A 230,686-nucleotide genomic window follows, 5' to 3' on the forward strand; every position below is an offset into this window, starting at 1 on the left:
TGTCTGGCCACTCGCCGCTTACCGCTAAAGCCCTCGGCAACAATGACAAGCTTAAAGTGAGTTTCAGAGTCTTTGGGCACGCTGTGCATATGACTTTCATTGGTCACTTCAAAGTGAGTCGGCGACAAGGCATCTGTAATTTTGTCGCGAATGGCCTGTTCAATGTGCATGGTGCTCTACTCCTGCTAAATCCTCGCCCATTATACACCGCGAGCACGCCGTGCTGCGGCGACAGCATCGGCAGCCCAAAGAATTAATTCGTCGGCCTCATCAATGAGCTCCTCCGGCGCAAGCCGGTAGCTAAGTTCAACCCATTGATGTCGGCGTTGGTATCGAAACGGCGGCAAATCGCGCTGTTCATAGTTGCCGGTATTGTGTGAATCCACCTTGAAATACAGCTGCTCATCAGCGATCAGCGCGAACATCAGTCCGTCGCAAAAAATGCCGTAGCCGCCAAACATACGCCGCGCGCTAACTGCGCCCAGCGGCTGTAACTGCTCCAACAGGTAGGAAATACCTTCATCCACAGGGCGCCGCCTCAATTAACGCCAGTCGCTCGGCCAGCAAGTCTGCGTTGGCAGCGAGTCCCCAGCGCATATAACCGTGTTCGCCACAGCGATAAACCCGGCACAGTAGTCCCTGCTTCAGGGCCTGCATCGCCCACTTTTCCGCCTGCCCCAGCGGCATTTTTAGCGTGGTAAATAGCGGCGTCACCGCACAGTGCTCGACGTCGCGCCCAAAGCAGCGCAGCAGCTGTTGCGCCTGTTGTTGGGCGGCAAGCGGCAATTGCTGCCTCATCGTTTCCTGCCATTCAAGGTCGGCGAATAACTGCTGGCCAATCAGCTGCGCGGCATGATTAACCGACCAGGGCCCAAGTTGCTCGCGCAAGCGGATAATCGTCTCTGGGTGACTCAGCACGGCGCCCAGACGCAGCCCGGGCAAACCAAAGAATTTTCCTACCGAGCGCAGCAGCACAACGCGCTTATCGGCCAACAAGGCATTGGCCTGATAGGCCGGCACACAATCCACATAGGCTTGATCAATTACCAGGCAACCCTCTGGCGGCAGTAGCGCCAACCACTGCGCGACAACGGTGACCGGGAGTTGCTGGCCATCGGGATTATTGGGGTTGATCAGCACTAAATACTGAATATCTTGCTCGCGAATTTGCGCGGCCACTGCCTCGCTGCTGTAGTCGCTGAAAAACCGGCAGTGATGCCCCCCCAGCTGCCAGCGGTAGGCGTGTTCTTCGTAGGCCACAGCGGGCAACAGCACATTGCCCTGGGGGTATAACTGCGGCAGCAACTGAATTACCGGTTGGCTGCCACCACACAGCAACAACTGCGCAACATCAACGTGGTAATAGGCCGCTGCCGACGCCTGTAATTCGGGGTTTTCATAGGGCAATTCTGTAAAGCAATGGCTCGGCAGGGCCGGAACCGGCCATGGCCAGGGGTTAATCCCGGTGGCCAGATTTAACAAGGGCCTCGGCATGCCTTCGGGGTAGTGAAGCTCATTGGGGTCGCCACCGTGGCGAGGCGGCACGATTCGCTCGCTCATAGTAATGCTCCCACCAATGCAATGAGCAACCACACCGCGCAAACCGTATCCACTAAACGCACACTCCGCCGCACATCCCCCGGCTGGGGCAGGCGACCTGCGCCCAGCGTCGCGCGCTGTTGCTGCTGCCCATGGTAATTGGCGGCGCCTCCGACAGTGATGCCTAAGGCGGCGGCGCCGCTGGCCATTACCGCGCCGGCGTTAATGCTCTTCCAGCGCCACCCCTGAAAAACCAGGCAGCGAATCGCGCTCGCGGAGAAAGACACCAGAGCAAAGCTCAGCGCGGTGAGCTGAGCGGGAATAAAATTCAACACATCATCGCAGCGCGCCGCCACGCGGCCGAACAAATTAAAACGCGCATTGCGGTAGCCCCACATCGCATCCAGGGTATTGCTCAAACGGTGCACAAGCACCCCGCAAGGGCCCGCCACGGCAAACCAAAACAGCGAGGCAAACAACGCATCACTGCTATTTTCCAACGTCGTCTCGATGCTGGCACTGAGCACCTGGGCGTCGTTGAGCTCTGCCGTGTCCCGGCTGACTATGTATGACAAAGCCTGCCTGGCACCGGGAAGATCACGCTGTTCTAACGCCGTTAAAATCGGCTGCACATGCTCGCGCATACTCTGCCAGCCGACGGCCAAATACAAAATGACCACGGACAACAACACCTCCAGCAAAGGGGAGAATTCGCTCAGCACAACACTGATGCCATAGAGCATAAGCACCGGAGGCAGCACCGCGACGGTGTATGCCAGAGCACCTGCCCACAATTTGAGAGAGCCACTTCCCCGGTTGAGCCTGGCCTCCAGATAATGCGCAAATCTGCCAAAGCCAACCAGTGGGTGGCAGCGACGCGGCTCGCCCAATACACGATCGGCAAGCAATGCAAGCAGAGCGAGTACTGCGGTGGGTATAGTGAGTTCTGTCATGGTATTGGCGAGCTGCGCGGGCACAGCCATGATCTCAGGTGAGTCGATGCAAGGGGCGGGACTGTAATCAAGGGGCAATCGGCGGTCAAGGTTGGCGCGGTTATTCGCCCTGCAAGCGGTAGAATTCGACGGCGTTTTCCCACAACACACAGCGCGCATCGCTATCGCCCAGTGCATTGCCGATGATCTCAATATCTATTGGATTAAATGGCCTAGGCGAGCGCGTTGAAGGTAAGTCAGTGCCGAACATCAAGGCCTTTGGGTTAATGCTATGGAGGCGTTTGACGACCTGACTGACAGCGAAGTCGACCCGTCCAAAGCCCGTTGCCTTAACCTTGACGCCCCTCTCAACCAAACGATACAGCAGCGGCAACCCGGCCTTACTCAAGCCCAGGTGATCAATGCTTACCGCCGGCAGCGCACACAGCGGCGTTTCCAATTCTTCCAGTGCTGCGCTGTCGCAGTAGATTTCCGTGTGCCAACCCAATAGCTCGTGCACCCGATTTGCAAACGAAAACAGGTGCTGCACCGACTCCGAGCCCCCGCGCCGCAAATTAAAACGAACGGCGCGAACCCGCTGGCGGTCGAGTGCCACCAAAGTATCATCGGGCGTGTCATGGGGCAGCTGGGTAACGCCCACAAAGTGCGGGCCCAGGCTGGCGAGCGCGGCTTGCAGGTAGGACTGATCAAAGCTCTGAAATGACCCAGACACCACTGCCCCTCCGGCAATGCCGAGGTCAGCGGTCTGGTGGATGTAGTCGTCGACAGTAAACGCAGACGGTAGAAAGCCCTGGTTGCTGGTCAATGGGTAAGCGGGATCGATGATGTGCAAATGTGCATCGAAAATAAGATGGTCCATCGCCACTCCGCTCCAACGTTGGGTCGCTGCTCAGGGCCGTGAAGACGCCCGGCGAGCTTGATCAAAAATCATACAGCGCATCCAACATGGCAGATGAATAGCCACTTTGCAAACCTCAGTGCGCATCAGCCAGCTGTGACTTAGCCGCTATCCACTGAGACATATACTGATGACTGCGCAGGCTGTGGTGGCGAAGCATGGCACCGATGAAATTCCCCTGGCGATGAACAGCCAGCTCGCCAGATAGCCGATCAATACGCGACCGAAGCGCTTGGCTTGGCTCAGCGGACGTAAACGGTGCCAGGCAGCGCACAGCGCGCTCTTGGGCACTGCGCCAGTTCGATTCATCGCGGTATAGCGACACCGCTGCCTCAATCAACGCCTGCGGCGAATCCGCAACCACCCCGCCCCAGTTGGCCGGCGTATCCACCATCCCCTCCGCGCCAATGCTTGTGGTTACCGAGGGAGTTGCCTGCTCCATCGCCTCCAGCAGCTTGCCCTTTTGCCCGGCACCGAAGCGCAGAGGCGCGATACAAACGCGGGCCTGTCGCATCACGGCGGCGGCATCTTTGGCCCACCCTTTGAGCAAAAAACCGTGCTTTTCACTGTGCAGTTGCTGCGCTTTTGGAGGCGGGTACGCCCCGTACACATGACACTGCGCCGACGGCAGTTGCCGGCGTATCTCGGGCCATAATTCGCTGCGTAAATAACGCAGGCTGTCCCAGTTTGGCTCGTGTCGAAAATTGCCAATACAGATAAAATGGCGTCGCTGCGCGTAAGGCAGCGGCGACGCCGTTCCACCTTCACTGCTAAAAGGCAGGTGATGCAGCAGCTCGGCACTAACGCCGTAGTGGGACTGCAGCAGCGATATCTCGGCAGTAGAAATCATCAGGCTAAGGTCGCATCGCCATATGGATGCCAGCTCGCGCAGCGCCAGCTCACTACTCAGTAACTCGCTATCGGGCCGCATGGTGTTCTGCCCGCGCTTGAGCGCCTGATGGCGGGCGTCGCGCAGGCAGTGAAGATCCTGAGTGTCGAGTATGCACATCGCCTGCGGGCACTCTTTGGCCACCCGCCAGGAAAATTGCTCCTCGGTGAGAAAGCGGTCAAACACAACCAGGTCTGGCTGCATTTTTCTGAGCAATTGATTGAAGCTATCGCAATTTAGCCGAATCTCGACCTCATCCACCGCGATGTCGCTAAGTGGGTAGCGGTGTTCAGACAGCGCCGCCGCACAGGCGAACGTCACCCGGCCGCCAGCGGCTTGCAGACAGCGAATCAGTGACAGTGTGCGCCGCCCCGCCGCAGACGAATTTGGCTCGGGCCAAACGTGGCCGATATATAAAATGTTCTCAGGGGCGCTCAATATCGCCTTCCTTCAGATGGCTAGTCAAAATCGCTGTACGGAATGGGAGGCTCAGGCGGCGTGTAAATGGGCTGCCAGCGATCATCGAACTGGTACTTCACATACAGCGATGCATGATTGGGCTCGTAGAAATCAGCTCGATAAATATCTGCTGCCAACCCTATATACCAGTGGCGACTCACGCGCCGCTCTATCGCCGCTTCCAAAAAATACCCGGGGCCACCGCCAGCGCCGCCGCCAGTGGCGAGTTCATACAAGGGGTCCTCATCGCTCTGCGAGAACGACACGGCTCCGCCGAGCAAGTAAGACCAGTGTTCACCAACGCGACCGAAGTAGCGCACCGGAATGGACAGCGATACGTACTGCTGCGGGCTGTAATAGGCACCGTGTTGCAAGCTGTATTCACTCAGGTTCTTATCGTAGCTCAACCACATGGCATTGAGGCCGATACGCAGGTTGCGGTTCTCCTCGGCGATAATACGGCGGTAGACGCCCCCCAACAGCCCAAGCCGCTGGTTGTCGGCGACATCGTCGCCATGCAATTGATGAACCTGCGCGCTCGACCAGTAGCCGTAGCGGCCGCCCTGGTCATAGTTCAAACCCAATTTAATGCCGCTGCGCAGCACCCCGCCCCACTCCTTACCGGCCCCGGTGGCGCCGTTTGGAACCGTCATACCCGCGTAGGACAGCGCCGTGCCGGTTTCGGGTCGTCGAGACGCCGTGGCAGACCAGCCGAATTTACCCAGTTTGCCGCGAATCGACGCGCCCCCCACCCAGTCTTGTTTGGTAAAACCCAGTGGCGTGGTGCCGATATCCACTTGCCAGTTGCGCGCCTGCCACCCGACACCAACGGCGGTGCCGCTTGCCGATTCCTCAAAGGGTATGCGCGTGATGCCTGGCGGGGTATTGCCATCGGGGTCGAGATAGTCAACCTTCCCGGAATCGATGGACACACGATCGACACGCAGTAGCGCGTGTCCATCGTAGCGGGGAAAGGGCCAGCGCAACTCAATCGGAATTTGCTGCAAGCCAGTTCCGGAGCGACGCTCGGTGAGGTCTATGCCCGCTTTAATGTATCCCGACTGCCGTTCGCGCAGCTCGTCAATGGCGGCCACCACACTGCTACCCAGCCAGTATTCGCGGTCGGCATTGTCATACAGTTGTCGGCGTGCGTCTTCAGACAGCGCCGTATCAACGGGCTGCCCCTGCGCACGCTGCAAGGCGGCGTAGGCATAACGCTGCGCCGCCGACCAATCTTTTGCCGCAATGGCCTGCTGCATCGCCGTGCGCAACTGCTGATCGCTAACATCGCCGCGCTTGGGCAACAGTGCCAGCCACTGCTCGCTTAATGCTTGTTTTCCATACTGGCTTTGCAGCGTCGCCGCCTCTAACACCTGCTCACCCGTCAACCGTGCTCGCATTGAAAACAGCGCTTGCTGATGCTGCGCAAAGGCGCGTTGATCGCCAGATTTCCCGCTCAAGCTCAACAGGGCCAGCAATGCCTGGGGGCGGTGTTCACCGCGAATATCAGCGGCATCGCGATAGTAGCGGCGGGCTAGAATAGCCTTGTCACGCTCGGCAAAGTACTGCCCTTTTGCCATCGCATAGCGCGCTGATAAGGCTTCCAACTCGGCATCACTCAAGCCGTTTGCATTCGCCTCGGTACGCAGTGGCCGATACCACCGTTCAAAGGCGTTGAGGTCGCCCATTTCCAACCAGAGCAAAGCCACACGTTGCTGCCTCTCGATACTCTGGGAGCTCATAGGCAACAGCGGCTTAATCAGTGCGCGAGCGCGCTCTTCCTCGCCCTCTTGCCACCACATTTCCGCCAGACTGAGCTGAGTATCGGCATCATCGCGATAGCGCTCCTCCAGCGCCTGCAGGCTTTGCAATCGACCCTGACGGTCATCGACGGGCAAGCCCGCCACCGCTTGCGCAAACTCCAGACGCAATAAATTGCTGCGCATGGCATTGCTGCGGCGCGCCCTGGGAATCGAGCGCAGCTGTTCTATGGCCAGGCCAGGTCGCCCTCTGGCTGACAGGTATAAGGCGTAGGCGAAAACGCCTTCAGCATCGCCGCTAACCCCGGGCGTTTTGGCCATATATTGGTCAGCACGCTCGCTATCGCCAAGTTCGATCATGGCCTCCGCGGCATCAAGCCGCTGCCACGGTGAAAGCGGCGGATAGCGCAATAGTTCCTCAAGTGCCGACGACACCGCCGCGCGATCTCCCGACTCACGGGCCCGCGCCAATTGCTCAACACTTTGCTCGCGCAGCCACGCTCGCCGCAACGGTGCGACACGAGCACGCTGCGCCGCGCTGTAACGCCGGTAAACCTGCTCAGCTTGTCGCGGGCCACGCCACTGGCGGTGGAGCTGAATTCGCCCCCACAATGCATCCTGGTTATCGGCTTCACGCGACAGTGCCTGGCGGTAGAAGGCGTCTGCACCGGAAAAATCGCCCTCTCTGCGCGCCAGCTCAGCCAAGCCAATCAATGGCTCGACTTCACTACCCTGAATTGCCAATGCGTCGTAAAAGGCTTTGCGCGCACTGGCAAATTGCCCGGCTTCCAGAAGCGCTTCGCCGCGGCGAAGTGCGCGCCAATATGCCGCGGTATCTATCAGGGAACGCCAGCGCGATTGTTGGTCGGGATCGCGGTTGACGCGTTCCGCATCGCGAAAGTATTTCAGTGCCTGTTGGTGCTCGCCGCGCCGCAAATACACAAGCCCCAAGCCACCCAGTACTTCGGGGTCGTTGGGGCGGCCGTTCAGGGCGTAGCGCAATTTGCGCTCTGCCCCGACGAGCTTGCCCGCCTCCAGTAACGCTAAGCCCTGGCTGCGCGCGCGGTAGTGAGGGTCGCGCATTAAACGGCGCTCCTCCTGCCGCATCTCCAATGCCAGCGCTTTGGCCTGTACCGCTGCTATATTGTCGGGAAATCGCTCGGCCAACAGGGTATGTGTGCGTATACGGCTCGGCCCGATGGGCTGCTCAGCAAGGGCCGCAAGCCAACGTTGCACCGCTTGTTGAGCGAGTGAGGGGTCATCGAGCAAATCGCGTAATATACGCTGACCAGCCTGGCTACCCGGATTCTGCGAGAGCAATTGATCTGCCAGCGCTAAGCGCAATGGCGCCACGTTGGGGTACTTGTCGTTCAGCGCGCGAAGCCGGCGTATGACGACAGGTCTTTTTCCGTCGACTCGCGCCAGTATCTGCAGATACTCCAATTCACTGGATAGCAACACAAAGCCGCGAGGGTAAAGCTGTATGAGTTGCTGAGCCGCTTCCTTTACCCGACCGGTTTTCGCCAGCAGAGTCACCTGCTGCATCGCTGATTTTTTGTAGCTGTGCAGAGCAAGGTAATCGGTAAGCTGCAAAAATGTCTGCGTTTCACCAAAACGCGCTTTCAACTCCGAAAGCATGCGCTCTGCGTCCTCAACATTGCCGTCGCGAACCGCAAGCCACACTCGGTACACATAAGCGCTTTGTGCATCTGGGTTGATCACATCCAAGCGCTGCAACTTGGCTCTGACCAAGTCATCCCGGCCCAGTAACTGCGACTCAATCAGCTGTATTTCGATGCTTCTTTGTAAGGACTCATCCACCGTCAGCGAATCAGTGCGCCCACCGGTGACGATGATGTCGGCCGTCGTCGCGCCCTCATCTGCCTCACGCAAATTCAGTGGATCGCGCTGCCACAACAATACGCCCACCGCGCACACCAATATAAGCCAGAGCAGGCCTGCGCGGTTCATGAACACCCCGCTTGCCAATTTGGCTGCACCGCGCCACTAGCCGAAAACCGCAGCCGACCCGTCATCCATGCGTCAGCAAATAAATCCAATACCCGATTGTAATAATCACGCTGGCCAAGGCTGTCGCTATTGGTTCTGCCATTGCGGACACGTTGCTGCTGCGCTTCCAGTAGCGTCGTTTTGCCGCTGTTCGACAGCATCGGTAATAGTGCGGCAGAGAAGCCCCATGGGCCGTTGCCGCGCGCCGTTGCACTGCCAACATTGACCACCTCGGGAACATTTTCGCGCTCTTGGGTAAGCGCCAGCATCACGTCAAAGTGATCGCGCAATGCCGCTGCCGCCCTCGCCTCTGGGTGCAACATGCCCACCCAGAGATACACGCGTATCGCGTCATAACTACCCCGTTGCCCGCTTTTGGGGTCTTGTCGCCACGCGCCCTGGCGCCAGGCCACCCAATCGGGGCTCAAGCCATTTGCCGCCGTGTCGCGCAGCAAGTCGGGCAAAGCAGCGGCCAACTCCGGCCAAACGGAGTTGGGCTGCAGCTCAGCAAAGCGGCTAAAGATCTGCGGCATCCAATAACTCGGATTGAGCCGCAATGTATTGTCGCTGGCAAAACCCTCAGGCGCCGGCATCAGCACCCTGCCAACGGTGTCGATGACGCGCGTTTCCTGCTCGGCGATATGCTTGGCTAGAAAATACCCCTGCGAGCGATAGTGGTGATCCTCCCAGAGGCGGCCCGCTTCAGCAAGGGAGTAGGCGATCCAGGTGTCGGAGTCTGCCGCTGAGTTGGCATCCAGCACTGCCCCGCCACTTTCCTGTGAGCGCCCCCACAACCAGGCGGGCAAATGAGTGCTTAAATCGCCCTTGGCAAGGTGTCTCTCTGTCCAGGCGTGGAGGTTTGCAAAGCGCTCTCGGTCGTTTGCCAACAGGGCAAAAAACATCGCGTAGGACTGGCCCTCAGAGGTCGTAATCTGGCGCGGGTCACTGCCATCAATAACCCGGCCATTCTCTATATACTGCTCTGCGAAACGCTGCCATGCGGACCAGCTACACTCCGCCCACAGCACGCTCGGGAACATGGCCAGCAATAGTGCCAAACACCGACGAATCACTCGTCCCCCTGTTGCAGGCGGCGACGCGCCACACCACTGAGTAAGCGCCAAAGCACCACGGCCAACATCAATACCACGATGATGCTGATAATACCGAGCAGCATTGGATAGCGAGAGAAGTGGTACCAGATAAGGTCCCAAACGCGCAGTTTACCGACATAGTATTTATCGCCGACATTGAAGCTCGCTTGCCCTCCTTCTCGAAATACCACTACTGAGCCATACATCTCGGCAATTTTTCCGCTATCTGCCAGCGCCTCTCGCACCATGGCCATATCACTCGGTTGTGCAGCAAGCACGGCAACAACACTTCTGTCGTCGTTATAGGGAGAGCGCATCCCTAGCAGCGCCGCAAAGGGCCCACTGGCGCGCACTTCCACTTCCGTTGTTGCCGATGCCAGTGTTGGCGCCGCCCCGGCCCAGGTATCGCTTTCAGACACGATGTTCTTGCGCGGTTTCTGCAACATGCGCTCGCTGCGATCAAACAATAACGGTAAATCCTCACCGCCTTGTGCAAGCTGACCGTTGGCGGCAATCAATAGCACATCGCGATCCTTTAATGCGGCTTCCTGCCAATCGTCATACAAGGCCATTGCCAACGCCGGGTAACCGGAACTGGCTCCCGCAAAGCCCATTAGCTGCAGGTAGGTTTGGATAATCTCTTTGTTCTTGCTGTCGGGCAGCAGCACAGCCGTTTCTGACAGGTCGGCCATACGCGTAAAGGGATAGGCGGCGTTAGCGAACGCACGCAGATTGGGCATCTCGATGTAGTGCGCGAAGCCGGTAAAATCAACGGTTGAATCGGCATCTACAACAGCGTAGCGCTGGGCAGGCGCCAAGCTTTTACACTCGCCACTATTGATACCGGCAAAATCAAACTTAAACTCCAGCTGATTGCGGCTGCCGACCTTGAAGGCTGGAATACGCAGGCGCTGATTGGCCGACAAGAAGCCATCATTCAGCAAGGGCACACGAAAACGCTTAGCCTCACCGGAGAACCCTTTGCGAGTTAAGTTAAACGCCTCAATAAACTGTTCATTAATGCTCAGGCTCATTTGCGAGCCACTGCCATCTTCAACCGGAGGCGAATATCGGTAATCCAACTCTACGGGAATACCGCGGCTGCGCCAGGTGAACAGATCGGGCGGAAGCTGGAAGCCCACCCTCACCGGTGGCGGTGTGCGACCTTCGACTTGCAGTTGGTTGAGGTTATCAACCAGCTCGCCAAAGCGAACGGGGCGATCGGTGGGCAGCCAATTCGGCGCATCGTAGGGCTTTCTTGGCTCGCTTTGCACCGCCCGTTGAATCTCTGCGACAGGCCCGGATAACAACTCACTGCCCAGCACCAAGCCCCGTGCCGCCTGAACCAAGTCAGCATCATCGCGCCCCTGTATCAACAACAGCTTGGCTGCGGGGTTCTCAGGGTGGCTGATCATTTGCAGGGTCGGCGCACTGACTGGAGGGAAATCCTGCAGCGCGCTCGGGCGCTGTGTATTGGTCATAAATACCAAGGCGTGCTGCCTAGGCAGGCGCTCCGTTTCCACCGGGAAGCTCGCCCCGCGCCAGCTTGCAAGTGCCCCAAACCAGGATGTCACAATACCCGCTGCGTGCAGCCTTTCCAGACTGCCCTCACCACTGAGCACTACCGGTAGTTGCAGGGCGCGGTAATCTCGCCGATCGAAAAATGGCGCCGGCAATTGCTGCAGGTTGTTGGCAACGGGCAGCACGCGGCTGACCGTTCGCAGGCGGGTGTCACCGGTTAACTCTGCCCAAATGCTTGGGCTATCGGGGCTGTAACACTCTTCTGGTGGTTGCCCGACCAGTTGCACACGCACTTGGTTGAAGTCAGCTAAGTAGCGCGTGTTCAGAGGAATACTCACCTTTTGCTGCAAGCGTTTTTCAGGATCAACAGCCACCGCCGACATAAATTCGCCGTTCAGATACACTTTCAGGTGCGATAAATGAGGCACCAATGACGGTGAAAATGAAAAGCCCAAATCCAGCGTGGCTTCTTCAACGAGCTCGTCCAACCGTGAGCCAAAGCTGAGTCCCGCCGAACTTTCACTACCGCGCAGTAATACGCTCTGCGGAAAGCCCAGCTCAGTCAACGAGTAATCATAGCGTCTCAGCTCTTCAGCCTGACGCCACTCGGAGGGCGCTGGCATCAGTTGCTCAGCCCACGTCGGCATACACACTGCCCATAGCAGCAACAGCCATCGACAGGTGTTACTTGCTCTCAGTGTCTTGTCACGCTGACTCATGCTTCTTCCACCCTAATTAAAATTGGCTGAGGGCGAAGACTCTTCGCCATCCCCACCAGCGCATTAATTGTAGTCAGTAACTGGGGAAGCGGCCGCGGCCCCGCCCTCAGTAAACGTCGATAGCCCTGTATGCTGATGCTCATTACCGCTGCCATACTGGTCAGGGGTTTATCGACGCTCATATTTTGTTTCCAGCTCACCCAGTTATCAGCGCGCGCAAATGTGCACTGCACATAATTCACCATGCTGCTTGGAGACTGATCACACAGACGCAAGCCGACAACCTCTCGCCCTTTAAATACTGTCGTCATGGCGAAACTGTATTCCCTGCCCGCGCGATCCATAATGACATTCACTTGCTGCCCCACTTGCTCTGCAGCATCTGGAGATAGCTCAACCCGCGCCCCGCTTAAGGAAAAGTCTACCAATTGCGCGTGCAACAAATGCCCACTTGGCAACTCCAGCGCTACAGGAAATCTCACCTGCACGCGATGGTCGCTGCGCAGCTGTTTCGCTTCGGCGGCAACGGCCACAGCGCCGCCCAGGATCAATAAGTTGTAAACCACCCAGAACAGGTTGAGTAAGACCGCACTGATCTCATTACTCGGCCCCGCATACAAACGCCACAAGCCAACCAAAAAACCAAAGGCGTTGAGTAGCACCAGCAAGATATACGGCCGAGACATAACCCAGTCGAAATATTTTTCGTGGATCAGCCCGCCTTTAGCGGTGACATTAAAGGTGCCCTTGTGTGGCGCAAACAGCGCCACCGTGGTCGGCCTGGCAATGTACCAAGACAACACCGTTTCGTAGACTTCCCCCCAAAAAGAGTGCCGATATCGCCCCTGAATTTTGGCGTTTACCACCGAGGAATACAGCATATGAGGCAACACATACAGGAAAATCATAATGGCGGGCGCGTAGATAATATAAGTATGCAGCAGCAAAAACGCGAGCGGCGCCAACAGGAATACTAAGCGGGGAATGCCGGATAGAAAGTGCAACATCGCATTGAAGTAACACAGGCGCTGTCGCAGCTTTAAGCCGGGACCCCGCAGGGGGTTATCCAGTCTAAGAATCTGCGCCATGCCCCGCGCCCAGCGAATACGTTGACCGATGTGGGCAGAGAGCGTTTCCGTCGCCAACCCGGCCGCCAGCGGCGCGCGTATGTAAGCGGAGTTGTAGCCGAGCCGGTGCAGCCGCAGCGAGGTGTGGGCGTCTTCGGTGACAGTCTCAACCGCAACACCACCAATTTCCTCCAGCGGGCCACGGCGAATAATCGCGCAGGAACCACAGAAAAACGTGCCGTTCCACAGGTCGTTGCCATTTTGTATCAGGCCGTAAAACAAGCCGCCCTCATTGGGCACTTTTCTGAAGTTGCTGAGGTTTCTCTCAAAGGGATCCGGTGAGAAAAAATGGTGGGGAGTCTGTACCAGCGCCAGCTTAGGATCACCTAAAAACCAACCCATCGACAGCTGCAAAAAGGCGCGGGTGGGAATATGGTCGCAGTCAAATATCGCAACGTACTCGCCGCGCGACTGTTTTAAAGCGTTGTTGATGTTCCCCGCCTTCGCATGGCGATTATCATCGCGGGTAATGTAGTGCACGCCCACGTCGCGGGCGAAATCGCGGAAGTCATCCCGCCGGCCGTCATCTAAGAGGTAAATTTCCAGCTTGTCTTTGGGCCAATCCAAACCCTGGCAAGCGTAAATTGTTGCCCTCACAACCTCCAGGTCTTCGTTATAACTCGGCACAAAGATATCTACCGATGGCCAGTCGGCGGTATCTTTAGGCAATGATTTTGCCGGTCGGTTGAGCGGCCAGATATTCTGAAAATAGCCGAGTAATAACACCAGCCAGGCATAGAGTTCAGCGAGCAACAGTACGATGCCAAGTGCCAGACCGAGAGGGTCATCAAAGTTCAGTGTTGAGCTGCAGCGCCACCAGATATAGCGGCAGGAGATCAACAGCGACAGTACGATCATCAGCATCTGCGGGAAACGACCAGGCAAACGGTTGAACACCAGTAGAATGCCAAACAGCGCCGTTGCGAAAACAAACTGGGCCAGCGGATCAAGGGGGACGGTAATACACAGCACTGCCAGCACGGCTGCAAGCGCAATCGTTAGTGGTTGGCGATGGCGCCTGGCAACATTGGCATCTCGCGTTTGCCAGAATGACGGCTGAAGCCAAGCCTTGTTTGCCAGCCCCTGCAAACGGCCCTTGGCCCCGCCGACCACATACCGCAATCGCCGTGGGAATCCCCTTGTACGACTTTTTTGTGGCGGCGTGCGCATAAAGAAGAGCCAGAAAATCTGCACAACTATGCGCAGCGGGTCGAGCAGCTGGGGACGAATTAAGGAAATATGAGGAAAAAACACTTCTGGCAGTCGCCAACTTTCGCAACCCGCAATTCGGTTGCGTAAAAACAGCGCCGAAAAGAGCAACCAACTGACTAACACACACTTTCCGGGCAGCGACACGACCTTAACACCGGCGTAGTACCGGTATCGCGCCCGCAAAATAGATGAAAAGTCCTCCTTCATTCTACTCGACTCTGAAACTCGCTCTGACACCAGAGCGCAAGACTCTGAAAGTCCTGAGCCGCTTGGCTATCCGGCGCGCGGGCAATAACCGATGCTAATTCGGCCTGGGCCTCGGCGATGATCAGGTCTTCATGCACCACACCCGGCACCATTTGCTCTTCAAAATCATCGGCGATCAGGTTGGCAATGGCACTGGCCAGGGCTTGAGCTGGCTGCAAACGGTTGATGAGTATTCGATAATTCGACGCAGGCCAATGCCCCGCATCTTGCTTTAACAAAGCGTAACTCGCGGCATCCGGTGCTGCGACGTATAGGGTCAGATCTACACCGGGCAGCGAGTAATGCGGCAGGGAGCGCGACGTCGGACCATCAATCAATACGCAGTCCAGCGGCAGTGAGGCCAGATCCGCTACAACGGCGTGCAATGGCGATTGACCTGCCACCAGTGTTGGAAAAAAGCGCGATAGCTCATCGGCATCGAGCTCGCCGAAGGGCAATACCCAGCGCCCATCGTCATGCTGCAGTGTTGCATCTTTCCAGGAAGCACCCTCTAGGCTTGCCTTCGCCCATCCCACCTTTTCTTCGGGGTTTACCGCCAGGGCCAAACGCAGCATATTGTCGACGTTGGCATCGATGCACAAACACCGCAGTCCTTGCTGCTGAAGGGCAGCCGATAGATTCGCCACGACTGCTGTCGTGCCAACACCGCCGTGCATACCACTTACCGTAATCGTCAACATAGTACTGTGCGTTCCACAACGTAGGCCGCTACGTAAGTCGCAAGGCTAGTCACAACGTGAACCACTGGGTGAGTTTCAAGCACGCGTCAGCACTCGCTATTGTCATCGCGGCGATTAATTGCCTGCAATAGCGGCCAGCGAGTCATCAGCCGCGAGCGTTCACTCACTCTGAAGTTCTCTTTATAGGAAAAGGCCGCGCCCGCACCGAGCGCGCGCATCACCGATCGTATATCACGGCTCAATGGCTCAGCACTGAGCTTGCCAATGCGCTGAGATTCTCGAGCGTGCTCCTGCAGCTCCATTGTTTTTTCCTTGGGCGGAATATCCATACACTAAGTCCCAAATCTAGCCGAAGCTCGCGTCGGCAACCATTGGCAATCACACCTATATTTATAGGGTTTTTGTCAGGCACAGCCGCGATTCCTAGCCATTCTGACGCCCCCTGCGCTATAGTGCAATCACCGCGTATTACGTCCCGAAATATACGAGACAGCACAGCGAATGAGTATTCAGGCGATACAACACAGTTTTGAAGAGACCCTGTCACAGGACGGCTTGTTCTGCTTGCTGGGTCATTCCTACGCCGATTTCATCGCTACACTTTCACTGCTTTCATCAAGTCACCAGAGTTTTGTCTTTCAAGAAACGCAGAAAAACGTCTTCAATGGCCTGGATGAGCAAGACCAGCAGGCGCTGGCAAATCTTTGCCAATCTCGTTCAGCGGGCTGCTTTTTCAACCACAGCTCGAAGACACTCAATTTAAAGCAACTGCTGCGCGACACCGAAAGGCTCTCGCTACCGCGTAAAAGCGGGCTTTGTGTCGTCCTAAATGAAGACAGCTTCGACCGCTCTTCACCCGCTAAACTTCAGCAGGCGCTGGGCGCGTGGCGTCGCTTTTGTCGGCGCGGCCAATACCGCATCATGTTTCTTGTTTGCGGCCCCTGTGAAACACTGCGGCCACTGTTAAAACGCCACAGCAAAACCTTATCCGGGATCGCAACACAAACCCGCATGTCCAAGCTGCGCTACTCGCTGCTCATTGATCACTGGCTCAGCCCGCAGGGCATGCTGGCACACCAGGAGTTTTTGCTAGAGCTCGACAGCCATCATGCGATCGAGCATCTTGAGCAGTTACTGAAGCCACAGGCGAACGCCACGATCGAGAGCAGTGACGTCGACACCATCTACACCGTGCAGCGCCTTAAAGAAGAGCTTTACCAAAGTGCGAATGTCATTGCCGAGCAAAGCGACAACAGCGCTCTGCTTGAAAGTCTCGACGGCGTCGTCGCAGCAACCGTCATCTTCGACTGCCAACAGGCCGACGATATCGAAACCCTGGCGCTAATGATTTACCAGCTTCGCGCAAGTGCCGGCGAGCAGCTAAAGATTCTTGTACGCGAGTCACTGCGCTGCCTGCGTGCGGCAGATGAGGCCTACTTGCTCAGAGCGGGCTGCAGTCTAATCATCCCCCATGGCGTCCACGCAAGCGCTGTACACAGCTTAGTGGCAGCAATTCAAGGCCACGTATTTACGCGCAACCTGCCCAGCAGCTTGAATAAATTGATAGAAACGCGCCCCTATTCCAGCGACTACGGCTACACCGAGCCGGCTGCCTTCGCTCGCTACGCAAGGCGGGCCTTCGACAACAGCCTATTCAGTGAACTTCAGCATTTGATTGTTGAACTCATGCCGTTGCCGGGCATCAGCATAGAGCAGATTTTTGGCCTGTGCCGCCTGCGGCGAGAAGGAGACTTACTTACCGTGGTCGACGGTAAAGTGTACTTTTTTCTCTACGCCTGCTCTTTACGAGACGTAGATACGGCGCTGCGCAACAGTTTAGATTTACCGGTGAATGATTTATTCGCTAGCCGCCTGCTGCACTGTGATGCCGACGATATTGATGAACTGCTAGACAAACTCTTGCTAGCCTCCCCTTCCATCAATGCACAGCGAGCCCGCAAACTAATGGACCATCGTTCACAGCACCGCCCGCTTGCCCCGGCAGAAAAGCAGCGTGGCGCGGCCGCCTTTGCAAAACGCCGCCGACTGGACACCACAATATAAAGTGAGAGCGAGTAAGCAGCCATGAATATCCATGACTTTATGCTCACTGTGAGCTGCAGCCTGGTCGTTGGACTACTGCTGGGTTATTTTTTTCGCGAGGCGCTGCTGGGTTTTAGTCAATTCATGCATCGCCATCTTGAACCCCGCCATCTTCGCCGCTATCGACCGACGACACCAACGGCGAACGCCCCCTCAAACAAGGATGACGCCCAACAATGAATGGCAAGGTCCGCAAGCTTCAATCGCAGGAGTTAGTGCTACCCGAGCTGGCGATCTGGAACGCCTATTTTTTAATTAAGTTGGTGCTGTATTTTCAGGGAAAAATGCAGTTTCACGTCGTGGAAAATATCGCATTTGCGATCTTTCTTTTGTTACCGGTTTCTCTTCCTGTATTGCGCGTGGCTCGTCAGATCAGCGCCGTGATCTTCGCGCTATGGCTAATCCACCTGGATTCTAATCTGCCCCCACTGGAACGGTTATTTGCTCAACTCGAACAACTCTCCCACTTTGAGTCGGATTATCTCGTCGAACTCGCCTGGCGTTTTGTACCTGATATCAACCCCCTAATCGCGGTTGTAGGCATTGCCGTTTACATCATAGCCAACCGCTACTTTCGTTTAACATCATTCGTGCTATTAGCACTTTTCGCAGCAAGCATTCACAGCCTGAGCCCACAGCCGACCGCTCCCATCGCCACCCTTCCAGCAGACGGACACGGCGAACATGAAGCGCAGGCGAGTGGCTCGCCGCAGGGCGACGAGGCACTAAACAACTACCTGAGCAGCTTCTTCAGCCGAGAAGCTCGACGCCAGGTTCGCTTCCCGCCTCTCGCGCAAGAACGCCAGGCCTTCGACGTTATTTTCCTCAGCGTTTGCTCCCTCTCCTGGGACGATCTTGATGTCGTTGAGCAGCGACAGCACCCGTTATTGCAGCGCTTTGACTTTGTCTTTGAACAATTTAACTCGGCCACCAGTTACAGCGGCCCGGCTGTTCTCAGGCTAAGCAGAGCGAGTTGTGGGCAGCTACCCCACTCTGGACTCTATGAAGAAACCAGTGACCAGTGCCTGCTAATGACCCAGTTTACGCAACAGGGTTACGACCACGCCCTGTTGATGAATCACGATGGCCACTTCGACAATTTTCTCGAGAGCACACGCCAACTTGGCCACGTCGACGCTGAACTGTTTCCCCTTGCGGGCATCCCCCAAGCACAGAAGGCCTTTGACGGATCGCCGATATACAGCGACCTAGCGGTGTTGGAGAACTGGTGGCAACAGCGGCTACAATCGCCGTCTCCCTCGACAGTCGCGCTGTACAACACCACCAGCCTGCACGATGGCAACCGCCTACTGGACAGTCGGGAAAACCTGCGCGGCGCACAAAGTTATAAGCGCCGAATGGATCGCTTATTTGGCGATATCTCACGCTTCTTAGACCGCCTTCAGCAAAGCGGCAAAAATGTTGTTGTCGTGCTAGTTCCCGAGCACGGCGCGGGGCTGCGCGGCGACGCCATGCAAATTCCGGGAATGCGTGAAATTCCCACACCGGCGATTACAAAAGTGCCGGTTGCCATCAAGCTCATTGGCCCAAACCTGGAGCGTCAGGGCCCCGCCGCGCGCATTACTCAGCCCAGCAGCTATCAAGCCATTGGCCAACTGCTGGCTGACTTTATGGCTGCCGATATTTTTGCCAATAAGCAATTTAGCAGCAGTGACTGGCTGAGCACCCTTCCCCGCACCGAGCCCGTCTCTCAGAATGATGGCAGCACAATGCTCAGTATCGACGGCGAGAGCTACCTGTCACTCGATGGCAGCAGCTGGACGCGCTACTAGCGCCTGTTAAGACTACCAGGGCCTGTGAAGAGGCCCTCTCAGGCTAGTGGAAGAGGCGTGTATTGTGCTCGCTGATTTGTTCGTTGAGCGTCCAGTAGTCATATATAACGCCCAGCAGAAACACGCCGCCCGTTAGTAAATACACAATCCCAGTCAGCCATTTACCGAGGTAAAAACGGTGCAAACCGAAAATACCCAGAAAGGTTAGCAATATCCATGCGACGGAATAGCTGGCAGTGCCTGATTGATAGCGTCGATCGGCGGAGCGCTCCATGGCGGGAATCAACACTAAGTCGATAATCCAGCCGATAAAAAACAAGCCCAGGGTAAAAAAATACAGTGTTCCGCTTATCGGCCGTCCCAAATAGAAACGGTGAGCCCCCATGAAGCCGAATAGCCACAATACGTAGGCAATAACGATATTATGAGTATCACTGCCGGGCGCAGACAACTTAGTAGACACTTCCCCTCCCACTGCTCGCAGTTTTCGTTACGCCACCTTACACGGGGCGCAAATGGAATAGAATGGATAACGGCATCGCACCCTTGCCCGCGTTTGGCTCCTCAACATTCGCGATGCTATAGCCCGCCCGTTGAAATACTAAAGACCAGTCGCCGAGCGTGTGAAAGTACCACGGCGGCGCATCCTTAAATTGCTGATGAAGGTGGTCAGGCAAGCCTTCCCAGCTGCCCGTTAACCACCTTGAGTAGTAACTCTCGCCGCGTGTAATAAAACAGGGGTGCAAGGTTTGCACCAATAAATGGCCACTAGCCGACAAGGCCCGCTTGAGCGACCTCAAGGGCTGCTCGACTGATTCACCCAGCAGAGAAAAGTTACACACCGCCAAATCGAATGTTTGCGGCCATGCCACCTCATCTAGCGCCTCATAGGCAATGCACTGGCAATTCTTACTGCCCCGCGCTATTGCCTCCGCCACCAATTCGGCGACAGCATCAAAACCGGCAACGTCAACACCGTGCCCAGCAAGCTCACGCATTAGCCAGCCCTCTCCGCAACCCACATCCAGAACGCGTTGCGGGTGATGGCTCAGCACAGCGTTAACAATTGCCCCATTTGTTACCGCCACCCGGCTGGCGATTGCCTGTTGATCAAGCGCAGCAACCCAAGGCCCCGCATTCCTTTGCCAGCTCTCTACTATCTGCTTCTCGCTGTCAGCCACCGTATTTCTCCCTCCGCTCCATTGCGCTACGCACCGCTATTCGTCCGTTAAAAAGTCGCTGACAGCCCACGCCAGGCAAAGTACCATTTCCGGGTTATCTCGCAGCAGACAACTCACTATGCCCAGCATTCGCTTCAATGATCAAACCCTGGACTACCTGCCAACGGAGACTGTGTTGCAGTGTTTACTGCGTCACCGCCAGCAGATTCCTCACGGTTGCCAAGCAGGTGCTTGCCAAAGCTGCCGAGTCAAAGTAAACGGCACACTGGCGGCGCAGCAAATGCACCTCGCGCAACAGGGGCTGCGCCCCGATGAGCAAGCCGACGGTATCGCGCTTAGTTGCCAGTTACAGCCCTCAGAAGGCTTAGAAATTCGCGGTGTTTCCCCAAAAAGTGACCAACACACTGCCAGTATTGTCGCGCGAAGTGCTCTGAACGAACAGGTTTGGGAACTCACCCTGGGCACGCGACTGCGCTGGCAGGCCGGTCAGTACTTTAGTGTGTCAGTAAACGGCGTCGATTACCGCTGCTATTCCGCGAGCAACCTCGCCGACGATGGCAACCTGAGGCTGCAACTTCGCCGCTACGAGGGCGGGCAAGTCAGCGACGCGCTGTGCCGCGCCGAGTTAGGTAGTGGGGTCACGCTGCAAGGCCCACTCGGAGATTTCACACTGCGCAGCGACGCGCGAACCAAGCGCATATTATTACTGGGTAACGGCACCGGCCTGGCGCCGCTCCTTGCCCTGGCCCAACACGCCTTGCAAGAACTCCCCGCCACACCCATTACGTTGATCCACGCCTATCGCTCGACACAGCAAGCCTACCACTGCACGACGCTAGATGCGCTGGCCAAGCAGGCGGATATCACCGTGGCAAGCGCCAGCTGGGCAGACAGCGCCGCCTCGGAGCTGGACAATATGCTTGATAAGTTGGGAGCGCTATCCGACACCGCCTGCTACCTGAGCGGCAGCACTGACTTCGTCCGGCACTATCAACGGCGCCTCTTTATGCGCGGCGCATCGCGCTCCCACATCTTTTGCGAGTCCTTTCTGGATTTTACTCAGCGGGCATAAAAAAGGCCGGCATATGCCGGCCTTTACACTCACAAAAAACGCGTGTCTTACAGGAACAGCTCACCACTTTCGGCACGCTGCTCCAGCAATGCCGGAACGGCAAACACATCGCCGTAACGTGCTTGTAGTTCTTTCGCGCGCGCCACGAATGCCTTCAAACCATAGGCATTAATCGCCTGGAAGACACCACCCGTTTGCGCGGGAAAACCAATCCCCATAATGGAACCGATGTTACCGTCGCCGACGTTGGTTACCACGCCTTCTTCCATCGCGCGTACGGCTTCCAGGCATTGGCTGAAGACAAGGCGATCCTTAATGTCTTCGTAGGGCATATCGGTGTATCCATTTGGCGCATACGCCTCTTTGAGGCCAGGCCACATGTGCTTTTTGCCACCTTCGGGATACTCGTAGTAGCCGCCACCGTGAACTTTACCGCGACGCCCGAACTCATTCACCATGCGGTCGAGAATGCGGGACGCTGCATTGTCTTCCCACACTTTGCCCTGCGCTTCTGCATCGGCTTTGGCTTGCTGGCCGTTTTTGTACGCGGTTTCCTGGCTGATTTCATCGATCGCCGCCAGCGGTCCAACAGGTGAACCATTGTCGCGCGCCGCCGACTCGATAAGCACCGGATTAACGCCCTCTTCCAGCATTTCAGCCCCTTGAGATACCGTTTTACCGATAACCCGAGTGGTGAAGAAGCCTGGTGCATCGTTTACAACGATGGGGGTTTTACCCAGCTGCTGGGCCAAGTCGAAGGCCTTCGCCAAGGTCTCGTCACTGGTCTTTTCGCCGCGGATAATTTCAACCAGCGGCATCTTTTCAGCGGGCGAGAAAAAGTGCATGCCAATGAAGTTTTCAGCGCGACTGCTCGCCTGCGCCAACTCGGTGATTGGCAAGGCTGAGGTATTCGAGGCAAACACTGCACTGGCATCCAGCGCCGCTTCCGTTTCCTGCGTTACCGCTGCCTTGATCTTGCGGTCTTCAAATACCGCCTCAATCACCAGCTCACAGCCTTTCAAGTCAGCGTAGTCAGCGCTGGGCAGAATGCGCGCCATGTACTCCGCTTTCTTCTCTTCGGTCACCTTGCCCTTGCTGATGCCTTTATCAAAGTAGGCTTCGGCGTAGGCCTTACCGCGCTCAGCATTTTCCATGCTGATATCTTTGAGTACGACCTCAATACCTTTCTGAGCGGCCATTGTCGCAATACCCGCGCCCATTTGACCGGCACCGATGATGCCGAGCTTCTGGCAGCTGAATTTCTCAGGGCCCTGCGGACGGCTGGCGCCGCGGTTCAACGCTTCCATTTGCACGAAGAAGGCGGTCATCATATTGCGGGCCGTTTGATCCAGCAGCAAGCTGAGGAAATAGCGACCTTCAACCTTCTGCGCGGTATCGAAATCGACACGGGCAGAATCAACCACACAGGCAAAGATGGCGTTTTGTGCCGGCATCAGGTTCTTGGTCTGGACCATAACATTGGCGGGACCAAAGAAGGTCAGCCCCTGGTTGGCTTCCTCTTCAGGGCCGCCGCCAGGCATGTTGTAGCCTTCGCTATCCCAGGGTTGCTTAACGCCGCCCTCAGTGTTGGCATTTTGCTTGATCCACGCCTTGGCTTGAGCGTGCATATCCGCTTCGTCGTCGGCCAGGGCATTAACCAGGCCCTTCTCCAACGCTTTATCCGCCTTCAGGCGTCGGCCCTGGCTAATCAAACCAATGGCTTCCTGCATACCCAGCAGGTAGGTCATACGCACAACACCGCCAGCACCGGGCATCAAACCGATCATCGCCTCTGGCAAGCCCATTTGAATGCCTTTGACGGCCACGCGATAGTGACACGCCAAGGCGATTTCAAAACCGCCACCCAGAGCGGGGCCATTCATACCCACCGCCACGGGCACACCCAGGGTTTCCAGGATACGCAGTGGCGCTTTGGTCGCCATAATGCCGTCGTACATTTCTTTTTTCTTATCGGCAGGTGGATTCAGATCCATCTCCAACATCTCTTTGATGTCGCCACCAGCAAAGAATTGATTGGGTTTGCCACTGCGCAGATAAATACCGGTAACGCCGCCAGCCTCGACCATGCCCTGCAATTCTGCCACGGCTGCGCGCATGGCCTCGTCGTATTCCAGGCCCATGGTATTTACAGTTTTACCCGGCTGATCAAAGATCAATTCAACGATGCCGTCTGCGTCTTTCTCTAAACGAATATATCCCATTGTTCTGTATCTCTCTTTGCCGCTCGGCAGCCAGTGCCGAGCCAAAAATTCACTGTTCCCGCGAATTACACGCGCTCGATGATGGTCGCGATGCCAATACCACCGCCGGCACACAGCGTAACCAGGCCGCGCTTCAGGTCACGACGCTCGAGTTCATCCAACAGGGTGCCGAGAATCATCGCACCCGTCGCACCAATGGGGTGACCCATGGCGATGGCGCCGCCGTTGACGTTAATTTTCTCATCGGGAATACCAAGACGGTTTTGGTAACGCAGCACCACCGACGCGAAGGCCTCGTTGAGTTCAAACAGGTCGATATCATCAACGCTCAGGCCGGCTTTTTTCAGTGCTTTCTGTGTCGCGGGAACGGGGCCGTCCAGCATGATGGTGGGCTCACTGCCAACCAGCGCACAGCTAACGATACGTGCGCGCGGGGTTAGGCCCTGCTCTTTGCCAGCGGCTTCGCTGCCGATCAGTACCAGACCGGCGCCGTCGACAATACCCGAGGAGTTACCCGCGGTGTGCACGCATTCGATATTTTCCAACTCCGGGTATTTCAGTTTGGCGACGCCGCCGTGACCGAAATCGTTAAACATTTGGAAGGCCGGCTTCAGTTTAGCCAGGCCCTCGGCAGTGGTTTCAGCACGAATCAACTCATCTTGCTCTAACACCACAACGCCGTTCATATCGCGGACGGGAACGATGGACTTGAAGTAGCCATTGTCACGCGCCTGCGCTGCGCGGTGCTGTGAGCGCGCTGCGTACGCATCCACCTCTTCACGACTGATCCCATCCATGGTGGCAATCATGTCGGCGCCCAAACCCTGGGAGATAAAATAGGACTTCATCGCCACCCACGGATCGCCGGTTGCACCGCCGCTGGCACCAATACCGAGGCGCGACATGGACTCAACACCACCGGCAGCCACTAGCTCTTCAAAACCGGAAGCGACTTTAGCCGCCGCCATATTCACGGCATCCAGACCACCTGCACAGAAGCGGTGAAGCTGCGCACCGGTAGTAATGTCGTCCCAGCTCGAGTAGACCAGTGCCGCTTTGGCAATGTTCTGTCCCTGCTCCTTGACTGGCTCGCCACAGGCGAGGATCAAATCTTCGACCTTGCTGGTATCCAAATTGAGGCGCTCTTTCATCTCCTCAAGAAGATTCGTCACCAGGTCAATAGGTTTTACTTCATAGAGCGAACCGCCCTGTTTGCCCTTGCCGCGCGGGGTGCGAATCGCATCGTAAATAAAAGCGTCTGCCATGCTGTGTCCTGCCAAAGTAGATTGGGGTTACGTCAAATAGGCAAAGCATGGCGTCTGAGCTGGGATGCGGGCAATAACATATCCGGTCAATGGACTGACATCTATGATATTTCGTTTTATTTAACAGCCACTTAGCCGAAGAAGGCAGGTGTTAGCTTTCGCTATCGCGCTCTCGCTGACGAAACTCGCCCGGCGTGATACCCGTCCACTTTTTGAAACAGCGGTGAAACGCCGAGGGGTCGGTAAATCCCATCAGCGCGGCGATGCCATTGATGGAGAGCTCTGAGCCACTCAAGTAGGCCATCGCCGCATCGCGCCGACACTCGTCTTTAAGTTGCTGGAAGGTCGTTCCCTCTTTTTTTAGGCGCCGCCGCAGTGTTGGCGCCGACATATTGAGGGCCTCGGTGATCCGTTCAAAACTGGGGAAACCTTGCGAGAAATCCTGGCCGATCATGGCGCGTACCCTGGCGACCAGGCTGCCATCGTCACGACCACTGCTCAGCACCATGAGCGGATAAGGCGCCGTGCGCAAAAACTCTTTTAAGCTGCGCTCGTTCTGCACTAGCGGAAAATTGAGATAGCGCGTGTCGAAGACAAATTCATCACGCAGCTGGCCATAGTACACAGGGCATTCGAACAGCTGCTGATAGCGCACCACACGCGCCCGCTCCCGGGGCGCCTGACCAGCGAAGCGCACTTCTTTTAGCTCGATATTTGTGCCCACCAGCCAGCAAAAGAAACGGTGCCACAAACTCAGACCATAGAGATCGGAGGCCTCCACAAAATCGCCGGCAAAGCCTTTCTTGACACTGCCATAACCCACGATGGCACTGTCTCGGCGTGTATCTAACTGAATCTGGGTATCGGCTTCGTAGAAGGTGCGAAAGAACTCGCAGGCGCGTTTGATCGCTTTGCCTAGGTTGTCGCAACCCAACAGGCAATAACACATCATACGAAAAGCGCCCGGGGTCACCTTGTGACCGAGCATCAAGCCAAAGGCTTCATCCTGTATCAGGCTCATTACCTGTTGATACAGGCGCGTGTACTGCATCGCGGTGATATGAGGCTGATAGCCGTCGCTGCGGCTGTCTATCGGATTGAAGGGAATCTGCGCATATTGCAGAATTTTGCCCGCATCGTAGCCGCGCTCCACCGCTAGATTGAGCAGAGAGCGAGCAAAACGACTGGGAACAGCTTCAAGATCCATAAACTTCGCTATTAGTGTCGGACAAATGCACAGCTTGTTGGCCCCTGCCACCGCCACACGACGGAGCAAGACCCAACCAAGTCACAAATTTACCGCCAGAATGTTAACACCCCTCTACACTGTCTGCTAAGTTGTGAAGATAAGGTAATAAACGCAGATTCGCTTGCACAAATGGATAACAGAGTGTCTTAACAGTGATGGAAGAGCAACGTTTCGATCTTTTCTTAACCGGCCACCTGGCTGTTGGCAGCGACCGCGATCGCGCTGTCCAACAGCTGGCCGCGCTGTTTAAGCGCCCGCCCGACCAAATAGACAAACTCTTGCGCGGGCGCAGCAGCCGTATTCGCAAGGCGCTCAATGCGGCGGAGGTACAGCGCTTGCAGGCCGGCTTCGACAAAATCGGAATTCTTACTGAAGCGCGGCCCTGCCCCAAAGGCACCCCACAACAGCGCGCCATCGCTGAGAATATTGGCGACAGCCAGGATACCTTGTCACTGTGCCCGACCGGCAGTCCGGTACTGCGCGAAAACGAACGTCGGCAGGTGGATGCTGTCAGTATAGACACAAGCGCCCTCTCTTTGGCGCAAGTGGGCAGTCGCCTTCAAGAGCCCAGAGAGACCGCAGTAAAGGCGCCAAATACCGACCACCTACACATTCTCGACCACGACTAAAACGCTTGGCAGTTCAAGGCTTAAAAAGGGCAGGCCGCCTACCCCTTTTTACTTACACTGCTCTGGCGAGGCAGGCGCATCACCACTTTGAGGCCCGGCCGATTATCCTCCAGGCTAATTGTGCCGTCATGCAACTTCACCACCGCATGTACCAAACTCAAGCCCAAACCATTACCGGGGTGGCAGCCGCGGCTGCTTTCTACGCGAAAGAAACGCTGAAAGACTTTTTCACGATCAGCATCCGGCACACCGATGCCCGTATCTGCGACATACACGCGGTAGCAATCGGGCTCAACCGATAAGCCCACCTGCACCTCACCACCCTCCGGTGTGTACTTAATGGCGTTATCCACCAGGTTCGCCACCGCTTGAAAGAGTAGGTTTCGGTCCCCGGTGACTTTGCCCACCCTCGCCAGCGCGGTGTTGAACTGCTGGTCTTTCTCCATGGCCAGCGGTTCATAAAGCTCGATAACGTCAGACACAAGGGTGCACAGGTCGACATCGGCGAAACCGGAGCGGCGATTACCTGACTCCACCTGAGCAATGCGCAGCAACGCACTGAAGGTGCCGAGCAAGCCGTCCGCTTCCTCTATTAATGCCTCCACCTGCTCGCGATTGGCGGGGTCGCTGCAGTCGTCGTGTAAATCGCTGAGCTTATTTCTAAGACGTGTTAGGGGCGTTCTCAAATCGTGGGCAATATTATCGGAAACTTGCCGGACCCCGGTCATCAACACCTCAATGCGGTCGAGCATCTGGTTGACGTTTTCCGACAGGCGCCGGAAGTCTCCAGTGCTGCCACTGACATCAATGCGCTCGGAGAAATCGCCGCTCATGATGCGGTGCAGGGTGGTATTGATGTGCTCGATCCGCCGCAAACTCAGCCCAGCGGTGATCGCACCGCCAATCGTCCCGAGGATAATGGTCGCGACCATGGAACGCGTTAATGCCCCAGCGACCAGCTTTGTACTGTTAAGCACGTCGGCATAATGACGTGCCACTAACAGGCGCTCGCCACTTGGCAGCTCGGTGGACAGCGCAACGAATTCGTTGCCGACCGGGTCCGCCATATTGGTTAAGGACTCAAAGTCGAAACCGATCCAGCCATTGCGGTATTCCTTGGCGTCGGGCCACTCATTGAGGTTGCCGGCGATTTTGCGTTTCTCGGCGTCGCCGACAAAATAAAAAAACCGAATCAGTCGCGTCGGCCCGCTGTGCACCTCGACGAATTCATCAACGGCTTCGCTACCACCCTCTTCATAGGCCTGGCTAAGCGCCTCCAGTTCAAGCTTGACCGAGCGATGTACGTCGCTAAAGAAATCGTAGGCGATAAAGGCGTAAATCAACGCCAGTACCATAAATACCGCAACGCTCAGCCACGCGACGTAGCTGACCAAAAACCGGAAGGTAAAGCTGGTAAATATCTTACTCAGAATCATCCAACATATACCCGGCGCCGCGAACAGTGTTGAGCAATTGACGATCAAAGCCCTTGTCTATTTTCTGCCGCAACCGGCTGATATGCACGTCGATAACATTGGTTTGGGGGTCAAAGTGATAGTCCCACACATTCTCCAACAGCATGGTGCGGGTCACGACCTGACCGGCGTGGCGCATCAGGTATTCCAATAGTTTGTACTCGCGAGGCTGCAAGTTGAAGGTTTCGCCGCCACGGGTCACTTTGTGTGCCAACAGGTCCATTTCCAGATCGGCAACCTTGAGGCGTGTCACCGCAGAACTGGACTCGTGGCGACGCAGTATCACTTCAATGCGCGCTAGCAGTTCGGCGAAGGCGAAGGGTTTAACCAGATAATCGTCGCCGCCCGCTTTAAGCCCCTTCACCCGGTCATCTACCTCACCCAAGGCGCTCAGGATGAGCGCCGGTGTGGCGTCGTTGGCCGCTCGCAGGGTTTGAATAATGGTTAAGCCATCCACATTGGGCAACATACGATCGACAATCAGGGCGTCGTATTCCTCTGTGGTTGCCTTGACCAACCCGGACTTGCCATCGGCCACGTGCTCAACCTGATAACCACTCTCCCGCAGCCCTTTTACAATATATTCAGCGACACTCAGGTCATCTTCGATCAGTAGTATGCGCATCGCGTACGGCTTCCCTTGTTCATTATTGTGACTCACTACACAGTTTTTCTTGGCATTCGCTATTGCATCAGCGGTTGCCCACTAAGGGCCTATGGCTAAACCCCTACGGTACATCTACGGATTATTTCCCGGCGCCCCGCTGGATATTCTAAGTCCATGCTCAACAACGATAATTCCAGCATAGCCGAGGATACAAGCACATGATCACGATCACTCAGACCGCAATCATTCCCGCTTCCCTGCAGCGCGTGATCCTGGCCCTCGCCGCCACTCTGCTTTGCACCCTGGCTCACGCCGGTAAAAGCAACAGCTACGATGGCGAGCTCACTTTACCCGCCGACCACCGCCCTGGCTATCAACCAACCCTGCGTTTTTGCATCGAAAAAGATGAAATGACAGGGAGCTTTATCGCCCATAGCGCCACCGAAGCCCGCTTTAATCGCATCTGGATGAACCAGCACCGCGCTAAAACAGGCAATGCGGCGAAAAAAGAGCTTATCAAACTCGGCGCCAAAGCACTTTACCGCGCTATTCATAAACGTGCATCCATGAACTTTCTTCCCGATGAAAATGGCCGGGTTCGCGTCGCGAAATCCAGCAAGAACTTCGCCGTCGACTACAACCTCCATCTCCGCAGCAGCTCACTGGCCTTCGGTGTCGCCGTAAACTTCTAGACCCAAGGGCAATAAACATCGGCCGCCATAGCTCTGCTACAATGGCGGCCGTTTTTATTTGGGTAGAAAAAAATGACTCAACAGGCTTTTCCCGTGGCCGGCGTTTGGCCTCGCCTCGCCGCCGCTGTTTATGACGGCTTCCTGATGTTTGCCGTGTTATTTGTCGCCTCGCTACTACCGGCACTTCTGCTTAATGCCGAGCAGCTGGGCAACTCACCGGCAACCGATAGCGTGGTGCACGAACTCAATGCCCCATTGCAAGGCTGGGCCTACAGCGCCTATCTGTTAGTACTTATTGTTGCCTTTTACGGCTGGTTCTGGAGAAAAAGCGGGCAAACCCTGGGCATGCAGGCCTGGCGCCTAAAACTGGAGTCAACTTCTGGCGAGCAGGTCACATGGCAGCAAGTGATGATTCGGCTACCTGTGGCAGCGCTGGCTTTTTTCCTTTTTGGGGCCGGATACTGGTGGGCGTGGCTGGATAAGCAGGGAAGAAGTTGGCAGGACATGGCTTCATCTAGCCGCGTGGTACAACTTCCCAAGCATAAGAAATAGAGGCGCTAATTACGTGCGCTTCATCATCAGCAAGCCACCGACCGCAAAGCAGATGATGATCGGACACACACTGGCATAGATGGGGTCGAAGCCATACACCAGGCTCGATGGCCCCAGAATATCCTGCAGGGTGCGGAACACGATACCGACCATCACTCCCACGAAGATACGAAAACCCATTGTCACATCGCGCAACGGGCCAAAGATAAACGAGATCGCCACGAACACCATACCCAGTATGGTTACCGGCTGCAGCAGCTTATTCCAAAACGCCAGCTCGTAGTCGCCCGCATTCAGCCCCTGCTTATTCAGGTAACTGGCATAACGCCACAGCCCGCTGATGGAGAGGTCTTCAGGATCCAACACAAGAACATTGAGCAGCTCCGGTGACAGATCAGACTCCCAGTCTCGCTGCGGGAAAAACTGCTGCTCAGCACGCTGTTCACTGAAATCAACTTGCCGGACATCCTCAAGCATCCAGCTGCCACCGAGGTAATTGGCCCGTTCAGCGTAGGTACTTTGCACCAGCCGTTGCTGATCATCAAAGCGATAGATGCTCACTCCGTACAACACGCCGTTGGGCTGCACCGCATTGAAATGCATAAAGGCGTCGCTTTCGCGGTGCCACATTCCGTGCCGCGAGTGACTACTGGTCGACTTCTGCAGCGCAATCGCGCGCTGACTTTCCGCGATTTGCTGGGCTGCTGGCGCAACGTATTCGGCGACGAACAAGCCAATCAAGGTGATAAATAGCGTCGGCCGCACCACCGCCATCACCAACTTGGCGGTTGACACGCCCGCCGCTCGCATTACCACCAGCTCGCTGCTGCTCGCCAAGCTACCCAGCCCCGCCAAACAGCCCACCAGCGCCGCAAAAGGCAGGTACTTATAGAGACTGCCCGGAGCCACCAAGCCGACATACTGGAGTACAGAGACAAAGGTATAGTCGCCCCGTATCTCTTTCAGCTCGTCGATCAGACTGGAGAGTATGTCGATACCGACGATGACCAACAAAACCAGCAAGATAGCCGCGGCAACTGTGCGCCCGATGTAGCGATTTAATTTATGCATGACACTCAACCACGGCTTCGCCTCCAGGTCAGCCACCAGTGCCGCAACACGCTATCCCAGTAAAGCAGGATAAGCCCCAGCGTGAGAAAGATGAGGTGAATGACCCACATTCCCGGCAGCACTGGCCAATTGCCCTTGGCAATGGCATCGCGCACGGCATTGAGCGCCACCAGATAAAACATGTAGAGCATAAACGCCGGAAACATTTTGCCGTAGCGCCCGCGACGATGATCCGTTTTACTCAGCGATACCGCGATCAATGCCGCGATGGGCACCAACACGCTCAGAGAGATCCGCCACTGAACCGCTGCGATATCCTCAAGGGCATCACTGCGCCATAACTCTCGCGTTGATTTTCCATCGATCTCTTGGCGATAGGTTTTTACTTCCGGGTCGCGCATTAGCTGGCTAAGGCGTTCAAAGCGGGTAAATTGATAATCGGACTGCCCAGGCTCGCCAACATACCGCACCCCTTTGTCCAACACCAAATGGCGCTCGCCAGTGGCTGCATCCACTTCAAATCGACCGCTCTCGGCGGTGACCAGTGACACCAAGGGGCGCTCGCCCCCACCGCTTTGCTGAGGCTCGGCCTGAGCCATAAACACAGAGCGCATCGTCTGGGAATCGCGATCAGTTTTTTCGATATAGGTGACCCTGCCACTGCCCTTATCAATTCGAAAGCGCCCTTCAACGGCCGCCTTCACACCGATTTCTGCGCGACTCTCCGCCAGCTTCGCTGCATAGGCCTGTATACCTGCGGGGCTAACCACCATGCTGATATAGGCCACGATGGCAGCAATGATAAAGGCGGGAATTTGGGTGTAGAGCAGCAATCGACGACGGCTCATGCCGCAGGCACTCATTACCGTCATTTCGCTATCGACATAGAGGCGACCGTAGGTCAGCAAAATACTGATGAACAGCCCCAGCGGCAGCACCACCTCCAAAAAACCGGGAAGGCGGTACAACATAATAAGAAACAGGACATCGGGCGAGAAATCGCCCGACGCCACCTGTGCAAGGTACTTTACAAACCGCCCGCTCATAATGATTGCCAGCAGCGTTAAAGTAACCGCAAATACAGATTTAAAAATTTCACTCGCGAGGTAACGAAAAAGAATCACAGCTACCAAGTCCCTCTGCTGGCAAATGGTTTCACGCGCAGATAATACCCTTTACACTAGCGCCATAACACGCTGCCCGTCCCGGTTTTGGACGCAGCAAGCACCGATATAAAAATCTGGCCCGCATTATCGCTTATCGCGGCGCCCTCTGCGAATGTTTGTCTGAGAGAGAATCAATGCAAATCAGCCTAAAGCCCTGCAAAGACCCGAAAACCATCGCCACTGACTGCCTTGTCGTCTTCAGCAATGGCCAGTTAAGCGGCGCCCTCACCGCTATTAACGAGGCGAGCGATGGCGCAATCGACGCGCTGCTGAAACGCGGCGATTTTAAAGGCAAGGTCGCAGAAACACTTTATATCCCCTATTTACCCGGTATTCGCGCCAAACGGCTGCTGCTGGTCGGCACTGGTGACAGCGAGACCGTCAGCGACGCCGACGCCGACAAACTCCTGCAAAGCGGTATTGCTGTATTGAACAAGCAGCAGAGCAAAGACTGCTGTCTTCTGTTTGGCGATCTGCGCGTCGACGGGCGCAAAGCCAGTTGGCTGCTGCAGCGCAGTGCCCAGCTGCTGGAAGTGTCCCGCTACCGTTACAGCGAAACCTTGAGCAAGGCAAAACCGGGCAGCGCATTGCGGCGCGCCGTGTTGCAAGGCAGCAACAGCGACAGCAACCGTAAGCTCGTCGAATATGGTCAACAAACGGCAGAAGGCATTAACGTCACTCGTCGCCTCGGTGATTTGCCCGGCAATATATGCACGCCGGATTTTCTCGCGAAAGAATCGCGCAAACTCGCTCGACAGTTCGAGAAAGTAAAAGTCAGCGTGCTCGATGAGAAAAAAATGCAGCAGCTCGGTATGGGCGCCCTGCTCTCGGTTAGCGCCGGCAGCGACCAGCCCGCGCGCTTGATTGCCATTGAATATCAAGGCGCGGCGAAGAGTCAGCGCCCGCACGTACTGGTGGGTAAAGGGGTCACTTTTGACACGGGCGGCATCAGCCTTAAGCCCGGCGCCAAGATGGATGAAATGAAATACGATATGTGCGGCGCCGCCAGTGTGGTGGGCACACTTCGCGCCGTTGCCGGAGCAGAGTTAAAGGTCAACGTGGTCGGCATTATCGCGGCGGCCGAAAATATGCCCAGCGGCCGAGCAACCAAGCCCGGTGATATCGTCACCAGTATGTCGGGGCAAACCATCGAAATACTCAATACCGACGCCGAAGGCCGATTGGTGCTCTGTGACGCTCTCACCTACGCAAGCAAGTATAAACCCGCGTCAGTCATCGATATCGCAACGCTGACAGGCGCCTGTGTTGTTGCCCTGGGTAAACACGCTATCGGCCTATACAGTAATCAAGACGACTTTGCTGCAGAGCTGCAAAACTGTGGTAACGAGGCACGCGACCGCGCCTGGCCTATGCCCTTGTGGGATGACTACCAGCCGCAACTGGACAGTAACTTTGCCGACATGGCAAATATCGGCGGCCCCGAGGCCGGCAGCGTTACCGCCGCGTGCTTCCTGTCGCGCTTTTGTAAAGACTATCGCTGGGCACATTTGGATATCGCGGGCGCCGCTTGGCTGTCCGGTGCCAACAAAGGCGCTACTGGTCGCCCGGTAGGTCTGCTCTTCAACTACCTGCAAAGCAAGGCAAAGGACTAGGTGACACGCGTCGATTTTTACATTATCGGCAGTACCTCGGCCGATGCGGCAATGGATTTCAGCTGCCGGCTGGCCGAGAAAGCGTGGCGCGGTGGTCATCAAATATTGATGCACTGCGCCGATGCCCAGCAAGCCGCCGAACTCGACGACCGTCTTTGGCAGTTTAAGCCAGAGAGTTTTCTCCCCCATGAGCTGGGTGCAGCGGGTGGCGCTGACATAGCGATCTGCCACGCAGGCGACCACACCGCCATGGGCGATCATTGCGACCTGCTGATCAATCTCGCCCATGATGTGCCCGAGCCATTCAGCCGCTTTACACGGCTGGCAGAAATTGTCGATCAACGCGAGCAGTCGCTGGCGGCATCGCGGCAGCGCTACAGCTTTTACAAGCGTCGCGGCTACCCGCTGCACAATCACAACGTCGGCCAATAAGGGGGACTGCAATGAGCCAAACCAACGACGAACAACTTCCCCTGTTAGACGAACTGCAATCATTAAAAACCGTTCTCAGTGACACCGGCGACGACATCCCGGTGCTGAACGACATTATCCACACGCCCGATACCGAGCCCGCCGAGCCTTCAGATAGCGCAGAACAAACAGCCAGTAACAGCAGTGACTGGCTGGCCGGCGGTGACGACGACCACAGCAGGGAGATTTTTTTACAAGAATTGATCGACGATATGCTGCCCGACATAGAAGCGGAACTTCGCAGGCGTCTGCTTAAGCTCGACGGCGACGTACTCGAGCGCTGGTATCAACAAAGCCGTCAGCGCTAAGGCAGCGCGCCAGAGCACCGGCGCTCGCCCCCGGCGTAAAACCTCTCCAAACAATCCTCTCGCGCTTTGGCCCAGAGGACCAAAACTCAGTATACTTATCGCCTTTTTGCGTTAGCGCCTTCCCGCGCTCTGCGCCCAACAGTTATCGCCGAACGGAAACCCATGGATAAAACATTTCAGCCTGCGGACATTGAAAGCAAGTGGTACCAGACCTGGGAGGAAAAAGGGTATTTCTCCCCCGCCGGAGATGGCCCTGCCTACAGCATCATGATCCCACCTCCCAATGTCACCGGCAGCCTTCACATGGGGCATGCGTTTCAGGATTCGATCATGGATGCGCTCACCCGCTATCAGCGCATGAAAGGCGCCAAGGCGCTGTGGCAAGTGGGAACCGATCACGCAGGTATTGCCACCCAGATGGTCGTCGAGCGCAAACTCGCTGCGGAAAGTGGCCAGACCCGTCACGACCTGGGCCGCGACGCCTTCCTGGACAAGGTATGGGAATGGAAAGAGGAGTCTGGCGGCACAATTACTCGCCAGCTGCGTCGCCTCGGCGCCTCTGTCGACTGGCAAAACGAACGGTTTACCATGGATGAGGGCTTCTACAAGGCCGTTCAAGAGGTCTTCGTTCGCCTCTACGACGACAAATTAATCTACCGCGGTAAGCGCCTGGTCAACTGGGATCCCAAGCTCCACACCGCCATTTCCGACTTGGAAGTTGAAAACAAAGACGAGAATGGTCATCTCTGGCACTTCCGCTACCCACTGGCTGACGGCGAAACAACCGCCGATGGCAGCCGCCACCTTGTCGTTGCCACCACCCGCCCGGAAACCATGCTCGGCGACACCGCCGTCGCGGTAAACCCCGCAGACGAGCGCTACCAGTCGCTGGTCGGTAAATTTATTGAGCTACCGCTGGTCGGCCGCCGCATACCCATCGTTGCCGACGACTATGTCGACCGCGAGTTCGGCACTGGCTGTGTAAAAATCACCCCCGCGCACGATTTCAACGACTACGCACTTGGCCAGCGTCACAAGCTGCCAATGATCAATATTATGGATCAGGACGCTGCCATCCTCGGCCGCGCAGACGTCTACAACAGCGATAGTAGCGCGAACGATGAATTAGATGCCGGCCTGCCTGAGGCCTATGCAGGGCTGGACCGATACGCCGCGCGAAAGGCCATTGTCGCCGACTTAGACGCAGCAGGCCTACTGGAAAAAGTCGACGATCACGCGCTGAAAGTCCCCCGAGGCGACCGCTCAGGCCTGGTGATCGAGCCCCTGCTCACCGACCAGTGGTTTGTGGCGACGGCAAAATTAGCCGAGCCCGCCATTGCCGCCGTAGAAGACGGCCGCATCCAATTTGTACCCAAGCAGTATGAAAATATGTATTTCAGTTGGATGCGGGACATCCAAGACTGGTGCATTTCTCGCCAGCTGTGGTGGGGCCATCGCGTGCCCGCATGGTATGACAGCGAGGGCAATATCTATGTGGCCCGCAATGAAGAAGAAGCCCGCAGCAAGTATGGCTTGCCCCCCGAGCTGGCGCTGCAGCAGGATGAAGACGTACTCGACACCTGGTTTAGCTCCGCGCTGTGGACCTTTGGCACCCTCGGTTGGCCGGAGGCGACCGAGCGCCTGAAAACCTTCCACCCCACCGATGTGTTGGTAACCGGCTTCGACATTATCTTCTTCTGGGTCGCTCGCATGATCATGATGACCATGCACTTTATGAAAGACGAAGACGGCAGCCCCCAAGTCCCGTTCAAGACGGTTTACGTCACTGGTTTGATACGCGACGAACAAGGGCAAAAAATGTCCAAGTCCAAGGGCAATGTCCTCGACCCCTTGGACATGATCGACGGCATTGACCTCGACAGCCTGTTGCAAAAACGCACCGGCAATATGATGCAGCCTCAACTTGCCGAGAAAATCGGCAAAGCAACGCGTAAAGCCTTTCCTGAGGGTATTGGCGCCCACGGCACCGATGCACTGCGTTTTACCCTCTACTCGCTGGCCTCGACCGGCCGCGACATCAACTGGGACATGAAACGCTTAGAGGGCTACCGGAATTTCTGTAACAAGATCTGGAACGCTGCCCGCTATGTGTTGATGAATACTGAGGGCGAAGATTGCGGCACGGGCAATGAGCCCGTCGAACTCAGCCTCGCCGACCGCTGGATCTGCGCGCGCCTGGAACAAGCGCAGCGGCGAGTGGCTGATGCGATGGCCGCCTACCGCTTGGATCACGCCTCTCAAGAGGTCTATGAATTTATCTGGAACGAGTACTGCGATTGGTACCTGGAACTCTCCAAGCCAGTCCTTTGGGACGACAACGCCAGCGCCGAAGCGAAACGCGGCACGCGGCGTACGCTCATCCAGGTTCTTGAAGCAACCCTTCGCCTTGCTCACCCCTTTATGCCCTTCATCACCGAGGAAATTTGGCAGCGTGTGGCCCCAATTGCCGGCATTAATGCAGGCGATAGCAGCATTATGCTGCAGCCCTATCCCTGCTCAAATGACCAAGGCATTGACGAGCAGGCCCTTAGCGATGCCGAATGGTTAAAAGCTGTTATCACCGCAATACGCAACATTCGCGGCGAGATGAACGTGCCCCCCTCGAAAGCGCTCAATGTGCTGCTGCGCAACACCAGCGACGAAGATAGCCAACGCCTGGCAGCCAATAGGCAGTTCCTGCTAAAACTGGCAAAACTGGACGATATTCGCGCCCTGAGCGACGGCGAGCAAGCGCCAATGGCCGCTACACAGCTGGTTGGCGATATGGAGGTTCTCGTCCCGATGGCAGGCCTCATTGACAAAGCCGCGGAGCTGGCTCGCCTCGACAAGGAAATTGCCAAACTGGACAAGGACATCCAGCGCTTGAGCGGAAAGCTGGGGAACCTCGGTTTTATCGACAAGGCACCGGCAGCGGTCGTTGAGAAGGAAAAAGAAAAGCTGCAAGGCCAGCAGCATGCCCGCCTGCGACTCGTTGAGCAACGCGGCGAAATAGAGGCGCTGTAACGCCTCATTGCCATGCTTTGATCCAAATGAATGGGTCAAAGCATGGACAACAGCGCTGGAGTCGTTATAGTAAACAGCAATCTCGGCAGCGCTATTCACCCAACTGTGATGTTTTCTCGTTTCGCTGACAACCGGCAAGCCCGGCTCCCCGCCCCGAAGCAGACCGCTCTGCCCGCTTCCTATCTCTTTTTCCCGGACTGGTGGCAATTTTCTCGCCGCCCGACCGAAAGCACCTTTATGCGACCCGACTGCGACAAAGAGGATAAGCAATGAGCGACCGCGTAACTGGCACCGTGAAATGGTTTAATAACGCCAAAGGGTTTGGCTTTATTACCCGAAACGAAGGCGAGGACGTATTTGTCCACTTTCGCTCCATTCAGGGGGACGGCTATCGCACCCTTGACGAGGGCCAGAATGTCGAGTTCAAACTTGTAGAAGGCCCCAAAGGACTGCAAGCCGAGGACGTGCTCAAGGTCTGAGCCTGGCCGCCGTGTCGGGGCCCTGCTCCGACGGTATAGCGGCATCAATGGCGCGGTAAAGTTGCGATGGTAACAGTGGGTTAGTTAATACGACGCGCTCACTCGCCGCCGGCAGCGACTCTTCGCGCTCAGGCCGCTCTCGCAAATAGATGACGGCGTCCAACGCTTCCAAGCAGGCCTCACGTCGCTCACTAATTACCAACTGCGGCGAGGCGTCTGGTATCTTGGCCAAGTGTTTTTGCAGGCCATGCACATCGGTAACGAAGTGAACACGCCAACCTCGCCGGCTCAGCGCCGCCGACAGCGATAAGCGCAACCGCTCATCACTAACCAGCGCGATAATCGACAGGCCAGCGGCGTCGACATCCGCATGATTCAATTCCAGCTGTTGCGCGGGCAACAGCACCGAGAAGCAGCTACCGGCATCGTCCACACTACTCACCAGGATATGCCCGCGCATGAGAGACACGAGTTTTTCGGCGACAGCCAGCCCCAAGCCCACCCCGCCAAAACGACGGTTTCGAGAATTTTCTGCCTGCACAAAGGGCCGAAATAACTCGCGACTGCCCTGCTCGGGAATCCCCACACCGTTGTCGTGAACCTCAAAGACAAGTTCGGCCCAGTCGTAGTATTGCCGCTCCACGTCGCTGGCGGGACGCACTTGCAGCTCAATAATGCCTCTCGGCGTACTGTAAACAGAAAACTTAACCGCATTCTCAAGCAACACTAACAGTAATTGCCGCAAGCGAATGGGGTCGGTAAACAATTGCTCTGGCAACCGCGGATCGATGCGCAACAGAAACTGCTGCTGATTCCTGGCCACCATGGGCGCTACCGCCAAGGCAACTCCCTCCAGGTAATCCCACAGCTGGACATTCTCTTCCTCTAATGTCACGTCACCGGTTTCAAGCAGTGAGTAGTCGATAATGTTGTCGAGGGTTGCCAATAGACTCTGAGAGGAACGGCGAATGGTATCGAGCATTAACCGCTGCTCGCGGTTCAGGGCCGACTTTGACAACAGGTCAGTCATACCCACCACAGCATTCATCGGGGTGCGGAACTCATGCCCCATTACCGACAGAAAGGCCGACTTGGCATTACTGGCCTGCTCTGCCCGCTGATTCGCTTCTTCGAGTTGCATGCTTTGCAACCGCAAGCGATCTTCAAGCCCATGCTTGTCAGCAAGCAGCTGTCGCTCTGCCTGCTTCGCCGCGCTGATATCCGATTGAACACCCACCATACGAACAACACGTCCCTCAGAATCGCGCTGCACAGCCGCCTGAAAACTCACTTCAAGCACGGAACCGTCCCGACGACGTATCTTGTGCTCCCCAGAGAACAGTTTGTCATCACTCTTCAAAAACGCGATAAATTCCGGATTCAGCCGTTGCTGATCCGCTTCCGGAATACTGTTCATCAGCACGCGTAAACCGTCGCGCTCGTCACAGCGAGACAGCCCGACCATTTTCAGCCACGCAGGGCTTAAGTACACCTCCTTTGCGAGCAAGTCCCAATCCCATATGGCATCGTGTGAGGCCATAACCGCCAGGTCAAAACGCTGCTGGCTATGCTGATATTGTTCGTGCATCAGGTACTGATCACTCATGTCGCGAATCAATAACAACAGGCGACGGCTGCCATCTGCATCGGTGTACCAACCGGGGTATAGCTCAACCGCCACTTCACTGCCGGAATGACTCATCAACATCAACTCGATGCCTTTAAAGCTGGCATCCTGGTCTGACGAGGACTCCATCAAAAACTCATATTTGTGTTCGAATCGCGGTGCAAACAAGCTGCGCAGAGAGCGCTTTATCAATGCGGCATTCCGATAGCCCAGTAATTTGGATGCGGTTTCGCTGGCGGCAATCAACATCCCTTGCTCGTCGCATATCAATACCGCACCAGGAATTGACGCCATCAAGGTCTGGCGGCGCAATACCTCCGTTTCAACATTGGCCTTCAAGGCCGATACCGTGCGTTGACGCCGCGACAGCAACACGGCCAGCACTACCGCCGCTGATACGATGACCACCAATGCGAATAGCAACAACAAGCGGTTGCGTTGCGCGCTCTGCCAGCGTTTTTCATCCCGCGCGATCTGTGCAACTAACTGATCATGCAGCTTGCTGAGCGCATCGATAACAATGCGCTGATCCAATTCAGCATTGAGTGGAACGGCGGCGGCATTCCCCACCTTGTAAGCCGAGTAGGCGGACACAATAGATTGCAGCGATAGCAGGGCTTGCTGTTCTCCCCCGAGCGATTGTAGTGCTGCCAACGGAGGCAGCGCCCGGCTCATTTGCTGCTGAAGCGCCTGAAAAGCGGCGAGATCGGAGTTTTCCAGCAGGTCGAAGAAACGCGGAACGACCGCACCATGGTCAAGTAAATAGTCGACTTCTGCCAAGGTCTCAGCAAACGGGACGGGTCGCTCGATAAATCCAGTAATTTCAGCCCTTGCGCTTCCTACCGCCAGGCTTGTTGCCAACAGCGCCGACCACACCAAGCGAAAGGCACAACGGCGCACAACATACCGACGCGCAGTGGTGCTTGCACGCATATCATCCCTCCCTCATTTGCTGAAGGCTCATCGTTGCCAACACCCATGGATATAGCGCATCATCTCCCAGCGCGTGGTGCATAAAAATGCGTAGTTCCACTAACGTAGGCCTGCGATTTACCGCGATGAAACACCCCGCATATGGAGCGTTGCCATGACAGATTCATTTAAGTTAGCGCTGATTACCGGCTGCTCGAGCGGCTTGGGAAAAGCACTTGCCGAACAGGGCCTTGCCCGCGGCTACCACGTGGTTGCCACCGCCCGCAGGCCCGAATCGATTACGCTGGAGCACCCTCGCCTTCACAAGCGCGCATTAGACCTCAATGACCCCGAGCACATTCGAACGCTTTGCACTCAGCTGCACGAGGAGTTCGGCCAGATTGATCTATTGATTAATAACGCGGGCTTTGGCCTGATGGGGCCGATGCTGGAAATCAGCCCACAAAAACTCGCCGAGCAATTCCAAACCAATAGCATCGCGCCGCTTGAGCTTGTTCAGTCTGCACGCCAGTCATTAAAGCGCGGGAGCACGGTTGTAAACATCGGCAGCGTGTCAGCAAGTTTGGTGACGCCCTTTGCCGGCAGCTACTGCGCCAGCAAAGCTGCATTGCACGCGTTGAGCGATGCCATGCGCATGGAATTAGCCCCCTTTGGCATTCGAGTGATGGTGGTTAGAGCAGGCGCCATCCGGTCGAAATTCGCTGAACGCGCCGAATCTGAATTGACGCCACAGCAAACACAGGGGCCCTACCAGCCACTGCAACAAGCCATAGCCGAGCGAGCAAGCCTGTCCCAGCAAAACGCGAGTGATGCCGACGACGTTGCCAAGCGTATCTTCGACGCCAGCGAACAATCACGCTGCCCCGCCTATGTGGGCGTTGCTAACGGGCATCGGCGGCTGTATTCACTCAGTAAGTTGCCCAGCCGCGTTACCGATTGGTTGCTGTCACGCCGCTTCAAGCTCAGTACGTTGCACGGCGACGAACTGTAATTGGGGTGCTATACTCCGCCGGCTGTGGCCGATATTGCCGGCCCTTAATTCATTGTTTTGTTTATTTATTTTTGGTTCTGTATTGTTATGTTGTTAATTCTAAGAATTATTATTTCTGCGGCGCTCAGCGCACTGACGGTATTTTCTCTCTCCAAATTGGGGCTCGCTAGCCTGGCAGCACTGCCCGCAGCTCTTGTATTTGCAGCGCTACTATTTGCCATGCTGCTTTCTCCACGACTACCCAGCATCATTGACGCCCTAGGCAGCAAGCGCGAGCGCGGTACCGTAAAATGGTTTAACGTAAGCAAGGGCTATGGTTTTATTACTCGTGAGGGGGGTGACGATGTATTCGTTCACTTTCGCTCTATCCGTGGCAAAGGCCGAGGCCGCCGCAGCCTGATGGAAGGACAACTCGTGGAGTTTGTGCTCAGCGAAGGCGAAAAGGGTCCGCAGGCCGAGGAAGTTTCGGTCGTCGACTAGCGCCCGTTACCACTGGGTTAATAATGCGGCGGCTTCTCCATATCCGCCGCGAAGCCGGGCTGAGCCAAGCCCTGCTCTTCCATCGTTTCACGCATTACACGACTGGCTTGCGCTAATTGGCGCAGCTGCTGTCGCAAAATACGCAGTTCGCCGTCCTGCTCACTTACCCTGTCGTTAAGCGCATTGAGTAAGTCTTCCTGATAGGCCAACTGAGTTTGCAGCTCCACTAGCTGCTCTGTTTCGCGACTGGACATCGGTGCAGGCTCCTGAAAAAATCGTGGGCTACTATACCGCCCTCGCTGGTTATTATACTTTTTTGCATCAGAATTTTTCGAGTGAACCCTCTTTATGTCACGCATCGTCTACTCCACAGACCAAGGCCGGATGTGTCCACAATGTGGAGAAGCCCAACAACAGTGCCGCTGCAAAGATATCAACGCCGACGCTGAACGCAGCGCCCGCAGCGGCGATGGCATTGTGCGTATTCGTCGAGAAACCAAAGGCCGCAAAGGCAAGGGCGTGAGTATTGTCAGCGGCATACCGCTAGACGACGCCGCCCTGAAAAAACTCGGCAAGGAGTTAAAACAAAAGCTCAGTATTGGCGGCGCGGTAAAGGACGGACAACTAGAATTCCAAGGGGATCAGCGCCAAGCCCTGAAGCGCCTATTGGAAGAACGCGGCTACACCGTCAAACTTGCCGGTGGTTAAGCAGTTCAAACTGTTATGAAGATTTGCCAGCTAAGCCTGCCGTCAGTACAGGCGCTCTGGTAGCCTGAAAGAAAAAGATCGAGGCGTCTCACATGACAGCACTTAGCGAAACAATTGAAGTCGGCATCGTCACTCACAACATCGACACCATGTGTCACTTCTATGGCAACACCCTTGGCTTGGCCTTCGAGGGCAAGCTCGACTTCCCCGGCGGAACAATGCACCGCTACCGACTGGGCACGGCAGTCATCAAGCTGGTGAACTACGGTGACCAAACGCCCGAGCAATGTATTCCTGGCGGTGGCCACGCTGCCTGCGGCTATCGCTATATCAGCTTTGGCGTCGCCGACCTGAACAGCGTTATCGCCCAGCTCAAAGCGGCCAATGTCGGGATTGCCGTCGATGTTACCCGCTTTGCTGAAAACATTGGCTTCGCCTTTGTATGCGACCCTGACGGCAACTGGATTGAGCTGTTCGGCGGATGTTAAACGTCGGCAGACATGCCGTACTTGCGCATTTTTTCGATCAACGTGGTTCGCCGCAAGCCGAGCAGCTGCGCCGCCCGGCTTACAACATGATCTGCCGCCCGAAGGGCCTGTTGAATCCGTCGCTGCTCAAAGTCAGCCACCTCTTCCTTGAGTGATACACCCTCAACCGGAAGCTCATCAACGGCGGTTGCCGCCCCGCTCGTGCGCACTTCAACGCGCGCTGGTGGCTGCCACACCACCTCAGCACCGCGGTAGGCGTCAGGCAAGTCCTGGCGCCCCACCACTTTGTCGGGGTACATAATCAGCAGCCGCTCCAGCAAATTTGCCAACTCTCGAACGTTGCCCGCCCAAGAGTGAGCCTGCAGAGAAGCGACTGCAGACGGCGCTAGCGCCAGGGTGCCCAAACCGTCGTCGGCAAGCTGGCGGATGATGTCGCGCACCAGGGCGGGAATATCCTCTTTACGTTCGGACAAGGCAGGAACCTGCAGCGGGAAAACGTTCAAGCGGTAGTAAAGGTCTTCGCGAAATTCCCCCGCGTCGATCATTGCCGGCAAATCCCGGTGCGTCGCGGCGATGATTCGCACATCGGCGCTGCGGCTCTCGCTGGAACCAACACGCTCAAAACTGCGCTCCTGAATAGCGCGCAAAATCTTCACCTGCATGTCCAGCGGCATGTCGCCAATCTCATCCAGAAACAAAGTGCCGCCGTCAGCCAGCTCAAAGCGACCGGCGCGGCTAGAAATCGCACCAGTGAACGCGCCGCGCTCATGCCCAAACAATTCTGATTCTAATAACTCTCGGGGAATGGCGCCGCAATTGATCGGCACAAAGGGGCCAGAGCTTCTGGAAGAAAGTCGGTGTATTGCCTGTGCAACTAATTCCTTACCCGCGCCGGAGGGACCGTTAATCAGCACCGTTACCGATTTGTCGGCAACTTGGGCTAGCAGGTGCGTCAACTCCTGCATTGCCGGGCTGCTGGCGACTAAGCCGTGATCAATGTCCGACGGGGCATCGCCGAGTATCGACCCCAGGCGCCCCAAGCCCTCTAGTAGCGAATCAAATACCGGAGCGTCAATACAGGCCACGCAGTTCGGCCACCGCCCTTGCTGAGCCAGCACACCCGCCAGCAGACAGGGACGCTCGTCGAGCGCTTCGGGCGCAAGGCGCGCGCCGTCGGCTAATAACACTGCATTCGCCAGTGCCAATTCCTCAACGCAGGTCACCCGTTGCTGGTTTGGGTCTACTGCCTCTAACAACAGGCGATAGTGGGCGATGATATTGGGATCTGCGTCGATGAGTAACTGGATGCGCGTTGGCATGGGTGCCACATTATCTCTGTTTGCCGTTGTCGTTTTTTTGACTATAGCCAAGCCCGGGCAGCATAACCACACCAGCATGTCGGTATTTTGACACAAGCATCTCCGCTCTTGCCCGGGCACCACGCTTGCTGCAAAATCGCGCCCTACTGCCTTTCCCTACACTCAGCCAGGATCTCAGCATGTCGACCAGCGAAACGCCCGTGTACTACCTAACTTGGGACGAACTGCACCGCGACACCCGTAACCTTGCGCGTAAACTCACCGCCACGCCGTGGAAAGGCATTATCAGTATCGCCCGCGGTGGCTTGGTGCCGGGCGCCATTCTCGCGCGCGAACTCAACCTTCGCGTAGTCGACACCCTGTGTATCGCCAGTTACGACCACGACAAGCAGGGCGAGATTAGTATTCTCAAATCAGTGGAAGGTGACGGTGACGGTTATCTGCTGGTTGACGACCTCGTCGATACCGGAGGCACTGCAAAAATTGCCCGCGAGCTGCTGCCCAAGGCCACATTCGTCACCATCTACGCCAAACCTCAGGCGATGGCGCTGGCCGAGTACTACACCCGCGAATTCGCTCAAGATACCTGGATACATTTCCCTTGGGATATCGAGCACAGCTACAGCGAGCCGCTCATTAAATAACGAACCGCCGACGAAGCCTTTGCGCCACGCAGATAGAGTCAGTAGAATCTCCCGCTGCGCTTTTCGCCCCGGTGGCACAGCTGGATAGCGCGGCCCCCTCCTAAGGGGCAGGTCAGAGGTTCGAATCCTCTCCGGGGCGCCACCTCTTCCATGCTCCACTCTTCAGCTATCGCGCACTGGCGTGCTATGCAAGGATCGCCGGCGAGACACTCGGCTGACCGGCATGTAACCAGTCTCGCAACTGCTCCGCTTCACATCGATAGGTGCGCCGTTCCGACTGATCTAAGCGCAGCCACCGCAGGGCATTTATCAGCCAGCGGTCAGCAGAACCATTCAAAATACCCGCCCCGGGGGTACAGCAGATATGGTGCCAGTGCAGCTGATCGTCGCGCCACAGCAAAACCTCACCATTGGGCGACAGCGTATAAGCCAGCTTGGCCTTAGGTGGCAGCGCCGGGCCTTGGTCCACGGAGCGGGCAACGATTACCGCAGCGTCATCTGCCGGGCGAAGCAAAGACAGTAATTGCCGGTAATAGCGCAGGCTTGGCAGCCCCAGGTCAAAGCGCCCCCAGCACAGTTGATGATCGACAACCTGCCCCACGGGCGGACTGGCCAACACCTGGCGTTTACCCCCCTTAAATTGCGGGTACCAAGGTTGGCAGTGCAGGCTAGCCGCGTGAAAAAACACATTGCTCAGCCAATGCAGTCGCTCGCGATCCTGACCACTCACAGCGATATGACTGTGATAGACATAGGTCCCGGCATCTGCACACCACTGCCGGCGACAGGACCAGGTGTCCGGCTGGCACTGCCTCGCATTTATTGCCCTCGCCATACTCAAGAGTCGCTCAGCAGAGGCCTCGGCTTCTGCCACGGCCTGCTCAACCGTTATTTCATTGGCTTGTTTGGCAGCCTCGATTAATCCCATTGATACGAAATTTCCAGGCCGTAGTGACGCGGCGGCAACTGCGCCTTCGTGGTTGTGCCAAGATTGTCACCCAGTGCCACCCCGCCGCCAAAAAACAGCGAGTCCTTCAGGTTGTTCACGTACATCGCCACACGCAGCTTCTCGTCGGGCAGCCAGGTCAGGCGTGCGTTATACAACTCCTGCCCGCCCAGGGTCGCGCCATCGTAGAGATTGGCCTTGGCATCCAAGCCGACAAAAATTTCCGAGCGGTAAGAGTAATGCAGCCGCGGAATGAACGCGCCAAAGCGCGTTTGCCAATGATATTGCACGGCGAGCGAGCGGGTGTTTTTTGGCACCACCGCAAAGGGCTCGGCACTGCGATCAAAGCTGGAGCCGTCGGCTAAAAATACCGTGTAATCCCGATAATAGGCATCGGTATAGCCGGCGTTGGCATTGACCTGTAGCCCCTCGTAGAGCCAGGTTGCCTCCAATTCGGCGCCCTGCACTACGGCAGAACCCGCGTTATCCAAAAACAGGATGACATCGGTCGGCCCACCGGGCCCCGTCTCAGCCTGCTGAACTTGGATTTGGTCGTAGCTCATATGGTAGATCGCACCATTGAGACGCAAACTCGAATCGAGGGCATCGAGCTTAAACCCGACCTCACTGTTCTCCACCACCTCTGGCTCGAACTCATTGAGGCGTCGCCCCCGCAGACCAATACCGCCCGATTTATAGCCCTCGCTGACGGTCACATAGGTCATCAAACTATTGAGGCCGATCGCCGCGATGTCCGCCTCCTCCCAGATATAGCTCACCGTCAACGCTGGCGAAACCTGGTCAAAGGACAGCTCGGATGACGTCGACACCGGCGCGAGAAACGGAATGGGTTGTGCAAAGTCGATATTGTCAAAGTACGCTCTGGGCACTGGGTTATAGATGCCGCCCTGAGCATGAATAAGCCCCTCACGCAGCCCAAAGGCATTGAAATCGGCGTTGTATAAAGCAATCTCCCGCTGTTTATCATCTTCGGTGTAACGCACACCCAGCGTTAGTTGCAGATGGGACGTAAGATCGTAACTACCCTGTACAAACAGCGCACGTGTTTCATTTTCGATATAGCTTAAATTGACCGACGCTGACAGCAGCGGCAGCACAAGGTTATTGGCAGCCGCCGACAGTAAATCGACCCCAGGCAGCGCAACGCCTGCGGCACTACTCAGCAGAAATTCCGGGGGAATACCCAGAACCCCGTTGGCGCCAATAATTTGTGGGTAGGGAAATCCATCGATGCGCTCTGCAGAGTAGAAGGCGCCAAACGTCAGGTCGAGCTTGTCCTCGAAAAACCGCCCGTTGAATTTCAGCTCCTGACTGAGTTGGTAACGCGTTTCTTGATCCGGGTCGACGCCGGAGGCCGTCAAGGCTTTTAATGCCAAACGCTCACCATTGTGCACGAGGCTAAAGTCACTGCCGTCAACGTCCTCCTGCTTACCCAAGCCATATTGACGGCTGTAGGCGGTGATCGACTCAAGGTCAAGCGGCCCCATATGCCAATTCAGCTTTATCGCGTGAAGCTGTGACTGCTGGCGATAAAAACTGGCTTCGGTGTTGATCGCCACCTTGCGCTGCTCAGCCAAGCCCTCCTGCTGCTGACATCGCTGGGCGTAATTATCAGGCTGCTGGGGAACAAAGAATGTGGCCACCGCCGCTTGCGCATTGATTACTTCGCAATTGTTCGCCTGCCCTTTCTCATCCTGCGAGCTCCAGAATGAGAAGACATCGAGTTGCAGGTTCTCGGTAAGGTCCCACAATAGCCGCGCAGACACCGCTTGCCGATCCTCATCGCCAAAGCGTGTGCCATCGACAATATTCTTAACGTAGCCATCCAGGCGCCGCACGGTGCCACTGAGCCTCAGGCCCATTTGATTTTCGATCAATGGCAAATTAACGCTGGCCTTAATATCTTGGCGGCCGTGAGAGCCGGCAGTGACCGTGGCGCTGCCGCTCGGGCGACTAAAATCTGGCGCAACCGTGGTCACCAGCATCGCGCCACCGGTATTGTTTTTACCAAACAGCGTGCCCTGTGGCCCGCGCAATACCTGGATGTTTTCAACATCAACCGCATCTAGGAGTTGAGAGTCCTGACGGGCGATGAAAATACCATTCAAATACTGGCCTACTCCTGGGTCGAGCTCAGGTGTTGAGGCGCGCTGACCGATACCCCGCACAAAAATCGCTTGGCTTTTGGTCGCCGTCGGCGCTATCTGCAAATTCGGCACGATGTTCTTAACATCCGCCAGCGATGTGATGCCCGCATCCTCCAGCGCCGATGCCCCGATCGCCGAAACAGAAATCGGCGTGTCCTGCAGACTCTCCTCCCGGCGCCTGGCCGTGACGACCACCTCCTCTAACTGCGCGTAAGCGGGTGCACTGAAAATCGGTAATACCGTGACGATACTGCCAAAACAAAGCGGCAGCAGGCCGCTACCCAACATAACCCTATTCACTGCGATACAACCTCTATTATTGTTATGTAATCCCCGCGCATTGATACCAGCGAGTGAGCCATAGAGCTTACGCGAGGGAAAACAGGATGTTGACGCTATGTCACAAATACTGCGTTGCAGTGCAATTACATAAACTGCTTGCATGACAAGGGGCAGGCGTGGCGGGACGTAAAAAAGAGCCCCGGAAGCAGGGTAAGCAACCGGGGCCAATACGGAGAGAGGTCGCGACGGGATAAGAACGTCAGAGAGAGGGGGGAGACACCATCCCGCCGCGACACAACTAAACGATAATAATTATCATTGATGTTTGCAAGCGTTTTTCTTGCTCTTTACTCGATTTCTATTAATACCTCACCCGGAGTGACGCGATCTCCCTTGCTAACGTGGATATCGCGAACTGTGCCATCAATCGGCGCCTGCACTTCCGCTTCCATTTTCATCGCCTCAGTGACTAGCACTGGCTGGCCCGCCTTAACCACATCGCCCTGCGCCACTAATACATCGACGATATTGCCCGGCATATTCGTTGTAACATGCCCCGGCTGAGTTGCCTGCCGGCGTCCACTCCCCCCGTCGCGCTGGTATTCGTTCAATGCCTCGAAAACCACTTCCTCTGGCATCCCGTCCAGCGTCATGTACAAGTGCCGTTTGCCTTTACCCTTAATGCCGACGCCGGTAATCGCCACTTGATAACTTTCACCGTGAACATCGATCACAAATTCGGTGGGCACCGCATTTTCCGCGGCGGGGCGATCGGCCTCGGGTTCCGGCTCTAAAACCTCAGGCTGTAATGTGCCATCGCGACGCTGCTGGAGGTAGCTGCGGCCCAGATCGGGGAACATGGCGTAACTCAGTACATCCTCTTCACTGTCGGCCAGCTCGCCAATTTCTACGCGCAATTTCTCCATTTCAGGTGGCAGTAAATCTGCAGGGCGAACATCGATCACCGCTTCACTGCCAATCGCCTTGGCTCGCAATTCTTCATTCACCGTTCCCAGCGCTGCGCCGTAGTGACCCTGCAAATAGCGCTTCACCTCATTGGTAATGGTGGTATAGGGCGCCTCTGCCAGAATATTCATCACCGCCTGGGTACCGACAATCTGCGAGGTGGGCGTTACCAGTGGCGGGAAGCCCAGGTCCTTGCGCACCCGGGGAATCTCCGCGAAGACTTCATCGATACGGTGCAAGGCACCCTGCTCTTTTAGCTGGTTCGCCAGGTTAGACATCATGCCGCCCGGCACTTGGTTTATCTGAACGCTGACATCCTCGCGAGTAAACTCACTCTCAAACTGCCGGTATTTCTTGCGCACGGCCCACAGTTTTTTGGCAACGCTTTGTAAAACTTCCAGATCCAGGCCCGAGTCGTAGGGCGTGTCTTTTAGGCCTGCAACCATGGTTTCGGTCGCCGGGTGACTGGTGCCGTTGGCAAAGGCGGAGATAGCGGTATCGATAATATCCACGCCCGCCTCTACCGCCTTCAACTGACACAGCCCAGCCAAACCCGATGTCATATGCGAATGCAGGGCCAGCGGCAGGTCAAACTCGGCCTTTAACGCCGCGACCAACTCACCGGTGGTACTCGGCGTCAGCAGGCCCGCCATATCTTTGATAGCCAGGGAATCTACGCCCATGTCCACCATCTTACGCGCCTGCTCGACGAACGTTTCCGTGTTGTGCACGGGGCTGGTGGTGTAGCAAATGGTACCCTGAGCATGTTTGCCGGCGGCCTTCACGGCGGCGATCGCCGTCTGCAAATTACGCACATCGTTCATCGCATCGAATATCCGGAAGATATCCATGCCATTGTCTGCCGCCTTGGCAATAAAGGCCTCGACGACATCGTCAGCATAGTGGCGATAACCCAGCAGGTTCTGACCACGCAGCAACATTTGCAGCTGGCTATTGGGCAGCGCCTCACGCAACTTGCGCAGTCGCTCCCAGGGGTCCTCTTTCAAAAAACGCACGCAGGCATCAAAGGTTGCGCCGCCCCATACCTCCAGAGACCAATAGTCCAGGGCGTCCAGTTCGGCGCACACCGGCAACATGTCCTCGGTGCGCAGCCGCGTGGCAATAAGCGATTGATGGCCGTCTCGCAGGGCGACATCGGTAATTTTAATCGGCGTAGTCATAGTGCCTTCCTTTCCTGTGTGCACATCGTGGCCGCTAAGCGGCTGCAATCATTATTGGGTTTACAGTCCTGCGTGAGCAGCAATCGCCGCCGCCACCGCCAGGGCAAGCTCTTCGGGCCGACTTTTATCGGAGTACTCGATCAGCTCGGGGTGACTATCAACAAAGCTGGTGTCGAAATGCGCGGCGCGGAAGTCCGCGTGCTTAAGTATTTGCTGGTAGTAAGGCGCGGTGGTTCGCACGCCCTGAACACGCATATCATTTAACGCCCGCGCGCCGCGGTTGAGCGTTTCTTCCCAGGTCAGTCCCCAAACCACCAGTTTCAGGCACATCGAGTCAAAATACGGCGGTATGCTGTAGCCGGTATATATCGCGGTGTCGGTGCGCACACCCGGGCCACCGGGAGCGTAGTAGCGGCTGATTTTGCCGAAGCTAGGCAAAAAACCGTTCTTGGGGTCTTCGGCGTTCACGCGGAACTGCAGCGCGTAGCCGCGATAGCTAATATCCTCTTGCCGATACCCAAGCGGCAGGCCGGAGGCTATGCGGATTTGCTCGCGCACAATATCAACCCCGGTAATTTGCTCGGTGATGGTGTGCTCCACCTGAACGCGGGTATTCATCTCCATAAAATAAATTTGATTATCGGCAAGCAAAAACTCTACGGTGCCGGCATTTTCATAGCCCACCGCCTCTGCCGCGCGCACCGCCAAGTCGCCGATATAGGCGCGCTGCTCCGGCGTGAGCTGCGGCGATGGCGCAATTTCAATCAACTTTTGATTGCGGCGCTGTATCGAACAATCACGCTCATACAGGTGGATAACATTGCCCTGTGAGTCGGCCAAAATCTGCGCCTCAATATGGCGCGGGTTGACAATACACTTCTCCAAAAATACATCAGCGCGACCGAAAGCCTTGGTGGCCTCTGAGACCACGCGACTAAACTGACGTCGCAGGTCTGCTTCGCTGTCGCAGCGGCGAATACCGCGACCGCCACCACCCGAGGTGGCTTTCAACATCACCGGATAACCGATGCCTGCAGCGACCGTCACCGCTTCTTCGACATCGGCAAGGTTGTCTTCAGTGCCCGGTGTCACCGGCACACCCGCCGCCACCATCGCCCGGCGAGCCTCGGTTTTATCGCCCATGCGACGGATAACCTCTGCACTGGGGCCAATAAAGGTAATGCCGCGCTGAGCACAGATTTCCGCCAATTCGGCATTCTCGGAAAGAAAACCGTAGCCGGGGTGCAAACCGTCGCAGCCCGTTTCCACCGCCAGCGCCACCAGCTTGCGAGGATTCAGATACCCCTCCAGGGGGTCTGCGCCCACGTTGTAAGCCTCGTCAGCGCGCTTAACATGCAGGGAAAAGCGATCGGGTTCGGTGTAGATGGCCGCTGAGCGAATACCCATCTCGGCACAGGCGCGAACAATGCGAACCGCAATCTCACCACGGTTGGCAATTAGGATTTTTTTCAGCATAGCGACTGGTTTCCTAAACCGGTATCAAATATGCGATCCACCCTAGCGGAAAATATTCCCCATAAGAAATTAATATTTATTTGCCTATATATAAGCAATAACTTATAAAACGAGTACATTTTGCAGGAGACGGGGATGCAAACCAGCTACTTACAACGGCTTACTCTGCGCCAAGTTGATGTTTTTCTGGCAGTTTGCCAGCACATGAGCTACTCGCGCGCCGCCGAAGAGCTGTCGCTCACGCAACCCGCCGTCAGCGCGCAAATACGCAGCCTGGAGGAATTAATCCGCCAGCCGCTGTTCGACTACGTTGGCCGCCGACTCTATCTGACACCGGCAGGCAAGCTGTTACAGCGGGCGGCCCGCGACCTGCAGCAGCGGCTGGTAAATTTAGAGATAGAACTTACCGAGCTACACGGCAAGTTGCAGGGCAGCCTGAATATTATTATTGAGTCGAGCGCCGAGGCCCTGATTCCCGCTTACATCAACCGATTCTGCCAGCAGCATCCAGATGCGGAGGTGAGCCTGCATGTCGACAACCACCAGCACCTGATAAAACGCCTGCACGACAATATGCATGACCTCGCGATAATGACTCGCGTCCCCAGCGACCAGGGCTTGCAGTACACCCCCTTCGCCGAACATCAACTGCTGGCAGTAGCTGCCATACACCACCCCCTGGCCGGTGCAGGGGCGCTTAGCCTGCATGAATTTCTGGAAAACCGCCTGCTACTGCGCGAACCCGGCTCGGGCAGCAGGCAAGTACTCGAGGACTACTGCCAGCAGCAAAGCTGCGTGATTCGCCGCACCCGCGTGCTGGGCAGCAACCAGGCAATACGCCATGCTCTTGTCGACTCCGAGGATTGCGCCGTGCTGCCAGCCAGCGTGGCCGAACAAGGAATTAGCGACGGTAGCCTGGTTGCATTACAGGTGGAGGGTTTTCCCATTAAGCGCTCCTGGTGCAGCGCCTATCAACGCGGCAAGCGCCTCAGCCCGCTGGCGAGCGCCTTTCTTGATGCGCTACACGGGCCCGCCTAACGCTCTCCCAAGTACACATTCACGCGGGAAAATTCCTCGGACTCCGCCAGATCGGGAATTGTGGTCGCGCGCTGAAATTGCAGGTGGCGATAGCCGGGAAAGGAAAAGTCCTTCACCCGGGAGTCCGCCACCAACACCGTGTTGGCACGCTTCAGAAACTCGCCTAACAGCGGTAAATTGGCGCGATCGTAGAGCACGTCGGCAACCAAAATCACATCGTACGATTCACTGTTAGCAAAGAAATCTGCGCTGTACGCGAGGTTCACGGCATTGGTCTCGGCATTGAGTTTACTGATGGCCAATGCATCGCTATCCAGGTCACAGGCGACCACCGATGACGCCCCGGCCTTGGCCGCCGCGATCGCGGCCACCGCAGAACCACAACCGAAGTCCAGCACCCGCTTGCCGCGCACCAACTCGGGGTGGTCAATAATATAACGCGCCATAACCTGGCCACTCGCCCAGCAAAAACACCAATAGGCCGGGTAGTTCATAATGCGCTGAATTTGCTCGCTGTCGAGCAGGTGCTGGGGGTAGGCTTCATCGAGCAACCACAACTCCAGCTCGGGCGCTAAAGGCAGTCGCTGGCGGGATAACTGCCCATGCGGGAGGTACTCGCGCAGACGCGCTTGCAGTGACGGTATTTTCATCATTTGTCCTGTTTTTAAGGCCGGCGCGATAAGGGCAACGGTAAGCATTCAAGCGCCAGTCTGCTCTCGGCGGCGATAGTATACGGACTACCGGCCGCTACGTCGGCGTCCAATCCAGCGAAATTGATGCCGTTTGAGCACTCGCCTCACGCACACTGATCACGCATAATTTAGCCAGCCACTGTCGAGAGCCTACCGTGTCACAAGCCACTGAATTTATCGTGCCCGCCTGCAATGAGTCCCACCGTATTCTCTATGAAGACGACGACCTGCTGGCCGTGAGTAAACCGGCTGGCTTATTGTCAGTTCCCGGCCGTCACCCGGCCAATCGCGATAGCCTGATAAGCCGTATTCAGCAGCAATACGCCGATGCATTAATTGTGCACAGACTCGATATGGCCACCTCTGGCCTGATGTTGATTGCGCGGAATAAAGATAGCCACCGCCGCCTGAGCCAGCAATTCGAGCGACGCCAGATCACCAAGCAATATCACGCCGTCGTCAGCGGCTGCGTTGCCCCTGCCCAAGGCATAATCGATCTGCCGCTGGCCTGCGACTGGCCGCGTCGCCCTCGCCAACATATTAACTTTGAGCACGGCAAGTCTGCACAAACCCTCTACGAATGCCTGCGCCGCAGCGACAGCCATAGCACCCTGCTGCTCAGCCCCATTACCGGTCGCTCCCACCAATTGCGTGTGCATTGCGCCAGTATTGGCCACCCCATCCTCGGCTGCGAGTTCTACGCCCATGAACAAGCCAGGCAGGCATCGGCCCGGCTGTTACTCCACGCCAGCGCACTCAATTTGCACCACCCCAGCACGGGTAAAGCGATACAATTTACCTGCCCGCCACCCTTTGCCATTTAACGGAAAAACATCTTTCACTGTTGCTGGAGACGTATAGTTACCGGTGGGGTTTTTCCTGCACTAAACTATAGCCAGTGCACGAGGATAGGCTGGTGGTTGAAACGCAAACAAACCGAGATGGCAGCCAAATTGTGCTGCGCCCGAACCGTTCCGCCAGCTGGCAGAGTAACCGGCGCATCTTAGCGGCCGTCGCGGGACTCAATCTGGTATTTGCCACAGGGTTTCTGGCTATTGGCGCATGGATGATCTTGCCCTTTATGGGGCTGGAATTATTTTTGCTCTGGGTATTACTGCGGCGCGTCTTTGGCAAACTGCAGATTCAACAAGTGATTCACATAAACGAACAGCAGCTGCGTATTGAAAGCGGTTATTTTTGCGCAGAGCAACAATGGCAGTGGCCACAGCAACACAGTGGCATATTGGTGCTGGAGCACCACCACCCCTGGGCACCCCTGGAAATCAGCTTGTGCTGCCGCGCAAAAACCGTTCGCGTCGGGGCATTTTTAAATCGCGAAGACAGCGTTGAATTGCTGGCGGCATTAAAACGCCTGGGACTGCGCGTTCAGCAACACAGCCGCCCCGACACGCTGGCAATGTAGGCTGCTTAGTACACCGTTATTGCGACGCCGCCAAGCGCTACAGACTCGGCATGATAGTAGCCGGGCTCCAGCGCATTCATGCCGCCCAGCGCGCCAGTCAGCAACCACTGCTGAGGCGTGATGCGCCACCCCATGGCAACACGTTGGTTGACCAGCGCTAACAAGGCCTGCCACTGACCGCCACTCACGCCGCCGCCATAGGACTGAGCGATCATTGACGCATCGCGAAACAGTCGCAACGGCAGGGCATCCAGGTCGAGGCCCTGCGGAGACACGCCATTGCCAATAACAAAATATTTACCGGCGACATTGGCGCGAACAATCTCTCTGGCGGTGGGGCTGGCCGGCAACAACGCCAAGTCGGGCAACTCGAGTGCAATGGCCACGCGGCGAACGATCGACTGCAACTCTGCCACGCTGGCAATGGGCGCTTCCACCGTTTGGTTTAACTGAAAGGCCAACTCCAGCTCAACCATGCCGCGGGAAAAATCCGCCAGCGCGACACGTTCACCCGAGGCCCGCTGGCCCGCCGCGCTCAAACTGCCATAAACCGTTCTATCGCTGCCAAAACGCTGCTGCGACGCGGCGTTACTCAACCCCGCCTTAAAACCAGCGGGCGCCCCGGTATGCTCGGCAATAAAGCGGATATTTTGCTCGACATAGGCCTGTTGCCACGCCGCCTCTGCTGCCCACGTGGGCAGCGCCCACAGCCATACGGCAACGAATACGAAAACTCTATTCACTCACATCCCTCTCTGCTAATTGGGCAGGCAATTCTGCCAGGCTTTTCACGCACACGCTCGGTGCGATATCCCAGGGGTCGTACACTGCATTGGCGTCGCGCTTTACCCATGCCGCTTGCATACCTGCACTGCGCGCGCCGATCACATCAAATGGGTTAGACGACACCAACCAACTGTGCCCGACAAGGCCACCCGTTGACCGCAGAAAATGCGCATACACTGCCGGGCTAGGCTTAAACACGCGCACCTCCTCCGCACTCACCACCCCCTCAAACCAATCGCTAATTTCTGCCTTCGCCAGGATAGCCTGAACATCTGCTTTAGCCCCATTGGAGAAGGCGAAAAGTCGATGGCCCTCGCCGGCCAGCTGCGCCAGCGCGTCGAGCACATCGGCAAAAATTGGCAGCTCGGCGTAGGCGGCAATCAACGCGCTGCGCTGCTCACGGGAAAGGGGCTGCGCCATGGCCTCACAACAATAATCCAGGGCCTGGCGCGTACACACAGAAAAATCGGCATAGTGCTGCATCAGTCCGCGCCGAAAGCTGTACTCCAATTGTTTCTCCCGCCAGCGCGCAGCGAATACTCCTGCGAGATCACCCATAAGCTCACGGAGCGGGGTCTCTATCGCCGCCGTATTGACCAGCGTGCCGTAGACATCAAAGCCCAGTATTTTTGACATAGTGACCCGCTCCTTTATTCAACGCCATCAGGCGTGCACCAAATCGGCGAAGCGCTCTCGATCGCTGCAGCGCAAGCTAAACCAAACCGTTCGCCGCCCCCACCTCTCTGATTGAGCAGTCTGGCAGCAATTGAGGTAAAATGCGCGCCGTCTATATAGCGAGGTAGCCATGGCCACACCCGACAACACACCGCAGAAAAACGCTGACAAAACCCAAAAAGTGGGATTTGTTAGTTTGGGCTGCCCGAAAGCGCTTGTCGATTCCGAGCGCATACTCACCCAGCTGCGCCTGGATGGCTACGAGGTCGTTCCCAGCTACGACGATGCCGATGTTGTGGTAGTGAATACCTGCGGCTTTATCGACAGCGCAAAGCAGGAGTCGCTGGACGCGATTGGCGAGGCGATCAATGAAAACGGCAAGGTCATTGTTACTGGCTGCATGGGCAAAGGCAGCGACGCCGAAGCCATTAAAAATGCCTACCCAGAAGTCCTCGACGTAAGCGGTCCGGCCGCCGTTGACGCCGTTGTGGGCGCGGTTCATCAGTATGTTCCCCAGGACGACAGCTACCAGCCTCACCGCGACTTGGTACCACCGCAGGGTGTGAAACTCACGCCCCGGCACTATGCGTATTTAAAAATTTCCGAAGGCTGCAACCACCGCTGCAGCTTTTGCATTATTCCGGCGATGCGCGGCGACCTCGTCAGCCGCCCGTTGGCTGAGGTAGTCGATGAGGCCAAACAGCTGGTCGCCGCTGGCAGCCGCGAACTATTGGTCATCTCGCAAGACACCAGCGCCTACGGCGTGGACACCAAATACAAGCTGGACTTTGTCGATGGCCGCGCTCTGGAAACCCGCATGCAAGACCTCGCCGTTGCACTGGGCGAGCTCGGCGTTTGGGTACGCATGCACTATGTCTACCCCTACCCCCACGTAGACAAAATGATACCCCTCATGGCTGAGGGCAAGATCCTTCCCTACCTGGATATTCCGTTTCAGCATGCCAGCCCGCGTGTGCTCAAGTTGATGAAGCGCCCCGGCAATCAGGAAAAAACGCTTGAGCGCATTAAAGCCTGGCGAGAAATCTGCCCCGACCTGGTAATACGCTCAACGTTTATTGTCGGCTTTCCGGGCGAAACCGAAGAAGACTTCCAGTTGCTGCTCGACTGGCTGGAAGAAGCTCAACTGGACCGCGTCGGCTGCTTCCAGTATTCACCCGTCGATGGGGCCAGCGCCAACGACCTACCAGACCCCGTGCCCGAAGACGTTAAGCAACAACGCTGGGAGCGTTTCATGGAAGTACAGCAACGCATTTCCGCAGAAAAGCTGCAGCAGCGCATCGGCCAGCAATTGGAAGTGTTGATCGATGTCGTCGACGAAGAAGGCGCGATTGGACGCTGCTATGCGGATGCCCCCGAGATTGATGGCAAAGTCTACCTCGATGGCGTTACCGACCTTCGCCCAGGCGATGCGCTATTGGTGAATGTCGTAGGCGCTGACGACTACGACCTGTGGGCCGAGCCCGCCCAGTGAATTTGCTGCTGCTGCAGCCATCGGATTTCACTGGCGCCGATACCGTGCAAATCAGCGATACGCGCGCCCAGCACATCCGCAAGGTACTTCGCGCTGAACTTGGCCAGCAGCTGCGCTGCGGCGTGCTTAACGGCCAGATTGGCAGTGCGGAAATCATCGGACTTGGCGGCACCATAGAACTGCGCGTTAACCTGAACACGCCCGCTCCGGCAAAGCTCCCTTTGACCTTATTGCTGGCCCTGCCTCGCCCAAAAGCGGCGCGGCGGATCATTCGCTCAGCAACCGAACTGGGCGTGGAAAAAATTGTTTTGTTGAACAGTTACCGGGTGGACAAAAGCTACTGGCAAAGCCCGTTAGTCGACGACGCTCACCTCCACGCGGCCATGCTGGAGGGCTTGGAGCAGTGTGGCGATACGCAATTGCCTAGCATTGAACGCGCCACCCGCTTTAAGCCCTTCGTGGAAGATGTATTGCCAGCATTGCTGCAACATCGGCAAGGCCTATTGGCCCACCCCTACCACAGCCAGGGTGTGCCGGCGGCAAGTAACCAGCCGCGCCTACTCGCCATCGGCCCGGAAGGCGGGTTTATTCCCTATGAGGTGGAAAAACTGCTGGCCGCCGGAATGCAGGGCTTTAGCCTGGGGCCGCGTATTTTGAAAGTTGAGACCGCCGTACCCAGCATTATTGGTCGCCTGTTTCTGTAGCGGCGACAACTAATCCTTCAACAGCAATACCCCAGACGCAGCGATCAGTCCAACTCCCGCCGCCGCTTCACCCCGCTTGGCGATCACCGGCAATCCTTGCACCAGTCGCTGCGCAAGCAACACATATAACAATTTCACGCCACCAACGGCCGCCACCGTGATTGCCGCAATTGCCAGGACATCTCCCGGCAACACACTTTGCATGTCGACAAATAGCGGCAATAGACTGGCGTAGAAAACCACCGCTTTCAGATCTGCAAGTGTCACCACCAAGCCCGCGATAGCACTAGTGCAAAGCGAGCCGGGCGCCGCCGGTAAGGCCTGAGAGCGACCGGCGCGGGATGATAGCAACAAGCGTAAGCCCACACTCAGTAGAAGCAGCGCTGCGGCAATCTTAACCACGATAAACACCGCGCCCATAGCCTGAGCCAGCGCGGCAACACCGCCAATCGCTAGGCCGACAAACAGCAGGTCGCCAATAACAATACCCAGCGCTGCGGCAAGACCGTGGCGCCGACCACCGCGCAAACTGCAGGCGACTACCAGCAACACACTACTACTTGGTAGCGCTGCCAGCGCCATCATTGCCAGCGCCAAGCCCAGCATCGCTGCAACGCTCATGGCTGCACCTGCGCACAACGGCGCTCCGCGTCGTTAATAAAGTCGATGGCCAAAGACTCAAAGCGCGCTTTGCACTCAATCATCGCCCAGTGACCGCAGTTGGGGAAAACATGCAACTCGGCATTGGGGATCATCCGCATAGGCAACAAGCTGATATCCAGCGGACTCACGCGGTCATCCCGTCCCCAGGTAATTAGCGTCGGCGCCTGAATGCTGGGCAAATGCGCGACCACCTGCGCGGCGTTTTCTCCCCGCCGGTAATCGGCAATTGCAGCGATCGCCGACCGAGAATACAGCGCCCGAGTGGTCGCCAGGGTGACGGGCTCAGTTGCCGCCGCGTATCGCGCCTCGAGCAGTTCGTCAGTAATAATCGCCTGATCGTAAACCATGGATACCAACCAACGTCGTAAATTTTCGCGGCTAGGTTGCTCGGTAAAGGCGGTTAGCAAGTTCAGCCCCTCCCCAGGAAAAGCGCTGAACAGATTCAAGCCAATTCCGCCGATAGTCATAAAGCTGGCGACCCGCTCGGGATACTGCGCCGCAATATACGAACCGACGATGCCACCCAAGGAGTTACCAATAATATGTACGCGGGAAACATCCAGGGTATCGAGCAGCTCAACACAGGCGGCCACGCAGCTTTGTACCGGGTCTCCGTCTCGCGCATCGCTGCCGCCGTAGCCGGGCAAGTCAGGCATGATGCAGCGAAAATGCTCGGCAAATACGGGCAAATTGTCGCGATAATTCGCCCAGGCATTCACCCCTGGGCCAGAGCCGTGGATCAGCATCACACAGGGACCGTTGCCCGCGTCGTAATACTGAATACCACCGCCGGGCAACGCGGCGTATTGCGGGCTTTGATCGATTTTAGACATGACTTCTTCCTTGAAAAGTTAAACGCCAGCAGCCTCGCACTGCTGCTTTAAGGCCGCCAAGTATTGCTGGTATACCTCACTGTGGGCGCGACTGCCCTGAAGAACAAAGCCGAGTCGAGCGAACCAGCTCAGGGCCTCCACCCGGCAGTGATAACTGGCCAATGTTTCCTGCCCGTGCTGCTCGAAACACCATACCCCGGTACCACGCAAGTCTCCATCGATATACCGCTCCTCAATGCGCTCGCCGTCCACGATACGCTCTATACGGCGTGTAAAGCGGCTCAGCACAAATGGCGGACGACCATAGCAGTGCTGCACAAGCGCGCCCTCCTTGATATCGCCACCGCCCTCCACACTGCATGAATAGGGCGGGAACCAGTTGGCGATTGCCGGATAATTCGCCACGGTCGCGAATACCCGTTGAGCGGGTGCGCGAATGTGTATGCTGTCGACAACATCAATATTTAAGCGATCCTTCAAACTGCGCATGCTTTTCTCTCCTTTCCCTGGTATTGCTTTGCTTAACATTGCTTTGCTCGGCGCTGCTTCCATGAGCGGTGAATAGCGGCCCCAATTGGGGCCGCTATATTAGTCATAACGCAACTGGTACTCGCGGTAGCGCAGACGCTCTTCATTGATCTCCGCCAGCGGCTGATAAAACTGTGCGTACCAGGTTCTCAGTTTGTGGATCGGGCCATCACCATCGCAGAGAATGGGGTTGTCGATGCGCGTCTTGTTGTGCCATATCGCCACATCCTCAGCAAAGGCCTCAAAAGCCTTCTCCGCATACATTTTGCACAGCTCAGCATTTTGCGCCTCGTTCAAAAGGGGCAGGCGCTTCACCATCACCGCGTAGCGAATATCAAAGCATTCGCGCGCCACCGGCAAGTGGCTGAGCAGCAGGTAGCTTTCAACGGTGTGGCCGTCGTAACTGCCGCGCATATACGTTGTTTGGTAGGCCGGGCCATAGTATTTGGCGTAGCTATACAGCTCGCTCTCCGCCGACAGGCGTTCGCTGTGGCCGCGCATTTCCTGCACAAAGGTGTGGCCATCCATAACGTTGCGAAAGCTGCGCACATTTGCACCATGCACGGGACCAAAGTGCGCCGCATCGGCCATATTGTCGATCAGCTCGCGGCAATTGGCGTGTATGCGGTACTCCCGCATCTGCCAGCGGCTCCACTGGCGCGTATCGCACTCGCCCATAATTGGCGGCTCCTGCATAGCCAGCGGCGGATTGCCATCGGGGTCGTACCAGCAGAGCAACAAGCGGTTGCGGGCCAGGGTCGGCAGACGCTGGCCATTGAGACTCGCGTCAATCTGTGAGCCGCGACAACGCACGACGACCTTGCCGCCAAAACCGTCGATGTTTTGCGGGCTGTCCGCAGGCGGGCGAAAATCGTCGAGTAATCCAAGGCAAAACCACCCCCTCGGGTAGCGGTCGGGTATGTCCTCCGCCTGAATTTGGTAGGGAGGAAAAGGCGGGCGTTGTTGTGACATGACGTGACTCCATTCAATGATTATTGTGGTGCTCGTGGGCACACGTCGAATCTAGTCAGCTTTGTAAAGCCCGCCCCTCGTCCCAGTAGGTGAGAATCCTGGCAACTCATCTATGCGGATTACGCCATTCAGATGATTCGCCCGGCTGTGGCAACCCTGCCCTCACTCAACTTCACGAATTGACATCACTGTGTCAGCCGCGCATACTTCTGACTGCTGCTCGCAGTTCAGGCGGCGACTCGCACAAGCACAGCCAGTGGCTGCCCCTGCTACAACGTGACATCGCCCGCCTCGCCAGCACCCGAACAACACTAACAATACGGACATTTGCCATGACGTTACGCACGCTGCTTTTCCCGTCGAGGAAGTCGCTCGGCTTACTCTTGCTCACCCTCATGCTCGCCGCCTGTGGTGGCTCGAGCAGCAACTCTTCTAGCAATAACTCAGGAGGCAGCACTGACAGCGACCGCGACGGCATTGCCGACACCCGAGATCAGTGCCCCGCCACGCCCAGTAGCGAAATCGCCAACAGCAACGGCTGTTCTGCCTCGCAGTTGGATGACGACGGCGACGGCGTGAGCAACCAATCTGACAGTTGCCCGGCAACCCCAAGCAACACCGATGTCGATGCTCAGGGCTGCGCGATTACGGTTGAAGATGCTGACGGCGACGGGGTTGCAGATGCCAACGACAGCTGCCCAGCCACGCCAGCGGGAGAAAGCGTCGATACCAATGGCTGTTCCGCCTCACAGCTGGATGACGACAATGACGGCGTTAACAACAGCAGCGACAACTGCCCAAATACAGCGGCAGGCGTCACGGTGGATGCCAATGGCTGCAGTAATAGTCAAAACGGCGACAACGATGGCGACGGCGTTGGCAATGCCCAGGATCTCTGCCCACTGACACCGGCAGGTGCCAGCGTTGACCAAAATGGCTGCTCCGACGCGCAGCGCGACGACGATGGCGACGGTGTAAGCAATGGTCAAGACGACTGCCCGGCCACCCCGACAACGGAAACCGCCAATGTTCAGGGCTGCTCACCCTCACAACTGGACGACGATAACGATGGCGTCAATAACGCCGACGACACCTGCCCCAATACCACTGCCGGCGCAACCGTCGACAGCGAGGGCTGCAGTAATGTGCAAAAAGATGACAACGACGGCGACGGAGTGCTCAATGGCAATGACCAGTGCCCCAATACCCCGCCAGGCACCGCTGTTGAAGCCGATGGCTGCCCACCAGCGACCATTACCGACGGCATCTCCTACGATGTAAACCTTGCATCGAATGTCGATGGCGAAAATATTGCGTTCACCCTGCACGAGCCCACATCGCTGTCTTCAGAGGAAAGCTATCCGCTGATTTTGCACAGCCATGGCTACTCTGGCAGCCGTCAGTCAAGCCGCCCCACCGGTGGCTTGCTGAAAGCCTTACTCGACGAAGGCTTTTACGTGCTGAGTCTGGATGAACGTGGCCACGGTGACTCCGGTGGCACCATCCGCATTTTGGACCCCGACCTGGAAGGCAAAGACTGGCTACAAGTGCTGGACTGGGCCGAAGAGAATCTGAGTCAGCTTGCCTATGCGGATAATGGCCCGACTCCCGCTACCGAGAAAGACAATCCGCTGATCGGCGCCATCGGAGGCTCCTACGGTGGCGGTTATCAATTAATGATCTACGCGATTGACCCAGAACACCGCCTGGACGCGATCGCCCCGGACATTACCTGGAACGATCTGCGCTATTCCCTGTACCCAAACGATGTGTTTAAAACGTTTTGGGCAATCTTACTGTCGGCTGGCGGCAACCTGGCTGGCAATCAAGACCAGGAAGTCAACGAAGGCCTTGCCATCGGCTTGGCAGCAAACACCCTGGCCGACGATAAGCTAGCGCTACTATACCGCCACAGCCCGGCCTCACACTGCGCCGGTGAGAACGACACAACAGCCGACGGCAGCTTGCGGTCGATTGACGCGTTCATTACCCAGTCCCACATGGATACCCTGTTTAACTTTAATGATGCCTACCGAAACTACCGCTGTTTGAGTGATCAGGGCGGCGATGTGCGCTTGTTCACCAAAGCCGCCGGCCACGGCATCGACAGTGGCGACGGTCAAAGTGTCTGCGGACGCTTAAATACTACCGACACAACCGTGAGCTGGTTTCAAGAAAAGCTACAGTTTGTGCAAGGCGCGGCCGATGAGATTCCCGAGGTCTGCTTCAATTTAGGCAGTGAAGGCAATGATGGCATCGTACTCAACGATGTGCCCTACGGCGGAGACAACTTTGCCTTTAGCAGCCCGCTGCCGATCATTGCCCACGAAGCCAACCTGCTACCCACTGAGATTGAGCTCTACACCGCCCAGGCGGACAATGAGGTAATCGCCGGCGTACCGACAATCAGCTTGAGCATGAGCATTGCCAATCAGCAAGCAGATGCCCCACTGCTTGAGCCCATTGTGTTTGTCGGACTGGCCATTAGAGAATCCGGCGACAGCAACCCGCTTCAGGCGCCCACGCCGTTGATGAACCAGGTAACACCTTTCAGAGGCTTCGGCGATCACAATGTCGACTTGGTCGGGGTGATGAGCCGCATGCAAAGCGGCGACAAGCTGGTGCTGATGGTCTATGGCTCCTACCCCAGCCAGTACGCCACCTCAGCGTCTCCCCTACCCATTCCTGTGCAAATTAGCGGCTCGGTAGCGGTTCCACTGCTGGCACCGCAACAAACGGCGCCCTAAGCCGCTTGCCCACCAGCACCGCTGGTGGGCGCTTTCTTCCATATCAGCTGTTGTTACCCGCCTCTCAAGACCATGTTAAGCCGCCTTGCTTGATGCCACTAACGAGCGACATCAGCCAATAAAAAAGGCCGGCAGAGCCGACCTTCATGCGGGAAAAACAAAATGGTGTTCACCTAACCGAAGGCGATTAGCCTCCCCAGTTGTAGATCAAATCCAGACCGTAGCTGCGCGGCTCACCAAACATTACTGAGCGGCCCGCCTGCGGTAAATTGTGAACGTTGTTAACGCTGTATTCCTCGTCGAGCACATTTTTGCTCCACACTGCTACATCCAACACGCCGTCAAATACCGGCAACTGATACCAACCCAGGCGCGCATTCAGTACGGCAAAGTCGTCCTGACGGTCAGCCTGGAAGGTCGCGAATTCCTTTCGTCCACCGCCATTGCGTTCATCAGTAAATGAGTAGGTGGCATTGAAGGCAATATTGCCCCTGTCCAAGCTACTCCACAGCGTCCAATCAAGCATCGCCGTGTAGGCGTGTCGCGGCGCCGAATCAAACACGAAGCCATCGTCGATATCGCCAGATAGCGGATTGCGGCTGGGCGCAATTTCCGCATCTAAGTAGGCATAGTTGAGCACGAGCATAAGGTGCTCTGTCGCCAGCCAGGTCGTGTCCATCTCAAAACCTTTGAGTGTGGACTCGCCGGCATTGGCTACGGTGGTGTCGCTGGTGGTATTGGGCACACTAAAGTTCAACTGCTGATCGACAAAATCCTGCTGAAAAATATCGGCATTCACCTGTAAGCGATTGCTAAGTAAACGCGACTTCATCCCCAGCTCGTAGGCGGTCACCTTCTCTTCATCAAAGCCGTCGATATAACGCTGAGCGCCCTCTTCGGTAACCTGCTCGCGGGTATTGAAGCCACCGCTTTTGTAGGCTTCATTGACCTTAAAGTAGAGGTTGATATCGTCGCTCAGCTCATACTCGGCGATGAAGCTAAAGGAGTCGTCTTTAAAGTCTTTATCGCCGCGCACATCATAAAAGACATCAGACAACTGGGTGGCAATGTCGTTGTTGTCGCGGTCGGTGTTATCCAAATCGCCCGGCACAACCACAAAACTGATCTGGCGGCGCAGCGCGGCAGACTTTCGGTTGTCTTCGGAATGGCGCGCACCAAAGGTCAGGCTGAGGCGGTCGTCCAGCACCGGTGGCTGCCAGGTAAACTGTGCAAACATTGCCATTGCGGTGTTTTCGATATCAAAACGCGCCTCGGTGAGCACCTCAATACGGTTGCCGGTGTTGTTGCCATCGACAGTGCTGCCCAAGGGTGCAGACAGCAGGTGCCCTATTTTGCCCGCGCCCTGGGTAGCCGTTTCTTCAAAGTAATAGAGCCCGGTGATGTAAGACAGACGCCCCGCAAACGCACTGCCGGATAACTGCAATTCGTGAGAGAACTGATCCTGATCGATCAATGGATGAACTGCCCCGTACTGCTCACTGCGGCCAACACAGGGACTACACACTGCCGAATCACCGGGTATTGCCGCGACGGGAAAACTGAACACCGGGCTATTATCTAAGCGATAGCCATCGCTGCGCGCGCCAGTTGCCAATATGGTTGGCGTGTTGTCGTAGAGCTCGCGCTGGGCATAGATGTATTTCGCCGCCAGTGTTTCGCTAATCTGCCAGTCGACCGACAGTTGATGGCCGGAAATTTCGCTGTCGGCCTCTTCCATAGGGATAGCCGAGTGTATTCGGTCAGGGCGGTTGCCCGAGGAATTAAAGTTGTAAAACTGCCGCGCCCCCGAGTTAATTAAATTGGTGAAGGCGATGCCCTGATTGACCTCTGGATTGGGAATGGGGTCGGAAGGCCGGATATGGGAGTAGACCATATTGGTGTTTGTCACCTCAGCCAGGTCATAGGCGTAATCGATATGGACGCTATCTGAAACATCCCAGGCGAAATCAATGCGGTAACCCATCGTATCGGAATCACCAAAGTCACCACCTGCGCCGGTGTTTTCAATATAGCCGTCTACCTGCTTGGTGAAGTAGGCAAACTTGGCCGCAGCGCCCTGCCAGAGCGGCGTATTCAGCATGGTTTTACTACTGAAGAGATTGCGGTCGCCAAGGGTAAATGCCTGCTTGAACTGCGCCGCATCGACATTGGGGCGGCGAGTAATCAGATTAACGGCGCCGCCGGTGGAATTGCGGCCATAGAGCGTACCCTGCGGTCCGCGCAAAACCTCAATTCGCGTTAGATCTGCAAGGTCAGTAGCTAGAGCCGCAGAACGGGCGATATAAGCGCCATCGACATACACGCCTACTGGCGGATCCTGGGTGATCTGGGCATCGATCAGGCCAATACCGCGAATATAGATACGCAGAGTGGTGGTATTGATCGGAAACGGCTGGATGGTCATTGCCGGCACGTTGTTGGCAAGATCGCCCACGCCGCCAATGCCTTCGCGCTCCAGTGCCTCTTCACCAAAGGCATCCAGCGCGATTGGCGTGTCCTGCAAACTCTCCGCTTTTTTCTGCGCGGTCACCACCACTTCTTCCAAGGCTGGCTGCGCACCCGCTGAACCTGCCACCCCGAGCGAGGCAATAAGCAGGCCACTGGCCCACCGCCGACAACTGCACTTCATCATCGCATCACTTCCTACGTTTTCATTATTGTTATGCCGTTAAGTCAAGTGTCTTAATCATAGCGCAGACTCTCGCACTACGACACATCATAATGAATCAGATTAGTAGGCATTTGCGGCCACGCGATACAAAAACGCCGCGGGCTTTTCAGCACGCGGCGCCGGCGGCCAATATAGGCGTTACGACTGGGGGCGGTCCCACTTGGGCGGCAGCACCAACTGTTTGATCCCGTCTTTTACCGTATCGGCAGCGAATACGTCCCGCCACATATCGTTAAACTCGTGGAAGTTGAGCGTGATGATATTGTGAGAGTGGATCTGGTCGACAATGCCATATTCAACCGGGTTATCGTCCTGCTCTTCGGTGTACGTGCCGAACATACGGTCAAAAATAATCAGCACACCGCCGTAGTTGCGATCGATATATTCGGGGTTGCGGCCGTGATGAACGCGGTGGGCGCTGGGCGTGTTAAACCAAAACTCAAGCCAGGGGTGAAGTTTGCCAATCGCCTCGGTATGAATGAAATACTGGTAAAACAAGTTCACCGCGTACAGGGTAAACACAACGCCAGGGTGCACACCTAACAGCACCATCGGCATGAAGAACAACCACCAGCCAGTCACTGAGTACAGCAGGCTTTGGCGCATTGCCGTCGTCATATTCATGGTTTCGCTGGAGTGATGGACAACATGCGCACTCCAAAACCAGCGAATGCGATGGCTGGCGCGGTGGAACCAGTAGTAACAAAACTCCATCAGCACGAACAAGGGCACAACCGTCCACGCATTCACCGGAATATCAAATACGCGGAACTGATAGATCCAATTAATCACCGCCCCGGTGATGGCGATGTGCAGCAGCAACTCAAAAACCTGGTAGCTTCCACCCAAACCGAGATTGGTGAGAATCTCCCGCCATTCAAACTGCGACCACATTCGGTGGCCAGACCCTTTGGCCTTGCGCACATAGAGCTCGACGATAAATGCCACAATAAAGATTGGCGTTGCCGCCATCAACACGACTTGCTTCCAATCTACATGGGCGCCGAAAATTGCCTGAACCTGGCTGATCACATCATTCAACATAGGGGCTCCGTTTTTTGTCGCTATTATTCCCGCTGCCGAGGCATTATGATTGACGCCACACGACATGTATTTGACCATTTCGGACATGTTAAGGTGCCGCAATGCCCCAAACTCGACTTCAAAACGCCGTGGTGCCCCACACCTATGTTCAATTGCTCTATGAGCATTTGGCCGAACACCGGATTGATGCGCAGCAGCTACTCGGTGAACCCGCGCCGCAGGGCATGGGCCGCTTTCCGGTATTGCGCTGGCGCGACTACCTGCAACGCGCGTCAGCCGCTCTCGATGACCCGCTGCTAGGCCTGCACCTGGGACAACGTATTACCCCCCGCCACCTGGGAATCCTCGGTTATGTACTGCTGGCCTGTGGCAGTGTTGCCGGCGCGCTGCAACGCCTGGAGCGCTACCACCAATTGATCTACGACGTGAATCCCATGCAACGCGTGGACTGCGGTGACTACATTGACTTGTGTTGGAGTGCCGAGAATGGCAGGCCCGGTGCTCTGGTCGACGAAACCGCCATTGCGGCCCTGCTGCAGTTTTGCCGGGACATCACCAATCAGCCAGACGCTGCGCCGCTAAAGGTCGAGTTTATTAACCCCGCCCCCGCAAATGTGCAGCCATACCAGCAGTGGTTTGCCTGCCCGGTGAGTTTCGGCCACAGCCAAACGCGGGTGAGTATCTCGCTGGACCTGCTCAGTACCCCGCTGCGCACCGCCGACCCTGCTCTGATCGAGGTGCTGGAGGGCCAGGCGCGGAAACTCTTAAACAGTCTTGAAGCACCGCAGGGCCAGGAGCTGGCAAATATCGTCAGACAGCGTTTAGTCAGCCAACTGCGTCAGGGGCCACCCAGCGCCGAACGCATCGCCGATACCCTGCATGTCTCGGTGCGCCACCTCCACCGAAAACTTGCCGCAGAAGGCTGCAACTTTCGACAGCTTCTTCAACAGACCCGCCAGCAACTGGCCGAAGATTATCTGGCCGACCCACGGCTGCAGCTCGGTGAAGTGGCGGCGCTACTGGGATTTTCAGAGCAGAGTGCCTTTAGTCGCGCCTTTAAAAACTGGACGCAGCTCACGCCGGCGCAATACCGCCACCAGCAGCTTGATCGTTAGGGCTTGCTCAGCAGGAAGCGCGGCAGCGACAGACCAAAAAACACGCCTGTTAGGCGCAGTACAAGTATGGTGGCCATGGCCAAAAACAGCGCAACGCTGCCCGCAACGCCTAACCCCTGCAAAACAAGGAACAGCGCGCCACCGGCGATCGCCGCGGTTGCGTAGATTTCCCGCTGAAATATCAGCGGGATTTCATTGCATAACACGTCGCGAAGAATACCGCCGGCAACCCCTGTCATCAGGCCCATCAACAAGGCGATATCAGCGCTGTGACCCAGTGACTGCGCTTTTTGCAAGCCTGCCAAGGTGAAGAAGGCCAGCCCGATCGCATCGCACACCTCCAGCGTGCGCAGCGGTATCCTCACAAATCTCGCCAGCACAAAAACCACCATCGCCGCGCTAATGCCCACATAGAGATAGGCGGGGTTAGCCACCCATATCACAGGGTGCGCACCAAGGATCACATCGCGCAGCGTGCCGCCGCCCAGGCAGGCGATCAGGGCCACAACCAGTACGCCGAATATATCCAGCTGCTTGTGGCCGGCGGTCAGCGCACCCGACATCGCAAACACCGCGATACCAAAAAAATCGAGAAACACGATTACTGAAGACATTTATCCTCCACCGCAAGATTGCCCTGCACCGCTACCCGGTGTCCTTACACCACACCCTGCTCGATCATCGCATCAGCGACGCGGCGAAAGCCCGCAATATTTGCCCCCACAACCAAGTTCTCCGGCTCGCCAAATTCCTTCGCTGCCGCACTACAGCGGGCATAAATATCCGCCATCACTCGCTGCAGTCGATCGTCCACTTGTTCAAAAGTCCAACGGCGCATACTGGCATTCTGGCTCATCTCAAACTGACTGACGCTCACACCACCGGCATTGGCAGCTTTACCCGGGCCGTAGAGGATTTCCTCACGCATCAATAACTCCGCCGCCGCGGGCTCGCAAGGCATATTGGCCCCCTCGCAGACGCACAGGCAACCGTTAGCCAATAGCGCCTGGGCATCGGCCGCCGTCAATTCGTTCTGCGTTGCACAGGGAAAGGCGACCTCGCCCTCCATTCGCCATACCGCGTGACCGTCTTCGGGGTAATCATCAATCGGCGTGAATTCGGCTTTGGGAAACTCGTGCAGGTAGGCCTCAAGGGACTCCCGCCGCTCCAATTTGATCTGTTTCAAAATTTCCACATCGATGCCGTGAGCGTCGTACAAAGTGCCCGTGGAATCGGAGCAGCTCACTGGACGGGCGCCAATCTGGCGGAGTTTTTCAATGGTGTGAATCGCCACGTTGCCCGCACCGGAAACTAAACAGGTTTTCCCTTCCAGGCTCTCGTCGTGGGCCTTCATCATCGTTTGCGCAAAATACACACAGCCATAACCGGTGGCCTCGCGCCGTCCCAACGAGCCTCCCCACAGGGTCCCCTTGCCAGTAAGCACACCCTCGTAGCGACCTGTCAGCCGCTTGTACTGACCAAACATATAGCCAATTTCACGCGCACCAACGCCAATATCCCCCGCGGGAACGTCGGTGTGAGGGCCGATATGGCGGTATAACTCCGTCATAAACGACTGGCAAAATCGCATGATCTCGCGATCCGAGCGGCCCTTGGGGTTAAAATTCGCGCCCCCTTTGCCCCCGCCAATTTCCAGGCCCGTCAGGGCATTTTTAAATATCTGCTCAAAGCCGAGGAATTTGATAATCCCTGCATTGACCGACGGGTGAAAGCGCAAGCCGCCTTTGTAGGGCCCCAGCGCCGAGTTGAATTCAATGCGATACCCCTTGTTTACCTGCACGCAGCCAGCGTCGTCGACCCAGGGCACCCGGAACATAATTTGTCTTTCTGGCTCGACCATCCGCTCGATAATGCTGTGTTCAGTGTAGCGACGCTCCTTCTCCAACAACGGCTCCAGCGACTCCAACACCTCCTCGACGGCCTGGTAGAACTCCGACTGTGCTGGACTACTGCTCATCAGTCCGTTGATGGTGTTTTCAATTACTGTCATAGCATCCTCGCCGCTTTTCATTACAACGCCCCATAACAGGGCAAAACGTCTGCAAGCTTACACCTTCGCCCCCGCCGTCGCGACCTGAAAAACGCGATGCTTTAGTGGCGGCGCGGCAAGGTAAGCCGCTTTCATCCACGCAACCTTGTGCTAGGGTTGTAGTCAAAGCCATTAGGCCTGCACTGGCGTTATCACACGATTGAGGGGCGGTTATGAAAAGTAGGGAATCATGGCTCTCTGAGCTGACTTGTTCAGGAAAACACTTCCGCTATTACGACCTGAAAAAACTCGATTCACCCGGCGTTGAGCGATTGCCCAAGTCGCTTAAAATTTTGCTGGAAAATCAGTTGCGTCACTTCGACGGCGCGCAGGTCGATGAACACATCATCGACACCCTGTGCCAATGGGCGGATAAGGCCAGCGGCGGTGCCGATGTCAACTTCTCGCCGGCACGTGTACTGATGCAGGACTTCACTGGGGTGCCTGCCATTGTCGATCTGGCGGCCATGCGCGATGCCGTCGCCCAGCGCGGTGGCGACGTGTCAGTAATCAACCCGCAAATCCCCGTGGACTTAGTTATCGACCACTCGGTGACCGTCGACCAATTCGGCTCCGCCCAGGCCTTTCAGGAAAACGTTAGCAAGGAAATGCAGCGCAACGTCGAGCGCTACCGGTTTTTAAAGTGGGGGCAGTCCGCCTTTGAAAACTTCAATGTTGTGCCACCGGGCACAGGTATTTGCCATCAGGTTAATCTCGAATACTTAGCGCAGGTGGTATTTCAAGGGCAGGATGACGACGGCCCTCTCGCCTACCCCGACACCGTCTTGGGCACCGACAGCCACACCCCGATGGTCAATGGCCTGGGGGTATTGGGCTGGGGAGTTGGCGGCATAGAAGCCGAAGCGGCGCTGCTGGGCCAGCCCTATTCCATGCTGGTTCCAGATGTTGTCGGTTTTGAAATGCGCGGCGCCCTTCGCGAGGGAGTTACCGCCACCGACCTGGTGCTGACCGTGGTTGAGCTACTGCGCAAACAGGGCGTTGTTGGCAAGTTTGTGGAATTTTTCGGCGACGGCCTCGGCGAGCTGAGCGTTGCCGACCGGGCGACCATCGCCAATATGGCACCCGAGTACGGCGCCACTTGTGGTTACTTTCCCGTCGACGACGCCACTCTGGCCTACATGAAGCTCTCCGGCCGCAGCGCCGACACTATTGCGCTGACAGAGGCCTATTGCAAAGCGCAGGGGCTGTGGCGCTCCGCTGGCGACAAGCCGGTATTTACCACCACATTGAGCCTCGACCTGAGCGCTGTTGAACCCAGCCTGGCTGGCCCCAGTCGGCCACAGGACCGCGTCGCACTGCCTCAATTAGGCCAAGCAATGCGCGACTATATTGAATTGCAGGGGCGCGACCTCGATCAGCAGACACCCATCCCGGACATGAACCAACCCCTGCAGCACGGCGATGTTGTGTTGGCGGCGATTACCAGCTGCACCAACACGTCCAACCCTGACGTGATGATCGCCGCCGGGCTGCTGGCACGCAAAGCCCGCGAGCGTGGTCTTCGTGTTAAACCCTGGGTGAAAACCTCCCTGGCCCCCGGCTCCAAAGTTGTCAGCCAGTATCTGGCCGATAGCGGCCTGCAGGACGATTTGGATTCACTGGGCTTTGATATCGTTGGCTACGGCTGCACCACCTGTATCGGCAATTCCGGTCCGCTGCCGGAGCCTGTTGCCAAAGCCATCGACGACGGCGATATGCTGGTGTCGGCGGTGCTCTCCGGCAACCGAAACTTTGAGGGCCGCATTCACCCGCAAATTAAAGCGAGCTGGCTGGCTTCACCGCCGCTGGTCGTCGCCTTCGCGCTGGCCGGTACCAGTTTGATCGACCTGCAAAACGACCCCATCGCGCACGACAGCAAGGAACAACCGGTGTTTCTGCGAGACCTGTGGCCGACCACCGCAGAAATCCATGAGGTGCGCAAAATCGTCAGCGGTGGCATGTATCGAGAGGCCTACGACGACGTTTTTAAAGGCACCGAGGAATGGCGCCAGCTCGACGCCCCCACCGGGCAGACGTACCACTGGCAAGATGACTCCAGTTATATTCGCCTGCCCGGCTTCTTTAGCGATATCGCCGCCCCCAAGCAACAGCTCGATGCCTTGCGCAACGGCAGAATACTTGGCGTATTTGGCGACAGCATCACCACCGACCATATTTCGCCAGCGGGTAAAATCGCCGACGACAGTCCCGCCGGCCACTATCTACAAAGCCTGGGTATCGAGCCTGCTGACTTTAACTCCTATGGCTCGCGGCGGGGCAACCACGAAGTGATGCTACGGGGCACCTTCGCCAATACCCGGCTGAACAATCGCATGGTCGAGAAAGAAGGCGGCTTTACACTGGCCCCCAATGGTGAGGATGTCACCACCATTTTCGCAGCGGCAGAAAAGTACCGCGCGACCAACACGCCACTGGTTATTATCGCCGGCAAACAATACGGCACGGGCTCTAGCCGGGACTGGGCTGCCAAAGGCACATTGCTGCTGGGCGTTCGCGCCGTGATTGCGGAGAGCTTTGAGCGCATTCACCGCTCCAATCTGATTGGTATGGGTGTTTTACCACTTGAACTGGACGGTGAAGTTTCCTTGACCATGCTTGATCTCAATGGCTTGGAAGAGGTTGACTTGATTCCCTGCGACGCTGAATTAACGCCCAAGCAAGCCGTGCGAGTTGTTCTGTCGCGGGCCGACGGCAGTCGTCATGAGGTGCTTGCCCACAGCCGGATCGACACCCTGCAGGAGGCCGAATACTTCCGCTGCGGCGGCATTTTGCAGTACGTTTTGAGACAGCTACAAAAATAATGCGATTCGCGAACAACAGGTGATTGACCCTTGCTTTGCCAGTGGCATACTCAGCATATCCACAAGGAGCACCTTGAATGAAAGTACATTTAGAACTGGAGATCGAACCCGAAGAGCTGCGGCGCTTAGTCGGCCTGCCCGATATGCAGCCTATTTGGGACTCTGTGCAAAAACGCATCACCGAAGGCGATACGGAGATGGTGCAGCAAATCGCCAAAACGGCTTTCACCGAGGGCATGAAAACCCTGGATATGACCACTCGCCTGTTGAAAACAGTGAGCGGCCTGGCAACCAAGCGTGACTCGGAGAGCAAAACCCAAACCAAGGCCAAGCCATCCGCCCGTAAAACGCCTGCGAAGCGCCGTGCGTCCAGCGCGAAAACCAGTGAATAGTTTCCACCTTCCCGTACGCTAGCGAGATCATAGAATGGCAAAATCGGCTTCACGAGGCGGCGAAAAGCTCACCGCATCGGGCAAACGGCTGCATGTAAGAACCGCCCAACGCGGCGATATTCCAGGCATCGTCAATTTGTCCCGTCGGGTGTATCAGGGCACCGGCATCGACCCCTACTCACCAGCGGAACTGCGCGGTCAGCTCAGCCACTTCCCGGAGGGGAAGTTTGTGGTCACCCTCGACGAAGACATCGTCGGCTACTGCGCCACGTTTCGCGTCAGCGGCAAAGTGTGCCTGCAGCCCCACACATGGGAGTCGATAACGGCCAATGGCTACGGCACCCGGCACGACCCCAATGGCGAATGGCTGTATGGCATGGAGGTGTGTGTCGATAAAAGTGTGCGCGGTTATCGCATTGGCCAACGGCTCTACAATGCCCGCAAAAAACTCTGCGAGTCCCTGTCGCTGAAGGGCATTGTTTTTGTCGGTCGCCTGCCAGGGCTGGCCAAGCGTTTGCGCCGTTTCGGCAGTGCCGAAGCCTACCTTGACGCTGTGATGCAAAAACAGGTGCGCGACCCGGTACTGTCATTCCAGATTGGCAACGGTTTTGAGGTTTTGGGCGTGGTTGAAAACTACCTCAGTGCCGACCGCGACTCGCTGGGCTTCGGCGCCCACCTGGTATGGCACAACCCGAAGATCGCCAGAGACACTTATATCACCCAAACCAGCGAATTTGGTGGCAGGCAAGCGGATACTGTGCGCGTCGGCACAGTGCAATACATGCAGCGCAAAGTGCAGTCCTTCGCGGAATTCATGTCCTTCGTGGAATACTTCGTCGATGTCGTCGCCGACTACAAAGCGGATTTTGTGGTCTTCCCTGAGCTGATTACCCTCCAGCTCCTCTCCATTGAAGACCAAGAGCTCAGCCCAGCGGAATCCATTGAAGCCCTGACCAAATACACGCCGCGCTACTGCGAAGCCATGCAAGACCTCGCCGTGCGCTACAACATCAATATTATCGGCGGCTCCCACCCTACCCGCGTCGCCAATGGACGGGTGGAAAATATCTCCTATGTCTTTCATCGCGATGGCCGCATCGACGAGCAACCGAAAATCCACCCGACCCCCAACGAGGCGTATTGGTGGAATATTGAGGGCGGCAGCAGCCTGAATACTATCGACACCGACTGCGGCCCCATTGGCGTATTGATCTGTTACGACTCGGAATTCCCCGAATTATCACGCCATCTCGTGAACCAGGGCGCTCAGATCCTGTTCGTGCCGTTTTGCACAGACGAACGCCAGAGCTATATGCGCGTACGCTACTGTTGTCAGGCACGGGCGGTGGAAAACCAAATCTATGTCGTGATGTCGGGCAATGTCGGCAACCTTCCCAACGTGGCGAATATGGATATTCAGTATGCACAGAGCTGCATACTGACACCCTGCGATTTCTCCTTTGCCCGCGACGGTATTGCCGCTGACACCACGCCCAATGTCGAAACCGTTGCCATTGCAGACCTGCGACCAGAAAGCCTGCACGTCGCCCGCAATAGTGGCACCGTGCAGAATCTTCGCGACCGACGTCACGACCTCTACCAGGTAAAGTGGCGCGGCCAGTAGGCGTTTTAAATAAAGGAGAGGCGACGCTATGGCTACCATGCTAGCCCTTGTTGCGGCGATATTTATCTCGCTGTTTTTGCTTGTGCCACTAATTGAAAAATACGCGCCGCGGGCAAGCCCTGAGCAGCAACAGCGGATCAGCCGCTGGATACTGCCCCTGGTTGCCGTCGGTATCGTGGTGGCACTGATACAGCATCTGTTAAACGGATAACACCTCCGCTGGCTGCGGTCTGGATGACTGCAGCCGCTGCCAAAATTGCTCGTGGAAGTAAAACGCCACCGTGTTCACTGCTGGCTCAACCAAGGCTAACAGCCCACCGATCAATACACTGCCGGTCAGTATATAAGCCACGGCAAAGGCCACGCTGAAATGCATCACGGCAAAGCTCAGAGTTTTTTTCATGGTATTTGCCCTCAATCCTCATTGCTGGCTTTCACCTTAACCGCGCACAAAAAATAGATAAATTCGATTATATCTATAAAATTGATAGTCAAAAATTATTCTTCTGATCACAACTGCGGCACCACACCGTAAACACGCTTTTATCCAATACGGAATCACGCTCTAATGAGCCCTATTTTCAGCAATCTCAGTTGTGCTCTTCGGTGGACAGGACTCCTTATGGCATTTTTTTCAATAACCGGCTGCGCCATGCATCTTATCAATGCCCTGACGCCCGGCTCCGGTGCCACGCATATACCAGCGCTGTCCTATGGCGAGCACCCCCGACACAAGTTTGACCTGTATCGCCCCGAGCAGGGCAATAATCTTCCTGTGGTGGTTTTTATTCACGGCGGTTACTGGTCATCTGGCGAGCGCAGCGAGTATCGCTTTGTGGGCGAGACCCTGGCTCAGCGAGGCTATCTTGCCGTCATCATCAGTTACCGCTTATTCCCCGAAGTGCGTTTTCCCGCGTTTATTGAAGATGCCGCGAGCGCCGTGGCAGCCGTGCGCAAAATTGCCGCGCAGTACGGCGGCAACCCGCAGCAACTCTATGTCGGTGGTCACTCTGCCGGTGCACACAGTGCCCTGATGCTCGCCTTGGATGAACGTTACCTTCGTGCAGAAGGTGGCAGCCCAGCGTGGCTGAGTGGTGTCTTCGGGCTATCTGGCCCCTACGACTTCCTGCCACCGAAGGCAAAGAAGGTGGCGGCGATCTTCGGCCCACCAGAGCGTTACCCAGAGGGCAACACGGTGAACTTTGTCAGCGCCAATCACCCGCCAGCGCTGCTCATACACGGTCGCGACGACACAACGGTTAGTGTGCGCAATAGTCAGCGACTGGTTGAATTACTGCAGTCAGCGGGAAGTTCTGCGGAGTTGTTTGTAAGCGACGGTGGCCATGTTGCGCCGCTGCTCGCATTTAGTGGCCTGAAGCGGCGGCGCAGCGATATGCTAGACGCTCTCGACAACTGGATATCGGCGCCGCGTCAAATAGACACCAACGAGGACATCCTGGCTGAAGCGCAATAAACGCCTCGTGCTTCTTATCCCAGCGCGGTCAGGGGGTGCTGCTGCCATGGCGGCACAAAAAGCGCTTCAATTTCCTCGTCCGGCACCTCGGCCACGCTGCGGTAGCACCAGTGCGGGTCCTGGTCGCGATCTTTGAAGCGCGCGCGCACCCCTTCGGCAAACTCCGGGTCGCGAAGCCGGTTCGCTGCCAGGGTCATTTCCAGACGCAACACATCGGCCAGCCCCAAACCGCGACTGCGCTCAAACTGGCGAACGATTAATTTATGGGCACTCGCGGCGCCTCGACGAAGGCCCGCCAGCGATTCCGACAACCAGGCGTCGCGCGGTGCGGCGCCCGCTAAAGCGGCCTCAAGGCCTGCCGGGCAGGATTCACGGCAATGCTGGTCTATCCATTGCCGGTGCGTTTTCAGCGGCGCGTGCTGCAAGCAAATACCCTGCTCCACTTCCCAGTCAGTAAGTGCATCGGTCAGCATCTCGTGATTCGCCGAGGAGTCGTCGCACCAGGGCAAGTGCAATAAACTGCGCAACAGGGTCGATTTTTCCGCCGATGCCCAGCAGTAGTCGGCGAGCCCGGCATACAGGGCATCCGCCGCACCCAGCTGCACGCCGGTCAGCGCCATATACAAACCGGTTTCGCCGGGCATCTTCCCCAAATACCAGCCCGCGCCCGCGTTCGGCAGTAAACCAATACTCGCCTCGGGCACCGATAAGCGGCTGTGCTCAGTGACAATGCGGTGGCTGGCACCCGCCATCAGGCCCAGGCCGGCCCCCATTACTCTGCCGTCACCCCAGCAAATTACTGGTTTTGGGAAAGTGTGAATCAAAAACGCGGAAATATAGCCACAGCACAGAAAGGCCTCCGCTTCGACGGCGGCGCCCCCCGGATTGGCCAGTGCCGACGCCAACATACGCTGAGCATCAGCACCGCCGCAAAAACCGCCGTCGCCAGCGCCATCGAGCAGTACTGCCACCGCCTCGGGGTCGTCGCGCAGGCCAAGAAGTGCCCGGTGCAAACGCTCGGCCATCTCCGGGGTAATGGCATTGCGCCGCGACGGCGCATTCAGCGTAAGCTGGGCCAAATAGCCACCCGCGGGTAGCGGATGGCGCTCCATGCAAATTGAAAAATCAACATTCATGCTGACAACTCCACCTGCGAGAACGCGAACCCCCAGTATCCCTCCTGACCGCATATCTCTCAAGCATAGCGGGCGCCGCTGAGCCAACTGCCTCGCGCTTTTTTGACAACAGCTCGTGTCTACATTGACCCAATTGTCATTTTTTATTGGTTGGCACGGCCAATTTGTCGCCGCAACGCTTTCGTTATGCTCCGCCACCTAGCTGAATTCCTCACTGGGAATTCCTCCGACAGCGAATAGACAACCACGAGGCAGCCATGACTACTTACAAGGCCCCGGTACGCGATATCGATTTTGTGATCAACGATGTGCTCGACTACCAAGCACACTATGCCCAGATCCCCGGCGGCGAAGAAGCCACCCCCGACATGATCGATGCCATCATTGGCGAAGCGGCAAAATTCTCTGAAGAAGTCCTTGCGCCTCTCAACCAAAGCGGCGACGAGCACGGCTGTGTATGGAAAGACGGCGAAGTCACCACTCCTCCCGGTTTCAAAGAAGCCTACGATATGTGGGTAGAGGGCGGCTGGCAGGGCTTGTCTCACCCTGCAGAATACGGCGGCCAGGGCCTGCCGATGTCAATGGGTTTGATCAAATCAGAGCTGGTCGGCACCGCCAACTGGAGCTGGGGCATGTACCCAGGCCTGAGCCTCGGCGCGATGAACACGCTTTACGTACACGGCACTGAAGAGCAGAAAGGCCTTTACCTGCGCAAGCTCTGCGAAGCCACCTGGACCGGCACCATGTGCTTGACCGAACCCCACTGCGGTTCTGACCTCGGTCAAATGAAGAGCAAGGCCGAGCCACAAGAAGACGGCAGTTACAAACTGACCGGCACCAAGATCTTTATTTCTGCTGGCGAACACGACCTGGCCGAAAATATTGTTCACATCGTACTCGCCCGCACACCCGGCGCACCGGAAGGCACAAAGGGTATTTCCCTTTTCATCGTGCCCAAGTTCCTGTCTGACAACGACGGCAACATCACTGAGCGCAACGGCGTTGCCTGTGGCAGCATCGAAAAGAAAATGGGTATCCACGGCAACGCGACCTGCGTTATCAATTTCGACGATGCCACCGGTTATATGTTGGGCAAAGAGAACGAAGGCTTGGCGGCCATGTTCACCTTCATGAATACCGCCCGTATCGGCACGGCCATCCAAGGCCTGGCTGCGTCAGAGTTGGCTTACCAGAACGCCTGGCCCTACGCGATGGAGCGCCACTCTATGCGCGCCCTGTCAGGCACTAAAAACCCCGACAAAGCCGGCGATGCAATCATCCACCACGGCGATGTGCGCCGCATGCTGTTAACAGCTCGCGCCTTTGCTGAAGGTGGCCGCGCAATGATTTACGACGCCGCCAAATACTCTGACGTAATGGTTCACGCCAACACTCAGGAAGAGCGCGACGCAGCGGAAAACGAGCTGGGCTTCTTAACTCCTATCCTGAAGGCCTTCCTGACAGAAACCGGTTTGGAATCTGCCAGCAATGCCATGCAGGTTTACGGTGGCCACGGCTTCATCACTGAGCACGGCATGGAGCAGATTTACCGCGACGCACGTATTGCCACCATGTACGAAGGCACAACCGGTATTCAGGCGATGGACCTGATCGGCCGAAAAGTGGTTCTGGATGGCTTTAAACTGTACGCAGGCTTCAGCAAAAAGCTTTACAAATTCGGCTTCAAAAACCTGATCAGCGGCAAGCGCCGTGGCCACAGTGCCAAGCTGATCGGCTACACCCTGGGCCTGAACTGGAAAACCATCAAAATGGTCGCGCGCGCCAGCCGTAACCGCGATGCCGTATCAGCCGCGTCCTATGACTTCCTGATGTACTCAGGCTACCTGTCTATGGCCTACTACTGGGCGATGATGGCGGAAGTTGCCGCGAACAAGCTGGAAGCCGGTGAAGGCGACAGCGAGTTCTACAAAGCCAAGCTGGAAACGGCTGAGTTTTACTTCTCTCGCCTGTTACCTCGCGCGAAAGCTCACGCAGCGTCAATGGACAGCAGCACCGAAAGCGTTATGGGCATGGACCCGGCTCGCTTCGAACTTCGCTAGGTCTTCTGGCATAAAAAAAGCGCTGCAAATATGCAGCGCTTTTTTTGTCTGGCGAAAACTACCGCAACAGGGCGGCGACAAGGCAGGCTCTCAATAACTGACTTGCGACACCTGGATGCGCCAGTCACCTGCTTCGTCACAAGGGTTAGCCACCTCTTCAACCTCCCCCGGTTCAACATCAAAGGCCTGTACACTCAGCGGCCGTACCGCATCTTCTCGCGTGTAACTGAAAACCCCTGACACTCTACTCTCACAGTGGTTTTGTACGAGGAAGCGCGTGGACACCTTGTCGCGCATGTAATAGGCGCAACTGGAGGCTTTCGAAGCGGAATTATGGGTTTCAACTGTCCAGTTCAAGCACTGCTCAGGTTCCGCGCCATAACACCACGCCGACACGCTCAAACACCCAATCAATACTTTCGTTGCCATTACTGCCTTCATACGTCACCTATTGCTTTTCGCTGGGCCGTCGCAAACAAGAACTTATGTCGCGGCGTGCAATTCAGTAGCCTTCACACTAGCGAAAACATGCGGCGACAGCAGCAGGCATTTTCCCCTACCCTACTATCGCTAACGACTATATTTAGCCTCATTATCAATAACTTGCGGAGCTCGATGACCAACAAGCCAATTGTTCAAAATGTGAGCAGAGCCACAAATTCAATCGTCAACTGCCAGCAATAGTCGCCGTAAAAGGCGCTGTTTTAGCCCGCTTACCTGCTTCAGCGCGAGCAACTCTAACAGTTCATCTGAGGCACTATCTATCGGCGTTGACTGCAACAATGTGCGACATCGCTGCAAGGCACTCATATTCTTTACCTTGAGAAGCCGTTTAGCCGCTCGCAGCTCAACATCACTAAAATCGCAGCCCAGTGGGTACGGCGGACACAGACCCTGCTCTGCCGCACGGGCAATGATTGTCTGAATGCGCTGCGGCGTATTACTGCGCTGCGACTCAGGCAATACAAAATCAGCGGGAAGCTTACCCGCTTGCTGCGCATAGCGGATCAACTCAGGCTGGAATCGACTATCGGCAATGGCAATAAGCGCCTCGGCTACCTCGCGATCTGACTTACCCCGCAAATCGGCAACACCGTACTCGGTAACAATAAGGTCCCGCAGGTGACGCGGAATAGTGCAGGCACCGTAGTGCGGCACAATATTCGACTCCGGGCCGGAAGCGCCCCGACGATGCGAGCGGATCATCAGCACAGAGCGCCCCGTTTGAAGTTGGTGGGCCATCGCGACGAAATTGTATTGCCCGCCGACACCGGAAATAACCTGGCCACTCTCCAAAGTATCGGAGGCGACGGCACCGTTTAAGCTCACATTCAACCCTGTGTTGATAAACCGTGCGTCCCGCCGCTGCGCACGGAATAGCCGTGGGTTCAGATCGAGTTGATTGATCTTATCGACACCGCACATCGCAAGCTGTCGACGGCGCTCCTCTGGTAGCGCGCAATCGAGCGTAAAAGTCTTCGCTGCCCAGAAAGAAGCCCCCGTGCAATACTTTGCCATTGCGCAACGCCCTTCCCAGACAGTGTTCGGCGATAAACCGCTGACTCGACGGGTTCGCCATATTCGCCGCGCAGGATTCACCACTTGCCGCGATCAGGCGGCCCTCGCGATAGCGGCAGTCATCCCGGAAAAAACCGTGGTACTGCAATACCTCAAAGTCCTTACCGCGCAGCTCTCGCACACCGACGTCTGCCATAGCGGTCAAACAGTCCGCCTGTAAATTGTCGGGCTGGCAACGCCCCTCGTTAATCAGCTGCTGCAACGCCCAGAAATCGTATACTTCGCGGCGCAAAATGTCGCTGTCGAATAGCGAAAGAAAACCCTCCACAAACATCTCAGTGGCGCCGTAAAGGCCGTGTTCAAACGGTAAACGCCCACCTACTTCATCGCTGAGCGAGGCGCTAACACCCAACTGCTTTAGCAGTTGCTGATAGCTGTCATTGCGCTGATCCCTGAGTATTAGCGACTGCACAATGGCGTCCCCCATACTGCCAATGCCCAGTTGAAGTGTTCCACCATCTTTAACCAAACTGCTGGCGACCAGCCCAATTGCGTAGTCGGCAGCGGGAACCGGCTGCAAACGCGGCACCGCAAACAAGCCGTGCTGCTGGCTGTCATTGTTCAACAGATAGTCAAAGTGCTGTTCACTAACTTCGGCATCGCCAACCATAAAGGGCAGCTCGTCGTGTACCACGCCAATAGCGACAAATGGCTCAGCCTTTGCGCGCAATCGCTCTAGCAAGGCATTGGAGGTATCCGGGTTGCAACTCATACTCAGCCGACCATCGGCATGCCGGGCGAGCAACTGCATGACCACATTGCAACCGCGCTCACTGATATCACGAGCCGCATGGGTATAGTTGCTACTTACATAGTTTTGTTGCGCTATCGGATTACCAAGGCGGGCACCAGCCTTAAAATAAAACTCGTGCACCTGCACATTCGGCGGTAGCTCGCCGCGACGTTCAGCAGTGGTATACAAGGGCTCGCGATAACGGCGAAACAGGCGTTCAAATACCGGCGTTAATAAGCGCCCGCGTACCGGGTCATTCTCTTGCGGACGCTCCAGGGTAAGCGCCGTCATCACCGTAAGGGAAAGCTCAGGGTGCTTGCAGGCTTGTTGGTAAAACGCATCGACCAGGGCAACAGGCTTGCCCAAGCCCAGCGGTAGCGCCAACGTTAATGTATTACCCAAGCGCTGGCGCACCTGCTCAACGCACTCTGCTTCGGAGTGCAACCACTGCGCCTTACGGGCAGTGGCCTGCTCATGTTGTCCGTCCACTACGGCCTCCTGCTTGTCGTGTGCCTTCCTTTTTAGCACCCCGAGGCAGCAGCGGCCAGCGCTACGTCAATGTAGTTTTAGGCGCGGGCGCCACAGTTTATTAAAACGCCCGGCGAGCAGCAGCATCGCCGTGCGGATCCAGCCATAAAGGGCAACTTGATGCATGCGGTACAAACTGATGTACATCATTCGCGCCAACCAGCCCTCTACGAATACCGAGCCGCCACGCAAACTTCCCATCAAGCTCCCTACCGCGGTGTAATTGGAGAGCGATACCAGGGAACCATGGTCGCGGTAAGTAAAGGGTTTTAGCGCCTCGCCGGCAATTTGTCGCTGCAGGTTCCTGGACAGGTGTTTAGCCATTTGCTGGGCAGACTGCGCGCGGGGCGGCACAAATTTGTTTTCCGACATCTCACAGGCGCAACAGTCCCCAATGGCGAAAATACTGGGATCTTCGGTCTGCAAGGTGGACGAAACCATCAGCTGGTTGATGCGATTGTGCGCCAAACCGAGCTCCGCCAAAAACGATGGCGCCTTGATGCCGGCCGCCCAAACCCGGATGTCCGCATCAATGCGCTGATCGTCAGCGGTAACAAAGCCTTCGGCATCAGCGCTTTTCACCTTGGTATTCAGGTGAACATTCACCCCCATTTTCTCCAGCTCAGATTTCACCGTCGCCGCCAGTGCCGGCTTAAGCACCGGCAACAAGCTGGGACCCGCCTCAATAACATCCACCCTCAGGCGACTGCGATCCAGTTGCTCATGTCCGTAAAGTTTCAACAAGGCAACGGCGTGATGAATCTCCGCCGCTAACTCAACGCCGGTTGCGCCGCCGCCAACAATGGCGATAGAAAGTGGCTCGGCGCGATGGTTGGCGCGCAAACACAGATCGAGAAAACGGTCGTGAAAGCGGTCCGCCTGCGCGCGGCTGTCCAGGAACAAGCAATGATCGCGTACACCGGGCGTGTTGAAATCGTTCCCGCGACTGCCCACTGCCAACACAAGATAATCGTAGTCCAGTCGCCGCTCAGGCAAGACTTCCTCGCCCGCTGCATTGCAATGAGGCGCCAACACCAACTGCTTGTTCTCACTGTCCACGCTCTGCATCTTGCCCAAGGCAAAATGGTAGTGGTTGCGTCGGGCATGGGCTCGATAATCCACCGCGTCTAAGTCTGCATCAATTGCGCCCGTGGCCACCTCGTGGAAGCGAGGTTTCCAGATATGGCTGGCAGAATTATCCACCAGCGTGATTTCTGCACGACCCCGGCGCCCCAGTTTTTTACCCAGGCTACTTGCCAGCGGCAGGCCTCCGGCGCCACCTCCCACAATGACGATTTTGTCGGTCATAGATTTTCTCCAAATAATAAAAGTAAATAAATTCTGTAAACCGCTGTCGCACGCTGCCGGATACGGTTTCTGCTATGCTCATGCTCAGAGATGAAGGAAAAACGCAATGAGCGAACAAAAGCCGCCTAGCCAGCGACGGTATTTCCGGGTGCCCTACCCAGATAATGAACAGCCCCCCTTTCACGCGCACTCCGGTCAGCGATACTCGGTCATTGATGTCTCAGAAAAGGGGCTAAAAATCGCGGCGGTCAATGAGCCCGACTTAGCCATCTCCACCCGGCTCAGCGGCGTCATTATCTTTCATGACGGAAAAACGCTGGAAGCTGAAGGTGTGGCTATTCGGCAAGACAGTGACGGTTTGGCAATTGCCCTCGACAAAAGCCTGGATGTTGGGCAGCTGTTTCGCGAACAAACCTATATTCGCAAGCACTACCCGGTATTTATGCTGCAGAAGGTTAGCAAACAACACCAAGTGCCGCGGGCCGAAGCGCCCGACGACAAAGACGCGTAAGCGACAGTAAAAAGCGCTGGCGTCGTCACGGCCCGTTGAGGATCACTTTCATCGCCATTTGAATCTCTCGCAAGAAACTCAAAAGCGAAACAATAAGAAACAACATTGCCAGCACAAACAGCGCAACGACAAACATACCGCTATTCCATTCGCCCACAGCACTGATAAACAGCGTCGCAATCACCGTACACACCAGCAAGGCACTCACCGTGCCGTAGCCAATAGCGCGATTGACCACCCGAGCGCGCTTGGTGAGCACAACCAACTCAGCGTGTATTGTCTCAGATTTCTCCGGCCCGACCATCTCAAGCCTGGCGTGCAAATTACGCGACCGGTCAATAATCCTGGCTAAGCGATTGGTAAGCACATTTAATATTGCGCCGATGCCCGCCAGCAAAAATACCGGCGCAACCGCCTGCTGAATGGCATGGGTAATCGGGACAACGGAAATATCTACCGCCATTGCTATCTCAAGCCCTTACACAAAAAGCACAACATACCTTACCCGCGCAGATACACCGCGCCATCAACACACTCGATATCAAAGGTATGTAAATCTTGCGGGGCTTTACCCAATGCAATCAGCTTATGACTCCATTTCGGCAGCTCTGCCCCAAAGAAAGAGTGCGTCCAATCCAGGTTCTCACCACTGAGCAAATCAAAGCGGCTACCGTGAAAAGGACAGGTAACGGCGCCATCACAAATCTCCCCTTTCGCCAGCGGCAAGCCCAGGTGCGGGCAGCGGTTTTCGACAGCGGCGATTTGCCCGTTCACACGGGTTAGCAATACCTTTTTGCCATCGACTTCCCGCTTGAGAAATTCCCCGTCCTTCACCTCTTCAAGCGAAGCAATAAACTGACCGCCCATATCATCACCCCTTCGTCATTTTACGCTAAATAGGTAGCGCCGTTTTACTGATTGGCGACTTCATTACAAAGCTCGAGTGTACGCCGCTTACGCCTTCTATTCGAGTAATCTGTTCCAGCAACAGGGCCTGAAACCCGTCCATATCTTCGACGATCACTTTTAGCAGGTAGTCGGCATCCTGGCCGGTAATCAGGTGGCACTCCAATACTGCGTCGCAATTGGCCACTTTCTTCTCGAAATTCTCAAAGCGCTCAGGCGTGTGCTTGTCCATGCTGATATGGATGAAGGCCATCAACTTAAGTTGCAGTTGGCGGGCATTGAGCAGGGCCCGGTAACCTTCAATTAAGCCACTTTCCTCCAGGCGCCGCACCCGCCGCAAGCAGGGCGACGGCGACAAGCCAATATGATCAGCCAACTCCTGGTTACTCAGGCGCGCATCATTCTGCAAGGCACTCAAAATTGCTCTGTCATAGCGATCTATATTCATAAAAACCACCAAATAACGATCAATAGCAATATTATTCCAAAATAAAATCAATATTGGCAATAAAAAAGAATTTTCACCCCAAATTAACCAGCACTTCGCAATCGCCTGCCCTACCGTTTTCCCTACACTGTTCCACGTAGCCCAACTACAGGAAGTTACCCCTTCCACCCTCACCGAACGAGCCGCAACACCCCGCGACTCCGACGCGTTAAAAGGCCCACAAGGCTGAAAAAAAACAGCCCGCTACCCGCGGGCTAGAAAACAACTACGAGGCCAAGCCTCACGACAGGAACTGACATGACTTTTGACCACAGCAAATACCGCCCCACCCCCACCATCGCCTTAGATGATCGACAGTGGCCAAGCCGCGTTATCGATCGCGCCCCCGATTGGTGTTCAGTTGATCTGCGCGATGGCAACCAAGCCCTGGTTGAACCGATGACCGTGCAACAAAAACTGCGTATGTGGGACTTGCTGGTCAAGCTCGGTTTTAAGGAAATTGAAGTTGGCTTTCCCTCTGCATCCCAGCCCGATTTCGACTTTGTACGCGCCTTGATAGAGGGGCAACGTATACCTGACGACGTCACTATCCAAATTTTGGTGCAGGCGCGCGAGAGCTTGATTGCTCGCAGCTTCGAAGCATTGGAGGGTGCCAAGCGCGCCATTGTCCATGTTTACAACTCCACCAGCCCCGTGCAGCGCGAACGGGTATTTGGTCTCGACAAAGCGGGTATTACAGCCATCGCCGTTCAAGGGGCGAAATGGGTTCGGGAATACGCTGAGCGCTACCCGCAAACCCAGTGGACCTTTCAATACTCACCCGAAAGCTTTAGCAGTACCGAAGTCGACTACGCCGTTGAGGTCTGCGATGCGGTTATCGCTCAGTGGCGTGACAGTGGTAAACCTCTCATCGTCAATTTGCCCGCTACCGTAGAATGCGCCACTCCCAATGTATTCGCCGACCAGGTCGAGTACTTCTGCCGCCACAGTCGGTACCGCGCAGACTATCGGGTGTCGATTCATACTCACAATGATCGCGGCTGCGGGGTTGCGGCTGCCGAACTGGCATTGATGGCAGGCGCCGACCGCATTGAGGGCACCTTGCTTGGCAATGGCGAGCGCACCGGCAATATGGATGTCGTCACTATGGCGATGAATCTGTATAGCCAGGGCATTGACCCCAAGCTGAACCTCTCCGATATGGACGAAATCATCTCGGTGGTTGAGCACTGCACAGCGATTCCCTTGCACCCCCGCCACCCTTACGCCGGTGAGCTGGTGTTCACGGCGTTCTCGGGCAGCCATCAAGATGCGATAAAAAAATGCCTCGCCCAGCAGGACAAAGATGCGCAGTGGGACGTTGCCTACTTGCCTATTGATCCGGCTGACCTGGGTCGCAACTACGAGGCTGTGATCCGGATTAACAGTCAGTCTGGCAAGGGCGGTGTCGCCTGGGTGCTTGAGAACGACTACGGCCTGCATATGCCGCGCTGGCTGCAAATTGACGCCAGCCGAAAAGTACAGGCCGAAGCCGAGGCCCAATCGGGAGAGCTCAGTGCAGCCGAGATCTGGTCGGTCTTCGCCGCCAGTTACCTTCAGCCTCAGGGGCAGCAGTCACTGCAGAATTTCTCCATTAGTCAGGACAATGCCAGTCATCACGGTCACGAACGGCTCAAGCTGGTCACCCATATCAACGGCCAAGCGGTTTCCCTGGAAGGTGAAGGCGATGGCGCGATCAGTGCTCTGACCGATGCCTGGCAACAGCGCTATGGCGACGCGGTGGAAGTGATCGACTACAGCGAGCACGCCCTGAAATCAGGCACTGCGTCAGAAGCGATAGCCTACGTGTTGCTGAGCATTAACAAGCAGCGCTATATCGGCGTGGCGGTGAACAACGATGTCGTCAGCGCATCACTACAGGCCGTAATCAATGCCGCAGCGCAGAGTCAACATACTACGCAGAGAAAAGCTAGCTGAGACCCAGGCAGCCCCCTACTTCCACCAGATAAATAAAAGGGAGGAACGCTGTCGTGCCCGCATGTCCCAACCGGGACATGCAACAACATCAATACGATATGACAGCAAATTATTTAAGGCGCCATCAAACCGGCCACCAAAAATTTCTGTAATTCATCAAACAACATGGCCATATCGTCCGCCACCTCATCACCACCAAAGGGGCTGGGGAAGTGCACGCAAGACAGTGTATTGAGCATCGCTTCCACAGCGAAGCCATAGCGGAGTCGGCACTGCAGCAATGACAGATCCGGGCGCTGTTGCGCGAGCATGGCAGTCAGCGCATTGGCTGGCGACAGGAATTCATCCAGCAAGGGAGGCTCTTCCGACTGCTCGGCGTACACCCGGGCAATCACCCTGGCATACTGCCGCCCCGCGATGGCGTCTTCCGACAACACCTCGCGCAGCGGCGCAAGCAAGGTCCGAACAATATCGTCGATGGTGACCTTGGGCGCAGTGGCCAATTGTCGTAGCTGTCCTTCTCGCTCGGCCTTGGGTCGCATGCGGCTGCGAAGCACCGCATCGATCAACGCCCCCTTGTTTTTAAAGTGATAGTGAACGGCCGCAGCGCTCAGACCCGCCGCCTCATTGACCTCCCGCAGCGACACCGACAGACCGCGCTCGGCAAACAGCTCGGTGGCAACAGCAATAATGTGATTTCGTGATGACGGCTTAGCCATGGGGCGCTCTTTTGACTCGACATTAATACTTATCAAATGATAAGTTAAAATTATCGACGTCACAAACAACAATAATGAGGTCCTGAAAGATGGCAGCGAACGCCCGCATACGCCCGATTGAATCCGTTACTCACTTTGATATCACCACCGACGTGTTAATTTGCGGCTACGGGGGCGCTGGCGCTGCCGCGGCCCTTGAGGCTGCCGCGGCCGGCGCGAAGGTCTGTATTATTGAGCGCGCCAGCGCTGGTGGCGGTGCCACCGCGTTATCCAGCTGCGAAATGTATCTCGGAGGCAGTGGCGGCACCGCGCTGCAGAAAGACCTGGGCATACACGACAGTACTGAAAACCTACTAGCCTACCTACACGAAGCGCTGGGCCCCTACGGCGACAGCGAAAAAATTCGCTGTTACGCCGAGGGCGCGGCCGCTCACTTCGACTGGGTAGAGTCACTGGGTGTTAGCTATAAGCGTGCGGTAATGCATGAGCGCACCGTGGTGCCACTCAGCGACGAATCGCTGCTGTTTACCGGCAATGAAAAATCTTACCCCTTCAATACCATCGCTGAGCCAGTGCCGCGTGGCCACGTCCCCTCAAAGGAAGGTGACGAAGGCGGCAAAATTTTTATGGATGCAATTATGCAACGCGTTGATGAAGCGGGAGTGGACGTTGTTAACGACTGCCGGGCACTGGCACTGCTGGCGGACAATACGGGGCGAATCTGTGGTGTTATCGCAAAACACGATAACCGCGAAATCGCGATTCGCGCCACGCGCGGGGTGGTGTTGACCACCGGCGGCTTTGTTATGAACGAGGCGATGACCCGCCAATATCTGCCAGAGATTCATCAATACGCGGTGCCCTACGGCAATAGCTATGATATGGGCGACGGTATCCAGCTGGGGCTCGCGGCGGGTGGCCAAGCCATCAATATGGATCAGGCCTTCATGTCGTTCCCACTCTACCCACCCGCCAAGCTTACCTACGGCCTGCTGCTCAACCAGCGTGGCCAGCGTTACATCAATGAAGATGCCTACCTTGCCCGGTTGGCGCATTACTCCTGCCAGCAGCCTGAGCAAAAATTCTATTTACTTGTGCAGGAAGAGGACTACGAGGCCTCACATTACCTGGAGCGTGCACCGCTGATCGCCAGCGGTAACAGCATCGCTGAGGTGGCATCAGAAGCCCCCTTCCCCCCCGGCGCGCTGGAAGATACCGTCGACTATTTTAATCGACATGCCAGTGAAGGGCGCGACCCGCTCTTCCACAAAACCTCCGAATGGCTAAAGCCGCTCAGTAAACCGCCTTACGCCCTGCTGGAGTATTCCGCCAGTGAAATGCGCGCAATCATTATGCCGGGCACCAATGGCCCGCTAATCTTTACGCTCGGCGGCTTAAAAACACGTTGTAATGGCGAAGTACTCGATGTCGACAACCAGGCGATCCCCGGCCTCTTCGCCGCAGGCCGTGCAACCGCGGGCCTGCCGCGCACCGCAAAGGGATACGCCAGCGGCATGTCGGTGGGTGATGCGACATTCTTCGGTCGACTGGCGGGCAGGCAGGCGGCATTAAGCCAGTAATTGGTGGCGAACCCCCTCAATCAACAGGGGTAAGGATATGTCGATGGGCTCCTGAGCAACCGCATTTGCCAAGCCTGTAAAGATCTCCGGCGACAGTGCCTCAGGCATCGCCGCCGCAGCCTCGCCCTGTTGCCAATGACCGGCATGCAAAGAGGCCCGCATACACACAGCGCCGACGACGAGCTGAATAGTCGCCATATAGACCCTCACCGAGGCATCTGTCGCCAATCCACTTTCCGCCAGCTTGGCGGCAAAGCGTTCTGTCACCCGGAGCGCGTTGCCGCCAAGGCGCAACTTTCCCAGCCAGGGCACCCAGGACATTTCGCTACACAGCGCCTGGTACATGCCCCGCGCGCTCACAGTCAGCCATTCATCCCAGGGCAATTGGTCATCGGGCAGCACCTCCGCGCGAGCGATAAATTCTTCAAAGGCTGCCCCCAGCAACTCATCTTTATTCGCAAAATGCTTGTACATCGCCATTGCGGAAACCCCCAGCTGACTGGCAACGCGGCGCATCGATAATTTATCAACGCCAACATCGGCAATCAAGTCTAGCGCAGCATCCACAAAACGCTGGCGATTCAAACTGCCACTCATATCACCTCGACTTATCTTATTTGTAGCCAACACAACTAAGCCGCTCCAGCGTGTTCACGACGCTCGACTCCTCCGCTTCCGCCACCGCCAGCGAGCCCGCGCTTAGCGGTAAAGCGGATCGGCAAGCACTGCAATGTACGTGCAAACATCGACGCCACATAGGGGGAAGGCCCCGCCAGGGAAAGGTTTTCGGTGCGCAGCAGAAACTCACGCAATACGATACGAATTTCCGTGCGCGCCAGCTCGCGACCAATGCAGGCGTGTATACCGTGACCAAATGTCAGGTGTTTTTTGCCGTTGCTGCGGTCAAGACGAATGTCATCGGGCGCCGTGAATACGCGCTCGTCGCGATTCCCCGCCGCCCACATTAGAAACACCCGGCTGTCGGCGGGCAAGTGTACACCGTGCAATTGCGTCGCGCTCTTGGTCCAACGAAAATGCCCCTGAAAGGCCGCTTCAAGGCGAAAGACCTCTTCGATAAAGACCGGCAGTAAGCCATCCAAATCCTCGCGCAGCTGCGTCTGGATTTCGGGGTTTTCAATTAACAGTTTCAGCGCATTCCCCATACTGGTCGCGGAGGAGTCCGACCCGGCGATCAGCAGCTGCATTACTGCGGAAACCGCGGTGTGCTCAGCCATCACCGCATCTTCGCCCGTGGCCGCCTGCACAAACACCGCGCTAAGATCATCGCGTGGCCGCCGCTTGGCCAGTATAAATTGCTGCCAGCAATAGCGATAAAACACCACCAGCTCTGCCTGACTGCGGGCTAGCGCCGCCCCATGAGCGATACCGCTTTGTGTGGCAATACCGTGCACACACCAGTCTTTTATTTTTTCATAGTCTGCTTCGGGAAAGCCCAGCATGCGAATGATCAGTCGCATGGGCAAGCGCCAGGCGAAGTCGCGCATAAACTCAAGTTCCCCTCTGTCGATGACCTCATCCATCATTTCCCGACAAAGCGCCGTCACCTCGTCTTCCATGGCCTTGACCACCCGCGCATTTAAACCGCGATGTCCGACCTTGCGCTCGGCGGTATGGGCCGGCGGATCAGACAGCGCCAACACGTCGCTGGGTATCACTCCCATCATTTCAAGGGGGCGCAACTTCGCCGCCTCGCGCTCGACACTGTGTCCAGGCTTTAGCCCTGCAATCACGCCCTGATGGGTAGACGAAAAAACGTCAGTGTTCCGGCTCACCTCAACAATATCCTGATACCGGGATAGGCAGTAAATGCCATTGGGCAACTGGTAAACCGGGTAGTCGTCGCGCAGCATTTTGTAAAAGGCATAGGGGTTCTGAAAACAGGCGTCTTCCAGCGGCCGAAAATCTTCCGGGCGCGTGGGCTGCCCCACGGCGATATTTCCCGTGGCGGTCTCGGCGCCCGGGCTGTCAACTCGCTTTGTGCGACGGGTATAGCGTCGCGCCGATAACCGCATTCCCCGCTCAATGAGGTGAGAAAGTAAACAACGGCGACTGTGGTAAAACGGACGATTCATAGCAGAGCCTCAGCAAGCTTCATTGCAGGTACTGGTAAAACTACCCGAGCAAGCTTACACTGTAAACCAGAAAATAATAACGGCGAGACACAAGCAATGAACGACAAGAATCAGCAAATAATCGACCAGTTTATGCAGGCGTGGAACCAGCGAAATCTCGAACAGATCATGGGTTTCTTTCACGAGGACGCCGAATACTGCAACATTCCTATGGGACCGCCACACATTGGCAAAGCCGCCATACGCGAATTTATCGAGGGTTTTCTCAACAGCCTGGAAGACATTGAATTCATTGTGCACCACCAGCTTTGCGATGACGCTAATGGTGTTGTCATGAATGAACGCACAGACCGAATAAACCTGGCAGGCAAGACCATTGACCTGCCTGTTATGGGGGTATTTCTATTGCGCGACGGGTTAATTCAGCAGTGGCGGGACTACTTTGATATGGCGCCCTTCAGCAGCTGAGTGCTTACAGGGCGGCACGGCTAAGCTCTGCCGCGAGGCTAACGCCGCGATCCAGGCACCAGAATACCGATATCGCGCCCATGCTGTATATCAGCGCATAGCGCAATGGCGGCTCCCAACGCGAAACCGAGCGCAGGGCTGCCAGCACCGCGGCCAGTGCTGCAACAAAAACTAGCTGCCCGAGCTCAATGCCAATATTAAAGGCCAACACCGCCTTGAGCAGGTGTCCACTGGGCAGACCCAGTTCCGCCAATACGCCGGCAAAGCCCAGCCCGTGCACCAAACCGAACAGCAGCGCCATCGGCCAGGGGTGGCGGCGCAAAATACCGCCAGCGCGGCCAGATGCCGGGCGCGTTAATTCCAGGGCCAACAGTAAAATCGTTGCCGCGATAGCCAACTCCACCAAGGCCGGCCAATGCGGCAACACGTCGATGCTCACCAGCACCAAGGTGATACTGTGCCCGACCGTAAACGCGGTAATGGTCAACAACAGCAGGCGCCATGTGCTAACCAGTAACAGCAGCCCCGCTACAAATAATAAATGATCCAAACCAATTAAGATGTGGCTGAAGCCCAGGCCCAAATACTGTGTAAAGACGCTGCCCTGCGATGCTTTTTCGGCAAATTCAAAGCGCGGGGCGTCCGCCGTTAGGAGTGTTTCGAATAGCTCACCGCGTTCATTCTGAACACGCAATAAGGCCGTTGTACGACTCTGCTGCAAGCCCGTGATGGCGATGCTCTGCCCAGACAAGGGGCTTGAACAATGCAGTTTCCAGCGCCACTCCAGGGCCGTTCCCTGAGGCGAAATATTCGGCGCTGAAGGTGAACACGCAGCGGGAAACTGCGGATGCGGCGGTCGCTGTGCGTCAGCTGGCGTGCGAAACAGCACCTGATATTCAGCATTGCCTACTGCGCGAAATTCCAGCAACGACGGCGCTAATTTATGTGCCCAGCTCGCCCCAGCAAACAGCATTAGTCCCGCCAGGAATGATAGGCGCCAAAATACATTCATGGGCTGCGCACTCGGTAACGTTGGCGTAATTGCTCTATGAAGCCCTGGAGGTTGTCTGCGCGCTGCTGTTGTAACAGCTCCTCGCGCAGCGGCGACCTAACGCTGTCAAATGCGCGCTCAGTAGCAGGATGAAAGCCCGTTATCTTAACCAGATGTAAACCATACGCCGAGGCAACGGGGCCCTGCCAATTGGAAGACTGCAACGACGCTGCTGAGTGCTGTTGCATCCACTGGGAAAAAGATTCACCAAAACTGCGCTCCAGGTGGTATGCCGAGACTTGAGACATCTCAGAGCCAAGCAGAAAGCTGTCTCCCTGTGAGAGAGCCGCGGCGTCACTGAGTGCCCCACTACGCAGCCGTTGGAGTAGGTCTTGGGCCCGCTGTTGCATACCTCGTTTGTCTGCACTGATAAAAACATGCTGGAAGCTATAACTCGGTTCACCGCTCCAGCGCGCTCTATCGGCCTCGTAAGCAGCCCTCAGCTGGGCTTCCGTTGGCGCTGTTAACGCTCCGGAAGCGCTGCCGAGTGCTTCCATGCGCTGTATTAAACGGCGCTGAATCACTTCGTCACCGCGATGGAGCTCCAAGGACAACGCCGTATTCATCTGCTGCTCAGCGCTGCCGTCCATCCCCAGGAAAGCCGCGTTGCGCAATAGCCGTTGTTTGACAACAGGGTCGCTCAAATGCAGCTCTCGGCGCAGTGCTTCGCTAAACAATATGCGTTGGTCAATTTCATGTTGACGCAGCGCCGCGTGCTGCGCCGAGGAAAGCGGTCGCCCCTGCAGTGTTTCGACTTGCACAGCAGCATCGATCAAAAACGCCGCATCGGGCGCCGTAATTTGATAAGCGGCGTATTGCAGCCGCCAATGCTCTGCCGCATACAACAGGCAACCCAGCACAAGAAAATGTATCAGCGGACGCCGATACCAAGGCTTGATCATTCGCCATCCAACCAGGTATTTCGCGGCGGCCGCAATTGACTACCAATATTTAGCGGCAGCGGCTGCGCCAGATTTTCGCGGACTTGCTTACGCAAAAAGCGCTGCAGCGATTCGGGCATGTCTGCTGAGCGCCGCGCTTGTAAGTCGATATGAATGTCCACTTGCTCAGATGTGGCGCTGCGGCATTGCCGGCTGCAGTTATACAGCTCGTGGAAGAAATGCAGACGCTTATTATCGACCGCCAGCAGCCAACACCGCACCTCCAGCTGGTCGCCCAACCCGGCCTCACGCTCATAGCGCATATGGCTTTCCAGCACTGCTTTGCCACACCGGGCCCGGTCGACATACTCCTCATTAAAGCCTAGCCATTCACTGTGCGCGGCGTGCGCCTCGTAGATCACCAAACCAAAGTGCGTCGCATTCATATGGCCGTTTACATCGATCCACTCAGGCTTTACCGCTCCGCGATAACCAATATAGGGCTGATTCATTTTCACTCCCTGGGCTCAATCAAATATTGGCAACCCTCACCTCACAGAGAGTTATGCCTTGCGAAACTGGGAAAAATCCGGTGCGCGCTTTTCCATAATCGCTACGACAGCTTCAATATTTTCGGGCTTACCCGCCAGTTTCGCCATGCCTGCTTGTTCAGCATCAATAGCGGCATGAATCGCTGCACGGTGCACTCGGCGCATCAGATCTTTCGTCTCACGCAACGAGCTGACCGGCCACTTCGCAATTTCTCTTGCCTTCTCCATAGCCCGCTCCAGTAGCTCGTCATCGCTGTAAGCCGCCGTGGCAATACCCAGCTCTACTGCGCGCTCAGCCCCCAGCCACTCAGAGGTATACATCAGTTCTGCGGCTTTACGGGCACCGATGACGGCCTGAAGCTGGTAGCTGCTGCCCCACTCAGGCACCAAGCCCAACGCGGTAAAAGGAAAACGCAAACGCAGGGATTCGCCCACATAGACAACATCGGTATGCAGCAGTAAGGTCGCGCCACCACCTATCGCCACGCCCTTGGCCGCGCTCACAATAGGCTTGTTAAAGTCGACCAGACGTCGCGCGCAGCGCTCGAAAGGGTGCTCCCCACCCGCCTCTGAAAAATCGTTTAGATCTACGCCGCTGGAAAAATCACTGCCCGCTCCGGTCACCACCACACAGGCGACCGCCGGATTTTCATCGGCGGCTTCCAGCGCTTCGCCAAAGGCTAGCCACTGCTCATTGCTAAAAGCATTTTTTTTCTCGGGTCGGTTCAACGTCAGCAGCAGCACACCGTGCTCGTCTAGTTTCTGAAGTACTGTATCGCTCATAGTTATCTCGCTCTATTCAGGAAAAGAACCGCAGGCAATTGTCTGAGGTGTCGCGCTGGGTTCGGCAATTATTCACTGCGGCATCGGTGTCTTCTTCGCCGAAGGAGATACCAAATAGCAGTTTATTTTCCGCACCTATTCCCAGTACCTCTCGCACTAGGTCGGCATTAAAGCTCAGTGCCGTCTGCGGACAACTGGCCAAGCCCTCTGCTGTCAGAGCCAGCATCAGGCTTTGGGCATACATGCCGCAATCGGCTGCTTCGCGTAAACCGAAGGGCTCGGGCAGGAAAATAAATGCCACGTGCGGCGCACCAAAAAACCGAAAGTTTTGCATGAATTGTTCATTGCGCCCGGCTTTATCCTCGCGGGCAATCCCCATCGCGCTATATAGGTCAGTCGCTGCCTGGTATTGGCGCTCCTTGTACACCCCTTGGTATTGGCCATCGTAGGGAAAGTCCATGGTCCACTGCCCTGCGGTAAATGCTTCCGGAATCGCTGATCTGAGTACTTCCAATCGCTCACCACTGACCACCGCGCACAACCACGGTTGCGTGTTACAGTTCGACGGCGCTTGCTGCGCAGCGCGAAAAATCTTCTGTAAGCGCGCCTCGGCTATCGGCTCGGGGCGAAATGCGCGAACTGACCGCCTGCGCTCTAGCACGTCGTAAAAAGCGTGTGCGTGATTCATTCTCTCTCCCTATCAGTCTGTACTAACCGCATTCCCCGCAATTAGCGACTCGATCTTTTCTGTATCGAAACCCAGTTCCTGCAGTAGCTCCCGGCTTTGAGCGCCACTCACCGCTGGGCCACTTTGTATTTCACCGGGAGTGCGAGACAACCTCGGCGCGACGCCAGTTTGAACCACGCCATCGCGTTCAACAAGGTTCCCTCGCTGGGCGTTATGTGGGTGGTCGATTGCCTCATCTAACGGCACAATCGGTGCTACGCAGGCATCAGTGCCGTCGAAAATCGCGCACCACTGTGCCTGGGTCTTTTCCTTAACTCGCGCAGCGATCTGCTCACGCTGACGCGGCCAATCGGCTTTGTTCAACTGCACGCTGTAGTCTGTGCCACCAAAATCAATATCCAGTTTTTCCAGCAACAACGCATAAAACTGTGGCTCGATTGCGCCGAAGGAGATATAGCGCCCGTCTTTGCACTCATAGTTGCGGTAAAACGGCGCGCCGCCATCAAGCATGTTGTGCTCTCGCTCGGCATCCCAGAAGTCGATCGCTTTGAGGCCGTGCAGGGTGCTCATTAACGATGCCGCGCCGTCGCAAATTGCCGCATCGATAACCTGTCCTTTGCCTGACTGGCTTCGCTCATGCAACGCCGCCAGCATTCCCATCACCAGAAATAGCGAGCCGCCACCCAGATCGCCCGCCACGTTCAGGGGCACCGGTGGTGGGCGGTCAGCATCGCCCATGCTTGCCAACATGCCACTTAAGGCGATGTAATTAATATCGTGACCGGCTGTCATTGCCAGCGGCCCGTTTTGCCCCCACCCCGTCATGCGACCGTATATCAACCTTTCATTTGACTGACAGCAAACCTCGGGGCCCAGGCCTAGCTTTTCCATCACACCGGGTCGGAAACCTTCGACAAGCATGTCGGCACTATCGATCAGCTGTCGGGCAAGCGCGAGTCCGTCTTCTGATTTCAGGTTTAAGGCTATCGAGCGCCGACCACGGGTGCTGACATCACCCGGCTGGCCCAGTGCGCCGCTGCGATCAATTCGGATCACCTCAGCGCCCAGGTCGGATAACAACATACAGGCGTAAGGCCCGGGGCCAATGCCGGCCATCTCGATAACTCTCACGCCGTTTAGTGGCCCAGACATAGCCTCATCCTTCTTAGTGGGGGAATTATTGGTATTGAGAAGGGGGTCGCGGGTAGCGGCGGAAGCATCGTCCGCCGCTGCGACGGTCTATTCGCCGATGAATTCGGCGGGACGTTTTTCTTTGAAGGCGCGCATGCCCTCTTTGGCATCCTTGGAGGCAAACACCGGGCCTGCCAGCTCATCGGACTTCAGCATCGCCTCGTCTTCTGCCAGGTGCTCCGTGTGCTCACGCAATGAACGCGTCACCGCTTTCACCGCCAGCGGACCATTTGCACAGATTTTTTCGGCTATTTTCTTCGCTTCGTTCAAGGTTTCACCCTTGGGCACAATGCGGTTAATCAAGCCAAATTCCAGCGCCTGCTGTGCACTAACGTGCTCACCAAGCAGCAGAATTTCAGCGGCAATGCAGTAGGGAATTTGTTTGCGCAGACGCACAGTTGAGCCGGACATCGGATATAGGCCACGCGCCACTTCCGTCACACCGAAGATGGCATCCTCAGCCGCAACGCGAATATCAGTACCCTGAAGAATTTCCGTTCCACCCGCCAGCGCATAACCTTCCACAGCAAGGATCAATGGCTTGCAGGGGCGGTTGTCACGCAGCAGTGCCTGCCAATGGATATTGGGCACTGTGGCCATCAATTCCATAAACTCTTCCGTGCTGCGCTGTTGGCCATCCGCTCCGGCCTTAAGATCCATTCCCGCACAAAAGGTATCGCCGTTGGCGGTAAGAATAGCGCAGCGAAGATCGTCGTCTTCATCCAGCAAGCGCCACGCTTTATAGAGCCCCAACAGCATTTCAGGGCTGAACGCATTTTTTGCTTCCGGGCGGTTCAGGGTAACAATCAGTACGTGGCCGTCTTTTTCAACGATGCAGTTTTCGGTACTGATAGGCAGTTCGGTAGGCATGATTGGCTCCATTAGCAATTCATTGTTATGAGAATAAGTGAAAAGCAGCGGCCATGAATGCGGGCAGAGTGTGCCGGAGTAGCATCGCTACCCCGGCCCAGGGATCAGGAAACCTGCCCCTCACCACTCAGCGCAAAGGCTTTTGCTGTTTTATAGTCGGGCTTGCCGCTGGGGGCGCGAGGAATTTCTGCAATGATATGCACCTCGCGTGGCACCTTGTAACCCGCCACATGTTTGCGGCAATGCTCTTGAACATTCTTAAGGTCGAGGTCGACACCCTCGCGCGCCTGAATAACCGCACTCACGCGGCTACCCCAACGCTCGTCGGGAACGCCAATGACCAGTGCATCGAAGACACCGTCGTGGGCCTTAAGCGCGTCTTCAACCTCTTCGGGGAAAATTTTCTCACCACCGCTGTTAATACAGTTTGAGCCGCGACCGAAGACAGTAATTGACCCATCTTCTTCCAGCTTGGCGGCATCCCCCGTCAACAACCAGGTTTTACCGTCCACCTCAACGAAGGTCTTGGCGGTTTTTTCAGGGTCATTGTAGTAGCCCATTGGGATGTAACCCGCGCGAGCAAAGATACCGGTTTCGCCGAGTTCAGCGTGACGACGCGGCTGGTCTGGCTCGTCGATAATCACGTCCATGTAGTCGGTACGACTAACGTTGCCAAGTCCCGATGCCGTTTTCTTGCTGCCGTTATCCATGCCCATTTGGCCGCCTTCCGACGAACCAAACGCGTTGGTAACAAAGACATTAGGGAAATGCTTCTTGAAGGCCTCTTGCTTGGCTTCAGAGAAGATCGCACCGCCTGAACCAACGTTAAATACTGCCGACAAATCCCAGCGACCGGGGTTCGCATCGAGTGCATCCAACAGGGGAATGGCCATGGCATCGCCAACGATCTGCACAGCATTCACTTTTTCGTCCGCAACGATCTGCCATACCTCGGCACCGTCGAAGGAGCGATTGTGATTAAGCACCAGCTTGTTGCCCGCAAGCAGCTGGATACAGGCATACCACCACGATGCGCCATGCATCAACGGCGCCAGTGCGATACCGGTCAGCGGGTGCTCGCCAACGCGCTCGGTAATATCTTCGGGCTTCTCACAGGGGCCGAGTGGCGAAAAGTGACCGCCGCCGCCCATCGCCGCAAAAAATACATTTTTATGCGGCCACATAACGCCCTTAGGCATGCCCGTAGTACCACCGGTGTAGAGAACAAAGTAGTCGTCATCGGCACGCTCAGCGAAATCGCGCTTGGCGCTCTGCCCTTCACAGGCCTGCGCGTAGTCGATAGAACCAATGCTGGCGATGTCTGCATCGCTACCGTCATCCACCGACACAAATACTTTCAGTTTCTTCGCCGCCGAACGAACTTCGGCAATATGCGGGGCGAACTCGCGGTGATGCACACAGGCAACCATGTCTGCATTATCAAAGATGTAAAGCAGCTCATCTTTCACATAGCGGTAGTTAACATTGATAGGCACCGCGCGAATTTTGAAGCAAGCCAGCATCGCTTCCAGATATTCGTTGCAGTTGTACATGTACAAACCAACGTGGTCGCCGGCCTTCACACCCTGACTGCTCAGGTAGTGGGCCATACGGTTGGCGCCAGCATCAAGCTCGGCGTAGGTCGCACGGCTACTGCCACATACCAGCGCTTCACGGCTGGGTACTTTATCGGCAACGGCTTCAAACAAATCCGCAAGGTTAAAATGCATGCTCATAGTGGGTCCCTGTTAGATCAACGCCGCCTCGACGGCGGCGCCAATTTGTTTAATTGTTATCTCTGCGATGACTCGCAGTAATGTATCGCAACCGTATTGCCGGGCAGGCCAGAACGGCGTATAGCCCAACACAGTAACAAGGCCATTCTCACCCAGCCATCCTCCCAAGGGACGAGTTAAGGGGGATGGCTGATGACCATTTGTTAATGCTTTTCGCTGCTCACTACCCACATTGAGTAGAACTGGGCACCACCGCCATAGGCGTGACCCAATGCCGTCTTGGCACCGTCCACTTGATGGTCTCCCGCTTCACCGCGCACCTGCTGCGCAGCTTCGGCAAAGCGAATCATGCCCGAGGCACCAATCGGGTTCGACGACAGTACGCCACCAGAGCAGTTCCAGGGAATATCGCCACCTTCCAGCAAGGAGGTTGCGCCGCTCATGGTGAGCTCCCAACCCTTACCGTCTTCGGCAAAACCGAGGTTTTCCAGCCACATGGGCTCATACCAAGAAAATGGCACGTAGACTTCGGCGCAATCGAGGTCCTTGCGAGGATTGTCGATACCCGCTTGCTTGTACACATCCTTCGCACAATCGCGGCCCGCTTGCGGATTAACCTGCTCACGACCGGCGTACATAGTCGGCTCAGAGCGCATTGCCGCACCGCGAATCCACGCCGGTTTGCCCGGTGATTGCTCGGCAAGATCTTCGTTGGCAATCACCATCGCGCAGGCACCATCAGACGACGGACAGGCCTCAAGGAAGCGCAGTGGCTCCCACAGCATTGGGCTGTCTTCGACCTCTTTCATAGTAATTTCTGGCAGCTGTAGATGCGCCAGCGGGTTTTTGGCACCGTGCAGGCGGTCTTTAACGGCAACTTTAATACCCGCGTCATAAGGGGCATTAGAGCGGCGCATGTACTCGCGAATAATCGGCGCAAAATAACCGCCAGCACCCGCATTCAAGTGTGGAGAAAATGGCTGAGGGTTGGACAATGCCCACATGGCGTTGGACTCGGATTGCTTCTCAAACGACACCGTGAGAATGCGTTTGAACACGCCGCTCTGCACGTAGGATGCCGCCACGATAGCCGTGGAGCCCCCAACGGAGCCGGCGGTGTGCACGCGCAGCATTGGCTTGCCGTTACAACCCAGTGCATCGGTGAGGTACAGCTCGGGCATGATAACGCCCTCGAACATGTCCGGCGCCTTGCCGAGGATGACGGCATCGATGTCATCCCAGGTTAGCTGGGCATCATTGAGCGCATTCTGCGCCGCTTCGCGAACCAAGCCCGCGATCGATACGTCGCCGCGCTTTGTTTTGTATTTGGTCTGACCGACGCCGACCACAGCAGCTAATTGAGCCATTATTGGGCCTCCAGTACAGTTACCAGGTTTTGTTGCAGACACGGCCCCGACGTTGCGTGTGCCACGCCGCGCTTGCCTTCACCGTTGATTAATCGCATGGCCACTTCACCGATGCGCGACAGGCCAGAGGCCATCATCACATTGCCTGCCAACACGCCGCCCGACGGGTTTACCTTGGTGTCATCGGATAAATTCAGCGCCCGGCGCAGGATGATTTCCTGGTGGCTGAACGGCGCATACAACTCGGCAATATCCACCGGCCCTTGCGCGACGCCAGCCGCCTCAGCCGCTTGTTTGGTAGAGATTGATTGCGTTAGATCGCGCGAGCCGATGTGGTGGGTCTCGATGCGGTGATCAATCCCCTTAATCACGGCATAGGGCTTACCCCATTCTTTAGCCTTCTCGACGGTGCATATAATCATTGCACAAGCGCCATCAGAGATTGGGCAGCAATCGTGGCGACGCAGTGGCGATTCATACTCAGGCTCGGCGAGCAGCTCATCAACACTGACATCACCCTTCAACTGAGCGTGGGGGTTGTTGGCGGCGTTTTTGCGTGAGCGCGCAACGACCTCAGCCATCTCGGCTTCAGTAATCAAACCCTGCTCCAGCATCACCCGCGCCTGCATGGCAGCAAAGGCAATGGTGTCCACCCAGAGTGGCGCCAAGTAGTAGGGGTCGAGCTGTTGAGAGAGTACGATCGGCAATTCGCCTGGCGACGACTTACCAAAGCCGTAAATCAGTGCCGACTCGGCCTGGCCCATTTGAATTTTTAGCCAAGACTCATAGAGCGCCCAGGCGGCGTCCATCTCAACGTGTGACTCTTTAATGGGTGGCACGGCACCCAGCGCGTCAACACCCGCCACAAATGCGAAGGCTGCGCCCTGCTGGTAGTCGCAACTACCAGAGCAGGTGAAGTCAACATCCTGAGCACTGTTAATACCCGTCTGCTTGTAGACTTCCTGCAAGACCGGCATGATCAGCTCAACTTCGTTGCGAGCGCCAGCATCGCGCACACAATCAGACTGGGCAAAGGCTACAATAGCTACATCGCGCATCTTAACGGCCCCCTTTTTTCAATTTGCCAATTTCTTCCACCGGAACATCGGGCTCGTCGATGGGCTTGAAGTACTGGATATTTTCCATGGCATAGCCCCACTCTTCTTCGGGCTTCCACACGGCTTCAACCCGCATACCAATACGCACATCTTCGTTCTTACACTCACTAAGCAGGTGCAGGAAACTGATATTGGCGCCGTCTAGCACCAGGTTTGCAATCACGTAGGGCGGCTTGATCGGGTTGTTGGGAATGGGGATATACACGATAGTGAACGACTCGACGGTAGCCTTATTGGTCAATTCAACTTCGTCGGTTGTCGCCACACCACAGGCAGCGCAGCTACCGCGTGGGGGAATATAAACGTTTTCACAGGAGGGGCAGCGCTGTCCTACCAACTTACCTTTCTTGAGTTCAGCCAGGTAACGTGCGGTCGCGCCACCTGCTGTGAAGTTGTAGGTCAGGTAACTGGGCGAGTCGATACCCGTGATAGGCTCTTCCGCCTCATTAGCTTGGTAGTCTTCACTCAGCGCGGTCGCCTCGGGAACAAAACCATTGATATCAGAGATTAAGCCCTGGGTTTTCTCTGCCCAGCGCGCTTTTACACGCATACCCGTAGACATCTGCGCCGCATCATCTGCATCCACCCAATGAAGCATGGGCGTATCAGCGCCATCGAGCTTAATCAGCGCCCAGGCAAAGGGTTTGTCGCTGGGGTGCGCCTTACGCGGCTCACTGACCCAGCTCCACGTTTGCACAACGCCGCAATCGGCAACATCCACAAAATCGCTCAGCGCTTGCGCACTCACTGGATCAAATTCGACCGGCGGCATAAGCACCTTGCCGTCGCTGCCTTTGATACCGACCATTTTCCGGTCGCGCAACGCTGTGAGAAACTGGCCCACAATAGGGCCGGTTGAACGGGTATAGGTATACCCCAATGTAAAGGCCTGACTTAAAATTTCAGCCGATGAAGACATCTCGTCTCTCCTTGGTAATGTACCCTGCCCTGCAGCTACTTAGGCCATATGGCCGATAGTGCAATAGCAGGCCCAGATTTGGCTTGCCGGAGGAGTATCTCTGTGAGGCTTAAACCAGACAATGTCGCTGCTGATCACTCTGCTGACAAAAACGATCAGCGCGCTAAAATGCCACAGACAACAAACCCAGAGGTCGTACGCCACTCAACATGAAGTCACCCTACGAGCACCGCAATCCCGTCATCCGCTATAGCCTGATCGCCATAGGCTGGCTGTCATTTGTCTTGGGGATGATCGGCTTATTGCTGCCCGTGGTGCCGACATCGCCTTTTTTGATTCTCAGCGCCGCTTGCTTTCTTCGCAGCTCGCCCAAGTTCTATCGCTGGTTAACTGAGCATCCCTGGTTCGGTGTGTACATTCGCTATTACATTGAGGGGCAAGGCATTCCCAAAAAGATAAAGGCGCTGATCATCACCGTGCTGTGGATAATGATGTTAAGTAGCGCCTTTTTGATCGTGCGAATCCCCTGGGTAAGCGCCGTGCTGTGCAGCATCGCCGCGCTAGTCAGTATCTACATACTGCGCCAACCCACCCCGGATGCTGAGCAGAGCGAGTCTGAATAAGTATGTCCGACATCCTGCAAATAATGCTCTACGCTGGACTGGCCGGCGTCGCCATTCCCATAGGCGGCCTGCTGGCACGCATTGAACACCTCGGCCCGGATTGGCTGGAGAACGAATTTCGCCACTTCGTTATCGCCTTTGGTGGCGGCATCTTGCTGGGCGCCGTTAGCTTGGTTTTAGTGCCGGAAGGCCTGAAAGGTATGGACATGCCAGCTCTGGCCATCATCACCATTGTGCTGGGTGGCCTGTGTTTTTTCGCCATTGAGAGAGCAATGGGCTTGCGGCGACGCGAGTCACCACAATTAATGGGGATGATGCTCGACTACATCCCCGAAGCGATCGCCCTGGGCGGGCTGATGGCGACGGGGTCACCGACGGCTGCACTGATGGCGCTGCTGATAGGATTACAAAACCTGCCCGAGGGCTTCAACGCCTACCGTGAGCTCAATCAAATCAGCGCCAACGCGCGCCGTAGCTTGAGAATAATGTATGCCTTTGTGCCGCTGGGACCTATCGCCGGCCTACTCGGTTATCTGTTCCTGGGCGATGCACCAGGCATCTTAGGTGGGATTATGCTGTTCGCTTCAGGCGGGATTTTGTACCTGATATTTCAGGATATTGCACCGCAGTCGCGGCTCGACAAACACTGGGCACCGCCTCTCGGGGCAGTTATGGGGTTTTGCCTGGCGCTGGCAGGCACCATGCTTAGCCATTAACACTGGGCGCCCTTCAGGATGACAGGGCGTGTTCCATATTGGTGGCGATGCGCTTGGCGATCATTTTGGCGCGCTCAGTTTTGGGGCCGGCAAAATGACTATCCGCAGTTTGCTCGAAGTAGCTCAGCCAACGTTCAAAATCGGCAGACGTCAGGGTTTGCTTGGCGTGAAGTGCACGGTGAATATTCATGGTGTGGCGCTGGTAATTATCACCGCCCAGCAACAGTTTCTCCCAGTACGCCTGAATTCGCGGAAAATGCTCACGAATATCGATGTTGGCAACATCGATAAAAATGGGTGCCAGGCGCTCATCGGCCAGCAAGCGCTCGTAAAACGCCTCGACAAACTCACGAATACGCTCGGGCGTATCCATATCGGCATTGGCAGGCGTGGTAGGTAAAGACATATTCACAACGCTTTCCACTGGCGATTGCGCGTTAACGCCCGCGTTTTTTCTTGTTTTCTTTCTTCTTAACAAAGCTGACCAAACGACGCTTGCGGTCTATTTGGCGCTTGCTAAGCTGATTCTTCTTGCCCTCGTAGGGGTTGTCGGAGGTTTTGTACTCAATGCGGATGGGCGTGCCCACCATATTCAGCTCGCGGCGGAAAACTTTCTCCAGATAGCGCGTATAGCTATTGGGCACCTTGCTGGTTTGATTGCCGTGAATCACCACGATCGGCGGGTTGTGACCACCGGGGTGGGCATAGCGCAGTTTGATTCTGCGACCATTGATCATCGGCGGCGCATGGTCGTAGACCGCCCCTTCCAGGATCATCGTTAAACGGCGGGTTTGCAGATCTTGGGTCGCAGAGCGGTAGGCCTTTTCTATCGACTCATACAAATGCCCTACCCCCGTACCATGCAGGGCAGAAATGAAATGCACTTCAGCAAAATCGATGAATTGCAGGCGGCGGTCCAACTCCGTCTTGATACGGTTTTTCTGGTCGGTGGTCAGGCCATCCCATTTGTTGATCGCGACCACCACCGCGCGTCCGGCATCGACAACTTGCCCCAACAAGTGAAGGTCCTGATCGACGATATTTTCGCGACCGTCCATCACCAAAATCACCACATTGGCGTCATCGATGGCCTTGAGGGTCTTAACAATTGAAAACTTTTCCACCGCTTCGTTAATGTGGCGGCGTTTGCGCACGCCCGCGGTGTCGATCAGGGTATAGGGTTCCCCATCGCGCTCATAATTGATGTACACACTGTCGCGGGTGGTACCCGGCTGATCGTAGACGACAACGCGATCTTCGCCGAGCATGCGGTTAACCAGGGTGGACTTACCCACATTTGGCCGGCCAACTACCGCTATTTTTTTACCGGTGGCTTCTTCTCTTTCGGCGGCTTCATCAGCCTCGGGAAACAGGGCGAGAACATCGTCGATCAGCTTGCGCACACCCTTGCCGTGCGTCGCAGTCAGAGGATAAATCGTCGAGGCGCCGGTTTGGTAAAACTCCGCCATGGCCACATTGGGGTCGGCGCCATCCACTTTATTGGCAACGAAAAACACCGGTTTCGAGCAGCCACGCAGGTGGTTAACCAGCCCCTGGTCAGCAGGCATCAAGCCGGCACGCGAATCTAGCATCAGCAGCACGGCATCCGCTTCATCAATGGCCTGCAATGACTGCTGCGCCATCGCTTCATCAATGCCCTCTTCATCGCCGTTGATACCGCCGGTATCAATAACGATGAAATGGCGATCGCCGAGAATGGCATCGCCGTATTTGCGGTCGCGGGTCAGCCCGGGAAAGTTCGCCACCAAGGCATCGCGGCTCTTGGTTAAGCGATTAAACAATGTAGATTTGCCCACATTGGGGCGGCCGACTAAGGCGATTACCGGAACCATACTTCTCTTACCTGAATATACACCGCGTCAGCCAATCGACTATCGATCGGTAACTTTATACGCTACCAATTTACCGCTGTTGCCGTAGACATATAGCAGCTTTCCATCCACCGCCATGGGCGCTCGCAGGCCGTCGCTGTCTACCCGTGTACGGCCGATAAGCTGGCCATCTAATTGGCCCAGCAGATGCAGGTAGCCGTCAAAATCGCCAACCGCAACAACACCGCTTAATGCCGCCGGCTCTGTTAAGCGCCGACGTGCCAATACGGTTTGCGTCCAAACAATGCTCTGGCCACCTTCGGCAATCGCACTAACACCGCCTTCGGCGTCGACCACGTAGATGTTACCGAGTGCTTCGGCCGCGCCCACGTAGCTGGAATTGTCTTTCGCCCACAGCGGCCGCCCGCTGGCAATATCAATGGCGATCACTTTGCCCTGATATCCGTTAACGACCACTATTTGCTCGTTTTCAATCAACAGCAAGCGGCCGTCGACGTCGACCAGACGATCAATTTCGGTACTGCCCTGCGCGACCGCTACGCGCTGTTCCCAACGCACGGTGCCAGTATCGGCGTCCAGAGCAACAATACGGCCATTGGCCAAGCCCACCAGGGCAACACCGCGAACAATCACTGGGCTGCTGGTGCCGCGCATGGTAAGGCGAGGAACCTGCGAGGTATAAGTCCACAGGCGCTCTCCCGATTCGGCATTCAGGCCATGTACCAAGCCGCTGTAGGTTTGCACCACAACGACGCTGCCATTGCCTGCCGGTGCGCCAAGTACCTCACCACTGACCGCCGTGCGCCACAGTTCGTCGCCACTGAGGCGATCCAACGCGACCACTTCACCGTCGGCAGTTCCCACATATAACTGCGTCGAGGCAACACCCACGCCACCGGAGATGTTCAGCTCGTGGTATTCCTTCCAGAGTTTTTTGCCGGTCTTTTTATTCAAGGCCGCGACACCACCATCTGCCGAGGCAATGAAAATTTCATCGCCATCGATAGCCGGTGCAATACGGTAGTAAGACTCTCCTTGCCCATCTCCCAGAGAGTAAGACCAAGCCTTTTTGAGTCGTTTTTGCTCGTCAAAGCTTGTCAGCGGCGCGGGGTCGCTGCTTTTCGGGGTCGAGGAGCAGGCCGCCAGCACACTGCCTAGCAGAATAAATACGAGTGGGCGCAACAGTGACATAGCCATTCCTAGTTTTGAGCCGTGGTATTTTTGTCAGCGCCTTGTTCGGCGGCCAGGCTGTTAATTTTCATTTTTAACAGCGGATTATTCAGCGGGTTTTCCTGTTGACGATTAATCGCGTCAGCTTGGCGGTACGCCTCAAGCGCTGCAGCCTTGTCGCCCTGCGCACGCATCACGTCGCCCTGCAATTCCAGAGCCTGTACAGCAGCACTGCCGTCTTTCAGCCCCTCAGCAATCGCCAGCGCGGCATCGAGTTCGCCCTTGGCAAATTGCACGCGAGCCAAGCGCAACTGCGTTTGCGCCTTTATCGCCGCATCTGGCCCCTGCGCCAACACCCAATTCAGCTCAGCTTCTGCAGCGTCGTAATCGCCGTCATTGACAGCATATTTCGCCTGGATAAGCGCCGCGTATTGGGCATAGCTATGGCCTGAAAACCCGTCTTTTAGCGTATTCGCCAAGTGCTCAGCGGTTTCGCGCTTGCTGCCGTTACTTTGCACGGCGGCGTCGGCCTGCAGCAGATTCTCATAGAGCACCGAGGCCTCAGCAGCGCGGTCAGCCTGATAGTTATTCCAGCCACGCCAGCCGAATACCAAGCTCAGCGCAATGGCCACGCCCAGCACGGTAGACTTGCCGTTTTCGCGCCACCAATGCTTGATAGCTTCTACTTGTTCTTCTTCTGTACGGTAGGTTTCCACGTTCTTCCTCAAGCCTTCAGCTGTCTTACAACAGCGTTGTTTTAATATGTTCAGCCAGATCGCTGATAGCCAATTGTTGCTGGTTCGGTTCACCGCGCAAGACCTTGACCGTTACCTGCTCGTTGGCCAGCTCGTCTTCACCGAGAACAACGGCCACGGCGGCGCCACTTTTATCCGCTTTCTTAAACTGGCTTTTAAAGCTGCCACCGCCACAGTTAAGCACGACCTTCACCGCAGGCAGCGCGTCTCGCAGAGACTCCGCCAGGCTCAGAGCGCGAATTTCGCAGGCTTCGCCATTGGCGATGATATAGACATCAGCAAGGGGTTTTGATTCCGGCAGCGCCTCTAGGGTTTCCAGCAGCAGACACAGCCGCTCCAAGCCCATTGCAAAGCCCACCGCCGGGGTCGCTTTGCCGCCCAATTGTTGCACCAGGCCATCGTAGCGCCCGCCAGCGCAGACCGTTCCCTGAGCCCCCAGCGCCGTCGTCGTCCATTCAAACACTGTGAGGCCATAGTAATCCAGCCCCCTTACCAGTTTCGGGTTCAGGGTGTAACTCAGGCCAGCCGCGTCCAAGCGCGCACACAGACCGTCGAAGTGTGCCTTGGAGGCATCGTCTAAATAGTCAGACAATAACGGCGCATCACTCAGCAAAGCCTGAGTTTCGGGCACTTTACTGTCGAGAATCCGCATCGGGTTGGTGTCCAAACGACGCTGGCTGTCAGCGTCTAACTGGTCTTTATACTGGCTGAGATAATCCACCAAGGCCTGGCGATAGCGGCCGCGGGACTCGCTGTTGCCAATGCTGTTTAACTCCAGCGTCAGGGCATCGCTGATTCCCAACTGCTGCCATAGACGCGCGCTGAGCAAAATCAGTTCGGCGTCAATGTCCGGGCCATTTAAGCCAAAGGTTTCGACACCAATTTGATGAAATTGACGCAAGCGCCCCTTCTGCGGGCGCTCGTGACGAAACATCGGCCCGGCATACCACAGCCGCTGAACTTGATTGTGCAGCAAACCATTTTGGTCGCAGGCGCGCACACAGCTTGCGGTGCCTTCCGGGCGCAAAGTCAGACTATCGCCGTTACGGTCTTCGAAGGTATACATCTCCTTCTCGACGATATCAGTAACCTCGCCAATAGAGCGCTTAAACAGCTCGGTTTGCTCCAAAATGGGGAAGCGAATTTCCCGGTAGCCGTAGCGCGCCAACAGCGTCGCCACTGTGGACTCCAGGTACTGCCATAACGGCGAGTCCTCGGGGAGGATGTCATTCATCCCGCGGATCGATTGAATTCTAGCCAAGTGTTTACCTATTACCACTGCACCCGATGCTTAGCTGCGGGCGATCAGGTCCTTGTCTTGTTGTTCTTTGAGAGCCACTTTTTCGCGGATCAGTTTTTCAAGGTGATCCACCAACTCGGGGTTTTGCACTTTGTGATCTTTCTGGCCGTTAACGTACACCAGGTTATTGGGCGTACCGCCAGTCAGGCCAATTTCCGCTTCTTTCGCTTCACCAGGGCCGTTAACAATACAGCCGATCACGGCGACATCGAGAGGTGTGGTGACATCTTCCAAGCGCGATTCAAGTTCGTTCATGGTGCCAATAACATCAAAGTTTTGGCGGGAACAACTCGGACACGCGATGAAATTGATGCCCTTGGTGCGCAGCTTCAGGCTCTTGAGGATTTCGTAACCAACTTTTACTTCCTCTACCGGATCGGCAGCCAGCGACACTCGAATTGTATCTCCGATGCCATCCATTAATAGCATACCCAAGCCCACGGCAGACTTGACGGTACCGCCGCGCAAGCCACCGGCCTCGGTAATACCCAGGTGCAGAGGCTGTTCAATTTGACTGGCTATTTGCCGATAGGCCGCCACCGCCATAAAGACATCGGAGGCCTTCACACTCAGCTTGTAGTCTTGAAAGTCGAGACGATCGAGAATGTCGATGTGGCGCATCGCCGACTCCACCAATGCCTCGGGAGTGGGCTCGCCATACTTGCGCTGCAGCTCTTTTTCCAATGACCCGGCATTCACGCCAATACGAATGGGTATATTGCGTGCTTTTGCGGCGTCGATAACAGCGCGCACGCGATCTTCCCTGCCGATATTGCCCGGGTTGATGCGCAGACAATCCACGCCGTATTCCGCGACCTTCAAGGCAATTTTGTGATCGAAGTGAATATCGGCCACCAGCGGCACATTGACTTGCTCGCGGATTTTCTTAAAGGCTTCTGCGGCGTCCATGCTCGGCACCGAAACCCGCACGATATCTGCACAGGCATCTTCCAGACGTCGAATTTGGGCCACCGTCGCGTCGACATCACAGGTGTCGGTATTCGTCATACTCTGCACCGAAATCGGTGCGTCGCCGCCCACAGCGACATCGCCGATAAATATCTGGCGAGACTTGCGGCGTTTAATGGGTGATTCCATCTTCATAATTCACCAATCTGCACACGCACGGCGTTGCTTTCTGCCAAGCCATTGAGGTCAACAGCCTGCTGGTTGTAGGTAATTTCCAGTGCCGGCCAATACGCTATGGCGATTTGCACTGGCCCTTGGAGGTCGAGTTCCTGCTTTTGCCCAGCGTCGATATTGCCGCTGAACTGCATAGCGTTGTTGGCATCGCGCACTTCCACCCAGACCGTTTCGTCGGCGAGCAGCGTCATGCTGACATCATGCAATAGTTCGGGTGGGACTCGCGGGGCCGTGCCGCTGTCCGGAAGTTGTAGCAGCGACTCACCCAGCGATGGCCTTGCGCGCAACTCTACCAGTGGCGCATAGCGCTCCTCAATCAAGCTGAGCTGTATTTCCGGCTGTTTCTGGCCGTTGAAGAGCAGCACGCTCAGCCCCCAAATCAGCAGCGTTCCCAGCAGGGCAAACAGTAACTTTGCCTGACCCGGCGCGCGCGTTTGTCCCTGGGGGCGCTTTTTGGCGGCCTGCTCTTCATCGCGGCGACAAATACGCTCGCAGTCATTGAGCAGCGGTGCTTCGTCCAGCCCAAAATAACGCGCGTAGCTGCGTATATATCCCCGGGCAAACATCGGCGAGTTAAAACGGGAGTAGTCGTTACTCTCCAGCGCCTCGACGTGGGTTTTCAACAGGTTCAGCGCCTCGGCCACCTCTTCAACGCTTTTGCCGGCGCTCAGCCGTGCATCGAGCAACACGGACCCGGGCGGCGCGGTATAGTTGTCGTTTGAACCTTGGCCCATAGCCCTTACTGCCCCACCGAGTTTAGCGAGGCTTTATACAGCAGATATTCTTCTGATTTAGGGTAAAGATTTTTTAACGCCAGTACATTGCTGGCATAGGCATCGCGGTCGTCAAAGATCTGAGCCAGGCGAATCCCCAGCCACAGCGATGCCGCTGAGGGGCGAACGGCCTGCTCGCGAAACGCATCGTAAAAGCGCTGGGATTCCGGATATTTTTTCTGACGATAGGTCACTTCAGCCATCGACAGCAGAACTTGCGCATTGCTGCTTTGCATCAGGAGTGCACGCTTAAAGGCGGCTTCAGCCTTGGGCAATTCATCCAGCTTCAGGTAGCAGCGCCCAAGGTTGATAAAGGCTTCCAAACGGCGTTCGTAAAGTAGTTCAGCGGTAACAATTTCAAGGTTCTCAGCGGCCTCGCGATACTGCTCTTGCTGGTACAAAAACGCCGCAAAATTGTTGCGAATACGCATCGACTTAGGCGCTTCGGCCACCGCGCGCCGGTAATACTTCTCAGCCATCTCCAACTCTCCGGTATTCTGGTATACCAGAGCGAGGGCTTCCATGGTTTCGGCGTTATGGGGGTTGCTCTCTTCTACGTACTGAAGGTGGCGCTTTGCCTGCTCCCAATTACCTTGGGCGATATAACTTTTCGCGAGCTGGAGTGAGGTCTCGTATGCTTTTTGCTCGTCGGCTTTCTCGGCGAAGCCGCCCTTGTGAGTCGTTACACACGCAGACAGTAACGCTGCCAACGCACAGCTCACGATTAATGGGTACTTTTTCGGTCCTGCTGGCACCTGTGCCCCCTTTACATCACCCGAATGATTTGTGTTTCTTCCGCTTTTCGACGATGACGCTCTGCGCGACGAGTGCGGTCTTGCACCTGGCCGGCTAGCTGGCCGCAGGCGGCGTCAATATCGTCGCCACGCGTCGTTCTCACCGTCGTCACGTAACCGGCGTCGGTCATCACCTGCCAAAATCGCGATACCGCCGACTTCGACGGCCGCTGATAGTCTGACAGAGAAAAAGGGTTAAAGGGGATAAGATTGACCTTACAGGGTAAATCACGCAAGACCTGAGCAAGCTCTCTTGCCTGATCCATGCTGTCGTTAACCCCTGCAATAAGGGTGTACTCTACGGTGACCACACGATGTTTGTCGGGCTGCTTATCGAGGTAACGACGACATGCCGCCAACAATTCTGCAATAGGATAGCGGCGGTTGATGGGCACCAACTCATTGCGGAGCGCGTCATTAGGGGCGTGAAGTGACACCGCCAGTGACACCTCTGATACGTCGCCCAGCTTATCCAGCATCGGCACCACACCCGATGTGCTGAGCGTAACCCGGCGCTTGGACAAACCGTAACCGAAGTCGTCCATCATCAGGTTGGTGGCATCCACCACATTCTCAAAATTCAGCAGCGGCTCACCCATGCCCATCATCACTACATTGGTGACGACGCGATTCTTACCGGGGCCAAAGGCATCGTAGGATTTGATTGCTAGCCACACCTGGCCGAGGATCTCTGAGGCGGTGAGATCCCGCTGGAAACCCTGTTTACCCGTTGAACAAAAACTGCAATCGAGACTGCAGCCGACCTGAGATGACACGCACAACGTGCCGCGTTGGCCGTCGGGAATAAACACCGTTTCAACTAAATTATTGCCGCCGACTTCAATCGCCCACTTTCGCGTGCCGTCTTTGGAGTCGAGCTGGCGCACCACTTTTGGCGGACGAATCTCGGCAAGCTCACCCAGCTTGGCACGCAGCGCCTTACCGAGATTGCTCATTTGCTCGAAATCGTCAACACCGGAGTGGTGAATCCACTTCAGGATTTGCTGGGCACGGAAGGGCTTCTCGCCAATGGAGACCAACCAAGTCTCCATTTTTGAGCGCGTCATTCCAAGCAGGTTTACCCGCTCAGTGTGTTGAGTGACTGCCTCTTGCACTTCCATGCCCCACCCCTCTTATGCGCGCTCGCAGAGCTCGCTAGTGGCGAAGAAGTAAGCAATTTCACGCGCAGCAGACTGCTCAGAGTCAGAACCGTGTACTGCATTGGCATCGATAGACTCGGCGAAATCCGCGCGAATGGTGCCTGCTTCCGCTTCCTTCGGGTTAGTCGCACCCATCAGCTCGCGGTTTTTCAAAATTGCGCCTTCACCTTCAAGCACCTGCACAGTGACAGGACCAGAGGTCATGAAGTCAACCAGAGCGGGAAAGAATGGACGCCCTTTGTGCTCAGCGTAGAAGCCTTCGGCTTGCTCGCGGCTCAAGCGCAGCATTTTTGCCGCGATGATTTGCAGGCCCGCTTTTTCGAAGCGGCTGTAAATCTCACCGACAACGTTTTTGGCAACTGCATCGGGTTTTACAATGGAAAGGGTGCGTTCAACGCCCATTTGAGTATCTCCAGCTTAAAGTTCAAAAATTGGGGCAAGCCCCCGAAAAATCGACGGAATTATACGCGTATTCGCCCCAAATAGGTACGCACTCGCTGCGCTGGGCTCAGGCACAATTACCGAGGGCTAGTCGCGCTCGTCCAGCCACGCCGCTTGAATCGCCTCCAGCACTTTCTCGCCACTGCGCTTAGGATCATCATCGAACTCATCCAGCTCCACAACCAGGCGGTGCAGATCCACAAAGTTAATGTATGTTGGGTCGATATCAGGGTGTTTTTCGGCGAGTTCAATGCCGATATCCAGTACATCCGTCCATTTTATACCCATGGTTTACTCCCCTTGCGACACAGAAAGTCTAGTGGCGTTCAGACACCATATTGATGGTGTAACGCGGTATTTCGACCACGAGGTCTTTATCCGTTACTACTGCCTGGCAACTGAGCCGGGATTCCGGCTCCAGCCCCCAGGCCTTATCCAGCATATCTTCTTCAAGCTCGTCAGCTTCATCGAGTGACTCAAACCCTTCGCGAACGACAACGTGACAGGTCGTGCAGGCACAGGACTTCTCGCAGGCGTGTTCAATCTCAATACCATTGGCTAGCATGGCGTCGCAGATGGTCTCGCCGCTGGCAACTTCCAGCACCTCACCTTCTGGACAAAGCGTCTCGTTTGGCAATACAACTATGCGCGGCATGATGCGCTCCTTACAGTTCGTCTACTCGCCGTCCGGCGAGGGCTTTTTTGATACTCGCGTCCATGCGGCGCTCGGCGAAGGTTTCACTCGCAGCGCCTACAATTTCTATTTGGCGGGCGATACTCGCCGCAGTGCCACTGGCTTTTTCATTGTGGAGCTGCTCCATCTTGGCCAGCAGCTCGCGCTGCTCTTCTTCACTGAGCAAAGCCTCGCCGTCGGCGAGCAATGCCGCAGATAACGACTGCAACAGCGCCTCTGCTTCAACCTGTTGCTCGCGGAGCGCACGCGCTTCTTTGTCTTCGCCAGCGGCGTCGAACGACGCCGTCAGCATATCGGCGATATCGGTGTCGCTTAGCCCGTAAGAGGGCTTAACTTGAATCTGACTCTCCACGCCGGTGGTTTCTTCTCGGGCCGATACTTGCAACAAACCATCGGCATCAACCTGGAAAGTCACCAGTATCCGTGCAGCCCCGGCTACCATCGGAGGAATACCGCCAAGCTCGAAGCGCGCCAGTGACCGGCAGTCGTCGACCAGCTCTCTCTCGCCCTGCACCACGTGAATGGCCATAGCCGTTTGACCATCCTTGAAGGTGGTAAATTCCTGGGCCATCGCCACCGGGATAGTGGTGTTGCGATGAATCACCTTTTCGGTCAAGCCACCCATGGTTTCAATTCCCAAAGACAGGGGAATGACATCGAGAAGCAGGGTTTCGTCTCCGCTGCGATTACCCACCAACTGGTCCGCCTGCGAGGCCGCTCCCAGCGCCACCACTTTGTCCGGATCAAGGTCGACCAACGGCTCACGGCCAAACCACTGGGCGACACGTTCGCGCACACGCGGTACCCGCGTCGAGCCGCCAACCATCACCACGTTAAGAATATCGTCACTGCTTAGCTTGGCATCACGCAAGGCTCGCTTGCAGGCACGAATCGCGCGGTCAATTAAGGGGTCCACCAGCGCATTGAATTGCTCTCGCGCTAATGACAGCGTCTGCTCAGCAACACGCAGCTCTGCCGTCTCTGCGCTGGTCAAGCATTCTTTGGCGGCGCGGCAGGCATCGAGTAATTGGCGGCGCTGGCGCGCATCGAGGTTCGACTCGCCGGTCTGCTCCATTGCCCAGGCAGCAATAACTTGGTCAAAGTCGTCACCGCCCAAAGCAGAATCGCCCCCCGTGGAAAGCACTTCAAAGACGCCTTTACTCATCTGCAACACAGAAATATCGAAGGTGCCACCACCCAGATCGAAAACGGCAATGGCGCCCTCTTCTTTTTCATCCAGGCCGTAGGCAACAGCGGCCGCAGTGGGTTCGTTAAGCAGGCGCAGCACATTCAGCCCGGCCAACCTGGCCGCATCTTTAGTTGCTTGGCGCTGACCGTCATCAAAATACGCAGGCACCGTGATCACAGCGCCCTGAAGCTCACCACCTAAACTCTGCTGAGCACGCTCAGCCAGCGCGCGAAGGATTTCTGCAGACACTTGCACAGGCGAGCGCACTCCCGCGCGCGTGTTCAAGCTCACCATTCCCTCAGTATCGATCAACTCATACGTCGACAACTGCTCGGTGGCACTGACATCGGCGTAGCTACGCCCCATTAAACGCTTCACTGACGCCAGGGTATTGCTGGGATCTTCTGCCGCAAACGACTGCGCCTCGTCCCCCACAACCACACTGCCACTGTCCGCATAGTGAACCACGGAGGGCAGCAGTGCACGCCCCTGCTCGTCAGCCAACACTTGCAGGCTGCCGTTTCGGAAGGTGGCAACAAGGGAATTCGTCGTCCCCAAATCGATACCCACCGCAAGTTTGCGTTGGTGGGGCTCGGGGCTCTGCCCCGGCTCAGAGATTTGCATTAACGCCATATTGTCTTTCCATTTGCTGCGGTGAGCGAAGCTAAAAATCCAGCAACTCGCTTTCTTTTTGTTCCGCTTCGTAGCGCAGCTTTTCTAAGAATTGCAGCTTGGCATAACTCGACTTTGCTGCATCGTAGTCGCCAAGCTCATAGAAGCCTTGAAATTCTTGCCGTTGAGACGTCAAGGCATTATCCACATCGGCATAAAAACGATCGAGCGCCTGCTCAGGGTCTTCCGCGTCATGCAAGTCCGACAACTCCTCTCGAAGCTGCATTTGCTGCATTAGAAACTCAGGATCCTGAAAGGTGGTGGCACTGGTGTCGACGGCATGCCCGGCGAGTTTGAGCATATAGGCCGCCCGCCGGGTTGCCGAGCGAAGTGTTTCGTAAGCTTCGTTGATTTGCGCCGACTTCTGCACAGCCAACAAGCGCTGGCGCTCGTCACCACCGGCAAAACGATCTGGGTGAACACTGCGCTGCAACTGCCGATAGCTTGCCGTCAACGCGGCCTGGTCAATGTCGTACGACTTTTCCAACCCAAGCAAAGTAAAGAAATCCAGTTGAGAGCCCTCACTCACGATTCACCCCATGGCGAAAAAACGCCGCCCCAAATACGCAAAAGGCGCGATCGGCATAAACCGAAACGCGCCAGCAGATGCCGACAAGCCTGTTAAACGGTAAAACTTTCCCCGCAACCGCACTCTGCAGACACATTCGGATTATTAAACTTCAGGCCCTCATTGAGCCCTTCTTTAACGAAGTCTAACTCCGTACCGTCGAGGTAGACTAAGCTCTTGGGGTCAATAAACACCGACGCCCCAAAGGCCTCGAATACTTTGTCTTCCGCCTGCACTTCATCGACGAACTCAAGCACGTAAGCCATACCGGAACAGCCTGACGTGCGCACACCTAAGCGAATTCCCAGGCCGCGCCCTCTGCCAGCAAGCTGGCGCTTTATATGCTCAGCGGCAGACTCTGTCAGCGATATTTTCATTGCTTCAGCCACCATGCGACTTAAGCACCCTTCTTCTTGCGGTAGTCCGAAATGGCAGCTTTGATTGCATCTTCCGCCAACACAGAGCAGTGGATCTTCACCGGCGGCAGCGCCAACTCTTGTGCGATCTCGGTGTTTTTAATGTGCTCGGCTTCATCGAGCGTTTTGCCCTTCACCCACTCGGTAAGCAGTGAACTAGAGGCAATGGCCGAACCACAGCCGTAGGTCTTAAACTTGGCGTCTTCGATAACGCCTTCGTCGTTGACCTTGATCTGCAGACGCATAACATCACCACAGGCAGGCGCACCCACCATGCCGGTGCCAATTTCATCACTGGCATCATCAAACTTACCGACGTTACGCGGGTTCTCGTAATGGTCGAGTACTTTTTCACTGTAAGCCATTTGTCGTCCTCCTCCGGAGCTACCTTAGTGGGCAGCCCATTCAATGCTGTCTAAATCAACGCCGTCTTTGTACATATCCCAAAGAGGAGACAGCTCTCGCAATTTGTCTACCGCTTTGCGCACCTGCTCAACGGCATAGTCCACTTCCTCGTCGGTGGTGAAACGGCCAAACGAGAACCGCAGTGAGCTGTGCGCCAGCTCATCATTCAAACCCAACGCGCGGAGCACATATGAGGGCTCCAAGCTGGCCGAGGTACACGCCGAGCCTGAAGACACCGCCAAGTCTTTCAGCGACATAATCAGTGACTCCCCTTCAACAAAAGCCAAGCTAATGTTGAGGTTGCCCGGCAAGCGCTGCTCCATAGAGCCGTTCACATGAACCTGCTCAATATCTTTGAGGCCATTCCAAAAGCGCTCGCGCAGTGCCAGCGAGTGCGCGGCATCTTTTTCCATTTCCTGGCGGCAAATTTCGCACGCCTCACCCATACCCACTATTTGGTGGGTCGGCAGGGTGCCAGACCGCATACCGCGCTCATGGCCACCACCGTGCATCTGCGCTTCCAGACGAACACGCGGCTTGCGGCGCACATAGAGCACACCAATGCCCTTGGGGCCATATAGTTTGTGAGCCGAAATGGACAGCAAATCGACCTTCATTTCCGCCAAATCGATAGGCAGTTTACCCGCGGTTTGCGCGGCATCGACGTGAAAGACAATTTTGCGCTCGCGGCATAATTCGCCGATCGCCGCGATGTCGTTAATTGTGCCGATTTCGTTATTGGCGTGCATGATGCTGACAAGCACAGTGTCGTCGCGCAGCGCCTGCTCCACTGCCTCTGGCGTAATAATGCCATCGGCATTCGGGTCCAAATAGGTCACATCAAAACCTTCGCGCTCCAACTGGCGACAGGGGTCAAGAACCGCCTTGTGCTCAATCTTCGAGGTAATAATGTGCTTGCCCTTCTTGCTGTAGAAGTGTGCCGCACCTTTAACCGCCAGGTTATTGGACTCAGTCGCACCCGACGTCCAAACAATTTCTCGCGGATCAGCGTTGAGTAGATCAGCCACTTGGCGACGCGCATTTTCTACCGCTTCTTCCGCCTTCCAACCAAACAGGTGAGATCGCGACGCGGGATTGCCGAACACGCCTTCAGTGGTCAGGCACGCCATCATCTTTTCAGCAACACGCGGGTCTACCGGCGTGGTTGCGGAATAATCCAGATAAATTGGCAACTGCATATTTCTCTCCTCGTATCGGGGCGCCGTATCGCCCCTCGCGCCACAGCGCGTTTGAATGCTTAATCGATGGCGGTAAGCACGATAGTTTGCTCGGATTCGCCGCGCAGCCGTTGCCGCGCCGATACCGCCTGTACATCTCTACGCTGTACCAAGCTCGCTAGACTGATATCACTGAGAAAATGATGAATCTGCTCGCTTAAATCAGACCACAGGTGATGCGTTAAACAGGTGTGACCGTCCTGACAATCGCTCTGCCCAGAGCAACCCGTGGCATCGACCCGCTCGTCCACGGCGTCGATAATTTCGGCCACAAAAATCTCTTCACCCGGCCGACTTAAGCGATAACCACCACCAGGGCCGCGTATACTCCGCACCAACTCCCGGCGCCGCAGCTTTGCAAACAGCTGCTCAAGGTACGACAAAGAAATATCCTGACGACTGGAAATATCAGCCAGACTGATAGGGCCTCGGTCGCCATACAGCGCCAAGTCGAGCATCGCAGTAACTGCGTATCGTCCTTTCGTCGTTAATCGCATAAACGTACCTAATCTCCGTAGGGAGATTATGCAATAACCTAGTATTTCTATCAACTATTTACCCGATTAATTTAGTCGGGTATGTCGCAGGAACGCGACGGAGCGGCCGCGCATTATAGCCTCTGAGGGCCGCGTACTCCAACTTCTAGCCTTCCTGCCCGCCATCCTCTCCACGCTCTTTGGCTTTGCGCACCCAATATTGGGTGGACGTGAGTATGCCGCGCAGAATATTGACCTCCATCTCATCGAGACGGGTGCGCTGATACAAGCGCCGGAGGCGAAGCATCAGCTTTTTGGGTGCCTCAGCGCGCAGGAAGTTGATGTCGTAGAGTGTTTCCTCAAGGTGCACCAGATAACGCTCCAGCGCCTCAGCCTCGGCTACCGGCTGGTCCCACTCAGCCATCGCATTGGCATCCAACTCACCCGCCACCTGCAACATGCGCAACTCGTAAGCCATAACCTGCACGGCCATACCCAGGTTAAGTGAGCTGTATTCGGGGTTAGAGGGGATGTGTACATGCAAGTTGCAGCGCTGGAGCTCTTCATTTGTCAGCCCCCTGTCCTCGCGACCAAACATTAGCGCAACGCGATGGCCAGCACCGGCTTCGCGATACACCTCTTCCATGCAATGGCGCGGATTAAGCAAGGGCCAGGGCACCGTTCGCTCCCTGGCACTTGTGCCAACGACCAAATGGCAATCGGCAATCGCTTCATCGAGGGTTTCACAAACCACAGCATTGTCGAGAATATCGCCGGCACTCGCCGCACGCCACGTTGCCTCATCGTGGGGAAATTTGCGCGGCGCAACCAGATACAGCTGCGACAAGCACATATTTTTCATGGCGCGAGCAACCGCACCGATATTACCCGGGTGAGAAGTATTGACCAGCACAATGCGGACGTTATCGAGAGAATGAGTATCTGTCATGGTTGGCGCCTTGATTACAAGCCGCGCATTCTACCAGAGGCCAGCGCAGGGAGTCAGTGCCCGGCGACATCCTGCCAACATACTTGCCAACCGTCGCCCTTCGGCGCGGAAAAGCCCTCGCACACCGCCAGATCAGCAATTGCCGCCAATACCCCATCGCAATAGATAAGAGGCAAACGGGCGCGCTGCAGGGGCGGCAAATCCCACTGCTGGAGCAGTTTTTTGAGCGAGCGGTGTTGTCCCTCACCGGCAAGCTGACAACGCTCACCACCGCGGCGAAACTCAACAGTCACCTTACCGCTTGGCAAAAACTCCCCACCAGGACGCGCTGACAACACCCCGCACGGCATACGAAGGGGCTCCGTCAGCGACCACTGCACAGCCTGAGCATGGGGCTGTTCGGCGATATCTCTGGGCTCAACATACAAGCGCTGCCGGTGACGATAAAACCGCAACGGGCCATGCACGACTTGCGGCTGAGCATCCGCCCGGGACTTAAGAAACTGCTCGGCAAACATATGAAGCTGCGCCTGCTCCAGGCGCAGCTGACAGCGACTGCGCAAGAAATGATTGAGCAGTGGCAGCTGTTTGTGGGCGGGAATGTGTAAGAGTCGCGACAGATCCAGTGTGACACCGTCCATCAGCGCCCCAAGATCCGCCTCCAGATACTCATCGAGCAGGGCTGCACTGTCCGCGCTGTGTTCCGCCACGCGAGCAAAGCTACGCCGGTACGCTGGCCAGCGCGCCGCCAGTAAAGGCATGACGTGATGACGCAGGTAGTTGCGGTCATAGCTCACCTGGGCATTGCTGGGGTCTTCATCCCAATCCAGCCCCTCCCGCTGCGCGAATACTGACAAACGCTCTCGGGGAACTGCCAATAATGGGCGAAACAAGCGCCCTGCACCCAGCGACCGCAGCGGCGGTATTCCCGCCACGCCCTGCAATCCCGCCCCCCTCAACATGCGCTGCAACACGGTTTCAGCCTGGTCATCGAGATGATGGGCGAGCAACAACACGTCGCCGCGCTGCAATGTCGACTCAAAAGCGCGGTACCGAGCCCGTCTGGCTGCGGCTTCCGGGCCCTCACCGTCTTCGCTGACCACCACCCGGTGGACGAGCAAAGGAATATCGCGGGCATCACAGAGAGCACGGCAATGCTGCTCCCATTGATCAGCGGCATCTTGCAAACCGTGATTAACATGGACAACGTGAACGAGGGGGAAGTCGCGACACTGCTCGCGCAGTCGCAGCAGAATATCCAGCAGCACCCGGGAATCCAGGCCACCGCTGTATGCCAGCCAATAACGCTCAGGCCGCTCCAGCAAAGCAAGAGCGGCCTGAACCTCGCTGACGAGGTCGAGATGATCCGTCATGAAACGACGGCCTCTCTCACTACACAGTGCCGTATGACATCAAACGCTGGTAGCGAATATCCAGCAACTCGGGCTCTGGCAGTGCCTGCAGAGACTCCAAATGCTTTAGGATATGCTCTTTTACCCGCTCGGCGCTGGCATCAATATCGCGATGCGCGCCGCCCTGGGGCTCAGGAATGGTAGCATCAACGATACCGAGCTCTTCCAACACCGTAGACGTCAAACCCATTGCTTCAGCGGCATCGGGCGCAAACTCGGTGCTCTTCCAAATAATATTGGCGCAGCCCTCAGGGGAGATCACGAAATAGGTAGAGTATTGCAGCATGGCAATATGATCGCCGACGCCGATACCCAGTGCACCACCCGAGCTGCCTTCGCCAATCACGATACAAATGATGGGCGTTTTCAAACGCGACATTACCGCCAGATTCTGAGCAATGGCCTCGGAGATACCGCGCTCCTCACTGTCGATACCGGGATACGCCCCCGGGGTGTCAATGAGCGTAACGATGGGCAGCTTAAAGCGCTCCGCCATCTCCATTAGTCGAAGCGCCTTGCGATACCCCTCTGGCTTTGGCATGCCAAAATTACGCTTAACTTTTTCGGTAACGCCGCGACCCTTTTCTTGACCGATCACCATCACGGGCTTGCCATCGATTTTGCCAATTCCCCCGACAATGGCGGAATCATCACCAAAATGGCGATCGCCGTGCAGCTCGTCGAAATCGGTAAAGATGCGCCGGATGTAGTCGAGAGTGTAAGGGCGCATAGGGTGACGCGCGATCTTTACGACATCCCAAGGACGCAGTGAAGAAAAAATCTTTTCTGTCAGCTTGCTGCTCTTATCCTTCAGCTTGGCGATCTCTTCGCCAATATTGATATCGTTGTCGTTACCCACCAACTGAAGCTCTTCAATTTTGGCTTCCAGTTCGGCAATCGGTTGTTCAAAATCGAGATAATTCGGGTTCATCGCTCTGTTTTATTCGCTCTGTTGACGTCCGCCCATATTTTATCATTTTTCAATATGGGACCATTCATGGCGGTGATTATACGTTAATCGTATTTGATCACCACGTTATTTGCTCCACAGTCTTCGCGCAAGCGGATTAACATATCCTCCTGAGGCAGAATTCGCCATTCCGCCCCCAACCGCAACAGCCCTTCCCCTTCAGGCCGGCTATAGCGGATCACCACTGGACAACTGCCACCGCGCACCGCACTCAAGGCCGATTTTACCCGCTGCAATTGTTCACTGCTGCTGTGCTCGGCAGTCAGGGCAATTTCCAATACCTTGGCGTGGTGCTCTCGCGCCTCCGCCAGGCTGCGCAGTGACTTCACGCGCATTTTCTTGCCGCCGCTGTATTCGTCGAAACTGCACACGCCCTCGACAACCAGCACCGCATCTTTGACCAGTTTTTCGCGGCACTCCTCGTAGACATCAGAGAACAAGGCAACCTCAATGCGAGCACTGCGGTCATCGAGTAGCAAAAACGCCATGGTATCGCCGCGCTTGTTTTTCATGGTGCGCATATTGACCGCCAAACCGGCAACCGTCTGCGGGTGCTTTTCCGGATTCAGGTCGACGATGCGGCGCGGCACGAAGCGCCTGAGCTCTGCCTCGTAATCGTCAATCGGGTGCCCGGTAACATACAGCCCCAGGGTATCTTTCTCGCCCTGTAATCGCTCTTTGGTCGTCCAGCGTCTGGCATCGCGAAACGCGGCGTAGACATCGCGATTCTCAACCGACAGGGTGTCGCCGAACAGGTCGACCATACCGCTCTCGACGTTGCGCGCCGCTTGCTCAGCAACCTGCACAGCCTCCGGCATAGCAGCCATCAGTACGGCCCGGTCCTCGCCCAGGTCGTCGAAGGCGCCGCTGCGAATAAGCGCCTCAATCGCCCGTTTGTTGACTTTTCGGGGATCAGTGCGCTCGCAGAAATCGAACAGGTTTTTAAAGGGACCACCGCTGTTGCGCGCGGCAATAATGCTCTCCACCGGGCCTTCGCCCAGGCCCTTGATCGCGCCGAGGCCGTAGACAATCTGGCCGCGATCATTGACGGTGAACATATACTCACCCTCATTGACCGAGGGCAGCTTATAGTCCAGTTTCATCTCGCGGCATTCTTCGATGAAGATAACGATTTTGTCGGTGTTATCCAGTTCCGAACTCATCACCGCCGCCATGAAGGGCGCTGGGTAATGCGTTTTCAGCCACGCGGTTTGATAGGAAACCAAGGCATAGGCAGCGGAGTGCGACTTGTTAAAGCCGTAGCCAGCAAACTTCTCCATGAGGTCGAAAATATTCGACGCCAAGTCTTTATCAAAACCCTTCTCGACGGCACCGGCAAGGAACAAGCCGCGCTGCTTTTCCATCTCTTCGGGCTTTTTCTTACCCATTGCCCGCCGCAGCAAGTCAGCGCCACCCAGGGTATAGCCACCCATCTCCTGTGCGATCTGCATAACCTGTTCTTGATACAGGATGATGCCGTAGGTGGGCTGCAAGATTGGCTGCAGACACTCGTGCTGGTACTGCGGGTGGGGGAAAGCCAACTCGGCGCGGCCGTGCTTACGGTTGATAAAGTCATCAACCATGCCCGACTGCAGCGGCCCAGGACGGAACAATGCCACCAGTGCGATGATGTCTTCGAAACAGTCTGGTAGCAGCTTCTTAATCAGCTCCTTCATGCCTCGGGATTCCAACTGGAACACCGCCGTGGTTTCCGCTGACTTCAACAAGTCGAAGGTCTTTTTATCCTCCAGCGGAATCGCCATGATATCCAGCGGCTGCTCGCCAATCTTGTCGCGCTGGGCATTGATGATCTTCAAGGCCCAGTCGATGATGGTCAGGGTACGCAGCCCCAGGAAGTCGAACTTGACCAGCCCGGCATCTTCAACATCGTTCTTGTCAAATTGCGTTACCAGCCCGCCGCCGCTCTCATCGCAGTACAGTGGCGCAAACTCGGTGAGTTTACTCGGTGCAATCACCACGCCGCCCGCGTGTTTACCGACACCGCGTACCACCCCTTCCAGCTGAACCGCCATATCCCAGATTTCCTGGGCTTGCTCGTCGCTGTCTAAAAACTCCTTCAGGGCCGGCTCTTGCTCCAACGCTTTTGCCAGCGTCATTCCCACTTCAAAGGGAATCAATTTAGAAAGCTTGTCAGCCAGGCCGTAGGACTTGCCCTGAACCCGCGCCACGTCGCGAACAACCGCCTTCGCCGCCATGGTGCCAAAGGTAATGATCTGACTAACCGCGTCGCGGCCATAATTGTCGGCGACATAACTGATAACCCGGTCGCGACCTTCCATGCAGAAGTCAACGTCAAAGTCAGGCATGGAAACCCGCTCGGGGTTGAGGAAGCGCTCGAACAGCAGATCGTACTCAATGGGGTCGAGGTCAGTGATTTTTAGCGCGTAGGCAACCAGCGAGCCCGCCCCCGAACCCCGCCCAGGGCCAACGGGGATATCATAATCCTTGGCCCACTGAATGAAGTCCATAACGATCAGGAAGTAACCCGGGAAGCCCATCTGGAGGATGATATCGAGCTCAAAATCCAGCCTGTCGCGGTACTCCTTTTCCGTTTCCGCAAAGCCGTCAGCACTGCGATCAAACAAGAAATCCAGGCGTTCATCGAGGCCCTTGTGACAAAGCTCGCGGAAGAACTGCTCCTGGGTCATTCCCTCCGGAATGGGGTACTCCGGAAGGTAGTAGGTGCCGAGCTTAACGGTCAGGTTGCAGCGCCTGGCGATCTCAACACTATTCTCCAGTGCTTCGGGAATGTCGGAAAACAGCTCAAGCATTTCCTCCGCACTGCGCAGATACTGCTGATCGCTGTAATTGCGGGGACGGCGCGGGTCATCCAGCACTCGGCTATCGCGAATACACACCCGCGCCTCATGAGCTTCGAACTCATCACTGCGAATAAAGCGCACATCATTGGTGGCAACTACCGCGCACCCCGCCTGGGCCGCAAGCTGAACAGCGGCATGGATATAGTCGTCTTCATTGGCACGCCCGGTGCGCTGCAGTTCGAGGTAATAGCGATCACCAAATACCGACAACCAGCGATCGAGCCGCTGGCGCGCCAACTCCAACTTATTGTTTACCAATAGCTGGCCCACATCCCCGTCGCGACCCGCCGACAGCACAATCAAGCCATCATTGGCTTCCTCTATCCAACTGCGATAGACGTAGGGCTTACCCTGCCACTGCCCTTCCAGATAGGCCCGGGAAATTAACTCGGTTAAGTTCCGGTAGCCCGTTTCATTCTGCACCAACAGACACAGCGTGCTAATTTGCTCGGGATCGTTGTCGTCACGCACCCAAAGGTCGCTACCGTAAATGGGCTTGATTCCGTTGCCTTGCGCGGCTTTTTGAAATTTGATGAGCGCGTAGAAATTACAGATATCGGTCAACGCAACCGCCGGCATCCCCATTGTCGCGGTGTGCTTACACAGGTCCTTAACCCGCACCAGGCCATCCACCAAGGAGTACTCGGAATGAACGCGCAAGTGGACAAATTTCTCGTTTAACATCGTAGCGTCCCGGAGCCTGTAACACTGTTGGCTTTGCGCTGATTCACCGGCAATAACCCCAGCGCAATCAGCTGCCTTATTTAGGATTCTTCTAAAAGCGCCCTGACCGGCGCATAGCTACGCCGATGTATTGGGCTAACGCCAAGGCGTTTCAGCGCCTCAAGATGCGCCTTCGTCGGGTAGCCCTTGTGACCGGCAAGACCATAACCCGGATATTGGACATCCATCGCCTGCATTTCTCGGTCGCGAACAACCTTGGCAAGAATCGAGGCAGCGGCAATTGCCGCTACCCGGCTATCACCTTTGACCACTGCCTCGGCGCGGTAGCGCCACTGCGGCAGCCGATTGCCATCGACCAGCACCAATTCGGGCTCTAGTTCGGCGCCCTGGTAGCGCAAACCTTCCACTGCACGCTTCATTGCCAGCAGACTGGCGTGCAGAATATTTAAGCGATCAATTTCTTCCACGCTTGCTCTTGCAACGCAATAGCTGAGGGCGCGCTCGCGGATGATATCAAACAGGGCTTCGCGTTTTTTCTCGCTTAATTTTTTAGAGTCGTTCAGACCGTCAATCGGCTGCAGCGGGTCAAGTACCACCGCGGCCGCAACCACATCGCCGCACAGCGGCCCCCTACCCACCTCGTCGACACCCGCCGTGAGTCGCGGGTAATCCGGTGCATCGGCAAACAGGTCATCAGTCTGCACGATTAGCAGACTCCTGTTGAGACACACCGGCAATGGCGAGAATTTCGCTGGCCGCACGCTCACTGGCATTGCGCGCCAGGTCCTGATGAATGCGCCGAAACTCAGCCAGCAGGGTCTCCCGGTGATTTTCATTGCTTAGCTGTTCAAGAATCAGCGGTCCTATCACCTCCGCCGCCACTTCGTCTTGCAACAACTCCGGCACCAGCGCCCGTTGTGCGAGTAAATTAGGCAGCGAGAAAAATGGCGTTTTGACCAGACGTGACAGCAGTGCATAACTCATTTTACTAAAGCGATAACACACCACCATGGGGCGCTGCAGCAACAGTGCTTCCAAGCTGGTTGTCCCCGACGCCATCAATACCGCGTCGGCGGCCGCCATTACGGTCCGAGACTCACCCAACACCACGCGCACCGGCAAGTCGGCAGTTTGCTGGGCAATGGCATCCAATATCTGGCGTTTTCTGTCAGCGTTGGCAGCAGGCACGATAAATTCAATATTGGGAAGCGATCGACGCAGCCACTGCGCGGTTTCCAAAAAGATGGGAATCAATTGAGACACTTCGCCAGCGCGACTCCCCGGCAACAGCGCTACCACCGGGTTATCCCCTTCTATCGACAGGGATTGCCGCGAGGCTTCACGCTGATCGTCAAACGGAATTTGATCGGCCAAGGGGTGACCCACGCAGCTCACCGGCACACCGTGCTCTTGGTAAAACCTTTGCTCAAACGGAAACAGCGTCAGCATGTGATCCACGGCTTTCGCGATAGTTTTGATTCGACCCTGGCGCCACGCCCACACAGAGGGACTAACATAATGCACAGTGCGAATACCGCGCTCGCGCATACTGCGCTCGACATTCAGCGTAAAGTCCGGCGAATCAATACCCACCACTACATCTGGCTGCCATGCAATAAGGTGGCGCTTTAGGTGGCGGCGAATACGCAACAGCTCCGGCAAGCGCTTCAAGGGCTCGGTAAAGCCCATGACCGACAGGCGATCCATATCGCAAATAGAATGAAAGCCCTGAGCGATCATCAAGGGGCCGCCGATACCCTCAAACTCTGCCTGAGGAAAGCGCTGGCGAATGGCGCGTATCAAGTCGGCGCCGAGAATATCGCCGGAGGCCTCGCCGGCGATCAAACCGATTTTGAGAGGAGTCATATCGCAATCAATGCCGGCGCACCGGCCCTTGGTTGATAGCGCTTATCGAACAATACCGCGCTGTGACTGTTTCAGGGAGGCTGCCATCAATTCCACTTCTGGGTGCTCCGCGATCAGCGGTTGCAGCGCTTTCAGCGCCTCGTCGACGGTCAGGCCCTGGCGGTAGATGATCTTGTAAGCGCGACGAATAGCGCTGATCGCGTCGCTGCTGAAACCACGGCGTTTCAGGCCTTCCACATTAATGGTCTTGGCCTCAGCCGGGCTGCCGCTGACGGTAACATAGGCAGGAACGTCTTTGCTGATATGACAACCGAACCCGGAAAAACTATGGGCACCTATCGAGCAGAATTGATGGACCAGCGAATAACCGCTGAGAATCGCCCAATCGCCGACAACAACATGCCCTGCCAACGCAGCGTTGTTGACCATAATGCAATGATCGCCAATCACCGAGTCGTGCCCCACGTGCGCATAGGCCATCAACAAGTTGTTGCTGCCGATCACAGTCTTACCCAGGTCCTGCACCGTGCCGCGGTGAATGGTAACGCCTTCGCGGATCACGTTATTGTCACCGATGATCAGCTCTGTCGGTTCGCCTTTGTACTTCAGGTCTGGCGTGTCCTCGCCCACCGTGGAAAATTGGTAGATCGTATTGTTCTTGCCGATACGGCTCGGCCCTTTGAGCACAACGTGCGAGCGCACGTCGCAGCCTTCGCCCAGCTCAACATCTGGCCCAACAATCGTCCACGGGCCGATTTTTACATTCGCGCCAATGACCGCCGTGGGGTCAATGATCGCGCGCGGGTCGATTTCCGCGCTGGCATCAATATGGCCTGGCATCACTTCTTCCGATCAATACATAAAATGGTTGCCGAGCAGGCCAGCGTATCCTCAACATAAGCCTGACACTCAAATTTCCACAGCCCTTTACGATCGGAAACGTACTGAGCTTTCAGGATCAGCTGGTCACCGGGGACAACCTGTCGCTTGAAACGCGCGTTATCGACGCCAGCAAACATGTAGATCGAGCCATCCGAGGGCTTTTTGTCGAGCGTCTTAAACCCCAGAATACCCGCTGCCTGCGCCATTGCCTCAATGATCAACACGCCTGGCATAATCGGCAGGCCTGGGAAATGGCCATTGAAGTGGTTTTCATTTCCGGTGACGTTTTTAATCGCAACAATCGACTCACCAAGCGTCAACTCAACGACTTTATCCACCAATAAAAAGGGGTAGCGGTGAGGGAGGTATTCCTGAACCTCGTTGATATCCATAACCATGCTCAATCTCTTTCCTCGTGCAGCGTTCGCAGTTCTTTTTCCATCGCCTGAACACGGCGATACAAATCATCAAGCTTGGACAGTCTGGCAGTGTTCTTTCGCCACTGCGCAGACGGCATTAGAGGACTGCCACCACTGGAATAGGAGCCGGCCTCACTAATCGATTTTGTGACCAGGCTTCGGGCGGTAAGGTGAACGCCATCGGCAATACGGATATGCCCAACCACACCAATATTGCCCGCCAAGGTACAGTTCTTACCAATAACGGCGCTGCCCGCAACCTGGCAACAGGCTGCCATTGCCGTGCCCGCGCCGACTTCGACGTTGTGAGCGATCATGGTGAAGTCATCCATGATGACGCCGTCGCCAATGACCGTGTCGTTGAGTGCACCCCGATCAATACAGGAATTCGCACCAACTTCCACTCGGTCGCCAATGCGCACGCCACCGAGCTGATGTATTTTCACCCAGCCCTGCTCAGAAGGCGCAAAGCCAAACCCGTCGCCGCCAATGACCACGCCGGAGTGGACAACACAGGACTCACCGATACTGACACCGTGGTAGACAGTGACATTGGCGTGAAGGTAACTGTATTTACCCACGCTACTGCCCCGCCCCACTATCGTCCCGGCGCTAATCACCACATTTTCGCCGATGGTCGCGCCCTCTTCGATAACGCAGTTGGCACCAATACTGGCACTGGCGTGAACGTTTTCCGACATAACAACGGCAGAGGGATGGATACCGGCGCGGGGCTTCTCGAGGGGGTCGAATAATGCGCTGGCTTCCGCGTAGGCAAGATAGGGGTTCGCCGATACAATCACCGCCATTTCTGGCCGCATGTCATTTGCATGGCTGACCATATCGGGGTGAATAATCGCCGCCGCCGCTGCCGTCTCAGCTAACTGACTGCGGTACTTGGCATTGGCCAGAAAACTCAGCTGCGAGGAACTCGCAGTGTCCAGCGCCGCCATGCCGGTCAATACCAAGTTGCCGTCTCCTTCGTACGGCAACTTCAGTAAGCCCGCTAAATCAGCAAGGCGCAAAGACTTTTGCTCAGCCATTATTTTGCCTGATTGAGCTTGTCGGCAACTTTAGCAGTAATGTTATATCCCGCATCGGCGTGCATTACCGCCTTAGCTGGCAGCAGTAAACCGATGTTTTCTTCTTTAATAATTTCGGGCAGCAGCTTCTGAAGTTTGGGTCCAACTTCTTTCATGATGGTCTGCACTTCCTGCTGCTGTGCGGCTTCGATCTTACGAGCCAAGTGCTCGCCGTCAGAGCGCTTTGAATCAATCTGATTCTTGGCCAGTTGGCGCTGCTCCGCACTCATGATCTCAATATCTTTTTGCAGTTTTTGCACGAGCTTTTCGTAGTCCTTGCGCACCGTCTCAAGCTCTGACAAGTTGTTTTTGAACTCTTTCTGATTGCGCAGGGCGTTCAAACGCTGCTTAGCAACATCAGTATTGAGAACCGCCGCTTCCAAATCAAAAACCGCGATGCGTCCCTGAGCCAGGGCAACGGAACCCCACAGCATTGCTACCATTAAAACGGCAAATTTAACTACCTTCATGTAACACTCCTAAACATTATTCTATGTAGGTTAAAAAGTCCGACCGAGAGAGAATTGGAATATTTCGGTCTCGTCAATTTTTTCGTCATTCAGCGCCCGGCCCAAGCTAAAGGTCAGCGGGCCGAAACCTGTGATCCAGGTAACACCAAAGCCAGCAGAGTATCGCAGCTCGTCGACACTGGGAGACGAACAGTTGATCTGAGTAGAGCTACAGCTAGTGCTGAATACATTACCCGCATCGAGGAACAAACCACTGCGAACGGAGCGCTGATCCTTCACGAATGGCAGTGGGAACAGCAATTCAATACTGCCTTCCATCAGCACATTGCCGCCAAAGGGATCGGCTTCATCTCCCAGAGAGGATGCGGTATCTACCACCAACTGCCCGGTTGCCGGATCGAGCACGTAGGCGGCTTGAGCCGACAGCGCCGTCGCGTTCCCGTTACTGTCTATGGCTGTTGCCGCCTGCGAAATACGATAGACGTCAGCTGGCGAGCTGCGCGGCCCAAGTGTATTACTGCGGTATCCCCGAACCGAGCTGAAGCCCCCTGCATAAAAATGCTCATAGAAAGGCAATTTATCCAGGTTACCGTAGCCATCACCATATCCGAGCTCAGTCTTAAAGCGCAGCGTAAAACTATTGCTGATCGGCACGTACAACTGGCCGTTATAAGTGAGTCGGTAGTACTCCAGGTCTGAGCCTGGAATTGACGCTTGCAGCGACACAGACTGAGAGGCACCGCGCGTTGCCAACAGGCCCCGGTTCAATGTCGACTGGCGCCACGAAATGCCCGCGGTAAAGTTGCCAAACTCATCGCCGTATTCATCCAAGAAACCCGGCTCGTCACTTTCTGTTAAAGCGCCTGCAGGCAGGTTGGCAATATCCTCGAGCACTTCAGCAACCGTGTAACGACCAGTACTGGGGTCGCGCGTGCTCACAAAGTAGTTATCCACGGCATCGAAAATACGAGGGCTGGTTTTAATCTCCTTCACCGCGCGGACGCCGGCTTCGATGGAAGTTAAGTTATAACCCAGCTCAAACCCTAAGCGCTCGGTTTCAGATATCGGGTAGCCAAAGTTAACGCTGGTGCCGTAAGTGTCGGTGGTATAACGGGCAACGTTGACCTCTTCGAAGTCGGTGGCGCGGTAGAACACCGAGAAACCGCGACTAACACCATCTTCGGTAAAGTATGGGTCGAGATAATTAAAGCTGGCACTGGTCAGGAAGTCACTGCGTGACACGCCAAAGCCCACTTGTTTACCGGTACCCAGGAAGTTGTTCTGCTGGATATTCGCACTCAGCAACAGACCACTGTCTTGCGAGAAACCAACACTGGCACCCAAGCTACCGGAGCTCTGTTCTTCTACAGAGTAAGTCAGGTCAATCAGGTCATCGCTACCCGGCACTTCAAGGGTTTCGACTTTCGCCCCCTTAAAGTAGCCCAGGCGCTCCAGGCGAATACGCGACAATTCAATTTTGTCTGCCGATGCAGGGGCTGCTTCCATCTGACGCATTTCCCGGCGCAGTACTTCGTCGGCGGTGCGCTCATTGCCCTCGAAGCTGATCCGTCGAACGTAGGTGCGCTTACCCGGATCGATAAAGAATTTCAGGGCGACAGTGCCGGCGTCTTCATCAACCTCAGGAATACCGCGCACCTTTGCGAAGTTATAGCCTTCATTACCTAGGCGTTTGACAAGAAACTCTTCAGTGCTGGTAACCAAGGCCTGCGAGAACACCTGGCCTTCCCGTACTAAAATAAAGCGCTTGAGGTCGTCCTCGGGAATGACCAAATCACCCGATAGCTCAGCGCCGCTGACGGTGTACTTATCACCCTCGGTTACATTGACGGTGATGTACACCGATTTACGGTCAGGGCTGATCGAGACTTGGATTGAGTCGGTGTTGAAGCGCAGATACCCGCGGTCAAGATAGTAGGAGTTGAGCGTTTCCAGGTCGCCTTTCAACTTTTCCCGCGCGTACTTGTCGCTGCTGCTGAAGAAGGAGAAGAAGCCACTGGGCTTTAACTCGAATTCGTCGAGCAGGGTTTCATCATCGTAAACACTGTTGCCGACAATATTGATGTGCTTGATCGACGCGGTACTGCCTTCATCGATATTGATCGAGATCGACACCCGGTTGCGCGGCTCAGCCACCACATCGGTTTCAATACCGGCATCGTAACGACCCTGTGATACGTACTGACGGGTCAATTCCATTCGCATATTTTCAAGCGTTGCCCGCTTGAACACCTGGCCCTCGGCCAGACCAGCCCCTTTCAAACCGTCTAACAGGGCATCGGTTGCCAGAGCTTTGTTACCTTCGATATTAATTTTACTGATGGCGGGTCGCTCTGTTACCCGGACAACCAGAACGTCTTTGTCTACGCCGATCTGGATGTCATCGAAATTACCGGTAGCAAACAGCGCGCGGGACGACTGGGCAACGGCTTGCTGAGTGATCAGGTCACCAACATTGAGCGGCAACGCCGAAAACACCGTTTCGGCCGCAATACGTTGCAAACCCTCAACGCGGATATCGTTGATGCGCGTTTGCGCAGACACCAGCGGACTCGCCAAACAAAAAAACAATGCGTACAGGAAAAAGCGTTTCATCAAAAACCAGCAACCACGGCTAGGGCTCGGCACCAAAACGAGGGCGCAAGAGCACTGGGTAAAATATATCGCTAAACCCTAAAATCAGAGGCGCAATACGTCGTTATATAAAGCAAAAAACATGACACACACCACCAACGCCAAACCCAATTGGTTAGCCCATGCCTGCACTTGTTCCGTTACCGGGCGACCGATAATGCCCTCAATCGCGGCATAGACAATATGTCCGCCATCAAGGATCGGAATTGGCAGCAAGTTCAATACTGCCAAACTGATACTCAGCAAGCCCAGAAAACTCAGCCACGAAAAAAAGCCGTACTGAGCGGAAGAGCCGGCCACTTTAGCAATCGTTATCGGGCCACTCAAGTTTTTCGGCGACAACAAGCCGGTGATCATTTTTTTTATCGATTCCAGCGTAAACACGCTCATGCGCCACGTCTTTTCGCTGGCAGCAACCAGGGCGGCCACGGGGCCGTAATCCACCTCACGGAGCATGCTCTCGGGCCACTGCGGTGGTTTAACCCCTACCCCAGCAAAACCGACAGCCATGCCGTTGTCTTCAAGCTTTCTCTGCGGCGTCATCACAAGATCTAGCAAGCGGTTATCGCGTTTAACCCGCAGAGACAGCGCCTTATCGGGGCTGGCGCGAACAACTTGCACCCAATCCTGCCAGGTCGACACCGCCTTTCCGTCGGACTCAACGATGATGTCGCCCTCCTGCAAACCCGCTCGCTGTGCGGCTCCGCCCGCGACCAGCTCACCAATTTCAGGCACTAATTCAGGCACAAACAGTGTCACGCCCAACTCGTCCAGAGGGCGCGGCTCTTCCAGGCCTTGCATCCACTTGTCGATCTGAACCCGGTTTTCGTAGCGCAGACTCGAGCCCGCAGTTCTCACGCTGATACTGAGTTCGCCGCTCTCGCCAATGCGCTCCAGCAACTGCATTTGCAGCGTTTCCCACGTAGGGGTCTCCACGCCATCGACAGCGACAATTTCCTGACCTTCAATGAGACCTGCCTGCTCAGCCAGCGAACCGGGGGCAACGTGGTCAATGACCGGCGCAACGCCGCTAACGCCATTGAGAAAAACCAGCCAGTATACAAATATGGCCAGTACAAAATTCGCTAAGGGGCCGGCAGCGGCAATCGCAATGCGCTTCATCGGCGTTGCCCGGTTAAAGGCCATGTGGCGCTGGTCTTCGGGAACCTCGCCCTCGCGCTCGTCCAACATTTTTACATAGCCACCCAGCGGAATTCCCGCTACGGCGTACTCCGTGCCCAACTTGTCGCGCCAACTGAGCAGCGGCTTGCCAAAGCCCACAGAAAAACGCAGCACTTTGACACCGCAGCGACGTGCCACCCAGAAATGACCAAACTCGTGAATTGACACCAGGATACCCAGCGTCAGTACCGTGATGAATATCGTTTGCAGAAGTCCCAGCACGGCCAGCTACCTCAAAATCCAAATTCGCGAACGAGAGACCGCGCGCGCTCACGCGCCTGAAGGTCCGCAGCTTGGACATCGCCCAGCGTCAGCGGTTCAACATTTTCAACGTCAGCCATCACGCGCTCCAGCAGTGTCGGTATCGCGGTGAACGGCAATTGCTCGGCCAAAAACGCCTCGACAGCAATTTCATTCGCTGCATTCAAACTGGCGCTGGCACTGCCGCCAAGCTCTGCGGCCTCTCTTGCCAGACGCAAACAGGGGAAACGCTGCTCATCCGGGGCCTCAAAATCCAGCCGCGCCTGCACAATCAAATCCAGAGAGGCAACGCCGGATTCCATGCGCTTAGGCCAAGCAAGGGCATGGGCGATCGGCGTGCGCATATCGGGCTGGCCCATTTGCGCCAGCACGGAGCCATCGACATATTCCACCATCGAGTGAATAACGCTTTGCGGATGAACCACCACGTCGATGCGCTCCGGGGGGCAGTGGAACAACCAGCACGCCTCGATAAGCTCGAGCCCTTTGTTCATCATAGTGGCAGAGTCGACGGAGATCTTTCGCCCCATGGACCAATTCGGATGGGCGCAGGCCTCATCGGGCGTCACCGACGCCAAACTCTCTACCGAGCGCTGCCGGAAGGGCCCGCCGGAGCCGGTCAGCAAAATACGTCGCACCCCCTGCGCATCGAGGCCTTGGCGATGCACGCCGGGCATACATTGAAAGATGGCATTGTGCTCACTGTCGATGGGCAACAGCGTCGAACCGCTGCGCTCAACCGCATCCATGAACAGCTGGCCCGCCATAACCAATGACTCTTTATTGGCCAGCAGCACTTTAGCCCCCGCCTCAACAGCCGACAATGTAGGCAGCAGACCGGCCGCCCCCACTATCGCCGCCATCACCGTATCAGCCTCAGCGGCAACTTTGCAGAGCCCCGCCTCGCCTGCAAGCACCTCAGATTCACTGCCGGCCTGGCGCAACTGCGTCTCCAGCTGTTCAGCGCTAGACTCATCGCGCAGCACCACATAGCGAGGCTGGTGAGCCAACGCCTGCTGCAGGATTGCTTCTACGCTGCTATTTGCGGTGATGGCATAAAGCTCGAAGGTGTCGTGATGACGCGACAGCACATCCAAGGTGCTGACGCCGATAGAGCCGGTAGACCCCAATACCGTCACGCGCTCCATTACTGCCAGCCCACCGACATCAATCCCAGGGCAAATACCGGCGATGCCGCCGTTAAACTGTCAACGCGATCCATTACGCCGCCGTGCCCCGGCAACAACTGACTACTATCTTTAATACCGCGGTGCCGCTTAACCATGCTTTCTAACAGGTCGCCCAGCACCGAAGCCAATGAAGTGATTGCGGCCAACACCAGCATGGCTGGCAAGCTCACGGGCATGCCGCCGGGCCAGAAGTACCAGAGCGCAGCCATGAACGACACGCTACACGCCAAACCGCCCCAGAACCCGGCCCAGGATTTACCCGGGCTGACCGCCGGCGCCAATTTCGCTTTGCCAAAGCGGCGACCAAAGAAATAGGCCCCAATGTCGGCGATGGCAACCAAGGCCACCAGCATTAGCAACAGCCAGGCCCCATTGGGAAGGTTACGCAGGTAGCTCAACGCCAGCCACGTTGGCAGCAGTACCGCCACCCCCATAACGATGCGAACCGGCCGAGAACCCCACAAGCCAGCACTCACCGGATAACCTTTCACCCAGAGCAACGCGACCGCCCACCATACACAAGCCGCGACAAACAGCTCCTGTAACGCTGCCGTCGACCAGGAGGCAACATCGCCCATTAGCGCGTACACACTGGCGATAAGAGCACCGATGGCCAGGACATAGGCCAGTCTTGCCACCTGGGGCCGCAGGTCGCTGAGGTCAGCCCACTCCCACGCGGCCACCAGCACAATGCCAGCGAACAGTAACGACAGTTGGCCCGCCGACAGAAAGGCCATGGCAGCAAGTAGCGCAGCCACAATCACGACGGCGGTAATAATCCGCTGCTTAAGCATAAGGGGGTAATCTCCGGTGTCTATTCGCCGTTGTCATTATCATTATCGCGGCCCCCGAAGCGGCGCTCACGGCTGGCATAGGCATCTAGCGCCCTATGCAATTCCGTTTCATCAAAATCTGGCCACAGGCAATCGCAAAAATAAAACTCGCTGTAGGCAAGCTGCCAAAGCATAAAATTACTAATGCGCTGCTCACCGGCGGTGCGTATGCACAAATCCGGCTTGGGCAGGTCAGCCAGGGCCGTGTGTTGATCAAACAAAGTAATATCGATGTCGTCAACGCGCAACTGCCCGTCTTCAACTTTCTGAGCAAGCTCGCGTGCGGCGCTGACAATATCCCACTGGCCGCCGTAATCCACAGCGATCACCAGAGTCGTTTCAGTGTTAAAGCGCGTGAGCTGCTCGCTGTAATCCATCTGCTTGCGCAAGCCAGCGGAGAAGCGGCCCCGCTCACCGATGAAGCGCATTCGCACACCATCTTCGTGGAGCTTTTTGGTCTCGCTATCCAGATAACTGGCAAACAGCCGCATCAAAGCCTGGACTTCCATGCTCGGACGCTGCCAATTTTCGCTGGAGAACGCGAACAGCGTAATCACCTTCACGCCGCGCTCGCGACTGCATTTAAGCAGCCCGCGAATCACTTCCACACCGGCGCGATGTCCGCCTGCCGCTTTGAGCCCGCGCTTTTTCGCCCAGCGATTATTGCCATCCATAATGATGGCAACATGCCGAGGCGCCGCGGAAGGTTCTGAGCCTCGATGGGCCATATCAACTGCCATGAAAACTGCTTCTTAGTCGATCAAATTTCCATTAGATCGCTTTCTTTCACCGCGAGCGCTTTATCAACCTCTGCGACGTATTTATCAGTGATTTTTTGCACGTCATCCTGAGCGCGACGTTCTTCGTCTTCACTGATCTCTTTCTCTTTCAGCAGCTCTTTAATATCCGCCAACACGTCGCGGCGCGCATTGCGCACAGAAACCCGCGCGCGCTCGGCCTCTTGGCGAGCCTGCTTGATGTAGCCCTTACGGGTCTCCTCCGTCAGAGCGGGCATTGGAATACGAATAACCGCACCGGCGGTGCTGGGGTTCAAGCCGAGGTCCGACTTCATGATGGCCTTCTCAACATCGGGCACCACGTTTTTTTCCCAGGGCGTAACCGTGAGCGTTCGGGCATCTTCAACACCGATATTTGCCAGCTGCGAAAGCGGCGTTTCGGCACCGTAGTAAGAGACGCGAATATTATCCAACAGACTTGGGTGCGCGCGCCCAGTACGAATTTTATTAAAATTGCCACCTAGCGCCTCAATGGCCTTTGCCATGCGCTCTTCGGCATCTTGCTTGAGTTCGTCTATCACTTTTTCTCTCCTCAATTGGCACCGCGGCACTAGCCCGCTGATACCAAAGTTCCCTCGTTGCCACCGACCACAATATTTAACAGCGCACCCTGCTGCTCCATGGCGAAGACGCGCAGCGGCATCTCGTGGTCGCGACACAGACAAATCGCCGTGAGATCCATGACCTCTAACTTCTTGTCCAATACCTCATCGTAACTCAAATGGTCGTATTTCTTAGCATCCGGATCAATCATTGGGTCCGCGCTGTACACGCCATCCACTTTAGTGGCTTTAAGCACCAGATCCGCATCGACCTCAATACCCCGCAGGCACGCTGCAGAATCGGTCGTGAAAAAGGGGTTACCTGTACCCGCGGCAAAAATCACCACCTCGCCGCGACTCAGCGCGCGGATGGCCTTGCGGCGATCATAGTGGTCAACCACGCCGCTCATCGGGATCGCCGACATCACTGACGACTTGATATTACTGCGCTCGAGCGCGTCGCGCATGGCCAGTGCATTCATTAAGGTGGCCAGCATACCCATGTGGTCGCCGGTTACACGATCCAGGCCTGCCGTTTGTAGTGCTGCACCACGGAATAGATTGCCGCCACCGACAACCAGGCCAACTTGTACACCAATACCGACGAGCTGCCCCACTTCCAGTGCCATGCGATCGAGCACCTTGGGGTCAATGCCAAAACCGAGCTGCCCCATCAGGGCCTCACCACTCAGCTTAAGAAGAATGCGCTTATATTTTTTGTCCCGACTTTGAGTGGACATATTTCACCCCTGCAAATCAACTTACCGCACACACTTTAATCATCGCATAGAAAAACGGGGCCTTGAGGCCCCGCTTCCGCGACTCAGCCCTTGAGCTGTGCAGCCACTTCGGCTGCGAAGTCGACTTCTTCTTTTTCGATGCCCTCACCCACTTCGAAACGAATGTAGGTTTGAATATCGGCACCGGCATTCTTCAGCAACTTGCCCACTGTCTGCTCAGGGTCTTTAACAAAAGCCTGATCAACCAGAGCATTCTCCGACAGGAACTTGCGGATACGACCTTCAATCATCTTCTCGATGATCTCAGCTGGCTTGCCACTCTCCTGCGCTTGCGCAGTGAAGATTTCACGCTCTTTGGCAACTTCTTCTTCGGGCATATCGCTTTGCTTGGCAACACGGGGGTTTACTGCAGCCACGTGCATGGCAACGTCGCGCGCCAATTCAGCATCACCACCTTTCAGGGCCACCAACACGGCAATGCGGTTGTTAGAGTGAACATAGCTGTCCACAACACCTGCTTCAGCGCTGAGCACCTGGATGCGGCGAACCGAGATGTTTTCACCAATTTTTTGTACCAGCGCTTCACGAGCAACTTCCAGCTCACCCGCCATCAGCGCAGCCACGTCGTCCTGCTTTTCAGCAAAGGCTTTGTTAGCAACCAAGTCAACAAAGCTCAAGAAGCCTTCATCGCGAGCCACAAAGTCGGTCTCACTGTTCACTTCCACAACCACGGCATAGCTACCGTCTTCGGCTACTTTGGTTGCAACAACACCGTCAGCAGCGGTACGACCGGCCTTCTTAGCCGCCTTCATACCACTTGACTTACGCAGCTCTTCAATCGCCAGTTCGATGTCACCATTGGCTTCATTAAGTGCTTTTTTGCACTCCATCATGCCAAGACCAGTGCGCTCGCGAAGCTCTTTAACCATTGCTGCTGAAACAGCCATCTTAAAATCCTCTTGTTTGGGCTTGATTTCGGCCCACCCTGCGGGCCTGCTCAATAAATATCCAAAAAAAGGGGGCCTTGCCCCCTTTTACGCGATTACACAGGCCAATTACTCGGCCGCTGCGTCGCCTTCTTCCTGCGCTACTTCAACAAATTCGTCGGCAGCAACTGCGGCGTTAGCGCCAGCATTGATGATCACATCAGCTACAGCAGTAACGTAAAGCTTGATCGCACGGATCGCATCATCGTTACCGGGGATTACGTAATCAACGCCATCGGGGTTGCTGTTCGTATCCACGATGCCAAATACCGGAATACCCAGCTTGTTAGCTTCTTGGATAGCGATGCGCTCGTGGTCAACGTCGATAACAAACAGCGCATCAGGCAGGCCTGACATTTCTTTGATACCACCGATGGAGCGCTCAAGCTTCTCCATGTCGCGGTGACGCATCAGGGCTTCTTTCTTGGTCAGCTTGTCAAAAGTACCGTCCTGAGCCTGAGTTTCCAGCTCACGCAGACGACGAACAGACTGACGGATAGTTTTGTAGTTTGTCAGCATACCGCCCAACCAGCGGTGGCTCACATAGGGCATACCGGCACGGCTAGCTTGCTCGGCAATAATTTTACCGGCAGCGCGCTTCGTTCCAACAAACAGCACCTTGTTTTTGTTCGCGCCCAGCTTAGCCAGCGCGTCCAAGGCATTGTTCATCGCAGGAACAGTGTGCTCGAGGTTGATGATATGAATTTTGTTGCGGGCACCGAAGATGAAGGGTGCCATTTTGGGGTTCCAGTAACGCGTCTGGTGACCGAAGTGAACGCCGGCTTGCAGCATTTCACGCATGCTTACATGAGACATGATTTTTCCTTGATTTTCATCGGGTTAGGAACTTGCACCCGCCCCGCAACCCAACCACAGCCATGCTGCAGCACCCGGGATTACGTGTCGACGAATGCGCGTCGTTTATGCCCTTTCAGCAGAGGGCCTGCTTTCGGGGCGCGTATTTATACCACAAGCCCCCAGCGACATAAAGCAGAAATCACGCTATCCCAGGCAATGACGCGGCTGAGCAATCGCGTCTGCTGCGGCGATAGTCTACAATGCGCTGTTTTCAGTTTAACGACTATCCGGGCAGATCACCCCACTATGAATGTAACTATCAAAACCCCTGAGGAAATCGCCGCCATGCGCGTGGCAGGACGCTTGGCCGCCGAAGTGCTGGACATGATCGCCGAGCACGTTCGCCCCGGCGTTACCACCGCTGAACTCGATAAGATCTGCCACGACTATATCGTCGATGTACAACAAGCCATTCCGGCGCCCCTTAATTACAACGGCTTCCCGAAATCCATCTGTACCTCGGTAAACGAGGTCATTTGCCACGGCATCCCCTCGGACAAAAAGGTGTTGAAGGACGGAGACTTGCTCAATATCGATGTCACCGTCATAAAAGATGGCTGGCACGGCGACACCAACCGCATGTACTACGTTGGCAATGTGCCCGAGCATGCAAAACGCTTGTGCGTCGTGACCCAGGAATGCCTGTATAAAGCCATTGCCTTGGTTAAACCGGGCGCGCGCCTGAGCGATATTGGCACTGTGATCGCCAAACACGCACGGAGTAACCACTACAGCGTGGTGGAAGAATATTGCGGCCACGGCATCGGCAGAGGTTTCCACGAAGACCCTCAGGTTCTCCACTATGGCGAGGGCTACAACCGCGGCAATGATCTGGTATTAAAAGAAGGCATGACCTTCACCATCGAGCCCATGATCAATGCCGGTAAGAAACACACCAAGCTCAACCTGAAAGACGGCTGGACCGTTACCACCAAAGATCGCCGACTCTCGGCGCAGTGGGAACACACCATGGCGGTCACCGCCGATGGCGTGGAAGTTCTCACCGCCCGCCCCGACGAGCCCTTCTATAAAGGTTAATTTCTATGAGCAGCACGCTTCTGAATGCAGAGGCCCTGCAGGATGCCACGGCCCAGTCCGATAATTTAATCGCGACCTATAAACAGTACCTCGGCGAGCTCCAGGATGAGCTCCGGGAACGCTTTGACGCCGACGAGGCTGTATATACGCTGGTAAAACTGCGCTCAGAAAAAATCGATATTCTGCTGCGCAACCTATGGTCGCAGTATCAGTGGGGGGACGACATCTCCCTAATTGCCGTTGGAGGCTATGGGCGCGGCGAACTGCACCCCTGCTCGGATATCGATCTGCTGATCCTCAGCCGCGACGATCAACACAACTACCGCGAAAATATCGAAGGTTTTATCACCCGTCTTTGGGATATCAACCTGGAGATCGGTCACAGCGTGCGCAGCATCGACGAATGCCGCCAAGCCGCCATTGACGACATCACCGTGGTTACCAACCTGATGGAGTCGCGCCCGCTTGAGGGTAATGCCGCCCTGCACGAGCTGTTGATGAACGAAGTCGGTCCTGACCAAATTTGGCCCAGCGCCGAGTTTTTCCGGGCAAAGTGGGACGAGCAAATCAGTCGCCACCGCAAATACGCCAATACCGAATACAACCTCGAGCCCAATATTAAAAGCTCCCCCGGTGGCCTGCGCGACATTCAAATGATCGGCTGGGTGATCAAACGCCACTTTGGCGCCCAATCCATCGACGAGTTGCGTGAAAAACTCTTTTTAAGCCAGGAAGAGCTCGACACGCTAAAAGACGGCCAGAATTACCTCTGGCGCCTGCGCTTCGCCCTTCATTTAATCACTGGCCGTGAAGAAGACCGCCTGCTGTTTGATCACCAGCGAACCCTGGCCGCTCGTTTCGGTTACGAAGACGACGACAGCAAACTCGCCGTAGAACGCTTCATGCAACAGTACTACCGCTGGGCGCAGCACCTGGGTGAGCTCAATGACGTACTGATGCAGCACTTCGACGAAACCATTCTCCGCGCCTGCGAGGCGGAGACCGTACTTGAGCTCAACCCGCGCTTTCGCATCCGCAACGGCCATATCGAAGTTAGCAACGAAAAGGTGTTTGAAAAAACGCCCTCCGCGCTGATGGAAATTTTTGTGCTAATGGCCCATCACGACGCTATCGACGGCGTGCGTGCCAGCACCATTCGGCTGATTCGCAAATCGCGTCACTTAATCGACGACGAGTTTCGCGCCGACCCGCGCAATAAGCGGTTTTTCATGGAGTTATTGCGCGCCCCACAGCGCGTCGCACTCAACCTCCGTCGAATGAAACGCTTTGGCGTGCTCGGAAAATTTATCCCGGCATTTGGCAAAATCACCGGTCAAATGCAGCACGACCTTTTCCATATTTACTCGGTCGACGCCCACACCCTGGAACTCATCAAGAACCTCAGCCGCTTCCGCTACCCGGACATGGTGAAGGTCTACCCAATGGCCTGCCGCATCATGCAGCGTCTGCCCAAGCCCGAATTACTGTTCCTCGCCGGACTCTTCCACGACATTGCCAAAGGGCGCGGCGGCGACCACTCCACCCTTGGCGCAGTGGATGCACGCGAATTTTGCCAATACCTCGGGCTAAACCGGCGCGACACCAACCTCGTTGCCTGGCTGGTGGAAAAACACCTAGAGATGTCCTCGGTGTCACAGCGCAAAGATATCCAGGACCCCGATGTGATCCGCGATTTCGCCCTGGAAATGGGTGACCAGCAGCACCTGGACTATCTGTTCTGTTTAACCATTGCCGATATCAATGCGACCAACCCCACGTTGTGGACCTCCTGGCGCGCCTCGCTGATGCGCCAGCTCTATGCAGAAACGCGCCGCGCCCTGAGACGCGGCCTGGAAAACCCCATCGATAAGCAGGAGTGGATTGCAGAGACCCAGCTAGGTGCTATCGAAAAGCTCGAAGACTACGGCTTCACCGAAGAAGAAATTCGCGAGCTGTGGAAAAGCACCGGTGAAGACTATTTTATTCGCGAGCAAGTCGACGATATTGTTTGGCACTGCCGCGCTATCGCTCAGCGCACCTCGCCCGAGGACTCACTGGTATTGGTGAAGGAAGGCGGACTGCTGGATCACGAAGGCGCAACGCAGATTTTTGTGCACACACCTTCGCGTAAAGGCACATTCGCGGTACTCGCTGGCGCCATGGAACAACTTGACCTCAGCATACAAGATGCGCGGATCTACAATACCGGGACCAACTACACGCTGGATACCTTTTACGTACTCGGTGTGGACGGCGAACCCATTGGCGACAACCCCGAACGCATTCGTGAGATCACCGAGTTTTTAACTCAGCAACTTGAGAAACCCGACGACTCCCCTGACCTCAGCAGTCGCCGCATGCCCCGACAAATGCGCCTATTCTCCACCCCCACGCGCACCAGTATGGCCACCGACCTCAATAAAGGTCACACCATGCTTGAAGTCATTACCCCAGACCGCCCAGGTCTATTGGCCAGGCTGGCGCTGATCTTCAATGACTACGGCGTGCACCTGCAAAATGCCAAAATCGCCACCCTCGGCGAGCGCGTTGAAGATGTGTTCTTTGTCACCGACGAACACAACCGCCCGATCAATGACCCCCAACTGTGTGAACAAATTCAACACGCGATTTGTTCCGAGCTGGATGAAAAAGCGAGTAAATCAGCCTAATGAATCCGCGCCTACAAACGCTACAGGCCTACCCCTTTGAAAAACTGCGTGCCTTGTTAGGCACCAGCAGCAGCGACTTGCCGCCTATTCCGCTATCCATCGGCGAACCCCGTCACCCTGCGCCGCGCTTTGTTGCCGATACCCTGGCAAGTGAGCTCGGCCGACTCAGCAACTACCCCACAACCAAGGGAGTAGCCGAGCTGCGCCAAAGTATTGCGCACTGGGCCGAGCGCCGCTTTGGCCTAAAGACTTTAGATCCTGAAACGCAGGTACTACCGGTCAATGGCACCCGCGAGGCCCTGTTCGCCTTTGCCCAAGCCGTCGTCAACCCCAGTGATGACGCTCTGGTATGCAGCCCCAACCCCTTTTACCAAATCTATGAAGGCGCTGCGCTATTAGCCGGAGCACAACCCCACTTTCTCGCCTGTAACGCCGGCAATGGTTTTATTCCTGACTATGACGCCGTGCCCGAGGAAGTTTGGCAACGCTGCCAGTTGTTGTACCTATGCACTCCGGGCAACCCTAGCGGCGCCGTCACCAGCGTCGCCACGCTACAAAAGCTGATTCGTCTGGCAGATAAGTACGACTTCATCCTGGCCAGCGATGAATGCTACTCCGAACTATATTTTGACGAGCAACACGCGCCCGCAGGCCTGTTGCAGGCCTGTGCGGAAATGGGGCGCGATAACTACGAGCGCTGCGTCGTGTTCCACAGCTTGTCGAAACGCTCCAACCTGCCCGGCCTGCGCTCAGGCTTTGTCGCGGGGGATGCCAAAGTGCTGGCCGACTTCCTGCTGTATCGCACCTATCACGGCTGCGCCATGCCCATTCAACACCAACTTGCCAGCATCGCTGCCTGGAACGACGAGGCCCATGTAAAAGAAAATCGCGATCTCTATCGCGAGAAATTCGCTCGGGTTTTAGAGGAACTGGGCGGCTGCTTAGACGTACAGCAGCCCGAAGCCTCGTTCTACCTGTGGGCAAAAACGCCCATCGCCGACACGGAATTTGCCAAACAGCTGTTTGATCAACAGCATGTCACTGTATTGCCCGGCTCTTACCTTTCTCGAGAGGTGAATGGCAGTAACCCCGGCAGTGGTTATGTGCGCATGGCGCTGGTCGCCGAGCTTGAAAACTGTGTCGAGGCCGCCCAGCGTATTCGCCGCTATGTGGAGACGCTGAACGCATGAACGCAGGCGAACCAGGGCGTAACTTACTGAAGGCTGAGCGCGTCGACTTTATCCTGCGCCGCCTCGACGAACTCTACCCCACCCAGCCAATCCCGCTGGATCACAAAGACCCTTACACCCTGCTGGTGGCGGTACTGCTATCGGCCCAATGTACCGATGAGCGCGTCAACCAAGTGACCCCGGCACTGTTTGCGCTCGCCGACAATCCAGCGGATATGGCCCAGCAAAGTGTCGACGATATTCGCGAGATCATCCGCCCCTGTGGCCTGTCTCCGCAGAAGTCGAAAGCCATCAAGCGGCTCTCGGAAATTTTGCTTGCCGACTACAATGGCCAGGTGCCAGAAGACATGGAAGCACTGGAGACCCTGCCCGGAGTCGGCCACAAAACGGCGAGCGTTGTCATGTCGCAGGCCTTCGGCGTGCCCGCTTTTCCGGTCGATACCCATATTCATCGCCTGGCGCAGCGCTGGGGGCTGACTAACGGCAAAAGCGTTGCCCAAACTGAGAAAGACCTGAAAAGGCTATTCCCCAAAGACCGCTGGAATGCCCTGCACCTGCAAATCATCTACTACGGCCGCGAATTTTGCAGCGCGCGTGGCTGCGACGGCACCGTCTGTGAGATATGCACCACCTGCTATCCCCAGCGAAAGCACCCCAAGAAAACCCGCAAGGCCTAAATACATCGATGGCGCGGCGGTCGAGCGCGGCCGCGCCGTGAACCCAGCGCGGCTTTTTGCTATGATGCCGAGCCTTTTCAGAACACAGCATTGGCCATGACAACGACTTTATACGGAATAAAAAACTGCGACACGGTGCGCAAGGCGCGCCGCTGGCTGGATGATCACAATGTCGACTATCAGTTCCACGACGTCCGCGAACAGGCCCTTGCCGCCGAGCAACTGCACAACTGGCTGCAAGAGCTGGGCGACAGCCTGATCAATAAACGCAGCACCACGTGGAAACAGCTAAGTGATGAACAGCGCCGCACAATTGATGACGACGCCTCGGCAGTGCAGCTGCTACTGCAGCATCCAACATTAATGAAACGCCCGCTGCTCGACACCGGCAGCGCGCGTCAGCTTGGCTTTAAAGCCGAGCACTACGAGCAATTATTTACCCACCACACGCTTTAAGCCTGTAAGAGAGAACCTTAATGAGTAACGCACTATTTAGCCTGGGCCTGGGTCTAGGCAGCCAAAACAGCAAAGGCGAATGGCTGGATATTTTCTACCCCCAGCCACTGCTACAACCCGCCGAAGCCCTGTGCGCGGCGATCGCCCCCATTGTTGAGTACAAAGGCGGCAATGCGGCAATTACCGTAAACAGCGAGCAAATGAGCCGCGTCGCTGAAGCACTGAAGGCCGCAGGCGACAGCGCCCAGGCCGATATTGCTGCACAGCTGGCAACCGCCAAGCAGGCGCTGGTTGTTACCTTGCTGGCTGAGGACGCTGCTCCCAGCTCGGTACCCGAGGGTTACTTGAAGCTGCACCTGCTCTCTCATCGCCTGGCCAAGCCGCATTCTCTGGACTTGAGCGGCCTGTTTGGCGTTCTGCCCAATGTTGCCTGGACCAACCAAGGCGCTATCGACCTTCTTGAGTTGCCCCAGCGCCAATTGGAAGCCCGCTTGAACGGTGAATTGCTTGAGGTCATGTCCGTCGACAAATTCCCCAAAATGACGAACTACGTTATGCCCTCCGGTGTTCGTATTGCCCACACCGCGCGCGTGCGCCTGGGCGCCTATCTCGGCGAAGGCACCACCATCATGCACGAAGGCTTTGTAAACTTTAATGCCGGTACGGAAGGCCCCGGTATGATTGAAGGGCGCATCTCAGCCGGTGTCATGATTGGTTCCGGTTCCGACTTGGGCGGTGGCTGTTCAACCATGGGCACCTTGTCCGGTGGCAACAATATTATTATTTCCATCGGCAAAGAGTGCCTGATTGGCGCCAATGCTGGTGTGGGTATTCCACTGGGCGACCGCTGCACAGTAGAAGCCGGCCTGTACATCACCGCTGGATCAGTCGTCACCATGATCGATGAAAAAGGTGAGCACGCAGGTACTGCCAAGGCCCGCGACCTGGCTGGCCAGTCGGATCTGTTGTTCCGCCGCAATTCCAAAAATGGTGCCATTGAGGTGCTGACAAACAAGTCAGCGATCGCCCTCAATGACATGCTGCACGCCCACAACTAAACCTGGGTAAACAGCAGTTTGAGAACGCCGCCCCTTCGGGCGGCGTTTTTGTATTGGTGAACTCTGCGTCGACAAACTACTCTATTATTCAGTGGCCGGGCATCGCCGGGCCTAAAAATAACGGGGGCCAACATGGAGTTACAGATCACCGGTTTTTTCGGCTTATTAATTTTTATCGCCGACATCTGGGCCATTCTAAACATCGTTCAAAGTCGCAACAGCTCTGCAAATAAGCTGCTGTGGATCGTGCTTATTCTACTGCTACCCCTTCTCGGGCTAATCATCTGGTGGCTATTCGGCCCGCGAGAGCCGGCAAAGTAACACCGCGCCATGCCCATAATCGCTGATATAAATTGGCCGCTAATCGGCCACCACTTAACGCAGCTGGCTATCGCCTACCTACTCGCTATTCCAATCGGCTGGAACCGCGAAGTTGAGTCGCGCGGCGTCGGCTTGAGAACCTTCCCACTGGTGGCCATTGCTTGCTGCGCCTACCTGCTTATTGGACGAGACATCTTAAGTGGCTCGGAATCTCACGCGCGTTTAATGTATGGTTTGATGAGTGGCATCGGTTTTATCGGTGGCGGCGCCATTCTTAAGCAAGGTGGTTCTGTTAGTGGCACCGCGACGGCCGCAGCGATCTGGGCAACCGGCGCCATTGGCACGGCGGTGGCTTGGCAGCGCTACGAAATCGCGATCGTGGTAAGCCTGATGACCTTTTTAACCCTTCGCGCTCTGCGCCCCCTCAAACACTGGGCAAATACAGACTCAGAAAATGCATAACACACAATCTTCGAAACACAGCGACTGGGCCCTGCGCCTGCTGGCGGTCTTAGCGGTACTTTATACGCTTAGGCTTGCGCGCGACGTCATGTTGCCAATTACGCTGGCGCTTATCTTCGCCCTGCTGTTAGCACCTGCTGTGAGTCGCTTGCAGTGCTGGCGGCTGCCCCGCAGTGCAGCCGCGCTACTGATTTTATCGGCCTGCATCGGCAGTATTGGCGCTGGCTTCTATGCCTTGGCATCGCCAGCCAGCGAGTGGTTGCAGCGCGCCCCCGAAGCGGCAGAGGTGATCCGCGACCACCTGCGCGAGGTCAACAGTGAGCGCAGCAATGTCGATGCCGCCACCGCGAGCATCGACAGTTTGGCAGAGGAATTCTCCGGCCCCGCGAACCCCAAGATAAACAAGGTGGTAATCGCCGACACCGGCTGGCGTGGCGAGATTTGGGAGATCGCGCGCAACTTCGGCGTTTACGGTACGCTCAGTATCATCCTGCTATTTTTCTTGCTCAGCTCAGGCGATGCCCTAATGCAGCGGTTTATTAATAGCCTGCCCAACAAGCAAGATAAGGCCGCAGCCACCCAACTGACTCGCCACGCCCAGGAGCAAATGTCGCGCTACCTGCTGACCATCACTCTGGTCAACGTTGGTGTTGGAGTAATCACCACCGCTTGTCTGTGGTTATTGGATTTCCCCGACCCCGCGCTGTGGGGCGCCGTTGCCGCGCTGCTGCGCTACATCCCCTATCTCGGGGTGAGCATTACGGTCATGCTGCTGACCATCGTCAGTGCCGTCAGCTTTCAAACACCGGCTCTGGTACTTGTCGCGCCGCTAGGCTATGCCCTGTTCACCGCGCTGGTGGGGCAGTTTGTCGACCCCTTTATTCACGGCATGCGCTTCAGCCTGAACCCGATTATTGTTTTCCTGTGGATCTTTTTTTGGGGCTGGCTGTGGGGTGCCCCTGGTGTCCTGCTGGCCGTCCCCCTGCTTACCCTGTTCCAAGTGGTCTGCAAGCACGTAGATTCACTGAAGCCTATCGCCAACATTATCGGAGACGCGAATGACATCAAAACCCAATGACTACCGCGCCAGTCTGTGGCCATTGCCATCCGCCCGCACTGCCGAAAGCGGCAGCGAGCGCAGGCTGGGTGTGGAAATTGAGTTTACCGGAATGGAAATGGATGCCATTGCCGAGACAATCGTCGACTGCTTTGGCGGCCGTATTGAACGTCAGTCCGACTACGAATACCAAGTGACTGACACGCCCTTTGGCACCTTCGGGGTCGAGCTCGACTCCGCGTATATTAAAAAGCTCGGGCGAGACAGAGAACAGGCCGGTGCCGGCAATGACTTTGAGGAACTGACCGAGTCGATAGTTGGGCTCGTTGCCAAACAGCTGGTGCCCTTTGAGATCGTGGCCCCGCCCATTGCGCTGAGTGAGCTTTGGCAGTTGGAAGATCTGTTTCTTCGCTTGCGCCTCGCCGGTGCCAAAGGCACAGAAGCGTCGGCAAAAAACGCCTTTGGCTTGCACTTAAACCCTGAAATGCCCGATTGCGAGCCCGCGACGGTACTCAACTATTTTCGCGCCTTTATCTGTTTATACGACTGGCTCAAGCAGCGCAGCAGAGTCGATTTAAGCCGGCGCTTGACCAGCTATATCGACCCATTTAAGCGCGACTATATGCGCAAGGTGCTGGCAGCAGATTACCAACCCAGCGCGGATGAACTCATCGAGGATTACATCCATTTCAACCCAACACGCAATCGCGCACTGGATATGCTGCCACTGTTTGCCCATATGAACGAAACATTGCTGCGCCAGCATATCGACGACCCGCGGGTGAAGGCGCGCCCCACCCTGCATTACCGTTTGCCGAATAGCCTGATCGACGACCCAAACTGGGGCCTGATCCACCCCTGGCGCGACTGGCTGCAAGTCGATGCGCTAGCCTGTGACAAGGCGCGTTTACAAGCGATGTGTCAGGCCTACCGAGCGCACCTGGAAAGCACGACCAGCAGTCTATTCAGCGACTGGACACAGCATGTCGATAGCAGATTGATCCCCGAACTCTTGTAAATTCATAAAGGACGACGGTTATCAGCAAAATGCGTTCGAGTGACTCACACCCTGTTATCGCCGTTACCGGCGAGGACAGACGCTTCCCCGTGTCGTGGTGGTTTATTCGCTGGGCACTTCGCCGAGCGGGTGCCGAGGCCATTCACCTCACCCCTGAGCACGGCGACGTGCCGCGCCATATCGACGGCATTATCATCAGTGGCGGCGACGATATCGACCAGGGCCTGTATCTGCCAGATGCCCCCGAAGTCGCCCCTATGAATCCCCGCCGAGACCGCTTTGAGATCGGCGCGCTTGAGCGACTATTGCCAAGCGGTCTGCCAATCCTGGGGATCTGTCGGGGCGCGCAATTGCTCAACGTTGTACTGGGCGGCAGCTTGCATGTCGACCTAACGCCCTTGCGAAAACGCACCAGCAACCGGCGCATGCTGCTGCCCCATAAAACGCTCCACGTCGATACCGACACGCAGCTTTTCAACGTGCTGGGCGAAGAGCAATGCAGAATTAATAGCCTGCACCACCAGGCGGTTGATCGACTGGGCGAAGGCATGCGCGTCAGCGGTCGCGACCTTGATAACATCACCCAAGCCATTGAAGACCCGCAACAACCATTTCGACTGGGGGTACAATGGCACCCCGAATATCTGCCCCAGCACGCGCGCCAGCGCCGTTTATTTGCGCAACTTTGCCAGGCGGCCGCGCTATGATCAGCGCCTATTTACTCCTGTTTGCCGCCGCCTTTGGGGCAGCCACATTGCTGCCGTTTTACTCGGAAGTGCTGTTGATCGCCCAGCTCGAAGCCGGGCTACTGCCCTTTTGGCTATGGCTTGCAGCCAGTAGCGGCAATACCCTCGGCGCAGGCGTCAACTGGTGGATGGGAGCCAAGCTCAGCCACTATGCCGACCGCCGCTGGTTTCCCGCGCGCAAAAAAGACTTGGAACGTGCGCAGGGCTGGTTTGCCCGCTACGGCAAATGGACCTTGCTGATGTCCTGGCTGCCAATCGGCGGTGACGCACTCACCGTGGTCGGCGGCATTATGCGCGTGCCCGCACTGAGCTTTTTTACCTTGGTCGCCATTGGCAAAAGCCTGCGCTACGCATTGCTCATACTCGGGTACAATGCCGCGGTATAAACAACAGAGGTGACCGCAATGGCGTTAACAGCCAGTATTTTCAAAGCCGATATCGAGATTAGTGACCTGCGACGCCACCATTACCAGCCCTACCAACTCACGCTGGCACGCCACCCCTCTGAAACAGACGAGCGCATGATGCTGCGACTCCTTAGCTTTGCGCTATTTGCCGACCCCGCGCTGCAGTTTACTCGCGGCCTCAGCAATGACGATGAGCCAGATCTGTGGCGCCACAGTCTGAGCGGAGAAACCGAGTTGTGGATTGAGCTTGGGCAGCCCAGTGAAAAGCGCTTGCGCCGGGCGCGCTCCAAAGCCCGGCACGTTATCGTGGTTTGCTACGGCGGCCGCAGCACAGCCCAATGGTGGCAGGAAAACCAAGGCAAACTGAGCCAGCAAAGCTGGCTGAGTGTCGTCGAAATTCCGGAAGACGAATCGCGAGCCTTGAGCGCGCTCACGCAGCGTTCAATGCAACTACAATTCACGCTGGATGAAGACAGTGTGTGGGTGTCGAGCAGCAGTGACAGTATTGCCATCCACCCGCAATGGCTGCATGGTGAACAGCGTGCTCAGTAACGAGCCCCTGAAAACGAAGGTGTCACCATGATTCAACTCCAGGGTTTGGACCATGTGGTGCTGCGTACAACGCGCCTCGCCGCGATGATCGACTTTTACCAGCGCCTTGGTTGTCACATCGAGCGCGAGGAAGCACAGCTGGGCCTCTATCAACTGCGCGCCGGTGCCAGTCTTATCGATATCGTCCCTGTGGAGGCCCCGCTAGGCCAGGAAGGCGGCCCAGCACCGGGGCAAGATGGCCACAATATGGACCATTTCTGCCTGACCTTGGAAAACTTCGACGGCGACGCTGTGCTGGCCTACCTGGACGGCCAGGGCATTGTCCATCAAGGCATTCAGCGGCGCTATGGCGCGCAGGGGTACGGTCCATCCATCTATATTCAAGACCCCGAGGGCAACCGCGTGGAACTGAAGGGCCCGCCTGAAACCGCAGCACAAACGTGACACCCACATTTCCTCCAGATCAAAAATTCATGACAAATTCATCTAATATCGCGTTTTGAAATAAATTCGTCATACCCCTGTAACAATGCATGGGCATACTGCCCACCATTGAAAGACCACCGCAGCACAGTGTCGCTGCTTGCAAACTCGTCAAGGGGATCGAATATGTCACTCAATAGTTTTCGCGCAGTTTTGGCCGCCGCAGCACTTTTCGTAGCGGGCGCTGCCAGCGCCGACGAGCCTCAGCTTCTTCTTGAAGAAGTTACCGTTATTGGCGCGGTTCACAGCAGCGATGCCGTCACCGTTGCAGACATTGATATGGCCGGCGATGACAGCCTCGTCGACATGCCAGTCGCTTACGAATAAGCCCTCTCTACTCGGTATCGGCCACGCGGCTTTTTAGCTGCACGGCCGATACAATGCGTAGTCCATCCAGCAGCGCGTTCATCGCCAAAAAGTCAGCCTGATCACCATGACTGACGGCCAGGGCAATGTGTCCGGCACTAAATGGCCCCAGCGCACTGTCAAAGTTTTCCCAGCGTTCACCCGTCCAGGCTTCTACCCACATGTGGGGCACAAACACAAAACGCCTGCCTAAAAAGCGTTCGTTGTTGTAAGCCACGCCCATAACAACCCGACTGGGAATACCGGCGGCCCGCGCCAGGGCCGCCAACATCAGCGCATGTTCTGTGCAATCGCCCTGAGCACTCTCCATTGCCTGCAGCGCTGTCGCGTAGCCGCTGTAGGTGGCTACGTCGTCCATATAGCCACTGACAAAACGCGTTAGGCGCTGCATTTTTACCGCTGGCGCTATGGGCGCCTGACCTATCAACTCGTCCACCACGGCGGCGAATGCCGAGGCCTTCGCGGGTAACCAATAGCTCGCGCCAAGGTAATCATCCACGGGCGCCGCCTCAGACGAGGCTAGCTCACAGTGCTTACATACAGTAACCAACCAATCATTACCCTCTTTTTGCACGGATTGCTGGCCGGTGCCCGGCGGCTGCCAATGCGAGGGCGCACCGCGAAGCTGGTAGCGAACTTTGCCATTCAACGCCTGGTCGCTTATGCGATAGGGAGAGCGCAATAACCGTTGGTATACATGACTCATCGCCTCCAATGGCTCAGCGCGGCAGGCTTCATCACAGGGCAACAACCACATCGACTGACCGGCAGATTCGCTGTACTGCGCCAACACCGTAAAATCGCCATCGGCGTAGTAAATCGCACTGCGCTGCCACGCTCCCTGGCGCTGAACATCTTTACTTATTTTCCAGCGCAGCACCGTCAACCAAGGCGTCAATGCTGTAGACAGGGCCTGCGTCAACGGCGCATTCAGCGGTGTAAACCGGTAGCGCACCGCTTCCACCGCCTGTTGCGCAAAACTCCATTCCTGGGTAAGCAACTCACCGCTCTTGGCATGCTGCGCGAACAAGCGTTGCCGCTGATGAGGAAACTGCGCCACGGCTTGACCAGCAACAGGCGCGAAGGCCTGCCCCTGAGATAGCCATAGGCGCTGGCCACGGTATTCAATGGCCAACCTGTGACTCGCCGCCCGCGACTGCTGCACCTTAGTTGCCTGAAGCGGCCTGCCATCGCGCGCCTCTACGTAGCGAAGTCGCGTTTCTGTTTGCCCAGCGGCCTCCCCCGGCTGCTGAATTTGAACACGGAGCGTTTGCTCGGTCGAGCAGCGCGTGTCGTCGCAAAAACTCACTAACTTCCTCAGCCCCACGGGCACGCCATCGACGCTTAATTTCTGCCAGCGGGTAGTCGCCTGCGACGCCGCAGGAATAAATGAGTCTTCGCCGGCTGCCTGCGGCGGCACCGCAGCACAAGACGCCACCAGCGCGAGCAATACCAAAACCAATAATCGACTACGCACACGCCCTTCCATCGTATTTTTGAAGCCCTTACCCTGCGCCAGCCTACCAGAGTTCGCATAAAACTCGATGACACAACAACCGAATTTTCACTACAGCGTATACAATGCTATTCATCAGCCCGGGGATCCTCAACATGCGCCGCTTATTCCTTATTACATCGACCCTCGCCCTTCTTTTCGGCTGCGCAGCACCGCAGCAGTCGCCTGAGCAGGTCGATACCCCCAGTGCACTCTCAAGCTGCCCGTCAGCGCCGCGCTGCGTATCGAGTCTGAGTGAAGAGCTGGATGCTTTCACTTCACCATTTAAAGTCACCTCTGCCGAGCAGTGGCAAACCCTGCAATCACTGCTGCGCTCACTGCCGAGAACCCAGGTCATCGCACAATCCCCGCACTACCTCCACGTGGAGGTCCGCAGTAAAATAATGCGCTACCGTGACGATGTTGAGCTGCTGTATACAGCGGATAAAAATCGCGTCGATGTGCGCAGTGCATCTAAAATTGGCTACTATGACTTCGGCGTAAATCGCGAGCGCATCGAAGCACTGCGTTTGCGCTTTCTGGACGCTACAGCGACGCCCTGACCGCACTCTACGTTTAATAAGGCGCTATGCGAAAAACCGACAAAAAACGCGAAAAACAACTGGTCTACCGCCTTAACGACGTTTGCGAAACCGCGCTGGCCAAACCCCTGCCGGGCTTTTGCTGGCTGACACACACCGTTGACTATCAGCGTTTTCCCAACAGCTTACAGGTCTATTGCGTCGTCGAGGAATCGATGGTGCAGGGTGGCGTATGGATCGGGGAGGAATGGTTAAGAGACGCCATTATTCGCGCGCTGGCTGAAGAAGGCTGGCAAATCCGCAAAACACAAATTCACTGCCTGAGCGAGCCCGCGCTTAACAGACGCCAACTCAGCGAGAAATCACGATAATGACTAGCCCTGCCCCCATGGAGATAGAACGTAAATACCTGGTCAGCAATAACGACTGGCGTTTACAGGCCGAGGCGCTGGGCGTCAAAGGCTGCCATATGGTGCAGGGCTATCTTAGCCGAGACCCGCACCGCAATGTTCGGGTACGCATTGCCGGTGATGCCGCCTGGCTGACCATCAAGGGCATCAGCCAAGGCGCGAGCCGCATCGAGTTTGAATACGCCATCCCCCTCGACGACGCCCGCGCAATGCTCGTCCTGTGTGAGGGGCCGCTGGTTGAAAAAACCCGTTATACCCTGCCTATCGCCAATGACACTCGGTACTGGGAGATTGACGAATTTGCCGGTGACAACCACGGCCTTATCATCGCCGAAATTGAGCTCGATCACGACAAGCAGCCAGTCCCCTCCGCCAGCTGGCTGGGTAAAGAGGTAACCGGCCAGGTCCATTACTACAACAGTAGCTTGTCGCAACAGCCGTTTAGCAAATGGCCGCAGGCACTGCGCTCACAGCATTTCGGTGAAGGCTGAACTGCTGACTCTTACACTGCGATGCGGTTTGAAGTTGGGGCCATCCAGTTGTTCTATATGCCCACCTTTTTTTAGGAAATCCTCTACTTGGCGAGAAAGCTCAGCGCGAATTTGGCGCTGATGGTGTTCGGATTGTGAGGCCTGAGCTTTGTAGTAACGGTTCATCGCAATTCCTCTTATGGACATTGGGCAACGCTCAAGCGCCGCCGACAGCCAGAAGACTACGCCGCCCCCGTGACAAAATCGGGATGATTTTATGACAACTGTGCAACACCACTGCGTTTATTCAAGGGTTAAAAAACGCATCACCGCGCCCTGTTTGGAGCATTGTGTCATTACGGCAAGGTGCATAAGCAGCAAAAACTCAGAGAGCTTTTCTGCTAAAGATCGTTGGATAGATTCTGCCGACCATTTAAAAATGGCGCAAAGCTGGAAGCTATTGACAGAGTTTATGTCTCTATAGTCGGCGCAGTCTTGCTACGCTCGACACCTGAGAGACTTGCATTTAAGTGATTTATTATGTTTTTTCACTGTGCATGAGGACTAGTTGAGCAAAGTCGGTAGGCTTAACAATGTTCAGGCCGTATTTTTCTTTGATGATTGCTGCATGCTTGTATATTCCTGCATCAGAAGTTACGAAGCAGCCACCATATTTTTGGGCTTCAAAAACATGAAAGCAATCTGCTTTCCTTTTTTCTAATGCACCGTTATCGGTAATAATATTTTCAATATCTCGTAACGTTTCTTTTTCTAAACTAGTTAGGCCTAACCTGACAGTTTGGCGAGATCTAGGCTCAATCTCTCGTATCCAGCCCGGCGTTTTTGGATTTCTTATTTCAGTTACTACGGAATGCATCAGCACGACCTTTTTCTTGTTTTTCTCGAGAAGGTCTCTAGCCCATTGAGAAGCCTTCTGATCCTCTAGGCATCCACCATCAAAAGCACAAGAGTCAAAGAAAATGAAATCATCATATGGGTTAAAATCCATGAGAATCGTCCGAAAAATATCGATTGTATTATGACAACTGAGGCCTAATACCACTTTGGCCCCTATCTTAAGGGAGGGCCCCTGAAGGGCATTGAAACCAAATCTCTTCGATGGGGGCTGGTTGTATTTATGGAGGTGATTACTGCTGGTGACAAGGCTTCCTACCTCTATCTGTTCTGAGATTCCTTTCGTTTGAGCATAATCCTATTTTCAAAATGTTCAACGACGTAGCGTGCTGCTTATCAAAATGATGAGCTTACGTCCGACAAACAATCGACAAAATGAAGTGAACGAAGGGCTGCACCTACAACGTGCGTATGGCGGGTAATGCTGTGCGGCGACACCCGCTTACAAACAGCGCAAGTATCAACGCGTTATTAGACCCGCTTCGGCTAGATCACCAAGCATAAAAAAAGCGCACACACTGTTGGCTAGTGTGTGCGCTCAGTAGGCGCGTCGGCTGCCGGTAAACGGCTGTTGGCGCCCCTATTCCAGCACCTGAAATTTAGACGGCAGGCATCTCGTCAGCCATTTCACGGAGTTTGTTCTTGGCGACCTTCTCTAAGGTCGCACGCGGAAACTCGTCGACAAAGTAGACGGCGCGCGGCACTTTAAAGTCTGCCATGTTGGCTTTGCAGTGATCGATGATGGCCTGGGCGAACGCGTCGTCGTCCTCCGGCGCGCCCCAACCCTTAATAACGAAGGCAACCGGTACCATGTCCAACATATCGTGAGACTTAGCAACCACCGCCACTTCGCCGACGCCGCCGCCCGGAACCTGCATAACAACCTCTTCCACTTGGCGGGCTGAGACGTTTTCGCCACCGACTTTCAGGGCATCTTTATCGCGGTCGGTAAAGTAGAAGTGGCCTTCATCTCCGACGTGAACCATATCACCGGTTTTGAACCAGCCGTTTTCAGTGAACGACTTGTCCATGGCTTCCTGGTTTTTGTAATACTCTAGGAAGATGTTTACGCCGCGTACCCCGTGTACCCACAGCTCACCAATTTCGCCTTTTTTGCAGGGCTCGCCGGTTTCGGGGTTAACCACCGCCAAGTGATAGCCCGGCGTCGGTTTACCGATACTGCCCTGCGGCCACTCTTGCACGAAGTCTGAGCGCGTTGCGTGGGTAACGGTTTCTGTCATGCCCCAGCTAGCAAAAGGCTTGGCCTTCAGCCAACCTTCAATTTCCTTCCAGATAATGCCCATCGGCATCACTTTCAGGCTGTGCTCTTCAGGCACGGCCTGGGCACCAATTGCCTTAAAGACGAAGGGAATCATTGAGCAGTGAGTCACTTGGTGTTTGTCGATAATTTCCCAGAACCGGCTGGCAGAAAACTTGGGTAATAACACTGCGGTGCCGCCCACACCCAATGAGCCCCAGAATGCCCAGCTCTGACAGTTCACGTGAAAGAACGGCAGGAATCCCAGGTAGACGCTGTCGCGGTCCATATTCATGCTTTGTGAGCCCATGGTGCCAGACCACAGGGCATTAGCGTGAGTGTGCACTACCGCCTTCGGAAGTGATGTCGTGCCAGAGGTAAACATAATCCCCGCTGGCAGCATGGGCTCGGCTGGACGCTCGGGCACGGTGCTGGCATCGCCATACAGGGTTTCGAATAGCTGTTCGTCGTGCTGCTGGTCCGCCTCTGCGGCTTCGCCGGAGTTGTCTTCAGTGACAATCAGCCACTGGATATTTTTGGCGTTATTCTTAATTTCCTGCACGAACTTGGGCTGGGTGATTACCCCCACTGCCTCGGTGTGCGCGGCAAAGTACTCAATTTCGCCGCCCACACAGCGGGTATTGGTGGTGACACCCACCGCACCCAATTTGGCACAGGCATACCATGCCAATACCATCTCTGGGCAGTTCTCGGCGTGAATCATAACCTTGTCGTGCTTGCGCACGCCCTTGGCGTAGAGACCCGCAGCGATTTTGCCGGTTTCTTCGTCAAAGGCCTTGTAGCTCCAGCTGCGCTCTTCGCCCGAACGCGGCTCCCAAATCATAAAGGGGTGATCAGGCCGCACTTCGGCCCAGTGCCGCAGGCGCTGCGGAATATCCTGGTCGGCAAAATCAAACTGCGCGGCGGCGGCCGCCACCTTCAGGTCAACACTCATAGCCACTCCTTTATCATCGTTAGGCATTCGATTGGCGTATAACTGAGCCCGATGTTACCGAGCTGCCAAGACCTTCTCTATGACAAAAACACTCACTCCACTGACATTTTGAGCAGCCGCAGCCAGCGAACTGCCGCCGCCGATTTTCCCAGCGTTCTCTGTTAAAATGCCGCTTTTGATTTTAGAGCCCGAATTATGAGCCTCAGCCCTACCCTGGACCTTGCCATCGACCTTATCCAGCGCCCCTCGGTTACCCCTGAGGACGAGGGCTGCCAAGCGCTAATGATGGCGCGTCTTGCCGCCATTGGCTTTCATTGCGAGCCGCTGCGATTTGGCGAGGTTGACAACTTTTGGGCGGTGCGCGGCGACGAGGGCCCGCTGCTGTGCTTTGCCGGCCATACCGATGTAGTGCCAACCGGCCCCGAGAGCGACTGGCAAACGCCCCCGTTTGAGCCAGAGATCAGCGACGGTATGCTGCGCGGCCGTGGCGCCGCCGACATGAAAGGCAGCTTGGCGGCTATGGTGACTGCCTGCGAACGCTTTGTGAGCGAACACCCCGACCACCGGGGTCGCATTGCTTTTTTGATTACCAGCGACGAAGAGGGCCCGGCAAAAAACGGCACTGTAAAAGTGGTTGAGTGGTTGGAGTCTCAGGGCGAAAAAATTGACTGGTGTGTTGTCGGCGAGCCCTCCTCGACCGACGCGGTGGGCGACGTGATCAAAAACGGCCGTCGCGGCTCCCTTGGCGCCGTGCTGAAAGTCAGGGGTATTCAGGGCCATGTGGCCTACCCCCATCTGGCGAAAAACCCCATCCACCTTGCGGCGCCGGCACTTGCCGAACTGGCTGCTGAGCAGTGGGATGAGGGCAACGACTTCTTCCCCGCTACGTCTTTTCAAATTTCAAATATCAACGGCGGCACCGGCGCGACCAATGTGATTCCCGGTGAGCTTGAGGTGGTTTTCAACTTTCGTTTTTCTACCGAGTTAACGGCAGACATACTCCAGCAGCGCACTGAGGCCATCCTGGATAAACACGGCTTAGACTACGCACTGGAGTGGAACCTGAGCGGTCAGCCTTTCTTAACGTCGGAAGGTCCACTCGTGGAAGCGGCGCAAAACGCAATACGCCGCGTCACCGGGCGCGACACGGTATTGTCGACCGCCGGAGGCACCTCAGACGGGCGTTTTATTGCCCCGACCGGTGCGCAAGTTGTGGAACTCGGCCCCGTTAACGCGACGATTCACAAAGTGGATGAATGCGTGAATGCCGAAGACCTTAACCAGCTCAGCGCCATGTACCAGGCAATGATGGATGACCTGCTGGCGCGTTAATTATTGCCAAAGGCCTTTATTGGGTACACATCAAAGCGCACGGCCTTGCCGGTCACGGCAAATTGCGGCCTGCCCTTGGCCTCCAAGGCGCTGAGCGCCGGGCCATCGATAATCGGCGCTTTTGGCGGGCGCTTTACCACCACCCGGTGGCGGGCAACCGCCAGCGCCGCGGCGAGTAAAGCGTCGTCATCGTCGTCTTTGCCAACCAAATGATGAAACAGGCGCATTTCTTTTTTCACCAGCGCAGACTTGCCCGAGTCGGGAAACATCGGATCCACATACACCACATCCGGGGCCTGTTCAGCATCGCCAAGATAGTGGCCCAATCGCTCGATGGCACTGCCTTCGTGCAGTGTCATATGCTGTACAAAGCCCGCCACGTCAGCGTCTTGTGCCGCCCGCGTGAGCCCGTCGGTAAGCAGCGCGGCTACCACAGGGTGGCGCTCGCACATCTCGACCGACGCGCCGTAGGTTGCCAGTAGGAAGCTGTCGCGCCCCAGCCCTGCCGTCGCGTCGATCACCCGCAAGCCTTCGCGGCGGCCGCCAATCGCTTTTAATAACAGTTCTTTGCCGCGGTGACGCTTTCGCCACTGCTGAGAAAAATCGACATACACCGGGTGTTCACGAGCACTGGGCGCCAGGCCCAAACTCAAACAGCCCTGGTAGTCATAGAGGTATTGCTGATCGGCAGCCGCCGAGAATTGTGTGGTGCATTCTAATGACAAGGCACGCGCCAAGGCATCGAGTTGCGGGTTGCCCTGGCTAACCACCTGCGGGGGACGCACGACGGTAGACGCTCCTGTCGCCATTTTTTTGCTCGTCATTGTTATGGAGTCTGCCGCTCTGGTCCGCGATTATCTGAGCAGCGATTGTACCGTGGCTCTCGGCCCTGCGCCTAGCGCGTCACCTCCGGCATTAGCGAATAGTCCAGCCACCGTCGATGACCATTTCCTGGCCGGTCATATTTCGCGCCGCATCACTGAGCAAGAAATTCATCGCGCCGCATAGTTCATCCATGTCGATGAAGCTCTTTTTGGGCATTGGCTCGAGCATAATTTTATTGATCACCTCATCCTCGGAAATACCGTGCGCCAGGGCCTGACTGCTGATTTGCTTTTGCACCAGCGCTGTCTTTACGTAGGACGGGCACAGAGTGTTAATGGTGATATCACAATCTGCGGTTTCCAGCGCGACGGTTTTGGAAAAGCCCAACAAACCGTGCTTAGCCGCCACGTACGCGCTCTTATGGGGCGACGCCACCAGCGAGTGGATGGAGCCCACATTGACGATACGGCCAAAGTTTCGCGCTCGCATACTCGGTAATACGGCGCGACTCAGCAGGGCTGGGCCGACCAATAAAATCTCTGTTAACAATTTCCAGCGGTCGACGGGAAAGTCCTCCAAGGAGGCAACGTGTTGAATGCCCGCATTATTAATGAGTACATCGACGCCGCCCCATTCGTTCTCCAAACGCGATACCGCACCGCTGATGTGCTCTTGGTTGGTAACATCCAGCGGCAGGGCCAATACCTCAGCCGCCGCCCCGTTCAGTGACTGCGCAGCGCTAGTAACCGCTTGTTCGTCAGCGTCAGTTAGGCAAACTCGAAAGCCTTGTTTCGATAAATCAGCCGCAAGGGCCAGCCCAATGCCGCTGGCCGCGCCGGTAACTAACGCTGTTTTGTGTCGCATGTTTGCCTCATCGTATTTGAGTTATTGGGGAGTTCGCTCTTCACCACATACCGCGCGAAAGCCCGCGGCCATAAAGGGAATCATTCGGTCGTAGGCGGCATCAAAATCCGACGACAGACACTTGCCACCCGACAAGCGGTCTATACGACCGGTCTGCGCTAAGGTTAGCGCCAGGGCACCCGATACATAGTGATAACACCAGTGCAGGTCTTCATCCCGCGCCGTTGGGAAAATCTGCCGCAGCGCGGCAATGAAATCGCCCACGTGTTTGTCAAAGGTGTTTTCCATCATTTCCCGGCTCCACACCGGCGATGTCATTACATAGGCGAGCAGCGCCATGTAGTTTTTCCAGCCTGGATCACCGCTCTCCTGAGCCAGCTTTAGCGGCAACAAAAATGCCTCAATTACCTGCTCTAAGCGCTGCGGTTCTCCATCGGTAAACTGCTCCTGCAATACCTGGCGGCGGGTGCTTCCGAGGTGTTCTGCACGGCGATTAAACACCGCGTAGAAAACATCTAACTTCTTGCCGAAGTGGTAATTGGCCAATGCAACATCCACCTTTGCACCAGTGGAAATTTGCCGCATGGTGACGCCATCATAGCCGTGGCGGGCAAAGAGCTCCTCTGCCACGTCCAGTATTCGCTCGCTCTTCACCGCATTTGTTTTTCTTGTCATTGTGCCACCCAGTTTTTCTAACACTGCAAATTGCCCGCTGCAGTGTTCGCGTTTGCTTGTGATGTAGACAGTGTTTTGCCACCGCTTGTATATTCAACGCTTGTTGAATATAGTGGCTCACCAATAAATAAAATACAAGGCGGATGGTACATGATATCGACAGAGGTCTTTAAATATGTGCTGACTGGTGGCTATGTTGCACTGGTCTACTGGCTCTCCTGGATAGGCATGCGCCGCACGCAGGACATTAGCGGCTTCGCCATCGGCAACAAAGATATGAGCCCCTATATCATCGGCATTACGCTTGCAGCCTCGATCGCCTCCACGGCGACCTTTGTTATCAATCCCGGCTTTGTTTATGTGCACGGCGTTTCTGCCTATATGCACTACGCCGTCGCGGGGTCGGCCGGTATTCTTAGCGCATTCTTGGTCTTGTCACGCGGCTTCTTGCGCCTTGGCGAAGAGAAGCAGGCACTGACGCTTCCAGACTGGATATACCACCGCTACCAACACCGCGGCTTCAGTCTGTTTTTCGCCTTTATTAATTTATTATCGGTGAGCTTCGTGGTGCTCATTCTGGTCGGTTGCAGTCTGTTAATGACGGGCATCTTCCCTATCGAGCAAAAGCCAGCGTTGGTCATTGTGTTGCTGTTTGTATTCTCTTATGTGCTGATGGGCGGCACCTATGCCCACGCCTACACCAACACCTTGCAAGGCATAATGATGATCGTGGTCACCCTGCTGCTATTCGCCCAGGGCGCGGACTATTTCAACGGCGATTTCTTATCCTCGCTGCGCGATATTGGCGAAGGCTACGCCGCGGTAATGAACACCGACAGCAATCTTTACTACGATTTTTTCTCGGTTTTCGGCGCGGGTTTTATCATCACCTTTGCACTGATGTTGCAGCCACATATTCTCACTAAAGTGCTGTATTTACGCAGTGAAGCGGACATCGGCAAATTCATTGGCACCACGGTTGTGGTCGGCACGCTGTTCACGCTTATTCTCATGGTCGGCCTTTACGCGCGACTCGACGGCTTGGAGATCAGCGCGCAAGACACCGTCGTTCGCGAATACCTGTTGCATCAATTTAGTGGCAGTGTGGTCGGCGAGCTGACATTGACGTTTATTTTTATCACCCTGCTCGCTGCGGGGATGAGCACCCTCGACGGCATTCTTGTCTCGCTCTCTGCAATGGTGGTCAATGATATTGTTTCCCCGCTGAGCAAAAACCGCAGCAAGGGCCTGGCCTGGTCCCGCTGGACCCTGATTATGGTGGGAATCATTGGCTTAACCCTCGCCTGGAATCCACCTCCCTTAATCGGTTTATTCGCCCAGAAAGGTGTTTATGGTTTAGCGGCGGCGTCACTCGTGCCGATGCTATTTGGCGTGTTGTTTCGCGGCAGTTTACCGCTACCGTTGATCGCCAGCGCATCGATCAGCGCGCTGCTTATCCACTTTTATCTCAACCTCTTTGGCGGCATTGCCAACCCCGCCGTGTCGGCGAGCTATGCCATTTTAACGTCCATCGCCTACGTGCTACTCGGCCTGGCTTACTTACGTATTCGCAACGCGAAAAACTAACTGGCCTCGCGCAGCGCGCCATACATAAGGAGAAAATTCATTTGACTTTTCAACAATCGTTGAATAACGTCGAAACTGAATTCAACAAACGTTGAACAACAACGACCTATACAAATCAGTCGGAGCCAAGAAAGCGACTACCCTAAAATATTCAAGCCACAGGTGTTTCTATGATAAGTATAAAAAGTGACAAAAAGCCCCTCGCCGCCCTCATCGCCTTGTGCAGTGTCGCCGGCATTCATCAATCGGCACTGGCCCAGCAGGCCGTCGCCCTGGAAGAAGTACTGGTTACCGCGCAAAAGCGTGAACAGAACCTCCAAGAGGTACCGGTATCGATCACCTCGCTCAATGCACTGGAGCTGGAAAATAAAGGGATTACGTCCGTTACCGAACTGGAGAAAAATGTCCCCAACACGCAAATGCGCGCCAGCCGCGCCACCAACTCTACACTCACTGCGTATATTCGCGGCGTGGGCCAACAGGATCCGCTGTGGGGGTTTGAACCCGGTGTCGGCGTGTATGTCGACGATGTTTACTACGCTCGCCCACAGGCAGCCGTGCTAGATGTCTTCGACGTTGAACGCATAGAAGTGCTGCGCGGCCCGCAAGGGACCCTGTATGGCAAAAACACCGTAGGCGGCGCGATCAAGTACATCACTCGCAGAATGACGGGCGATGCCGAAGCGAAGATCACCACTGCCGTTGGCGCCTACAACCAACGCGACATGATGCTGTCTGCACAGCTGCCAATTCTCGACGAACAGCTCTATGTCGGTGCGGCCATTGCTAAACTCACTCGCGACGGTTTTGGCGACGTTGATACCGGCTATGACATCAACACCGGCACCTATAGCAGCAGCCAGGAAAACTACAACAAGGATGTGCTTGTCGCACGCCTGAGCGCGGAATACACGCCAAGTGACCGGCTGTTTATTCGCGTCGCCGGCGATCGCACCGATGACAACAGCAACCAGCGCTGCGGTTCACAGTCCAGCCCCACCGCCCTGACGCACCCCGCCAACGGCCAGCCGTTTGAACGCTCAAGCAACCCCTACGACGGCGCCTGCGGCACCACTCACAAATCCAATGTGGAGAACAGCGGCTTCTCCTTAACCGCCGAGTACGACTTGTCTGACAACGTGGTGGTGAAGTACATCTACGCCAACCGCGAAGGTGAAACCCAGCAGTTCATCGACTTTGACGGAACCCCGCTGGACGCCTTTGACGTACCCGCCAAGTACAGCGATGAGCAGGAGTCCCACGAGCTGCAATTTAACTACGGCAGCGGCCGTCTGGCCTTCGTCGGTGGCCTCTATTATTTCACCGGCAACTCAGCCGGTGCCTTCGACGTGGTACTCAATGGACTCGGCGGCACCCCATACATGGATGGCGACCACTACGATCTGGCGATCGGCGGTGATGTGGATACCACCAGCACCTCGGTCTACGCCAATGTGAACTATGACCTCAGCGACAGCCTGACCCTAACGGCCGGTATGCGCTGGACCAATGACGAAAAGAACTCAAACATTCAGCGCCTGGCGTATAACACCACTAACTCCTTCCCCTATAGCACGCAGCAGGGCTCCGGCTTCACCCACGGTGACCCGGCCAACGACACCTTGCTGGCAACCTTTACCGACATCAGCGATAAAGACGCCGACAAAGACTGGAATGAGATTAGCCCCAGTATCAAGCTCGACTGGCAGATGAACGATGCCGTGATGTTCTATGTGAGCTATGCCGAAGGCTTTAAGTCCGGCGGCTTTGATATGCGCGGCGACGCCAGCAAAAACCCGGATATCGCCAAAGGCTACGATCCGGAAACCGTTGAGACCTGGGAACTCGGTGTTAAATCACAGCTGTGGAACGACCGCATTCGCCTTAACGCCACCGTTTTCGATATGGCCTATGACGACATGCAACTCACGGTGCAGACGGCCCAACCCGCACCGGTATTCTTCTCTTCTGACGTTGTGAACGCCGGTACCGCCGAGATACGCGGTGCAGAACTGGAGTCACTGCTGCAAATTACCGATGGCCTGAGCAGCTCTCTCGCACTGGGATACATGAATGCCGAGCTCACCGAGGTGCAGTCGGGCGGGCAGGATGTTTCCGACAGCTGGGAAATGCTCAATGCACCCAACTGGACGGGCCAGTTTGCGCTGAATTATGAGAAGGACCTTGGCAACGCCGGTCGTATCGCCTTGAACAGCGCCCTGTCTTACCGCGATGCATCGCGCAACTTCAACAACGTTGAGTGCAGCTGCGACCAGGACGAGTCCTATACCCTGCTCGACGCCAGTGCCAACTGGTACTCCGCCGACGAGCATTGGACGGTGAGTGTGTTTGTGAAAAACATCGAAGACAAGGAATACAAAACTGGTGGCTACAACCTCGCCTCAGGCGAGCTGGCATTCTACGGCGCGCCGCGCACCTGGACTGCCAGCGTCAGCTACGCCTTCTAATACGCGCCCCGTTGCCCGGAGCCAGACACCTTGGCTGCCTCCGGGCCTTTTTACTCTATGAGCTAGCAATTATGTCTAAAAACTATAAAGACTATTGGTATACCAGTAGCGACGGACTGAAACTGTATGCAAGGGAATATGGCGATGAAAACGCAGACAGTATCATTTGTATTCCGGGACTAACGCGAAGCTCAGCAGACTTTGCCCTGCTGTGCGAGGAGCTCTCGTCACACTACCACCTGCTCGCCGTTGACCTGCGCGGTCGCGGCCGCTCTGACTACGACAGCAACCCAGACAACTACCAACCCGCCACCTATGCCGCCGATGTACTGGCGCTGATGGACGCCAAGCAATTGGACAGGGTGAAGCTGATCGGCACGTCGCTGGGCGGGCTAACCTCGATGATATTGTGCGCAACATCGGGTGCGCGCATCCGTGGCGCGGTGATTAACGACATCGGCCCCGAAGCCAACCCCGAAGGCATTGCCCGTATTAAGGCCTATGTCTGTGCAAGTCCACCACCGGTTACCACCTGGCAGGAGGCTGTGCAGCGTACCCGCGATACGCAACAGCGTGAGTACCCGCTATTTAATGACGAGGACTGGCAAACCTTTACCCGCAACCTTTACGTGGAAAACAGCGACGGCCAGCCGGTATTGAACTACGACCCCAATATTGCTGTCCCCCTGCAAGCGGACAGCGACGGCATCCCCCCTGACCTGTGGCCCCTGTTTGAGGCCGCCGCCGCTACGCCAATGTTACTGTTGCGCGGCGAGTTGTCAGACTTGCTCAGCCGCGACTGTGTGGCGCGCATGCAAGCCATTAAACCCGATCTTCACGTCTTGGAGGTCGCCAATACCGGGCACGCACCCCTGCTAACCGAAACCGAATCGCTCACGGCCATTCGCGCGTTTTTGGCAGAGCAATAGGCTTAGCCACCCGGCAACCTATACTATCGGTTCGCCGGCCAGGGCATTGCCTGCGGCAACGCGGACAGCGCCGCGGCCTCGGCGGCGCAATCATTGGCACTCACCGCACCAGCGGATCGCAGGGCGACAAGCTCTTTACGCGCGGCTGCCAGAGCCTGCGTAAATTCAGGGTTATTGTGAAGCGCGGCGACCGCTGCTGCACCGGCCGCCCGCCCCTCTAGAACATCGCTTTGCCAATGCACATTGCACACCACCCGGCTCTGGCCAAAGGCGCGCCCCCTGGCCAAAATCGCGTCCTGTCGCTCGGGCGCTAGCTCGGCGAGAATCAGCGCCCAGGCCCAGCCCAGCGCCGCGTGCCCCGAGGGAAAAGAACCATCCTTCCTCAGGTAATTCTCTTGTTCAGGGGTGCAGCTGGCCTGGCCATTCACCATAAAGGGGCGCGGGCGCTGATAGTGATTCTTCGCTGCGTAGGTCGCAAAGCCCGCATCGGTCAGGCTGCGGCGAAGCAAGCGGTAAAGCTGAGGGGTTTGTTCGGTGTTGATGGGTAAATCCAGGGCGCAGGAAAAGACGTCTGCGGCGGCGGGAAAGCGCAACTCTGCGTCGCGGCGCGCCTGTTGCCAGCGCGGTGATTCGCGCAGCGTCAACACCTGTTCATTGATCGCCCGATCCAGGGCTTCTGCCGCGCTGCCCTGGGTGGGCGGCGGCGACACCAAGGCCAGACTATTCGGCACCGCCTGCGGCGATAAATAGCCCTGCAAAATCCCGGGCCGAAGCTCTGCTACGGGCGCCAGCGAAGGCGCTGTGGTGGCCGGTGAGCAGGCGGCAAAAAAAGGCAGTACAAACACCAGCGCGGCAGCGCGGCGGAGGCAGCTAAATCGCTTCATGGGCAGTTCCTGTTGTTATTATTGGCAGTGGGGCAGACCCCACCACCAACGCTACGCCATCATGCCCAATCGCGCCATTGCCATTTTGTCATTAAGCCGCTGAGCGCTCCAACATGTCAGTGATTCGCCGCAAGGCTGGCAACAGCATTTTTTGCAATAATTCGGCGTCATCGCGTGGCTGCAGCGCCTGCGCGAAGCAGTCCAGCCATTGCTGACTGTGCCTGGGTGCCAGCCCCAGGCCCCGGTGCGCCGCGGTAATGCACATACTGCCGTTACGCTCGGCATACACGGGGGGCCCGCCCATCCAGCTGATCAGGTACAGACTCAGCTGCTCGCTTACCGGACCGAGATCCGGCGTGTGCATGGCGCGAATTTCTTCATAGGCTGGCTCACTGTCCATCAAGCGATAGAACTCGGCAACAACATCGCGAATACCTCGTTCACCCATAATCTCGTATGGCGTTTGCATGGCAGCCTCACTCAAAGGAAGAAGTCCGTGTTCGGCTGTCCCAGCATGGTAGCGCCCAAATTGCGGCCAAACTTGAAGGGGTTATTCGCAACGTGTTGGCGACCAGCATTAATATCCAACCACGCGCGATTGAGCGGGTGACCGCAGAAAATTCCCTGCGCGCCACAGGCGATGAAAAGCTCATTCACAGCATCAGCGCACTTGCGGGAGATACTGGCAGCGTGGAAACGGCGCTGAATGCGTTGCTCAATGGCGGGCGTGTCACCGGCCTCGGCGGTATTCACAAAATACGCCAGATCATCTTTGAGCATTACCCGGCACTCAGTAATTGCCGACACGGCATTGGCCAGTGCCATTTGCACATTGGGGTCTTTGGCTGCGCGTGCACCATCGTTCAAACCCACGCGATTGCGATTCACCTCAACGTAGCTGTCCACCACGCCCTGCAAGGCACCAATGGACGAGCAGGCAACCGCGCGAGTGAAAATCTGGCCGAAGGGCAAACGGAAAATAGCATTGGTGTTTTCCTTACAACCCGGATTGTCGCCGCTAAAACCGTCCGCACTGCGGTGGGTGCGGTACTCAGGTACAAACACCGGTTCTTTGATCACGATGTCGTTCGAGCCCGTTCCCTGAAGGCCGCTCACATCCCAGTTATCGACGATGTCATAGTCGCCCAACGGCACCAAAAAAGTCCGGTAATCAGGGGCTTCGCCGTCGGCCGCGGGTGGCACCATGCCCCCCAAAAACGCCCACTTACAGTGTTTGGAACCCGAGGAAAAACCCCAGTGTCCAGAGAGCATATACCCTCCTTCGACACGTTTTACCTTACCCACTGGCATATATGAGGACGAGATCAACGTGGAATCGTCGTCGCCCCACACATCTTGCTGTGCGCGGTCGTCAAACATACCCAGCTGCCAATTGTGGATAGCGACTACGCCCAGTACCCACGCGGTCGACATACAGCCCTCGGCAAGGGTTTGCTGCACATCAAAAAATTGCTGGGGAGGAAGCTCATAGCCGCCGTAGCGGGCGGGCTGCATAATCTTGAAAAATCCGCTGCGCTGCATCTCGGCAATGGTGGCATCCGGCAGGCGACCCAGTGACGCTGCCTCGTCTTGACGCTCAAGCAGGGCGGGAACCATGGCGCGGGCGTCGAGCAACAGCTGTTTACTACGGTTAAAATCACTCATTATTTTCTACCTCAATTCTTGCTAGTTGTCGGCGTGCTGCCAGTGATGGCCCCACTGTGAGGGGCGCGTACTAAAGGTGGGGCGGTAGTGCTGCCAATCCAGCTGCAATCCGCCGCAGCCAAACTCAATCGCAAAACCGCCTGGGCTATTTACATACACCGATACCATCTGGTCGTTGCAGTGTTTGCCCAGCGACGCGGCCACACCAACGTTGTGGCTGCGGCAACGGTCCATAAACAGTCCCAGTTGATCGAGGTCTGGCACCTCAAACATCAGGTGCACACAGCCACTCGCCGCCGGATTCGGGTCTTGGTAAATGGCCAGGCTGTGGTGCCGGGGGTTATCGACATGAAGAAAGTGCAGGCCCTGCTCGCCCAGCTGCATGGAATCGGTATACTCAAAACCCAGCAGCCTGTGATAAAAATCGATACAGGCGTCGAACTCTCGGGTTGGCAACACATAGTGCCCCAGCCCCATGTCGCCGTTGAAGCCGGTTTCAAACGCGGGCACGCCGACCTCGCTTTGCAAGGCTAAACAGTCCAGCGCGCAGCTTTTCACCAGTTCAACTCGCTGACCGCTGGGGTCGTTAAGGGCCAGTCCGTCACGTATTTTGCGCTGCGCACATGCCGCCTCGCTTAGGCGGCTGACGTGCACGCCCTGCTCGGCCAAACGTGTACTCAGTACCTCCAAGTCCTCATCGGCGGCAAGCTCCCAACCCGCTGTATGAAAGCGCTCACGCTCGCCGTGCACGACAGCCACTCGCCAGCAGTAAGCGTCCATTTTATAGAGGTCCCAGTCCGCCGAGCGACCCGCCGCCTGCAGGCCAACAACCTGCGTGAGAAAGTGCGCCCACTGGGCGGTGTCACGGGTCTCGATCAGCACATAACCGAGAGCATTAATGCGTGTCAGTGACATTACTCTGACCCCACCTGAGCGTGGGGATACTTGATTCGCGTTTCGTGCTCTTTCAGCGCGGTGATGTTATCCGGGATGTCCGCAACGTCCATGTAGAACTGGCTGTACCACTTGCGCAGCATATTAATCGGGCCGTCGCCGTCGCACATTAGTGGGTTATCAATGCGAACTTTGTTGTTCCAAATTTCAACGTCCTGCACGAAGGAGTCGACCGACATCTGCGTGTAGGCCTGCACTAAGGCGGTATTTTCCTCTTCACTCAGGCTGGGGTCTTTCTTAACCATGACGCCTAAGCGAATGATGAACTCCTCCATGTTTACCGGCACGTGGCTCACCAGCAGGTGGGTCGTGACTTCGCGCCCATCCATCGAACCGACCATGGTGGTGGTCATATACGCGGGCCCTTCGTAGGTCGCAACGGAGGTAAAGCCCTGGCCCTCGTCGGCCAGAATATCGTGACCACCCGACATCACCTGCGTGTAGGTGTGCCCGTCTTGAATGTTTTTGAAGGTCTGCACTTGGGAGTAGTGAACAGGGCCAAAGTGCGCCATATCGGCCATGTTATCGACCAGCTCACGGCAGTTGGAATGAATGGTAAATTCGGCAATATTCCAATCTGACCACTCGCCAGAAAAATAATCACTGTTGCGGCGTGGACGCTGCTCGGGAATGGGTGGGTGCCCCTCCGGGTCGTGCCAGACAAAGGCGAGGCCGTTTTCTTCCATAACCGGCATCGAGGGAATCACTGCTTTCGGGGGAATACGGTCGGCATAGGGGATATCGTCACACACCCCATCGCCACCCCAGCTCCACTCATGGAAGGGGCAGCGCAGCGAGTTTCCGCACACTTTGCCACGGCTCAAGTCCGCCCCCATATGCGGGCAATACGAGCCGACGACATATAGCTCGCCGCTCTCCTCTCCCCGAAACGCAACCCATTTACTGCCAAAATAATTTAATGCCGTAGGCTCGCTGCCAAAACTGCTGGCTTTACCCAGACAATGCCAGCCCCTCGCGTAGCGCTCTGGCAGGGGCTTGGTTTCGATGATGTAGGGTTCGCGCAGGGGCTTGTTCATGGCGGCTGTCCTCTGTGTTCGCTGTTGTCACCACTTGTGACAACTCATGGCACACAGAGTAAGGGGCGCCCCGCTACTGGAATTTGATATAGATCAACTGCGCTCAGCTGCCCATCCGAATGGACGACCTCCAAAAAGACGAGTCGAACACCGCCTATTCCGGGGCGATCAGGCTGATAGCACCGCGGATGTCTCCCACCGCATAGCCCGTCGCACGGTCTTGGGGATAGCGTTCAGACAAGGCTTTTACTACCGGTGGCGCCAAATTGCTGCCGTGGCAATTCAGGCATAAACCTTCCACGCCTTGCGCCTTCATAAAGCGATAGCGACCATCCTGCCATTGGCCATCGTTTAGCGCCGCGACCGCCTCTCCCTCAGCCTTACGCCGCTCAAAGTCTTCGAGCACGCCGCGCTCATAGGCGTCGGGCACCGCATTGGGGTTGCGCGCTTTGAGGCTGACTCGCTTAACTGTCCAACCCGTGTCCTGGCTAATTTGCGCGGCAATGGCCGGTGCAATATCCGCACATACGTTGATGGCATGGGCAAAGCCTCCCGACTTCACTGCTGCCTGCAACTGCGGCTTCAAGGTGGCACCAAAGCGCTTCACGATAGGCAGGGCCTGCGCTTGCATTTCAGCAGCACTGGGCTGGGACGGTTGCTGGGGCTCGGCGATGGCCGATACGGCAAGAGAGCCAGCAAGTATGGCGATGAGGGATGTTTTAACAGACATAAACGCGCTCCGAGGTGACATGCCCCACCATTATCGCCGTTTAGGCGAGCAAGTGGGCGGGACATATCGTCGCAGTGGCGCCGGAGCTACCAGTTAAAGCGCAGCGATCCGTATACCTGGCGTCCAGGGTTTTGCTGAGCATAGTAGGTTCCCGGGAACAGCACCGAGTCTATCACCTGATTCTGAGTGCGCTCATCGCTCGCATTCTTCACACCCACGGTGGCACTCCACCACTCATCTGCGCTGGCAAGCGACAGGCGCAAATTAAGCTTGGTGTTAGCAGGTACACGGGTGTTGTCGTCGAGGTCGACATCGGTGTATTGCTCACCTTGATGGATGATATCCGCCGCGATATTCACACTGAAGGCATCGCCCAGCGTAAAGTGCAGGCTGGGGCTCAGTGTCGCGCTCACTTCGGGGGCAAAGGCGATGCGCTCGCCACTGAGGTCCTGGCGCTGATCAATGCCATCCGTGACCGGCGCGGGCGCGCCTTGATACTCGTCGTAGCGCGCATCAAGCAAACCCAACGACCCCGACATTGACAGCGGCTCCCAAGGCGTCAGCCACTGCCAATCCACCTCCAGGCCCTGCGAGGTTGCCGTAGCGGCATTACTAACGTCGAAGAACACGCCATTAAATGCCAGGACCTGTAGGTCCTCAAACTCGGTGCGGTACAAGGTGGCATTCACGCTGAGACTGCGGTCGAAGAAACGCCCCTTGATTCCCAGCTCCGCCGTGGTTGCATTTTCGTCGTCGAACTCAATGTCTTCGCCGGTGAACGAAATAGCATTGAAACCGCCGCTTTTAAAACCGCGACTCACGGTTGCAAAGACATTGGTTTCTTCGCTCAGGTAGTACATAACAGAGAGTTTGGGCGACACGTCGCGTTCGTTACGCTCGAGCCCACGCTTGTTGTAGTCCTGGGTATCCAGTAACAGCGGCGTGACACAGGCCAACGCGGGCAGCATGGTGGTACTGCTACAGGCCGACTCTCCCAAACTATCAATGCGCTTGTCTTCGCGATTAAAGCGCAGCCCCGGTGTCACCACCCAGTTATCGCCAAGGCTCAAACTGAATTGACCAAACAGCGCCAGCGACTCGGTGTTTTGCAAGTAGTGAAAACGGAAATGGTCGTCGGTGGTTGTTTGCGCCAGTAGTCGTAGCGCGGGCAGCAAGATCGCATCACTGCCTGCCATTTGTTGGGCGTCGTCGGTTCCCAGCCAGCTGCCGATGTCATCCCCTAATTGGAGCTTGGCATTAAGTTCGTAGTCCGACTCGAAGTAGAACAATCCAGCGACAAACTGCAGGTCATTCCCCAAGCCAAACAAGCTTTCGGCGTTACCCGTAAAGCGCCATTCCAAGGTGTCCTGACGGTAGTCCTCACGGTTAAACAAGGTGAGCAGATCTGCCGGTGAAACATCCATATCCTGGTCTTGCTCAACAAAAAAATCGCTGCGCCCCAATACGGCAACCATATTCAAGTCGCGCAGTGCGCCAACTTCGCCAAAGCTGTATGACAACTTGGCGCTGTAGGTTGTTGACCCTTTCTCCAGCTCGCCGTCTCGGTTCATGCTAGTGGTGAAGTCTTCCGGGTCATCTTCAATATTGGCATCAAAGTCGGCCAGATAGTCGCGCGTATCCGCATCCAGTGCTTTTAGCTGCTTGGGCCAATAGGCCATTTCGGTTTGTGACTCCAGCGCAATGAGCTCGATCTCCATGGCGTCGCTGGGAACAAATAGCAGTTTTAAGCGCTGAGCATCCTGCTCAGAAGCCTCTTGGTCGCGCCCGCTAAACTGATTATGCAATTGGCCGTCGCGCTGGGTATCCATCGCGGCAAAACGAAGGCCGAACCAATCGTTGACCATGCCCCCTGCTCCCACCTCTACTCGCTGTTCGCCAAACTCGCCTGCGCGCAGCTCGGCGTTGGCGCTGAACGCCTCGGTGACGGGACGGCTGAATACGTTGAAAACACCTGACACGGTATTCTTACCAAACAGCGTGCCCTGTGGGCCGCGTAACACTTCAACGCGACCGACATCAAACATACCTTCGGTAAAATAACCGGCCCGCCCCATAAACAGCTCGTCTTGCACAAGCCCCACGGAGCTTTCAAAACTCGGATTAAAGGTATTGGTACCGAAACCGCGAATAAAAATCTGCGGAGAACCTGGGTCGTTATCGTCCATGCGAACATTGGGAACAAAAACTGACAGCTCCTGCAAATCGCCGATTGCGGCATCCTGCATAAACTCGCCGTCGACAGCGGTCACCGAAATAGGCACGTCCTGCAGACTCTGCTCGGTTTTTTGCGCGGTGATAATCACTTCTTCCAAGACCCGCGACTGAGCCTGCACGACGCCAGCCGAGGCAATACCAACCATGCACAGCAGAGGGCGAATAAATGCGGATTTCATCAATAATTTCCTTATTAGCAGCAGCTAGCTAAGCCGTTTAGCACGCCGTATTAGTCGCGCATGCGCGTCCCAAAAACAGAGGCCAGATGACCATTCAAAAAGCGCCCATCGGGATCGAGTTCTTCACGCAGCGCCGTAAAGTCCTGCCACTGGGGATATAGCTTGGAAAGCTGCGCCGCATTCAGACTATGCAGTTTCCCCCAGTGCGGGCGGCCCTCATACTTCCAGAATATGGGCTCAACCGCGGCAAAGAAATTGTGGTAGTCCAGCTCGTAAGACTGGTGCACAGAGATCGCACAGCCGTCGCGACCGCTGAACATTGACAGCGGTATATCATCGGCCTTGATATAGCGGTACTCCAGCGGCAAAAAGCTGTTCAAGTTCTTCTTGCGCACCAGCGCCATGATCTCTCGTAAGCAATCCGGGCCAGCCTCGGCGGGCACGGTATACTCCATTTCGTTAAACCGCTGATCGCGCACATTGGCAAACACCTTGTATGACTGGTCGATCACGTCGGGAAAATCCATCTGCTTAGCCAGCGTATTCACCAGCGATGCCCGAGCATTCGGAAAGCCCCCTGCGTATTTATGCACATTGCGCAACAAGCTCACTTTGTCGCCATCACCACCGCCCTCTTTGGGCAGCGTGTTCGGATCGTTAGTTTCGTTCAGTGTCACGCACAGCGAAACATCCGAATGCAGTATGGGAATAAATTCAAAGCGATCATTCTCTTTGCGCAAGCGGTCTACATCTTCGAGCAGTTCGTTGGTGTCCTGCACCCAGGTTTGCTCATGTACGCGGAACGGTTGCCGGTTTTTCATGCGAATGCGGGTAATTACCCCCAAGGCGCCCAACGAAACGCGAGCGGCGGAGAAAATCTCAGGATTATTTTCCGCATCGCAATCAAGTACGTCACCACTGGCGGTAATTAAGCGCAGACCGCTGACATACGCCGAATAGGAACCGTAGTCGATGCCGGTTCCATGGGTAGACGTTGCAATGGCTCCCGCCAGCGTTTGGTAGTCAATATCCGCCATATTGACCAGCGCCTGCCCCGCCTCATGCAGGGGCTGCCCCATCTGCGACATGGGTGTTCCCGCCCAAAATTCCGCCTCCAGGGTGTCAGGGTTATGGCCGATCATGCCCGTCAGTTGCGCCAGTGACACCAGCGTGCCATCGGTCGGAACCAACGCAGAGAAGGAGTGTGAGGCCCCAACCGGCCGCACCACACCGCGGCTGTTTTCCAGCAAGTCGGCAATGGCCGCTTCGCTGGTGGGCGCGACCCGTTGCGCGGGAATACAGCGCTGGCCACCTGACCAGTTCGACCACGGAATCAGTCTTCGACGCCGCGCGGCCGCCGATACGGGGCTCCAACTTGTCACCGCACCCAGGGCGGCGGCCGTTGAGAGTTGCTTAAGAACGGTTCTGCGAGTAACAGCCACAACTATTCTCCCTGTACACCAGCCATCAGTTCGATCAGTGCGACGAAGTCATCCTCTGAGCACTGGGGGCACATGCCCATCGGCGGCATGGAATTAAAGCCATCTATGCTGTGATCCAACAGGGTGTCCATCCCCTTGGCCAATCGCGGCGCCCAGGCCTGGACATCACCACTGATCGGCGCGCCGGTACCGGCAACACCGTGGCAATTCATGCAGGAGCTTTCGTAGGTACGGCGCAACACCGGGTCGTTAATTTGTAGCGCTGCAATCGGTGCGGCTGCCTCGGCGGCACTTTCACCCGTTTCTGAACTGCAGGCAACCAGGCCGGAAAAACCGGCAAGCAGCAGCAATGCGATACGTTTTTTCATTGTTTTTTCCTCTTAGTCCGCCGGGGTGCTCGCCAGCGCGTCAAACGTTTTGCGACATTACCGGCCACTGGTCGATGATTTTGCCACCGCGCAGTACCAGTAGATCGCCAAATTCAAGTAGCACACTCTCGCTAATCATCGGCCTTAAGAACACGTGGTCATCCACCCGCAAATTGGTTGCCGGGGAGCCATTGACGATTTCCTGGTTGGCGCTGTGGCCAAAGTTAGCGTTAAATTGCAGCCCCTGCGGCGCTTCGTAGTCTGCGCGCCAATAGCCGCCGTAAACGAAATACGTCTGGCGCTGATTGACATCCCACCACGAGAAAATAGCCGACTTATCGTCCAGTGCAGGCAGGCGAATTGGCCCTTCTGCCTTGAGCACCGGCGTGGCAATATACGCCGCGGGGCGATGCCCTTCCAGGGTGGCAAGATCATAGTGGCTGGGCTTGAGCAGCGCCGTTCCCACGCTCACTTCGGTACTCAATGATTCCCGCTCGTGCAGGCGATAACTCGGACTGCCGCCAGTGTTTAAGGTAAGACTGCCCTGCCACATCGCCGGGTAGCGTTGCCGGGCGAGGTCAACATAGTGCTGATAGCTTGCCATGGCTTTATCGAGCAGCTCCTCGGGGCTCCCCAAAATACCCGGCACCCCCGCGCCAACATGGGCGTCGTAACCCATAAAGCCGCTAAAGGTCAGTTGCTCGGGGTAAGCGTGGATCAGGTCGAGAATAGCGATCAGCGCCTCATCACTATCAACACCACCGCGGTGAAGGCCAACGTCGATCTCAACGTTTACCAACATGGAGGTGCCCAAACGGTTTGCCAGCTCCAGATATTGTTGCAAACGCTGTGGGGTATCTATTAACCACTGCAGCTGGCGAGAGGGGTCAAAACTACCGCGATGGCGCGCGTAAAATTCCTCGGCCGACTTAACCGGCAATGGCTTACCCAGCAGTAGATCAGCGTCGGGAATATTTCGTGCATCGTGATTTAAAAAGGGTTGGTGGAAACTCATGAATCGCTTACTCCCGGACTTAGCTGACACATAGTCAAGGAGCTTCATGCTGGGCAGCGACTTTTCTACAATGCGATAGTGCTTGCCGGTTTTGGCCAGACTGTCGGTGACCAAGGCCAAATTATAGTCAACGCGATCCAGGTCTATCACCATCACCGGGCGCATAGGACCATTGCGCTGTAACTCGTCGTTAAGGCGGCGAAAATAGGCGTTATAAGGCTCGCCGTTGTCACCGGGGCGCAACCACAAGCCGCCCAGCCCTGCCGCCATTGTGGCGCCAGCGGCCGCTAATACCCGGCGGCGCTTCATAGCCTGCCTTCCTGAAATTGCCCGAACGTCCACACTGCGTTCATTATTATCATTGCCTCTCCGTTGCTGGCTGCACAAGGGGTAGTTAGTGCATAGCATAGCTCGCTCTGACAAGGGCATCTTGACCTTAATGCCTGGAAATTGACCCAACTGTCCACTGTTGGCAGATGATCAGCGCGCCGGACTGTAGTACCTTAAGGCAACGATTCACAGTTCACACACGCCAAACCATGCACAAGGCCAGCCCAGACAACGATGCAATGCAGTACACCGTTGCGGTGCACTTCCTGCGATTGCTCACCGATTACTGCGACGCCAACGGCCTGCCTGCCTCACAGCTACTGGAAAGCCACGGTCTGCCTGTTGAACTGCTGGAACAACCCGAAAAACGCATCCCCTACCTCAGTTATGCAAGCATGCTCGACAGTGCCGCAGCGCAGTTGCGCGACCCGCACCTGGGCTTGCATATGGGCCAGTTCGTGCGACCAGGACATGTGGGGGTGGGCGCGCTGGCGCAGTTCGCCTGCGCCAATGTAGAACAGCAAGTACAGCGCTTAGTGCGTTACTCGGGTTTAGACTACGACGCTTTCCGGGACGAGGTGGTGCACGAAAACGGCGATGTTGTGCTGCGCTGGCATTGTCTGTTGCCGCCGGAAATCGCCCTTAGCCACCACCATGCCGAGCTCAACTTCGCCGTTGTCAAAACCCTTGCTCCTCAGTTTACCGGCAGCGATATTCGCGCCACGTGGATCCGGTTTCGGCATCCAGCACCGGAAGACAGCGAAGAATTGCAACGCTTCTTCGGCTGCCCGGTATATTTCGATGCCGACGTCGACAGCCTCGCCTTCCCGGAGGCGGCACTGGACTTGCCGATACAAATGGCCAATGTTCAGGCGCTGGCCATGCTCGACGACATTTGTGAACAACAACTGAAGCAGCTAAGCCGGGCGCAGCCGCCGCAATGGCTGAAAGATTGCAAACGCAGCATTGCCGAGCAACTGCATAACGGCACCCCGGACCTAAGCCACGTCGCACAGAAACTGGAGGTCAGCCCACGCAAGCTGCGGCGCCTGCTGGCTGAGCAAGAGTTGAGCTTTCGGCAATTGATCGACGAACTGCGTCAAACCCTGGCCGAGCAGTATATGGCTGACCCGGAACTGAGCCTGGCGGATGTCGCAGCACTGCTGGGGTTCTCAGAACAAAGCGCATTCCAGCGCGCCTATCGCCGCTGGACCGGCGAGTCACCGGGGAAAAGTCGCCGCTCGGCGCGCAGTGAATAAGCCCGGGCGTGTGCTAGGGCCTGTTCACACTAATCCAATTGTCACTGCTGGAGGTCATTTTTGCCTCCAGCTAGGCGCCAGACGCGCCGTTTAGTCACTCTAAACAAGTGGCTGGCAACAACGCTGGGGGCAAAAATGGCCCCAGCCCTATGGGTTGCGGCTAAAAAAGCACCACTCGTCGTTGCTCATCGCTTATTTGGAATAACCAAACTACGCTCTTCGCGCCTAGATTGGTGCTTTTTTAGCCACAACAGTAATAATCGGATTAGTGTGAACAGGCCCTAGGCAATTCAGTCGCTGACCTTGTCATCGAGAAACCTTTCCATCACCACACAGGCCGTCAGGTCACCACTTACATTCACTGCCGTGCGACTCATATCTAAAATGCGATCCACGCCCAGAATAAGTGCCAGCCCCTCGGCCGGTACCCCCATTCCCTGAACGATTGTCGCCAATATCACAATACCGACGCCCGGCGTACTCGGCGAACCGATAGACGCACCCACAGTGGTCACCGACAACAACAGCAACTGGGCAATGCTCAGTTCAATGCCATATACCTGAGTAAGGAAAACCGCTGCTATGACTTGGTAAAGCGCTGTGCCGTCCATGTTCACCGTAGCGCCTAGGGGCACCACAAACTGTGACACCGCCGGTTTTACCCCCAGGGATTCTTCCGCTGTTTTCATCGACAGGGGCATTACCGCTGCCGAACTGGATGTGGAAAACGCCAACAGCTGAACATTGGAAATTGACCGCAGGAACGCCAGGGGTGAGCGGCGCGCTAGCACGGTGACAATCAGCAGATAGAAGCCCAGCAATATCACCAAGCCCAACAGCACCGTTGCCACGTAGGTCGCCACGCCAATAATGGCATCGAAACCCACCTGCACACTGATTTGCGCCAGCAAGCCGAATACCGCAATCGGCGCCAACGCCATCGCCCAACTGACGATTTTCATCGACACATCCTGCACCGACACACATAAGTCCAGCAGGGGTTTTGCACGCCGCTCGCTGATCGACACCATCGCCACCGCGATAAAAATAGCCAGTACAACAATCTGGAACATTGATCGCGACAACAGCGCACTGGTCGGGTTAGCGGGGATAATTTCAATCAGTCGGTCTGGCAACGAGGCCACGGCAACGGCGGATTCAGGCGCTGTTGCCGTGGCCAGCTCTGCGCCGACATCGATGTACTGACCAGGCTGTAACCACAGCGCCACAAGACAGCCAATGAAAACCGCCACGCTGGTCGTAAGAATAAAATACGGCGCAATGCGCAGGCCTATCTGCTTCAGAAATTTGGGGTCGCCACTACTGGTAATCCCCAAAATAATGGAGGACAGCACCAGTGGCACCACCACCATTTGAATCATGGCGAGGAAAAGCCGCCCCGGCAGGGCCAGCCATGCAGCGAGTAAGCTGGCCGTATCGCTGGCTACCAGCGCGCCACCGCTGGGTGACAGACACAAGCCGAGCGCCACGCCGAGCACCATTGCCAGCAGAATCTGCGCCCACAGTCGCCCCCGCAGCAAGTAGTCGAGCCGCGAAGCCAGGCGGCGCGGGCTGCTGGGTGTTAGTGCCGCAGGAAACAGACTCATGACAACGCTCCGTCGTTACCAGAGGGCGCGCTGACTGGCGGCTTAAGCAAGTAATATGACGCAGGCACAAATACCAAACTGAGCACCGACGACAACGACAGCCCGCCAATAATCACTGCCGCCAGCGGCGTCCACAGCGGCCCGCCAAAAAAGAACAATGGCAACAAACCCACAACGGTGGTGACCGAGGTTAACAAAATCGGCCGAAAACGCTGCTGCGCCGCCTCGATAATCGCCGTTTTCAGGTCGCTGTTCGCCCGCTCAATATCAATCTGATCGATCAGCACGATCGCATTATTAATGATGATACCGGCCAAACTTATTAAGCCTAGTGTGCCCATAAAAGACAGCGGCTGCCCGCTGGCCATAAGGCCCAGAGGGGCACCAATAATCACCAGTGGCACTGTGGTGAATACAATTGCCGCGCGGCGGAAGGAGTTAAACTGAAATACCACCAACAGCACCATTAAGGCAAAGGCCGCGGGCAAACCGGCAGCCAACTTTCCATAGATTTCATGGCTATCGGCAATTTCCCCGGCGATTGACAGGCTGTAGCCCTCGGGCAGGACGATGCTGTCCAAGTCATTTTGCACACGCTCCAGCAGCGCTTCGGCGGTGAAGGCCTCGCTCTTCGCTGTGATCGTAATCATGCGCTGTTGATCTTTTCGGCGCAGCTGTGAAAACTCGAGTTCGGGCCGGATAACCGCGAGCTGCCCCAACGGCACCACAGCTCCGCTGTCAGAGAGTACAGAGATATCGCGCAGATCGTCGATGCTATCGCGGTCTTTCTCGCTGGCACGCAGGACGATGGGCAGTGAACGGTCGTGGTCGTGAAACACAGAGATCGCACTGCCATCAAAGTAGGCGCTGAGTACCCGGCTCAACGACGCCGAGCTAACGCCTAAGCGCCGCGCTTTATTTTGGTCGACATCGATCATCACCTTGACGATTTTTTCGCCCCAGTCATTGCGGTTGTCCACCATTGCGCGCACCGGGTAAAACACCGCTTCAACATCGCGCGCCAATTCCAATAGCCGGTCGGCGTCTGGGCCGGTCAACTCAAGCTGCAAAACCCCCGATTCCTTGGCCCCCATCGCCAGGCGTTTTACCGTAAAACGCGCCTCCGGAAAGTACTGATGAGCATGGCGGCGAACACGCTCCTGCACCGTCAGCGAACTCTGCATATCAGCGGTATTCAGCAAAAAGAAGGCGCTGGTTGGCGAGCGCTCGGCAGGGTTGAGCGTAAGAAAAAAACGCGGGCCGCCGTCGGCGATGTAAGCGGTATAGTTGCGCAACTCGGGGTTGGCCTCGTCGTCAGCGAGCCAGTCGCCAAACGCTTTGGACAGCCGCAGTGTCTCGTTGATATTGCTACCCATTGGCAGCTCCATATATACCAGCACCTCACCGCGATCAGAGGGCGGAAACAACTGGCTGGGCAAACGAGAGAACAGTACGGCTCCAGCAACGACAAGAAGTGCAGTAGACGCCAATACCCAGGGCGCACGCGGCAGGCAGAATGCTAAAAGGCGCCGATAGTAATTCGCCCCCGCCGCGGGTTTATCCACGCGCGAGGTTTTAGGCTGCACGAAGCGCGCCGCAATCAACGGTAGAAAATACATCGCGCTCAGCCACGAGCCAAGCAAACTCAGGGCAACCACGCTGGCCAGTGAATAGGCGTACTCGCCCTCCGGCCCCTCCAGCAAAAAGAACGGCAGAAACGCCGCCGCGGTTGTACCCGAGGCGATCGCCAGTGGAATGGCAAACTGCTTGGCTGCGGCGCGCGCCGCCAGCGTCCGCGCCTGCCCTTGCTCGACCCGGCGCAACACATCCTCGACGACGACCACGCCATTGTCGACAAGTAAGCCCAGCGAGATAATCACCGCCGCTATCGACACCTGCTCTAGCGCAATCCCCAGTACGCGCATCCCCATCAACGCAAACAACACCGCAAAGGGGACAATCGCGGCAATAACCACCCCGGTTCTTAGCCCGAGAAAGACCATCACCACCAGCAAGACCACCACAAAGGTCTCGGCGACATTGAGCAAGGCACCGCGCACGGAACGGCGCACCTCATCGGGCTGAAAGCTGACAAAGTCAAAGGCGTAGCCTATCGGCTGCTGTTGCTCAAAGGCGGCAACCTCGTCGCGAATACGCTTACCCACCTCGAGGATATCTTCGCCGCTTTGCATTTCGACAGAGATAGCGATCGCCGGCTCGCCATTGGCGTATACCGGTCGCGTCAATGGGTCGGCAAAGCCTCGCCTCACGTGAACAATGTCGGCCAAACGCACGAAGTTGTCACCAATGCGCGTTTTGCTCAGTAACGCGGCAATATCCTGCTCACTGCGAAAATCGCCGCTGGTTTCCAGCAAAAGGCGTTTACCGCCGGCATTGAGCTGCCCTGAGGGCAGGATAATGTTTTGCTCTCGCAACTCATCTATAACCACAGCCAACTGCATGCCGACGGCAGCGAGGCGGTTGGCATCGAACTCCAGCCATATCTTTTCTGCCTGCTGCCCGTAAAAGTTCACTTTAGAAATGCCGGCAATGGTGTACAAACGGCGCTGCAAATCCTCTGCCGTATCGAGCATTTCAGCGTAGTCAAAGCCCTCGGCAGTCATCGCGATCGTCGCAATGCTGACATCGCCGTAATCGGTGTTCACGAACGGGCCCAGGGTATCCGGCGGCAGCTCGCGGGTGACTTCGCTCATTTTATCGCGCAGCGCCTGCCAAATATCTTCGAGGTCATCGTAGCGGTCGTAGAGCGTCACGCGAAAACTCACCTGGCCAGTAACCAGCAGCGTCTCTATTTCTTCCACCTCGGGGATAAGACGGATTTTGCGTTCGACTGGCTCAGCAATAAGCGTTTCCATTCTTGCTGGCGGCATACCGGGAAACAAAGCGGTGACCATGGCGGTGCGAATGGTAATTTCAGGTTCTTCCCGTTTGGCCAGATCGGTGTAGGTCAAACCACCGCTTAATAACAGTGCGAGCATCACAAATACGGTTAGGCGATTTCGCTCAAGCCCAAGGCGAATCAGCGACATCATAACTGCGGCTCCAGCAGTTTCACTTTCATACCATCGCGCAGATACGACACGCCCGCCGCGGCCACTCGATCACCCGCCGACAAACCTTTGCTGACTATCACTTCGTTACCGCGTACCTCGGATACCGTTACCGGGCGAGCGACAACGGACTGGCTGGCGGCGTCGTAAACATACACCAGCGCTTCGAAGTGCTTGGCGGTCAGTCGACTGGCATTGTCAAATACCAAACAATTCAATGGCAGCAGGAAACCGCGGTAATCGGCGGGCAAGGCGATATCGGCAATCACCTCAGCCGACATACCTACTCGGAGTGTTTGCGGGACAGCGTCCAGCACAGCAACGACCGGAAAGGCCGAGACACTCGCTGCACGGCTGCCCACTTCACTAATTTGCCCCTCGAACTGTACGTCGCCAAGCTCTGCCATTTGCACGGCAACCGCCTGCCCCACCGACATACCGTTAATCACTGACGATGGCACACTGAAGGCCACCTCAAAGGCATTTTCGGAGTACAAGGTCAGCAGTGTCTGTCCAGCCGCTACCGTTGCAAACGCCTTGGCACGTACGTTGGCAACAATGCCGTCAAACGGGGCGCGCAGTGCCGACTTGCGCAAGTTTTCCTCAGCCAAGGCCAGGCCCTGTTCGGCGCGCTCAAGCTGCGCCGCGGCGGTCGCCAGCGCGGCCTCTGCATCGTCGTAACGCGCACGCGGTATCACGCGTTGTTGCCACATGGCCTCGTGGCGAGTGAAATTACTGCGGGCATTCTGATAGCCTGCCTGCGCCTGGGCGAGCGCGGCTTTTGCATCCTGACGGTGCAATGCAATACGCGCTGTATCAAGCTGCAATAGCAACTCTCCACGCGCGACTCGCTGCCCTTCCTGAAGCTCGACCTGCCCCAGCTGACCGCCGATATCAAACGACAACTGCGTTTCATCGTGGGCCGCAAGAACACTGGGAAAGCGCCGCTGAACCATCTTCGCTGAATCCATAACCTGATATACCTTCAATCCCCGCGGCGGCATTTCGCGATTATCGGCAGGTTTCGCACAGCCAATCAGCAGCGCACTTATCACAACAGCAAAGAATAATTTAGGCATGAGTTAATATCTTAATCAGCGCGCTACAGAAGCGCAGGAGAGAATAAACAGCACGGCAAAAAGGCCGCTACAGCACCGTGCCAACGGCGCTGCCAACCGCAGCGGTTAGCAGCATGGCCAGCGCCCCCCAGAAGGTAACGCGCAAGGCCGCAGCACGAATTGGTGCGCCGCCCACATAGGCCGCACTGCCACCGAGCAGGGCCAGGAATAATAAAATTGCCACAGGCATCACGGTGAGCAACAGGGGCGGAGACAGCGCAATCGCCAAACCCAGCGGCAACGCGCCCCCCAAGGCAAAACTGGCTGCAGACGATACCGCCGCGAGCAGTGGTTTCGCCCGATGGTAAGGTGACAAGCCGAGCTCGTCGCGACTGTGCGCAGCCAGGGCATCGTGATCCATCATCTGCGAGGCAACCTGCTCAGCCAGTGCATCATCAAGGCCGCGCTGGATATATATCTGCGCCAACTCTTCATGCTCCTGCACTGGATTTTCCGCCAACTCGCGCCGCTCAATCTCGATGTCGGCGCGTTCTATATCGGCCTGAGAACTCACCGACACATACTCGCCAGCGGCCATCGACATCGCGCCGGAAACCACGCCAGCCAAGCCGGTAAGCAACAGGGTATGACTGCTCGCTCCAGCGGCGGCGACACCCAACAGTAAACTGGCGGTGGAGACTATGCCGTCGTTTGCACCGAGCACCGCCGCGCGCAGCCATGCGATACGGCCCATTCGATGCTGCTCGTAGTGGTGTCGATGCTCCATATCTACCCTTAGCAAAGCGTGCACAAGACTATCGTTAACCAGTCAGAGCGGCGTTGACCTAACGCAAAAGCTCTGTCTCAAATTCTACCGCATTACTCAGCTCGCTTGTTCATAACCACAGCGGCCACAGCGCAATATTTTTCGCGTGGGGAACAGGGGGAAATCAATGCCCAGGAACACGAGAAAGGCCCAGCGACGACCTCGCCGCTCAGATTGCATTTCAGCACAACACACTGGGCACAGCGGCACATCACTGCCCTGTGACGTTTCCAGATCTGCACTTCGATCTTCGCTTAGTAACTCTCGCGCACGTTCTTCGCAGGCGGACGGCACCTGCAAGCGCACGCCCCCCAAGGCATCGGAGTAGAGCCACTGCATATTGATGGTCTGTTCATCGGCGACAAAAGCGGGAATGCCCTCAGCTTCCAGCCGAGCGCGATTTATCTGCGCTTCCCAGGGAAAGGAATAGCGGGCAACTGTGACCAACACAGGCAACACTCCTCAATTTACTGGTTGCATCGCTTCAGAGTGAAACTCAACCGCCGGTATAGGGGAACGACGTTGTCGCTAACAGTCTAGCGCGCCTGTGCTGAATGCCAAAATCGGGGGCTTGGCCTGCCCGAGGCAGGCCAGAAAGGTGGGGGGGTAATTAATCGTCGAAATTCATGCCCAAACGGCGGCCTACCAGCTCGTATGACTCTACGACATTACCAAGGTCTTGACGGAAGCGGTCCTTGTCGAGCTTTTCGCGGGTGTCTTTGTCCCAGATACGGCAGCCATCGGGTGAAAACTCATCACCCAGGTAAATCTCACCGTCGCTAAACACGCCGAACTCAAGCTTGTAATCGACCAGTAGCATACCGGCATCCAGGAACAATGCCTTGAGAATATCGTTTACCTGATAGGTCAACTCACGCATCCGCGCCATCTGCTCGTCGGTCGCCCAGCCAAAACTGCGGATATGTGACTCATTGATCATCGGGTCGTGCAGGGCGTCGTCTTTCAAAAACGTTTCAAAGGTCGGTGGCGTCAGTTCCAAGCCTTCCTTAACGCCCAGACGTTTAACGATTGAACCCGCAGCGATATTGCGCACCACGCACTCAATGGGGAACATATCAAGGCGCTTTACTAACGCCTCACTGTCATTGAGAAGACCTTCAAAATGCGTCGGCACGCCCGCCTGCTGCAGCTTTTCCATGATGAACGCATTGAACTTGTTATTGACCATGCCCTTGCGGTCAAGCTGCTCAACCTTCACGCCATCGAACGCCGAGGTGTCATTTCTGAAGGTGAGAATGAAGCGATCCGGATCGTCGGTTTTATATACCGACTTTGCTTTACCCGAATACAATTCCTCGCGTTTTTCCATGGTTTGCCTCTTTCGCTATTATGCGATTTCTAACCAGTCGAAACCGGCTTGTTGATCTGCAGACAGCAATGCTTCGCTGTTCACTAAAATAGGTTCCACCGCTGACCTCGCCAGGTCAGGAGTGTTGTTCTGTTCACTCAGGTGCGCCATCACTACGTGCTGCAAGCGCGCAACATCAACTCGGCTTAACAGCTGCGCCGCCTGTACGTTGTTGAGATGCCCCCAATCGCCGCCCACTCGCCGCTTTAGTGATGGCGGATACGGCCCCTGCTGTAGCATCGGCATGTCGTGGTTGCACTCTAACAACAGGGCATCGCACAGCGCGTACTGCTCCTGCACGACGGGCGTAATACTACCCAAGTCCGTGAGTAAGCCGAAGGTCTTTTTTTGGTAACGAAACACAAATTGACAGGGTTCACGGGCGTCGTGCGGCACCGCGACCGGGGAAACATCAATGCCAGCAATGTCCGCTGGCTTGCCCAGGGACAATTGCTGCCAGCGTTTATAAGCTCTCATTTGCTTGTATTCTGCGGTGCCAAAACTGCTGTACACCGGCAGGTCGTACTTTCGCGCCAGGGGCAGCACGCCCTTGATATGATCACTGTGCTCGTGAGTGACCAATATAGCGCTCAACTCGCTGGGCGAACGCCCGAGACGGGCCATGCGCTTTTCAGTCTCTGCAATGGTGAAGCCGCAATCCACCAGCAAGCAGGCCCCGTCAGACTCGATCAGTGTGGCGTTGCCCTTACTGCCACTACCGAGCGAGGCAAAGCGCATTAGTGCAGGTATCCCATAATCCGATTGAGCAGGATCTCCCGTTCTTCACTGCGCAAACGACGTCCCTTTTGATAATTCAAAATGATGACAGACTGTCCTTCAGCGACTGGCTTCAACTCCACCACGTAACGACTGCGCTTGGCACGATTGGCACCGAAGAAGCCGCTCAGCCAACCGTCGTCTTTGTCTTCGGGGTCGATATAACTGAGCCAGTATTTGTTGACCGCCGGCGCTTCGTCTTCAATTTCAAAACCCGCTTTGTTCAGCGCCAGTCCCAACGCTGCCCACGCCCGATCATAGGGCAGGAAAAGCCGCAGGTAGCGATTGTTACCCTCGCCTTCAATAAAGATCTTTCCTTTGCTCTTGCTGCCGCGTTTGGCAAGGATAGAAACAGATCCCTGATTTTCACTATCCGCCAAAAACTGCGCGAGTACCCGCGCCAATTGCCGCTCGCGCTGAGGGTCGGTGGACTGTGCAGGCCAGGGCTGGCTGGCAATCCCCTGTTGCACCAATAAATGAATTTCGCTGGTCCCTACTTGAACGCCGTGCTCCAAACGCAGGCGAAAACGCTCCTGGGGCGCACCCTGTTCAATGTCGCGCCACTGCGTTTCGAGTATGCCCTGCTCGTTATCGATTGTGGCCAATTGCACGCCCGCGCGATCCAGGAAAACGCGCACTCGCGGCCACACCTGGCCGGGCTCACCGTCTAACAGAATCCAGTGGTCATCATCCAGGCGCTGAATTTTGACCTCAGCTGTACCAACGTTCTTGGTGAGCTGTTCGGGGCGCGGCGCTTCGAACTCGCCCGGCAGGGGTTGGTGGTCGCGGATACCGGGAACCACATAGAGGTCGTCGAGCGCTTCATCGCTCACCCCGGTGGGCAGAACCAGCGCTTCACTGAGTTGAGCGCGACGATAGTCGTGGGAGCGGTCGCGGAAGGCACTGCAGGCGCTGACCGCAACAAGACTCAAAATAACAACGGCATAACGGACGGAGCTAAAACGCATTCGTTTCTTCACTTATTAGTTAGCGCCCTTGTGGGGCGGATTACAGTAGCCCGGCGTGTTCCAAGGCCTCGCGGACCTGAGGCTGAGCCCCCTCGCTTAACGGGGTCAACGGCAGGCGAATGCCCTCTTCCATTTTGCCCATGGCATACAAGGCCCATTTAACGGGAATAGGGTTGGATTCAACAAACAGTCGCTCGTGCAATGCCAGCAGTGGCGCATTCGCGGCCTCAGCCGCTGCGCGATCCCCGGCCATCGCGGCGTCACACACCGCCTTCATGGCCGCTGGCGCAACATTCGCGGTAACTGAAATATTGCCTTTACCCCCTTGCAGCATCAGCTCCATAGCGGTGGCATCATCTCCGGACAACACGTCTATTTTGTCGCCCACAGCGTCAATCAGTTCCCGGCCGCGTGCAATATCGCCGGTCGCATCTTTAATGGCAATAATATTCGGGTGGTCTGCCAGTCGAACAGTGGTCGCATTTTGCATATCGCAGGCGGTGCGGCCCGGCACGTTGTATAAAATCTGCGGGATATCAACAGCATCGGCGATCGCCATATAGTGACGATACAGCCCTTCCTGAGTGGGCTTATTGTAGTAAGGCGTTACCAACAGGCAGGCATCGGCCCCGACTTCACGCGCCACTTCCGTAAGCTCAATCGCCTCGCTGGTGGAGTTCGCGCCCGTGCCAGCAACCACTTTGACACGTCCGGCAACTTGATCGACACAGGCTTTGATGAACATTTTGTGCTCATCCATACCCAGGGTCGCTGACTCACCGCTGGTCCCCACAGCCACAATGCCATCGGTACCCTGATCAATGTGCCATTCAATCAAGCGAGACAGCGCCTGCCAGTCGATGCTGCCATCGCTGTGCATTGGGGTAACTAGGGCGACAATGCTGCCGGTAATCATGCCTGAATCTCCAGAATTTTCTGCAAGCCGCCAATGGTACTGGCCAGAGAGGCCCAGCTCAAGGGAGATTTCGCGGCCTCGGCACATTCTCTACCCGCGACAGAAACATTGCCGCAATCGGTCGGTCCAAAGCCGTATAATGCCGACAAGCCATCACTGATTAACAAAGTCAGGAGAACCGACAATGAAAATGCTCATGCCCATTCTGCTGGCGCTTGTCACCACCGTTGCCAGCGCCGCGCAGTGGCGCACCGACCCACTGACACCACTGGACCAGCGCTATATGGAAGAGCGCCGCCAAGAGCTCAACAGCTTGGTGCAAATTTCCATGGGACGTAGCTTTGGCCACGGCCGCGACAGCGACCTCCGTCTGATTCAAGACATTCTCGACCGCAAGCTGGTGAAACCCGATGAAACTGCACAACTGCAGGCAATGGGTATTATTATGGGTGAGCACCTGCGCCGGGAAAATGGCCTGAGGTGGGTAATCTACAGCGATGCCAAAGGTCGCAGCCGCGCGTTAGAGGTGCCCGCGAAAGATGAGTTTTTGTTTCCTGTCACGCAAATTTCCAGTCGCGTACGGGTGGGTGCCGAGGTTGATGTTCAAGCGATCTACCAGCGCTTAGAACAGGAAATTAAGCGCATTAAGAAGAAAATTATCGTCCGCTAAGGGCTGAGCCGGTGCCCGACCACCGGCCTCCTCCACACGGGTAACCAAGCGCTATCTTGGCCCTTTGCCGGCAGTACACTTAGCTCAACGGAACAACATAAATAATAAGGATCAGCCCATGAGCGATACAGTATTACTCGAGCGCCATGACAGCGGCGTTGCCGTTGTCACACTCAACCGCCCCGATGCGATGAATGCGCTCAGCGCCGAGCTGCGCAGCGCCCTATGTAAGCAGATGCAGTGCATCCGAGACGACGATACAGTGCGCGCGGTGGTGCTCACTGGCGCGGGCAACAAGGCCTTCACTGCTGGTCTAGACCTGAAAGAACTCGGCGCCGGAGACGACCTCAGTGCGGCAAACGACCAAGACCCGATGTCCAACCCGGTAACCGCCATTGCCGAATGCGGCAAGCCCGTTATCGGCGCGATTAATGGCGTTGCCATTACTGGCGGTTTCGAGCTCGCCCTGGCCTGCGATATTTTGCTCGCCTCCGAGCAGGCACGCTTTGCCGACACCCACGCGCTGGTGGGCATCATGCCGGGCTGGGGGCTGTCGCAGAAATTACCGAGGATTATCGGCCTGTCCCGCGCAAAAGAGATGTCGCTGAGCGGTCGCTTTATCAGTGCTGACACCGCCGCCGAATGGGGCCTTGTGAACCGAGTGTATCCCGAGGACACGCTGCTTAGCGAAGCGATCGCCCTGGCCGAAGATATTGCCTTTGTAGAGCCCGGCATGCTTAGCCGCTATCGCAACTTGATCGACGACGGTGCGAAGCAAACACTGGCATCGGCATTAACGCTGGAGCATCGCGTATCCAGTGAGTGGAATCGACAGGTAAGTAGCGAGCATGTCGAAGCCCGGCGCTTGCAGGTTATGGCCCGCGGCCGCGCCCAACAGCGCTAGCGTGCTTTCCCGCTGCCCCAGCAGATCACTGACCTCAAACGTTTAAGTAAAGCAGCAGCACCGGAATACTGATAAAACTTATCAGCGTTGAGCTAACCACCATGCCCGCCACCGTGGCTGGCTCACGCTGATATTGCACCGCCAGCAGGTAGTTAAACACCGCCGCAGGCATGGCCGACTGTAACAACACAACCTCGCGTACCAGCCCATCCAGCTCCAGCGACCACACTGTAAGAAAACCCGCACTTAAGCCCAGCGCCAAGCGAGCAACGCCGAGAATCACCGCGCGCCCGGCCACAGCAACCCGCAATGAGCCTAAGGAAACACCCAGTGTTATCAGCATTAAGGGAATCGACATGCCACCGAGAATGCTCAGAGTATTGCTCGCCGTCGCTGGCAGCGTCCAATCACAAAATACCAGTAACGCCGCCAGGGCACCGGCGTAAATGATTGGGGAGCGCAGCACCGCGCGCACTGCATTTGAGCCATTTAGCACCGCAACGCCAAGTGAAAAATGGCAAACCATCGTGGCTAAAAATACCCCCAGGGCCAACGCCAGGCCCTGCTGACCAAAGGCGAACAGGCATATCGGCAAGCCCATATTCCCGAAATTACCAAAGGTCAGCGGCACCAGGAAGTTGCGTATGGAAAGCCCCGCAAGGGCGCAAAATGCCGAACCGAGCAGCGCCGTCCAGACCAGCATTAAAAGACTTGCGGCCAGCACTTCAGACAGCACAGCCGGCGCAATCTCCACGCTGCCGAGCGTTGACACAATCAACGCGGGCGCACCGACCCACATCACCATGCGACGCACAAATTCCTGGTCGAAGGGCTGTTTGCAGCGCACCCAAACAACGCCCAAGGCGGCGCATAGCAGCACCGGCAACATTATCGGCAGTAAGGGAGATACAACAGAAAGCATGGCGGCCCTAGCAGCAGGTATGGCGGTTCAGTAAAAGTGCTCGGGCCGCATTATGCGCGCTGCCAAGGGTAAATGGCAAAAAGCTAGAAGCCGTCGGGGCGCAGCATGGCGTCGTGTCCGCCATCGACAAAAATAATAGCGCCAGTCATGTAGTCGGCACCCGGCCCAAGTAAAAAACTCACCACATCGGCAATTTGCTTAGGCTGACCAATACAGCCCAGGGGCACACTGTCACCGAAATCTCGCATTGCCTGACCAAGCTCGGCATCGGCCAGTACCTTTTCGCTCAGAGGCGTTTGCACGATACCCGGCGCAACCGCATTGATGCGAATACCGCGTCGCGCCAACTCGCCACTGCGGCGACGCAGCCAACAGCAGATGGCGTGCTTGGAACCGGCATAGGCGGAATGGGTATCGCGACTATCGGCCAGTTCGCAAGCCGCTTCCTCCTCGCCGTCGAGCAGCAATTCCACGTAATCGTTCAGAGGCACCATCGGCGCGGAGTTCGAGGCAATCATCAACACGCGGCCGCCACGTGGTTCCAGCAAGTCCAGCACGCCTTCGGTCACGGCGACCGCCGCAAAATAATTGATGCGCGCAATCAGCGACGGCGGCTTCACCGATGGCCCGACACCCGCGCAAGGGATAAAACCATCTATGCCTTCCGGGCAAAGCTGGCGAATACCGTCGATCGCTCTCTGACGGCCATTGTAGTCGCTCAGGTCCGCACAGATATCGGCATCGCGTAAATCCACCGACACAACGCGATGCCCCGCGTCGCAGAGCTGCTCGCGAATCGCTGCCCCGATGCCAGTGGCACCGCCTGTCATTGCATAGACTGCCATGATGTTATTCCTGTTATTTATTATTAGCCGCTGGCAATTAATTGACGCTTACTGCGTTCATACTTGCTCGCCGGCGTATTGACCGCAACCGCCAAACGCTCGGCATGCCGGGCCCGTTCCATCTGCGTCGTATCGGCCTGGCCGTAGAGGGTGTTACGTTGACGAGCAACGCGCCCCATCGCCGCGATGCGCTGCTCCATTTCCTGAGGCGATGTCTCTTCGCCATGGCTAGCACCAGCGGCCCGGGTGATGGTTTCATTCATCAGCGTCCCGCCGAGGTCGTTAACCCCGGCATTCAAACAGGCCATAACCCCTTCCGCGCCCATTTTCACCCAGGACGCCTGAATATTGTCGATCAAGCCATTAAAGACCAAGCGTGCGACCGCATGCATCAGCAGCGATTCGCGGAACGTTGGCCCGCGACGAGCACGCCCTTTCAAATAGATTGGCGATTCTGCGGCGACAAAAGGCAGCGGCACGAATTCAGTAAAACCGCCTGTTTTCAGCTGTAACGCGCGTATTGCCAGCAGGTGATTGGCCCAGTGCTCGTAGCCGTCAACGTGGCCGAACATAATTGTGGCGGTTGTTGGCAAACCAACTCCATGGGCAACTTCCATGACCTGAAGCCACTGTTCGGTATTAATTTTATCGGGGCACAACACCGCCCTGACCCGGTCATCCAACACTTCGGCAGCGGTTCCAGGCAGACTGTGCAACCCCGCCGCCTTTAATTGCCGCAGGTAATCCTCCAGCGGCATACCGAGCGTCTGAGCACCCTGCCAGACTTCCAGTGGCGAGAAGGCGTGGATGTGCATTGCCGGCGCCGCCTCGCGCAGCGTCGCCAATATATCCAGATAGGTCTGCCCGGTATATTCAGGATGAATGCCACCCTGCATACACACTTCGGTGGCACCGCGCTGCCAGGCCTCTTTAGCGCGCCGGGCGATTTCGTCGGCACTCAGGTCATAGGGTCGGCCACGCAAATTCTCACTGAGCTTGCCCTTAGAGAAAGCGCAAAACTGGCACTTGAAATAACAGACATTGGTGTAATTGATGTTGCGATTGACAACATAACTAACGGTATCGCCACAGCGCCGCTCGCGCAGGCGGTCCGCTGCTTGGCAAACGGCGGCAAAGTCTTCACCGCGCGCTTGAAACAAGCTGACAATATCCTGTTGAGTTAACCGCTGCTCAGCCTCTGCTCGCTGTAAAATATCGGCAACAGCGGCACTTGCAACAGGCCGGCGCTTAGCAAGCAATGCAAGCTCCGCCGCGGGCGCATCAGCGGCCTGCCCGGTCAGCCATTCGTCCACCCTCGGCAGGCCCTGGCCATCCACACGACTAAGTAGGCGCGGCACCAATGCGGGGTCCAGCCAATGCTGCGCCCGTCGGACATAAGAGGGGTAGATTGTCAGGCGCTCGTGCAGGTATTTACCACTTAGCGCCGTTTCCTTGGCCAAGCGCTCCACGTGTGGCCACGGCGCTTCGGGGTTCACAAAGTCGGGCGTCACTGGCGACACGCCGCCCCAATCATTGATCCCGGCAGCAACGATCTGCGGCAGCACACCGGGGCTGAGGTTTGGTGGCGCTTGAATGCTCATTTCCGCCCCAAATATCAACCGAGCGACGGCGATCGTCCATAGCAAGTCATTGAGATCGGGCTCGGGTGCCGACGCCATTTTAGTGCCTTCCTTGGCGCGAAAATTCTGCACGATCACTTCTTGCAAATGGCCAAACTCGCTGTGAACGTCTCGCAGGGCAAGCAGAGAATCAATGCGCTCAGCGCGGGTCTCGCCAATACCGATTAAGATGCCCGAGGTAAACGGCACCCTCGCTTGGCCAGCGCGGCGCAGGGTTTGCAATCGCGCCTCAGGGGTTTTATCGGGCGAACCGTAGTGAGGCATGCCCTTTTCACACAGGCGCTCCGATGCCGACTCCAACATAATGCCCATAGACGCAGATACCGGACGCAGCAGAGCGATCTCATCTTCGCTCATGCAGCCCGCATTGATATGCGGTAGAACCGATGTTTCCGCCAAGACCCGCCCCGCAACATGGGCGAGATATTCCAGAGTGCTTGCAAATCCCATCTGCGCGAGCGCTTCACGCGCGGCCTTATAACGCAGCTCAGGGCGCTCACCCAGGGTAAACAAGGCTTCTTTGCAGCCCAGTCTTTCGGCCTCACGCACCTGCTCAATCACGTGCTCGACCGGCATGTACGCCTGCTCGATACGCTTGGGGGTTTTGGCGAAGGTGCAGTAGTGGCAAACATCGCGACACAGCTGGGTAAGGGGAATAAAGACTTTGCGGGAATAACTCACGCCGCTCCCGAAGCCCCGGTCTCGCAAGGTCGCTGCCGCTGTCGCCAGCGTGGCGGTATCTTCGCAGCGACTGAGTTGTCGAGCCTGCTCATCGCTGAGCGAGCCGTGCAAGGCCGTCTCTAGAAGGGCGTCAATCGACATAGAATTCATCATCAGCTTCTCACTACTCGCGGCGACTCAACCGCCGCGCACTCACGAGGATTCATCTGCAATAAGCGGCGCGCAATACCACTTTCACTCAGGTAGCGCATCGTTTGCGGGGCGCGACTGGAGGTGCCTGCACTCACCAGCGCTAGCAGGTCCTCACGGGTGTCGATATCGTTGGCCAGGCCCGGCGCGCGGAACACTTGAAGCGACAGATTGCGCGCCGCCGCCTCTGCGGTGTGGGCAGTTAAACTGCCCTCCCCATAGCGCAAGCGGATTCGGCTTGCTAAGGGCATCAACACAACATTACTGCCACCGCCGTGGCGATCCGTGGCGATAACCACTTGTTCGCTTGCCCCGCCTTGCACCGCAATAAGGTCACGCAGCTCAGCCGCGCTCAATAAAGGCAAATCACCGTGCACAATCATGACGCGCTGCGGAGGCTTATCCAAGCAGGAGATTCGATCCAGGGTCGCCTCCAACACCGCATTCAAACCGCTGCCCAGCTGCGATTCCGGCCAGCAAAGTGCGTGAAAGTGCTCGGCAAGCAAATGCGCCGCTGGGTCGTCAGACACAATCAACAGCTGATCCACTTCATCGACCGCCGATAGCTGGGCCAATACATCTTCCACCATGTGCTGAAACAAGGCCCGCCGCTCCGATATGCTCAAACACCCGGACAAGCGCTGTTTCGCTTTAACAAAATCCTTCAGTGGGAGTATTAACCACATCGCCTACACCAATTCCTCAATCAACGACAGCGTCTCCTCGGCCAAACGCCGTTTGCTATCAAGAGTGGTCATCATACTTGGCACAGCTCGGCAGGCGACCCCCGTCTGGGCGATGTCATCGCACTGCTGAGCATCGGCACTGTCGATGATAAAGCCGTCCAGCAGGTCGCAGTAGTACTCAGCCACCGCCGCCGCCCTGCGGGGTATATCGAGCTCGTGCATCATTTTTGCAGCAGGGCCCTTCACCGCCGCGCCAGACACAATGGGCGAAATAGCGACCACCGGCACGTTCACTTGCATAAGCGCCTCGCGACACCCCGGCAAGGATAGAATCGGGTCGACGCTCAGAAATGGGTTAGATGGACAAATAATGATGCCGCGCAAGGCAGGGTCGGCAAGCGCGGAGATAATCGCCGGGTTGAGCTGCGCCGTATCGAGGCCGTCGAAAACGACCTTCTCCACTCGGGGCTCACAGCGCTCGCGAACAAAGTATTCCTGGAAGGCGAGTTCACCCATATCAGTAAACACTCGCGTTGCTACGCGCTGTTCGGTCATGGGCAGCAGCGCCGCGGGACAGCCCAGGCGCTCGCCCAACTGACGAGTGACATCCGTTAACGACTGCCCCGCCGCCAGCGCTTGAGTGCGGTACAAATGCGTCGCCAAATCGCGATCGCCCAACTGGAACCACTGGCCGTCGTCGAGTCGACGCATCGCTTCCAGCGTTACCCAGCTTTCATCGCGCAATCCCCAGCCGCGCTGTTCGTCATTCAGGTCTGCCAGGGCGTATAGATTGGAGTCGAGGTCGGGGCAAATTCGTAAGCCCCAGTAGTCGAAGTCATCGGCCGTATTCACCACCACTTGCAGCTGCGATGGTGGCAGGCACTCGGCCAAGCCCCTCACTAATTTGGCGCCGCCAACGCCCCCGCTCAGTGCGAGAAATTTTCCCGATAACGTCGCCATTAGCGAAACATATCCCGGTCGCGGTCGCGCAATAAGCCCTGCGAGCCCTCGTCAGAGGGGCGCAAGTTAGCACCGCGCAGCAGCACCACCGGACAGCCCTCATCGGCCTGCCCCATCAGGTAAGACGCCGCCGCAGCAAGCTCGTCGGCGACGGCAATTTCAGTGACTTCGAGAGTGCGGCCGAACAAATCGGCATCGCCTATGCGGTTTTCAACAACCTCGAAGCCGGCAGTGCCGAGCGCAAAGCCCACCGTGCCATTGCGCCAGGCCCGCCCCGCACTGTCGTTAATGATCACCGCAATATTTGCCGAAAAACGTGCGTCCAGCGCCGCCTTTAAACGCCGCGCACTGGCATCGGGGTCAATGGGTAACAGCAGCAACTGGGGGTCGTCTTCAGTATTGGGGATATTCGACTTGTCGATGCCAGCATTTGCGTGAACCACCCCGAGGCGATGCTCCACAATCACCACACCCGGACGCGCCCGCAGCACCTCCCGTGACTCCTGGAGCACGCATTCCATTTGCCGCGGGTCCTTGTCGCAGCGCTGCGCCAGTGCCAGCGCTTCTTCACTGGGAGAGACATCAGACAAGCGAACATAGCGCCCTTCCGCCTTGGAGAAGATCTTCTGCGCAAGCACCAGCACATCGCCGTCTTGCAGGCTTAGCTGATTGCCGAGCAGCGAATCAGCCACCATGGCGCTCAAGTCGTCTCCTGGCTCCACCAGCGGGAAATTCTGCAAGGCAACTAGCTGTAATTGCGAACTGGCCATCTGTGCAACTTACTCGTCGACACCCGTGAGTTTAATGCCAGCATGACACTGGTATTGTTTGTTTATAAATATCAGCAGAGAGGTCATCGCCTCCACTGCCGCCGCATTGGCGATACTGCCGGCGTGGAAACCGCGCAGCCCGGCGGCTTCAACCAGGTTAATAACCGTTGCCCGCGCTTCTTTATTGTTGCCGCAAACCAGGACATCACAATCGAGCTCGGAGCCCTCCTGCAGATGTACGGCCGCCACATTCTGAAAGGCCGACACCACCTTGACGTCGTCGCCGAGAATCTCCTGCGCGATCTGTCCAGCAGAGCCTTCCTCAGGCAGTTGCACCCGCGCCACTTTGGGCGGCACCAGGGGAACCGTCACATCGATCAGGATCTTGCCCTGCAGCGCGCCGCGTAGTGACTCCAGTGTGCTGCGATGGTGGGCAAAAGGTACGGTCAACGCGGCAATATCTGCCGCCTCAGCCGCCGATTGATTATCCATCGCCTCGACTGCGACGGCGTCGACCCCGCGCTCATCCATCAATGCCTTGAGCTCAGCAACCGCTTGCTCGGCCTTCTCTTGGGTGCGAGAACCGATAATCACGCGGTAACCCGCCTGGGCCCAGCGTCTGGCTAAGCCTGTACCCAAATTACCGGTACCGCCTAAAATCGCAATTACTGCACTGTTGGACATATCACATACCTTTATCTTTATGTTGAAACTCACGACTGGACGCTATCGCCGACGAACACAGCGGCAGGCTCCCAGCACATCAAATCGATCGCCAGTATAACGTGGGCACTATAACTGGCACTGACAAAACAAGTCATTTACGCATAAAAATACGGTCATATTAAATCGTGGGCTAAAGCGATAAACTGTCGCCCAAAAATGTCGCGGCGATTATTGGCTCGCAAGAAGCCAAGCCGCCGCAAACACTAACATGACAGGGCACAAGGTAGGTAAAAAGGAATGCAAAACGCACTGGATTTTACGGGTAAAGTCGTCATCGTTACCGGCGGCGGGAAAGGTGTTGGCCGCGGTATCAGCGAACGGTTTTTGGCTGCCGGGGCAGACGTAGCGATCTGCGGTCGCAGTAAACCCGACAGCCTACCCAGTGCTGAGGGTCGGGAAGCGTGGTTCAGCGCGCTGGATGTTCGCGACCCGGACGCGGTCCAGGCCTTTGTCGACAGCGTGAAAGAGAAGTTTGGTCGCATCGACGTGCTGATCAACAACGCTGGCGGCGCCCCCTATGCCGATGCGGCCACCGCCTCGCCACGGTTTTCTGAATCCATCGTGCGTCTCAATCTGCTCGCGCCACTCTTCTTTGCCCAGGCCTGCAATGCGGTGATGCAGCAGCAGGAAGGCGGCAGCATCGTCAATATTGCCTCAGTGAGCGCCCAGCGCCCGTCGCCGGGTACCGCCGCCTACGGCGCAGCGAAAGCCGGCCTGTTAAACCTGAGCAGCTCCCTAGCCGTGGAATGGGCGCCCAAGGTCCGTAGCAACACGATTATTGCCGGCCTGATTCGCACTGAACAGTCCCATTTGCACTACGGCGACGAAGCCGGGATTGCGGCAGTGGGCGAAACGATCCCACTGGGACGAATGGCGGTTCCCAACGATATTGCCGGGGCCTGTTTATTCCTGGCCAGTGACATGGCCAGCTACGTGAGCGGTGCAGCGCTCACCGTGCACGGCGGCGGTGAAAAGCCCGCGTTTTTGGGCGTCGCTAACGCCGACAACGAAAAATAAGTGATGCCTTGAATGGGGCCAGCAGACTGGCCCCTGCTTACAGCACGCGAACGATCTTCATGGTATTGGTGTGGTTATCCACGCCAACCTGGTCACCCATGGTCATAATGATCAAATCACCGGCATCGACATGGCCACCCGCTTTCAGCGTTTCAATACAGTCGTGCACCGCGGGCGACGGTCCTGCGCTGGATACCGCAAACACCCCGCGATAGAGGCTCACCCGGCGGCAGGTTGCGGCATTGCGACTAAACGCAAAAATCGGAATGCCCGAGGTCAGTCGCGACATTAACAACACCGTTCGCCCGGTTTCGGTTAAGGACACAATGGCCTTCACCCCAACTTGGTGGTTGGCGGCGAACACGGCACTCATTGCCAGGGTTTCTTCAACGGACTCAAAGCTGCGCTCGATCCGGTAACTGGATTTTCGCGCCGAGGGATAGCGCTCCGCCCCCATACAGTTTCTCGACATGGCCTTAACGGTTTCCAGCGGATACTGGCCCGCAGCCGTTTCGGCAGACAGCATCACCGCGTCGGTACCATCGAGCACCGCATTGGCGACATCAAACACCTCTGCGCGAGTGGGAATGGGATTGCTGATCATCGATTCCATCATCTGGGTGGCAGTGATCACCGGCCGGTTGAGCACCCGCGCCCGCTTGATAATATGCTTCTGCAAGCCGATCAGGCTGGCGTCACCAATTTCAACCCCCAAGTCGCCACGTGCCACCATCACGCCATCGCAAGCGCGAATGAGCGCATCGAGATGTTCGTCCTCGGCAACCGCTTCGGCGCGTTCAATCTTGCCGATGATCTGCGCGTGGCAACCCGCGCTCTGAAGCTTGTCCCGCGCATCATTGATATCAGCCGCACTGCTGGGAAAGGAAATGGCAATGAAATCCAGATCCATTTCCGCTGCATGCTTGATATCGGCTAAGTCTTTGTCTGTCAGCGCCGGCGCCGAAAGGCCACCCCCCAGGCGATTGATTCCCTTTCGCGAGCGCAATATACCGATGCTCTCCGCTCGGCAATGCACCGCTTCGCCCTCCACACTTACCACTGATAATTGCAGCCGGCCGTCGTCGATAAGCAAGGTATCACCGGCCGCCACCGAACGGGCAAGCGGTTGGTAATCGACCCCGATATGACGCTCATCGCCCTCGCCATCCGCTAAGCGAGTATCGAGAATTAGCTCGTCGCCCGGCGCGACATCAATGGCATCGACGGCAAGTGTGCGCAGACGGATTTTTGGCCCCTGCAGATCGCCAAGCACTGCGACGTAGCGGTCTTCTTCGGCAGAGATTTCCCGAATCATCTGACAGCGCGCCTTGTGCTCCTCGGCACTGCCATGGGAAAAATTTAAGCGGAATACATTCACGCCCGCGGATATCATTGCTCGCAAGAGCGCTTCTGAATCGCAGGCGGGACCGAAAGTGGCTACGATTTTGGTACGACGCATGGTGATCTCTTTACACTCCCTGAAACGGCTAAGTTGCCGCTCACCATGTTACACCGCCGAAGATTGCGGTTCGACGTCAGGAGAGAATATTTCTGGCGCTACTCAAGCACCGATGCTTCGCGACCACCATAGACCGGACCAACAGCGGAGTCGTGGACACCCCCTCTCAGCAAAATAACCTCAACACGGCGGTTGCGCGCCCGCCCTTCCGCCGTGCTGTTGGTATCTAAGGGTCGGGTATCGGCGTGCCCGGCTAAGCGGAAATGTTCGGCGGGCTGGCCACTGCGCTCTGCGATACTCTCCAGCACCGTTGCGGCTCGCGCGGAAGACAGGTCCCAATTTGAGCGGAAGCGCGAGGTGCTGATTGGCAGATTATCGGTGTGGCCGGCAATCACCACATGGCCGCCAATATCCCCCACCAACTCGGCGATTTTATTGATCACCGGTTTAAAGTCATTGTTGAGCTCGGCACTGCCAGAGGGAAACGAGCCCATCTCCTTGATGCGGATCGTAATCACCCGCTCCCCGTCATCATCAACCTCCACAAAGCCATCGCGAATCTCGATATCCAAGTGGCGTTTTACTTTTTGCAGATCAGCCTCCAGCTCCTCTTTGCTAATCCGCTCGGATTCGTCAATTGCCATTTCAGCGTAGATGCGCATCTCATTGACAGCTTGTTGGCGAACTTGGTTTTCGACGGTTGGCGTTGGCCGACCGGGGCTAAAGTCTCGAGCAATAATACTGGTACCAATCGGTGGCTTAAAGGCGGGAACCTCCCGCTGAACCCCGAAGGCATCGCGCATAGAGCCCGACAGTTCCTTGAATTTCTGCTTGTCCATCTCGGAGAATGAGAACAACAGAACGAAAAAAGCCAGCAGCAAGGACATTAAGTCTGCAAAGGTTAGTACCCAGGCGGGCGCTCCGGCCGCCGCTTTTTTCTCGGGGACGTCTTCCACTAGGCTTCCTCAGCCTTTTCTTCTTTATCGCGGGCATTGTCGGGCAGATAGGTCGACAGCAGTGATTCGAGCACCCGCGGGTTCAAGCCCTCTTGTATGCCGTCAACCGCCTCCAGTATCAGGTGGCGATTGCGACGCTCTTCCTGGGTACGGAAATTCAGCTTGTCCGCCATTGGCAGCGCAACAGCATTTGCCAGCACAGCGCCATACAGGGTAGTAAGCAGCGCAACTGCCATCGCCGGGCCAATCGCCTTGGGATCAGACATATTGGACATCATCTGCACCAAGCCGACGAGGGTACCAATCATGCCCATTGCCGGCGCGGAGTCCCCGAAGCCACGGAAGACCGCCTCACCCATTTCCTGACGCTCGATCGTCAGATTGATTTCTTTGTTTAATAAGCGCTTAACAAAGGCAGGGTCGTGACCATCAATGGCCATCTGCACACCTTTATTGAGGAATTCATTGGTAATTTCCTGCGACTCCAGACCCAGCAGCCCCTCTTTGCGCGCGATACCTGCCAGTTCAACGCACTCGTTAATTAGCTGTGATGAGCTGGTTGGCTTGTGAAAGAAGGCGCGCGAGGCGACCTTGAAGGCGCCCAGGGTTTGATCCAGCGGAAATTTCACCAGATTGGCAAATGTTCCGCCGCCCACTACGATCAACAGGCTGGGGATATCGACGAAGCCACCGGCACTGCCGCCAAAAACAATGGCCGCAATAATCACGCCCAATGCGCCAAACATTCCCAGCAGGGTTGCTATATCCAAGATATTTCTCCGCTATACGACTCTGCCAATTCGACCTGACAGCTGGCCCCTTAATGCATATATCGGCGGCAGCCAGAAGACCTTTAGAGGTTTTGCACAGCTTGCGACTGCAGGCGGAGATTTTCTATACGGGTTTGCCCTTGCCAAATTAAGGGCCAGAAAGCAGAAAGCCCGGCAAATGCCGGGCTTGTCGATAGGAGTAAAACTTTGCGACGCTTAAATGAAGAAGTCGCCGTTTTCCATACCCAGAGCAACGCCGCCGAAGTTACGGCCAAAGCCGGTGGGGTTGTTAGCAACGTGGGCACGGGCGGTGTGCACATCACGGAAACGCTGCTGAATTTCACTGTTATTGAATACCGAGTGACCACCGGCCACTTCAAACAGTGAATCGACAATATCGATGCTCTTGCTGATAACCAGAGACGCCTGGTAGCGATAGCGAACACGGTCTTCCAGAGGAATCTCTTCGCCGCGCTCAATTTGCGCCAACATCACATCGAAGTTACGGAAGAGAATGGTCTCCATCTCGTCGATACCGTTTAGGGCCGCCGCAATGCGCTCTACCACCTGGGTGTCGCCCGCGAGTTTAGTGGGGTCACCACTGGCTTTATTCAACACCGCGTGCTTGTAGAGCTCCACGGTCGCCTTACAGGCACCGATAGCCGGGGTCGAGACAACGCGAATAAAGCTCTGCGCCCAAGGCAGGCGGTATAAGGGCGCGTCGTTCACAGCCAAACCGGGGTTTGTTCCCGCGAAGCCATCGCTTTGCTTGTGGGTCATGTAGTCGGGCACAAATACGTCGTCTACCACGATGTCGTTGCTGCCAGTGCCTTCCAAGCCCATCGACTGCCAAGTATCGATAATTTCGTAGTCGCTGCGCGGCACCAAGAAAGTACGGTAGCCCTCGCCCGGTACGATTGCGCCCAGCAGCACCCAGGTGCAGTGGTCGCTACCACTTGACCAGCCCCAACGACCGCTGAGTTTAAAACCGCCTTCGGTGGGCGTCACTTTACCCATCGGCGCATAGGAGGAAGAAATACGTGTATGGATCGAGTCGTTCCACACGGCCTGCTGCGCGCGGTCGTCCATCATCGCCAGCTGCACGGCGTGAACCGCGATAATGCCACTGGCCCATGCCGTCGACATACACGCCTCGGCGATGGCGATTTGCAGTTTAAAGAATTCTTGCGGCTTCATTTCCAAGCCGCCGTAGCGCTTGGGCTGTAGGCTCAGGAAAAAGCCCGCATCTTGCAGGGCATCAATCGAGGCCTGAGGCACTTTACGTTCTTGGCGCGTTTGCGGTGCACGCTCACGAAATACTGGCTGCAATTCTTTGATTGCAGCCATCATGGTTTCAAAATTCATCACCGCTCTCCTGTTGTATTCTGTCTTTGGTCTTATGATTTACCGCCCACTACCCCATTACGCGGTGCAGCGGGCAAAGGATTTTGCCGGGCTTTAGGCGTCAGGCATGTTGAACTTGTGCCCCCAGAGGCTGGGCAGCGAGGTCACGGTTGGCGTGAAATCGTCCCAATCCACCTGCAAACCACCGGTGCCAAACTCCATGGCGAAGCCTGTTGGCGTTGCCATGTAGAACGACAGCATCCGGTCATTGGTATGGCGCCCTAGGGTCGAAACAATGGGAATTCCCGCGGCTTCAACGCGATCCAGGCAGTAACCCACTTCATCGGTGTCCTTCACTTCCAGCATAAGGTGAACACAGCCCACCGGGTTGCTGCTGTCTTCGTATAGCGCAAGACTGTGGTGACGAGGGTTGTTCACGTGCATGAAGTTCAAGCCCTGACCGGGGTCATTAGGGTCTGGCGAGAAGTGAAAGTGCATGTAGTCACTGTCACCAAAGCCGAGCACGTCTTTGTAGAACGTGTGCGTTTCGCTGAGCTTAGCTGCTGGCAGCACGGCATGCCCCAGGCCCATGTCGCCATTGAAACCCGTTTCAAAGCCACTGATACCCAGTGGTGAAACAAATTTAGCAAAGTCCAGTTCGCCGCCCCAATAAAGCTCCAGCTCGTTACCCGAGGGGTCTTTCAATACGATCAATTCGCGCACGCGCCGCGCCTTGGCATCGTCGCCGCTACCCTCTTCAAAGGCGACTCCCGCCTCGGTCAAGCGCTGCTTGGCATCGGCAAAGTCTTGCGCATCACGCAGTTCCCAGCCGCAGCGGCTCAGTCGCTCCGCGTCACCTTTGACAATGGCAAAGCGAAACGGACGCTCATCTATTTTCAAGTAAACATTGCCGTCGTCCGGCATATTCGGCGCAGGCATCAGGCCGAGAATGTCCCGACCGTACTCCAACCACTTCGACGGCTCTGCCGACTCGATTACGACGTAGCCTAAACTGCGTACATCCATGCGTTTATCCTGTGTTATCGATTATTAAATTCGCTGCACAATGCCATTAGCCATTGCGAATGGCGTAATCCACTGTGTACTCACGGCGCTCGTTAAAGACCTCAGGTACATCCGCACGATCCACGTAGAACTGGTTGTACCACTGACGCAGGCGGTTGATTGGGCCGTCGCCGTCACACAATACCGGGTTATCAACACGGGTTTTGGTATGCCAGATATGTACATCCTGGAAGAACGCCGTCCGGTTCTGCTCCGTGTACTGACGTGCCATCTCGTTGTTCTGCTCGTCACTCATACCCGGGATTTTCTTAACCGCCACACCAAACCGCAGGTCAAAGCTATTATGGTCGATGGGAACATGGGTCACCAGCAAGCGCGACTCCACGTCCATACCTTCTACCTGGCCAGTCATGTACGTGTTCATGTATGCCGGACCGAAGTATTTGGCACTGGAAGTTAGCTCGCCATCTTCCGCCAACAGCTCGCTGCCGCCGACCAGTACTTGTTCATAGGTATGCTTGTGAACAATGTTCTTGAACTCTTTGATAGGCGCGCCGTGAATCGGCCCAAAATGCGCCACATCTGCCATGTTATCCACCAGCTCGCGGCTGTTGGTATTGATGGTCATCAGATCCATTTGCCAGATCGTCCAGTCCGGACTGAACAGGTCATCGATGCGCGGCGGGCGCTGGTCTTCGATAGGAGGCAGCCCCTCTGGGTCGTACCACATGAATAACAAGTGATTCTCTTCCAGCGTTGGATAGCTGCGGATAACCGCTTTCGGGGGAATGCGCTTGGCGTAGGGGATCTCATCGCACACACCATCGGCGCCCCAGCGCCAGGAGTGGAATGGGCAACGAATGGAGTTACCCTCCACGCAACCTTCGCTCAAGTCTGCCCCCATGTGAGGGCAGTAGCCGTCGAGAATATGGACTTGACCATCTTCCCCGCGATACGCAACCATGCGGGTGCCAAAGTAGTTTAGCTTGACCGGCTTTTCATCGTATTCGCTGGCCAGCCCCAAACAATACCATCCCCGCCCATAGCGGTCTGGCAATTCCTTAGCTTCGATAATATGGGGCTGACGCGGTGCCTGCGCGGGCTCGCTCATTTTTCTCTCCTCGGTTATTCGGCAGACCCTCTGGCCGGGGCCCTGCTATCACGGTGAAAATTCTCACACAGCCAAGGCAAGCCTTCTATAATCCGTTTAGACGACCAAAAAAATATCACAACACACTGTTTTTATTAGATTTTTCTCCATTTTTCAGTATTGTTTAACCACCGTTTAACAACGCCACAAGATGGTGCATCAGGCTAGGTTAAAACCCTTACTGGAATTCTCGCCCGACGCGCTACAATATTGCCATTCTGTTTCTGTGCAGCGGGAATCTCTGATGAAAGCGCCCGGAAAACCCCACAACGAAGAGAAGCGTTTGGCCGCGCTCTCATTGCTCAATATCCTCGACACACCAGCGGAAGAGCGCTTTGATCGCCTGACCCGACTGGCGTGCAAAATGCTTAACACCCCCGTTGCTCTGGTCAGCCTGGTCGCCGACGACCGACAGTGGTTCAAATCCAGCGCCGGACTCGAGGGCGTGGAGGAAACACCCCGCGATATTTCGTTCTGTGGTCACACCATTTTGCAAGATGGCGTGTTCATCGTGAACGACACCCTCAAAGACGAGCGCTTTGTCGATAACCCGCTGGTGGTACACGCACCCAATATCCGCTTTTATGCCGCCTTTCCCCTGTACGCGGTAACTGGCGAGCGGCTGGGCGCTTTCTGCGTCGTCGATCAACAGCCTCGGGACTTGTCCAGCGATGAAATTGAAACCCTCGAGGACCTTGCCCGAATTGCCGAGCGCGAACTTTGCGCAAGCTACCTGGCGACAACGGATGAAACGACCGGGCTGTGCAACCGATCGGGGTTTGAATTGCTCGCTGATAAACTGATGCACGCCTGTGCCCGCAGCGACGTGCCGATCAGCGCCGTCTTTTTCCGCCTAACCGCCCCCATCGACGGTGAAGACGGCACGCTGACACCCGATGTCATTTCCTTGTTTTCGCAAAAACTGGCTGCAGCCTGTCGCGAAGCGGACTTGGTTGCTCGCATCGACGATCAGCACTTTGGCTGCCTTCTCAACGATTGCCCCTATGAACAGGTGGCGCACTTCATGCGACGCATCGAATACGACGTGGAGCAACTGAATCGCGAACAACTCGATAAACCCATGGCGATGCAAAGCAGTTGGCTTGCCTATAATCCGGTCGCCCATCACTCTGTGGGTACGCTGGTGCAACAGGGCACAGAGTTGCTGGACGTCGCGTAGGCCCGCCGCATCCCCCCTCCTCTTGGCCGCATAGCGTCCCCTTGAGCGGCGATTCTTTACCCGCGTTGCCTATGCGCCTAGGGCCGCCAATAAGCGCAAGAATCAGCTCGACCGGTACGATAGAAGCGTTATGCTTGTCTCAAGCTCGCACAAAGGAAACCCATCGTGCCCTCCGACTACCAGCGCATTGAACACGCTCTTCATATTTTGGACAGCCAGCAGGGCATGCTCAGCCTGGACGACCTTGCCAACAAATTGGACATTAGCACCGGACATTTTCAGCGCATGTTTAGCCGCTGGGTTGGCATTAGCCCCAAGCGCTTTTCCCAGCTCATCACCGTTGAGCGGGCGAAACAGCTGCTATCTGCCGGCCAACCTCTACTGAATGTCAGCGAGGATTTGTCGTTAAGCAGCAGTTCTCGGCTCTACGACCACTTTATTCGAATCGAAGCAATGACGCCGGGAGACTATCGCTCGCGCGGTGAGAACCTGCGCATTCGCTGGGGAAACGGCGACTCGCCTTTCGGCGAGGTGTTTATCGCACAGACTCAGCGCGGCATCTGTTCGCTTGCCTTCGGGGATGGGCGCGAGGAGCTGATGGCGATGCAACAGCGCTGGCCAGCGGCACAGTTCTCAGAGGAGCATAAAGACTCTCAGGAACTACTGCGTCGCGCATTCAGTCACAGCCATGGTGAGCCGCTTTCGCTACATCTGCTAGCCAGTGATTTTCAGTTACAGGTGTGGCGGGCGCTGCTGGCGATCCGGCCTGGACAGTTGAGCACCTATGGCCAGCTTGGTCAGCGCATCGGCCAAGTCAAAGCCGCTCGCGCGGTTGGCCGCGCCGTTGGCAGCAACCCCGTCGCCCTACTCATTCCCTGCCATCGTGTGGTCAGGCAGACAGGTGCGCTCGGCGGCTATCGCTGGGGTGTCACGCGCAAACGCGCAATCCTGCTGCACGAAGCGGCCTGTAACAGCATTACGAGAGAGGATGGCAGTGACGATCGCCGGCAATAATCAGCGCTCAGATACGGGCGCCCGGTAGAGGCCCATCGGGCCGATTACTTTGTTAGATTTGATTGCGGCCAACGAGATTGATCACCCCTGCAGCAATGAGCGCAACGGCAGCGATAACGTCCGCGATGACGACCTTGCGAACGGGCTCATTGTAACCGCCAACCGACCACGCAATAGCGATGAAGGACACAACGCTGACTAAGCCTGCGACGATGGCCAATGTTTGCAGCGATGGCTGGAAAGCGGCGTACACTAAAAAAAGGCCAAGAAGTCCAAACAAAATGGCTCGGTGACGCATCAGGATTTCGATATTGGGCTCACCCATGGCAATGCCATACAAAGCGGCAAGGCGATCCACGCCCAACACCCCGGCAACGGGCAGGAGATGAATAATGCCTACGAGCACCAGCAGGCCTGTGGCAACTTTCTCCATCTTTGCCCCTCTTTCTTGAATGGAACCGCAGGTTTAATCTGCCAGCTGAGCGACGCTCTTTAAAATCAGGCGCACCAGCAAGGTCTGACGACTAACACCGGTTTTGGAGAAAATTGAGCGCAAATGGGTGCGTGCGGTGTTGCGACTCATGCCCAGCGCTTCCGACGCTTCATCCAGACTCAAGCCATCCGCCAGCAATAACGACAGCTGCGCCTCAGTTGGGGTAAAGCCGAACAGTTGGATGATGATATTGACCGGCGCCTCTGCCCCATATTCCGGATCGCTAATAAAAATTGCCACCGTCGGTACAGACTGTCCCTCCGACCATTCGGTCAATGGCACGGGGCGAACAATCACCCCCAGGTCGGCGAAGTCGCCATCGCGGGGAACCCGCATCGCCTCAACCACTGCGGGCTCGTGCTGATCTCGGTGATCAAGAATGCGGTTAATCAGCCCCTGCAACTTCTTGGTTGTGGCCTGATCACCCAGCATCAGATAGCCGTCCTCGATCTTCACCTCGGGCTCACGTGCGACCAGGTTCTTCGCCATTTTGTTGCAGTTAAGCAAGCGGCCATTTTCATCGAGGATGATCGTCGCCAGCGATAGACTCTCCACCGCACCGGCGTAGAGGTCGCGCTCTGACTCAATAATATTCAGCCGTACATGCAGGCGCAGGGCTCTTTCCAAATGGGGCATCAGCGCGTGAATCAAGTCCCTGTCGTGCTGATCAAAAACCGGCGCAGACTCACTGCGCGCCACGCGCAAGCCGGCATTCATTTCACCCGGAACATGGATATCGACACCGAGGGTATCGTAGAGCCCGCAGGGCTTCATACACATCAGGTACAGCTCGCTGGTCAACCAGTCATCTACAGACACCAGCTCCATCAAGCTTTTGACCTCGCCCGGCTTAAGCGACAGGAAGGGATCCATAGCAAACAGCCGTTTTTGGTACTGATCCATACCCTCTACGGTGCTGCCACCCAGCACCCGCAGGACGCCGCGGCCCTGCTCCGACGGGGGGTTTAACACCAGAGTGACCGACACCGCCTGCATGACCTGAGACAACTCAGACAAGAAGCCTTCCCAGGGTTCCTCTTCCAACGGCCCTTGATAAACACTAGCCAGGAGGCGGTCAAACTTTGGATCGATCAACATCGTAACGTCTGTATGCCTTGTTATTTTTTACATGCAGTGAGTATAACCGAGATGGGTATGCGATACAGGCCTTTAACACCTGGCCGCTGCTGCGCGAACGCCGCACTTACCTGGAACGAACAGCCAGACACGAAAACGGCCCCAGCTGGGGCCGTTTCATCTTGCCGGACTGGCGTCTGGCGATCAGGGCTTAGAGCAAGCCGCGTTCCTTAGCCATGTCGAGTGCCAAGTCTTCAATCATATCTTCCTGTCCACCAACGGTGCGGCGGCGGCCAAGCTCAACCAGTATATCCCGGGCCGACACACCGTACTTCGCTTCGGCGCGTTTAGCGAACAACAAGAAAGATGAGTATACGCCCGCGTAGCCCAGAGTCAGGGAGTCCCGGTCGATACGGATGGGATGATCCATAATGGGAGTCACGCGGTCTTCGGCGACATCCATAATTTTATACAGATCAATACCGTGATCCGCGCCCATACGATCAAGCACAGCCACCAATACCTCCAGCGGCGTATTGCCTGCACCGGCGCCCAGGCCGGCTACAGAGCCATCGATACGGTTAGCACCGTGCTCGATTGCCACCAGCGAGTTCGTGACGCCCAGGCTCAGGTTGTGGTGAGCGTGGAAGCCCAGCTCGGTTTCTGGCTTCAGCTCGCTGCGCAACAGCGCAATGCGCTCTTGCACCTGATCGGGCAGCATATAGCCAGCGGAATCGGTGCAGTAAATACAGTTGGCACCGTATGATTCCATCAATTTGGCTTGCTCGACGATTTCCTCAGCGCCAATCATATGGGTCATCATCAAGAAGCCCACGGTATCCAAGCCCATCTCACTGGCCATGCCAATGTGCTGCTCTGATACATCCGCTTCGGTGCAATGCGTCGCCACGCGGATGGTTGATACACCGAGATCAGCGGCCATTTTCAAATGGTCGACCGTACCAATACCGGGCAGCAACAGCGCCGAAATTTTTGCATTCTTAACCGCACCGATTACGGCCTTCAGGTATTCTTCATCGCTGTGCGCTGGGAAACCATAGTTAACCGAACTACCACCCAAACCGTCACCATGAGTCACTTCGATCAGTGGCATGCCCGCCTCATCGAGGCCACTGGCAATACTGACCATTTCATCCAGAGAAATCTGGTGACGCTTAGCGTGCATACCATCGCGCAAACACATGTCGTGCAGAACGACTTTCTTACCTTGAATATCCATGACTATCCCCTCAGGCGGCCGATGGTGAAAAACGGCCTGCCAGAATCTCTTCGGCAAACATCTCTGCGGTGCGCAGGCCCGCGGCGGTCATAATATCGAGGTTACCCGCATACTTGGGCAGGAAGTCCCCGAGCCCCTCTACTTCCATAAACATGGAGACGCGATTGCCATCGAAAACGGGACCATTTTTCAAACGGTAACCCGGTACGTATTTTTGAACCTCGGCAACCATGTCATCCACCGATTTGCGAATCGCCTCTTGATCCGGCTCGTCGTCAGTCAAACAGTGAATGGTGTCGCGCATAATCAGCGGTGGCTCTGCCGGGTTAATCACGATAATCGCCTTACCCTGACGAGCGCCGCCCACTTTCTCTACCGCGCCCGCCGTTGTGCGGGTGAATTCGTCGATATTTTTACGTGTGCCGGGCCCCACAGACTTGGAGCTTACTGTGGCAACAATTTCGCCGTAGCTCACCGACTGCACGCGCGACACGGCTGCGACCATTGGAATGGTTGCCTGTCCGCCACAGGTCACCATATTCACATTCATGCACTTTTCGGCCACTGCATCGCTGAGGTTGACCGGTGGGATACAAAATGGGCCGATCGCCGCCGGCGTCAGATCGATCATCAACGCACCCTGCTCGTTCACTTTGCGCGAGTTCTCGGCGTGAACATAGGCTGAGGTTGCATCAAAACAGATTTGCACACCGTCCTCACGCATGGTCGGCAACATACCATCCACACCTTCCGAGGTGACCTTCATGCCCATTTCTTTGGCGCGGGCCAAGCCGGGTGATTCGGGGTCAACACCGACCATCCAAACGGGTTCAATCAGCTCCGAGCGCATTGCCTTCATCAGCAGGTCGGTCCCAATATTGCCCGGCCCGATGATGGCCGCGCGAATTTTTTCAGCCATAAGATTTCTCACTGTCAGTAGAGCACCGCTATGTGCTCCGAATAGGTAGATGTTGTTGTTCTAGATCTAGCAATTAGACGAAATGCACTTCTGCATCGCCGATGCCTTCCAGCTCCATGCGCAGGCTGTCACCTGCTTGCACCGGCTCCAGCGGTACCAGAGAACCAGAGAGAATCACCTCTCCCGCTTTGAACGGAATACCAAAGCGCCCCAGCGTATTTGCCAGCCACGCCACCGCGGTTAATGGGTTACCCTGCACCGCACTGCCCAAGCCTTCACTGAGAATTTCACCGTTTTTCCATACGCGAATTTTCAATGCGGGCAGGTCAAAGTCTTTGGGGTCTGCCTCTTGCTCACCCAGCACATAAACACCGCAGGAGGCGTTGTCCGCCACGGTGTCCTGAATGGCAATTTTCCAATTGTCGATACGCGAATCAACAATCTCAAAACAGGGCATAATGGCGTCGGTTGCGGCCAATACATCCGCCTCCGTAACGCCGGGGCCTTGCAGGTCTTTCTTCAACCGAAAACCGATCTCCGCCTCGGCACGGGGGGAAATCAAATGACCGGCTACCGGCACTTTTGCACCATTGGCAAAGGTCATGGCGTCGGTTAAAAAACCAAAGTCCGGCTGGTGTACGCCGAGCATTTCCTGCACCACTTTACTGGTAACACCGATTTTTTTTCCGACCACCTTCTCCCCGTCTTCTTGACGGCGGTTAAGCATGCGCAGGGAGATGTAGTAGGCATCGTCAATGGTAATGTCCGGCTCACGCTCGGTCAGCGGGGCAATGCTTTGCTGGCTGCGCAGGGCGTTGTAGAGCTCATCACCCAATGCATTGATCTTGGCGCTATCCATAATTTATCCGTTCTGCAAAAAGTCGAGGGTTTGGCGATTGAAAAGCTCGCGGTGCTCCACCATTACCCAATGCCCGCAGCGCGACACCAACGTAAGGCGAATATCAGCGATGCCTTTCGCCAATTTCATAATGCCGGTCTCGGGCATCATTTGCTCATTGACGCCCCAGAATGCCAGGGTTGGACAGGTGATTTCACCCAGCCTCTCGGTCATATCGGGCACCGTCATGGTGGTGATAACCTGGCTGTTCTGTTGCTGAAAAATTCCCCAGCGCTCGTTGACCAACTGCTCGTCGACCACGGCATCATCAAACACCAGGCCGCGACGAATAAAGTCTTCCAAGCGCTCTGGCGCCATCGGCCCAGAGGTAAAAACCTCTTTCATAATCTGCATGCCGGGCATATGAAAGTAGTCGGCCTGTTGCTCTATTCCGCCGGGCGCCATCAGCACCAGCTTACTAACCCGCTCTGGGTAGTCGAGGGTGTATTTCAGCGCAATGGCTCCACCCAAGGAATTACCGATCAGGCAGTATTGCTCCACGCCAATGTGGCGCAGCGTTTGGTGAACACACTCGACGAAAAAGTCCAGCGGGTAGTCAACGTCATCAGGCTTATCGGAATACCCATAACCTATCAGGTCGGGCACCACCACTCGGAAGCCCTGCTCAACAAACCACGGGTAGTTGTATTTGAAGTTGCTGTGCCCACTGGCGCCGCTGCCGCTGCCGTGCAGAAATACCACGACAGGCCCGTCACCCTGATCCAGGTAGTGAATGCGGTGGCCATTGTCGAGGGTGACATACTGCCCCTCGGGTAATCCCGCTACGATTTGACTCATGGCTGCCCGCCCCCAGGTAAACAGAAAAACATGATGTGCCCGAGCAGGCGCAGAGAAAGCGCCTGCCGAGAGCTATTTTTGTGGTGTAAATTTTATAGAAGGGCCTTCGAGACACTAATCCCCCAAACGGATGACAGCTTTTCCGGCTCACTCCACGATCGCGTCATTAAATTTGGGGGGCTTACCCAACATGGCACGCGGCGACGGGGGCAGCTTGCCATCAATGTCCACCAGCCCGTATTCCTCGGCCAGCTCTGCCGCGTAGAAGACTTTGCCACTGCGCGACATCAATGCTGCATCGCGGTACAGCGCGTCTATCACCAAACCGGGAAACTCAGGCGATTCGGCCGCCGCCACCGCATCGGCGTAGAGTTCGGGTTGCGCGTCGAAGACCTGCATACTGCGTTCGGTTTTCAGCAACCCCATCCACAGCGACACAACGGCGACGCCATGTGAGCGAAAATCCACGGCCATGTCATGGGCCATTTTATCCACACCCGCCTTCCCGGCACCGTAGGCCGGGCCGTGCATATAGCAGCGCCCTCCCGCTGAGGAGGTATTCACCACCAGCCCCTTTGCGCTCTTTAGCAGCAGTGGCGCCGCGTAGTACGACGACACATAACTAGAGCGCAGCCCAACATTGAGAATATCCTGCAACGCCAGCGGCTTTTCCCAAAACGGCCCCGGCAGGGTCAAGCCCTCGGGCACCAGCAAGGCATTGTTGACGAGAATATCCAAACGTCCCTGCTCGGCTTCAATCACAGCCAGCGCTTTGCGTACCTGCTCATCGTCCCGGTGGTCACAAATTAAGGGGATGGCCTTTGCACCTCTCTCCTCTATGGCTTCGACAGTGGCATAGACGGTGCCCGGCAAGGCCGCATCACCCTCGGACTGAGTGCGGCCAGTCACGTAGATTGTCGACCCCGGTTTGGCCAGCGCCAGCGCAATGCCCTTGCCCGCGCCGCGACTGGCGCCAGTAACGAGAATGATGCGTTTATCCTGCTTCACAATGGATTCCTATTATTGTGTCTACCAACGGCCGCATAGGCTGACAGACCGCGGCTGCAGATGCATCCTCCGAAATGACTAGAGCGGGCGTGTCACAGCAGCAGCCGCCGAATATCGGCCAGCATTTGCGCCAGTTCGGTAAAGAACTTGCCGGCATCCGCGCCGTTTATCACCCGGTGGTCATATGACAGGGACAGCGGCAGCAATTTGCGCGGCTGGAAACTATCACCATCCCAAACGGGTTTTACGGCCAGCTTGGAAACCCCCAGGATCGCGACTTCCGGCGCATTGATAATGGGAGTAAAACCAGTACCGCCGATATTGCCCAGGCTGGAAATGGTGAAGCAGCCGCCCTGCATGTCCGCAGGTTTAAGCTTCCGCTCTCGGGCTTTCTTGGCCAGCTCAGCGGTTTCTTCCGCCAGCTCCCAAAGCGACTTTTTATCGACATCGCGAATCACCGGCACAACGAGCCCTGCTGGCGTGTCCACGGCCATACCAATATGAACATAGTGCTTGTAGACAATGCTCTCACCATCGGCACTGAGGGAAGCGTTGAACTTGGCATTGCCGCGCAACGCAGCAGCCGCCGCTTTTAACAAAAAGGGCAGAGGCGTTAACTTCACACCGCGCTGCTCAGCCTCTTTTTTCATCTCGCGACGGAAGTCCTCAAGCTCAGTGATATCTGCATCATCAAACTGCGTCACATGAGGAAGATTCAACCAGCTGCGGTGCATATTGGCCGCGGTCAGTTTATCCAGCTTGCTTAAGGGCTGAATATCCACCTCGCCAAACTTGGCAAAATCGACATCAGGAATCGGCTCGATGCCGCCGCCAGCTGCCGCTGCGGGCACTTTCGCCAACTGCTTAACATAGGCATGCAGGTCTTCCTTAACGATGCGCTTGCGCGGGCCGCTGCCGGACACTTTGCTCAGATCAATACCAAACTCGCGCGCCAATTTACGCACCGCGGGGCCAGCATATACTTGCTCCCCTGGTGCAGCTGGCGCAGGCGACGGTGAGCTGGTGCTGGCGCCCTCGCGCGCAGCGGTCGAGGCTTCGTTTTTTGGCTCGGGCTCGGCACTCATCGGTGCATCGGCCTTTTCCGCTGGCGCGGCTGTTTGCTCAGCCTTCGCGTCGCTCACTGAGTTCGCCCCTGCGACACGCATTTCTGCGATCGCCGTACCTTCACTGGCAGCGTCACCTACCTTGATCAACATCGCGCTGACCACACCCGTGAACGGTGCAGGAACCTCCATGGAGGCCTTGTCTGACTCCAGCACGATCAGTGAATCACCTTCATTCACCTCATCGCCTTCGGCAACGCACAGTTCGATAACTTCGATACCTTCACCACCGCCAACATCTGGCACCTTAACGGTTTCGGTGCGCTCCGCTGTCGACGCAGGCTGCGCAGCACCAGCAGTATCGTTACCACCGTCAGTGTCGTCGTCAGCGGCTGACGTTTGCTCGGCTGCAGCGTCGGGCTCGGGTGCCGACTCGGCCGCTGATTCCGAAGCAGGCTCATCGCTGCCCTCAGCCACTTCCAGCTCGAGAATGGCATCCCCCTCGGAAACGCTATCGCCTACCGACATAGCAATCGACACGACTTTGCCAGACTTTGGCGCAGGAACTTCCATCGACGCCTTGTCAGATTCTAAAACCAGCAGGGAGTCTTCCTGCTCGACAACATCGCCAACAGCAACGCAGACTTCGATTACCTCAACGCCTTCACCACCGCCGAGGTCTGGGATTTTGATCGTTTCTTTTGTCACAGAAAACTCCTCGTATTAGCGGTGCATCGGGCTAATTTTTTCAGCATCCAGGCCGTAGTCTGCAATGGCCTTGCTCACGACAGAGGCAGCAATTTTGCCCTCATCACTCAGCGCCTTTAGGGCCGCGACCGTCACGTAATAACGGTCCACCTCAAAGTGCTCGCGCAATTTCGCTCGCGTGTCAGAGCGACCATAGCCGTCGGTACCCAGCACCACATAGCGGCCATCAATATATGGGCGCAGCTGTTCACCGTAGGCTTTAATATAATCCGTTGCACAAATAACCGGCGTGGACTGCGCATTGAGCTGCTGACTAACATACGCACTGCGTGGCGAGTCTTCAGGGTGAAGCAAATTCCATCGGTCACACTCCATGCCGTCGCGATACAGCTGGTTAATGCTGGTGGCGCTCCAGATATCCGCTTCCACTTTGTGATCGGATTTCAGCAGCTCAGCGGCCGCTTCAACTTCACGCAAGATGGTGCCACTGCCCAATAACTGAACCTTTAGCTTGGGCTTCTTAACGGTGCTGCCTTTGAGTTTGTAGATTCCCTTGATAATGCCCTCTTCACTGCCTTCGGGCATATCGGGGTGGTAGTAGTTTTCGTTCATCGTGGTGATGTAATAGAAAACATTTTCCTTCTCGGCATACATGCGCCGCATGCCGTCCTGAATAATCACCGCCAACTCGTAAGAATACGTTGGGTCGTAGGACACACAGTTAGGGATCATATTGGCCATTAAGTGGCTGTGGCCATCCTGGTGCTGCAAGCCTTCACCATTGAGGGTGGTACGCCCCGATGTTGCACCGATCAGGAAACCGCGCGCCTGAGAGTCACCGGCAGCCCAGGCCAAATCCATAATGCGCTGAAAGCCGAACATGGAGTAAAAAATGTAAAACGGCACCATTGGATAGCGGTGATTCGCATAGGAGGTTGCCGCCGCCAACCACGCAGAGAAGGCGCCGGCCTCGGTGATACCCTCCTCCAAAATTTGTCCGTCCTTGGACTCTTTGTAATACATAATTTGGTCGGCATCGTGGGGGGTGTAGCGCTGCCCCTGAGAAGAATATATGCCCAGCTGGCGGAACATACCCTCCATACCGAAGGTTCGCGCTTCGTCTGGCACAATCGGCACAATACGCTCGCCCACGGCCTTGTCCTTAACCAGGGTCGATAGCATGCGAACAAAGGCCATTGTCGACGACACTTCTCGCTTGCCGGTGTTTTTCAGCTGCGCGGAAAATTTCTCCAGCGACGGTACATCCAAGGCATCGAAGTCAGCCTGTCGCGCCGGCAAATACCCCCCCAGCTCCTCGCGGCGCTTGTGCATATACACCATTTCCGGGCTGTCTTCCGGCGGCCGATAGTAGGGGACATTTTTCAGTTCATCGTCGGGAATCGGCACGGCAAAGCGGTCGCGGAATTTTTTCAGCTCATCCAAGTCGAGCTTTTTCACTGAATGCGCTTCGTTTTGCGCTTCGCCGCCGCTACCCAGGCCGTAGCCTTTAACCGTCATTGCCAGTACCACGGTAGGCTGGCCTTTGGTTTCTCGGGCATTGGCGTAGGCAGCGTAGACTTTATAAGGGTCGTGGCCACCGCGATTCAGGTACATAATTTCGTCGTCAGAGAGGTCTTCAACCAGCTCCAGCAACTCTGGATACTTCCCGAAGAAGTGCTTGCGAGTATAGGCCCCGCCGTTGGCTTTGTAGTTCTGCAACTCACCATCACACACTTCATTCATGCGACGGCGCAACAGGCCGGTTTTGTCTTTTTCCAGCAGCTGATCCCAGTGGCGCCCCCAAATGACCTTGACGACATTCCAGCCCGCGCCGCGGAACACCCCTTCCAGTTCCTGGATAATTTTGCCATTGCCGCGCACTGGGCCGTCCAGGCGCTGAAGGTTACAGTTGATCACAAAGCACAAATTATCGAGCTGCTCGCGCCCCGCCAGAGCAATTGCGCCGAGAGACTCAGGCTCGTCGCACTCGCCATCGCCCATAAAACACCACACTTTCCGATCGCCGTGATCGACCAGCCCTCGGCTCTGTTGGTACTTCATTACGTGGGCTTGGTAGATTGCCTGAATGGGACCCAGGCCCATGCTAACGGTGGGGAATTGCCAGTAGTCCGGCATTAACCAGGGGTGCGGATACGACGACAAGCCATCGCCGTCGACCTCGCGGCGGAAGCTGTCGAGCTGCTGCTCCGAGAGACGCCCCTCCAGGAATGAACGCGCATACATACCCGGCGAACTATGGCCCTGATAGTAGATCAGATCGGCCTTATCACCGCCGCGGAAAAAGTAATTAAAGCCCACATCGTAAAGGGTCGCGGAAGAGGAAAAGCTGGAGATGTGGCCACCCAAGCCCTCATCGTTGTCGTTGGCCCGCATTACCATTGCCAGCGCATTCCAGCGTATTAACGAGCGAATTTTGCGCTCCATAAACAAGTCGCCGGGCATGCGTTTTTCATCGCGAGGTTCGATGGTATTGCGAAATGAGGTGGTGATGGCCGCTGGGAGTTGGGTTCCCTGGCGCGCAGCATGCTTCGCCAAATATTTCAGGAGAAAAGCGGCGCGTGCTCTACCCGCATGGCTAAGCACGCCATCCAGTGCTTCCAGCCATTCTTGGGTTTCCTGTGGATCGAGATCTTCACGCAAATCAGGGTCTTGGTACATATCACAGTCCTTATCAATACCGTGGGCTGCCTAGACCAGCAAGCGATTTGCTCGAATGTGTTCCGCGTCAACGGGCGCACCGACCATGATCAATAATCGGGGTGTGCCTGCCGTTGGTGACGGTGATCACCTGGCCTATCTGGCGCTGCCCCACCTTGTGGGTCGGGCAGAACTGCCGATGAGAATTCGGGCCCCTGAAAGCCTATGCACTTTCAGAGCCGCGGAAATCATCGCAGCCCTGTCGCCATAAATCAAGAAAATCTAGACATTTTTATTATGAATAAATAGTTTCACCTCTATAAAAACAAGTACTTATACTAGTCGAAGGAATAAACTCCCGCCCTATCAAGCACTGCGCGCGACTCCCCAGCAGGCAATGCCGACGGCCACTGCCCTGGCACCGTCACTAGCAAGCTGCGACGGTTTGCATCGTGCAGGGTTTGACGCATAAGCGACCACCACTGTGTATACTCCAGCCCCGTCAGCGCAGCGATTAACTGGTCTCGACTGTCAAAACCCGAATACCCTTCCAACAGATCCCGCCAATGGCGGTCTGCCGCCTCCCACAGGTTTTCCGGCTGCTCCGCTAACTTACTTATCAACGTCGCCCGGAACTGCTCATAAGTTTGTTCATCAACGCCATTTTCAATCCAGGCGTCGATATACCCGTCGATCTCCTTGGCCAGCATCGCCGCGTCAGCAACCGGTGACTGCACCAGGAAGAATAAGCCACCCACATTTCGCTGGGGGTATACACCCGCATTAACAATGTAGCCGAGCTGTTTCTCGGTGCGCAGTTGATGATAAAAGTCAGCACTCATGATCTGCGCCGCCAAGCCCAAAGCAACCCTGGCCATTTTTCCCTGATCAGGCGCCTGCACATACTGAAGTAGCGCAGCATCGTTGTGCTCGGCGGGCACAATCGCCAGCGCGTTCCCCGCAGGTAGCTTAACAATCTGTTGCTGCGGCCGTGTGCTCAGCGACGTTTGCGGGAGCGCTCGCATCATTTGCGCAACCGTGTCCAGCGCGTCCGCTTGGGTGAAGTTACCGTGGAGCAACACCTGATAGCGAAAGGCCGCCAGCACCCGCTCAGCCTGGCGCGCAACATCGGCAAGCCCCAGCGCTTCGGTCTCTGATAGCAGAGACTCGAGGGCGGGCTCCTGTCGCTGCTGCAAGCGCGGCAGTTCGGCAAAAAGTTGCTGATAGGGTGAACGGCGCCGAACATTTTGCAACTCGCGCAGGCGCTGCTGCTTAATGCGGGCAAAACGCTGCTCATCCCAGTCGACGTGACGCAGGGTATTCAGCACCTGAGAAAGCAGCTCTGCCTGCTTCTGGTCAAACCCTCCCAAGCGCAACTCAACACCGCGCCAACTGCTCGATAAGCTGTAATCTAAGCCCGCCAATTGTGCGGCATAGGCCTCTTCGTTCAGCTGATCACTGACCATGCGCAACCACAGTTCGGTGGCGGCAGCTGCCGAGGACGAGTCTCGCGTTGCAGGCGTCTCCAGCAAGAGATAACTGCGGCCTTTGGGCACATCAAACTGATCGTCGTTGTACAACCACACGCCGTCGATAGGCGCATTGTCCACCAACCTTGGCTGGTCGTTTGCAGCAGCATCGTCCTTCAGAGTAAAGGTATCAGCAATGTAGGGGTTACTGGCTGGCAAATGCAGCCCCGCTGGCTCGGCCTCACGCCAGCGCTGTTGTTGCTGCGCATCAATGTCGCGCGCACTCCAGGGCACGTCATAACGCTGCTCGCGGCGGTCGGTATCGACACCCGGCGCAACAAGCGTAATAAACGCCTTGTCCGGGGTCATACTGCGCAGGTATTCCCGTATCAATTCCGGCCGGAAGGACGTCATTACATAGGCCGCCCGCAATACCTTCGCTGGCGGGTACTGCTGAAGCGCCGAGGAAAATTGCACCAATTCCTCTGTCAAATTTCGACGGTTGCGAAAACGAAATTGTTGCGCTGCGAGCTGGCTTTGCTCTCGGTACCGCCAGGCCTGAATACCCTGTTCATCAATCAGCCGCACATAGGCAAAAACCTGTTGGACAATACTATCGAGGTGCTCCATGCCGGCTTCGGTCAACGCAATATTGACACCAAACATTGCCTGGCCCTGCATATCCAAGCTCTGACCGGCGCTCAAGCCATCGGCCCAGCCTGCGCGCTTAAGCGCCGATAACAGACTGCCCTTGCCCTCGTGACCGAGCAGGTTCGCAATATACGACAGCGGCTTATCCCGCCAGTGGGGGCTGGCATCAACCACCGGAAACTGAATAGACAGCCGCCGCTCCGTTTGCACTGGCTGTATCGTCACCCAGCGTGGCAGCGCCTGCGGTTCGAACAGCGGCTGAGTGATCGGCTCGATATTCACCTCGCGATTCTCAATCGCACTAAACCGCGCGCGCACCATCGACTCCAGCTCCGCCAGAGACTCTCGCCCGACCACCGTCAGGCTCATGATATTCGCTGAGTAGTAACGCTGGTAAAACGCCAGCAATTGCTCTCGCAATGCCGCCTCGCGATCCGCCTGCAAGGTTTGCAAATTGCCTACTGAAAATTTGCTAAATGGATGCTGCGGCGCTAACTGCTCTTTAAACACCGCCAGCTCCCGGCGGCGATCGTTGCGCAGTCTGGCGCGATATTCAGACTCCACCGCATTGACTTCACGCTGCACGTAATTGGCGTTGAACAGCGGTGCGACAAAGAACTGGGAAAACTGGTCCAGGGCGCCTTCAAGCGCATCCGCCTTAACGTCGAAGAAATAGTTGGTGTGCTCAAAACTGGTGAAGGCGTTGTGACTGCCTCCGTTTGCCGTAATGTAGGCTTGGTAGTCGCCCGCCTTTGGGTAGGCACGCGTGCCCAGAAACAGCATATGCTCCAAGAAATGCGCCAAGCCCTGATAGTCACGAGGGTCTTGGCGGCTGCCGACATTCACATCCAGCGATGCACCCGCTTTATCTGCGCCCGGATCAGACACCAATAATACTTTGAGACCGTTATCCAACCGCAGATAGCGAAAGCTGCGCTGCTCGGTATCCGGCTTGATGATGCTTTCGCCCTGACCAGGCAGCGAGGCGTCGCGGGTAAGTGCCGCGCAGGCAGAAATAGCAATAAGTAGAATAGCGACGGTGACATGTTGCAGAACGCGCACAAATATTTCCTTACAGAGTCAATTACAACGATGCTTGCTCGCTGGGGGCTTCCGCTTCGTTACCCACGGTGTGAGGTCGCGGCCAGGAATACAGAATCGCCTTCACTAAAGTCGCCAGTGGGATCGCAAAAAACACTCCCCACATTCCCCAAATTCCGCCGAATACCAACACGGCAACAATAATCGCCACGGGGTGCATATTCACCGCTTCGGAAAACAGCAGCGGCACCAGCACATTGCCATCCAGCGCTTGAATGATTCCATAGACAATGCACAGGGTAAAAAACTCCCCGCCCCATCCCCACTGCAAATACCCCACCAATACGACGGGCAATGTCACCACGGCCGCACCGATATAGGGAATCACTACCGACAAGCCCACTGCCAACGCCAGCAGCGCGGCATAGTTTAACGACATCAGCGAGAACGAAATGTAAGAAGCCACACCGACGATCACGATCTCAATTGCTTTACCGCGTACGTAATTGGCGACTTGATCGTTCATTTCCAACCAAACGGCGCGAAGTAAAGGTCGGCGACGCGGCAGAAAACCCGACAACCACTCAAGGATCAGCTGCTTATCCTTGAGAAAGAAAAACACCAGAATGGGAATCAGCACTATATTGATCATCAAACCAACAACATTGGGCAGCTGCGCAAGAGAAAAAGACACCAAGTACTGCCCCAGCGAACCAATCTCCGTGGTTGCCAGCGTCATCCACTCCCGAATTTGCGCCTCGGTAAACACCTCCGAGCGCTCAGGCAATACCATCAGCGCCTGCTGCAGCTTTCGCAGCATCGACGGCAGCTCTTGTATCAGCGTAACCAGCTGCTGCCATACCAACGGCAACAGCAGCATAAGCACACCAAAAAACACCGTTAGGAAAATACCGTACGCGACGGCAATCGCGAGCCACCGCCGGGCGCCCAGCGCCGACATTCGGGCGATCACGCCCTGCATCATAAAGGCCAGCACGACACTGGCAATAATGGGGATCAGGACATTGCCGATGCTGAGGATCAACAACAGAATCGCGGCAAGAATAATCAGCAACACTACCGTTTCTTCTTCGGCAAAGATGCGATTAAACCAATTGCGAACCATTCCAAGCATGTGGTTGTCCTTTTTCTCGTAAACCTAGATCATCCGCCCGGTGCGCTCAGCGGCTATTTCTTCTGGAGTAGGTACCTAAACTCCCCATGACGCTCTTCATCGAGCAACAGCGTATTGCCGCTCTGGGCAGCGAACACGGCAAAATCCCGCTGTGAACCGACGTCAGTTGCCAGCACCTCTACGACCTCGCCGCTCGCCATCCGGTTCAATGCTTGTTTGGCTTTTAGCAACGGCAGCGGGCAGTCCAACTGACGCGCATCCACTCGACAGTGTATCTCGCTCATAGCATACCTCTTTCTGAAAATGCCGGCAGTATAGCGCCCCAGCCGGGGGCGACAGAATGCCACTGACGCACTTTTTGCGCTTTAATAGGTCTGAGCCTTTATCACTTGTATGATCTATATCGGCGAACCCGGCTACCTATACGGTGGCACCAAACAAGGACACCATTGTGGTACGAACATTATTACACGCCCTTATCGCCATCCTACTGTGCAGCGCGGCAGTGGCCCAGCCGATGAGGGACACCAGTAGCCAGCTTCCAGAGCTAGGCGAAGTCGATGCCTCACCGTATTCGGCTAAGCAGGAATACCAGCTGGGCAGAATGTGGTTGAGAATGTTCCGCACACAAGTGAAAACCCTCGGCGACCCACAGCTGCAAAGCTATGTTGAGTCCTTGCTTTACACGCTGGCCGCCAATAGCGAACTGAAACAGCGCGACTTAGAAACTGTCGTTGTCGACAATAGCACCATCAACGCTTTTGCCGTGCCTGGCGGCGTTATCGGCGTGCATACCGGTCTTTTCCTGTTCAGTGATAACGAGGCCCAATTTGCCGGCGTACTCGCCCACGAGATTGCCCACTTGAGCCAACGCCATTTCAGCCGCTCCATCGACAAGGCCCGCGAAGCGAGTATTCCCAGCATGGCAGGCATGTTAGCGGGGATCATTCTGGCGGCGACAACCGGCTCCGATGCGGGCATTGCCGCCATTGCGGCGAGTCAGGCAGCGGCGCTTGAAAACCAGCTGCGTTTTAGCCGCCAGCACGAGCAAGAGGCCGACCGCGTCGGCATGGAAACCCTCGCCCGAGCCAACATGGACCCCAATGGCATTCCCTCAATGTTTGAGAACATGAATGCCAACTTGCGCTTTGCGCGGGCCAAGCCGCCCGAATTTCTGCTGACTCACCCACTGACAGAGAACCGAATTAGCGATAGCAAAAACCGTGCTCGCAACTACCCTCGGCAGGTCTACACCGACAACTTAAATTTCCAGCTTATGAAAATGCGGGCAACCGTCCATCACACTGAAAAAATGGAGAGCCTGTTGCAGCGATGGAAGGATGAACAAGGCGCCAATGGCGAAGCACGCCGCTACGGCATCGTGCTCGCGCTTACTGAGATGGAGCGCTGGCAGGAAGCCAGCGACCAGCTCGACGACTTGATTGACGACGACCCCCAGCGCATTGCCTATATCCTTGCCCGTGCAGACATCTTGCTTGGGCAGAAAGCCTACGACCCCGCCATCGATTTATTGCGCAGCGCACTGGCGCTCAATCCGGACAACTATCCGCTGAGCTTTCATCTGGCTGATGCCTTGGAGCAAGCACAGCGCTTTCGCCAAGCCGACGACGTGCTTACCGCATTGAGCTCAAGGCGGCAGAACGATCCAAAAATCTGGTACCGATTGGCGGAAGTCAGAGGCCTGGCGGGGAATATTCTCGGCGTGCATCTGGCAAGGGCAGAGTATTTTATCCTCACCGCCCAGCTCGAGCGCGCTGCCAGCCAATTACATTACGCGCACAAGCAGAGCGGAAGCAATCAAATACTTCAGGGGAAAATCACCGAGCGACTGCGCGATATTGACGAGCTGAAGAAACAACTCAAAGAATTTCAGGGACGCTAGGGCCTGTTCACACTAATCCAATTGTCACTGCTGGAGGTCATTTTTGCCTCCAGCTAGGCGCCAGACGCGCCGTTTAGTCACTCTAAACAAGTGGCTGGCAACAACGCTGGGGGCAAAAATGGCCCCAGCCCTATGGGTTGCGGCTAAAAAAGCACCACTCGTCGTTGCTCATCGCTTATTTGGAATAACCAAACTACGCTCTTCGCGCCTAGATTGGTGCTTTTTTAGCCACAACAGTAATAATCGGATTAGTGTGAACAGGCCCTAAAAGCCCGCAGCAAATTGCGGCCTGTTAGCAACAGTGTGGATGGCCTTATCCCTTGACGGGGTAACCTTAGCTTCGACCAGTGAGCTCAGGGCTTGTTTGCAGCGGCAAAGTCCAACATACGGGTCAGCGGTTTCATGGCTTTCTCACCGAGCGAAGGCTCGACAAATACTTCATTACCGCCGTTCTCCAGCACCTCAGCCAGATTTTCCAGTGCGTTCATCGCCATCCAAGGGCAATTTGCACAACTGCGACAGGTAGCGCCGCTGCCAGCCGTTGGTGCGATCACAAACTCCTTGTCCGGCACCAACTGTTGGAGCTTGTAGAAAATACCTTGATCCGTCGCCACGATCATTTGCGGGTTGGGCAAGTCACGCGCCGCATTGATGATCTGCGTCGTTGAACCGACCACGTCAGCCAGCGCAACAACGCTCGCCGGAGACTCCGGATGCACCAATACCGCCGCATCGGGATACACCTGTTTCAGGTCGAGAATACCCTGCGCTTTAAACTCTTCATGGACAATACATGCGCCATCCCAGAGCAGCACATCTGCGCCGGTCTCACGCTGCACATAGTCACCGAGGTGTTTATCCGGTGCCCAGAGAATTTTCTCTCCCTGACTGTCCAGGTAGTCCACAACGTCCAGCGCAATACTAGAGGTGACGACCCAGTCTGCTCGGGCTTTCACCGCCGCAGAGGTATTGGCGTAGACCACGACAGTGCGATCGGGGTGGGCGTCGCAAAAAGCGGAAAACTCATCTGCCGGGCAGCCAATATCCAGCGAGCAGGTCGCCTCCAGAGTCGGCATCAATACCGTTTTCTCGGGTGACAGAATTTTCGCCGTCTCCCCCATGAACTTCACGCCAGCGACGATCAACATCGACGCCGGATGGTCGCGACCGAAACGCGCCATCTCCAGCGAGTCCGACACGCAGCCACCGGTTTCTTCTGCCAGCGACTGCAGTTCGGGGTCGGTGTAATAGTGAGCGACCAACACCGCGTCTCTCGCCTTGAGCAGCGCTTTAATACGCGCCCGCAGAGCATCGCGCTCCGCTGCAGGACGCGTCGAGGGCTCGTTGAGCCGGGCCAGATGTTCGCGCACCAACTCTTGTGCTATTGCCTGTTCCGCCAATGTCATTTCCCCATGCTGAGGACGAAAAGCGCCAGATTTTAACAAGAAAACAAACGGCTAAGCCAGAGATCAAGCTATTTAGCCTAACCGACCATCAAGGTGCCCAGTACACGCTGATCGG

Annotated in this window: 217 protein-coding genes and 1 tRNA gene (2 of these 218 only partly in view); 66 read left to right on the forward strand and 152 right to left on the reverse strand. The window is 56.2% G+C overall.

Annotated features, from left to right (window positions below; genetic code table 11):
• From HNR64_RS07105 to HNR64_RS07160, 12 genes are all read right to left on the reverse strand, one after another.
• On the reverse strand, positions 1-170 hold the 5' portion of the coding sequence (locus HNR64_RS07105) for a BolA family protein (RefSeq protein WP_204995833.1). Its footprint begins 157 nt before the window's first position; the window shows 170 of its 327 coding nt (coding positions 1-170); the start codon lies at positions 168-170; its stop codon lies off the left edge, out of view.
• Between the two features lie 30 nt (positions 171-200).
• Positions 201-527: a TfoX/Sxy family protein gene (locus HNR64_RS07110; RefSeq protein WP_286695784.1), complete on the reverse strand. Its 327-nt coding sequence runs from the start codon at positions 525-527 to the stop codon at positions 201-203.
• Positions 520-1,560, reverse strand: a complete 1,041-nt coding sequence (locus HNR64_RS07115) for an aminotransferase class I/II-fold pyridoxal phosphate-dependent enzyme (protein WP_204995834.1) — start codon at positions 1,558-1,560, stop codon at positions 520-522. The genes HNR64_RS07110 and HNR64_RS07115 overlap by 8 nt, the downstream gene beginning before the upstream one ends.
• Complete coding sequence (gene cbiB, locus HNR64_RS07120; protein WP_204995835.1) at positions 1,557-2,516, reverse strand: adenosylcobinamide-phosphate synthase CbiB; 960 nt, start codon at positions 2,514-2,516, stop codon at positions 1,557-1,559. Before cbiB ends, HNR64_RS07115 begins: the two co-directional genes overlap by 4 nt.
• A 76-nt stretch (positions 2,517-2,592) precedes the next feature.
• Positions 2,593-3,351: an amidohydrolase family protein gene (locus HNR64_RS07125; RefSeq protein ID WP_204995836.1), complete on the reverse strand. Its 759-nt coding sequence runs from the start codon at positions 3,349-3,351 to the stop codon at positions 2,593-2,595.
• Between the two features lie 115 nt (positions 3,352-3,466).
• Positions 3,467-4,717 (reverse strand): glycosyltransferase family 4 protein, encoded by a 1,251-nt coding sequence (locus HNR64_RS07130; protein ID WP_204995837.1) that lies wholly within the window; start codon positions 4,715-4,717, stop codon positions 3,467-3,469.
• Between the two features lie 20 nt (positions 4,718-4,737).
• Positions 4,738-8,469, reverse strand: a complete 3,732-nt coding sequence (locus HNR64_RS07135; protein ID WP_204995838.1) for a cellulose synthase subunit BcsC-related outer membrane protein — start codon at positions 8,467-8,469, stop codon at positions 4,738-4,740.
• Positions 8,466-9,581 carry a cellulose synthase complex periplasmic endoglucanase BcsZ gene (gene bcsZ / locus HNR64_RS07140; RefSeq protein ID WP_204995839.1) on the reverse strand — a complete coding sequence of 372 codons (1,116 nt, stop codon included), beginning with the start codon at positions 9,579-9,581 and terminating at the stop codon, positions 8,466-8,468. Before bcsZ ends, HNR64_RS07135 begins: the two co-directional genes overlap by 4 nt.
• Complete coding sequence (bcsB, locus tag HNR64_RS07145; protein WP_204995840.1) at positions 9,578-11,842, reverse strand: cellulose biosynthesis cyclic di-GMP-binding regulatory protein BcsB; 2,265 nt, start codon at positions 11,840-11,842, stop codon at positions 9,578-9,580. The genes bcsZ and bcsB overlap by 4 nt, the downstream gene beginning before the upstream one ends.
• Complete coding sequence (bcsA, locus tag HNR64_RS07150; protein WP_204995841.1) at positions 11,839-14,388, reverse strand: UDP-forming cellulose synthase catalytic subunit; 2,550 nt, start codon at positions 14,386-14,388, stop codon at positions 11,839-11,841. The genes bcsB and bcsA overlap by 4 nt, the downstream gene beginning before the upstream one ends.
• Entirely contained in the window at positions 14,385-15,128 is a 744-nt protein-coding gene (bcsQ, locus tag HNR64_RS07155; RefSeq protein ID WP_204995842.1) for a cellulose biosynthesis protein BcsQ, read from the reverse strand. The genes bcsA and bcsQ overlap by 4 nt, the downstream gene beginning before the upstream one ends.
• Positions 15,129-15,214: 86 nt before the next feature.
• Positions 15,215-15,457, reverse strand: coding sequence for a hypothetical protein (locus HNR64_RS07160; RefSeq protein WP_204995843.1), 243 nt, complete (start codon positions 15,455-15,457; stop codon positions 15,215-15,217).
• Positions 15,458-15,629: 172 nt separating this feature from the next.
• Here HNR64_RS07160 and bcsE point away from each other — a divergent pair, with 172 nt between their 5' ends.
• Genes bcsE through bcsG form a run of 3 tightly spaced genes read left to right on the forward strand, consistent with a single transcriptional unit; the run spans position 15,630 to position 19,024 of the window.
• Positions 15,630-17,192, forward strand: a complete 1,563-nt coding sequence (gene bcsE / locus HNR64_RS07165) for a cellulose biosynthesis protein BcsE (protein WP_204995844.1) — start codon at positions 15,630-15,632, stop codon at positions 17,190-17,192.
• 21 nt (positions 17,193-17,213) lie between these two features.
• Complete coding sequence (locus HNR64_RS07170) at positions 17,214-17,411, forward strand: hypothetical protein (protein ID WP_204995845.1); 198 nt, start codon at positions 17,214-17,216, stop codon at positions 17,409-17,411.
• The gene (gene bcsG / locus HNR64_RS07175; protein WP_204995846.1) at positions 17,408-19,024 is read left to right on the forward strand and encodes a cellulose biosynthesis protein BcsG; all 1,617 of its coding nucleotides are present in this window, start codon (positions 17,408-17,410) and stop codon (positions 19,022-19,024) included. The genes HNR64_RS07170 and bcsG overlap by 4 nt, the downstream gene beginning before the upstream one ends.
• 43 nt (positions 19,025-19,067) lie before the next feature.
• Here the strand turns inward: bcsG and HNR64_RS07180 are convergent, their stop codons facing one another.
• Both HNR64_RS07180 and HNR64_RS07185 read right to left on the reverse strand, forming a co-directional pair.
• Entirely contained in the window at positions 19,068-19,487 is a 420-nt protein-coding gene (locus tag HNR64_RS07180) for a TM2 domain-containing protein (protein ID WP_374972931.1), read from the reverse strand.
• A gap of 37 nt (positions 19,488-19,524) precedes the next feature.
• Positions 19,525-20,205 carry a methyltransferase domain-containing protein gene (locus HNR64_RS07185; RefSeq protein ID WP_204995847.1) on the reverse strand — a complete coding sequence of 227 codons (681 nt, stop codon included), beginning with the start codon at positions 20,203-20,205 and terminating at the stop codon, positions 19,525-19,527.
• A 118-nt stretch (positions 20,206-20,323) separates the two neighbouring features.
• Here HNR64_RS07185 and HNR64_RS07190 point away from each other — a divergent pair, with 118 nt between their 5' ends.
• Positions 20,324-21,277 carry a 2Fe-2S iron-sulfur cluster-binding protein gene (locus tag HNR64_RS07190; protein ID WP_204995848.1) on the forward strand — a complete coding sequence of 318 codons (954 nt, stop codon included), beginning with the start codon at positions 20,324-20,326 and terminating at the stop codon, positions 21,275-21,277.
• A gap of 47 nt (positions 21,278-21,324) precedes the next feature.
• Here HNR64_RS07190 and HNR64_RS07195 read toward each other — a convergent pair whose 3' ends face one another.
• From HNR64_RS07195 to HNR64_RS07205, 3 genes are all read right to left on the reverse strand, one after another.
• A complete protein-coding gene (locus HNR64_RS07195; RefSeq protein ID WP_204995849.1) occupies positions 21,325-23,499 on the reverse strand; it encodes a 3-hydroxyacyl-CoA dehydrogenase NAD-binding domain-containing protein in 2,175 nt (724 codons plus the stop codon).
• Between the two features lie 65 nt (positions 23,500-23,564).
• Complete coding sequence (locus HNR64_RS07200) at positions 23,565-24,764, reverse strand: acetyl-CoA C-acetyltransferase (RefSeq protein ID WP_204995850.1); 1,200 nt, start codon at positions 24,762-24,764, stop codon at positions 23,565-23,567.
• 151 nt (positions 24,765-24,915) lie between these two features.
• Complete coding sequence (locus HNR64_RS07205; protein WP_204995851.1) at positions 24,916-25,971, reverse strand: AraC family transcriptional regulator; 1,056 nt, start codon at positions 25,969-25,971, stop codon at positions 24,916-24,918.
• Between the two features lie 197 nt (positions 25,972-26,168).
• Between HNR64_RS07205 and HNR64_RS07210 the strand changes: the two genes are divergently transcribed.
• Positions 26,169-26,642 (forward strand): hypothetical protein, encoded by a 474-nt coding sequence (locus HNR64_RS07210; protein WP_204995852.1) that lies wholly within the window; start codon positions 26,169-26,171, stop codon positions 26,640-26,642.
• A 38-nt stretch (positions 26,643-26,680) separates the two neighbouring features.
• On the opposite strand, the gene HNR64_RS07215 is transcribed toward HNR64_RS07210, so the two are convergent.
• The gene (locus tag HNR64_RS07215) at positions 26,681-28,078 is read right to left on the reverse strand and encodes a sensor histidine kinase (protein WP_204995853.1); all 1,398 of its coding nucleotides are present in this window, start codon (positions 28,076-28,078) and stop codon (positions 26,681-26,683) included.
• On the reverse strand, positions 28,065-28,742 hold the full coding sequence (locus HNR64_RS07220) for a response regulator transcription factor (RefSeq protein WP_027873707.1): 678 nt from the start codon (positions 28,740-28,742) through the stop codon (positions 28,065-28,067). The genes HNR64_RS07215 and HNR64_RS07220 overlap by 14 nt, the downstream gene beginning before the upstream one ends.
• 200 nt (positions 28,743-28,942) lie before the next feature.
• Between HNR64_RS07220 and HNR64_RS07225 the strand changes: the two genes are divergently transcribed.
• Positions 28,943-29,416 carry a hypothetical protein gene (locus tag HNR64_RS07225; RefSeq protein ID WP_204995854.1) on the forward strand — a complete coding sequence of 158 codons (474 nt, stop codon included), beginning with the start codon at positions 28,943-28,945 and terminating at the stop codon, positions 29,414-29,416.
• Between the two features lie 72 nt (positions 29,417-29,488).
• Positions 29,489-29,968, forward strand: a complete 480-nt coding sequence (locus HNR64_RS07230) for an RDD family protein (protein WP_204995855.1) — start codon at positions 29,489-29,491, stop codon at positions 29,966-29,968.
• A gap of 9 nt (positions 29,969-29,977) precedes the next feature.
• Here the strand turns inward: HNR64_RS07230 and lptG are convergent, their stop codons facing one another.
• A complete protein-coding gene (gene lptG, locus HNR64_RS07235; RefSeq protein ID WP_204995856.1) occupies positions 29,978-31,039 on the reverse strand; it encodes an LPS export ABC transporter permease LptG in 1,062 nt (353 codons plus the stop codon).
• Between the two features lie 5 nt (positions 31,040-31,044).
• Positions 31,045-32,163 carry an LPS export ABC transporter permease LptF gene (gene lptF, locus HNR64_RS07240; protein WP_027873703.1) on the reverse strand — a complete coding sequence of 373 codons (1,119 nt, stop codon included), beginning with the start codon at positions 32,161-32,163 and terminating at the stop codon, positions 31,045-31,047.
• A gap of 176 nt (positions 32,164-32,339) precedes the next feature.
• Between lptF and HNR64_RS07245 the strand changes: the two genes are divergently transcribed.
• From HNR64_RS07245 to HNR64_RS07265, 5 genes are all read left to right on the forward strand, one after another.
• On the forward strand, positions 32,340-33,818 hold the full coding sequence (locus HNR64_RS07245) for a leucyl aminopeptidase (RefSeq protein ID WP_204995857.1): 1,479 nt from the start codon (positions 32,340-32,342) through the stop codon (positions 33,816-33,818).
• Positions 33,819-34,250, forward strand: coding sequence for a DNA polymerase III subunit chi (locus HNR64_RS07250; RefSeq protein ID WP_204995858.1), 432 nt, complete (start codon positions 33,819-33,821; stop codon positions 34,248-34,250). It begins immediately after the preceding gene.
• A gap of 11 nt (positions 34,251-34,261) precedes the next feature.
• Entirely contained in the window at positions 34,262-34,597 is a 336-nt protein-coding gene (locus HNR64_RS07255; protein ID WP_204995859.1) for a hypothetical protein, read from the forward strand.
• Positions 34,598-34,759: 162 nt separating this feature from the next.
• Positions 34,760-37,621: a valine--tRNA ligase gene (locus tag HNR64_RS07260; protein ID WP_204995860.1), complete on the forward strand. Its 2,862-nt coding sequence runs from the start codon at positions 34,760-34,762 to the stop codon at positions 37,619-37,621.
• A gap of 269 nt (positions 37,622-37,890) precedes the next feature.
• Positions 37,891-38,100 carry a cold-shock protein gene (locus HNR64_RS07265; protein ID WP_204995861.1) on the forward strand — a complete coding sequence of 70 codons (210 nt, stop codon included), beginning with the start codon at positions 37,891-37,893 and terminating at the stop codon, positions 38,098-38,100.
• Here HNR64_RS07265 and HNR64_RS07270 read toward each other — a convergent pair.
• Positions 38,090-40,660 (reverse strand): sensor histidine kinase, encoded by a 2,571-nt coding sequence (locus HNR64_RS07270; RefSeq protein ID WP_204995862.1) that lies wholly within the window; start codon positions 40,658-40,660, stop codon positions 38,090-38,092. The genes HNR64_RS07265 and HNR64_RS07270 overlap by 11 nt on opposite strands.
• Positions 40,661-40,814: 154 nt before the next feature.
• Between HNR64_RS07270 and HNR64_RS07275 the strand changes: the two genes are divergently transcribed.
• Both HNR64_RS07275 and HNR64_RS07280 read left to right on the forward strand, forming a co-directional pair.
• Positions 40,815-41,651 (forward strand): SDR family NAD(P)-dependent oxidoreductase, encoded by an 837-nt coding sequence (locus HNR64_RS07275; RefSeq protein WP_204995863.1) that lies wholly within the window; start codon positions 40,815-40,817, stop codon positions 41,649-41,651.
• A gap of 219 nt (positions 41,652-41,870) precedes the next feature.
• On the forward strand, positions 41,871-42,131 hold the full coding sequence (locus HNR64_RS07280) for a cold-shock protein (protein ID WP_204996052.1): 261 nt from the start codon (positions 41,871-41,873) through the stop codon (positions 42,129-42,131).
• Positions 42,132-42,148: 17 nt separating this feature from the next.
• On the opposite strand, the gene HNR64_RS07285 is transcribed toward HNR64_RS07280, so the two are convergent.
• Positions 42,149-42,385, reverse strand: a complete 237-nt coding sequence (locus HNR64_RS07285; protein ID WP_204995864.1) for a SlyX family protein — start codon at positions 42,383-42,385, stop codon at positions 42,149-42,151.
• A 94-nt stretch (positions 42,386-42,479) separates the two neighbouring features.
• On the opposite strand from HNR64_RS07285, the gene HNR64_RS07290 reads away from it, so the two are divergent.
• Positions 42,480-42,839, forward strand: a complete 360-nt coding sequence (locus tag HNR64_RS07290) for an SUI1 family translation initiation factor (protein WP_204995865.1) — start codon at positions 42,480-42,482, stop codon at positions 42,837-42,839.
• A 92-nt stretch (positions 42,840-42,931) separates the two neighbouring features.
• Positions 42,932-43,327 carry a VOC family protein gene (locus HNR64_RS07295; protein WP_204995866.1) on the forward strand — a complete coding sequence of 132 codons (396 nt, stop codon included), beginning with the start codon at positions 42,932-42,934 and terminating at the stop codon, positions 43,325-43,327.
• Here HNR64_RS07295 and HNR64_RS07300 read toward each other — a convergent pair.
• Positions 43,324-44,646 carry a sigma-54 interaction domain-containing protein gene (locus tag HNR64_RS07300; RefSeq protein ID WP_239547688.1) on the reverse strand — a complete coding sequence of 441 codons (1,323 nt, stop codon included), beginning with the start codon at positions 44,644-44,646 and terminating at the stop codon, positions 43,324-43,326. The two genes, HNR64_RS07295 and HNR64_RS07300, sit on opposite strands and share 4 nt — an antisense overlap.
• Positions 44,647-44,825: 179 nt before the next feature.
• On the opposite strand from HNR64_RS07300, the gene gpt reads away from it, so the two are divergent.
• On the forward strand, positions 44,826-45,290 hold the full coding sequence (gene gpt / locus HNR64_RS07305; RefSeq protein WP_027873691.1) for a xanthine phosphoribosyltransferase: 465 nt from the start codon (positions 44,826-44,828) through the stop codon (positions 45,288-45,290).
• 65 nt (positions 45,291-45,355) lie between these two features.
• A tRNA-Arg gene (locus HNR64_RS07310) sits at positions 45,356-45,432 on the forward strand.
• A gap of 42 nt (positions 45,433-45,474) precedes the next feature.
• Here HNR64_RS07310 and HNR64_RS07315 read toward each other — a convergent pair.
• The 4 genes from HNR64_RS07315 to HNR64_RS07330 form a co-directional block, all read right to left on the reverse strand.
• Positions 45,475-46,218 (reverse strand): hypothetical protein, encoded by a 744-nt coding sequence (locus tag HNR64_RS07315; protein WP_204995867.1) that lies wholly within the window; start codon positions 46,216-46,218, stop codon positions 45,475-45,477.
• Complete coding sequence (locus HNR64_RS07320) at positions 46,209-48,704, reverse strand: TonB-dependent receptor domain-containing protein (protein ID WP_204995868.1); 2,496 nt, start codon at positions 48,702-48,704, stop codon at positions 46,209-46,211. The genes HNR64_RS07315 and HNR64_RS07320 overlap by 10 nt, the downstream gene beginning before the upstream one ends.
• 329 nt (positions 48,705-49,033) lie before the next feature.
• Entirely contained in the window at positions 49,034-50,833 is a 1,800-nt protein-coding gene (oadA, locus tag HNR64_RS07325) for a sodium-extruding oxaloacetate decarboxylase subunit alpha (protein WP_204995869.1), read from the reverse strand.
• Between the two features lie 60 nt (positions 50,834-50,893).
• On the reverse strand, positions 50,894-52,309 hold the full coding sequence (locus HNR64_RS07330) for an acetyl-CoA carboxylase biotin carboxylase subunit (RefSeq protein ID WP_204995870.1): 1,416 nt from the start codon (positions 52,307-52,309) through the stop codon (positions 50,894-50,896).
• 135 nt (positions 52,310-52,444) lie between these two features.
• Between HNR64_RS07330 and HNR64_RS07335 the strand changes: the two genes are divergently transcribed.
• Complete coding sequence (locus HNR64_RS07335; protein WP_204995871.1) at positions 52,445-53,347, forward strand: LysR family transcriptional regulator; 903 nt, start codon at positions 52,445-52,447, stop codon at positions 53,345-53,347.
• Here the strand turns inward: HNR64_RS07335 and HNR64_RS07340 are convergent.
• Entirely contained in the window at positions 53,344-53,997 is a 654-nt protein-coding gene (locus HNR64_RS07340) for a class I SAM-dependent methyltransferase (RefSeq protein WP_239547689.1), read from the reverse strand. The two genes, HNR64_RS07335 and HNR64_RS07340, sit on opposite strands and share 4 nt — an antisense overlap.
• 197 nt (positions 53,998-54,194) lie before the next feature.
• Here HNR64_RS07340 and HNR64_RS07345 point away from each other — a divergent pair, with 197 nt between their 5' ends.
• Both HNR64_RS07345 and HNR64_RS07350 read left to right on the forward strand, forming a co-directional pair.
• Complete coding sequence (locus tag HNR64_RS07345) at positions 54,195-54,863, forward strand: pseudouridine synthase (RefSeq protein ID WP_204995872.1); 669 nt, start codon at positions 54,195-54,197, stop codon at positions 54,861-54,863.
• A gap of 92 nt (positions 54,864-54,955) precedes the next feature.
• Entirely contained in the window at positions 54,956-55,462 is a 507-nt protein-coding gene (locus HNR64_RS07350) for a DUF2244 domain-containing protein (RefSeq protein ID WP_204995873.1), read from the forward strand.
• Positions 55,463-55,467: 5 nt separating this feature from the next.
• On the opposite strand, the gene HNR64_RS07355 is transcribed toward HNR64_RS07350, so the two are convergent.
• Together HNR64_RS07355 and HNR64_RS07360 are read right to left on the reverse strand one after the other, a co-directional pair.
• Entirely contained in the window at positions 55,468-56,205 is a 738-nt protein-coding gene (locus HNR64_RS07355; RefSeq protein ID WP_204995874.1) for a hypothetical protein, read from the reverse strand.
• Entirely contained in the window at positions 56,198-56,884 is a 687-nt protein-coding gene (locus HNR64_RS07360) for a haloacid dehalogenase type II (RefSeq protein ID WP_204995875.1), read from the reverse strand. The genes HNR64_RS07355 and HNR64_RS07360 overlap by 8 nt, the downstream gene beginning before the upstream one ends.
• A gap of 169 nt (positions 56,885-57,053) precedes the next feature.
• Here HNR64_RS07360 and rimO point away from each other — a divergent pair, with 169 nt between their 5' ends.
• Entirely contained in the window at positions 57,054-58,415 is a 1,362-nt protein-coding gene (rimO, locus tag HNR64_RS07365; RefSeq protein WP_204995876.1) for a 30S ribosomal protein S12 methylthiotransferase RimO, read from the forward strand.
• Positions 58,412-59,119 (forward strand): 16S rRNA (uracil(1498)-N(3))-methyltransferase, encoded by a 708-nt coding sequence (locus tag HNR64_RS07370; RefSeq protein ID WP_204995877.1) that lies wholly within the window; start codon positions 58,412-58,414, stop codon positions 59,117-59,119. The genes rimO and HNR64_RS07370 overlap by 4 nt, the downstream gene beginning before the upstream one ends.
• Positions 59,120-59,128: 9 nt before the next feature.
• On the opposite strand, the gene HNR64_RS07375 is transcribed toward HNR64_RS07370, so the two are convergent.
• From HNR64_RS07375 to HNR64_RS07390, 4 genes are all read right to left on the reverse strand, one after another.
• On the reverse strand, positions 59,129-59,740 hold the full coding sequence (locus HNR64_RS07375; RefSeq protein WP_204995878.1) for a LysE family translocator: 612 nt from the start codon (positions 59,738-59,740) through the stop codon (positions 59,129-59,131).
• Positions 59,737-60,615, reverse strand: a complete 879-nt coding sequence (locus HNR64_RS07380; protein ID WP_204995879.1) for an alpha/beta fold hydrolase — start codon at positions 60,613-60,615, stop codon at positions 59,737-59,739. The genes HNR64_RS07375 and HNR64_RS07380 overlap by 4 nt, the downstream gene beginning before the upstream one ends.
• 18 nt (positions 60,616-60,633) lie before the next feature.
• A complete protein-coding gene (locus tag HNR64_RS07385; protein WP_204995880.1) occupies positions 60,634-61,104 on the reverse strand; it encodes an SRPBCC family protein in 471 nt (156 codons plus the stop codon).
• A 99-nt stretch (positions 61,105-61,203) separates the two neighbouring features.
• Entirely contained in the window at positions 61,204-62,115 is a 912-nt protein-coding gene (locus tag HNR64_RS07390; RefSeq protein ID WP_204995881.1) for a 3-ketosteroid-9-alpha-monooxygenase, oxygenase component, read from the reverse strand.
• A 332-nt stretch (positions 62,116-62,447) separates the two neighbouring features.
• On the opposite strand from HNR64_RS07390, the gene HNR64_RS17350 reads away from it, so the two are divergent.
• Entirely contained in the window at positions 62,448-64,862 is a 2,415-nt protein-coding gene (locus HNR64_RS17350) for a thrombospondin type 3 repeat-containing protein (RefSeq protein ID WP_204995882.1), read from the forward strand.
• Between the two features lie 187 nt (positions 64,863-65,049).
• Here the strand turns inward: HNR64_RS17350 and HNR64_RS07400 are convergent, their stop codons facing one another.
• A complete protein-coding gene (locus tag HNR64_RS07400) occupies positions 65,050-67,515 on the reverse strand; it encodes a TonB-dependent receptor (protein ID WP_204995883.1) in 2,466 nt (821 codons plus the stop codon).
• Positions 67,516-67,692: 177 nt separating this feature from the next.
• Entirely contained in the window at positions 67,693-68,598 is a 906-nt protein-coding gene (locus tag HNR64_RS07405; RefSeq protein WP_204995884.1) for a sterol desaturase family protein, read from the reverse strand.
• Between the two features lie 101 nt (positions 68,599-68,699).
• On the opposite strand from HNR64_RS07405, the gene HNR64_RS07410 reads away from it, so the two are divergent.
• Positions 68,700-69,713 (forward strand): AraC family transcriptional regulator, encoded by a 1,014-nt coding sequence (locus HNR64_RS07410; RefSeq protein WP_204995885.1) that lies wholly within the window; start codon positions 68,700-68,702, stop codon positions 69,711-69,713.
• On the opposite strand, the gene HNR64_RS07415 is transcribed toward HNR64_RS07410, so the two are convergent.
• Both HNR64_RS07415 and gdhA read right to left on the reverse strand, forming a co-directional pair.
• Complete coding sequence (locus tag HNR64_RS07415; protein ID WP_204995886.1) at positions 69,710-70,327, reverse strand: trimeric intracellular cation channel family protein; 618 nt, start codon at positions 70,325-70,327, stop codon at positions 69,710-69,712. The two genes, HNR64_RS07410 and HNR64_RS07415, sit on opposite strands and share 4 nt — an antisense overlap.
• Positions 70,328-70,371: 44 nt before the next feature.
• On the reverse strand, positions 70,372-71,724 hold the full coding sequence (gdhA, locus tag HNR64_RS07420) for an NADP-specific glutamate dehydrogenase (RefSeq protein WP_204995887.1): 1,353 nt from the start codon (positions 71,722-71,724) through the stop codon (positions 70,372-70,374).
• Between the two features lie 212 nt (positions 71,725-71,936).
• Between gdhA and acnA the strand changes: the two genes are divergently transcribed.
• The 4 genes from acnA (at position 71,937) to HNR64_RS07440 (ending at position 76,812) form a co-directional block, all read left to right on the forward strand.
• The gene (acnA, locus tag HNR64_RS07425) at positions 71,937-74,585 is read left to right on the forward strand and encodes an aconitate hydratase AcnA (RefSeq protein ID WP_204995888.1); all 2,649 of its coding nucleotides are present in this window, start codon (positions 71,937-71,939) and stop codon (positions 74,583-74,585) included.
• 77 nt (positions 74,586-74,662) lie between these two features.
• The gene (locus HNR64_RS07430) at positions 74,663-74,977 is read left to right on the forward strand and encodes a hypothetical protein (RefSeq protein WP_036256002.1); all 315 of its coding nucleotides are present in this window, start codon (positions 74,663-74,665) and stop codon (positions 74,975-74,977) included.
• Between the two features lie 34 nt (positions 74,978-75,011).
• Complete coding sequence (locus HNR64_RS07435; RefSeq protein WP_204995889.1) at positions 75,012-76,601, forward strand: carbon-nitrogen hydrolase family protein; 1,590 nt, start codon at positions 75,012-75,014, stop codon at positions 76,599-76,601.
• 28 nt (positions 76,602-76,629) lie between these two features.
• Complete coding sequence (locus tag HNR64_RS07440; RefSeq protein ID WP_027873668.1) at positions 76,630-76,812, forward strand: hypothetical protein; 183 nt, start codon at positions 76,630-76,632, stop codon at positions 76,810-76,812.
• Here the strand turns inward: HNR64_RS07440 and HNR64_RS07445 are convergent.
• Positions 76,801-77,004 carry a DUF2061 domain-containing protein gene (locus HNR64_RS07445; protein ID WP_027873667.1) on the reverse strand — a complete coding sequence of 68 codons (204 nt, stop codon included), beginning with the start codon at positions 77,002-77,004 and terminating at the stop codon, positions 76,801-76,803. The two genes, HNR64_RS07440 and HNR64_RS07445, sit on opposite strands and share 12 nt — an antisense overlap.
• A gap of 219 nt (positions 77,005-77,223) precedes the next feature.
• Here HNR64_RS07445 and HNR64_RS07450 point away from each other — a divergent pair, with 219 nt between their 5' ends.
• Entirely contained in the window at positions 77,224-78,075 is an 852-nt protein-coding gene (locus tag HNR64_RS07450; protein WP_204995890.1) for an alpha/beta hydrolase, read from the forward strand.
• A gap of 14 nt (positions 78,076-78,089) precedes the next feature.
• On the opposite strand, the gene HNR64_RS07455 is transcribed toward HNR64_RS07450, so the two are convergent.
• Positions 78,090-79,211, reverse strand: coding sequence for an enoyl-CoA hydratase/isomerase family protein (locus tag HNR64_RS07455; RefSeq protein ID WP_204995891.1), 1,122 nt, complete (start codon positions 79,209-79,211; stop codon positions 78,090-78,092).
• A 257-nt stretch (positions 79,212-79,468) separates the two neighbouring features.
• On the opposite strand from HNR64_RS07455, the gene HNR64_RS07460 reads away from it, so the two are divergent.
• Positions 79,469-81,271 (forward strand): acyl-CoA dehydrogenase C-terminal domain-containing protein, encoded by a 1,803-nt coding sequence (locus HNR64_RS07460; protein ID WP_027873664.1) that lies wholly within the window; start codon positions 79,469-79,471, stop codon positions 81,269-81,271.
• A 90-nt stretch (positions 81,272-81,361) separates the two neighbouring features.
• Here the strand turns inward: HNR64_RS07460 and HNR64_RS07465 are convergent, their stop codons facing one another.
• From HNR64_RS07465 to HNR64_RS07480, 4 genes are all read right to left on the reverse strand, one after another.
• Complete coding sequence (locus HNR64_RS07465) at positions 81,362-81,700, reverse strand: hypothetical protein (protein ID WP_204995892.1); 339 nt, start codon at positions 81,698-81,700, stop codon at positions 81,362-81,364.
• 231 nt (positions 81,701-81,931) lie between these two features.
• Complete coding sequence (locus HNR64_RS07470) at positions 81,932-82,789, reverse strand: acetyl-CoA hydrolase/transferase C-terminal domain-containing protein (RefSeq protein WP_338061830.1); 858 nt, start codon at positions 82,787-82,789, stop codon at positions 81,932-81,934.
• Complete coding sequence (locus HNR64_RS07475) at positions 82,680-84,071, reverse strand: hypothetical protein (protein ID WP_204995894.1); 1,392 nt, start codon at positions 84,069-84,071, stop codon at positions 82,680-82,682. The genes HNR64_RS07470 and HNR64_RS07475 overlap by 110 nt, the downstream gene beginning before the upstream one ends.
• 66 nt (positions 84,072-84,137) lie before the next feature.
• On the reverse strand, positions 84,138-85,418 hold the full coding sequence (locus tag HNR64_RS07480; RefSeq protein ID WP_204995895.1) for an NAD(P)/FAD-dependent oxidoreductase: 1,281 nt from the start codon (positions 85,416-85,418) through the stop codon (positions 84,138-84,140).
• Between the two features lie 106 nt (positions 85,419-85,524).
• On the opposite strand from HNR64_RS07480, the gene HNR64_RS07485 reads away from it, so the two are divergent.
• Positions 85,525-85,929, forward strand: a complete 405-nt coding sequence (locus HNR64_RS07485) for a PilZ domain-containing protein (protein WP_204995896.1) — start codon at positions 85,525-85,527, stop codon at positions 85,927-85,929.
• 25 nt (positions 85,930-85,954) lie between these two features.
• On the opposite strand, the gene HNR64_RS07490 is transcribed toward HNR64_RS07485, so the two are convergent.
• The 3 genes from HNR64_RS07490 to HNR64_RS07500 are packed head-to-tail and all read right to left on the reverse strand — an operon-like array spanning position 85,955 to position 87,283.
• Positions 85,955-86,392 (reverse strand): DUF2721 domain-containing protein, encoded by a 438-nt coding sequence (locus HNR64_RS07490; protein ID WP_204995897.1) that lies wholly within the window; start codon positions 86,390-86,392, stop codon positions 85,955-85,957.
• 38 nt (positions 86,393-86,430) lie between these two features.
• Positions 86,431-86,796, reverse strand: a complete 366-nt coding sequence (locus HNR64_RS07495) for a Rieske (2Fe-2S) protein (protein WP_027873658.1) — start codon at positions 86,794-86,796, stop codon at positions 86,431-86,433.
• 25 nt (positions 86,797-86,821) lie between these two features.
• Positions 86,822-87,283 (reverse strand): Lrp/AsnC family transcriptional regulator, encoded by a 462-nt coding sequence (locus HNR64_RS07500; RefSeq protein WP_204995898.1) that lies wholly within the window; start codon positions 87,281-87,283, stop codon positions 86,822-86,824.
• Positions 87,284-87,580: 297 nt separating this feature from the next.
• Here HNR64_RS07500 and leuA point away from each other — a divergent pair, with 297 nt between their 5' ends.
• The gene (gene leuA / locus HNR64_RS07505) at positions 87,581-89,260 is read left to right on the forward strand and encodes a 2-isopropylmalate synthase (protein WP_204995899.1); all 1,680 of its coding nucleotides are present in this window, start codon (positions 87,581-87,583) and stop codon (positions 89,258-89,260) included.
• Between the two features lie 113 nt (positions 89,261-89,373).
• Here the strand turns inward: leuA and HNR64_RS07510 are convergent, their stop codons facing one another.
• Positions 89,374-89,979, reverse strand: coding sequence for a TetR/AcrR family transcriptional regulator (locus HNR64_RS07510; protein WP_204995900.1), 606 nt, complete (start codon positions 89,977-89,979; stop codon positions 89,374-89,376).
• Positions 89,980-90,068: 89 nt separating this feature from the next.
• Between HNR64_RS07510 and HNR64_RS07515 the strand changes: the two genes are divergently transcribed.
• Positions 90,069-91,559: an FAD-dependent oxidoreductase gene (locus HNR64_RS07515; RefSeq protein ID WP_204995901.1), complete on the forward strand. Its 1,491-nt coding sequence runs from the start codon at positions 90,069-90,071 to the stop codon at positions 91,557-91,559.
• On the opposite strand, the gene HNR64_RS07520 is transcribed toward HNR64_RS07515, so the two are convergent.
• Complete coding sequence (locus HNR64_RS07520; RefSeq protein ID WP_204995902.1) at positions 91,548-92,156, reverse strand: TetR/AcrR family transcriptional regulator; 609 nt, start codon at positions 92,154-92,156, stop codon at positions 91,548-91,550. The two genes, HNR64_RS07515 and HNR64_RS07520, sit on opposite strands and share 12 nt — an antisense overlap.
• Positions 92,157-92,191: 35 nt before the next feature.
• Positions 92,192-93,652 (reverse strand): cytochrome P450, encoded by a 1,461-nt coding sequence (locus tag HNR64_RS07525; RefSeq protein ID WP_204995903.1) that lies wholly within the window; start codon positions 93,650-93,652, stop codon positions 92,192-92,194.
• A 96-nt stretch (positions 93,653-93,748) separates the two neighbouring features.
• On the opposite strand from HNR64_RS07525, the gene HNR64_RS07530 reads away from it, so the two are divergent.
• Entirely contained in the window at positions 93,749-94,120 is a 372-nt protein-coding gene (locus tag HNR64_RS07530) for a nuclear transport factor 2 family protein (RefSeq protein ID WP_204995904.1), read from the forward strand.
• Positions 94,121-94,124: 4 nt separating this feature from the next.
• Here the strand turns inward: HNR64_RS07530 and HNR64_RS07535 are convergent, their stop codons facing one another.
• The 11 genes from HNR64_RS07535 to HNR64_RS17125 form a co-directional block, all read right to left on the reverse strand.
• Positions 94,125-95,132: a HupE/UreJ family protein gene (locus HNR64_RS07535; protein WP_204995905.1), complete on the reverse strand. Its 1,008-nt coding sequence runs from the start codon at positions 95,130-95,132 to the stop codon at positions 94,125-94,127.
• Positions 95,129-96,073 carry a peptidyl-prolyl cis-trans isomerase gene (locus tag HNR64_RS07540; RefSeq protein ID WP_204995906.1) on the reverse strand — a complete coding sequence of 315 codons (945 nt, stop codon included), beginning with the start codon at positions 96,071-96,073 and terminating at the stop codon, positions 95,129-95,131. The genes HNR64_RS07535 and HNR64_RS07540 overlap by 4 nt, the downstream gene beginning before the upstream one ends.
• Positions 96,070-96,564, reverse strand: a complete 495-nt coding sequence (locus HNR64_RS07545; RefSeq protein ID WP_204995907.1) for a thioesterase family protein — start codon at positions 96,562-96,564, stop codon at positions 96,070-96,072. Before HNR64_RS07545 ends, HNR64_RS07540 begins: the two co-directional genes overlap by 4 nt.
• A gap of 51 nt (positions 96,565-96,615) precedes the next feature.
• Complete coding sequence (locus HNR64_RS07550; protein WP_204995908.1) at positions 96,616-97,386, reverse strand: enoyl-CoA hydratase-related protein; 771 nt, start codon at positions 97,384-97,386, stop codon at positions 96,616-96,618.
• Positions 97,387-97,402: 16 nt separating this feature from the next.
• On the reverse strand, positions 97,403-98,074 hold the full coding sequence (locus tag HNR64_RS07555) for a nitroreductase (protein ID WP_204995909.1): 672 nt from the start codon (positions 98,072-98,074) through the stop codon (positions 97,403-97,405).
• Positions 98,075-98,086: 12 nt separating this feature from the next.
• A complete protein-coding gene (locus HNR64_RS07560; protein ID WP_204995910.1) occupies positions 98,087-99,226 on the reverse strand; it encodes a CaiB/BaiF CoA transferase family protein in 1,140 nt (379 codons plus the stop codon).
• A gap of 87 nt (positions 99,227-99,313) precedes the next feature.
• On the reverse strand, positions 99,314-100,135 hold the full coding sequence (locus HNR64_RS07565) for a crotonase/enoyl-CoA hydratase family protein (protein ID WP_204995911.1): 822 nt from the start codon (positions 100,133-100,135) through the stop codon (positions 99,314-99,316).
• A 104-nt stretch (positions 100,136-100,239) separates the two neighbouring features.
• A complete protein-coding gene (locus tag HNR64_RS07570) occupies positions 100,240-101,871 on the reverse strand; it encodes an acyl-CoA synthetase (protein WP_239547690.1) in 1,632 nt (543 codons plus the stop codon).
• Between the two features lie 203 nt (positions 101,872-102,074).
• Complete coding sequence (locus HNR64_RS07575) at positions 102,075-103,238, reverse strand: thiolase domain-containing protein (RefSeq protein WP_204995912.1); 1,164 nt, start codon at positions 103,236-103,238, stop codon at positions 102,075-102,077.
• The gene (locus tag HNR64_RS07580) at positions 103,238-104,296 is read right to left on the reverse strand and encodes a thiolase domain-containing protein (RefSeq protein ID WP_204995913.1); all 1,059 of its coding nucleotides are present in this window, start codon (positions 104,294-104,296) and stop codon (positions 103,238-103,240) included. Before HNR64_RS07580 ends, HNR64_RS07575 begins: the two co-directional genes overlap by 1 nt.
• A gap of 1 nt (position 104,297) precedes the next feature.
• Positions 104,298-105,275 (reverse strand): Zn-ribbon domain-containing OB-fold protein, encoded by a 978-nt coding sequence (locus HNR64_RS17125; protein WP_239547691.1) that lies wholly within the window; start codon positions 105,273-105,275, stop codon positions 104,298-104,300.
• 209 nt (positions 105,276-105,484) lie between these two features.
• Here HNR64_RS17125 and HNR64_RS07590 point away from each other — a divergent pair, with 209 nt between their 5' ends.
• Together HNR64_RS07590 and HNR64_RS07595 are read left to right on the forward strand one after the other, a co-directional pair.
• The gene (locus tag HNR64_RS07590; RefSeq protein WP_204995914.1) at positions 105,485-105,898 is read left to right on the forward strand and encodes a YbaN family protein; all 414 of its coding nucleotides are present in this window, start codon (positions 105,485-105,487) and stop codon (positions 105,896-105,898) included.
• 2 nt (positions 105,899-105,900) lie between these two features.
• Positions 105,901-106,614, forward strand: a complete 714-nt coding sequence (locus tag HNR64_RS07595) for a ZIP family metal transporter (RefSeq protein WP_204995915.1) — start codon at positions 105,901-105,903, stop codon at positions 106,612-106,614.
• Between the two features lie 13 nt (positions 106,615-106,627).
• On the opposite strand, the gene HNR64_RS07600 is transcribed toward HNR64_RS07595, so the two are convergent.
• The 37 genes from HNR64_RS07600 to rpsB form a co-directional block, all read right to left on the reverse strand.
• Positions 106,628-107,020: a group III truncated hemoglobin gene (locus HNR64_RS07600; protein ID WP_204995916.1), complete on the reverse strand. Its 393-nt coding sequence runs from the start codon at positions 107,018-107,020 to the stop codon at positions 106,628-106,630.
• A 31-nt stretch (positions 107,021-107,051) separates the two neighbouring features.
• Positions 107,052-108,467, reverse strand: coding sequence for a ribosome biogenesis GTPase Der (der, locus tag HNR64_RS07605; protein ID WP_204995917.1), 1,416 nt, complete (start codon positions 108,465-108,467; stop codon positions 107,052-107,054).
• A 39-nt stretch (positions 108,468-108,506) separates the two neighbouring features.
• Complete coding sequence (gene bamB, locus HNR64_RS07610; protein WP_204995918.1) at positions 108,507-109,658, reverse strand: outer membrane protein assembly factor BamB; 1,152 nt, start codon at positions 109,656-109,658, stop codon at positions 108,507-108,509.
• 8 nt (positions 109,659-109,666) lie between these two features.
• On the reverse strand, positions 109,667-110,353 hold the full coding sequence (locus tag HNR64_RS07615; protein ID WP_204995919.1) for a YfgM family protein: 687 nt from the start codon (positions 110,351-110,353) through the stop codon (positions 109,667-109,669).
• A gap of 25 nt (positions 110,354-110,378) precedes the next feature.
• Entirely contained in the window at positions 110,379-111,653 is a 1,275-nt protein-coding gene (gene hisS / locus HNR64_RS07620) for a histidine--tRNA ligase (RefSeq protein ID WP_204995920.1), read from the reverse strand.
• Between the two features lie 30 nt (positions 111,654-111,683).
• Positions 111,684-112,796 (reverse strand): flavodoxin-dependent (E)-4-hydroxy-3-methylbut-2-enyl-diphosphate synthase, encoded by a 1,113-nt coding sequence (gene ispG / locus HNR64_RS07625; RefSeq protein WP_204995921.1) that lies wholly within the window; start codon positions 112,794-112,796, stop codon positions 111,684-111,686.
• Entirely contained in the window at positions 112,793-113,569 is a 777-nt protein-coding gene (locus HNR64_RS07630) for a helix-turn-helix domain-containing protein (RefSeq protein WP_204995922.1), read from the reverse strand. The genes ispG and HNR64_RS07630 overlap by 4 nt, the downstream gene beginning before the upstream one ends.
• Positions 113,570-113,574: 5 nt before the next feature.
• Entirely contained in the window at positions 113,575-114,363 is a 789-nt protein-coding gene (gene pilW, locus HNR64_RS07635; protein WP_204995923.1) for a type IV pilus biogenesis/stability protein PilW, read from the reverse strand.
• A gap of 11 nt (positions 114,364-114,374) precedes the next feature.
• Complete coding sequence (gene rlmN, locus HNR64_RS07640) at positions 114,375-115,523, reverse strand: dual-specificity RNA methyltransferase RlmN (RefSeq protein ID WP_204995924.1); 1,149 nt, start codon at positions 115,521-115,523, stop codon at positions 114,375-114,377.
• A gap of 12 nt (positions 115,524-115,535) precedes the next feature.
• Positions 115,536-115,964, reverse strand: coding sequence for a nucleoside-diphosphate kinase (ndk, locus tag HNR64_RS07645; RefSeq protein WP_027873633.1), 429 nt, complete (start codon positions 115,962-115,964; stop codon positions 115,536-115,538).
• 126 nt (positions 115,965-116,090) lie between these two features.
• Positions 116,091-116,291: a Fe-S cluster assembly protein IscX gene (gene iscX, locus HNR64_RS07650; RefSeq protein WP_027873632.1), complete on the reverse strand. Its 201-nt coding sequence runs from the start codon at positions 116,289-116,291 to the stop codon at positions 116,091-116,093.
• Positions 116,292-116,319: 28 nt separating this feature from the next.
• Positions 116,320-116,658: an ISC system 2Fe-2S type ferredoxin gene (gene fdx, locus HNR64_RS07655; RefSeq protein ID WP_204995925.1), complete on the reverse strand. Its 339-nt coding sequence runs from the start codon at positions 116,656-116,658 to the stop codon at positions 116,320-116,322.
• A gap of 10 nt (positions 116,659-116,668) precedes the next feature.
• Positions 116,669-118,519, reverse strand: coding sequence for a Fe-S protein assembly chaperone HscA (gene hscA, locus HNR64_RS07660; RefSeq protein ID WP_204995926.1), 1,851 nt, complete (start codon positions 118,517-118,519; stop codon positions 116,669-116,671).
• Positions 118,520-118,550: 31 nt separating this feature from the next.
• A complete protein-coding gene (gene hscB, locus HNR64_RS07665) occupies positions 118,551-119,087 on the reverse strand; it encodes a Fe-S protein assembly co-chaperone HscB (protein WP_288362441.1) in 537 nt (178 codons plus the stop codon).
• Positions 119,088-119,179: 92 nt separating this feature from the next.
• Complete coding sequence (gene iscA, locus HNR64_RS07670) at positions 119,180-119,503, reverse strand: iron-sulfur cluster assembly protein IscA (RefSeq protein ID WP_027873628.1); 324 nt, start codon at positions 119,501-119,503, stop codon at positions 119,180-119,182.
• A gap of 20 nt (positions 119,504-119,523) precedes the next feature.
• Positions 119,524-119,907, reverse strand: a complete 384-nt coding sequence (gene iscU / locus HNR64_RS07675; RefSeq protein WP_204995927.1) for a Fe-S cluster assembly scaffold IscU — start codon at positions 119,905-119,907, stop codon at positions 119,524-119,526.
• A 24-nt stretch (positions 119,908-119,931) separates the two neighbouring features.
• Positions 119,932-121,146 carry an IscS subfamily cysteine desulfurase gene (locus HNR64_RS07680; RefSeq protein WP_204995928.1) on the reverse strand — a complete coding sequence of 405 codons (1,215 nt, stop codon included), beginning with the start codon at positions 121,144-121,146 and terminating at the stop codon, positions 119,932-119,934.
• Between the two features lie 59 nt (positions 121,147-121,205).
• The gene (gene iscR / locus HNR64_RS07685) at positions 121,206-121,682 is read right to left on the reverse strand and encodes a Fe-S cluster assembly transcriptional regulator IscR (RefSeq protein ID WP_027873625.1); all 477 of its coding nucleotides are present in this window, start codon (positions 121,680-121,682) and stop codon (positions 121,206-121,208) included.
• 145 nt (positions 121,683-121,827) lie between these two features.
• Entirely contained in the window at positions 121,828-122,610 is a 783-nt protein-coding gene (trmJ, locus tag HNR64_RS07690; protein WP_036255995.1) for a tRNA (cytosine(32)/uridine(32)-2'-O)-methyltransferase TrmJ, read from the reverse strand.
• 53 nt (positions 122,611-122,663) lie between these two features.
• Positions 122,664-123,983: a tRNA lysidine(34) synthetase TilS gene (gene tilS, locus HNR64_RS07695; protein ID WP_204995929.1), complete on the reverse strand. Its 1,320-nt coding sequence runs from the start codon at positions 123,981-123,983 to the stop codon at positions 122,664-122,666.
• Positions 123,984-124,002: 19 nt separating this feature from the next.
• Complete coding sequence (gene accA, locus HNR64_RS07700; RefSeq protein WP_204995930.1) at positions 124,003-124,953, reverse strand: acetyl-CoA carboxylase carboxyl transferase subunit alpha; 951 nt, start codon at positions 124,951-124,953, stop codon at positions 124,003-124,005.
• An 83-nt stretch (positions 124,954-125,036) separates the two neighbouring features.
• Positions 125,037-128,519, reverse strand: a complete 3,483-nt coding sequence (dnaE, locus tag HNR64_RS07705) for a DNA polymerase III subunit alpha (RefSeq protein WP_204995931.1) — start codon at positions 128,517-128,519, stop codon at positions 125,037-125,039.
• An 80-nt stretch (positions 128,520-128,599) separates the two neighbouring features.
• Positions 128,600-129,226, reverse strand: a complete 627-nt coding sequence (gene rnhB / locus HNR64_RS07710) for a ribonuclease HII (RefSeq protein ID WP_338061837.1) — start codon at positions 129,224-129,226, stop codon at positions 128,600-128,602.
• A complete protein-coding gene (gene lpxB, locus HNR64_RS07715; RefSeq protein WP_204995933.1) occupies positions 129,213-130,385 on the reverse strand; it encodes a lipid-A-disaccharide synthase in 1,173 nt (390 codons plus the stop codon). The genes rnhB and lpxB overlap by 14 nt, the downstream gene beginning before the upstream one ends.
• 42 nt (positions 130,386-130,427) lie before the next feature.
• On the reverse strand, positions 130,428-131,225 hold the full coding sequence (lpxA, locus tag HNR64_RS07720; RefSeq protein ID WP_204995934.1) for an acyl-ACP--UDP-N-acetylglucosamine O-acyltransferase: 798 nt from the start codon (positions 131,223-131,225) through the stop codon (positions 130,428-130,430).
• Entirely contained in the window at positions 131,225-131,665 is a 441-nt protein-coding gene (gene fabZ / locus HNR64_RS07725) for a 3-hydroxyacyl-ACP dehydratase FabZ (protein WP_027873618.1), read from the reverse strand. The genes lpxA and fabZ overlap by 1 nt, the downstream gene beginning before the upstream one ends.
• A gap of 2 nt (positions 131,666-131,667) precedes the next feature.
• Positions 131,668-132,729 carry a UDP-3-O-(3-hydroxymyristoyl)glucosamine N-acyltransferase gene (gene lpxD, locus HNR64_RS07730; protein ID WP_204995935.1) on the reverse strand — a complete coding sequence of 354 codons (1,062 nt, stop codon included), beginning with the start codon at positions 132,727-132,729 and terminating at the stop codon, positions 131,668-131,670.
• Positions 132,729-133,238, reverse strand: coding sequence for an OmpH/Skp family outer membrane protein (locus tag HNR64_RS07735; protein ID WP_027873616.1), 510 nt, complete (start codon positions 133,236-133,238; stop codon positions 132,729-132,731). Before HNR64_RS07735 ends, lpxD begins: the two co-directional genes overlap by 1 nt.
• A gap of 30 nt (positions 133,239-133,268) precedes the next feature.
• Complete coding sequence (bamA, locus tag HNR64_RS07740) at positions 133,269-135,851, reverse strand: outer membrane protein assembly factor BamA (protein ID WP_204995936.1); 2,583 nt, start codon at positions 135,849-135,851, stop codon at positions 133,269-133,271.
• 84 nt (positions 135,852-135,935) lie between these two features.
• Positions 135,936-137,294 carry a sigma E protease regulator RseP gene (gene rseP, locus HNR64_RS07745; RefSeq protein WP_338061831.1) on the reverse strand — a complete coding sequence of 453 codons (1,359 nt, stop codon included), beginning with the start codon at positions 137,292-137,294 and terminating at the stop codon, positions 135,936-135,938.
• 11 nt (positions 137,295-137,305) lie between these two features.
• Positions 137,306-138,481, reverse strand: coding sequence for a 1-deoxy-D-xylulose-5-phosphate reductoisomerase (gene ispC / locus HNR64_RS07750; protein ID WP_204995937.1), 1,176 nt, complete (start codon positions 138,479-138,481; stop codon positions 137,306-137,308).
• On the reverse strand, positions 138,481-139,317 hold the full coding sequence (locus tag HNR64_RS07755) for a phosphatidate cytidylyltransferase (RefSeq protein WP_204995938.1): 837 nt from the start codon (positions 139,315-139,317) through the stop codon (positions 138,481-138,483). Before HNR64_RS07755 ends, ispC begins: the two co-directional genes overlap by 1 nt.
• Positions 139,318-139,337: 20 nt before the next feature.
• Complete coding sequence (gene uppS / locus HNR64_RS07760) at positions 139,338-140,096, reverse strand: polyprenyl diphosphate synthase (RefSeq protein WP_239547692.1); 759 nt, start codon at positions 140,094-140,096, stop codon at positions 139,338-139,340.
• 20 nt (positions 140,097-140,116) lie between these two features.
• Positions 140,117-140,638, reverse strand: coding sequence for a ribosome recycling factor (gene frr, locus HNR64_RS07765; protein ID WP_239547723.1), 522 nt, complete (start codon positions 140,636-140,638; stop codon positions 140,117-140,119).
• Positions 140,639-140,703: 65 nt separating this feature from the next.
• On the reverse strand, positions 140,704-141,435 hold the full coding sequence (gene pyrH, locus HNR64_RS07770) for a UMP kinase (protein ID WP_027873609.1): 732 nt from the start codon (positions 141,433-141,435) through the stop codon (positions 140,704-140,706).
• A gap of 83 nt (positions 141,436-141,518) precedes the next feature.
• Complete coding sequence (gene tsf / locus HNR64_RS07775; protein WP_027873608.1) at positions 141,519-142,382, reverse strand: translation elongation factor Ts; 864 nt, start codon at positions 142,380-142,382, stop codon at positions 141,519-141,521.
• 108 nt (positions 142,383-142,490) lie between these two features.
• On the reverse strand, positions 142,491-143,237 hold the full coding sequence (gene rpsB, locus HNR64_RS07780) for a 30S ribosomal protein S2 (RefSeq protein ID WP_027873607.1): 747 nt from the start codon (positions 143,235-143,237) through the stop codon (positions 142,491-142,493).
• 288 nt (positions 143,238-143,525) lie between these two features.
• Here rpsB and map point away from each other — a divergent pair, with 288 nt between their 5' ends.
• From map to HNR64_RS07855, 15 genes are all read left to right on the forward strand, one after another.
• Positions 143,526-144,317, forward strand: a complete 792-nt coding sequence (gene map, locus HNR64_RS07785) for a type I methionyl aminopeptidase (RefSeq protein WP_027873606.1) — start codon at positions 143,526-143,528, stop codon at positions 144,315-144,317.
• A gap of 5 nt (positions 144,318-144,322) precedes the next feature.
• On the forward strand, positions 144,323-146,986 hold the full coding sequence (locus HNR64_RS07790) for a [protein-PII] uridylyltransferase (RefSeq protein ID WP_204995940.1): 2,664 nt from the start codon (positions 144,323-144,325) through the stop codon (positions 146,984-146,986).
• A complete protein-coding gene (gene dapC / locus HNR64_RS07795) occupies positions 146,986-148,176 on the forward strand; it encodes a succinyldiaminopimelate transaminase (protein ID WP_204995941.1) in 1,191 nt (396 codons plus the stop codon). Before HNR64_RS07790 ends, dapC begins: the two co-directional genes overlap by 1 nt.
• Complete coding sequence (gene nth / locus HNR64_RS07800) at positions 148,173-148,853, forward strand: endonuclease III (RefSeq protein ID WP_027873603.1); 681 nt, start codon at positions 148,173-148,175, stop codon at positions 148,851-148,853. Before dapC ends, nth begins: the two co-directional genes overlap by 4 nt.
• A gap of 96 nt (positions 148,854-148,949) precedes the next feature.
• Positions 148,950-149,309: an ArsC family reductase gene (locus HNR64_RS07805; protein WP_204995942.1), complete on the forward strand. Its 360-nt coding sequence runs from the start codon at positions 148,950-148,952 to the stop codon at positions 149,307-149,309.
• Between the two features lie 20 nt (positions 149,310-149,329).
• Positions 149,330-150,367 (forward strand): 2,3,4,5-tetrahydropyridine-2,6-dicarboxylate N-succinyltransferase, encoded by a 1,038-nt coding sequence (dapD, locus tag HNR64_RS07810; protein ID WP_204995943.1) that lies wholly within the window; start codon positions 149,330-149,332, stop codon positions 150,365-150,367.
• Positions 150,368-150,499: 132 nt separating this feature from the next.
• Positions 150,500-150,688, forward strand: coding sequence for a PLDc N-terminal domain-containing protein (locus HNR64_RS07815; protein WP_027873600.1), 189 nt, complete (start codon positions 150,500-150,502; stop codon positions 150,686-150,688).
• A 9-nt stretch (positions 150,689-150,697) separates the two neighbouring features.
• On the forward strand, positions 150,698-151,150 hold the full coding sequence (locus tag HNR64_RS07820; RefSeq protein WP_239547693.1) for an MgtC/SapB family protein: 453 nt from the start codon (positions 150,698-150,700) through the stop codon (positions 151,148-151,150).
• A complete protein-coding gene (locus HNR64_RS07825) occupies positions 151,143-152,228 on the forward strand; it encodes an AI-2E family transporter (RefSeq protein WP_204995944.1) in 1,086 nt (361 codons plus the stop codon). Before HNR64_RS07820 ends, HNR64_RS07825 begins: the two co-directional genes overlap by 8 nt.
• Positions 152,209-153,225, forward strand: coding sequence for an amidoligase family protein (locus HNR64_RS07830; protein WP_204995945.1), 1,017 nt, complete (start codon positions 152,209-152,211; stop codon positions 153,223-153,225). Before HNR64_RS07825 ends, HNR64_RS07830 begins: the two co-directional genes overlap by 20 nt.
• A 29-nt stretch (positions 153,226-153,254) precedes the next feature.
• Positions 153,255-153,932 (forward strand): gamma-glutamyl-gamma-aminobutyrate hydrolase family protein, encoded by a 678-nt coding sequence (locus tag HNR64_RS07835; RefSeq protein WP_204995946.1) that lies wholly within the window; start codon positions 153,255-153,257, stop codon positions 153,930-153,932.
• Entirely contained in the window at positions 153,929-154,357 is a 429-nt protein-coding gene (locus tag HNR64_RS07840; RefSeq protein ID WP_204995947.1) for a YqaA family protein, read from the forward strand. Before HNR64_RS07835 ends, HNR64_RS07840 begins: the two co-directional genes overlap by 4 nt.
• A gap of 18 nt (positions 154,358-154,375) precedes the next feature.
• Positions 154,376-154,930, forward strand: coding sequence for a YaeQ family protein (locus HNR64_RS07845; protein WP_204995948.1), 555 nt, complete (start codon positions 154,376-154,378; stop codon positions 154,928-154,930).
• 27 nt (positions 154,931-154,957) lie between these two features.
• Positions 154,958-155,374: a VOC family protein gene (locus HNR64_RS07850; RefSeq protein ID WP_204995949.1), complete on the forward strand. Its 417-nt coding sequence runs from the start codon at positions 154,958-154,960 to the stop codon at positions 155,372-155,374.
• A gap of 165 nt (positions 155,375-155,539) precedes the next feature.
• Positions 155,540-155,740, forward strand: coding sequence for a hypothetical protein (locus HNR64_RS07855; protein WP_204995950.1), 201 nt, complete (start codon positions 155,540-155,542; stop codon positions 155,738-155,740).
• A 7-nt stretch (positions 155,741-155,747) separates the two neighbouring features.
• On the opposite strand, the gene HNR64_RS17460 is transcribed toward HNR64_RS07855, so the two are convergent.
• The gene (locus HNR64_RS17460; RefSeq protein WP_204995951.1) at positions 155,748-157,256 is read right to left on the reverse strand and encodes a transglutaminase domain-containing protein; all 1,509 of its coding nucleotides are present in this window, start codon (positions 157,254-157,256) and stop codon (positions 155,748-155,750) included.
• Between the two features lie 134 nt (positions 157,257-157,390).
• On the opposite strand from HNR64_RS17460, the gene HNR64_RS07865 reads away from it, so the two are divergent.
• From HNR64_RS07865 to HNR64_RS07875, 3 genes are read left to right on the forward strand one after another with little or no spacing between them, the layout of a single operon-like run.
• Positions 157,391-157,837 carry a DUF1499 domain-containing protein gene (locus HNR64_RS07865; protein WP_204995952.1) on the forward strand — a complete coding sequence of 149 codons (447 nt, stop codon included), beginning with the start codon at positions 157,391-157,393 and terminating at the stop codon, positions 157,835-157,837.
• A 26-nt stretch (positions 157,838-157,863) separates the two neighbouring features.
• Positions 157,864-158,187 carry a hypothetical protein gene (locus tag HNR64_RS07870; protein ID WP_204995953.1) on the forward strand — a complete coding sequence of 108 codons (324 nt, stop codon included), beginning with the start codon at positions 157,864-157,866 and terminating at the stop codon, positions 158,185-158,187.
• Positions 158,187-158,717: a CYTH domain-containing protein gene (locus tag HNR64_RS07875; RefSeq protein ID WP_204995954.1), complete on the forward strand. Its 531-nt coding sequence runs from the start codon at positions 158,187-158,189 to the stop codon at positions 158,715-158,717. Before HNR64_RS07870 ends, HNR64_RS07875 begins: the two co-directional genes overlap by 1 nt.
• Here HNR64_RS07875 and HNR64_RS07880 read toward each other — a convergent pair.
• From HNR64_RS07880 to HNR64_RS07890, 3 genes are all read right to left on the reverse strand, one after another.
• Entirely contained in the window at positions 158,694-158,882 is a 189-nt protein-coding gene (locus HNR64_RS07880) for a hypothetical protein (protein WP_027873588.1), read from the reverse strand. The genes HNR64_RS07875 and HNR64_RS07880 overlap by 24 nt on opposite strands.
• A 352-nt stretch (positions 158,883-159,234) precedes the next feature.
• On the reverse strand, positions 159,235-159,705 hold the full coding sequence (locus tag HNR64_RS07885) for a hypothetical protein (protein ID WP_204995955.1): 471 nt from the start codon (positions 159,703-159,705) through the stop codon (positions 159,235-159,237).
• A 505-nt stretch (positions 159,706-160,210) separates the two neighbouring features.
• On the reverse strand, positions 160,211-161,824 hold the full coding sequence (locus tag HNR64_RS07890; protein WP_204995956.1) for a class I adenylate-forming enzyme family protein: 1,614 nt from the start codon (positions 161,822-161,824) through the stop codon (positions 160,211-160,213).
• 195 nt (positions 161,825-162,019) lie between these two features.
• Here HNR64_RS07890 and dapE point away from each other — a divergent pair, with 195 nt between their 5' ends.
• Complete coding sequence (gene dapE, locus HNR64_RS07895) at positions 162,020-163,156, forward strand: succinyl-diaminopimelate desuccinylase (RefSeq protein ID WP_204995957.1); 1,137 nt, start codon at positions 162,020-162,022, stop codon at positions 163,154-163,156.
• Here the strand turns inward: dapE and HNR64_RS07900 are convergent.
• From HNR64_RS07900 to HNR64_RS07910, 3 genes are all read right to left on the reverse strand, one after another.
• Positions 163,153-163,965, reverse strand: a complete 813-nt coding sequence (locus HNR64_RS07900) for a class I SAM-dependent methyltransferase (RefSeq protein ID WP_204995958.1) — start codon at positions 163,963-163,965, stop codon at positions 163,153-163,155. The genes dapE and HNR64_RS07900 overlap by 4 nt on opposite strands.
• Before the next feature lie 106 nt (positions 163,966-164,071).
• Positions 164,072-164,845, reverse strand: a complete 774-nt coding sequence (locus HNR64_RS07905; RefSeq protein WP_027873586.1) for a 3-hydroxybutyrate dehydrogenase — start codon at positions 164,843-164,845, stop codon at positions 164,072-164,074.
• A 21-nt stretch (positions 164,846-164,866) separates the two neighbouring features.
• On the reverse strand, positions 164,867-165,520 hold the full coding sequence (locus HNR64_RS07910; protein ID WP_036256060.1) for a TetR/AcrR family transcriptional regulator: 654 nt from the start codon (positions 165,518-165,520) through the stop codon (positions 164,867-164,869).
• A gap of 150 nt (positions 165,521-165,670) precedes the next feature.
• On the opposite strand from HNR64_RS07910, the gene HNR64_RS07915 reads away from it, so the two are divergent.
• The 3 genes from HNR64_RS07915 to HNR64_RS07925 all read left to right on the forward strand — a co-directional run bounded on the left by HNR64_RS07915 (position 165,671) and on the right by HNR64_RS07925 (position 170,504).
• Entirely contained in the window at positions 165,671-167,107 is a 1,437-nt protein-coding gene (locus HNR64_RS07915) for a sodium:solute symporter family transporter (RefSeq protein WP_204995959.1), read from the forward strand.
• 170 nt (positions 167,108-167,277) lie between these two features.
• Positions 167,278-169,575, forward strand: coding sequence for a TonB-dependent receptor (locus HNR64_RS07920; RefSeq protein WP_204995960.1), 2,298 nt, complete (start codon positions 167,278-167,280; stop codon positions 169,573-169,575).
• Positions 169,576-169,646: 71 nt separating this feature from the next.
• Positions 169,647-170,504 (forward strand): alpha/beta fold hydrolase, encoded by an 858-nt coding sequence (locus HNR64_RS07925; protein WP_204995961.1) that lies wholly within the window; start codon positions 169,647-169,649, stop codon positions 170,502-170,504.
• A 23-nt stretch (positions 170,505-170,527) separates the two neighbouring features.
• On the opposite strand, the gene HNR64_RS07930 is transcribed toward HNR64_RS07925, so the two are convergent.
• The 10 genes from HNR64_RS07930 to HNR64_RS07975 form a co-directional block, all read right to left on the reverse strand.
• A complete protein-coding gene (locus HNR64_RS07930; RefSeq protein WP_204995962.1) occupies positions 170,528-171,388 on the reverse strand; it encodes an acid phosphatase in 861 nt (286 codons plus the stop codon).
• Positions 171,389-171,479: 91 nt separating this feature from the next.
• Complete coding sequence (locus HNR64_RS07935) at positions 171,480-171,857, reverse strand: globin domain-containing protein (RefSeq protein WP_204995963.1); 378 nt, start codon at positions 171,855-171,857, stop codon at positions 171,480-171,482.
• An 11-nt stretch (positions 171,858-171,868) separates the two neighbouring features.
• Positions 171,869-173,053 carry an acyl-CoA dehydrogenase family protein gene (locus tag HNR64_RS07940; protein ID WP_204995964.1) on the reverse strand — a complete coding sequence of 395 codons (1,185 nt, stop codon included), beginning with the start codon at positions 173,051-173,053 and terminating at the stop codon, positions 171,869-171,871.
• Between the two features lie 21 nt (positions 173,054-173,074).
• Positions 173,075-173,968: a VOC family protein gene (locus HNR64_RS07945; protein ID WP_204995965.1), complete on the reverse strand. Its 894-nt coding sequence runs from the start codon at positions 173,966-173,968 to the stop codon at positions 173,075-173,077.
• Positions 173,968-175,044, reverse strand: a complete 1,077-nt coding sequence (locus tag HNR64_RS07950) for a 3-ketosteroid-9-alpha-monooxygenase, oxygenase component (RefSeq protein WP_204995966.1) — start codon at positions 175,042-175,044, stop codon at positions 173,968-173,970. Before HNR64_RS07950 ends, HNR64_RS07945 begins: the two co-directional genes overlap by 1 nt.
• A gap of 154 nt (positions 175,045-175,198) precedes the next feature.
• On the reverse strand, positions 175,199-175,774 hold the full coding sequence (locus tag HNR64_RS07955) for a Tll0287-like domain-containing protein (RefSeq protein WP_204995967.1): 576 nt from the start codon (positions 175,772-175,774) through the stop codon (positions 175,199-175,201).
• Between the two features lie 86 nt (positions 175,775-175,860).
• Positions 175,861-178,188, reverse strand: coding sequence for a TonB-dependent receptor (locus tag HNR64_RS07960; protein WP_204995968.1), 2,328 nt, complete (start codon positions 178,186-178,188; stop codon positions 175,861-175,863).
• 50 nt (positions 178,189-178,238) lie between these two features.
• Positions 178,239-179,630 (reverse strand): D-arabinono-1,4-lactone oxidase, encoded by a 1,392-nt coding sequence (locus HNR64_RS07965; protein ID WP_204995969.1) that lies wholly within the window; start codon positions 179,628-179,630, stop codon positions 178,239-178,241.
• 2 nt (positions 179,631-179,632) lie between these two features.
• Positions 179,633-179,998 (reverse strand): c-type cytochrome, encoded by a 366-nt coding sequence (locus HNR64_RS07970; RefSeq protein WP_204995970.1) that lies wholly within the window; start codon positions 179,996-179,998, stop codon positions 179,633-179,635.
• A 40-nt stretch (positions 179,999-180,038) separates the two neighbouring features.
• Positions 180,039-181,322: a DSD1 family PLP-dependent enzyme gene (locus HNR64_RS07975; protein ID WP_204995971.1), complete on the reverse strand. Its 1,284-nt coding sequence runs from the start codon at positions 181,320-181,322 to the stop codon at positions 180,039-180,041.
• A gap of 230 nt (positions 181,323-181,552) precedes the next feature.
• On the opposite strand from HNR64_RS07975, the gene HNR64_RS07980 reads away from it, so the two are divergent.
• Entirely contained in the window at positions 181,553-182,602 is a 1,050-nt protein-coding gene (locus HNR64_RS07980) for an AraC family transcriptional regulator (RefSeq protein WP_204995972.1), read from the forward strand.
• A gap of 290 nt (positions 182,603-182,892) precedes the next feature.
• Here HNR64_RS07980 and HNR64_RS07985 read toward each other — a convergent pair whose 3' ends face one another.
• From HNR64_RS07985 to dapA, 9 genes are all read right to left on the reverse strand, one after another.
• Positions 182,893-184,209 carry a dicarboxylate/amino acid:cation symporter gene (locus HNR64_RS07985; protein WP_204995973.1) on the reverse strand — a complete coding sequence of 439 codons (1,317 nt, stop codon included), beginning with the start codon at positions 184,207-184,209 and terminating at the stop codon, positions 182,893-182,895.
• Positions 184,206-187,262 carry an efflux RND transporter permease subunit gene (locus HNR64_RS07990; RefSeq protein WP_204995974.1) on the reverse strand — a complete coding sequence of 1,019 codons (3,057 nt, stop codon included), beginning with the start codon at positions 187,260-187,262 and terminating at the stop codon, positions 184,206-184,208. Before HNR64_RS07990 ends, HNR64_RS07985 begins: the two co-directional genes overlap by 4 nt.
• The gene (locus tag HNR64_RS07995; protein WP_204995975.1) at positions 187,259-188,251 is read right to left on the reverse strand and encodes an efflux RND transporter periplasmic adaptor subunit; all 993 of its coding nucleotides are present in this window, start codon (positions 188,249-188,251) and stop codon (positions 187,259-187,261) included. The genes HNR64_RS07990 and HNR64_RS07995 overlap by 4 nt, the downstream gene beginning before the upstream one ends.
• Before the next feature lie 175 nt (positions 188,252-188,426).
• Positions 188,427-189,125, reverse strand: coding sequence for a VIT1/CCC1 transporter family protein (locus HNR64_RS08000; protein ID WP_204995976.1), 699 nt, complete (start codon positions 189,123-189,125; stop codon positions 188,427-188,429).
• Between the two features lie 96 nt (positions 189,126-189,221).
• Positions 189,222-189,614: a putative signal transducing protein gene (locus tag HNR64_RS08005; RefSeq protein WP_204995977.1), complete on the reverse strand. Its 393-nt coding sequence runs from the start codon at positions 189,612-189,614 to the stop codon at positions 189,222-189,224.
• A 160-nt stretch (positions 189,615-189,774) separates the two neighbouring features.
• On the reverse strand, positions 189,775-190,494 hold the full coding sequence (gene purC / locus HNR64_RS08010) for a phosphoribosylaminoimidazolesuccinocarboxamide synthase (RefSeq protein ID WP_204995978.1): 720 nt from the start codon (positions 190,492-190,494) through the stop codon (positions 189,775-189,777).
• An 18-nt stretch (positions 190,495-190,512) separates the two neighbouring features.
• Positions 190,513-191,271, reverse strand: coding sequence for an MBL fold metallo-hydrolase (locus HNR64_RS08015; RefSeq protein ID WP_204995979.1), 759 nt, complete (start codon positions 191,269-191,271; stop codon positions 190,513-190,515).
• The gene (gene bamC, locus HNR64_RS08020; RefSeq protein ID WP_204995980.1) at positions 191,271-192,278 is read right to left on the reverse strand and encodes an outer membrane protein assembly factor BamC; all 1,008 of its coding nucleotides are present in this window, start codon (positions 192,276-192,278) and stop codon (positions 191,271-191,273) included. The genes HNR64_RS08015 and bamC overlap by 1 nt, the downstream gene beginning before the upstream one ends.
• Before the next feature lie 40 nt (positions 192,279-192,318).
• Complete coding sequence (dapA, locus tag HNR64_RS08025; RefSeq protein WP_027873567.1) at positions 192,319-193,194, reverse strand: 4-hydroxy-tetrahydrodipicolinate synthase; 876 nt, start codon at positions 193,192-193,194, stop codon at positions 192,319-192,321.
• Between the two features lie 184 nt (positions 193,195-193,378).
• On the opposite strand from dapA, the gene HNR64_RS08030 reads away from it, so the two are divergent.
• Entirely contained in the window at positions 193,379-193,864 is a 486-nt protein-coding gene (locus HNR64_RS08030) for a DUF3806 domain-containing protein (protein ID WP_204995981.1), read from the forward strand.
• Between the two features lie 118 nt (positions 193,865-193,982).
• Entirely contained in the window at positions 193,983-194,768 is a 786-nt protein-coding gene (locus HNR64_RS08035; protein WP_204995982.1) for an enoyl-CoA hydratase, read from the forward strand.
• Between the two features lie 34 nt (positions 194,769-194,802).
• On the opposite strand, the gene HNR64_RS08040 is transcribed toward HNR64_RS08035, so the two are convergent.
• From HNR64_RS08040 to npdG, 7 genes are all read right to left on the reverse strand, one after another.
• Positions 194,803-195,690 carry an AEC family transporter gene (locus HNR64_RS08040; protein WP_204995983.1) on the reverse strand — a complete coding sequence of 296 codons (888 nt, stop codon included), beginning with the start codon at positions 195,688-195,690 and terminating at the stop codon, positions 194,803-194,805.
• Positions 195,691-195,773: 83 nt separating this feature from the next.
• Positions 195,774-196,535 carry an SDR family oxidoreductase gene (locus tag HNR64_RS08045; protein ID WP_204995984.1) on the reverse strand — a complete coding sequence of 254 codons (762 nt, stop codon included), beginning with the start codon at positions 196,533-196,535 and terminating at the stop codon, positions 195,774-195,776.
• A gap of 23 nt (positions 196,536-196,558) precedes the next feature.
• On the reverse strand, positions 196,559-199,009 hold the full coding sequence (gene cofH, locus HNR64_RS08050) for a 5-amino-6-(D-ribitylamino)uracil--L-tyrosine 4-hydroxyphenyl transferase CofH (RefSeq protein WP_239547694.1): 2,451 nt from the start codon (positions 199,007-199,009) through the stop codon (positions 196,559-196,561).
• Complete coding sequence (gene cofC / locus HNR64_RS08055; RefSeq protein WP_204995985.1) at positions 199,009-199,731, reverse strand: 2-phospho-L-lactate guanylyltransferase; 723 nt, start codon at positions 199,729-199,731, stop codon at positions 199,009-199,011. The genes cofH and cofC overlap by 1 nt, the downstream gene beginning before the upstream one ends.
• A gap of 3 nt (positions 199,732-199,734) precedes the next feature.
• Positions 199,735-200,691, reverse strand: a complete 957-nt coding sequence (cofD, locus tag HNR64_RS08060) for a 2-phospho-L-lactate transferase (RefSeq protein WP_204995986.1) — start codon at positions 200,689-200,691, stop codon at positions 199,735-199,737.
• Positions 200,691-201,461 carry a coenzyme F420-0:L-glutamate ligase gene (gene cofE, locus HNR64_RS08065; protein ID WP_027873559.1) on the reverse strand — a complete coding sequence of 257 codons (771 nt, stop codon included), beginning with the start codon at positions 201,459-201,461 and terminating at the stop codon, positions 200,691-200,693. Before cofE ends, cofD begins: the two co-directional genes overlap by 1 nt.
• A gap of 9 nt (positions 201,462-201,470) precedes the next feature.
• A complete protein-coding gene (npdG, locus tag HNR64_RS08070) occupies positions 201,471-202,145 on the reverse strand; it encodes an NADPH-dependent F420 reductase (RefSeq protein ID WP_204995987.1) in 675 nt (224 codons plus the stop codon).
• 279 nt (positions 202,146-202,424) lie between these two features.
• Here npdG and HNR64_RS08075 point away from each other — a divergent pair, with 279 nt between their 5' ends.
• Positions 202,425-203,204: an SDR family oxidoreductase gene (locus HNR64_RS08075; RefSeq protein WP_204995988.1), complete on the forward strand. Its 780-nt coding sequence runs from the start codon at positions 202,425-202,427 to the stop codon at positions 203,202-203,204.
• 37 nt (positions 203,205-203,241) lie between these two features.
• On the opposite strand, the gene pyk is transcribed toward HNR64_RS08075, so the two are convergent.
• From pyk to HNR64_RS08105, 6 genes are all read right to left on the reverse strand, one after another.
• Positions 203,242-204,663, reverse strand: a complete 1,422-nt coding sequence (gene pyk / locus HNR64_RS08080; RefSeq protein WP_204995989.1) for a pyruvate kinase — start codon at positions 204,661-204,663, stop codon at positions 203,242-203,244.
• Between the two features lie 98 nt (positions 204,664-204,761).
• Positions 204,762-205,619: a flagellar motor protein MotB gene (locus HNR64_RS17465; protein WP_204995990.1), complete on the reverse strand. Its 858-nt coding sequence runs from the start codon at positions 205,617-205,619 to the stop codon at positions 204,762-204,764.
• Positions 205,619-206,389, reverse strand: a complete 771-nt coding sequence (gene pomA / locus HNR64_RS08090) for a flagellar motor protein PomA (protein WP_204995991.1) — start codon at positions 206,387-206,389, stop codon at positions 205,619-205,621. Before pomA ends, HNR64_RS17465 begins: the two co-directional genes overlap by 1 nt.
• A gap of 216 nt (positions 206,390-206,605) precedes the next feature.
• A complete protein-coding gene (locus HNR64_RS08095) occupies positions 206,606-207,754 on the reverse strand; it encodes an acyl-CoA dehydrogenase family protein (RefSeq protein ID WP_204995992.1) in 1,149 nt (382 codons plus the stop codon).
• A gap of 93 nt (positions 207,755-207,847) precedes the next feature.
• A complete protein-coding gene (locus tag HNR64_RS08100) occupies positions 207,848-208,759 on the reverse strand; it encodes a VOC family protein (protein ID WP_204995993.1) in 912 nt (303 codons plus the stop codon).
• Positions 208,760-208,805: 46 nt separating this feature from the next.
• Positions 208,806-209,870 (reverse strand): 3-ketosteroid-9-alpha-monooxygenase, oxygenase component, encoded by a 1,065-nt coding sequence (locus HNR64_RS08105; protein ID WP_204995994.1) that lies wholly within the window; start codon positions 209,868-209,870, stop codon positions 208,806-208,808.
• A gap of 283 nt (positions 209,871-210,153) precedes the next feature.
• On the opposite strand from HNR64_RS08105, the gene HNR64_RS08110 reads away from it, so the two are divergent.
• Positions 210,154-211,089 carry a sensor domain-containing diguanylate cyclase gene (locus HNR64_RS08110; protein WP_204995995.1) on the forward strand — a complete coding sequence of 312 codons (936 nt, stop codon included), beginning with the start codon at positions 210,154-210,156 and terminating at the stop codon, positions 211,087-211,089.
• A 165-nt stretch (positions 211,090-211,254) separates the two neighbouring features.
• Entirely contained in the window at positions 211,255-212,103 is an 849-nt protein-coding gene (locus tag HNR64_RS08115; protein ID WP_204995996.1) for a methylated-DNA--[protein]-cysteine S-methyltransferase, read from the forward strand.
• Between the two features lie 52 nt (positions 212,104-212,155).
• Here the strand turns inward: HNR64_RS08115 and HNR64_RS08120 are convergent, their stop codons facing one another.
• From HNR64_RS08120 to HNR64_RS08175, 12 genes are all read right to left on the reverse strand, one after another.
• Positions 212,156-212,536, reverse strand: a complete 381-nt coding sequence (locus tag HNR64_RS08120; protein ID WP_204995997.1) for a hypothetical protein — start codon at positions 212,534-212,536, stop codon at positions 212,156-212,158.
• Positions 212,537-212,569: 33 nt separating this feature from the next.
• Positions 212,570-213,694 (reverse strand): hypothetical protein, encoded by a 1,125-nt coding sequence (locus HNR64_RS08125; RefSeq protein ID WP_204995998.1) that lies wholly within the window; start codon positions 213,692-213,694, stop codon positions 212,570-212,572.
• A 190-nt stretch (positions 213,695-213,884) separates the two neighbouring features.
• Positions 213,885-214,913, reverse strand: coding sequence for a 4-hydroxy-2-oxovalerate aldolase (dmpG, locus tag HNR64_RS08130; protein ID WP_027873549.1), 1,029 nt, complete (start codon positions 214,911-214,913; stop codon positions 213,885-213,887).
• 10 nt (positions 214,914-214,923) lie between these two features.
• Positions 214,924-215,832 (reverse strand): acetaldehyde dehydrogenase (acetylating), encoded by a 909-nt coding sequence (locus HNR64_RS08135; RefSeq protein WP_027873548.1) that lies wholly within the window; start codon positions 215,830-215,832, stop codon positions 214,924-214,926.
• 73 nt (positions 215,833-215,905) lie between these two features.
• Positions 215,906-216,691: a fumarylacetoacetate hydrolase family protein gene (locus HNR64_RS08140; protein ID WP_204995999.1), complete on the reverse strand. Its 786-nt coding sequence runs from the start codon at positions 216,689-216,691 to the stop codon at positions 215,906-215,908.
• A gap of 3 nt (positions 216,692-216,694) precedes the next feature.
• The gene (locus HNR64_RS08145; RefSeq protein ID WP_204996000.1) at positions 216,695-217,528 is read right to left on the reverse strand and encodes an alpha/beta fold hydrolase; all 834 of its coding nucleotides are present in this window, start codon (positions 217,526-217,528) and stop codon (positions 216,695-216,697) included.
• Positions 217,529-217,675: 147 nt separating this feature from the next.
• Complete coding sequence (locus HNR64_RS08150; RefSeq protein ID WP_286695926.1) at positions 217,676-218,536, reverse strand: SDR family NAD(P)-dependent oxidoreductase; 861 nt, start codon at positions 218,534-218,536, stop codon at positions 217,676-217,678.
• A gap of 92 nt (positions 218,537-218,628) precedes the next feature.
• Positions 218,629-220,308 (reverse strand): dihydrolipoyllysine-residue acetyltransferase, encoded by a 1,680-nt coding sequence (gene aceF / locus HNR64_RS08155; protein WP_204996001.1) that lies wholly within the window; start codon positions 220,306-220,308, stop codon positions 218,629-218,631.
• A gap of 15 nt (positions 220,309-220,323) precedes the next feature.
• A complete protein-coding gene (gene aceE, locus HNR64_RS08160; protein ID WP_204996063.1) occupies positions 220,324-222,969 on the reverse strand; it encodes a pyruvate dehydrogenase (acetyl-transferring), homodimeric type in 2,646 nt (881 codons plus the stop codon).
• A 335-nt stretch (positions 222,970-223,304) separates the two neighbouring features.
• Positions 223,305-226,148 carry an insulinase family protein gene (locus HNR64_RS08165; RefSeq protein WP_204996002.1) on the reverse strand — a complete coding sequence of 948 codons (2,844 nt, stop codon included), beginning with the start codon at positions 226,146-226,148 and terminating at the stop codon, positions 223,305-223,307.
• A 22-nt stretch (positions 226,149-226,170) separates the two neighbouring features.
• Positions 226,171-227,262: an AI-2E family transporter gene (locus tag HNR64_RS08170; protein ID WP_204996003.1), complete on the reverse strand. Its 1,092-nt coding sequence runs from the start codon at positions 227,260-227,262 to the stop codon at positions 226,171-226,173.
• A 53-nt stretch (positions 227,263-227,315) separates the two neighbouring features.
• Entirely contained in the window at positions 227,316-227,546 is a 231-nt protein-coding gene (locus HNR64_RS08175; protein ID WP_204996004.1) for a sulfurtransferase TusA family protein, read from the reverse strand.
• A gap of 167 nt (positions 227,547-227,713) precedes the next feature.
• Between HNR64_RS08175 and HNR64_RS08180 the strand changes: the two genes are divergently transcribed.
• Positions 227,714-229,165 carry a M48 family metalloprotease gene (locus tag HNR64_RS08180; RefSeq protein ID WP_204996005.1) on the forward strand — a complete coding sequence of 484 codons (1,452 nt, stop codon included), beginning with the start codon at positions 227,714-227,716 and terminating at the stop codon, positions 229,163-229,165.
• A 353-nt stretch (positions 229,166-229,518) separates the two neighbouring features.
• Here HNR64_RS08180 and nadA read toward each other — a convergent pair whose 3' ends face one another.
• Both nadA and pgl read right to left on the reverse strand, forming a co-directional pair.
• Complete coding sequence (gene nadA / locus HNR64_RS08185) at positions 229,519-230,571, reverse strand: quinolinate synthase NadA (RefSeq protein ID WP_204996006.1); 1,053 nt, start codon at positions 230,569-230,571, stop codon at positions 229,519-229,521.
• A gap of 88 nt (positions 230,572-230,659) precedes the next feature.
• Positions 230,660-230,686: the end of a 6-phosphogluconolactonase gene (gene pgl, locus HNR64_RS08190; protein ID WP_204996007.1), read on the reverse strand. Its footprint extends 699 nt past the window's final position; 27 of the gene's 726 nt are visible here — the last part of the coding sequence; its start codon lies beyond the right edge, outside the window — the gene reads right to left on this strand; the stop codon is at positions 230,660-230,662.

It is taken from the genome of Spongiibacter marinus, from assembly GCF_016906995.1.
In the GTDB taxonomy this organism is placed as follows: domain Bacteria; phylum Pseudomonadota; class Gammaproteobacteria; order Pseudomonadales; family Spongiibacteraceae; genus Spongiibacter; species Spongiibacter marinus.

Excerpts from the sequence above, each read along its gene's own strand:
- cofD (WP_204995986.1), bottom strand. The coding sequence starts at position 200,691 with ATGGCGACGTTATCGGGAAAATTTCTCGCACTGAGCGGGGGCGTTGGC.
- HNR64_RS07465 (WP_204995892.1), bottom strand. The coding sequence starts at position 81,700 with ATGGCAACGAAAGTATTGATTGGGTGTTTGAGCGTGTCGGCGTGGTGT.
- HNR64_RS07835 (WP_204995946.1), top strand. The coding sequence starts at position 153,255 with ATGCGTTCGAGTGACTCACACCCTGTTATCGCCGTTACCGGCGAGGAC.
- HNR64_RS07300 (WP_239547688.1), bottom strand. The coding sequence starts at position 44,646 with ATGCCAACGCGCATCCAGTTACTCATCGACGCAGATCCCAATATCATC.
- HNR64_RS07480 (WP_204995895.1), bottom strand. The coding sequence starts at position 85,418 with ATGACCGACAAAATCGTCATTGTGGGAGGTGGCGCCGGAGGCCTGCCG.
- HNR64_RS07515 (WP_204995901.1), top strand. The coding sequence starts at position 90,069 with ATGGCAGCGAACGCCCGCATACGCCCGATTGAATCCGTTACTCACTTT.
- HNR64_RS07220 (WP_027873707.1), bottom strand. The coding sequence starts at position 28,742 with ATGCGCATACTACTGATCGAAGATGACCTGAGTGTCGCTGAATATATT.
- bcsG (WP_204995846.1), top strand. The coding sequence starts at position 17,408 with ATGAATGGCAAGGTCCGCAAGCTTCAATCGCAGGAGTTAGTGCTACCC.
- iscX (WP_027873632.1), bottom strand. The coding sequence starts at position 116,291 with ATGGGTATAAAATGGACGGATGTACTGGATATCGGCATTGAACTCGCC.
- HNR64_RS07375 (WP_204995878.1), bottom strand. The coding sequence starts at position 59,740 with ATGAGCGTTGCAGCGATGCTGGGCTTGGCGCTGGCAATGATGGCGCTG.
- HNR64_RS08120 (WP_204995997.1), bottom strand. The coding sequence starts at position 212,536 with ATGGAGAAAGTTGCCACAGGCCTGCTGGTGCTCGTAGGCATTATTCAT.
- HNR64_RS07970 (WP_204995970.1), bottom strand. The coding sequence starts at position 179,998 with ATGAAAAAACGTATCGCATTGCTGCTGCTTGCCGGTTTTTCCGGCCTG.
- HNR64_RS08015 (WP_204995979.1), bottom strand. The coding sequence starts at position 191,271 with ATGCGCTTTGCCTCGCTCGGTAGTGGCAGTAAGGGCAACGCCACACTG.
- dapE (WP_204995957.1), top strand. The coding sequence starts at position 162,020 with ATGAGCCTCAGCCCTACCCTGGACCTTGCCATCGACCTTATCCAGCGC.
- HNR64_RS07955 (WP_204995967.1), bottom strand. The coding sequence starts at position 175,774 with ATGTCTGTTAAAACATCCCTCATCGCCATACTTGCTGGCTCTCTTGCC.
- HNR64_RS07170 (WP_204995845.1), top strand. The coding sequence starts at position 17,214 with ATGAATATCCATGACTTTATGCTCACTGTGAGCTGCAGCCTGGTCGTT.
- oadA (WP_204995869.1), bottom strand. The coding sequence starts at position 50,833 with ATGACTACGCCGATTAAAATTACCGATGTCGCCCTGCGAGACGGCCAT.
- HNR64_RS07285 (WP_204995864.1), bottom strand. The coding sequence starts at position 42,385 with ATGTCCAGTCGCGAAACAGAGCAGCTAGTGGAGCTGCAAACTCAGTTG.
- HNR64_RS08110 (WP_204995995.1), top strand. The coding sequence starts at position 210,154 with ATGAAAGCGCCCGGAAAACCCCACAACGAAGAGAAGCGTTTGGCCGCG.
- HNR64_RS07260 (WP_204995860.1), top strand. The coding sequence starts at position 34,760 with ATGGATAAAACATTTCAGCCTGCGGACATTGAAAGCAAGTGGTACCAG.
- HNR64_RS07225 (WP_204995854.1), top strand. The coding sequence starts at position 28,943 with ATGATCACGATCACTCAGACCGCAATCATTCCCGCTTCCCTGCAGCGC.
- HNR64_RS07470 (WP_338061830.1), bottom strand. The coding sequence starts at position 82,789 with ATGGCAAAGTATTGCACGGGGGCTTCTTTCTGGGCAGCGAAGACTTTT.
- HNR64_RS07825 (WP_204995944.1), top strand. The coding sequence starts at position 151,143 with ATGCATAACACACAATCTTCGAAACACAGCGACTGGGCCCTGCGCCTG.
- iscR (WP_027873625.1), bottom strand. The coding sequence starts at position 121,682 with ATGCGATTAACGACGAAAGGACGATACGCAGTTACTGCGATGCTCGAC.
- HNR64_RS07380 (WP_204995879.1), bottom strand. The coding sequence starts at position 60,615 with ATGTCTAAAATCGATCAAAGCCCGCAATACGCCGCGTTGCCCGGCGGT.
- bamB (WP_204995918.1), bottom strand. The coding sequence starts at position 109,658 with ATGTCACTGTTGCGCCCACTCGTATTTATTCTGCTAGGCAGTGTGCTG.
- HNR64_RS07815 (WP_027873600.1), top strand. The coding sequence starts at position 150,500 with ATGGAGTTACAGATCACCGGTTTTTTCGGCTTATTAATTTTTATCGCC.
- HNR64_RS07680 (WP_204995928.1), bottom strand. The coding sequence starts at position 121,146 with ATGCAGTTGCCAATTTATCTGGATTATTCCGCAACCACGCCGGTAGAC.
- frr (WP_239547723.1), bottom strand. The coding sequence starts at position 140,638 with ATGGCAAAGGCCATTGAGGCGCTAGGTGGCAATTTTAATAAAATTCGT.
- HNR64_RS07885 (WP_204995955.1), bottom strand. The coding sequence starts at position 159,705 with ATGGATTTTAACCCATATGATGATTTCATTTTCTTTGACTCTTGTGCT.
- HNR64_RS07575 (WP_204995912.1), bottom strand. The coding sequence starts at position 103,238 with ATGGCTCAATTAGCTGCTGTGGTCGGCGTCGGTCAGACCAAATACAAA.
- lptG (WP_204995856.1), bottom strand. The coding sequence starts at position 31,039 with ATGCATAAATTAAATCGCTACATCGGGCGCACAGTTGCCGCGGCTATC.
- HNR64_RS07995 (WP_204995975.1), bottom strand. The coding sequence starts at position 188,251 with ATGGATTCAGCGAAGATGGTTCAGCGGCGCTTTCCCAGTGTTCTTGCG.
- HNR64_RS07580 (WP_204995913.1), bottom strand. The coding sequence starts at position 104,296 with ATGCGCGATGTAGCTATTGTAGCCTTTGCCCAGTCTGATTGTGTGCGC.
- HNR64_RS07880 (WP_027873588.1), bottom strand. The coding sequence starts at position 158,882 with ATGAACCGTTACTACAAAGCTCAGGCCTCACAATCCGAACACCATCAG.
- bcsA (WP_204995841.1), bottom strand. The coding sequence starts at position 14,388 with ATGAAGGAGGACTTTTCATCTATTTTGCGGGCGCGATACCGGTACTAC.
- gpt (WP_027873691.1), top strand. The coding sequence starts at position 44,826 with ATGTCGACCAGCGAAACGCCCGTGTACTACCTAACTTGGGACGAACTG.
- nth (WP_027873603.1), top strand. The coding sequence starts at position 148,173 with ATGAACGCAGGCGAACCAGGGCGTAACTTACTGAAGGCTGAGCGCGTC.
- HNR64_RS07855 (WP_204995950.1), top strand. The coding sequence starts at position 155,540 with ATGTCACTCAATAGTTTTCGCGCAGTTTTGGCCGCCGCAGCACTTTTC.
- pyrH (WP_027873609.1), bottom strand. The coding sequence starts at position 141,435 with ATGTCCACTCAAAGTCGGGACAAAAAATATAAGCGCATTCTTCTTAAG.
- HNR64_RS07255 (WP_204995859.1), top strand. The coding sequence starts at position 34,262 with ATGAGCCAAACCAACGACGAACAACTTCCCCTGTTAGACGAACTGCAA.
- HNR64_RS07160 (WP_204995843.1), bottom strand. The coding sequence starts at position 15,457 with ATGGATATTCCGCCCAAGGAAAAAACAATGGAGCTGCAGGAGCACGCT.
- HNR64_RS07935 (WP_204995963.1), bottom strand. The coding sequence starts at position 171,857 with ATGCAAACGCCATACGAGATTATGGGTGAACGAGGTATTCGCGATGTT.
- HNR64_RS08125 (WP_204995998.1), bottom strand. The coding sequence starts at position 213,694 with ATGTTGATCGATCCAAAGTTTGACCGCCTCCTGGCTAGTGTTTATCAA.
- lpxD (WP_204995935.1), bottom strand. The coding sequence starts at position 132,729 with ATGGCTGAGCAAAAGTCTTTGCGCCTTGCTGATTTAGCGGGCTTACTG.
- HNR64_RS07875 (WP_204995954.1), top strand. The coding sequence starts at position 158,187 with ATGACTAGCCCTGCCCCCATGGAGATAGAACGTAAATACCTGGTCAGC.
- HNR64_RS07440 (WP_027873668.1), top strand. The coding sequence starts at position 76,630 with ATGGCTACCATGCTAGCCCTTGTTGCGGCGATATTTATCTCGCTGTTT.
- bcsQ (WP_204995842.1), bottom strand. The coding sequence starts at position 15,128 with ATGTTGACGATTACGGTAAGTGGTATGCACGGCGGTGTTGGCACGACA.
- HNR64_RS07405 (WP_204995884.1), bottom strand. The coding sequence starts at position 68,598 with ATGTTGAATGATGTGATCAGCCAGGTTCAGGCAATTTTCGGCGCCCAT.
- HNR64_RS17125 (WP_239547691.1), bottom strand. The coding sequence starts at position 105,275 with ATGTCTTCATCGGCTGAAATTTTAAGTCAGGCCTTTACATTGGGGTAT.
- HNR64_RS08040 (WP_204995983.1), bottom strand. The coding sequence starts at position 195,690 with ATGCTTTCTGTTGTATCTCCCTTACTGCCGATAATGTTGCCGGTGCTG.
- HNR64_RS07490 (WP_204995897.1), bottom strand. The coding sequence starts at position 86,392 with ATGGCGGTAGATATTTCCGTTGTCCCGATTACCCATGCCATTCAGCAG.
- HNR64_RS07960 (WP_204995968.1), bottom strand. The coding sequence starts at position 178,188 with ATGAAATCCGCATTTATTCGCCCTCTGCTGTGCATGGTTGGTATTGCC.
- HNR64_RS07985 (WP_204995973.1), bottom strand. The coding sequence starts at position 184,209 with ATGAGTCTGTTTCCTGCGGCACTAACACCCAGCAGCCCGCGCCGCCTG.
- HNR64_RS07295 (WP_204995866.1), top strand. The coding sequence starts at position 42,932 with ATGACAGCACTTAGCGAAACAATTGAAGTCGGCATCGTCACTCACAAC.
- dapA (WP_027873567.1), bottom strand. The coding sequence starts at position 193,194 with ATGATTACCGGCAGCATTGTCGCCCTAGTTACCCCAATGCACAGCGAT.
- HNR64_RS07845 (WP_204995948.1), top strand. The coding sequence starts at position 154,376 with ATGGCGTTAACAGCCAGTATTTTCAAAGCCGATATCGAGATTAGTGAC.
- dapC (WP_204995941.1), top strand. The coding sequence starts at position 146,986 with ATGAATCCGCGCCTACAAACGCTACAGGCCTACCCCTTTGAAAAACTG.
- HNR64_RS07410 (WP_204995885.1), top strand. The coding sequence starts at position 68,700 with ATGCCCCAAACTCGACTTCAAAACGCCGTGGTGCCCCACACCTATGTT.
- map (WP_027873606.1), top strand. The coding sequence starts at position 143,526 with ATGAATGTAACTATCAAAACCCCTGAGGAAATCGCCGCCATGCGCGTG.
- HNR64_RS07245 (WP_204995857.1), top strand. The coding sequence starts at position 32,340 with ATGCAAATCAGCCTAAAGCCCTGCAAAGACCCGAAAACCATCGCCACT.
- HNR64_RS08145 (WP_204996000.1), bottom strand. The coding sequence starts at position 217,528 with ATGAGTCAAATCGTAGCGGGATTACCCGAGGGGCAGTATGTCACCCTC.
- HNR64_RS07230 (WP_204995855.1), top strand. The coding sequence starts at position 29,489 with ATGACTCAACAGGCTTTTCCCGTGGCCGGCGTTTGGCCTCGCCTCGCC.
- HNR64_RS07485 (WP_204995896.1), top strand. The coding sequence starts at position 85,525 with ATGAGCGAACAAAAGCCGCCTAGCCAGCGACGGTATTTCCGGGTGCCC.
- HNR64_RS07495 (WP_027873658.1), bottom strand. The coding sequence starts at position 86,796 with ATGGGCGGTCAGTTTATTGCTTCGCTTGAAGAGGTGAAGGACGGGGAA.
- HNR64_RS07265 (WP_204995861.1), top strand. The coding sequence starts at position 37,891 with ATGAGCGACCGCGTAACTGGCACCGTGAAATGGTTTAATAACGCCAAA.
- HNR64_RS07330 (WP_204995870.1), bottom strand. The coding sequence starts at position 52,309 with ATGCTGAAAAAAATCCTAATTGCCAACCGTGGTGAGATTGCGGTTCGC.
- HNR64_RS07850 (WP_204995949.1), top strand. The coding sequence starts at position 154,958 with ATGATTCAACTCCAGGGTTTGGACCATGTGGTGCTGCGTACAACGCGC.
- HNR64_RS07435 (WP_204995889.1), top strand. The coding sequence starts at position 75,012 with ATGGCAAAATCGGCTTCACGAGGCGGCGAAAAGCTCACCGCATCGGGC.
- HNR64_RS08140 (WP_204995999.1), bottom strand. The coding sequence starts at position 216,691 with ATGGATAGCGCCAAGATCAATGCATTGGGTGATGAGCTCTACAACGCC.
- HNR64_RS07870 (WP_204995953.1), top strand. The coding sequence starts at position 157,864 with ATGCGAAAAACCGACAAAAAACGCGAAAAACAACTGGTCTACCGCCTT.
- purC (WP_204995978.1), bottom strand. The coding sequence starts at position 190,494 with ATGGAAAAACGCGAGGAATTGTATTCGGGTAAAGCAAAGTCGGTATAT.
- HNR64_RS07450 (WP_204995890.1), top strand. The coding sequence starts at position 77,224 with ATGGCATTTTTTTCAATAACCGGCTGCGCCATGCATCTTATCAATGCC.
- HNR64_RS07950 (WP_204995966.1), bottom strand. The coding sequence starts at position 175,044 with ATGAACAAGCCCCTGCGCGAACCCTACATCATCGAAACCAAGCCCCTG.
- npdG (WP_204995987.1), bottom strand. The coding sequence starts at position 202,145 with ATGTCCAACAGTGCAGTAATTGCGATTTTAGGCGGTACCGGTAATTTG.
- HNR64_RS07335 (WP_204995871.1), top strand. The coding sequence starts at position 52,445 with ATGCAAACCAGCTACTTACAACGGCTTACTCTGCGCCAAGTTGATGTT.
- HNR64_RS07215 (WP_204995853.1), bottom strand. The coding sequence starts at position 28,078 with ATGATTCTGAGTAAGATATTTACCAGCTTTACCTTCCGGTTTTTGGTC.
- HNR64_RS07455 (WP_204995891.1), bottom strand. The coding sequence starts at position 79,211 with ATGAATGTTGATTTTTCAATTTGCATGGAGCGCCATCCGCTACCCGCG.
- HNR64_RS07430 (WP_036256002.1), top strand. The coding sequence starts at position 74,663 with ATGAAAGTACATTTAGAACTGGAGATCGAACCCGAAGAGCTGCGGCGC.
- HNR64_RS08030 (WP_204995981.1), top strand. The coding sequence starts at position 193,379 with ATGAAAATGCTCATGCCCATTCTGCTGGCGCTTGTCACCACCGTTGCC.
- HNR64_RS17350 (WP_204995882.1), top strand. The coding sequence starts at position 62,448 with ATGACGTTACGCACGCTGCTTTTCCCGTCGAGGAAGTCGCTCGGCTTA.
- HNR64_RS07830 (WP_204995945.1), top strand. The coding sequence starts at position 152,209 with ATGACATCAAAACCCAATGACTACCGCGCCAGTCTGTGGCCATTGCCA.
- HNR64_RS07280 (WP_204996052.1), top strand. The coding sequence starts at position 41,871 with ATGCTGCTTTCTCCACGACTACCCAGCATCATTGACGCCCTAGGCAGC.
- uppS (WP_239547692.1), bottom strand. The coding sequence starts at position 140,096 with ATGGCAGTTGATATGGCCCATCGAGGCTCAGAACCTTCCGCGGCGCCT.
- HNR64_RS07925 (WP_204995961.1), top strand. The coding sequence starts at position 169,647 with ATGTCTAAAAACTATAAAGACTATTGGTATACCAGTAGCGACGGACTG.
- HNR64_RS08175 (WP_204996004.1), bottom strand. The coding sequence starts at position 227,546 with ATGAGCGAGATACACTGTCGAGTGGATGCGCGTCAGTTGGACTGCCCG.
- HNR64_RS07735 (WP_027873616.1), bottom strand. The coding sequence starts at position 133,238 with ATGAAGGTAGTTAAATTTGCCGTTTTAATGGTAGCAATGCTGTGGGGT.
- gdhA (WP_204995887.1), bottom strand. The coding sequence starts at position 71,724 with ATGACAGTAATTGAAAACACCATCAACGGACTGATGAGCAGTAGTCCA.
- HNR64_RS07360 (WP_204995875.1), bottom strand. The coding sequence starts at position 56,884 with ATGTCAAAAATACTGGGCTTTGATGTCTACGGCACGCTGGTCAATACG.
- rpsB (WP_027873607.1), bottom strand. The coding sequence starts at position 143,237 with ATGTCTCATGTAAGCATGCGTGAAATGCTGCAAGCCGGCGTTCACTTC.
- HNR64_RS07290 (WP_204995865.1), top strand. The coding sequence starts at position 42,480 with ATGTCACGCATCGTCTACTCCACAGACCAAGGCCGGATGTGTCCACAA.
- HNR64_RS07570 (WP_239547690.1), bottom strand. The coding sequence starts at position 101,871 with ATGAGCATGCATTTTAACCTTGCGGATTTGTTTGAAGCCGTTGCCGAT.
- HNR64_RS08045 (WP_204995984.1), bottom strand. The coding sequence starts at position 196,535 with ATGGCAGTCTATGCAATGACAGGCGGTGCCACTGGCATCGGGGCAGCG.
- HNR64_RS07270 (WP_204995862.1), bottom strand. The coding sequence starts at position 40,660 with ATGCGTGCAAGCACCACTGCGCGTCGGTATGTTGTGCGCCGTTGTGCC.
- iscU (WP_204995927.1), bottom strand. The coding sequence starts at position 119,907 with ATGGCTTACAGTGAAAAAGTACTCGACCATTACGAGAACCCGCGTAAC.
- HNR64_RS07530 (WP_204995904.1), top strand. The coding sequence starts at position 93,749 with ATGAACGACAAGAATCAGCAAATAATCGACCAGTTTATGCAGGCGTGG.
- HNR64_RS07205 (WP_204995851.1), bottom strand. The coding sequence starts at position 25,971 with ATGGATCTTGAAGCTGTTCCCAGTCGTTTTGCTCGCTCTCTGCTCAAT.
- cofC (WP_204995985.1), bottom strand. The coding sequence starts at position 199,731 with ATGTGGTTAATACTCCCACTGAAGGATTTTGTTAAAGCGAAACAGCGC.
- HNR64_RS07900 (WP_204995958.1), bottom strand. The coding sequence starts at position 163,965 with ATGGCGACAGGAGCGTCTACCGTCGTGCGTCCCCCGCAGGTGGTTAGC.
- HNR64_RS07390 (WP_204995881.1), bottom strand. The coding sequence starts at position 62,115 with ATGTCACAACAACGCCCGCCTTTTCCTCCCTACCAAATTCAGGCGGAG.
- HNR64_RS07565 (WP_204995911.1), bottom strand. The coding sequence starts at position 100,135 with ATGCCTACCGAACTGCCTATCAGTACCGAAAACTGCATCGTTGAAAAA.
- HNR64_RS07920 (WP_204995960.1), top strand. The coding sequence starts at position 167,278 with ATGATAAGTATAAAAAGTGACAAAAAGCCCCTCGCCGCCCTCATCGCC.
- HNR64_RS07520 (WP_204995902.1), bottom strand. The coding sequence starts at position 92,156 with ATGAGTGGCAGTTTGAATCGCCAGCGTTTTGTGGATGCTGCGCTAGAC.
- HNR64_RS07525 (WP_204995903.1), bottom strand. The coding sequence starts at position 93,652 with ATGAATCGTCCGTTTTACCACAGTCGCCGTTGTTTACTTTCTCACCTC.
- HNR64_RS07945 (WP_204995965.1), bottom strand. The coding sequence starts at position 173,968 with ATGTCACTGACACGCATTAATGCTCTCGGTTATGTGCTGATCGAGACC.
- trmJ (WP_036255995.1), bottom strand. The coding sequence starts at position 122,610 with ATGACAGATACTCATTCTCTCGATAACGTCCGCATTGTGCTGGTCAAT.
- HNR64_RS07415 (WP_204995886.1), bottom strand. The coding sequence starts at position 70,327 with ATGTCTTCAGTAATCGTGTTTCTCGATTTTTTTGGTATCGCGGTGTTT.
- HNR64_RS08135 (WP_027873548.1), bottom strand. The coding sequence starts at position 215,832 with ATGGCTGAAAAAATTCGCGCGGCCATCATCGGGCCGGGCAATATTGGG.
- HNR64_RS07275 (WP_204995863.1), top strand. The coding sequence starts at position 40,815 with ATGACAGATTCATTTAAGTTAGCGCTGATTACCGGCTGCTCGAGCGGC.
- HNR64_RS08170 (WP_204996003.1), bottom strand. The coding sequence starts at position 227,262 with ATGCTTGGAATGGTTCGCAATTGGTTTAATCGCATCTTTGCCGAAGAA.
- lpxB (WP_204995933.1), bottom strand. The coding sequence starts at position 130,385 with ATGACTCCTCTCAAAATCGGTTTGATCGCCGGCGAGGCCTCCGGCGAT.
- HNR64_RS07135 (WP_204995838.1), bottom strand. The coding sequence starts at position 8,469 with ATGAACCGCGCAGGCCTGCTCTGGCTTATATTGGTGTGCGCGGTGGGC.
- HNR64_RS07550 (WP_204995908.1), bottom strand. The coding sequence starts at position 97,386 with ATGAGCGATACAGTACTTCAGAAACTAGACGAGCACGGTGTGCTGCTG.
- ndk (WP_027873633.1), bottom strand. The coding sequence starts at position 115,964 with ATGGGCGTTGAACGCACCCTTTCCATTGTAAAACCCGATGCAGTTGCC.
- nadA (WP_204996006.1), bottom strand. The coding sequence starts at position 230,571 with ATGACATTGGCGGAACAGGCAATAGCACAAGAGTTGGTGCGCGAACAT.
- rlmN (WP_204995924.1), bottom strand. The coding sequence starts at position 115,523 with ATGGAAGTGCAAGAGGCAGTCACTCAACACACTGAGCGGGTAAACCTG.
- HNR64_RS07905 (WP_027873586.1), bottom strand. The coding sequence starts at position 164,845 with ATGCGACACAAAACAGCGTTAGTTACCGGCGCGGCCAGCGGCATTGGG.
- HNR64_RS07545 (WP_204995907.1), bottom strand. The coding sequence starts at position 96,564 with ATGAATCAGCCCTATATTGGTTATCGCGGAGCGGTAAAGCCTGAGTGG.
- HNR64_RS07805 (WP_204995942.1), top strand. The coding sequence starts at position 148,950 with ATGACAACGACTTTATACGGAATAAAAAACTGCGACACGGTGCGCAAG.
- HNR64_RS07865 (WP_204995952.1), top strand. The coding sequence starts at position 157,391 with ATGCGCCGCTTATTCCTTATTACATCGACCCTCGCCCTTCTTTTCGGC.
- HNR64_RS07600 (WP_204995916.1), bottom strand. The coding sequence starts at position 107,020 with ATGTCTTTACCTACCACGCCTGCCAATGCCGATATGGATACGCCCGAG.
- cofE (WP_027873559.1), bottom strand. The coding sequence starts at position 201,461 with ATGGCCAGTTCGCAATTACAGCTAGTTGCCTTGCAGAATTTCCCGCTG.
- bcsB (WP_204995840.1), bottom strand. The coding sequence starts at position 11,842 with ATGAGTCAGCGTGACAAGACACTGAGAGCAAGTAACACCTGTCGATGG.
- HNR64_RS07125 (WP_204995836.1), bottom strand. The coding sequence starts at position 3,351 with ATGGACCATCTTATTTTCGATGCACATTTGCACATCATCGATCCCGCT.
- HNR64_RS07820 (WP_239547693.1), top strand. The coding sequence starts at position 150,698 with ATGCCCATAATCGCTGATATAAATTGGCCGCTAATCGGCCACCACTTA.
- HNR64_RS07535 (WP_204995905.1), bottom strand. The coding sequence starts at position 95,132 with ATGAATGTATTTTGGCGCCTATCATTCCTGGCGGGACTAATGCTGTTT.
- cofH (WP_239547694.1), bottom strand. The coding sequence starts at position 199,009 with ATGATGAATTCTATGTCGATTGACGCCCTTCTAGAGACGGCCTTGCAC.
- HNR64_RS07385 (WP_204995880.1), bottom strand. The coding sequence starts at position 61,104 with ATGCGCAGTTTGAAGGATCGCTTAAATATTGATGTTGTCGACAGCATA.
- accA (WP_204995930.1), bottom strand. The coding sequence starts at position 124,953 with ATGAACCCGAATTATCTCGATTTTGAACAACCGATTGCCGAACTGGAA.
- HNR64_RS08095 (WP_204995992.1), bottom strand. The coding sequence starts at position 207,754 with ATGAATTTTGAAACCATGATGGCTGCAATCAAAGAATTGCAGCCAGTA.
- HNR64_RS08000 (WP_204995976.1), bottom strand. The coding sequence starts at position 189,125 with ATGGAGCATCGACACCACTACGAGCAGCATCGAATGGGCCGTATCGCA.
- tsf (WP_027873608.1), bottom strand. The coding sequence starts at position 142,382 with ATGGCTGTTTCAGCAGCAATGGTTAAAGAGCTTCGCGAGCGCACTGGT.
- HNR64_RS07590 (WP_204995914.1), top strand. The coding sequence starts at position 105,485 with ATGAAGTCACCCTACGAGCACCGCAATCCCGTCATCCGCTATAGCCTG.
- dmpG (WP_027873549.1), bottom strand. The coding sequence starts at position 214,913 with ATGGATATTCAAGGTAAGAAAGTCGTTCTGCACGACATGTGTTTGCGC.
- HNR64_RS07915 (WP_204995959.1), top strand. The coding sequence starts at position 165,671 with ATGATATCGACAGAGGTCTTTAAATATGTGCTGACTGGTGGCTATGTT.
- HNR64_RS07460 (WP_027873664.1), top strand. The coding sequence starts at position 79,469 with ATGACTACTTACAAGGCCCCGGTACGCGATATCGATTTTGTGATCAAC.
- HNR64_RS07890 (WP_204995956.1), bottom strand. The coding sequence starts at position 161,824 with ATGAGTGTTGACCTGAAGGTGGCGGCCGCCGCCGCGCAGTTTGATTTT.
- HNR64_RS07190 (WP_204995848.1), top strand. The coding sequence starts at position 20,324 with ATGCCCAGCATTCGCTTCAATGATCAAACCCTGGACTACCTGCCAACG.
- dapD (WP_204995943.1), top strand. The coding sequence starts at position 149,330 with ATGAGTAACGCACTATTTAGCCTGGGCCTGGGTCTAGGCAGCCAAAAC.
- rimO (WP_204995876.1), top strand. The coding sequence starts at position 57,054 with ATGGCCACACCCGACAACACACCGCAGAAAAACGCTGACAAAACCCAA.
- der (WP_204995917.1), bottom strand. The coding sequence starts at position 108,467 with ATGGTTCCGGTAATCGCCTTAGTCGGCCGCCCCAATGTGGGCAAATCT.
- HNR64_RS07540 (WP_204995906.1), bottom strand. The coding sequence starts at position 96,073 with ATGATCAAGCCTTGGTATCGGCGTCCGCTGATACATTTTCTTGTGCTG.
- HNR64_RS07210 (WP_204995852.1), top strand. The coding sequence starts at position 26,169 with ATGGAAGAGCAACGTTTCGATCTTTTCTTAACCGGCCACCTGGCTGTT.
- HNR64_RS08035 (WP_204995982.1), top strand. The coding sequence starts at position 193,983 with ATGAGCGATACAGTATTACTCGAGCGCCATGACAGCGGCGTTGCCGTT.
- HNR64_RS07555 (WP_204995909.1), bottom strand. The coding sequence starts at position 98,074 with ATGAATCACGCACACGCTTTTTACGACGTGCTAGAGCGCAGGCGGTCA.
- HNR64_RS07595 (WP_204995915.1), top strand. The coding sequence starts at position 105,901 with ATGTCCGACATCCTGCAAATAATGCTCTACGCTGGACTGGCCGGCGTC.
- tilS (WP_204995929.1), bottom strand. The coding sequence starts at position 123,983 with ATGACGGATCATCTCGACCTCGTCAGCGAGGTTCAGGCCGCTCTTGCT.
- HNR64_RS07510 (WP_204995900.1), bottom strand. The coding sequence starts at position 89,979 with ATGGCTAAGCCGTCATCACGAAATCACATTATTGCTGTTGCCACCGAG.
- HNR64_RS07975 (WP_204995971.1), bottom strand. The coding sequence starts at position 181,322 with ATGAAGCGCCGCCGGGTATTAGCGGCCGCTGGCGCCACAATGGCGGCA.
- HNR64_RS07940 (WP_204995964.1), bottom strand. The coding sequence starts at position 173,053 with ATGAGTGATTTTAACCGTAGTAAACAGCTGTTGCTCGACGCCCGCGCC.
- HNR64_RS07200 (WP_204995850.1), bottom strand. The coding sequence starts at position 24,764 with ATGGCAGACGCTTTTATTTACGATGCGATTCGCACCCCGCGCGGCAAG.
- ispC (WP_204995937.1), bottom strand. The coding sequence starts at position 138,481 with ATGGAGCGCGTGACGGTATTGGGGTCTACCGGCTCTATCGGCGTCAGC.
- iscA (WP_027873628.1), bottom strand. The coding sequence starts at position 119,503 with ATGAAAATATCGCTGACAGAGTCTGCCGCTGAGCATATAAAGCGCCAG.
- acnA (WP_204995888.1), top strand. The coding sequence starts at position 71,937 with ATGAAAAGTAGGGAATCATGGCTCTCTGAGCTGACTTGTTCAGGAAAA.
- HNR64_RS07840 (WP_204995947.1), top strand. The coding sequence starts at position 153,929 with ATGATCAGCGCCTATTTACTCCTGTTTGCCGCCGCCTTTGGGGCAGCC.
- HNR64_RS07400 (WP_204995883.1), bottom strand. The coding sequence starts at position 67,515 with ATGATGAAGTGCAGTTGTCGGCGGTGGGCCAGTGGCCTGCTTATTGCC.
- leuA (WP_204995899.1), top strand. The coding sequence starts at position 87,581 with ATGACTTTTGACCACAGCAAATACCGCCCCACCCCCACCATCGCCTTA.
- HNR64_RS07790 (WP_204995940.1), top strand. The coding sequence starts at position 144,323 with ATGAGCAGCACGCTTCTGAATGCAGAGGCCCTGCAGGATGCCACGGCC.
- HNR64_RS08075 (WP_204995988.1), top strand. The coding sequence starts at position 202,425 with ATGCAAAACGCACTGGATTTTACGGGTAAAGTCGTCATCGTTACCGGC.
- hscA (WP_204995926.1), bottom strand. The coding sequence starts at position 118,519 with ATGGCGTTAATGCAAATCTCTGAGCCGGGGCAGAGCCCCGAGCCCCAC.
- HNR64_RS07500 (WP_204995898.1), bottom strand. The coding sequence starts at position 87,283 with ATGAATATAGATCGCTATGACAGAGCAATTTTGAGTGCCTTGCAGAAT.
- HNR64_RS07195 (WP_204995849.1), bottom strand. The coding sequence starts at position 23,499 with ATGGGATATATTCGTTTAGAGAAAGACGCAGACGGCATCGTTGAATTG.
- HNR64_RS08105 (WP_204995994.1), bottom strand. The coding sequence starts at position 209,870 with ATGAGCGAGCCCGCGCAGGCACCGCGTCAGCCCCATATTATCGAAGCT.
- dnaE (WP_204995931.1), bottom strand. The coding sequence starts at position 128,519 with ATGTTAAACGAGAAATTTGTCCACTTGCGCGTTCATTCCGAGTACTCC.
- HNR64_RS07755 (WP_204995938.1), bottom strand. The coding sequence starts at position 139,317 with ATGCTTAAGCAGCGGATTATTACCGCCGTCGTGATTGTGGCTGCGCTA.
- HNR64_RS07115 (WP_204995834.1), bottom strand. The coding sequence starts at position 1,560 with ATGAGCGAGCGAATCGTGCCGCCTCGCCACGGTGGCGACCCCAATGAG.
- HNR64_RS07560 (WP_204995910.1), bottom strand. The coding sequence starts at position 99,226 with ATGTCTGGGCCACTAAACGGCGTGAGAGTTATCGAGATGGCCGGCATT.
- HNR64_RS07340 (WP_239547689.1), bottom strand. The coding sequence starts at position 53,997 with ATGAAAATACCGTCACTGCAAGCGCGTCTGCGCGAGTACCTCCCGCAT.
- fabZ (WP_027873618.1), bottom strand. The coding sequence starts at position 131,665 with ATGGTTATGGATATCAACGAGGTTCAGGAATACCTCCCTCACCGCTAC.
- ispG (WP_204995921.1), bottom strand. The coding sequence starts at position 112,796 with ATGAAGATGGAATCACCCATTAAACGCCGCAAGTCTCGCCAGATATTT.
- pyk (WP_204995989.1), bottom strand. The coding sequence starts at position 204,663 with ATGCGTCGTACCAAAATCGTAGCCACTTTCGGTCCCGCCTGCGATTCA.
- HNR64_RS07630 (WP_204995922.1), bottom strand. The coding sequence starts at position 113,569 with ATGGGCCAAGGTTCAAACGACAACTATACCGCGCCGCCCGGGTCCGTG.
- fdx (WP_204995925.1), bottom strand. The coding sequence starts at position 116,658 with ATGCCGCGCATAGTTGTATTGCCAAACGAGACGCTTTGTCCAGAAGGT.
- bamA (WP_204995936.1), bottom strand. The coding sequence starts at position 135,851 with ATGAAACGCTTTTTCCTGTACGCATTGTTTTTTTGTTTGGCGAGTCCG.
- lpxA (WP_204995934.1), bottom strand. The coding sequence starts at position 131,225 with ATGCCAGGCCATATTGATGCCAGCGCGGAAATCGACCCGCGCGCGATC.
- bamC (WP_204995980.1), bottom strand. The coding sequence starts at position 192,278 with ATGCGTTTTAGCTCCGTCCGTTATGCCGTTGTTATTTTGAGTCTTGTT.
- HNR64_RS07990 (WP_204995974.1), bottom strand. The coding sequence starts at position 187,262 with ATGATGTCGCTGATTCGCCTTGGGCTTGAGCGAAATCGCCTAACCGTA.
- HNR64_RS07930 (WP_204995962.1), bottom strand. The coding sequence starts at position 171,388 with ATGAAGCGATTTAGCTGCCTCCGCCGCGCTGCCGCGCTGGTGTTTGTA.
- HNR64_RS08100 (WP_204995993.1), bottom strand. The coding sequence starts at position 208,759 with ATGGATGTACGCAGTTTAGGCTACGTCGTAATCGAGTCGGCAGAGCCG.
- bcsE (WP_204995844.1), top strand. The coding sequence starts at position 15,630 with ATGAGTATTCAGGCGATACAACACAGTTTTGAAGAGACCCTGTCACAG.
- HNR64_RS07910 (WP_036256060.1), bottom strand. The coding sequence starts at position 165,520 with ATGACAAGAAAAACAAATGCGGTGAAGAGCGAGCGAATACTGGACGTG.
- HNR64_RS07315 (WP_204995867.1), bottom strand. The coding sequence starts at position 46,218 with ATGGGATTAATCGAGGCTGCCAAACAAGCCAATGAAATAACGGTTGAG.
- HNR64_RS07980 (WP_204995972.1), top strand. The coding sequence starts at position 181,553 with ATGCACAAGGCCAGCCCAGACAACGATGCAATGCAGTACACCGTTGCG.
- HNR64_RS07445 (WP_027873667.1), bottom strand. The coding sequence starts at position 77,004 with ATGAAAAAAACTCTGAGCTTTGCCGTGATGCATTTCAGCGTGGCCTTT.